Source organism: Agromyces sp. P2_B3 (assembly GCF_056404815.1).
In genome coordinates this window covers 115,124-344,478 of the sequence record NZ_JBFUDH010000003.1, presented here as the reverse complement: position 1 = coordinate 344,478, position 229,355 = coordinate 115,124, and the positions used below count along the sequence as shown (strand labels likewise).

At 71.4% G+C, this 229,355-nt stretch carries 206 protein-coding genes, 7 tRNA genes, 1 other RNA gene, 2 pseudogenes and 1 riboswitch (2 of these 217 running past the window's edge); of the genes and pseudogenes, 137 read left to right on the top strand and 79 right to left on the bottom strand.

The features are described from left to right. Positions 1-689: the 3' portion of a peptide chain release factor 2 gene (gene prfB / locus AC1DZA_RS07225; RefSeq protein WP_476763421.1), read on the top strand. The gene continues 421 nt to the left of window position 1, outside the view; the window shows 689 of its 1,110 coding nt (coding positions 422-1,110); its start codon lies off the left edge, out of view; the stop codon is at positions 687-689. A gap of 46 nt (positions 690-735) precedes the next feature. On the opposite strand, the gene AC1DZA_RS07220 is transcribed toward prfB, so the two are convergent. Further along, entirely contained in the window at positions 736-1,485 is a 750-nt protein-coding gene (locus AC1DZA_RS07220; RefSeq protein ID WP_476772213.1) for a gamma-glutamyl-gamma-aminobutyrate hydrolase family protein, read from the bottom strand. A 182-nt stretch (positions 1,486-1,667) separates the two neighbouring features. On the opposite strand from AC1DZA_RS07220, the gene ftsE reads away from it, so the two are divergent. From ftsE to AC1DZA_RS07200, 4 genes are all read left to right on the top strand, one after another. Next, a complete protein-coding gene (gene ftsE / locus AC1DZA_RS07215) occupies positions 1,668-2,879 on the top strand; it encodes a cell division ATP-binding protein FtsE (RefSeq protein WP_476772212.1) in 1,212 nt (403 codons plus the stop codon). Further along, entirely contained in the window at positions 2,876-3,787 is a 912-nt protein-coding gene (ftsX, locus tag AC1DZA_RS07210) for a permease-like cell division protein FtsX (RefSeq protein WP_309979418.1), read from the top strand. The genes ftsE and ftsX overlap by 4 nt, the downstream gene beginning before the upstream one ends. Positions 3,788-3,912: 125 nt before the next feature. Further along, on the top strand, positions 3,913-4,389 hold the full coding sequence (gene smpB, locus AC1DZA_RS07205) for an SsrA-binding protein SmpB (RefSeq protein ID WP_309979416.1): 477 nt from the start codon (positions 3,913-3,915) through the stop codon (positions 4,387-4,389). A gap of 50 nt (positions 4,390-4,439) precedes the next feature. After that, positions 4,440-5,180: a tyrosine-protein phosphatase gene (locus AC1DZA_RS07200; protein ID WP_476772211.1), complete on the top strand. Its 741-nt coding sequence runs from the start codon at positions 4,440-4,442 to the stop codon at positions 5,178-5,180. Between the two features lie 15 nt (positions 5,181-5,195). Here the strand turns inward: AC1DZA_RS07200 and AC1DZA_RS07195 are convergent, their stop codons facing one another. Then, positions 5,196-5,858 carry an SIMPL domain-containing protein gene (locus AC1DZA_RS07195; RefSeq protein ID WP_476772210.1) on the bottom strand — a complete coding sequence of 221 codons (663 nt, stop codon included), beginning with the start codon at positions 5,856-5,858 and terminating at the stop codon, positions 5,196-5,198. Positions 5,859-6,104: 246 nt separating this feature from the next. On the opposite strand from AC1DZA_RS07195, the gene ssrA reads away from it, so the two are divergent. Next, positions 6,105-6,473, top strand: a transfer-messenger RNA (tmRNA) gene (ssrA, locus tag AC1DZA_RS07190). A 76-nt stretch (positions 6,474-6,549) separates the two neighbouring features. On the opposite strand, the gene AC1DZA_RS07185 is transcribed toward ssrA, so the two are convergent. The 5 genes from AC1DZA_RS07185 to AC1DZA_RS07165 are packed head-to-tail and all read right to left on the bottom strand — an operon-like array spanning position 6,550 to position 10,484. Continuing rightward, on the bottom strand, positions 6,550-7,629 hold the full coding sequence (locus tag AC1DZA_RS07185; protein ID WP_476772209.1) for a DNA polymerase IV: 1,080 nt from the start codon (positions 7,627-7,629) through the stop codon (positions 6,550-6,552). 48 nt (positions 7,630-7,677) lie between these two features. Continuing rightward, complete coding sequence (locus AC1DZA_RS07180) at positions 7,678-8,601, bottom strand: LLM class F420-dependent oxidoreductase (RefSeq protein WP_476772208.1); 924 nt, start codon at positions 8,599-8,601, stop codon at positions 7,678-7,680. Positions 8,602-8,603: 2 nt separating this feature from the next. Beyond that, on the bottom strand, positions 8,604-9,470 hold the full coding sequence (locus AC1DZA_RS07175; RefSeq protein ID WP_476772207.1) for an inositol monophosphatase family protein: 867 nt from the start codon (positions 9,468-9,470) through the stop codon (positions 8,604-8,606). A 22-nt stretch (positions 9,471-9,492) separates the two neighbouring features. Then, entirely contained in the window at positions 9,493-9,798 is a 306-nt protein-coding gene (locus AC1DZA_RS07170) for an AzlD domain-containing protein (RefSeq protein WP_476772206.1), read from the bottom strand. Next, complete coding sequence (locus AC1DZA_RS07165) at positions 9,795-10,484, bottom strand: AzlC family ABC transporter permease (RefSeq protein WP_476772205.1); 690 nt, start codon at positions 10,482-10,484, stop codon at positions 9,795-9,797. The genes AC1DZA_RS07170 and AC1DZA_RS07165 overlap by 4 nt, the downstream gene beginning before the upstream one ends. A gap of 112 nt (positions 10,485-10,596) precedes the next feature. Between AC1DZA_RS07165 and AC1DZA_RS07160 the strand changes: the two genes are divergently transcribed. Then, positions 10,597-10,669 (top strand) — tRNA-Lys (locus AC1DZA_RS07160). A 76-nt stretch (positions 10,670-10,745) separates the two neighbouring features. Here AC1DZA_RS07160 and AC1DZA_RS07155 read toward each other — a convergent pair. After that, positions 10,746-11,081, bottom strand: a complete 336-nt coding sequence (locus AC1DZA_RS07155; RefSeq protein ID WP_476762386.1) for a VOC family protein — start codon at positions 11,079-11,081, stop codon at positions 10,746-10,748. 58 nt (positions 11,082-11,139) lie between these two features. On the opposite strand from AC1DZA_RS07155, the gene AC1DZA_RS07150 reads away from it, so the two are divergent. Then, positions 11,140-11,679: a TetR/AcrR family transcriptional regulator gene (locus AC1DZA_RS07150; RefSeq protein WP_476772204.1), complete on the top strand. Its 540-nt coding sequence runs from the start codon at positions 11,140-11,142 to the stop codon at positions 11,677-11,679. 21 nt (positions 11,680-11,700) lie between these two features. Here the strand turns inward: AC1DZA_RS07150 and AC1DZA_RS07145 are convergent, their stop codons facing one another. From AC1DZA_RS07145 to AC1DZA_RS07130, 4 genes are read right to left on the bottom strand one after another with little or no spacing between them, the layout of a single operon-like run. Continuing rightward, the gene (locus tag AC1DZA_RS07145; protein WP_476772203.1) at positions 11,701-12,117 is read right to left on the bottom strand and encodes a type II toxin-antitoxin system VapC family toxin; all 417 of its coding nucleotides are present in this window, start codon (positions 12,115-12,117) and stop codon (positions 11,701-11,703) included. A gap of 30 nt (positions 12,118-12,147) precedes the next feature. Further along, positions 12,148-13,074: a 5'-3' exonuclease gene (locus AC1DZA_RS07140; protein ID WP_476772202.1), complete on the bottom strand. Its 927-nt coding sequence runs from the start codon at positions 13,072-13,074 to the stop codon at positions 12,148-12,150. 12 nt (positions 13,075-13,086) lie between these two features. Then, positions 13,087-13,653, bottom strand: coding sequence for a GNAT family N-acetyltransferase (locus AC1DZA_RS07135; RefSeq protein ID WP_476772201.1), 567 nt, complete (start codon positions 13,651-13,653; stop codon positions 13,087-13,089). A gap of 35 nt (positions 13,654-13,688) precedes the next feature. Beyond that, positions 13,689-14,474, bottom strand: a complete 786-nt coding sequence (locus AC1DZA_RS07130; protein WP_476762391.1) for a metal-dependent hydrolase — start codon at positions 14,472-14,474, stop codon at positions 13,689-13,691. A gap of 177 nt (positions 14,475-14,651) precedes the next feature. On the opposite strand from AC1DZA_RS07130, the gene AC1DZA_RS07125 reads away from it, so the two are divergent. After that, positions 14,652-16,259: a serine hydrolase gene (locus AC1DZA_RS07125; protein ID WP_476772200.1), complete on the top strand. Its 1,608-nt coding sequence runs from the start codon at positions 14,652-14,654 to the stop codon at positions 16,257-16,259. A 46-nt stretch (positions 16,260-16,305) separates the two neighbouring features. On the opposite strand, the gene AC1DZA_RS07120 is transcribed toward AC1DZA_RS07125, so the two are convergent. From AC1DZA_RS07120 to AC1DZA_RS07080, 9 genes are all read right to left on the bottom strand, one after another. After that, positions 16,306-16,899: an energy-coupling factor transporter transmembrane component T family protein gene (locus AC1DZA_RS07120; RefSeq protein ID WP_476762393.1), complete on the bottom strand. Its 594-nt coding sequence runs from the start codon at positions 16,897-16,899 to the stop codon at positions 16,306-16,308. Positions 16,900-16,909: 10 nt separating this feature from the next. Next, entirely contained in the window at positions 16,910-17,590 is a 681-nt protein-coding gene (locus AC1DZA_RS07115) for an energy-coupling factor ABC transporter ATP-binding protein (RefSeq protein WP_476772199.1), read from the bottom strand. Then, positions 17,587-18,765: a thiolase family protein gene (locus tag AC1DZA_RS07110; RefSeq protein WP_476772198.1), complete on the bottom strand. Its 1,179-nt coding sequence runs from the start codon at positions 18,763-18,765 to the stop codon at positions 17,587-17,589. Before AC1DZA_RS07110 ends, AC1DZA_RS07115 begins: the two co-directional genes overlap by 4 nt. Beyond that, a complete protein-coding gene (locus AC1DZA_RS07105) occupies positions 18,762-20,015 on the bottom strand; it encodes an AMP-binding enzyme (RefSeq protein WP_476772197.1) in 1,254 nt (417 codons plus the stop codon). The genes AC1DZA_RS07110 and AC1DZA_RS07105 overlap by 4 nt, the downstream gene beginning before the upstream one ends. Continuing rightward, on the bottom strand, positions 20,012-20,680 hold the full coding sequence (locus AC1DZA_RS07100) for a biotin transporter BioY (RefSeq protein WP_309979382.1): 669 nt from the start codon (positions 20,678-20,680) through the stop codon (positions 20,012-20,014). Before AC1DZA_RS07100 ends, AC1DZA_RS07105 begins: the two co-directional genes overlap by 4 nt. A 160-nt stretch (positions 20,681-20,840) precedes the next feature. Beyond that, a complete protein-coding gene (locus AC1DZA_RS07095; protein ID WP_476763087.1) occupies positions 20,841-21,272 on the bottom strand; it encodes a hypothetical protein in 432 nt (143 codons plus the stop codon). Positions 21,273-21,432: 160 nt separating this feature from the next. Further along, positions 21,433-21,621, bottom strand: coding sequence for a hypothetical protein (locus tag AC1DZA_RS07090; protein WP_309979378.1), 189 nt, complete (start codon positions 21,619-21,621; stop codon positions 21,433-21,435). An 86-nt stretch (positions 21,622-21,707) separates the two neighbouring features. Then, positions 21,708-22,088, bottom strand: a complete 381-nt coding sequence (locus AC1DZA_RS07085; protein ID WP_476772196.1) for a DMT family transporter — start codon at positions 22,086-22,088, stop codon at positions 21,708-21,710. Between the two features lies 1 nt (position 22,089). After that, a complete protein-coding gene (locus tag AC1DZA_RS07080; protein WP_476763089.1) occupies positions 22,090-22,410 on the bottom strand; it encodes a DMT family transporter in 321 nt (106 codons plus the stop codon). Positions 22,411-22,505: 95 nt separating this feature from the next. Here AC1DZA_RS07080 and AC1DZA_RS07075 point away from each other — a divergent pair, with 95 nt between their 5' ends. The 6 genes from AC1DZA_RS07075 to AC1DZA_RS07050 all read left to right on the top strand — a co-directional run bounded on the left by AC1DZA_RS07075 (position 22,506) and on the right by AC1DZA_RS07050 (position 31,950). Then, positions 22,506-24,752 carry a bifunctional alpha,alpha-trehalose-phosphate synthase (UDP-forming)/trehalose-phosphatase gene (locus tag AC1DZA_RS07075; RefSeq protein ID WP_476772195.1) on the top strand — a complete coding sequence of 749 codons (2,247 nt, stop codon included), beginning with the start codon at positions 22,506-22,508 and terminating at the stop codon, positions 24,750-24,752. Between the two features lie 10 nt (positions 24,753-24,762). Continuing rightward, complete coding sequence (ilvD, locus tag AC1DZA_RS07070) at positions 24,763-26,457, top strand: dihydroxy-acid dehydratase (RefSeq protein ID WP_159600411.1); 1,695 nt, start codon at positions 24,763-24,765, stop codon at positions 26,455-26,457. A gap of 44 nt (positions 26,458-26,501) precedes the next feature. Next, positions 26,502-28,304: an acetolactate synthase large subunit gene (locus AC1DZA_RS07065; protein WP_476772194.1), complete on the top strand. Its 1,803-nt coding sequence runs from the start codon at positions 26,502-26,504 to the stop codon at positions 28,302-28,304. A gap of 2 nt (positions 28,305-28,306) precedes the next feature. Next, positions 28,307-28,816, top strand: coding sequence for an acetolactate synthase small subunit (gene ilvN, locus AC1DZA_RS07060; RefSeq protein WP_159600415.1), 510 nt, complete (start codon positions 28,307-28,309; stop codon positions 28,814-28,816). Between the two features lie 38 nt (positions 28,817-28,854). Further along, the gene (ilvC, locus tag AC1DZA_RS07055; RefSeq protein ID WP_396133179.1) at positions 28,855-29,913 is read left to right on the top strand and encodes a ketol-acid reductoisomerase; all 1,059 of its coding nucleotides are present in this window, start codon (positions 28,855-28,857) and stop codon (positions 29,911-29,913) included. 177 nt (positions 29,914-30,090) lie between these two features. Further along, a complete protein-coding gene (locus AC1DZA_RS07050) occupies positions 30,091-31,950 on the top strand; it encodes a 5'-nucleotidase C-terminal domain-containing protein (RefSeq protein ID WP_476772193.1) in 1,860 nt (619 codons plus the stop codon). 121 nt (positions 31,951-32,071) lie between these two features. Here AC1DZA_RS07050 and AC1DZA_RS07045 read toward each other — a convergent pair whose 3' ends face one another. Further along, positions 32,072-36,208: an nSTAND1 domain-containing NTPase gene (locus AC1DZA_RS07045; RefSeq protein ID WP_476772192.1), complete on the bottom strand. Its 4,137-nt coding sequence runs from the start codon at positions 36,206-36,208 to the stop codon at positions 32,072-32,074. Positions 36,209-36,511: 303 nt separating this feature from the next. Here AC1DZA_RS07045 and AC1DZA_RS07040 point away from each other — a divergent pair, with 303 nt between their 5' ends. The 5 genes from AC1DZA_RS07040 (at position 36,512) to serA (ending at position 40,274) form a co-directional block, all read left to right on the top strand. Continuing rightward, positions 36,512-36,769, top strand: a complete 258-nt coding sequence (locus AC1DZA_RS07040) for a hypothetical protein (RefSeq protein ID WP_476772191.1) — start codon at positions 36,512-36,514, stop codon at positions 36,767-36,769. A 102-nt stretch (positions 36,770-36,871) separates the two neighbouring features. After that, the gene (locus tag AC1DZA_RS07035; protein ID WP_476772190.1) at positions 36,872-37,618 is read left to right on the top strand and encodes a copper homeostasis protein CutC; all 747 of its coding nucleotides are present in this window, start codon (positions 36,872-36,874) and stop codon (positions 37,616-37,618) included. A gap of 9 nt (positions 37,619-37,627) precedes the next feature. Continuing rightward, a complete protein-coding gene (locus AC1DZA_RS07030) occupies positions 37,628-38,101 on the top strand; it encodes a DNA polymerase III subunit gamma/tau (RefSeq protein WP_476772189.1) in 474 nt (157 codons plus the stop codon). A gap of 1 nt (position 38,102) precedes the next feature. Next, on the top strand, positions 38,103-38,510 hold the full coding sequence (locus AC1DZA_RS07025) for a bacitracin resistance protein (RefSeq protein WP_476772188.1): 408 nt from the start codon (positions 38,103-38,105) through the stop codon (positions 38,508-38,510). Positions 38,511-38,681: 171 nt separating this feature from the next. Continuing rightward, the gene (gene serA / locus AC1DZA_RS07020) at positions 38,682-40,274 is read left to right on the top strand and encodes a phosphoglycerate dehydrogenase (protein WP_476762470.1); all 1,593 of its coding nucleotides are present in this window, start codon (positions 38,682-38,684) and stop codon (positions 40,272-40,274) included. Positions 40,275-40,285: 11 nt separating this feature from the next. On the opposite strand, the gene AC1DZA_RS07015 is transcribed toward serA, so the two are convergent. Next, positions 40,286-40,849 carry a TetR/AcrR family transcriptional regulator gene (locus tag AC1DZA_RS07015; protein ID WP_476772187.1) on the bottom strand — a complete coding sequence of 188 codons (564 nt, stop codon included), beginning with the start codon at positions 40,847-40,849 and terminating at the stop codon, positions 40,286-40,288. 77 nt (positions 40,850-40,926) lie between these two features. Between AC1DZA_RS07015 and AC1DZA_RS07010 the strand changes: the two genes are divergently transcribed. Further along, the gene (locus AC1DZA_RS07010; RefSeq protein ID WP_476772186.1) at positions 40,927-42,534 is read left to right on the top strand and encodes an MFS transporter; all 1,608 of its coding nucleotides are present in this window, start codon (positions 40,927-40,929) and stop codon (positions 42,532-42,534) included. A 93-nt stretch (positions 42,535-42,627) separates the two neighbouring features. Here the strand turns inward: AC1DZA_RS07010 and AC1DZA_RS07005 are convergent, their stop codons facing one another. Then, entirely contained in the window at positions 42,628-42,891 is a 264-nt protein-coding gene (locus AC1DZA_RS07005) for a DUF6458 family protein (RefSeq protein WP_159600435.1), read from the bottom strand. Positions 42,892-43,026: 135 nt separating this feature from the next. Here AC1DZA_RS07005 and AC1DZA_RS07000 point away from each other — a divergent pair, with 135 nt between their 5' ends. Genes AC1DZA_RS07000 through AC1DZA_RS06985 form a run of 4 tightly spaced genes read left to right on the top strand, consistent with a single transcriptional unit; the run spans position 43,027 to position 46,454 of the window. Further along, positions 43,027-44,088, top strand: a complete 1,062-nt coding sequence (locus AC1DZA_RS07000) for a 3-isopropylmalate dehydrogenase (RefSeq protein ID WP_476772185.1) — start codon at positions 43,027-43,029, stop codon at positions 44,086-44,088. 24 nt (positions 44,089-44,112) lie between these two features. Continuing rightward, positions 44,113-45,228, top strand: coding sequence for a branched-chain amino acid aminotransferase (locus AC1DZA_RS06995; RefSeq protein ID WP_476772184.1), 1,116 nt, complete (start codon positions 44,113-44,115; stop codon positions 45,226-45,228). Beyond that, positions 45,228-45,668 (top strand): GNAT family acetyltransferase, encoded by a 441-nt coding sequence (locus AC1DZA_RS06990; RefSeq protein ID WP_476763610.1) that lies wholly within the window; start codon positions 45,228-45,230, stop codon positions 45,666-45,668. The genes AC1DZA_RS06995 and AC1DZA_RS06990 overlap by 1 nt, the downstream gene beginning before the upstream one ends. Positions 45,669-45,677: 9 nt before the next feature. After that, a complete protein-coding gene (locus tag AC1DZA_RS06985) occupies positions 45,678-46,454 on the top strand; it encodes a fumarylacetoacetate hydrolase family protein (RefSeq protein ID WP_476763611.1) in 777 nt (258 codons plus the stop codon). A 25-nt stretch (positions 46,455-46,479) separates the two neighbouring features. On the opposite strand, the gene AC1DZA_RS06980 is transcribed toward AC1DZA_RS06985, so the two are convergent. Continuing rightward, entirely contained in the window at positions 46,480-47,511 is a 1,032-nt protein-coding gene (locus tag AC1DZA_RS06980) for an aminotransferase class V-fold PLP-dependent enzyme (protein WP_476772183.1), read from the bottom strand. A gap of 81 nt (positions 47,512-47,592) precedes the next feature. Between AC1DZA_RS06980 and AC1DZA_RS06975 the strand changes: the two genes are divergently transcribed. The 6 genes from AC1DZA_RS06975 to AC1DZA_RS06950 all read left to right on the top strand — a co-directional run bounded on the left by AC1DZA_RS06975 (position 47,593) and on the right by AC1DZA_RS06950 (position 53,222). After that, positions 47,593-48,531 carry a LysR family transcriptional regulator gene (locus AC1DZA_RS06975; RefSeq protein WP_476772182.1) on the top strand — a complete coding sequence of 313 codons (939 nt, stop codon included), beginning with the start codon at positions 47,593-47,595 and terminating at the stop codon, positions 48,529-48,531. Positions 48,532-48,602: 71 nt separating this feature from the next. Next, on the top strand, positions 48,603-50,117 hold the full coding sequence (gene gltX / locus AC1DZA_RS06970) for a glutamate--tRNA ligase (RefSeq protein ID WP_476772181.1): 1,515 nt from the start codon (positions 48,603-48,605) through the stop codon (positions 50,115-50,117). Between the two features lie 99 nt (positions 50,118-50,216). Next, positions 50,217-50,288 (top strand) — tRNA-Gln (locus AC1DZA_RS06965). Between the two features lie 234 nt (positions 50,289-50,522). Then, positions 50,523-50,822 (top strand): DUF7882 family protein, encoded by a 300-nt coding sequence (locus AC1DZA_RS06960; protein WP_476772180.1) that lies wholly within the window; start codon positions 50,523-50,525, stop codon positions 50,820-50,822. Between the two features lie 223 nt (positions 50,823-51,045). Further along, positions 51,046-52,227: a flavohemoglobin expression-modulating QEGLA motif protein gene (locus AC1DZA_RS06955; RefSeq protein WP_476772179.1), complete on the top strand. Its 1,182-nt coding sequence runs from the start codon at positions 51,046-51,048 to the stop codon at positions 52,225-52,227. Further along, positions 52,224-53,222: an ATP-grasp domain-containing protein gene (locus AC1DZA_RS06950; RefSeq protein ID WP_476772178.1), complete on the top strand. Its 999-nt coding sequence runs from the start codon at positions 52,224-52,226 to the stop codon at positions 53,220-53,222. The genes AC1DZA_RS06955 and AC1DZA_RS06950 overlap by 4 nt, the downstream gene beginning before the upstream one ends. A 44-nt stretch (positions 53,223-53,266) precedes the next feature. Here the strand turns inward: AC1DZA_RS06950 and AC1DZA_RS06945 are convergent, their stop codons facing one another. From AC1DZA_RS06945 to AC1DZA_RS06935, 3 genes are all read right to left on the bottom strand, one after another. Then, positions 53,267-53,560: a DUF7882 family protein gene (locus tag AC1DZA_RS06945; RefSeq protein ID WP_476762704.1), complete on the bottom strand. Its 294-nt coding sequence runs from the start codon at positions 53,558-53,560 to the stop codon at positions 53,267-53,269. A 152-nt stretch (positions 53,561-53,712) separates the two neighbouring features. Beyond that, positions 53,713-55,008, bottom strand: a complete 1,296-nt coding sequence (locus tag AC1DZA_RS06940; protein ID WP_476772177.1) for a nucleotide disphospho-sugar-binding domain-containing protein — start codon at positions 55,006-55,008, stop codon at positions 53,713-53,715. Further along, positions 55,005-57,167 carry a glycosyltransferase gene (locus tag AC1DZA_RS06935; RefSeq protein ID WP_476772176.1) on the bottom strand — a complete coding sequence of 721 codons (2,163 nt, stop codon included), beginning with the start codon at positions 57,165-57,167 and terminating at the stop codon, positions 55,005-55,007. Before AC1DZA_RS06935 ends, AC1DZA_RS06940 begins: the two co-directional genes overlap by 4 nt. A 400-nt stretch (positions 57,168-57,567) precedes the next feature. Between AC1DZA_RS06935 and AC1DZA_RS06930 the strand changes: the two genes are divergently transcribed. Further along, entirely contained in the window at positions 57,568-58,410 is an 843-nt protein-coding gene (locus tag AC1DZA_RS06930) for a class II glutamine amidotransferase (RefSeq protein ID WP_476762111.1), read from the top strand. Positions 58,411-58,610: 200 nt separating this feature from the next. Continuing rightward, entirely contained in the window at positions 58,611-60,953 is a 2,343-nt protein-coding gene (locus AC1DZA_RS06925) for a transglycosylase domain-containing protein (RefSeq protein ID WP_476772175.1), read from the top strand. Positions 60,954-61,030: 77 nt separating this feature from the next. Here AC1DZA_RS06925 and AC1DZA_RS06920 read toward each other — a convergent pair whose 3' ends face one another. Next, entirely contained in the window at positions 61,031-61,669 is a 639-nt protein-coding gene (locus AC1DZA_RS06920; RefSeq protein ID WP_476772174.1) for an MBL fold metallo-hydrolase, read from the bottom strand. Positions 61,670-61,730: 61 nt separating this feature from the next. On the opposite strand from AC1DZA_RS06920, the gene AC1DZA_RS06915 reads away from it, so the two are divergent. From AC1DZA_RS06915 to AC1DZA_RS06830, 18 genes are all read left to right on the top strand, one after another. After that, on the top strand, positions 61,731-62,633 hold the full coding sequence (locus AC1DZA_RS06915; protein ID WP_476772173.1) for a diacylglycerol/lipid kinase family protein: 903 nt from the start codon (positions 61,731-61,733) through the stop codon (positions 62,631-62,633). 78 nt (positions 62,634-62,711) lie between these two features. After that, a tRNA-Glu gene (locus AC1DZA_RS06910) sits at positions 62,712-62,784 on the top strand. Positions 62,785-63,099: 315 nt separating this feature from the next. Continuing rightward, entirely contained in the window at positions 63,100-64,143 is a 1,044-nt protein-coding gene (locus AC1DZA_RS06905; RefSeq protein ID WP_476762115.1) for a TerC/Alx family metal homeostasis membrane protein, read from the top strand. Between the two features lie 131 nt (positions 64,144-64,274). Next, on the top strand, positions 64,275-65,168 hold the full coding sequence (locus AC1DZA_RS06900) for a PP2C family protein-serine/threonine phosphatase (RefSeq protein ID WP_476762116.1): 894 nt from the start codon (positions 64,275-64,277) through the stop codon (positions 65,166-65,168). Beyond that, on the top strand, positions 65,149-66,285 hold the full coding sequence (locus AC1DZA_RS06895; protein ID WP_476772172.1) for an FHA domain-containing protein: 1,137 nt from the start codon (positions 65,149-65,151) through the stop codon (positions 66,283-66,285). Before AC1DZA_RS06900 ends, AC1DZA_RS06895 begins: the two co-directional genes overlap by 20 nt. Beyond that, positions 66,282-68,021, top strand: coding sequence for a serine/threonine-protein kinase (locus AC1DZA_RS06890; RefSeq protein ID WP_476772171.1), 1,740 nt, complete (start codon positions 66,282-66,284; stop codon positions 68,019-68,021). Before AC1DZA_RS06895 ends, AC1DZA_RS06890 begins: the two co-directional genes overlap by 4 nt. Next, the gene (locus AC1DZA_RS06885; RefSeq protein WP_476772170.1) at positions 68,018-68,749 is read left to right on the top strand and encodes a hypothetical protein; all 732 of its coding nucleotides are present in this window, start codon (positions 68,018-68,020) and stop codon (positions 68,747-68,749) included. Before AC1DZA_RS06890 ends, AC1DZA_RS06885 begins: the two co-directional genes overlap by 4 nt. 201 nt (positions 68,750-68,950) lie before the next feature. After that, positions 68,951-74,302: an Ig-like domain-containing protein gene (locus tag AC1DZA_RS06880; protein ID WP_476772169.1), complete on the top strand. Its 5,352-nt coding sequence runs from the start codon at positions 68,951-68,953 to the stop codon at positions 74,300-74,302. A 16-nt stretch (positions 74,303-74,318) separates the two neighbouring features. Then, a complete protein-coding gene (locus tag AC1DZA_RS06875) occupies positions 74,319-75,287 on the top strand; it encodes an AAA family ATPase (RefSeq protein WP_309979308.1) in 969 nt (322 codons plus the stop codon). Further along, positions 75,284-76,582, top strand: a complete 1,299-nt coding sequence (locus AC1DZA_RS06870) for a DUF58 domain-containing protein (RefSeq protein WP_476772168.1) — start codon at positions 75,284-75,286, stop codon at positions 76,580-76,582. The genes AC1DZA_RS06875 and AC1DZA_RS06870 overlap by 4 nt, the downstream gene beginning before the upstream one ends. Continuing rightward, positions 76,579-78,909, top strand: a complete 2,331-nt coding sequence (locus AC1DZA_RS06865) for a transglutaminase TgpA family protein (protein ID WP_476772167.1) — start codon at positions 76,579-76,581, stop codon at positions 78,907-78,909. The genes AC1DZA_RS06870 and AC1DZA_RS06865 overlap by 4 nt, the downstream gene beginning before the upstream one ends. A gap of 9 nt (positions 78,910-78,918) precedes the next feature. Then, positions 78,919-79,521: an FHA domain-containing protein gene (locus AC1DZA_RS06860; protein WP_476772166.1), complete on the top strand. Its 603-nt coding sequence runs from the start codon at positions 78,919-78,921 to the stop codon at positions 79,519-79,521. Positions 79,522-79,639: 118 nt separating this feature from the next. Further along, complete coding sequence (gene leuC / locus AC1DZA_RS06855) at positions 79,640-81,100, top strand: 3-isopropylmalate dehydratase large subunit (RefSeq protein WP_476772165.1); 1,461 nt, start codon at positions 79,640-79,642, stop codon at positions 81,098-81,100. 2 nt (positions 81,101-81,102) lie between these two features. Beyond that, the gene (gene leuD / locus AC1DZA_RS06850; protein ID WP_309979298.1) at positions 81,103-81,723 is read left to right on the top strand and encodes a 3-isopropylmalate dehydratase small subunit; all 621 of its coding nucleotides are present in this window, start codon (positions 81,103-81,105) and stop codon (positions 81,721-81,723) included. Then, positions 81,720-83,090, top strand: a complete 1,371-nt coding sequence (gene murA, locus AC1DZA_RS06845; protein ID WP_476762688.1) for a UDP-N-acetylglucosamine 1-carboxyvinyltransferase — start codon at positions 81,720-81,722, stop codon at positions 83,088-83,090. The genes leuD and murA overlap by 4 nt, the downstream gene beginning before the upstream one ends. A gap of 7 nt (positions 83,091-83,097) precedes the next feature. Continuing rightward, positions 83,098-83,874 (top strand): lysophospholipid acyltransferase family protein, encoded by a 777-nt coding sequence (locus AC1DZA_RS06840; RefSeq protein WP_309979295.1) that lies wholly within the window; start codon positions 83,098-83,100, stop codon positions 83,872-83,874. Continuing rightward, positions 83,867-85,003: an NAD(P)H-dependent glycerol-3-phosphate dehydrogenase gene (locus AC1DZA_RS06835; protein WP_476762687.1), complete on the top strand. Its 1,137-nt coding sequence runs from the start codon at positions 83,867-83,869 to the stop codon at positions 85,001-85,003. Before AC1DZA_RS06840 ends, AC1DZA_RS06835 begins: the two co-directional genes overlap by 8 nt. Next, positions 84,903-85,994 (top strand): D-alanine--D-alanine ligase family protein, encoded by a 1,092-nt coding sequence (locus AC1DZA_RS06830; RefSeq protein WP_476772164.1) that lies wholly within the window; start codon positions 84,903-84,905, stop codon positions 85,992-85,994. Before AC1DZA_RS06835 ends, AC1DZA_RS06830 begins: the two co-directional genes overlap by 101 nt. Here AC1DZA_RS06830 and AC1DZA_RS06825 read toward each other — a convergent pair. After that, positions 85,991-86,491, bottom strand: coding sequence for a DUF3515 domain-containing protein (locus tag AC1DZA_RS06825; protein WP_476772163.1), 501 nt, complete (start codon positions 86,489-86,491; stop codon positions 85,991-85,993). The genes AC1DZA_RS06830 and AC1DZA_RS06825 overlap by 4 nt on opposite strands. Positions 86,492-86,515: 24 nt before the next feature. Here AC1DZA_RS06825 and thiL point away from each other — a divergent pair, with 24 nt between their 5' ends. Then, positions 86,516-87,514 (top strand): thiamine-phosphate kinase, encoded by a 999-nt coding sequence (thiL, locus tag AC1DZA_RS06820; protein WP_476772162.1) that lies wholly within the window; start codon positions 86,516-86,518, stop codon positions 87,512-87,514. Here the strand turns inward: thiL and AC1DZA_RS06815 are convergent. Further along, positions 87,484-88,101: an RsmD family RNA methyltransferase gene (locus AC1DZA_RS06815; protein WP_476772161.1), complete on the bottom strand. Its 618-nt coding sequence runs from the start codon at positions 88,099-88,101 to the stop codon at positions 87,484-87,486. The two genes, thiL and AC1DZA_RS06815, sit on opposite strands and share 31 nt — an antisense overlap. A 78-nt stretch (positions 88,102-88,179) precedes the next feature. Between AC1DZA_RS06815 and AC1DZA_RS06810 the strand changes: the two genes are divergently transcribed. The 10 genes from AC1DZA_RS06810 to mutM all read left to right on the top strand — a co-directional run bounded on the left by AC1DZA_RS06810 (position 88,180) and on the right by mutM (position 99,004). Beyond that, positions 88,180-89,001, top strand: a complete 822-nt coding sequence (locus AC1DZA_RS06810) for a tetratricopeptide repeat protein (protein ID WP_476772160.1) — start codon at positions 88,180-88,182, stop codon at positions 88,999-89,001. Then, positions 88,998-91,202, top strand: a complete 2,205-nt coding sequence (locus AC1DZA_RS06805; RefSeq protein WP_476772159.1) for an ATP-dependent DNA helicase RecG — start codon at positions 88,998-89,000, stop codon at positions 91,200-91,202. Before AC1DZA_RS06810 ends, AC1DZA_RS06805 begins: the two co-directional genes overlap by 4 nt. A 51-nt stretch (positions 91,203-91,253) precedes the next feature. Next, the gene (gene coaD / locus AC1DZA_RS06800; protein WP_159606486.1) at positions 91,254-91,745 is read left to right on the top strand and encodes a pantetheine-phosphate adenylyltransferase; all 492 of its coding nucleotides are present in this window, start codon (positions 91,254-91,256) and stop codon (positions 91,743-91,745) included. Continuing rightward, a complete protein-coding gene (locus AC1DZA_RS06795; protein WP_476772158.1) occupies positions 91,742-92,779 on the top strand; it encodes an AAA family ATPase in 1,038 nt (345 codons plus the stop codon). The genes coaD and AC1DZA_RS06795 overlap by 4 nt, the downstream gene beginning before the upstream one ends. A gap of 1 nt (position 92,780) precedes the next feature. After that, entirely contained in the window at positions 92,781-94,190 is a 1,410-nt protein-coding gene (locus AC1DZA_RS06790; protein ID WP_476772157.1) for a DUF58 domain-containing protein, read from the top strand. After that, positions 94,153-96,507, top strand: a complete 2,355-nt coding sequence (locus tag AC1DZA_RS06785) for a transglutaminase TgpA family protein (protein ID WP_476772156.1) — start codon at positions 94,153-94,155, stop codon at positions 96,505-96,507. The genes AC1DZA_RS06790 and AC1DZA_RS06785 overlap by 38 nt, the downstream gene beginning before the upstream one ends. 38 nt (positions 96,508-96,545) lie before the next feature. Then, positions 96,546-97,082 (top strand): YceD family protein, encoded by a 537-nt coding sequence (locus AC1DZA_RS06780; RefSeq protein WP_476772155.1) that lies wholly within the window; start codon positions 96,546-96,548, stop codon positions 97,080-97,082. 9 nt (positions 97,083-97,091) lie between these two features. Next, positions 97,092-97,295, top strand: a complete 204-nt coding sequence (rpmF, locus tag AC1DZA_RS06775) for a 50S ribosomal protein L32 (RefSeq protein WP_022887809.1) — start codon at positions 97,092-97,094, stop codon at positions 97,293-97,295. 91 nt (positions 97,296-97,386) lie between these two features. Further along, entirely contained in the window at positions 97,387-98,049 is a 663-nt protein-coding gene (gene rnc, locus AC1DZA_RS06770) for a ribonuclease III (protein WP_476763194.1), read from the top strand. Between the two features lies 1 nt (position 98,050). Further along, a complete protein-coding gene (gene mutM, locus AC1DZA_RS06765) occupies positions 98,051-99,004 on the top strand; it encodes a bifunctional DNA-formamidopyrimidine glycosylase/DNA-(apurinic or apyrimidinic site) lyase (protein ID WP_476772154.1) in 954 nt (317 codons plus the stop codon). On the opposite strand, the gene AC1DZA_RS06760 is transcribed toward mutM, so the two are convergent. Further along, the gene (locus AC1DZA_RS06760; RefSeq protein ID WP_476772153.1) at positions 98,910-99,371 is read right to left on the bottom strand and encodes a GNAT family N-acetyltransferase; all 462 of its coding nucleotides are present in this window, start codon (positions 99,369-99,371) and stop codon (positions 98,910-98,912) included. The genes mutM and AC1DZA_RS06760 overlap by 95 nt on opposite strands. Positions 99,372-99,682: 311 nt before the next feature. Beyond that, positions 99,683-100,201 (bottom strand): annotated as a pseudogene (locus tag AC1DZA_RS06755) (GNAT family N-acetyltransferase); the annotation flags it as partial. Here AC1DZA_RS06755 and smc point away from each other — a divergent pair. Next, complete coding sequence (gene smc, locus AC1DZA_RS06750; protein ID WP_476772152.1) at positions 100,200-103,718, top strand: chromosome segregation protein SMC; 3,519 nt, start codon at positions 100,200-100,202, stop codon at positions 103,716-103,718. The pseudogene AC1DZA_RS06755 and the gene smc sit on opposite strands and share 2 nt — an antisense overlap. A 51-nt stretch (positions 103,719-103,769) precedes the next feature. Here smc and AC1DZA_RS06745 read toward each other — a convergent pair whose 3' ends face one another. Together AC1DZA_RS06745 and AC1DZA_RS06740 are read right to left on the bottom strand one after the other, a co-directional pair. Continuing rightward, a complete protein-coding gene (locus AC1DZA_RS06745; protein ID WP_476772151.1) occupies positions 103,770-105,434 on the bottom strand; it encodes an alpha-amylase family protein in 1,665 nt (554 codons plus the stop codon). Then, a complete protein-coding gene (locus tag AC1DZA_RS06740; RefSeq protein ID WP_476772150.1) occupies positions 105,431-106,399 on the bottom strand; it encodes a TIGR03885 family FMN-dependent LLM class oxidoreductase in 969 nt (322 codons plus the stop codon). Before AC1DZA_RS06740 ends, AC1DZA_RS06745 begins: the two co-directional genes overlap by 4 nt. A gap of 102 nt (positions 106,400-106,501) precedes the next feature. Here AC1DZA_RS06740 and ftsY point away from each other — a divergent pair, with 102 nt between their 5' ends. The 3 genes from ftsY (at position 106,502) to ffh (ending at position 109,542) form a co-directional block, all read left to right on the top strand. Continuing rightward, complete coding sequence (gene ftsY / locus AC1DZA_RS06735; protein WP_476772149.1) at positions 106,502-107,377, top strand: signal recognition particle-docking protein FtsY; 876 nt, start codon at positions 106,502-106,504, stop codon at positions 107,375-107,377. 9 nt (positions 107,378-107,386) lie between these two features. Beyond that, positions 107,387-107,875 carry a DUF2004 domain-containing protein gene (locus AC1DZA_RS06730; RefSeq protein ID WP_476772148.1) on the top strand — a complete coding sequence of 163 codons (489 nt, stop codon included), beginning with the start codon at positions 107,387-107,389 and terminating at the stop codon, positions 107,873-107,875. A gap of 80 nt (positions 107,876-107,955) precedes the next feature. Continuing rightward, positions 107,956-109,542: a signal recognition particle protein gene (gene ffh / locus AC1DZA_RS06725; RefSeq protein WP_476772147.1), complete on the top strand. Its 1,587-nt coding sequence runs from the start codon at positions 107,956-107,958 to the stop codon at positions 109,540-109,542. A 9-nt stretch (positions 109,543-109,551) separates the two neighbouring features. Here the strand turns inward: ffh and AC1DZA_RS06720 are convergent, their stop codons facing one another. Then, positions 109,552-110,376 (bottom strand): spermidine synthase, encoded by an 825-nt coding sequence (locus tag AC1DZA_RS06720; protein ID WP_476772146.1) that lies wholly within the window; start codon positions 110,374-110,376, stop codon positions 109,552-109,554. Positions 110,377-110,465: 89 nt separating this feature from the next. Between AC1DZA_RS06720 and AC1DZA_RS06715 the strand changes: the two genes are divergently transcribed. After that, complete coding sequence (locus AC1DZA_RS06715) at positions 110,466-111,929, top strand: GH1 family beta-glucosidase (protein ID WP_476772145.1); 1,464 nt, start codon at positions 110,466-110,468, stop codon at positions 111,927-111,929. Here AC1DZA_RS06715 and AC1DZA_RS06710 read toward each other — a convergent pair. Beyond that, positions 111,926-113,098, bottom strand: a complete 1,173-nt coding sequence (locus AC1DZA_RS06710; RefSeq protein ID WP_476772144.1) for a glutamate--cysteine ligase — start codon at positions 113,096-113,098, stop codon at positions 111,926-111,928. The genes AC1DZA_RS06715 and AC1DZA_RS06710 overlap by 4 nt on opposite strands. A 224-nt stretch (positions 113,099-113,322) precedes the next feature. Here AC1DZA_RS06710 and rpsP point away from each other — a divergent pair, with 224 nt between their 5' ends. The 5 genes from rpsP (at position 113,323) to AC1DZA_RS06685 (ending at position 116,278) form a co-directional block, all read left to right on the top strand. Continuing rightward, positions 113,323-113,739, top strand: coding sequence for a 30S ribosomal protein S16 (gene rpsP, locus AC1DZA_RS06705; RefSeq protein WP_309979249.1), 417 nt, complete (start codon positions 113,323-113,325; stop codon positions 113,737-113,739). Positions 113,740-113,742: 3 nt separating this feature from the next. After that, positions 113,743-113,979, top strand: a complete 237-nt coding sequence (locus tag AC1DZA_RS06700; RefSeq protein ID WP_056651189.1) for an RNA-binding protein — start codon at positions 113,743-113,745, stop codon at positions 113,977-113,979. Position 113,980: 1 nt separating this feature from the next. Continuing rightward, the gene (gene rimM, locus AC1DZA_RS06695; RefSeq protein WP_476772143.1) at positions 113,981-114,625 is read left to right on the top strand and encodes a ribosome maturation factor RimM; all 645 of its coding nucleotides are present in this window, start codon (positions 113,981-113,983) and stop codon (positions 114,623-114,625) included. Positions 114,626-114,634: 9 nt separating this feature from the next. After that, complete coding sequence (gene trmD, locus AC1DZA_RS06690) at positions 114,635-115,324, top strand: tRNA (guanosine(37)-N1)-methyltransferase TrmD (RefSeq protein WP_476772142.1); 690 nt, start codon at positions 114,635-114,637, stop codon at positions 115,322-115,324. 192 nt (positions 115,325-115,516) lie between these two features. Further along, positions 115,517-116,278: a sirohydrochlorin chelatase gene (locus AC1DZA_RS06685; protein ID WP_476772141.1), complete on the top strand. Its 762-nt coding sequence runs from the start codon at positions 115,517-115,519 to the stop codon at positions 116,276-116,278. Between the two features lie 70 nt (positions 116,279-116,348). Here the strand turns inward: AC1DZA_RS06685 and AC1DZA_RS06680 are convergent, their stop codons facing one another. The 6 genes from AC1DZA_RS06680 to nirB all read right to left on the bottom strand — a co-directional run bounded on the left by AC1DZA_RS06680 (position 116,349) and on the right by nirB (position 126,162). Continuing rightward, the gene (locus AC1DZA_RS06680) at positions 116,349-117,956 is read right to left on the bottom strand and encodes an FAD-dependent oxidoreductase (RefSeq protein WP_476772140.1); all 1,608 of its coding nucleotides are present in this window, start codon (positions 117,954-117,956) and stop codon (positions 116,349-116,351) included. Beyond that, positions 117,953-120,082, bottom strand: a complete 2,130-nt coding sequence (locus AC1DZA_RS06675; RefSeq protein ID WP_476772139.1) for a molybdopterin oxidoreductase family protein — start codon at positions 120,080-120,082, stop codon at positions 117,953-117,955. Before AC1DZA_RS06675 ends, AC1DZA_RS06680 begins: the two co-directional genes overlap by 4 nt. A gap of 11 nt (positions 120,083-120,093) precedes the next feature. Beyond that, on the bottom strand, positions 120,094-121,509 hold the full coding sequence (locus tag AC1DZA_RS06670; RefSeq protein ID WP_476772138.1) for an MFS transporter: 1,416 nt from the start codon (positions 121,507-121,509) through the stop codon (positions 120,094-120,096). A 140-nt stretch (positions 121,510-121,649) separates the two neighbouring features. Continuing rightward, a complete protein-coding gene (locus AC1DZA_RS06665; protein ID WP_476772137.1) occupies positions 121,650-122,780 on the bottom strand; it encodes a uroporphyrinogen-III synthase in 1,131 nt (376 codons plus the stop codon). Beyond that, on the bottom strand, positions 122,777-123,553 hold the full coding sequence (gene cobA / locus AC1DZA_RS06660) for a uroporphyrinogen-III C-methyltransferase (RefSeq protein WP_476772136.1): 777 nt from the start codon (positions 123,551-123,553) through the stop codon (positions 122,777-122,779). Before cobA ends, AC1DZA_RS06665 begins: the two co-directional genes overlap by 4 nt. After that, on the bottom strand, positions 123,550-126,162 hold the full coding sequence (nirB, locus tag AC1DZA_RS06655) for a nitrite reductase large subunit NirB (protein WP_476772135.1): 2,613 nt from the start codon (positions 126,160-126,162) through the stop codon (positions 123,550-123,552). Before nirB ends, cobA begins: the two co-directional genes overlap by 4 nt. Positions 126,163-126,361: 199 nt before the next feature. Between nirB and nirD the strand changes: the two genes are divergently transcribed. Beyond that, positions 126,362-126,712, top strand: coding sequence for a nitrite reductase small subunit NirD (gene nirD, locus AC1DZA_RS06650; RefSeq protein WP_476772134.1), 351 nt, complete (start codon positions 126,362-126,364; stop codon positions 126,710-126,712). Positions 126,713-126,736: 24 nt separating this feature from the next. Here the strand turns inward: nirD and map are convergent, their stop codons facing one another. Then, positions 126,737-127,504: a type I methionyl aminopeptidase gene (gene map / locus AC1DZA_RS06645; RefSeq protein WP_476772133.1), complete on the bottom strand. Its 768-nt coding sequence runs from the start codon at positions 127,502-127,504 to the stop codon at positions 126,737-126,739. A gap of 86 nt (positions 127,505-127,590) precedes the next feature. Between map and AC1DZA_RS06640 the strand changes: the two genes are divergently transcribed. The 10 genes from AC1DZA_RS06640 (at position 127,591) to AC1DZA_RS06595 (ending at position 135,842) form a co-directional block, all read left to right on the top strand. Continuing rightward, complete coding sequence (locus AC1DZA_RS06640) at positions 127,591-128,106, top strand: hypothetical protein (RefSeq protein ID WP_476763255.1); 516 nt, start codon at positions 127,591-127,593, stop codon at positions 128,104-128,106. Positions 128,107-128,302: 196 nt separating this feature from the next. Next, positions 128,303-128,650, top strand: a complete 348-nt coding sequence (gene rplS, locus AC1DZA_RS06635) for a 50S ribosomal protein L19 (protein ID WP_108595571.1) — start codon at positions 128,303-128,305, stop codon at positions 128,648-128,650. Positions 128,651-128,742: 92 nt separating this feature from the next. Next, positions 128,743-129,489 carry a signal peptidase I gene (gene lepB, locus AC1DZA_RS06630; protein WP_476763256.1) on the top strand — a complete coding sequence of 249 codons (747 nt, stop codon included), beginning with the start codon at positions 128,743-128,745 and terminating at the stop codon, positions 129,487-129,489. A gap of 1 nt (position 129,490) precedes the next feature. Beyond that, entirely contained in the window at positions 129,491-130,174 is a 684-nt protein-coding gene (locus AC1DZA_RS06625; RefSeq protein ID WP_309979214.1) for a ribonuclease HII, read from the top strand. 6 nt (positions 130,175-130,180) lie between these two features. Continuing rightward, positions 130,181-130,504, top strand: a complete 324-nt coding sequence (locus AC1DZA_RS06620) for a DUF2469 family protein (RefSeq protein ID WP_129522552.1) — start codon at positions 130,181-130,183, stop codon at positions 130,502-130,504. A 181-nt stretch (positions 130,505-130,685) separates the two neighbouring features. After that, positions 130,686-131,042, top strand: a complete 357-nt coding sequence (locus tag AC1DZA_RS06615) for a YraN family protein (protein ID WP_476763492.1) — start codon at positions 130,686-130,688, stop codon at positions 131,040-131,042. Further along, positions 131,042-132,583: a YifB family Mg chelatase-like AAA ATPase gene (locus tag AC1DZA_RS06610; protein ID WP_476772132.1), complete on the top strand. Its 1,542-nt coding sequence runs from the start codon at positions 131,042-131,044 to the stop codon at positions 132,581-132,583. The genes AC1DZA_RS06615 and AC1DZA_RS06610 overlap by 1 nt, the downstream gene beginning before the upstream one ends. Further along, the gene (dprA, locus tag AC1DZA_RS06605; RefSeq protein ID WP_476772131.1) at positions 132,580-133,848 is read left to right on the top strand and encodes a DNA-processing protein DprA; all 1,269 of its coding nucleotides are present in this window, start codon (positions 132,580-132,582) and stop codon (positions 133,846-133,848) included. The genes AC1DZA_RS06610 and dprA overlap by 4 nt, the downstream gene beginning before the upstream one ends. A 52-nt stretch (positions 133,849-133,900) precedes the next feature. Continuing rightward, on the top strand, positions 133,901-134,827 hold the full coding sequence (locus AC1DZA_RS06600; protein ID WP_476761388.1) for a phosphodiesterase: 927 nt from the start codon (positions 133,901-133,903) through the stop codon (positions 134,825-134,827). 64 nt (positions 134,828-134,891) lie between these two features. Next, entirely contained in the window at positions 134,892-135,842 is a 951-nt protein-coding gene (locus AC1DZA_RS06595; RefSeq protein WP_476761389.1) for a tyrosine recombinase XerC, read from the top strand. Positions 135,843-135,862: 20 nt separating this feature from the next. Here the strand turns inward: AC1DZA_RS06595 and AC1DZA_RS06590 are convergent, their stop codons facing one another. After that, positions 135,863-136,417, bottom strand: a complete 555-nt coding sequence (locus tag AC1DZA_RS06590) for a murein hydrolase activator EnvC family protein (RefSeq protein ID WP_476761390.1) — start codon at positions 136,415-136,417, stop codon at positions 135,863-135,865. 283 nt (positions 136,418-136,700) lie between these two features. On the opposite strand from AC1DZA_RS06590, the gene rpsB reads away from it, so the two are divergent. The 9 genes from rpsB (at position 136,701) to AC1DZA_RS06545 (ending at position 143,397) form a co-directional block, all read left to right on the top strand. Further along, positions 136,701-137,651: a 30S ribosomal protein S2 gene (gene rpsB, locus AC1DZA_RS06585; protein WP_309979196.1), complete on the top strand. Its 951-nt coding sequence runs from the start codon at positions 136,701-136,703 to the stop codon at positions 137,649-137,651. Between the two features lie 41 nt (positions 137,652-137,692). Beyond that, positions 137,693-138,523, top strand: a complete 831-nt coding sequence (gene tsf / locus AC1DZA_RS06580; RefSeq protein WP_309979195.1) for a translation elongation factor Ts — start codon at positions 137,693-137,695, stop codon at positions 138,521-138,523. Between the two features lie 173 nt (positions 138,524-138,696). Beyond that, entirely contained in the window at positions 138,697-139,428 is a 732-nt protein-coding gene (gene pyrH / locus AC1DZA_RS06575) for a UMP kinase (protein ID WP_309979193.1), read from the top strand. A gap of 32 nt (positions 139,429-139,460) precedes the next feature. Then, positions 139,461-140,015: a ribosome recycling factor gene (gene frr / locus AC1DZA_RS06570; RefSeq protein ID WP_476761392.1), complete on the top strand. Its 555-nt coding sequence runs from the start codon at positions 139,461-139,463 to the stop codon at positions 140,013-140,015. Positions 140,016-140,105: 90 nt separating this feature from the next. Further along, positions 140,106-141,011, top strand: a complete 906-nt coding sequence (locus tag AC1DZA_RS06565; protein WP_476772130.1) for a phosphatidate cytidylyltransferase — start codon at positions 140,106-140,108, stop codon at positions 141,009-141,011. Between the two features lie 20 nt (positions 141,012-141,031). Further along, positions 141,032-141,586 (top strand): DivIVA domain-containing protein, encoded by a 555-nt coding sequence (locus tag AC1DZA_RS06560; RefSeq protein WP_309979187.1) that lies wholly within the window; start codon positions 141,032-141,034, stop codon positions 141,584-141,586. Positions 141,587-141,711: 125 nt separating this feature from the next. Beyond that, positions 141,712-142,296: an aggregation-promoting factor C-terminal-like domain-containing protein gene (locus AC1DZA_RS06555; protein WP_476772129.1), complete on the top strand. Its 585-nt coding sequence runs from the start codon at positions 141,712-141,714 to the stop codon at positions 142,294-142,296. Positions 142,297-142,351: 55 nt separating this feature from the next. Then, positions 142,352-142,660 (top strand): hypothetical protein, encoded by a 309-nt coding sequence (locus tag AC1DZA_RS06550; RefSeq protein WP_476772128.1) that lies wholly within the window; start codon positions 142,352-142,354, stop codon positions 142,658-142,660. Then, complete coding sequence (locus AC1DZA_RS06545; protein WP_476761397.1) at positions 142,657-143,397, top strand: alpha/beta hydrolase; 741 nt, start codon at positions 142,657-142,659, stop codon at positions 143,395-143,397. The genes AC1DZA_RS06550 and AC1DZA_RS06545 overlap by 4 nt, the downstream gene beginning before the upstream one ends. A 54-nt stretch (positions 143,398-143,451) precedes the next feature. On the opposite strand, the gene AC1DZA_RS06540 is transcribed toward AC1DZA_RS06545, so the two are convergent. Further along, positions 143,452-144,516, bottom strand: coding sequence for an AI-2E family transporter (locus tag AC1DZA_RS06540; RefSeq protein WP_476761398.1), 1,065 nt, complete (start codon positions 144,514-144,516; stop codon positions 143,452-143,454). A 20-nt stretch (positions 144,517-144,536) separates the two neighbouring features. Beyond that, positions 144,537-146,153 carry a DivIVA domain-containing protein gene (locus AC1DZA_RS06535; protein ID WP_476761399.1) on the bottom strand — a complete coding sequence of 539 codons (1,617 nt, stop codon included), beginning with the start codon at positions 146,151-146,153 and terminating at the stop codon, positions 144,537-144,539. A gap of 229 nt (positions 146,154-146,382) precedes the next feature. On the opposite strand from AC1DZA_RS06535, the gene AC1DZA_RS06530 reads away from it, so the two are divergent. Together AC1DZA_RS06530 and AC1DZA_RS06525 are read left to right on the top strand one after the other, a co-directional pair. Next, on the top strand, positions 146,383-148,275 hold the full coding sequence (locus tag AC1DZA_RS06530) for a DUF8094 domain-containing protein (RefSeq protein WP_476772127.1): 1,893 nt from the start codon (positions 146,383-146,385) through the stop codon (positions 148,273-148,275). Next, the gene (locus tag AC1DZA_RS06525) at positions 148,272-149,216 is read left to right on the top strand and encodes a co-chaperone YbbN (RefSeq protein ID WP_476772126.1); all 945 of its coding nucleotides are present in this window, start codon (positions 148,272-148,274) and stop codon (positions 149,214-149,216) included. The genes AC1DZA_RS06530 and AC1DZA_RS06525 overlap by 4 nt, the downstream gene beginning before the upstream one ends. A 73-nt stretch (positions 149,217-149,289) precedes the next feature. On the opposite strand, the gene glgB is transcribed toward AC1DZA_RS06525, so the two are convergent. Beyond that, entirely contained in the window at positions 149,290-151,494 is a 2,205-nt protein-coding gene (gene glgB, locus AC1DZA_RS06520; protein ID WP_476772125.1) for a 1,4-alpha-glucan branching protein GlgB, read from the bottom strand. Further along, positions 151,487-153,547, bottom strand: a complete 2,061-nt coding sequence (locus AC1DZA_RS06515) for a maltotransferase domain-containing protein (RefSeq protein WP_476772124.1) — start codon at positions 153,545-153,547, stop codon at positions 151,487-151,489. Before AC1DZA_RS06515 ends, glgB begins: the two co-directional genes overlap by 8 nt. 62 nt (positions 153,548-153,609) lie before the next feature. On the opposite strand from AC1DZA_RS06515, the gene glgP reads away from it, so the two are divergent. Continuing rightward, positions 153,610-156,189: an alpha-glucan family phosphorylase gene (gene glgP / locus AC1DZA_RS06510; protein ID WP_476772123.1), complete on the top strand. Its 2,580-nt coding sequence runs from the start codon at positions 153,610-153,612 to the stop codon at positions 156,187-156,189. A 1-nt stretch (position 156,190) separates the two neighbouring features. On the opposite strand, the gene ybaK is transcribed toward glgP, so the two are convergent. Further along, positions 156,191-156,688 (bottom strand): Cys-tRNA(Pro) deacylase, encoded by a 498-nt coding sequence (gene ybaK, locus AC1DZA_RS06505; RefSeq protein WP_476772122.1) that lies wholly within the window; start codon positions 156,686-156,688, stop codon positions 156,191-156,193. Continuing rightward, complete coding sequence (glgX, locus tag AC1DZA_RS06500; RefSeq protein WP_476772121.1) at positions 156,688-158,778, bottom strand: glycogen debranching protein GlgX; 2,091 nt, start codon at positions 158,776-158,778, stop codon at positions 156,688-156,690. The genes ybaK and glgX overlap by 1 nt, the downstream gene beginning before the upstream one ends. 60 nt (positions 158,779-158,838) lie before the next feature. Here glgX and AC1DZA_RS06495 point away from each other — a divergent pair, with 60 nt between their 5' ends. The 16 genes from AC1DZA_RS06495 (at position 158,839) to AC1DZA_RS06420 (ending at position 176,433) form a co-directional block, all read left to right on the top strand. Then, positions 158,839-160,071: a cysteine desulfurase family protein gene (locus tag AC1DZA_RS06495; protein WP_476772120.1), complete on the top strand. Its 1,233-nt coding sequence runs from the start codon at positions 158,839-158,841 to the stop codon at positions 160,069-160,071. Between the two features lie 128 nt (positions 160,072-160,199). Continuing rightward, the gene (gene mnmA, locus AC1DZA_RS06490) at positions 160,200-161,306 is read left to right on the top strand and encodes a tRNA 2-thiouridine(34) synthase MnmA (protein WP_476772119.1); all 1,107 of its coding nucleotides are present in this window, start codon (positions 160,200-160,202) and stop codon (positions 161,304-161,306) included. A 144-nt stretch (positions 161,307-161,450) separates the two neighbouring features. Then, on the top strand, positions 161,451-162,230 hold the full coding sequence (locus AC1DZA_RS06485; protein WP_476772118.1) for a YrzE family protein: 780 nt from the start codon (positions 161,451-161,453) through the stop codon (positions 162,228-162,230). A gap of 39 nt (positions 162,231-162,269) precedes the next feature. After that, complete coding sequence (gene ligA / locus AC1DZA_RS06480; protein WP_476772117.1) at positions 162,270-164,543, top strand: NAD-dependent DNA ligase LigA; 2,274 nt, start codon at positions 162,270-162,272, stop codon at positions 164,541-164,543. 16 nt (positions 164,544-164,559) lie between these two features. Further along, positions 164,560-166,344, top strand: a complete 1,785-nt coding sequence (locus AC1DZA_RS06475; RefSeq protein ID WP_476772116.1) for an alkaline phosphatase family protein — start codon at positions 164,560-164,562, stop codon at positions 166,342-166,344. A gap of 86 nt (positions 166,345-166,430) precedes the next feature. Then, a complete protein-coding gene (gene gatC / locus AC1DZA_RS06470; protein WP_159603436.1) occupies positions 166,431-166,733 on the top strand; it encodes an Asp-tRNA(Asn)/Glu-tRNA(Gln) amidotransferase subunit GatC in 303 nt (100 codons plus the stop codon). Further along, complete coding sequence (gene gatA / locus AC1DZA_RS06465; RefSeq protein WP_476772115.1) at positions 166,730-168,262, top strand: Asp-tRNA(Asn)/Glu-tRNA(Gln) amidotransferase subunit GatA; 1,533 nt, start codon at positions 166,730-166,732, stop codon at positions 168,260-168,262. Before gatC ends, gatA begins: the two co-directional genes overlap by 4 nt. Continuing rightward, positions 168,262-169,782 (top strand): Asp-tRNA(Asn)/Glu-tRNA(Gln) amidotransferase subunit GatB, encoded by a 1,521-nt coding sequence (gatB, locus tag AC1DZA_RS06460; protein ID WP_476772114.1) that lies wholly within the window; start codon positions 168,262-168,264, stop codon positions 169,780-169,782. Before gatA ends, gatB begins: the two co-directional genes overlap by 1 nt. Positions 169,783-169,870: 88 nt before the next feature. Next, positions 169,871-170,548 (top strand): hypothetical protein, encoded by a 678-nt coding sequence (locus tag AC1DZA_RS06455; RefSeq protein ID WP_476772113.1) that lies wholly within the window; start codon positions 169,871-169,873, stop codon positions 170,546-170,548. A 73-nt stretch (positions 170,549-170,621) separates the two neighbouring features. Further along, on the top strand, positions 170,622-171,911 hold the full coding sequence (locus AC1DZA_RS06450; protein WP_476772112.1) for a DNA polymerase IV: 1,290 nt from the start codon (positions 170,622-170,624) through the stop codon (positions 171,909-171,911). 30 nt (positions 171,912-171,941) lie between these two features. Beyond that, positions 171,942-172,316: a hypothetical protein gene (locus tag AC1DZA_RS06445; RefSeq protein ID WP_476762318.1), complete on the top strand. Its 375-nt coding sequence runs from the start codon at positions 171,942-171,944 to the stop codon at positions 172,314-172,316. An 88-nt stretch (positions 172,317-172,404) separates the two neighbouring features. Continuing rightward, positions 172,405-172,514, top strand: a riboswitch (TPP riboswitch). A 37-nt stretch (positions 172,515-172,551) separates the two neighbouring features. Then, a complete protein-coding gene (locus AC1DZA_RS06440) occupies positions 172,552-173,181 on the top strand; it encodes an ECF transporter S component (RefSeq protein WP_476762319.1) in 630 nt (209 codons plus the stop codon). A 2-nt stretch (positions 173,182-173,183) separates the two neighbouring features. After that, the gene (locus AC1DZA_RS06435) at positions 173,184-174,710 is read left to right on the top strand and encodes an ABC transporter ATP-binding protein (RefSeq protein WP_476772111.1); all 1,527 of its coding nucleotides are present in this window, start codon (positions 173,184-173,186) and stop codon (positions 174,708-174,710) included. Further along, on the top strand, positions 174,707-175,486 hold the full coding sequence (locus AC1DZA_RS06430; protein WP_476772110.1) for an energy-coupling factor transporter transmembrane component T family protein: 780 nt from the start codon (positions 174,707-174,709) through the stop codon (positions 175,484-175,486). Before AC1DZA_RS06435 ends, AC1DZA_RS06430 begins: the two co-directional genes overlap by 4 nt. 37 nt (positions 175,487-175,523) lie before the next feature. Next, positions 175,524-176,171, top strand: coding sequence for a nucleoside/nucleotide kinase family protein (locus AC1DZA_RS06425; protein WP_476772109.1), 648 nt, complete (start codon positions 175,524-175,526; stop codon positions 176,169-176,171). Positions 176,172-176,175: 4 nt separating this feature from the next. Continuing rightward, entirely contained in the window at positions 176,176-176,433 is a 258-nt protein-coding gene (locus AC1DZA_RS06420) for a hypothetical protein (protein WP_309979135.1), read from the top strand. Positions 176,434-176,497: 64 nt separating this feature from the next. On the opposite strand, the gene AC1DZA_RS06415 is transcribed toward AC1DZA_RS06420, so the two are convergent. The 6 genes from AC1DZA_RS06415 to AC1DZA_RS06390 form a co-directional block, all read right to left on the bottom strand. After that, a complete protein-coding gene (locus AC1DZA_RS06415) occupies positions 176,498-177,751 on the bottom strand; it encodes a D-alanyl-D-alanine carboxypeptidase family protein (protein ID WP_476772108.1) in 1,254 nt (417 codons plus the stop codon). 24 nt (positions 177,752-177,775) lie between these two features. Next, complete coding sequence (locus tag AC1DZA_RS06410) at positions 177,776-178,123, bottom strand: metallopeptidase family protein (RefSeq protein ID WP_476772107.1); 348 nt, start codon at positions 178,121-178,123, stop codon at positions 177,776-177,778. A 46-nt stretch (positions 178,124-178,169) separates the two neighbouring features. Next, positions 178,170-178,245 (bottom strand) — tRNA-His (locus tag AC1DZA_RS06405). 43 nt (positions 178,246-178,288) lie between these two features. Continuing rightward, positions 178,289-178,909 carry an oligoribonuclease gene (gene orn / locus AC1DZA_RS06400; protein WP_476772106.1) on the bottom strand — a complete coding sequence of 207 codons (621 nt, stop codon included), beginning with the start codon at positions 178,907-178,909 and terminating at the stop codon, positions 178,289-178,291. Positions 178,910-179,018: 109 nt separating this feature from the next. Further along, positions 179,019-179,091, bottom strand: a tRNA-Arg gene (locus tag AC1DZA_RS06395). Between the two features lie 30 nt (positions 179,092-179,121). Next, a complete protein-coding gene (locus AC1DZA_RS06390) occupies positions 179,122-180,342 on the bottom strand; it encodes a cation:proton antiporter (protein ID WP_476772105.1) in 1,221 nt (406 codons plus the stop codon). Between the two features lie 138 nt (positions 180,343-180,480). Here AC1DZA_RS06390 and nadE point away from each other — a divergent pair, with 138 nt between their 5' ends. Continuing rightward, on the top strand, positions 180,481-181,302 hold the full coding sequence (nadE, locus tag AC1DZA_RS06385) for an ammonia-dependent NAD(+) synthetase (RefSeq protein WP_476763075.1): 822 nt from the start codon (positions 180,481-180,483) through the stop codon (positions 181,300-181,302). Between the two features lie 31 nt (positions 181,303-181,333). Here nadE and AC1DZA_RS06380 read toward each other — a convergent pair whose 3' ends face one another. From AC1DZA_RS06380 to AC1DZA_RS06370, 3 genes are all read right to left on the bottom strand, one after another. Continuing rightward, the gene (locus AC1DZA_RS06380) at positions 181,334-181,978 is read right to left on the bottom strand and encodes a hypothetical protein (protein WP_309979124.1); all 645 of its coding nucleotides are present in this window, start codon (positions 181,976-181,978) and stop codon (positions 181,334-181,336) included. Between the two features lie 101 nt (positions 181,979-182,079). Beyond that, on the bottom strand, positions 182,080-182,478 hold the full coding sequence (locus AC1DZA_RS06375; protein WP_476772104.1) for a pentapeptide repeat-containing protein: 399 nt from the start codon (positions 182,476-182,478) through the stop codon (positions 182,080-182,082). 116 nt (positions 182,479-182,594) lie between these two features. Beyond that, positions 182,595-183,602 (bottom strand): aldo/keto reductase, encoded by a 1,008-nt coding sequence (locus tag AC1DZA_RS06370; protein WP_476763052.1) that lies wholly within the window; start codon positions 183,600-183,602, stop codon positions 182,595-182,597. 201 nt (positions 183,603-183,803) lie between these two features. Between AC1DZA_RS06370 and ssb the strand changes: the two genes are divergently transcribed. From ssb to AC1DZA_RS06350, 4 genes are all read left to right on the top strand, one after another. Then, positions 183,804-184,337: a single-stranded DNA-binding protein gene (ssb, locus tag AC1DZA_RS06365; RefSeq protein WP_476763053.1), complete on the top strand. Its 534-nt coding sequence runs from the start codon at positions 183,804-183,806 to the stop codon at positions 184,335-184,337. Positions 184,338-184,417: 80 nt separating this feature from the next. Continuing rightward, positions 184,418-184,906, top strand: a complete 489-nt coding sequence (locus AC1DZA_RS06360) for a DUF6993 domain-containing protein (protein ID WP_476772103.1) — start codon at positions 184,418-184,420, stop codon at positions 184,904-184,906. Between the two features lie 5 nt (positions 184,907-184,911). Further along, positions 184,912-186,594 (top strand): energy-dependent translational throttle protein EttA, encoded by a 1,683-nt coding sequence (gene ettA / locus AC1DZA_RS06355; RefSeq protein WP_309979112.1) that lies wholly within the window; start codon positions 184,912-184,914, stop codon positions 186,592-186,594. A 1-nt stretch (position 186,595) separates the two neighbouring features. Further along, positions 186,596-187,072, top strand: coding sequence for an acyl-CoA thioesterase (locus AC1DZA_RS06350; protein WP_476772102.1), 477 nt, complete (start codon positions 186,596-186,598; stop codon positions 187,070-187,072). Between the two features lie 2 nt (positions 187,073-187,074). Here the strand turns inward: AC1DZA_RS06350 and AC1DZA_RS06345 are convergent, their stop codons facing one another. From AC1DZA_RS06345 to AC1DZA_RS06335, 3 genes are read right to left on the bottom strand one after another with little or no spacing between them, the layout of a single operon-like run. Next, positions 187,075-187,596: a hypothetical protein gene (locus AC1DZA_RS06345; protein ID WP_476763055.1), complete on the bottom strand. Its 522-nt coding sequence runs from the start codon at positions 187,594-187,596 to the stop codon at positions 187,075-187,077. Between the two features lies 1 nt (position 187,597). After that, positions 187,598-188,092 carry a QcrA and Rieske domain-containing protein gene (locus tag AC1DZA_RS06340; protein ID WP_476772101.1) on the bottom strand — a complete coding sequence of 165 codons (495 nt, stop codon included), beginning with the start codon at positions 188,090-188,092 and terminating at the stop codon, positions 187,598-187,600. Positions 188,093-188,144: 52 nt separating this feature from the next. Then, positions 188,145-189,026 (bottom strand): acyl-CoA thioesterase, encoded by an 882-nt coding sequence (locus AC1DZA_RS06335; RefSeq protein ID WP_476772100.1) that lies wholly within the window; start codon positions 189,024-189,026, stop codon positions 188,145-188,147. A gap of 92 nt (positions 189,027-189,118) precedes the next feature. On the opposite strand from AC1DZA_RS06335, the gene AC1DZA_RS06330 reads away from it, so the two are divergent. Further along, the gene (locus tag AC1DZA_RS06330; RefSeq protein ID WP_476772099.1) at positions 189,119-189,799 is read left to right on the top strand and encodes a DUF8185 domain-containing protein; all 681 of its coding nucleotides are present in this window, start codon (positions 189,119-189,121) and stop codon (positions 189,797-189,799) included. A gap of 15 nt (positions 189,800-189,814) precedes the next feature. Here the strand turns inward: AC1DZA_RS06330 and AC1DZA_RS06325 are convergent, their stop codons facing one another. The 9 genes from AC1DZA_RS06325 to pepN (AC1DZA_RS06285) all read right to left on the bottom strand — a co-directional run bounded on the left by AC1DZA_RS06325 (position 189,815) and on the right by pepN (AC1DZA_RS06285) (position 202,236). Further along, positions 189,815-191,461, bottom strand: coding sequence for an FAD-binding dehydrogenase (locus AC1DZA_RS06325; protein WP_476772353.1), 1,647 nt, complete (start codon positions 191,459-191,461; stop codon positions 189,815-189,817). A gap of 106 nt (positions 191,462-191,567) precedes the next feature. Then, a complete protein-coding gene (locus AC1DZA_RS06320; RefSeq protein ID WP_476772352.1) occupies positions 191,568-191,975 on the bottom strand; it encodes a globin in 408 nt (135 codons plus the stop codon). A 53-nt stretch (positions 191,976-192,028) separates the two neighbouring features. Next, positions 192,029-193,141 carry a mechanosensitive ion channel family protein gene (locus AC1DZA_RS06315; protein ID WP_476772098.1) on the bottom strand — a complete coding sequence of 371 codons (1,113 nt, stop codon included), beginning with the start codon at positions 193,139-193,141 and terminating at the stop codon, positions 192,029-192,031. An 11-nt stretch (positions 193,142-193,152) separates the two neighbouring features. Next, complete coding sequence (gene pepN / locus AC1DZA_RS06310; RefSeq protein WP_476772097.1) at positions 193,153-195,726, bottom strand: aminopeptidase N; 2,574 nt, start codon at positions 195,724-195,726, stop codon at positions 193,153-193,155. 34 nt (positions 195,727-195,760) lie between these two features. Next, positions 195,761-196,465 (bottom strand): response regulator transcription factor, encoded by a 705-nt coding sequence (locus AC1DZA_RS06305; protein WP_476772096.1) that lies wholly within the window; start codon positions 196,463-196,465, stop codon positions 195,761-195,763. Then, complete coding sequence (locus tag AC1DZA_RS06300; RefSeq protein WP_476772095.1) at positions 196,462-197,790, bottom strand: sensor histidine kinase; 1,329 nt, start codon at positions 197,788-197,790, stop codon at positions 196,462-196,464. The genes AC1DZA_RS06305 and AC1DZA_RS06300 overlap by 4 nt, the downstream gene beginning before the upstream one ends. A 10-nt stretch (positions 197,791-197,800) precedes the next feature. Next, positions 197,801-198,661, bottom strand: a complete 861-nt coding sequence (locus AC1DZA_RS06295; protein ID WP_476772094.1) for an ABC-2 transporter permease — start codon at positions 198,659-198,661, stop codon at positions 197,801-197,803. Further along, entirely contained in the window at positions 198,658-199,569 is a 912-nt protein-coding gene (locus tag AC1DZA_RS06290) for an ABC transporter ATP-binding protein (protein ID WP_476772093.1), read from the bottom strand. The genes AC1DZA_RS06295 and AC1DZA_RS06290 overlap by 4 nt, the downstream gene beginning before the upstream one ends. A 117-nt stretch (positions 199,570-199,686) precedes the next feature. Further along, on the bottom strand, positions 199,687-202,236 hold the full coding sequence (gene pepN, locus AC1DZA_RS06285; protein ID WP_476772092.1) for an aminopeptidase N: 2,550 nt from the start codon (positions 202,234-202,236) through the stop codon (positions 199,687-199,689). Positions 202,237-202,392: 156 nt separating this feature from the next. On the opposite strand from pepN (AC1DZA_RS06285), the gene AC1DZA_RS06280 reads away from it, so the two are divergent. The 8 genes from AC1DZA_RS06280 (at position 202,393) to AC1DZA_RS06245 (ending at position 210,889) form a co-directional block, all read left to right on the top strand. After that, entirely contained in the window at positions 202,393-203,385 is a 993-nt protein-coding gene (locus AC1DZA_RS06280; protein WP_476772091.1) for a DUF2332 domain-containing protein, read from the top strand. A gap of 10 nt (positions 203,386-203,395) precedes the next feature. Next, positions 203,396-203,935: a ribose-5-phosphate isomerase gene (locus AC1DZA_RS06275; protein ID WP_476772090.1), complete on the top strand. Its 540-nt coding sequence runs from the start codon at positions 203,396-203,398 to the stop codon at positions 203,933-203,935. 8 nt (positions 203,936-203,943) lie between these two features. Beyond that, on the top strand, positions 203,944-204,963 hold the full coding sequence (locus tag AC1DZA_RS06270; RefSeq protein WP_476772089.1) for an Fpg/Nei family DNA glycosylase: 1,020 nt from the start codon (positions 203,944-203,946) through the stop codon (positions 204,961-204,963). Positions 204,964-204,972: 9 nt separating this feature from the next. Continuing rightward, positions 204,973-205,617, top strand: coding sequence for an FMN-binding negative transcriptional regulator (locus tag AC1DZA_RS06265; protein WP_476772088.1), 645 nt, complete (start codon positions 204,973-204,975; stop codon positions 205,615-205,617). A 5-nt stretch (positions 205,618-205,622) separates the two neighbouring features. Further along, positions 205,623-207,104: an amidohydrolase gene (locus tag AC1DZA_RS06260; RefSeq protein WP_476772351.1), complete on the top strand. Its 1,482-nt coding sequence runs from the start codon at positions 205,623-205,625 to the stop codon at positions 207,102-207,104. Between the two features lie 78 nt (positions 207,105-207,182). Continuing rightward, complete coding sequence (locus AC1DZA_RS06255) at positions 207,183-208,724, top strand: multicopper oxidase family protein (protein WP_476772087.1); 1,542 nt, start codon at positions 207,183-207,185, stop codon at positions 208,722-208,724. Further along, the gene (locus tag AC1DZA_RS06250) at positions 208,714-210,159 is read left to right on the top strand and encodes a sensor histidine kinase (protein ID WP_476772086.1); all 1,446 of its coding nucleotides are present in this window, start codon (positions 208,714-208,716) and stop codon (positions 210,157-210,159) included. The genes AC1DZA_RS06255 and AC1DZA_RS06250 overlap by 11 nt, the downstream gene beginning before the upstream one ends. Positions 210,160-210,226: 67 nt before the next feature. Then, a complete protein-coding gene (locus tag AC1DZA_RS06245; protein ID WP_476772085.1) occupies positions 210,227-210,889 on the top strand; it encodes a response regulator transcription factor in 663 nt (220 codons plus the stop codon). Here the strand turns inward: AC1DZA_RS06245 and AC1DZA_RS06240 are convergent. The 4 genes from AC1DZA_RS06240 to AC1DZA_RS06225 all read right to left on the bottom strand — a co-directional run bounded on the left by AC1DZA_RS06240 (position 210,886) and on the right by AC1DZA_RS06225 (position 216,133). Next, a complete protein-coding gene (locus AC1DZA_RS06240) occupies positions 210,886-211,605 on the bottom strand; it encodes a hypothetical protein (protein ID WP_476772084.1) in 720 nt (239 codons plus the stop codon). The two genes, AC1DZA_RS06245 and AC1DZA_RS06240, sit on opposite strands and share 4 nt — an antisense overlap. Positions 211,606-211,647: 42 nt before the next feature. Continuing rightward, positions 211,648-212,145 (bottom strand): Dps family protein, encoded by a 498-nt coding sequence (locus tag AC1DZA_RS06235; protein ID WP_476772083.1) that lies wholly within the window; start codon positions 212,143-212,145, stop codon positions 211,648-211,650. Between the two features lie 166 nt (positions 212,146-212,311). Next, positions 212,312-212,385, bottom strand: a tRNA-Gly gene (locus AC1DZA_RS06230). Positions 212,386-212,479: 94 nt separating this feature from the next. Beyond that, a complete protein-coding gene (locus AC1DZA_RS06225; RefSeq protein WP_476772082.1) occupies positions 212,480-216,133 on the bottom strand; it encodes an SCO7613 C-terminal domain-containing membrane protein in 3,654 nt (1,217 codons plus the stop codon). Positions 216,134-216,371: 238 nt separating this feature from the next. Here AC1DZA_RS06225 and AC1DZA_RS06220 point away from each other — a divergent pair. From AC1DZA_RS06220 to clpX, 6 genes and pseudogenes are all read left to right on the top strand, one after another. Further along, positions 216,372-216,445: transfer RNA gene (locus AC1DZA_RS06220), tRNA-Pro, on the top strand. 52 nt (positions 216,446-216,497) lie between these two features. Continuing rightward, entirely contained in the window at positions 216,498-217,976 is a 1,479-nt protein-coding gene (tig, locus tag AC1DZA_RS06215) for a trigger factor (protein ID WP_476772081.1), read from the top strand. A 68-nt stretch (positions 217,977-218,044) separates the two neighbouring features. After that, positions 218,045-218,527: a tetratricopeptide repeat protein gene (locus AC1DZA_RS06210; protein WP_476772080.1), complete on the top strand. Its 483-nt coding sequence runs from the start codon at positions 218,045-218,047 to the stop codon at positions 218,525-218,527. A gap of 73 nt (positions 218,528-218,600) precedes the next feature. Next, entirely contained in the window at positions 218,601-219,188 is a 588-nt protein-coding gene (locus tag AC1DZA_RS06205) for an ATP-dependent Clp protease proteolytic subunit (RefSeq protein ID WP_159601647.1), read from the top strand. Between the two features lie 25 nt (positions 219,189-219,213). Next, positions 219,214-219,855, top strand: a pseudogene (locus AC1DZA_RS06200) (ATP-dependent Clp protease proteolytic subunit); the annotation flags it as partial. A gap of 169 nt (positions 219,856-220,024) precedes the next feature. After that, on the top strand, positions 220,025-221,302 hold the full coding sequence (gene clpX / locus AC1DZA_RS06195; RefSeq protein WP_309978934.1) for an ATP-dependent Clp protease ATP-binding subunit ClpX: 1,278 nt from the start codon (positions 220,025-220,027) through the stop codon (positions 221,300-221,302). Positions 221,303-221,345: 43 nt separating this feature from the next. Here the strand turns inward: clpX and AC1DZA_RS06190 are convergent, their stop codons facing one another. Beyond that, a complete protein-coding gene (locus AC1DZA_RS06190) occupies positions 221,346-221,654 on the bottom strand; it encodes a DUF6504 family protein (RefSeq protein ID WP_476772079.1) in 309 nt (102 codons plus the stop codon). 129 nt (positions 221,655-221,783) lie between these two features. After that, positions 221,784-222,908 (bottom strand): septation protein SepH, encoded by a 1,125-nt coding sequence (sepH, locus tag AC1DZA_RS06185; protein WP_476772078.1) that lies wholly within the window; start codon positions 222,906-222,908, stop codon positions 221,784-221,786. A gap of 217 nt (positions 222,909-223,125) precedes the next feature. On the opposite strand from sepH, the gene AC1DZA_RS06180 reads away from it, so the two are divergent. Continuing rightward, positions 223,126-223,419: a DUF4193 domain-containing protein gene (locus tag AC1DZA_RS06180; protein ID WP_056729312.1), complete on the top strand. Its 294-nt coding sequence runs from the start codon at positions 223,126-223,128 to the stop codon at positions 223,417-223,419. Here the strand turns inward: AC1DZA_RS06180 and AC1DZA_RS06175 are convergent. Next, complete coding sequence (locus AC1DZA_RS06175; protein ID WP_476772077.1) at positions 223,416-223,880, bottom strand: DUF3093 domain-containing protein; 465 nt, start codon at positions 223,878-223,880, stop codon at positions 223,416-223,418. The two genes, AC1DZA_RS06180 and AC1DZA_RS06175, sit on opposite strands and share 4 nt — an antisense overlap. A gap of 38 nt (positions 223,881-223,918) precedes the next feature. On the opposite strand from AC1DZA_RS06175, the gene dut reads away from it, so the two are divergent. The 5 genes from dut to dxs all read left to right on the top strand — a co-directional run. Continuing rightward, positions 223,919-224,377: a dUTP diphosphatase gene (dut, locus tag AC1DZA_RS06170; protein ID WP_476761698.1), complete on the top strand. Its 459-nt coding sequence runs from the start codon at positions 223,919-223,921 to the stop codon at positions 224,375-224,377. Further along, a complete protein-coding gene (locus AC1DZA_RS06165) occupies positions 224,374-224,994 on the top strand; it encodes a DUF3710 domain-containing protein (RefSeq protein WP_476761699.1) in 621 nt (206 codons plus the stop codon). Before dut ends, AC1DZA_RS06165 begins: the two co-directional genes overlap by 4 nt. A 2-nt stretch (positions 224,995-224,996) precedes the next feature. Then, entirely contained in the window at positions 224,997-225,788 is a 792-nt protein-coding gene (locus tag AC1DZA_RS06160) for a DUF3159 domain-containing protein (protein ID WP_476772076.1), read from the top strand. Positions 225,789-225,938: 150 nt separating this feature from the next. Beyond that, positions 225,939-228,752, top strand: coding sequence for an aconitate hydratase AcnA (gene acnA / locus AC1DZA_RS06155; protein WP_476772350.1), 2,814 nt, complete (start codon positions 225,939-225,941; stop codon positions 228,750-228,752). A 133-nt stretch (positions 228,753-228,885) separates the two neighbouring features. Continuing rightward, positions 228,886-229,355 carry the start of a 1-deoxy-D-xylulose-5-phosphate synthase gene (dxs, locus tag AC1DZA_RS06150; protein WP_476761702.1) on the top strand. Its footprint extends 1,477 nt past the window's final position, so the window shows 470 of its 1,947 coding nt (coding positions 1-470); the start codon lies at positions 228,886-228,888; its stop codon lies off the right edge, out of view.

Below are 229,355 nucleotides of genomic sequence, written 5' to 3'. Positions count from 1 at the left end.
CCGACTTCGCCGAGATGCTCATGCGCATGTACCTGCGCTGGGCCGAGAAGCACAACTACTCGGCCACGGTCATGGACACGAGCTACGCCGAGGAGGCCGGCATCAAGTCGGCCACCTTCGAGATCGACGCCCCCTACGCCTTCGGCACGCTGAGCGTCGAGGCGGGAACGCACCGCCTCGTGCGCATGAGCCCCTTCGGCGCGGCGGGCAAGCGCCAGACGAGCTTCGCGGCCGTCGAGGTCATCCCGCTCATGGAGGAGGCGCAGGAGGTCGAGATCCCCGAGAACGACATCCGCGTCGACGTCTTCCGGTCGAGCGGCCCCGGCGGCCAGTCGGTCAACACCACCGACTCCGCCGTGCGCATCACCCACCTCCCCACGGGCGTGGTCGTGTCGATGCAGAACGAGAAGTCGCAGATCCAGAACCGGGCCGCCGCCATGCGCGTGCTCCAGTCGCGACTCCTGCTCATCCAGAAGGAGCAGGAGGCGGCGCAGAAGAAGGAGCTCGCGGGCAACATCACCGCGAGCTGGGGCGACCAGATGCGCTCCTACGTGCTCGCGCCGTACCAGATGGTGAAGGACCTCCGCACCGACTACGAGGAGGGCAACCCCTCGAAGGTGTTCGACGGCGACCTCGACGGGTTCATCGCCGCCGGCATCAAGTGGCGCAAGCGTCCCACCGACGACTGACTCCGGCCCCCTCGGGCACGCGTCCCGCGCCTGATCCGGTCGGACGCTAGGAGCGCACCGCGAACTTCGCGCGCGCCCGCGTGCGGGCCGCGGCGATGAACGCCTGGATGAGCGCGATGCCCTCGGGGTCGAGCCGCTCCTCGGGATGCCACTGCACGCCGAGGCAGAACGCGCCGTCCACCGATTCGATCGCCTCGATGACGCCGTCGGGGGCGGTCGCCGCGACGACGAGTCCCTCGCCGAGCCGGTCGACGCCCTGGTGGTGATGCGACGAGATGTCGAACTCGCGCTCGTGCGTGATCTCGGCGAGCAGCGTGCCCTGCGCGATGGTGACCGGATGCGACGTGTGGGTGCCGTACACGTCGCGGTGAGGGGTGAGGTCGACGCGGTCGCCGAGGTGCTGCTCGAGGGTGCCGCCGAGCGCCACGTTGATGAGTTGCATCCCGCGGCACGCGCCGAGCACGGGCAGCCCCCGCTCGCGCGCGAGGAGCGTCAGCGCGATCTCGAGCTCGTCGCGCACGCGCAGCGGCGGGTCGTTCGAGGGATGCGCCTCGCTGCCGTACAGCTCGGCGTCGAGGTCGCGCCCGCCGGGAAGGAACAGGCCGTCGACGAGGTCGATGAGCCGCTCGGGGTCGTCGAGGTGCACGTCGAGGCTGGGGAAGAGCAGCGGAGCGCCGCCGGCCTCCTGGATCGCGGCCGTGTAGGTGTGCGAGATCGCGTCGGTCGGGATGTCGACCCAGGCCCCGTAGCTCGCGGACTTTCGATCCGCGACGATGCCGATGAGCGGAACGGTCATGTCACCTCCTCGGGCGCCGTCGGTTGCTCCCTCCAACCTAGGGAGGTGACGGCCGATCCGCCACGTGCGCGCCGCGGTTCGCGCGCACTGCGACCGGCGAACAGGGGCACGCGCGCGCCGCTCCCTGAGAGTTGGGCGAGTCGTGGTCGCGATCGAGGGCGGCCTGCCTAGGCTCTTCCTCGATGATCCGATTCGACTCCGTCACCAAGACCTACCCGGGTCAGGCACGACCCGCCCTGAACGACATCGGGGTGGAGATCCTGCGAGGTGAGTTCGTGTTCCTCGTCGGCGCCTCCGGCTCCGGCAAGTCGAGCTTCCTGCGGCTGATCCTCAAGGAGGAGAAGCCCTCGAAGGGCAAGATCCACGTGCTCGGGCAGGACCTCGGGCGCATCTCGAGCCGCAAGGTCCCCTACTTCCGCCGCGATCTCGGCGTGGTCTTCCAGGACTTCCGGCTGCTGCCGAACAAGAACGTCTACGAGAACGTCGCGTTCACGCTCCGCGTCATCGGCAAGTCACGCGGGTTCATCCAGTCGGCCGTGCCCGAGACGCTGAAGCTCGTCGGGCTCGACGGCAAGGGCAAGCGGATGCCGCACGAACTGTCGGGTGGCGAGCAGCAGCGGGTCGCGATCGCCAGGGCCATCGTGAACAAGCCGCAGATCCTGCTGGCCGACGAGCCCACCGGCAACCTCGACCCGGTGACGAGCGCGGGCATCATGACCCTGCTCGAGCGCATCAACGCGAGCGGCACGACCGTGGTCATGGCCACCCACGAGGCCGGCATCGTCGACCAGATGCAGCGCCGGGTGATCGAGCTCTCCGCGGGCGACATCGTGCGCGACGAGCGCGGCGCCGGGTACGGCGCGGCCCTCGGCGACGCAGAGGACGCGTTCGCCGGCGACGCGCAGCCCGATGCCGACGCCGAGCCCGACGCCGAGGCTGCCGAGGTCGTCGCGCCGGGTGCGGCCGCCGACGAGGCATCCGTGCCCGCCACCCCGGTGACCGCCCGCACCGCCACCACCGCTGCGGCCGTGGCCGTCGCGGCGGGCGAGGCCAAGGCGAAGCCCGCGCGCACGAAGCCCGCGAAGACGCCGGGCGCCGCCCCCAAGGTGGGCAAGAAGGTCATGGACGAGAAGCAGCCCCTCTACGTCGAGCCCGAAGAGCGCGACGAGGTGACGGATGCCGCGGCGGCCATCACGGCGGCCGCCACCGGCGTCATTCCGCGCCTGCCCGCCGACGGCGACGCGCCGCAGGCCGAGGCGGACGATGACGCCGCTGCGCCGAAGCCCGGCGCCGCGGCATCCGACCAGCTGACGCTCGCCGAACGGCTGGGGCTGCGTGCCCCGGGCGGTCCGCGCGAGGGAGACGACGAGCAGGAAGTGGGACCGACGCGATGAGGTTCGGACTCGTCCTCTCCGAAGCGGCGAGCGGCCTGCGCCGCAACGCCTCCATGGTCGTCTCGGTCGTGCTCGTGACGTTCATCTCGCTCACGTTCGTGGGCACTGCCGCGCTGCTGCAGCTGCAGATCGCGCAGATGAAGAACTACTGGTACGACCGCGCGCAGGTCGCCGTATACCTCTGCACGTCCGTGTCCACGGCTGCCGGTTGCGTCGACGGCGAGGCCACCGAGGAGCAGAAGTCCGCCATCGAGGCGCAGCTCGAATCCGACACCCTCGCGCCGTTCATCGACGAGTACTACTTCGAGGACCACCAGCAGGCCTACGAGAACTTCCAGGAGCAGTTCGAGGGCACGCCGGCCGCCGACTACGTGACGCCCGAGGTGCTCAACGAGACGTTCTGGGTGAACCTCGTCGACCCGTCGCAGGCGGCGGTGATCGTCGAGAGCCTGGCGGGACTCGCCGGCGTCGAGCAGGTGGTCGACCAACGCCGGTACCTCGACCAGATCTTCGACGTGCTCAATGCGGCGAGCTACACCGCCATCGCGATCGCGGCCATCATGCTCGTCGCCGCCGCGCTGCTGATCGCGACGACGATCCGCCTGTCGGCGTTCTCGCGGCGACGGGAGCTCGGCATCATGCGCCTCGTCGGGGCCTCCAATCGGTTCATCCAGACGCCGTTCGTGCTCGAGGGCGTGTTCGCCGGCCTCATCGGGTCCCTGCTCGCGGGCGGGGCGGTGATCGCGATCGTCCAGTTCTTCGTGCAGGGCTACCTCGCGAAGAGCCTGTCGTTCACGTTCGTCGACCTCACCGATGCGTTCCTCGTGGTCCCCATCCTCATCGGCGTGGGCGTGCTGCTCGCCGCGGTGTCGGCGGGCATCGCGATCACCCGATACCTTCGCGTGTAGGCAGGCCGGGGCACGTCCGCGGCCGACGGGCGGCGGATGCTGCGGCATCCGCTAGACTCGAAGGCTGCCCGGCCACCCGCCGTGGCGGCATCCGTCAGCAACGCACTCGAACGAAGGAGCACGCCGTGCCCAGGGAACGCGGTCAGAAGGTCGTCGCGACCAACCGCAAGGCGCGCCACGACTACACGATCGAGGACACCTACGAGGCGGGCATCGTGCTCACCGGCACCGAGGTGAAGTCGCTGCGCGAGGGCCGGGCGTCACTCGTCGACGGCTACGCGTTCATCGACGGCGGCGAGATGTGGCTCGACTCGGTGCACATCCCCGAGTACACCGAGGGCACGTGGAACAACCACTCGCCCCGGCGCAAGCGCAAGCTGCTGCTGCACAAGCACGAGATCGTGAAGATCAGCCACAAGACGAAGGAGGGCGGCTACACGCTCGTCCCCCTGCAGATCTACTTCGCCGACGGCCGCGCGAAGGTCGAGATCGCGGTCGCCAAGGGCAAGCGCGAGTACGACAAGCGCCAGGCCCTGCGCGAGCGGCAGGACAAGCGCGAGGCCGACCGCGCGATCTCGAGCCGGCGCAACCTCGGCGACTAGGCAGCAGGCTCCCAGCCGCCGTGTCGTCCCCGCGCGGTAGGCTCGCGTCGATGGAGACGTCGACGCGCATCCCGGTTCCCGGCACCTTCAACTTCCGCGACGTCGGCGGCCTGCCGGCCGTGGGCGGCCGGATCCGTGAGGGCGTGCTGTTCCGCTCCGACGGGCTCTACCGGCTCGGCGACGACGGTCGCAACGAACTCCGGCGGCTCGGTGTCGGCATCATCATCGACCTGCGCGACGAGAACGAGTCGCGCGCCATGCCCGACGACCTCGACGGTCTCGACGTCGAGGTGCTCCAGCTGCCCGTGTTCGAGGGCTCCGGCGCCTCGCAGGGTGCAGGCGGCATCTCGCTCGACGCGCTCTACGAGCGCATCGTCACCCAGCACGCCTCGGTGGTGGTGAGCGCGCTCCGCGAGATCGCGAGCGCCGGCGACCGCTCGGTGGTGGTGCACTGCACCGCCGGCAAGGACCGCACGGGCATCGTCGTGGCCCTCGCGCTGCTCGCCGTCGGTGTGGACCACCAGGCCGTCGTCGACGACTACGCGCGCACCGAGGCGAACCTCGCGGGGGAGTGGCTCGAAGAGATGGTCGCGCTGATCGGCCGCTACGGCGTGCCCGACACCCCCGAACTCCGCGTGCTCATGGGCGGCAGCCCGCCCGAGGCGCTCGAGGGCGTGATCGACACCGTCGAGCGCATGCACGGCTCCGTGCGCGAGTACCTGCTGGCGTCGGGCCTCAGCCTCGCCGACCTGTCGGCCCTCGAGCGGCTGCTCGTCGAGCCCGACGCCTGACGCCGCGCCGCCTGATCAGGCGGGATCGGCCGTGAACCGTGCGTCGACGGACGCCTCGATCACGAGCTCGGCAGGCGCGAACTCGGGGGTCGGCGCACCGCCGAGATCGGCCGCGGTGCGCATCATCATCGCCTTGGGCGCGGCGGGCATCGGCTGCGCGCTGAGCATGCCGTGGTCGGCGAGCTCGACGGGAGCGGGCGTGCCGAGTCCGAGCGCCGACGCGTAGACCTGCGCCTTCGCGACGGCGTCGGCCACGGCCGCGCGCTGGGCGGCCTCCTGCACGCGCCGGCGCGTGGCATCCGTCAACCGCCAGTCGATGCCGGCGATGGTCAGCTCATCGCCGGTGGCCACCTCGCCGACCCACGAGCCGAGCCGTTCGAGGTCGCTGAACACGACTTCCACGTCAGCGCTGGCCTGGTGCACGACCGGGAGCTGCTTGCCCTCGTTGTTCCACGGGCGGTGCGACCACACCCGGACCTGGCCCGCCGACCACGTGTCGAGGGAACCGGATGCCTCGAGTTGTCGCACCTCGGCCAGCAGCCGTTCGTGCGCGCGGCCCGTGCGCGCGGTCACGTCGTCGCGCGCCGCGCCTGAGCCGCCCACCGACAGGGAGACGGCGGCGAGCTCGGGGGCGATGCGCTCTTCGGCGCGGCCGGTGACGGCGATCGTGGTCGGCATGATGCCCCTCTCGGATGCGGGTGCCGGAACGACGACCTCGACGCCCGGCGGCCGCGGCAGCGCCCGGCCGACCTCAGCATACGTCCGGCGGCCGACGCCATCCCGGGCGGCAGGCACCCGGAATGTCGGAGGCGGCGCGTATGTTGTAACGTGTAAGGCCGCAGACCTTCGGGAATGCGGTGATTGGAAACTCCACAGCGTGCGACAACGGCTCGCCGAACCGGTCTCGACCGGGCGGCGTCACATGGGGATGATCGGTTTCGACATCGTCTGCGAACCCACGAGAAGCGGGCCGAGGATGCAGGGTTATCTCGTAAACGATCTCTGCGAAACAATAACTGCCAATAAGAAGCAGTCTGACTTCGCCCTCGCTGCTTAAGCGAGTGCGTTAGTCCGTCAGCCCGGGTCTGTTCCCGCCCCGGTCGCTGGCGTCATCTAGGGAACTTGCTGCGCGTCGTCGCCTGAGCGACGTGCGGGACTTTATCGGGCTGGGCTCGTCGACCTAGGTGCCTGTGGCAAAGGTCGGGGCCGAGTAGAACGCCCTCACAGGATGCGCCCGGAGAAGGCGTGGAATCACAGCGATGGACGGGGGTTCAATTCCCCCCATCTCCACCATCGGCCGTTGTCGCACGTTGTGCAACGAAGGCCGCCCCGCGGGGCGGCCTTCGTCGTCTGCGGCGCGGACCCCGCCTCACCAGCCGCTGCGGGTGGGGGTGTGGCCGTCGCGGGCATCCTCGGGCATCGCCATCTCGGCGCGGAATCCCAGCAGCCGGATGGGGCGGCCGGGTTCGATGCGACTCGCGAGTTCGAGCGCGCCGGCGAGCACCACCTCGGGGTCAGTGGTCTCGGGGATCTTCTTGCCCGTCGTCTTCGTGATGAACGGGGCATAGCGGATCTTCAGCGTCAACCCGACCACTGGCCGGCCCTCGACGGCGACATCTTTCAGCACGTTGGCCACGAGCTCGCGCACCGCCTCGTCGACCTGCGCAGGTGCGATGAGGTCCTCCTGGAACGTCGTCTCCCGGCTGTGCCCTCGGGCCACCCATGGCGTGTCGTCGACCTCACGTGCACCCTCGCCGCGTCCGAGCAGGCCGTACCACGGACCCATCCTCGGTCCGAACTCCGGCACGAGCACGTCAGGCCCTGCGGCGGCCAGCTCGGCGACCGTGGTGATGCCGTGGGCGGCGAGCCGCTGCGACACCTTCGAGCCGACGCCCCACAGGTCCCGCGTGGGCCGGTCGCCCATGACGTCGAGCCAGTTGGCCGCCGTCAGTCGGAACACTCCTCGCGGCTTGCCGAACCCCGTCGCGACCTTCGCCCGCACGAGGGTGTCGCCGATCCCCACGCTGCAGTGCAGGTCGGTGCGGTCGAGCACGGCGCGCTGGACCGCCCGCGCGTAGGCCTCGGGGTCGTCGGTGCGCACGCCGATGAACGCCTCGTCCCAGCCGAGCACCTGCACGGTCGCGCCCGGTTGTTCCCGAAGGGTCGCCATGACCTCGGCGGATGCCGCGGTGTACGCGTCCGCGTCCACCGGCAGGATGATCGCGTCGGGCGCCTTCCGCGCGGCGATGCGCAGTGGCATCCCCGAGCCGACGCCGAACTCGCGTGCCTCGTACGACGCCGTCGAGACGACCGCGCGCTCGGTCGGGTCGCCGCGACCGCCCACGATGATCGGCTTGCCGGCGAGCTCGGGACGCCGCAGCACCTCGACCGCCGCGATGAACTGGTCGAGGTCGACGTGCAGCACCCACGGGGTCGGGCCGTCGCTCACGCCCTCAGTCTGCCGGTCGGCCCTGGCGCGAGGGAAGGCGTACGACGGTCAGCGCACCTGTGGCAGCACCTCGGCGGCGACGAGCTCGAGGTGCTCGAGGTCGCGGAGGTCGACGATCTGGAGGTACACCCGGTCGGCACCGAGGTCGCGGAGGCGCTGGATCTTCTCGACGGCGGCGGCGGGTGTGCCCGCGACGTTGACGTCGGCGAACGTGTCGGGATCGGCATCGATCGCGGCGAGTCGCCGCTGGTAGTCGGCATCGATCGCGGCGACGACGGTCGGCAGCGCCACCGAGGTGCGCAGTGTCGCGGGGTCGCGTCCGATCTGCTCGCACGCACGGCGGACGCCGTCGAATGTCTCGGCGATCACGTCCTCCGAGCGGAAGCCGATGTTGAACTCCGTCGCGAACCGGGCGGCGAGCGCCGGCGTGCGCTTGGGCCCGCCGCCGCCGATGATGAGGGGCACGGGCGACTGCACCGGCTTCGGCAGCGCTGGCGCCCCTTCGAGCCGGTAGTGCTCGCCGGCGAAGTCGAAGGTCTCGCCGACCGGCGTGGACCAGAGCCCGGTCACGATCTCGAGCTGCTCCTCGAACAGGCCGAAGCGCTTCGCCGGGAACGGGATGCCGTAGGCCTCGTGCTCCTCGGCGAACCATCCGGTGCCGAGCCCGAGCTCGACGCGGCCGCCTGACATGGCGTCGACCTGGGCGACCTGGATCGCGAGGAGCGACGGGTGCCGGAATGTCGCCGAGGAGACGAGCGTGCCCAGCCGGATGCGGCGGGTGTCGCGCGCCAGACCGGCGAGGGTGGTCCACGCATCCGTCGGGCCGGGGAGCGGATCGCCGGCCCCCATGCGGAGGAAGTGGTCGGAGCGGAACCAGCCGTCGAAGCCGAGGCGCTCCGTGGCACTCGCCTGGGCGAGCTGGTCGTCGTAGCTCGCGCCCTGCTGCGGCTCGGTGAAGATGCAGACCTCCACGGTCAGGCCTCCGCGCCGTCGTGCGGTGCGGCGGGCGACGCCAGGGCGGCGAGCACGGCGTCGTGCAACCGCCCGTTCGTCGCGAGGGAGCTGCCGTGCCATGGTCCCGGTTCGCCGTCGATCGAGGTGAAGCGGCCGCCGGCCTCCTCGACGATCGGCACGAGTGCGGCGAGGTCGTACGGCTTGACGTCGAACTCGCCCGTGATGTCGATGAGCCCCTCCGCGAGCAGCACGTACGACCACAGGTCGCCGTAGGCGCGGTCGCGCCACACCTGCTCCGACAGCGCGAGCAGCCGGTCGAGGTATCCGGCGTCGCGCCACTGGGCGAGGCTCTGGAAGCTGAGCGAGGCATCCGACAGCTGCTCGACGCCCGAGACGCGCAGGCGGCGAGCACCGGGCACGCGAGCGGATGCCGCATCCGCCGCCCCGTCGCTCACGCCGAGTTCACCGGCCGACGCGCTCGTCCACGCCCCGAGCCCGCGCGCCGCCCACCAGCGCCGGCCCATCGCGGGTGAGGAGGCGACGCCGACGACGGGAACGCCGTCGATGGCGAGCGCGATGAGCGTGCCCCACACCGGCACGCCACGGAGGAAGTTCGCCGTGCCGTCGATCGGATCGATGATCCACTGCCTGGTCGAGTCGCCCTCGGTGCCGAACTCCTCGCCGAGGATGCCGTCGCCCGGACGCGCGTCGGCGAGCCGGTCGCGGATCGCGCGCTCGACGGCGAGGTCGGCCTCGGTGACGGGCGTGCGGTCGGGCTTCGTCTGCACGTCGAGGTCGACGGCGCGGAAGCGGGCGAGCGAGGCGGCGTCGGCGAGATCGGCGAGTCCGAGGGCGAGATCGAGGTCTTCGGCGAGGTCTGCGGTCACCCGATCAAGGCTATCGGGCCGCTCAGATGAGTCGTACGAGGATCGTCACCGCGACCGCGACCGCGACGCAGGCGAGTTGCGGCATCCGCAGCCACCATGCGATGCCCGCGGCGGCGAGCCCCGGAACCATGGTGGCGTCGGCCGACGACCATCGCTCGCCGAGGAGATTCACCGCGATCAGACCGGCCAGCAGCGCTGCGGGCAACGCGTCGACGACCGCCTGGACGCGCGGCGGGAAGGTGCGGTCGCCGAGCACCGCCGGACCGACCCCCTTGTAGACCACGTTGATCACCGCCAGGGCGATCACGGCGAGCACGAGTGCCGTCACGGGTCGACGGCCTTCGTGGTGCGAGCTGCGGCCAGGAGTGCCGCGAGCGCGCACGCGAGCAGCGCGACGCCCGCGGGCATCACGAGCGCGGCCACCGCGCCGATGACGCCGGCGACCAGTGCGATGGGGATCATGTGCGGCCGGTCGCGGAGGGCATCGAGCAGCAGCACGAGGAAGAAGGCGGGGAAGATGACGTCGAGACCGAGGTCGTGCATGAACTCGGTCGAGGGTGCGAAGAGTGCGCCGATCGCGGTGCCGGCGATCCACGCGGGCCACTGCACGAGCGTCGCCCCGAACAGCGTGCCGCGGTCGAGCGTGCCGTCGCCGTTCTGCGCCGCGACCCACGACCCGTCGACGACCGCCTGCCCTTCGAGCGCGCGCTGCACGGGACCGCCGTGCAGCGAACGCGCCGACGCGGCGCCCATGGGGATGAACCGCGCGTTGATGAGCGCCGCCGCCCCCACGCCCGCCGCGACGCCCCCACCGGCGGCGGCCGTCACCAGGGCGAATTGCGCCGAGCCCGAGAACGTGACAGCCGACATCACGATGGCCAGCCAGGCCGGCCAGCCGTTCGTGACCGCGAAGGCGCCGAAGCTCACGGCGAGCGCGAACGCCCCGATCGCCAGCCCGATGCCGACGCGCACACCGGCGCGCCAGCCGGTCGGGGGCGTCGTCGCGGCGGTCATGCAGTCGACCCTAGAACCTGCCTCCGACGCGCGGATCGCTCGATTGGCGAAACCGGTCGTTCTCCTGATAACGTGGTCCCTCGGTTCGGGTTGTACGAAAATCCCGAATCATGCACCTCTAGCTCAATCGGCAGAGCAACTGACTCTTAATCAGTGGGTTCAGGGTTCAAGTCCCTGGGGGTGCACGGATCGCCCCGAACCTCTCGCCAGGTTCGGGGCTTTCTTCATGCTCGGGGCCATCCTCCGCCCGGCCACCGACGCTCAGGACGAGGCGTCCGCCTGGTCGAACACGTGGAACGCGTTGCCGCCCGGACCCTCGAGCTCGATGACGTGGCCGTCGGGGATCTCGAACGGCACGCCGCGGCGCGATACCGACGGGTGGGCCGCGAGGTAGGCCTCGAGATCGTCGACCTCGTACATCGGGCCGGCCGAGCCCGGATCGGTGGAGACCATGACCTGCACGGGCGAGTCGGGCACGGCGAATGCCACCGTGTCGTCGCCCTCCCGCCAGGCCTCGGACCACCCGAGTTCGTCGCGGTAGAAGGCGATCGCCGAGGCCAGGTCGGCGACGGGCACGTAGAGGAAGCGCAGTTGCATCGGACACTCCAGACCGTAATCGCGTTATGGCATGACAGAACCAGCCTATACTCGCGGCGTGCGCAGTTGGGTACCCGTCCCGGGGTCGACGAAGGCGCTCCTGGTGCAGGAGGCCCTCACGGCGTTCGGCGCGCGCGGGTACGACGCGGTCGGCGTGTCCGAACTCGCGGCATCCGCCGGCGTCACGATCGGCTCGCTCTACCATCACTTCGGCAGCAAGGCCGGGCTCTACGACGTGGTGCGCACCGACGTCGAGCGACGCACGCTCGATCGCATGGAGGGCGCGGCGGCGATGCGGGGCGTGGGCGGGCCCGCCGGCATCGCGGCCGTGCTGCTCGTCGGCTACGACTTCCTCGTCGCCGCGGGGTTCGCGCGCCTCCTCGCCGAGCAGCGACCCGCGGAGGCCGGCGCTGCCGACCCGCTCGCCGACTTCTTCGCCGACACCGCCGACCTCGGCCCAGCACCCCTGGGATCGCTGCTGCTGGCCGGGTGGCGGAGGGCGCTCGCAGAGTCATCCGCTCGCACTGCCGTCGGTGAGGATGCAGCACCGGTGCGCGCCGCCCTCGCCGCCCTGCTCGGCGGCGTGACACCCGCGTGAGCCCGCTTCGGGCTCGCCCCGTCAGCCCGACGCGCGACCGATCGTGAGGAGTTCGTCGATCGACGCGATGGTCACGAGCCGCTCCGCCTGCCGTGCGAGCTCCTCGTCGAGGGTGATGAGCGCATCGCCCTGCAGGATGGTCAGCGCGACGTACTCCGCGTCGTACGTCGAGGCCCAGCCCAGCTCATCAGCGACCTTCCACGCACGGCGTCGGAGCACGGCGTCGCCCAGCAGCCTGATCGGGATCTCGGCGATGCGCGCGAGCCGAGCGTTCGCCTCGGCTTCCTGCAGCTCGCCTCGATGCACCGCCTCGTGCAGGGCGTTCAGCACCTGCGAACGCAGCAGGGCGGGCGCCAGGAGCTCGTGGTCGCCGGGTCCCTCGAACTCGTCGGCGACGAGATGGAGCACTGCACTCGCATCGACGATGAACCGGGCCATGCATGCCTCCTCGCGTCGGAGTGCCCCAAGCTACTCCGTGCCGAGCGCCTGGAGAACCCGTTGCACCGAGCCGCCCAGGTTCCACTCCTCGCCGAGGCGCCGCACCTCGGCCGCCTCGACCGCCTCGAGCGGGTGGAGGCGCGCGTCGAACGCCCCGAGCTCGAGGTCGCGCACGACCTCGACCACGGTCGGTGCGACGTCGAGGTAGGCGGCGGCGCCCGTGATGCGGGTGCGCATCGTCGCCGACAACGGCACGGCGGGGTCGCCGGCGGCGGCAACGATCGAGTCGAGGTCGCCGAACTGCTGCAACAGGCTCGCCGCCGTCTTCTCGCCGATGCCGGCGACACCCGGAAGGCCGTCGGACGCGTCGCCCCGCAGCACCGCGAAGTCGGCGTACTGACTGGGGAGCACCCCGTACTTGCCGACGACGGTCACGTCGGTGAGGACCTCGAGCTTGCTCATGCCGCGGGCGGTGTAGATGACGCGCACGTCGCGGGCGTCGTCGACGAGCTGGAACAGGTCGCGATCGCCGGTGACCACGTCGACGGGCATGGCGGCCTGCGTCGCGAGGCTGCCGATGACGTCGTCGGCCTCGTGCCGCGGGGCGCCGATGACGGTGACATCGAGCGCGGCCAGGATCTCGCGGATCATCGGGATCTGCGCCTCGAGGGGATCGGGCGTCTCCTCCACGTCGGGACCCGCGGGCACGATCTCGGCGACCCGGTGGGCCTTGTAGCTCGGGATGAGCTCGACGCGCCAGTGCGGGCGCCAGTCGTCGTCCCAGCAGGCGACGAGGTGGGTCGGCTCGAACTCGGTCACGAGCCTTGCGATGATGTCGAGCAGCCCACGCACGGCGTTGACGGGCGTGCCGTCGGCGCGCTTCAGCGAGTCGGGCACGCCGTAGAACGCGCGGAAGTAGAGCGAAGCGGTGTCGAGGAGCATCAGTCGGTCGGCCACAGGGCGATCCTGTCACGGACCGCCGACGGCGAGCGACTTCTGCGACACCACGAGCTCGCATGGCGTGGCGAGCAGCGGCTCGAGCTCGGGATAGAGCTCGCGGAGGGGGCCGCGTCGCACCTCGCGGTACCCGATGCGCGCGTACCAGTCGGCCAGGAACCGCTTCGAGGGATGCTGCCACGACGTCGGCACCAGGAGTTCGAGCTGCAGCACGCCGAATCCACGTGCCTCCGCCCAGCGCTCGGCGAACGAGACCAGGGCCCGACCGATGCCGATGCCCCGATGCGCCGGGTCGGCGGCCAGCATCCCGAACTCGGCCGTGCCGGCGTCGAGGCCGTGCACCCGGACGACGCCGACCAGCTCGCCGGCGATGCGGGCGGTGGCGAGTTCCTGCTGCCCGATGAGCTCCGCGATCTCGCGGGCGTCGGTGCGTCGCGCGCCGTCGACCCAGAGCCCGGCCTCGGCGATGACGTACACGCCGTTGATGAGGTCGGCCAACGTCGTGACGAGGGCGACGTCGTCGGCGGATGCCGCGGGCTCGAGGTCGATCTCGACGGCGGCATTCGGCGAGGAGGTCATCGCATCATTCTGCCCGTCACGAACCGGTGACTCGCTCAGGACCCGATCACCAGGTCGACGCCGACCAGCCGCAACCCTTCGTAGGCGAAGCCGGCCACGCAGTAGAGCGCGAGCACGGTGCCGAGCATGGCCTCGCGGAGGGACCCGGTGTCGCCGAGCAGCGGCAGGGCGACACGCCCGCTCGGGAGCCAGATGCGGTTGAGCACGGGAACGGGCCTGAACCGCTCGGGCGGCCGCGGCGCCCATGGCCAGAGCAGGCCGGGGATGCCGCCGGTGGTGAGGAAGTCGCCGGCGAGGTGCGCGGCGAACCCGATCGTGACCGCGAGGGGGAACCACGCGACCTGCTCGGGGGCGACCACGACGATGAACATGCCGAGCAGGGCGCCGAGGAGCCACGCCGCCGCCCAGGTCCGCACGTAGTCCCTGGCCTTGATGCCGAAGCAGGTGAGCACGGCGGTGCCGATGCCGGCGCCGATCGCGATGGAGTCACGGTCGTCGGTGGCGAACGTGAGGAGGGTGAGCGCCCAGGCCGCCGCGGCCACGACGACCACGGCGATGGCGGAATGGGCGCCACGGCGGTGCCCGCCCGAGAGCGTCTCGACCGTGCCGGTCACGAGGCGACCGAGGATCGGCACCGAGTGCGAGATGGTGGCGCTGTGGTGGTCGGCGTCGGGGAGGAGCGCAGCACCGGCGGCCACCGCGGCGCCCGCGAGCACGCCCACGGGGTCGAGGGGATACACCCCGAGCCCGATCAGCGGCATCGTTCCGGTGATCGCGACCCATGCCGCGGCGCCGCTCGTGGCGTGCGTGATGCCCATCATGACGTGCTGCGTGCTCCCGGTCGGCCCTTCGACGGCCGATCGGCCGTCGACCAGTCTGCACGCTGCCGGCGACATCCCGCGGCGGCGCGTGGTGCCCGAATTGGGGTGCGCGCCCAGCGGAGGCGCGGGTCTAGGCTGGCGCCGTCGCGCTGCATCGGCGCTGGGGCGGGGGATCGAATGCGACGCAGGGGAACGATGGCGTTCGGCGCGCTCGTCGCGACGGCGGCGGTGCTGCTCAGCGGATGCACCATGGGTGCCGCCGCCCCATCGGCGACGCCGCTCTCGACCGACCGGCCGGGCTACGGCAACCCGCCGGCCGACGCGCTCGCCGAGGTGACCGACGAACGGGTGGAGGCCGCGATCGACGCGATCCCCGGCCGCATCGACGAGCTGATGGAGACGTCGGGCGTTCCCGGCCTCGCGATCGCGGTCGTGTACGACGGCGAGACGGCCTACGCCGACGGATTCGGCGTGCGCAACCTCGATACGGAGCAGCCCGTCGACACCGACACCGTGTTCCAGATCGCCTCCATGTCGAAGTCGGTGGGTGCCACGGTCGTCGCGCACGAGGTGGCGGAGGGCGTCGTCTCGTGGGACACGCCGGTGGTCGAGCACCTGCCCGAGTTCGCGGTCGCAGACCCGTGGGTCACGGAGCACGTCACCATCGGCGACCTCTACGCCCACCGTTCGGGACTCTACAAGCACGCGGGCGACGAGCTCGAGGACCTCGGGTACGACCGGGCCGAGGTGCTCCAGCGCCTGCGATACACCCCGCTTTCGCCGTTCCGCTCGACCTACGCCTACGGGAACTACGACATCACCGCCGCCGCCCAGTCCGTCGCGAACGCGGCGGGCGCCGACTGGGCCGACCTCTCGGAGCAGGTGCTCTACGAGCCGCTCGGCATGTCGGCGACGAGCTCGCGGTTCGACGACTTCATGGCGAGCGAGGATCGCGCCGACGGCCACATCCTCGACGGCGACGAGTGGATCGTGACCCCGAGCCAGCGCCAGCCCGACGCGCAGTCGCCCGCCGGCGGCGTCAGCTCGAGCATCACCGACATGGCGACCTGGCTGTCGATGGTGCTCGACGCATCGGGTCCGGATGCCGCGGCGAACGACGTGCTCACGCCCGAGGCGCTCCTGCCGGCCATCACGGCGCAGTCGGTCGCGGGGCCGGCGCAGCTCGGCTACCAGCGCTCGGGCTTCTACGGGCACGGCTTCAACGTCGGGACCACCGCGGGGGGCCTGCCCTCGGTGAGCCACTCGGGCGCCTTCGCGCTCGGCACGGGCACCACTTTCAGCAGCCTGCCCGGGGCCGGGCTCGGGGTGGTGGTGCTCACGAACGGCTCGGCGAACGGCCTCGCCGAGTCCGTCGCGGCCGACTTCATGGACCTCGCCCAGTTCGGCGAGATCCGGCAGGACTGGTGGCAGCTCTACTCGGGGCAACTCGGGTCGCTGAGCGATCCGGTGGGCGAGCTCGTCGGCCAGTCCGCCCCGGTGGATGCCGCGCCGGCCCGTCCGCTCGCGGAGTACGCCGGCGACTACGCCAACGAGTACTTCGGCACGGCCCGTGTCTCCGTCGTCGGCGACTCGCTCGAGCTGACGGTCGGCCCCGGCACCGTGGTGTGGCCGCTCGAGCACTGGGACGGCGACGTCTTCGTGTTCGAGCCGTTCAGCGAGAACGCGCCGCTCGGCAGCGTGTCGCAGGCGACGTTCGACGGTGCCGACCTCGTGATCGAACTGCTGAACGAGCACCAGCTCGGCACGTTCACCCGCGTCGGCTGAGCACGCGCGCCGGCTGAGCACGCGCGCCGGTGGGGTGCCGCCGGCGTCAGTCGTCGAAGCCCCGCGCCACGAGCGCCTCGCCGAGGTGCTCGGCGGTGCGCAGCGATCGCACGATGACGGGCACGGCGAGCGCCAGCACGGAGCCCTCCGCGCCACGCGCCTTCCGGGCGTCGAGCACCTCGCGCACGAGTTCGGCGAGCAGCGGCACGCAGCGGATGGCGAGTGCGAGCGCCAGTCCGACGCGGTCGGCGTCGATCCAGCGCCGGAACGGTCGCAGCAGCGCCTGCATGGCGTCGAGCGTCGCCGTCACGGGTGTCGTGAGCGTGTAGAGGGCAGCGAGCGCCACGGCGAGCACGAGCCGGGTGCCCATCACCGCGGCGGCCTCCCAGCCGTTGAAGACGACCTGCAGCGGCACCGTGAACACGAGCACCCAGAGGATGGGCACCACCTGTCGCCATGCGAGCGCGAACGGCACCCGGGCCGCGGCGAAGAGCACCACGACGAGCACGGATGCCGCGCCGAGCCACCACGGCGACGCCGTCAGCGCGATCGCGGTGACGAGCACGGCGAGCACTCCGAGCTTCACGAGGGCGGGGCACCGGTGCACGAACGAGGTGCCCGGATGGAAGACGCCGATCATCGCGGTTTCGTCATCCGATGAGGGCCCGGTAGGCGTCGAGCGCGGCGCGCGGCACATCGTCGGCGACGACCCGCCCGGCCTCCATGACGACGACGCGATCGAACGACTCGAGCAGGTCGAGCTGGTGGCTCACCACGATGAGCTGCTGGTCGAGCGTCTCGAAGTGCTCGGCGATGCGCCGGGCGTTGCGGGCGTCGAGCAGCGTCGTCGGCTCGTCCGCCACGACGACGGCGGGCTCGGCGACGAGTACCGACGCGATGGCGAGCAGCTGCTTCTGCCCGCCCGAGAGGCGATGCGCGGGGCGGTCGGCGAGGTCGGTGATCCCGGCACGCTCGAGGGCCGCATCGACGCGCGCCGCGGCATCCGAGGGCTCGAGCCGGTGGCGCCGCAGGGTGAACGCGACGTCCTCGCGCACGGTGGGCATCACGATCTGGTTGTCGGCGTTCGTGAACACGAAGCCGACCCGGCGCCGCACCTCGCGGCCCTGCCGGCGCACGTCGAGCCCGTCGACGACGACCCGGCCCGTCGACGGCGTCACGAGCCCGTTGATCATGCGCGCCAGCGTCGACTTGCCCGAGCCGTTGGCCCCGACGATGCCGATCCGGCGCTCGCGCAGCACGAGCGACACGTCGTCGACGACGCGCTCGGCGCCGAAGTCGTGGCTCACGCCCTCGAACACGATCTCGCTCATGCCATCCGCTCCACGATCATCGCGATGCCCTGTCCGCCGCCGATCGAGCAGGCGGCGAGGCCGGGGCGCGCGTCGTCGGCGGCGGCCATCCGCGCGGCGAGCCGCACGAGCAGTACGGCACCGGATGCCCCCCACGGATGCCCCAGGGCGATCGCGCCGCCGTCGGCCGAGACGAGCTCCTCGTCGAGGCCGAGTTCGTCGCTCACGGCGAGCACCTGGGCGGCGAACGCCTCGGTGATCTCCACGAACCCGAGGTCGCCGATGGTCACGCCCGCGCGCTCGAGGGCAGCCCGTGCTGCCGGCGCCGCGCCGAGCCCGGGGAGGGCGGGGTCGCCTGCCGCGACGGCGGCAGCCCGCACGCGGAGGGCGGGGAGGCCGAGCTCGCGTGCGACGCGCTCGGTGGTGACGGCCATGGCGGCCGCGCCGTCGGAGAAGCCGCACGAGTTGCCGGCCGTGACCGTGCCCCGAGCGGATGCCTCGTGGCGCGGCGATGCGGCCGCGGCATCCGTCGGCTCATCGTCGGCGAACACCGGCGCGAACCGGGCGAGCCTGGCCGCGTCCATCGCAGCGCGGGGACGGTCGTCGCGCGACACCCCGCCGACGGCGACGATCTCGGCGTCGAAGACGCCCGCGGCCTGCGCGGCGGCCGCTCGCGCGTGCGAGCGGGCCGCCCACGCATCCTGCCGCGCCCTCGAGATGCCGAGCACGGCGGCGAGCCGGTCGGCGGCCGGCCCCATGTCCGGGTCGGGGAACCCGGCGGGTGCGAAGGGCGCCCGGCTGTAGCGTTCGCCCGTCCCTGGCCATGCCCGGTGCGGGGCGGTGGAGGCCGACTCCGCCCCGCCCGCGAGCAGGAGCCGCGCGTCGCCGGCCCGCACCCGGGAGGCCGCCTGCATCACGGCGTCGAGGCCCGACCCGCACTGCCGGTCGACCGTGACGCCGGGCACGCGATCGCCGAGGCCGGCTCGCAGCGCCGCGACCCGGGCGACGTCGCCGCCCGGACCCATGCAGTTGCCGAGCACGACGTCGTCGATCTCGATCCCGGCGGGCGCCAGGGCAGCGGCCACCTCGGCGAGCACCGGAGCGGCGAGCGCATCCACCGTGTGCGCGGCGAACCCGCGCCCGGCCGTCGCGATGGCGGTGCGGCGGGCGGCGACGAGCACCGGCGCCGCGCTCACGCGCCGCTCCCGACGGATGACCCGGGGACCGCGGACGAGGCCGCCACGAGCGCGCCCGACGCGAGCTCGTCGCGCAGGGCGCCGCGCGCGACCTTGCCGGAGGCGGTGCGCGGCACGTCCCGCACGACCCAGCGGCGCGGCAGCTCCACGGGGGCGAGCGTCCGGCGCGCCCCGGCGACCACGTCGTCGAGGCGTGCGCCGCGATCGAGCTCCACGACGGCGACGAGTCGCTGGCCGAGGAGCTCGTGCGGCTCGCCGAGCACGGCCGCCGTGGCCACGCCCGGCAGCGCCTCGAGTCGCGCCTCGACGTCCTCGGCGAGCACCGTGGCGCCCGCGGTCGTGATCGCCGCGTCGCCGCGCCCGAGCACGCGCAGCGCGCGCGTGCCGGCGCGTTCGGCCAGGTCGCCCACCGTCGCGAATCCGCGGTCGTCGCGTCGCAGCATCCCGCCGCCGACGACGCCGAGCGCGAGGTACGCCGACCTGGCCCACAGCTCGTCGCCGGCCGCGGCAGCTCGCAGCTGGACCTCGACGCCGGGGAACGCGTCGAGGCCGGCAGGGCCGGCGCCGGCGCGGTGCACACGGGCGAGCACGAACGACAGCTCGGCCGCGCCGTAGTACTCGGTGAGCCGGATGCCACTGGCCGCCGCCGCAGACCGCAGCGCGTCGCTCATGGCCGCCCCGGCGACGATCGCCGCGGGGGGAGCGGCGACGTCGTCGAGCAGTCGTGCGAGCCGGGTCGGGGTCGCGTGGACCACGGTCGCTCCGGCGACGTCGTCGGTGGCCGACGCACCGAGCCAGAGCGCGTGCAGCGCGGCGTAGAGGTGCATCGACACGTGGAGGGGACCGGTCACCGCCACGCGATCACCGGCGCCGAGGCCGGCGAGCTCGGCGAGCGGCCCGGCCGAGGCGAGCCACGACGCGTTCGTGCGCGCGACGACCCGCGGCAGCCCGGCAGAGCGCGACGAGCCCGACGTGAGCAGCGCGAGCTCGGTGCCGGGAGGCAGCTCGCCCGTGATCCGGTCGGCGTCATGCTGCGAGCCGCCGACGAGCACCGGCCGGCCCCGGTCGAGGGCGGCGAGCACCGTGCTGATCACGTGGACGGGCGGGGTGCCGACGGGGCATCCGACCGCACCATCGCCGGGTGGAAGCCGCACCCCGCCGACGAGTGCGGCGAGCTCGCCGTATCGCACGACATCGGGGCCGAAGGCGAGCGCCACGTCGTCGGGCGCCCCGCGGAGCCAGCCGGTCATGCGCCGGTGGCGACCGCCGCGGTGCGCTGCCACGGCCACGGCTGCGGCGCGATGAGGCCCGGCCAGGCACGGTGCACGCCCTTCGCGACGAGCACCGTCACGACGACCTTCACGAGGTCGCCGGGGAGGAACACCAGGGAGCCGAGGAACGCGACGTCGATCGGGGTGCCCGTGATCGCCGCGAACACCGGCACGCCCACGAGGTAGACGGCCACGATGCCGCCGAGCGCCGTCGCGGCCAGCGCGGGCAGCACCCGATACCGGGGGAGGAGGCGTGCGGTGCACCAGCCGATGACGACGACGCCGAGGAGCCAGCCGATGAGGTAGCCCACCGAGGGGCCGACGAACACGCCGAGTCCGCCGCGGCCGCCCGAGAGCAGGGGCAGGCCCGCCGCGACGAGCGCCAGCAGGAGCAGCACCGACAGGAACCCCTTGCGCGCGCCGAGGATCGCGCCCGCGAGCATGACGCCGAGCGTCTGGAACGTGATGGGCACCGCCGTGCCGCCCACGTACAGCGCGCCCGGCAGCCCGAGGGCGGCGATGAGCGCGGCGAAGACGGCGATCTGAGCCAGGTCGGTCGCGGTGGTGCGACGGCGACGATCGGGGGCGACGGATGCCGCGGGGTCGGCGGCTGCGTCGTGCGAGGTGTGCTGGGCGGCGCTCATCGGGTCTCCCTCTCGTGGCGGATGCGGGCGTCGTGCCCGGATCTCACGCTACGAAAACGGGGGAGCGCCCCGTCGCCCTGGGCGTACAAGAATCGCCGTGCGTTTTTGGAACGGCGCAGCGGTCCCGGCCGGCGCAGCACGTCGGCGGGTCCGCGGCGCCTCAGGCGGCGCGGGCCTCGATCGTGGCGGCGGCGCCGATGGTCGGGAGGGATGCGGCATCCGACTCGGACTCGGCGACGACCACGGGGTCGGCCCAGACGACGAGCGGCGCGGGCTCCCAGCTCAGGGCGAGCGGCTCGTCCTCGGCCGGCACGACGATGGCGACCGACTCGCGCTCGTCGAGCAGGGTGCGAGTGAGTTCGGCGGCGATCTGGTGGGTCAGCATGGCGTGGAAGATGCGGTCGGTGTCGGCGTCGGTGCGACGCACGAGCGACCAGGCCCCGTTGGGACCGATGAACTCCGAGAGCCTGGCGTTCAGCAGTTCGAAGAGGTGCTCGCCCCGAAGGTCGGCCGCGGTCGCGCGCGGCTTGGGGGCGGCGGCGTGGGCGGCGGCCTGTGCGGCAAGCCTCGCTCTGCGCCAGCGGCGGAACATCGGTGGCCCCTCTCGGTGGGAACGGTCCGCACGGCTCTGGCCGGGCGGCGGGTCGTGATTTCAGTCTCTGCCCGTGCGCCGCGGATCGCGGTTGACACGCCGCAGTCGCCGGTTTGCGAGACCGGTCGAGAGGGGGATCGGGAGAGCTCCGTCGACGATGCTACTCGGTCAGCTCGGCACGCTTCGACTCGTCGGCGACGGTGCCGATCGCGATGGCGAGGCTGGCCGCCCAGGAGATCCACATGAGGAGGAGGCGCCAGTCCCGCGGGCCCGACGCGGTGGCCTTCACCACGCCGATCGCGCCGAAGATCGAGCTGATCACTGCTCCGCTGAAGAGGTACTTGCGCATGCCGCAACGCTATCGGATCGGCATCCGCCCGCCGAGGGGTTGCGCGGGACACGCCCGTACCCCTCGAGGTCGCGGTGCCGGACCGGTCAGGTTCCCGGCGGCTCGTCGGGCGGGGGCAGCGCGCCCACCGCGTCGGCCACGCGCTCCTCGTGGGAGTGCACGAGCTTCAGGCCGACGACGCAGGCGATGATGCCGGCGAGGAAGATCACCTTCAGCACGCTCGCCGACTCGCCGCCGAACGTGATGGCGTAGGTCACCGTGAGTGCGGCGCCGAGGCCCGTCCAGATGGCGTACGCGGTGCCGAGCGGGATGCCGCGCATCGCGTAGGCGAGTCCCCCCATGCTGCCGGCGAGGGCGACGAAGAACACCACCGTCGGCAGGGGCTCGGAGAATCCCTCGGAGTACCCGAGCGCGGTCGCCCAGACCGCCTCGAGGACGGCACTGATGATGAGGATCGTCCAGTACACGTCAGGCCTCCCCGACGAGCTTCAAGCCGATGACGCAGCCGATGATCCCGAGCAGGAGCAGGACCTTCACGACGCTGGCCTTCTCGCCGCCGAAGATCATCGCGTAGGCGACGGTGAGCACCGCGCCGATGCCGACCCACACCGCGTACGCGGTGCCGACGGGGATCACGGTCATGGCGAAGGCGAGCCCCGTCATGCTGAGCGCCAGCGCCACGAGGAACAGCAGCGTCGGCCAGAGCCGGCGGAAGTTCTTCGAGGCGCCGAGTGCCGTCGCCCACACCGCCTCGAGCACGCCCGACGCGATCAGGATCACCCACTCCATGCGCCACCCCCGAGCGTCACTGTAACGCTCTGCGCCCCGCCGGCGAAGGACCGGCTGTTAGCCTGAACGGATCGCGAGGGAGGGACACCCGCCACATGCACGCCCCTGATTCGGAGCGCGACGAGCTCTACGTCGACCACGTCTACGACATGATCGTGGTCTCGAACCGGCTTCCCGTCGACTACCGCGAGGGCCCCGACGGAACCACCCAGTGGAACAGCTCGCCGGGTGGCCTGGTGACCGCCCTCGAGCCGGTGATGCGCGCCGCCGACGGCGCCTGGATCGGTTGGGCGGGCGTCGCCGACCGCGAGTTCCCTCCGTTCGAGCACGACGGCATCTCGATCATCCCGGTTCCGCTCTCGGCCGACGAGCTCGAGGACTACTACGAGGGCTTCTCGAACGACACACTGTGGCCGCTGTACCACGACGTCATCGCGCCGCCGTCCTTCCACCGCGAGTGGTGGGAGGCGTACGTGCGCGTCAACCGGCGCTTCGCCGAGGCCGCCGCCCGTGCGGCATCCGACGGCGCCGTCGTCTGGGTGCAGGACTACCAATTGCAACTGGTGCCGCGGATGCTGCGCGAGAGCCGCCCCGACCTCGTGATCGGGTTCTTCAACCACATCCCGTTCCCCGCCTACGGGATCTACTCGCAGCTGCCGTGGCGGCGGCAGGTGATCGACGGACTGCTCGGGGCCGACGTGATCGGCTTCCAGCGCGCCGCCGACGCCGGCAACTTCTCGCGTGCCGTGCGCCGCCTGTTCGGCTACTCCACGCACGGCACGATCATCGACGTGCCCGACGACGGGGGCGACCCGCGGCGGGTGGTGGCGCGGCACTTCCCCATCTCGATCGACACCGCGGGGTTCGAGGAGCTCGCCCGTCGCGCCGACGTCCAGGAGCGCGCGCAGGAGATCCGCGAGAGCCTCGGCAACCCCGAGACGATCATGCTCGGCGTCGACCGGCTCGACTACACCAAGGGCATCCGGCACCGCATCAAGGCGTTCGGCGAACTGCTGCGCGACGGACGGCTCAAGGTCGAGGACGTCACGCTCGTGCAGGTGGCCAGCCCGTCGCGAGAGCGCGTCGAGACGTACCGACAGCTCCGCGACGAGATCGAGCTCGCGGTGGGCCGGCTCAACGGCGACTACTCCACCCTCGAGCACCAGGCCATCGCCTACCTCCACCACGGGTACCCGCGCGAGGAGATGGTGGCGCTCTACCTGGCGGCCGACGTCATGCTCGTCACCGCGCTGCGCGACGGCATGAACCTCGTGGCCAAGGAGTACGTGGCCTGCCGGTTCGACGACGACGGGGTCCTGCTGCTCAGCGAGTTCACCGGGGCCTCCGATGAGCTCCGGCAGGCGGTGCTGGTGAACCCGCATGACATCGAGGGCCTGAAGGACGCGATCGTCGAGGCGACCCGGATGCCGAAGCGCGAGCGCTCCCGTCGCATGCGGGCACTGCGCAAGCGGGTGCGCGACAACGACGTGGCCCACTGGTCGGCGAGCTTCCTCGAGACGCTGACCGGCGCGGGCATCATCAAGCCCGGGGTGTCCGATCCGCTGCAGGCGGCGATCAACCGGATGGCCGGCACGGAGCGGCTGCTCGTCGCGCTCGACTTCGACGGCACCCTCGCGCCGCTCGTCGACCGGCCCGAGGACGCACGAGCGACGGACCGGGCGCGGGCGGCGATCGAACGACTCGGCGCCGCCGACGACACCCGGGTGGCCATCGTCTCCGGACGGGCCCTCGAGAGCCTCGGCCAGGTCGCCAGGCCGCCCGAGGGCACGCTCCTCAGCGGATCGCACGGGGTGGAGCTGCAGCTCGACCCCGCCGGCGTCACGATCGACCTTCGCGAGTCCGAGACGGCGAAGCTCGAACGGCTGTCGTCGATCGTCGAGGAGATCGCGTCGGGCGCCGACGGCGCGTGGATCGAGCACAAGCCGGCCGGGCTCGCCCTGCACACGCGCCGACTCACCGGCAACGCCGGCACCGCGCTGCAGCACGCGGCGCGGAACCGGGTCGAGGCCGAACTGCTCGGCATCACCGTGCGCACCGGCAAGTCGGTGCTGGAGTTCGCGGTGCGCTCGAGCGACAAGGGGGAGTCCCTGACCCGCCTGCGGCAGCACGTGGGCGCGACGGCGGTCATGTACGTGGGCGACGACGTCACCGACGAGGACGCGTTCGCGACCCTCGACGCCGAGGACGTCGGCGTGAAGGTGGGCCAGGGCAAGTCGATCGCGACGTACCGGGTGCGCAGCCCGGAGGACGTCGCCGACCTCCTCGAGCGCCTCGCCGATGCCCGTGACGCGGCGCGCGAGGCCCCTTCGCGCTGGCCATAGACTCGAAGGCATGTCGGAGTTCGATCCCAAGCCCCGTAGTCGCACCGTCACCGACGGCATCGAAGCCATGACCAGCCGCGGGATGCTCCGCGCCGTCGGCATGGGCGATGCGGACTGGGACAAGCCGCAGATCGGCATCGCGAGCTCGTGGAATGAGATCACGCCCTGCAACCTCTCCCTGGCGCGGCTCGCGCAGGCGGCGAAGGAGGGCGTGCACGGCGGCGGCGGGTACCCGCTGCAGTTCGGCACCGTCTCCGTCTCCGACGGCATCTCGATGGGCCACGAGGGCATGCACTTCTCGCTCGTCTCCCGAGAGGTCATCGCCGACTCCGTCGAGGTCGTCATGCAGGCCGAGCGCCTCGACGGCTCCGTACTGCTCGCCGGCTGCGACAAGTCGATCCCCGGCATGCTGATGGCCGCCGCGCGACTCGACCTCGCGTCCGTGTTCCTCTACGCCGGCTCGATCGCGCCCGGGTGGGTGCGCCTCTCCGACGGCACCGAGAAGGACATCACGATCATCGACTCGTTCGAGGCGGTCGGCGCCGTGCGTGCCGGCACCATGAGCGAGGCCGACGCCAAGCGCATCGAGTGCGCGTTCGCGCCCGGCGAGGGCGCCTGCGGCGGCATGTACACGGCCAACACCATGGCCTCGGTCGCCGAGGCACTCGGGCTGTCGCTGCCGGGCTCGGCGTCACCGGCATCCGCCGATCGCCGTCGCGACTACTACGCGCACCGCTCGGGCGAGGCCGTCGTCAACCTGCTGAAGCACGGCATCACGGCCCGCCAGATCCTCACCAAGCAGGCCTTCGAGAACGCCATCGCCGTCGGCATGGCCCTCGGCGGCTCCACCAACATCGTGCTGCACCTGCTCGCCATCGCCCGCGAGGCCGAGGTCGAGCTGACCCTCGACGACTTCAACCGCATCGGCTCGAAGGTGCCGCACATCGGCGACCTGAAGCCGTTCGGCAAGTACGTGATGAACGACGTCGACCGCCGTGGCGGCCTGCCGGTGCTCATGAAGGCGCTGCTCGACGCCGGGCTCATGCACGGCGACGCGCTCACCGTGACCGGCAAGACCCTCGCCGAGAACCTCGCCGAGATGGACATCCCGCCGCTCGACGGCGAGGTGCTGCGCACCCTCGACAACCCGATCCACGAGACCGGCGGGCTCACCATCCTGCACGGTTCGCTCGCCCCAGAGGGCGCCGTCGTCAAGACGGCCGGATTCGACGCCGCCACGTTCGAGGGCCCCGCGCGGGTGTTCGAGCGGGAGCGCGCCGCGATGGACGCCCTCACCGCCGGCGAGATCAAGCACGGCGACGTGGTCGTCATCCGCTACGAGGGCCCCAAGGGCGGTCCGGGAATGCGGGAGATGCTCGCGATCACCGCGGCCATCAAGGGCGCTGGGCTCGGAAAAGATGTACTACTCTTGACGGACGGTCGATTCTCAGGCGGCACAACCGGCCTCTGCATCGGCCATCTGGCACCCGAAGCGGTGGACGCAGGTCCTATCGCCTTCGTGCGCGATGGTGATCTGATACGGGTCGATATCGCAGCTCGTTCCATCGACCTACTGGTCGACGATGCCGAGCTGGCTGCCCGCCGTGAAGGCTGGGCTCCGCTTCCTCCGCGCTATACCCGTGGCGTCCTCGCGAAGTACTCCAAGCTCGTGCGTTCCGCCGCAGAAGGCGCCACGACGGGGTGAGTGCTGCGCTCCCCGCACACACCGTCCATCAGAACAGGAACCGAATGACCACGGAATCGACGCCCGTGCCTTCGCCCGCCCCAGTGCCGTCCGGCGCTCCCGTCGAGATGACGGGTGCCGAGGCGGTCGTCCGCTCGCTCGAGATGCTCGGCATCACCGACGTCTTCGGCCTGCCCGGCGGCGCGATCCTCCCCGTCTACGACCCGCTGCTCGACAGCCGCAAGCTGCGGCACATCCTCGTGCGCCACGAGCAGGGCGCCGGCCACGCGGCCGAGGGCTACGCCTCGTCGTCCGGCAAGCTCGGCGTCGCCATCGCGACGTCGGGTCCGGGCGCGACGAACCTCGTCACGGCCATCGCCGACGCCCACATGGACTCGGTGCCGATCCTCGCGATCACCGGCCAGGTGTTCTCGAACCTCATGGGCACGGACGCCTTCCAGGAGGCCGACATCGTCGGCATCACCATGCCCATCACGAAGCACTCCTTCCTCGTGAAGGACCCTGCCGAGATCCCGGGCACGATCGCGGCGGCGTACCACATCGCCACGACGGGGCGTCCGGGCCCCGTGCTCGTCGACATCACCAAGGACGCGCAGCAGGCGAAGTTCACCTTCCGCTGGCCGCCGAAGGTCGACCTGCCGGGCTACCGGCCCATCACGAAGGCGCACGGCAAGCAGGTCGCGGCCGCCGCGCAGCTGCTCGCCGAGGCGAAGCGCCCGGTGCTCTACGTGGGCGGCGGCATCATCCGCTCGCACGCCTCCGAGGAGCTGCTCGCGCTCGCGGAGGCGACGAACGCACCGGTCGTGACCACGCTCATGGCTCGCGGCGCGTTCCCCGACTCGCACCAGCAGCACCTCGGCATGCCGGGCATGCACGGCACGGTCCCGGCCGTGATCGCGCTGCAGGAGGCCGACCTCCTGCTGGCGCTCGGTTCCCGGTTCGACGACCGCGTGACCGGCAAGGCCGCGCTGTTCGCGCCGAACGCCAAGGTCGTGCACGTCGACATCGACCCCGCCGAGATCTCGAAGATCCGCACGGCCGACGTGCCGATCGTGGGCGACCTGAAGGACGTGCTCGTCGACCTGCTCGCCGCCTACGGCGACACCACGACGGGCGGGCAGCCCGACATCGATGAGTGGTGGGCCACGCTCGACGGACTCCGCTCCGAGTTCCCGCTCGGATTCTCGAAGCCCTCCGACGGCCTGCTCGCGCCGCAGCACGTCATCCAGCGCATCGGCGAGCTCACGGGGCCCGAGGGCGTCTACGCCGCGGGCGTGGGCCAGCACCAGATGTGGGCCGCGCAGTTCATCAAGTACGAGCGACCCAACTCATGGCTGAACTCGGGCGGCGCCGGCACCATGGGCTACGCGGTGCCCGCGGCGATGGGCGCCAAGGTCGCCCAGCCCGACCGCGTGGTCTGGGCGATCGACGGCGACGGCTGCTTCCAGATGACCAACCAGGAGCTCGCCACCTGCACCCTGAACGACATCCCGATCAAGGTCGCGATCATCAACAACTCCTCGCTCGGCATGGTGCGCCAGTGGCAGACGCTGTTCTACGACGGCCGCTACTCGAACACCGACCTGAACACCGGGCACGACACCGTACGGGTGCCCGATTTCGTGGCGCTCGCCGAGGCCTACGGCGCGCTCGGCATCCGGGTCACCAAGGAGGAAGAGGTCGACGCCGCCATCAAGCTGGCGCTCGAGACCAACGACCGCCCGGTGGTGATCGACTTCGTCGTCTCGGCCGACGCGATGGTCTGGCCGATGGTGCCGCAGGGCGTGTCGAACAGCTACATCCAGTACGCCCGCGATCACTCGCCGGCCTTCAGCGAGGAGGACTGACCATGTCGACCCACGTGCTCTCCCTCCTCGTCGAGGACAAGCCCGGCCTGCTGACCCGCGTCGCCGGACTCTTCGCGCGACGCGGCTTCAACATCGAATCGCTCGCGGTGGGCCACTCCGAGATCGAGGGGCTCTCGCGCATCACGGTCGTGGTTGACGTCGAGGAGCTTCCCCTCGAGCAGGTGACGAAGCAGCTCAACAAGCTCATCAACGTCATCAAGATCGTCGAGCTCGACCCCAACCAGTCGGTGCAGCGCGAGCACCTGCTCATCAAGGTGCGCGTCGACAACGCGACCCGCTCGCAGGTGCTCGAGGCGGTCAACCTCTTCCGCGCCCGCGTCGTCGACGTGTCGACCGACGCCCTCGTCATCGAGGTCACCGGGGACTCCGGCAAGACCACCGCGTTCCTCCGGGTGCTCGAGCCCTACGGCATCAAGGAGATCGCCCAGTCGGGCCTCCTCGCGATCGGCCGTGGCGGCAAGTCCATCACCGAGCGCGTCTTCAAGAACTGATCACGGATGCCGCGGCGCGCCGTCGCGGCATCCGTCACCTGAACCGAAACCAAGGAGAAAGACAGCACATGGCTGAGATCTACTACGACAAGGACGCCGACCTCGCGCTCATCCAGGGCAAGAAGGTCGCGGTCATCGGCTACGGCTCGCAGGGACACGCGCACGCGCAGAACCTCCGCGACTCGGGCGTCGAGGTCGTCATCGGCCTCAAGGAGGGCTCGAAGTCGAAGTCCAAGGCCGAGGAGGCGGGCTTCGAGGTCAAGAGCGTCGCCGACGCCGCGGCCGGTGCCGACGTCATCGTCATCCTCGCGCCCGATCAGTACCAGCGTCACATCTACGCCGAGTCGATCAAGGACAACCTCGCCGAGGGCAAGACCCTGGTGTTCGGCCACGGCTTCAACATCCGCTTCGGCTACATCGAGGCGCCCGAGGGCGTCGACGTCGTCATGGTCGCCCCGAAGGGCCCGGGCCACACCGTGCGCCGCGAGTACGAGGCGGGTCGCGGCGTGCCCGTGATCGTCGCCGTCGAGAAGGACGCGTCGGGCAACGCCTGGCCGCTCGTGCTCTCGTACGCCAAGGCGATCGGCGGCCTGCGCGCCGGCGGCATCAAGACGACCTTCACGGAGGAGACCGAGACCGACCTGTTCGGCGAGCAGGCCGTGCTCTGCGGCGGCGTCTCGCAGCTCGTGCAGTACGGCTTCGAGACCCTGACCGAGGCGGGCTACCAGCCGCAGGTCGCCTACTTCGAGGTGCTCCACGAGCTGAAGCTCATCGTCGACCTCATGTGGGAGGGCGGCATCGCCAAGCAGCGCTGGTCGGTCTCCGACACGGCCGAGTACGGCGACTACGTCTCGGGCCCCCGCGTCATCGACCCGCACGTCAAGGAGAACATGCAGGCCGTGCTCGCCGACATCCAGTCGGGCGCGTTCGCCGAGCGCTTCATCGCCGACCAGGACGCCGGTGCCCCCGAGTTCCTCGAGCTCCGCAAGAAGGGCGAGGCGCACCCGATCGAGGCGACGGGCCGCGAGCTGCGCAAGCTCTTCGCCTGGAACGCGTCGAACGACGACGACTACGTGGACGGCGAGGTCGCTCGCTGACGCGAGCCTCGCTCGTTCGTCGACGCGTCATCGCGTCGTGAGGCCCGCTCCGGATGCTCCGGGGCGGGCCTTTCCGTCGGGGCCGGGCGCCAGCCAGTCGTCCCGTGCCGTGCTCGTATGAGCGAGTTGCGCACAAGCACTTGTCCAAGCGGTCGCCGGTGTGGTCGCATGCCTTCCATGACCGAACTCCCACACCACCACTCCGACCCGACCCCGCGCTGGTGCTCGTGCGCCGTGCCCGACGACGACGCAGCGCCCACGGGCTCCGGACTCACCCGACGGAACATGCTCGTGGGGATCTCGGCCGCCGGCGCGCTCGCCGCGGTCGGATGGCCGGGCGCCGCCCAGGCCGCCCCGAATGACAAGTCGGTGACCATCACGATCATGGGCACCTCCGACCTGCACGCCAACGTCATCAACTGGGATTACTACAAGGACGCCACCTACAGCGACGCCCAGGGCAACGTGGTCGGGCTGGCGCGCGTCTCCAGCGTCGTCAACGAGATCCGCGCCCAGCGCGGCCGTGAGCACACGCTGCTCTTCGATGCGGGCGATACGATCCAAGGCACTCCGCTGGGGTTCTACTACGCGACCGTCGAGCCGGTCACCGAGACGGGCGCGGTCCATCCGATGGCCGCGCAGATGAACGCGATCGGCTATGACGCCGTCGCGCTCGGCAATCACGAGTTCAACTACGGCCTCGAGTTCCTCGACTACTGGATCTCGCAGATGGACGCCGACGTGCTGGCGGCGAACGCCGTGCACGCCGGCACGAAGGTGCCCGCGTACCTCCCGTACACGATCAAGACGATGAAGGTGAAGGGGCGTCCGCCGATCCGCGTCGGTGTACTCGGTCTCACGAACCCGGGTGTGGTGATCTGGGACAAGGGGAACGTCAGCGGCAAGCTCGAGGTGCAGGGCCTCGTCGAAGCGGCGGCGCGCTGGGTGCCCGTGATGCGCGCGGCGGGCGCCGACATCGTCGTGGTGAGCGCGCACTCGGGCGACAGCGGCACCTCGTCGTACGCCGGCGACCTGCCGGTCGAGAACGCGGCCGCGCTCGTCGCCGAGCAGGTGCCGGGCATCGACGCGATCCTCTTCGGGCACGCGCACCGGGAGGTGCCGCAGCGGTTCGTCACGAACCTCGAGACGGGTCGCCAGGTCGTGATGAGCGAGCCGAAGAACTGGGGCCAGCGGCTCAGCGTCTTCGATCTCACGCTCGAGTTCGCCAAGGGCAAGTGGACGGTCGCCTCGAGCTCGTCGACCACGCTGAACACCAACACCGTGGTCGACGACCCCGCGCTCGTCGCCGTGGTGCAGGCGCAGCACGATGCCGTCGTCGACTACGTCAACACGACGGTCGCGACCTCGACCGAGGCGATGTCGGCCGCCGAGGCGTGCTGGAAGGACACGGCGATCCTCGACTACGTGAACGTGGTCCAGGAGGCCACGGTCGCCGCGGCCGTGGCCGGCACGCCCGAGGCGTCCCTCCCGATCGTCTCGATCGCCGCGCCGTTCAACCGGGCGGCGAGCTTCCCGGCGGGTCCGGTCTCGATCAAGGACGTCGCGGGGCTCTACATCTACGACAACACCCTCCTCGCCTCGATCCTCACCGGCGCCCAGATCAAGGACTACCTCGAGTACTCGGCGGAGTACTTCAAGCCGGTGGCGCCCGACGCACCGGTCGACCCGGCATCCTGGACGAACGCGAACAACCGGCCCGACTACAACTACGACCAGTTCTCGGGTGTCGACTACGGCGTCGACGTGTCGCAGCCCGTCGGTTCACGCATCGTGGGGCTGTCGTACCAAGGCGCTCCGGTGGCGGCCGGCCAGCAGTTCCTCGTCGCGGTGAACAACTACCGGCAGTCGGGCGGCGGCGGATTCCCGCACATCGCGACGGCTCCGGTGGTCTACAACGCGCAGGTCGCGATCCGCGAGGCGATCGTGTCGTACGCCTCGGCGTCCGGCACCATCGACCCGGCCACGTTCCACGTCGAGAACTGGCGACTCGTGCGCAACGGCGTACCAGTGTTCTGACCCCTCGAACGCGATGGCGGCCCGTCCCGATCCGGGGCGGGCCGCTCGTCCGAGCCGCGAGGTATCCCTTGCGGCGGGGTCGACGTCGGCCGGCCCCGCTGTTCGCTCTTGGAGCGGCCCGTCAGTCGAAACCGCACGTGCTCTGTGGCTCGCCGAGCGCTGCGAGGTAGGTGCGCCACTCGTTCTCGGTGAGATCGCGGCCGGCGATCCGGCAGGCGAACTCGAACTGGTGCTCGGGATCGATATCCCACACCATGACGCCCTCGGGCGTCGAAAGAGCAATCTCGAGGCCATCGGGGCGGAGGACACCTTCGGGCATCGGGAACGCCAGCTCCGTGCCTTCGAGATCAACAAGAATGCCCTGAGCAACGGCTCGATCGTCGGTCCGGAAAGGCTCCCCAATCCCGATTCCCGTCGTCGTGTCGTAGAGCAACGCGGTTCCGTCGTCAGTCGTCACGAGCAGGGTCCGCGCGTCACGACTCAGCGACGGCAGCGCGAGGCCGCCCGCTGCGCCAGGGATCGTCCCCACCCCAACAAGCGGATCCGTCTCGTATCGACCCATTCGAGTGCCCTCCATGCCGAGGAGCTCGCCGTCTGCGAGCATGACGTGGGCTTTGATCTCCGTAGGGTCGTCGGAAAGGATGCGATGATCTTCGGCGGAGAGTATCGCCAGCCGAAGGTTCGACGTGTCCACGGTCTCCCACGGCGACGGCCCATCGTTCGAGTGCGTCACGGCGATCCGGTCACCCTCGGGTGATACCGAGATCCAGAGCGGGTACCCCTCGACTCGCCACGGCTCGCCTACCAGGTCACCTGTCCGCGGATCGAGCTCCTGGATGAGCCCGCCCCGCGTTGCATGGAGTCTCGTGCCGTCGGTCGAAGGCCAGAGTTTGTCAGCACCCAGGTCGATCGTCCCCACTTCGTCCCCAGTGTCCGCCTCGATGATGCGGAACAACCCGTCCGCTTCCGAACGCGCATACAGCCGTCCGTCCCGCGCCCAGCCGAGATCACTCACCGCCTTGTCGAACTGATATGTCACATCGCCGGTCGCCGTGTCCATGACGACGACGCCCTCGAGGACACCGTCCATGATCCGACCGATCTCGACGCCGACGGTCGGGGGGTCGACCTGAGGTGCGGTCGCAATGGACGAGCCTTCGTACGAATACGGTCCCGCCAGCAGGTGGCCGCGAGCGACGAGCCGACCGCCCAGGCCGATCCCCTCGAGATCCCATCGGGAGACGACCGGCTCACTGCCACTGATGACCGTCAAGACCGCGCCGTCGGTGCTCACGTCGATCGTCCCGACCTCGCCGTCGACAGGCGCGATCTCCTCGGCGGGAATCGGCGCGCCGTACGCGAGATCGAAGACGCTGATCCGCCCGAGTCTGCCTCCGCAATAGACGCGTTGCATCGACTCCGACAAGGCAAGCCAATTGCATCCCTCTGGAAAGGGTACGGTCGTCGACCAACGCACCTGCTGGCGGTCGGGTTCGAAGGCGATCAGCCCGAACGCCCCCGACGCGATCGCGATCCCAGAGTCGCCGACAGCCATGGCGGCGTGCGCAGACAATTCGGGCACTGCCATGCTCGAGGAGATCGTCGCCGATGCCGGATCGATCACGTCCACGCGGTCGTCGAGGCGTCCGACGAGGAGCCGGCCCCGGCCGTCGAACGCCAGCGCGGCGGAATGCGGGTAGACCTGCCAAGACTGAACCGCCGCGCGTGTCTCCTCGGCGATGCCGCGCATCCGCCAGTCCGAGGTCGTCACGAGTGTCACGGCGCCATCGCGGTAGTCGGCGATCGCGATGGTCGAGCCGTCGGCATTCACGGCGAGCGCACCCGTTCCCACGTCGATCCGGCTCGGACCCCCGATGCGTTCCGCTCGTTCGAGATCGAACACGACGAGGTCGGATTTCGTGGATGGTCCGGACGAGGGCCGGCGGTCAGACCGCGTGTCAGCCGGCCACAGCACGGCACCGACGCGGCCGTCGGCGCTCACCTCGACGAGCGGACTTGCGGGGGCCGGTTCGGGATCGAACCCGAGGTCCAGTTCCCTGAGAACCGCTCCCGTTCCGGCATCGCGGATGCCGGCCTCGCCGGCGGACGTGACGACGAGCACGTGCTCCGTGCCTGGGATGACGCTCCCATACGTGTTGCCGCTCGACGCCAGGACGGCCGTGCCGAGGAATCCGCCCGCCCCTTGGAGCACGCTCATGAGTCCCGAGCGCGTGCGCGGGTCGTCGGGCCACCGTCGATACGCCTCGGCCGCGAGGAGGGCCGAGACGTCGCGCTCCGACGTCCTCAGCGAGCGCGACGTGGCGACGAGTGCCTCGATCGTGGCACTGTCTCGTTGGGCGTTCGCCTCCTGGGAGGACACCACCGCCACTGAGCCGGCGCCCGCGAGCAGCACGATCAGGCCTGCCGCGACCCCGAGCAGCGCGCGCAGGCGCCAGTTCTGCCGTCGTTCCCGTTGCTCGCGGGCCTCGAGTGCCCACCTGCCGGACGCCTCGAGCGCCTCCGACGCGTCCAGGAACTGCGATTCGGTCGTCGTGAGGTCTCGGTCGCCGGTCGACCGCCAGTCCAGCGCGGTCTGCAGTCGTCCCCCGCGGAAGAGGTCCTCGTCGGGCCGCCCGTCGGCATCCCATGACTCCGCAGCCGTGGACAGCGTGTGCATGGTGCGTTGCGCATCCGCGTCCTCGTCGAGCCACCCGCGCAGGCGTGGCCATGCGTCAGCCAGAGCCTCATGGGAGACGACGATCGTCGTCTCGTCGGCGCTGACCAGTCGCGCAGCTTCGAGCATCGCGAGCACACGGTCGCGTGCGGCGTCGTCATGGAGCGACTTCACCGGCAAGGTGCGACGTATGGGACTGCCGTCCGGGCTCAGGGACACGAGCCGCAGCAACGTCGAGCGGCAGAGCGCCCGCTCTGAGGGCGTCATTCGCTGGTAGAGCCGGTCTGCCGATTGGGCGATGGCGCCGGACAGGCCGCCGGCCGCCTCGTAGCCCGCGACGGTGAGCGTCGAGCCTTCGCGACGGAGCCACGTCTCGACGAGGGCGTGCGAGACGAGGGGGAGCGCACCGGCCTGCCCGGCGGCATCCCGCAGGATCAGTTCGGTGAGACCCGGCTGCAGCCGGAGGCCGGCCAAGCGAGCCGGACCTTCGATCGCCTCCCGGAGCCCGTCCATCCCGATCGGGGGCACGAGGTGGACGCCCTCGATGAAGGCCGGTCCGAGGCGCGGAAGCCGAGCGCAGTCGTCGAGGAAATCGCTGCGAACGGTGAGCAGGACGGTTCCGCCTCGGTGAATGTAGCCGGCGAGCGCCGCGCAGGTCTCGTCGATCGCATCGTCGGACAGGCCCTGATGCAGGAGTTCCTCGAACTGGTCGACGACGAGCACGTCCCCGACGCGCAGTGAAGCGAACAGTTCCTGGACGTCGGACGCGACGGTCTTTCGAGGCAGCAGGACCTCGACTCGTCGCCGTTGACGTCGAAGGGCCGGTGTCACCCCGGCGCGGACGAGGGACGACTTGCCGCATCCGCTCGAACCGACGAGCGCGACGAACGGGGCGCGGTCGATCCGTGCAAGCGTGGAGAGAATGTCACGGGAGCGACCGAAGAACTCCTCTTCGTCCTCGACGTCGTACGCGTCGAGCCCGCGATATGGGGATGTCGGCTCGACGTTCGGGCCTCGCACGGATGAAGCAGTGAGCACGGGGTCATGCCGGAGCATCGATTGCTCGAGTGCCGCGAGCTCATCCGAGAGGTCGATCCCGAGTTCCTCGTCGAGCCGGCGCCGCGCCTCACGGATCGTCGCAAGTGCTTCCGCCTGTCGACCACCGCGGTAGAGGGCGACGGCGAGGATACCCCACCTGCGTTCGCGAAGCGGCGCGTCCTGCACGAGCCGTTCCGCCCTGCTCACGATGCTGACGTCGTAGCCGAGGTCGAGCTGTGCTTGGAGCCGCCCCTCCTCGGCCGAGCCACGGAGATCGACAAGTCGCTGGGACTCGGCGACGGCGGGCGCCCAGTCGGGCAGGTCGGCGAAGGCACTTCCCCTCCAGAGTCCGAGCGACTGAGAGAAGGCCGCCTCCGCGCGATCCGGCTCACCGTCCCGAGCGTGCGCCATGCCGGCTTCGACTAATCGTTCGAAGCGGACGGCGTCGACCGAGTCGGACGTCACGTTGAGCCGATACCCTTCCGGCAGCGTCTCGATCGGCGGGACTCCTTCGTGGCGTCGAAGCCGTGCGATCGCGATCTGCACCTGCTTCGCCCACGTCGGCGGAGGGTCCTCACCCCAGATCGCATCGGCGATGTCACCGGGCGCGAGCGGATCACCGGCCCGAAACGCGAGTGCGGCGAGGACGGCTCGCTCTCGCGGGCTGATCGGGGCCCCGTCGACGACGAGCGTCCCGAGGACGCTGACGCTCATGCTGCGCATTGTCCTCGCGACCGGAAGGCCCGTCAATCGAACGGTCGGTGGGTGGATACTCGGCGGATACCAGCCTGAGCTCGCCGGATACCGGCGTGCGCTCGATGGATACCCGGGGGCGGCACGGTCGGAGACATGAACGCACGCACCCGCACCATGGCCTCCGCGCTCATCGCCGCGGCGGCCCTCATCGCCTCACTCGCCGGCTGCGCCGGCACGGCAGGTCCTGCCGACCAGAAAGCGGAATCCAGCATCCGGCAGGATGTCGCGGAGCGGCGCATCTGGATGCACGCTGGAGCCGTCGGTCCGGATGTCGCGGAGCGGCGCCTCTGGATGCACGCCGGAGCCGTCGGTCCGGATGTCGCGGAGCGGCGCCTCTGGATGAACAACTGACCAGCACCATCACGACTCAGTCGGGCTGCCCCGGGTCGCGGCGTCGCTCCCGCTCGCGGGCGTCCGCCGAGGCAGCCCCACTCCACCCAGTAGCGTGTCGGAATGGCCATTTCCCTCCCCGTCGAGATCGCCGTCCAGGATGCCGCCGGCGCGCGCATCGCACAGGAGGCAGGTGCCGCTCGCGTGGAGCTCTGCCAGGCGCTGGGCCTCGGCGGGCTGACCCCGTCGGCGGGACTCATCGAGGCGACGGTCGGCGTCGCCGCCGCGGCATCCGTCACGTCGTTCGTGCACGTGCTCATCCGCCCGCGCGGCGGCGGGTTCGTCTACGACGCCGACGAGCTCGACCTGATCGGCCGCGACATCCGCATGGCGCGGTCGCTCGGTGCCGACGGCGTCGTCGTCGGCGCGCTGACGGATGCCGGTGCGCTCGACCTCGATGCGATCGCCGCGTTCCTCGACGCCGCCGAAGGGCTCGACGTCACCGTGCACCGGGTGGTCGACGCCGCGACCGATCCGCTCGCCGCGGTCGCAACCCTGGCCGGCACGGGGGTGCGACGGGTGCTCACCTCGGGCGGCGCGGCCGACTGCCGTGCCGGACGCGAGGTGATCGCCCGCATGGTGACCGAGGTCGGGGGCGCGCTCGAGGTCATGGCCGGCGGCGGCGTGCGCGTCGACGACATCGCCGCACTCGGCGCGGCGGGCGTCGACGCGGTGCACCTCTCCGCGCGGCAGCGCGTCACTCGTGGCGGCGCGAGCGGTCCAGGTGGCGGCGAGGTCGGCTTCGACACGACGGATGCCGCGATCGTGCGCGCCGCGGTCGCAGCCGCGCGTGCACCCGTCGATCGCTAGTCTGGTCGCATGACCCGCGAGCCCGACGACGACGCACTGCGTTGGGAGGGCGACGACGATCCCACGCTCGCGCCCGGCTGGAAGCGGGTGGGCGAGCCGGCGCCGATCGAGGCGGCGACGGATGCCCCGGATGCCCCGGATGCCGGGGATGCCGTGCCATCCGCCGCGACGGTCGCGGCTGACGAGACGGATGCCCGGCGGCAGGCCGGCTCCGTCGAGCTCGTCGTGCTCGGGCTCCTCGGCGGGGTCTACCTGCTCTACTCGATCGGCTGGCTGATCTGGGCCTCCACGCCCGCGGTCGAGCTCGGCGATCCCGTCGCACAGTTCATGTACGGACTCGGCCGGTGGTTCGCGGTGCTCGCGCCCGTGCTGTGGTTCGCCGCCGTGCTGTGGCTCGCCGCCGAACACCGCCGCGCCCGCCTGCTCTGGCTCGTCGCCGGCGCAGTCCTGCTCGTGCCCGTCCCGTTCCTGCTGCGAGGCTGAGATGACCGACGCATCCCTTCCCACCGGTGGGTCCGTCCCACCGGATGCCGCCGCGGAGCCCCGCGAGACGGCGACGGTCCGTCGGCCGACCCCGCGCTGGCTCGCGATGACCATCGCCGTCGTCTTCGGCGTGCTCTATGCGTACGACGTCTGGGAGGCGGTGGGCAACCTCGTCGGACTGAACCTCCAGGCGGGTGCCCTCGGCGTGCCGCTCAGCGCGCTGGGACTCACGCTCCTCATCGCCGCCCTCATCGTGCCGTTCCTCGTGTTCGGGGTCGCGTTCTGGCTGGGCCGCCGTCGCGCCCCGCTCGCACAGGTGCTGCTCTTCCTGGCCGGGTACGCCCTCGTGCAGGCGCTCGCGTTCGACGCGGCCGTGTTCTTCGGCCTGGGCGGCTTCGACCTGTCCTGACGACGGGGCCGCCACGGCCACCGGCGCGAGGGTGTGACGGCGACGACGTCACAGAAGGAGTGCGGCATGCACGCTCCAGTAGAGTGGCCGGGTAGCGCCCCCACGGCGTGTGGCGCATCCCACCGCACATCAGAGCGCCGTGCGCGCGCTTCGCACCCGAAGGAATCGTTCGTGTCAAAGCCGGTCGTGCTGATCGCAGAAGAACTCTCGCCCGCCACCGTCGACGCCCTCGGGCCCGACTTCGAGATCCGCAACGTCGACGGCACCGACCGTTCCGCGCTGCTGGCCGCGCTGCCCGAGGCGAACGCCATCCTGGTGCGCTCGGCGACGAAGGTCGACGCCGAGGCGATCGCCGCCGCGCCCAGGCTGCAGGTGATCGCACGTGCGGGCGTCGGCCTCGACAACGTCGACATCAAGGCGGCGACCGCGGCCGGCGTGATGGTCGTGAACGCGCCGACGTCGAACATCATCTCGGCGGCCGAGCTCACCGTCGGCCACATCCTGAGCCTCGCCCGGCACATCCCGGCCGCGCACTCGGCGCTCGCACAGGGGGAGTGGAAGCGGTCGCAGTACACGGGCACCGAGCTCTACGAGAAGACGATCGGCATCATCGGCCTCGGCCGCATCGGTGCCCTCATCGCGGCTCGACTGCAGGCGTTCGGCACCGAGGTCATCGCGTACGACCCCTACATCACCGCCGCCCGCGCGCAGCAGCTCGGCGTGCAGACCGTCACTCTCGACGAACTCCTCGAGCGCAGCGACTTCATCACCATCCACATGCCGAAGACGCCCGAGACCACGGGCATGATCTCGACCGAGCAGCTCGCGAAGATGAAGCCGACGGCGTTCGTCGTGAACGTCGCACGCGGCGGCCTCATCGACGAGGACGCGCTGTACGAGGCGCTGGCCGCCCGGCAGATCGCCGGTGCCGGTCTCGACGTGTTCGTCACCGAGCCGCCGCGCGAGTCGCCGTTGCTCTCGCTGCCGAACGTCATCGTCACGCCGCACCTCGGCGCGTCGACCGACGAGGCGCAGGAGAAGGCGGGCGTCTCGGTCGCCAAGTCGGTGCGGCTCGCGCTCGCGGGCGAGCTCGTGCCCGATGCGGTGAACGTCGCGGGCGGCGTCATCGACCCGTACGTGCGACCCGGCATCCCGCTCGTCGACAAGCTCGGCCAGCTCTTCGCGGGCCTCGCAGACGCCGCGATCACGAGCCTCGACGTCGAGGTGCACGGCGAGCTCGTCGACTACGACGTCAGCGTCCTGAAGCTCGCGGCACTGAAGGGCGTGTTCACGAACGTGGTCAGCGAGACGGTTTCGTACGTGAACGCGCCGCTGCTCGCCGAGCAGCGCGGCATCGACGTGCGCCTCATCACCGACGCCGACTCGCCCGAGTACCGCAACGTGATCACGCTCGCGGGCGCGCTCGCCGACGGCCGCCAGCTCTCGGTCTCGGGCACGCTGACCGGCACCAAGCAGATCGAGAAGCTCGTGGGCATCAACGGCTACGAGATCGAGGTGCCGATCGCGACGACGCACATCGTGATGGAGTACACCGACCGGCCCGGCATCGTCGCGGTCTACGGCCGCGAGTTCGGCGATGCGGGCATCAACATCGCCGGCATGCAGATCGCGCGTCGCGAGGCCGGGGGCCAGGCGCTCAGCGTCCTGACGGTCGACTCGCCGGTGCCCACCGATGTGCTCGACCGCGTGCGCGAGGCGATCGACGCCGACGTGCTCGTCGAGATCGACATCACCGAGGAGTAGCGGGCGCCCGCTCAGGCCCGAGGTGGGCCGTCGGCGAGCCGTTCGAGCAGGTCGACCAGGTCGTCCATCTCGTGCTCGGGCGGCGCGTCCACGCCGGTCTCCGCGTCGTCGCCGTGCAGCGCGGAGTCGTAGTACAGGCCGTCGCCGATGAGCGTGATGGCGAGTGCGACCGTGGGGTCGGCCACATGCGTGCGCACCGCGCCGAGCCACCGCTGGCGCACCGACCGGATCATGCGAACGGCCGACGGATGCCCCGCCTGCGCGAGTCGCGCGGCGGCGACGCCTGCCCGCTCGAAGGCCGTGTCGCTCGCGACCGACGTGCGCACGAAGTAGGCGACGGGACCCTCGGGTGCTGAGGCCATGACCTCGAGGTCCGCATCGACGAGCGCGGAGAAGTGCGCCAGGACGGCGTCGATCAGGGCTTCGCGCGTCGGGAAGTGGTAGAGCAGCCCGCCCTTCGAGACCCCCGCCCCGCGCGCGGCAGCGTCGAGCGTCGCGGCACGGTCGCCGCCCTCCACGAGCAGGCGCTCGAAGGCGTCGAGCACGGCGTCGCGCGCGGCTGGGGGACGACTCATGTGCTCGATCGTAGCGAGCGGCATCCGACCATGACCTGATACTATACCGGCTGGACGGTAAAGTAATGGAAGCCGAGATGACGAACACCACCCAGCCCGAGACCCAGCCGAACGAGCTCGCGTCGCGCAGCATCGCGCCGATCGATCCCGGCCGAGCCTCGGCGGCGCCCGGACGTCGCACCCCGCGCGCGCCGCGCCGCGCCTGGTTGGCGCTCGCCGTGCTCATGCTGCCCGTGCTCCTCGTCTCCATCGACAACACCGTCCTCAGCTTCGCGCTGCCCGCCATCTCGCGCGACCTCGCACCGACGGCCGCCCAGCAGCTCTGGATCGTCGACGCGTACCCGCTCGTGCTCGCCGGCCTCCTCGTGGGCATGGGCAGCGCCGGCGACCGCTTCGGCCGCCGCCGCATGCTCCTGATCGGTTCGACCGGCTTCGCCGTGGTCTCGGTGATCGCCGCGTTCGCGCCGACGGCGGAGGCGCTCATCGGCGCCCGCGCGGCCCTCGGCTTCTTCGGCGCGATGCTCATGCCGTCGACCCTGTCGCTCCTGCGCGCGGTCTTCACCGATCGCGAGCAGCGACGACTCGCCATCGCCATCTGGGCGTCGGGCTTCGCGGCCGGCAGCGCCCTCGGGCCCCTCGTCGGCGGGCTCCTCCTCGAGCAGTTCGCGTGGGGGTCCGTCTTCCTCCTCGCGGTGCCGGTGCTCGTGCCCCTGCTCGTGCTCGTGCCGCTGCTCATCCCCGAGAGCCGCGACCCCGCGCCCGGGCGCATCGACGTCGTGAGCACGGTGCTCTCGCTGGCCGCGATGGGCCCGATCGTGTACGGCATCAAGTCGCTCGCCACCGAGGGCGTCGGCGGCTTCGGCGTGCAGGCGATCGCGTTCGGCGCGTTCTGCGCGCTGTGGTTCGTGCGGCGGCAGCTGCGCAGCGAGTCGCCCATGCTCGACGTGCGCCTGTTCCGGCAGGGCTCGTTCGGCGGTGCGGTGCTCGTCAACCTCTTCAGCGTGATCGCGCTGGTCGGATTCCTCTACTTCGTGTCGCAGCACCTGCAGCTCATCGCGGGGCTCACGCCGGTCGCTGCGGGCCTCGCCCTGCTGCCCGGCCTCGTCGCCATGATCATCGCCGGACTCGCCGTGGTGCCGATCGCCCGTCGCGTGCGCCCCCGCGTGCTCGTGCCGGTGGCGCTCGGCCTGTCCGCGGGGGGATACCTCCTCATCGCGCTCACCACGAGTGCGGAGTCGATCGCCCCCATCGTGATCGCCTTCGTGCTGCTCGGCGTGGGCATCGGCTCGGCCGAGACGGTCTCGAACGAGCTCATCCTCTCGAGCGCGCCGCCCGCGAAGGCCGGTGCCGCGTCGGCCGTGTCCGAGACCGCCTACGAGCTGGGCGCCGTCCTCGGCACGGCCGTGCTCGGCAGCATCCTCGCGGCGCAATTCCGGTCGGGGATCGTGCTGCCGTCGCTCCTCACCGACGCGCAGGCGGATGCCGCGCGCGAGACGCTGGCCGGGGCCGTCACGGTGTCCGAGCAGCTGCCAGGCCCGATCGGCGCCGAGCTCGCGGCATCCGCAGCCCACGCGTTCGACGGCGGCGTCGTGGTGACCTCGCTCATCGGCGTGGGACTCATGCTCGCGGCCGCCGTGGTCGCGGCGATCGCGCTGCGGAACCCGGCGCCGGCTCCGACCGAATGACCACGTCGGGCAGCCGGGTCGCCCGGCCGACCCGGCCGGCACGACGAACGGCCGCCGCCCTCGTCGGGGCAGCGGCCGTTCGGAGCATCGGACTCAGAGGACGGTCGGGTCCTCAGGCGTCGAGTGCTCGTTGCGCACGACCCGGTCGCCGGTGGCGGGGTCGACGCTCGTGTGCGAGGTCGTCACCGAACGGCGACGACGCGCGAGGAGCACGATGCCGATGATGATGATGATCGCTCCGGCGATCATGAGGATGTAGCCGACCAGCTGGAGGTTGATCCAGTCGACGGTGAGGTTGAGCGCGAAGGCGAGAATGGCGCCGATCACGAAGAGCACGATTCCGAGACCGAGACTCATGGGGTCCTGCTTTCTCTCCGGCGGCTCCAGGTGCCGCGGTTCGATGAGGCGGATACCTCGTCCTGAGGCCGAGTGTATCGAGGGGGCAGTCACCCGGACACTACGCTGGGAGGGCTGGCGCACGAAGGAGAATCCATGGTAGGCACGGTCAGGCTCGCGGTCATCCGGGGCGACGGAATCGGTCCAGAGGTCGTCGATGAGGCGCTCAAGGCGCTCGACGCGGCCGTCGCCGGCACCGAGGTCGCCTTCGAGCAGACGCCCTTCTCGCTGGGTGCGGGGCGATACCTCGAGACGGGCGACGTGCTGACCGACGACGACCTCGCGGCCATCAAGGGCCACGACGCGATCCTCCTCGGCGCCGTGGGCGGCGTGCCCGGCGACCCGAGGCTCGCCGGCGCCAACATCGAGCGCGGGCTGCTGCTCAAGCTGCGCTTCGAGCTCGACCACTACGTGAACCTCCGGCCGTCGATCCTGCACGCGGGGGTGACGAGCCCGCTCGCCAACCCCGGCGAGGTCGACTTCGTCGTCGTCCGCGAGGGCACCGAGGGGCCCTACGTCGGCAACGGCGGTGCGATCCGCGTCGGCACGCCCGCCGAGGTGGCCAACGAGGTCTCGGTGAACACCGCCTACGGGGTCGAGCGCGTCGTGCGCTACGCCTTCGCCGCGGCATCCGCTCGCCCGCGCAGGAAGCTCACCCTCGTGCACAAGACGAACGTGCTCGTCTTCGCCGGGTCGCTCTGGAAACGCACGGTCGACGCCGTCGCCGCCGAGTTCCCCGAGGTCGAGGTCGACTACCTCCACGTCGACGCCGCGACCATCTTCCTCGTCACGGATCCTGCTAGATTCGATGTCATCGTCACGGACAACCTCTTCGGCGACATCCTCACCGACTTGGCCGGCGCGATCAGCGGCGGCATCGGACTCGCGGCCTCGGGCAACATCAACCCCGACGGCCGGTTCCCGAGCATGTTCGAGCCGGTCCACGGATCCGCGCCCGACATCGCCGGGAAGGGCATCGCCGACCCCACCGCCGCCATCCTCTCCGTGGCACTGCTCCTCGACCACCTGGGTCACGAGGAGCAGGCAGCGAAGGTGCGGCGGGCGGTCGCCGCCGACATCGCCGAACGCGGCGACGTTGCACGATCGACCTCCGAGGTCGGCGACGCGATCGTCGCCCGCATCGACGCAGACGAGTAACCAGCGCACCCGAAGGACGACAACATGACCATCAACCTCCCGCTCCAGGCCCCGTCCGCAGCAGGACTCACCTGGAACGTCACCCGCAACGACGCGGCGAAGACCGACGCCGAGCGCGACGCGATCCTCGCCGACCCCGGCTTCGGCAACCACTTCACCGACCACATGGTCGACCTCTGCTGGTCGGAGAAGGGCGGATGGCACCGCCCGCGCGTCTCGCCCTACGGCCCGATCCAGCTCGAGCCGTCGGCCGCGGTGCTGCACTACGCGCAGGAGATCTTCGAGGGCCTGAAGGCCTACCGCCACGCCGACGGCTCCGTCTGGACCTTCCGGCCCTACGAGAACGCGGCGCGCATGCAGCGCTCGGCGGCCCGTCTCGCCCTGCCCGAGCTGCCGAGCGAGTACTTCATCGACTCGCTGCGCCAGCTCGTCGCGGTCGACGGCGCGTGGGTGCCGACGGCTCCCGAGATGAGCCTCTACCTGCGCCCGTTCATGTTCGCGAAGGAGGCGTTCCTCGGCGTGCGCCCCGCGAAGAAGGTCGCCTACTACCTCATCGCGAGCCCGGCCGGAGCGTACTTCCACGGCGGCGTGCAGCCCGTGTCGATCTGGCTGTCGACGAAGTACGCACGCGCCGGCAAGGGCGGCACCGGTGCGGCGAAGACCGGCGGCAACTACGCGTCGAGCCTGCTGCCGCAGGCCGAGGCGGCCGAGCACGGGTGCCAGCAGGTGCTGTTCCTCGACGAGGGGAAGTACCTCGAGGAGCTCGGGGGCATGAACGTCGTGCTCGTCTACCGCGACGGCACGCTCGTCACGCCCGAGTCCGACTCGATCCTCGAGGGCATCACGCGCGACTCGGTGCTGCAGCTCGCGAAGGACCGCGGCCACACGGTCGAGAGCCGAAAGGTCACGATCGACGAGTGGCGGGAGGGCGCGGCATCCGGCGACATCGTGGGCGCGTTCGCGTGCGGCACCGCGGCGGTCATCACGCCCATCGGCCGCCTGCTCGCCGAGGACTTCGAGATCGTGCACTCGGGATCGGCGGCCTCGGAGCTGGCGCTCTCGCTCCGCGAGGAGCTCACCGGCATCCAGTACGGCCGCGTCGAGGACCGCCACGGCTGGCTGACCCGCCTCGACGCGTGATGCCGGGCGCGGCCATCCGGCCGTTCCGCCGTGAGGACACCGAGCCGGTGGTGGCGCTCTGGCGCGCTGCCGGCCTGGTGGTCCCGTGGAACGACCCGTATCGCGACATCGAGCGCAAGCTCACGGTGCAGCCCGACCTGTTCCTCGTCGCCGAGGACGACGGGGGAGCGGTGGTGGGCGCGGCGATGGTCGGCTACGACGGCCATCGCGGCTGGGTGAACTACCTCGCGGTCGACGCGTCGCGTCGCGGCGAGGGCCTGGGGGCGGCGATCATGGCCGAGGCCGAGCGGCTCCTCGTCGCGCTGGGATGCCCCAAGCTCAACCTGCAGGTGCGCTCTACGAACCAGGGCGTCATCGACTGGTACCGCTCGCTCGGCTACGAGCCCGACCGCGCGGTGAGCCTCGGCAAGCGACTCATCGCCGATGCCTCCGACCAATAGGCTGGCAGCATGAAGATCGCGCGATTCTCCCACGGCGAGACCATCGCCTTCGGCATCCTCGACGAGGAGGATGACGAGCTCGTCGTGCTGAAGGCCGACCCGATGTTCGCGGGCTTCGAGCCCACGGGCGAGCGTGTGCCGCTGAGCGAGGCGAAGCTGCTCGCGCCCGTCATCCCGCGGTCGAAGGTGGTCGCGGTGGGCAAGAACTACCGTGAGCACGCCGAGGAGATGGGCGGCGAGGCGCCGACCGAGCCGCTGCTGTTCCTGAAGCCGAACACGTCGGTCATCGGTCCGGGCGACGCCATCGTGCTGCCGGCGCAGAGCGAGCAGGTCGAGCATGAGGGCGAGGTGGCCGTGGTCATCGGCCGCATCGCGAGGAACGTGGCCGAGGCGGATGCCGCGGGCGTGATCTTCGGGTACACGATCGCGAACGACGTCACGGCCCGCGACCTGCAGCGGCGCGACGGCCAGTGGACGCGCGCGAAGGGCTTCGACACGTTCTGCCCGCTGGGGCCCGTCATCGACACCGACCTCGACCTCGAATCGGGCACCATCGAGGTGAGCGTCGACGGCGAGCGACGGCAGCACGGCCGGCTCGCCGACATGGTGCACTCGATCCCCGCGATCATCGCCTACGCCTCGAGCGTCTTCACCCTGCTGCCCGGCGACGTCATCCTCACCGGCACTCCGGCGGGCGTGGGGCCCATCGTCGACGGGAACACGGTCGACGTCACCGTCTCGGGGCTGGGTACGCTCTCGAACCCGGTTCGGGACGCAGGGCGCTGAGCTGCCGCGTCACCGGTCCAGCGCGTCAACGCCCCAGCGCGGTCGCGGCGAGCTCGACGTCCTCGAGGTCGTTCCACAGGTGGAACGCGACCCGTGCACGGCCCGCCCGGCCCGATGCGGTGATGCTCGCAGCGGTGAGCGCCGCGAGGTCGGCGCCCTCGGCGTCGGGCCACGCGACGATCGCGCTGTCACCGGCGTCGAGGCCGAGGCGCCCGCGGAACGCGTTCGCGAGCCCGAGGGCGTGGTCGTGCACCTCGGCGGCGTCGAGGGACGCGGCGAATCCGAGCGCGGCCTCGGCGCCGGCCCACGCGTGCCAGGCGGGGGAGACGTCGAACCGGGTCGCGTCGCCGGCGAGGTGGAGGTCGGGCCCGTAGCAGGAGGACCACGGATCCGCTCCCGAGTACCATCCGGCCGTGTACGGCGTCAGCTCGTCGGCGAGTCGCCCCGAGACGGCGGCGAACGCGGCGCCGCGGGGCGCACCCAACCACTTGTAGGCGTGGCAGACGATGAGGTCTGCGTCGAGGTCGGTGGTCGGCAGCCAGCCGGTGGCCTGGGTCGTGTCGACGAGCACCCGCGCTCCGGCGTTCCGGGCGGCATCGGCGACGGATGCCGCGTCGGCGATCTCACCCGTCGCCGACTGCACGAGCGAGTACGAGACCATCCACGTGTCGGGGCGCACCTCGTCGGCGACGGCGGCGAGCGGCACGTGGCGCACGCGCAGGTCGCTCCGGGCGAGGAAGGGGGCCACGACCGAGGAGAAGTCGCCGTCGATGCACAGCACCTCGGCGCCCGCGGGGGCGGATGCCGCGGCGAGCCCGGTGAACACCGAGACCTGGGAACCCGTGGCGACGCGGGCGGCGTCGACGCCGAGGAGCGTCGCGGCGTGGCCGCGAGCGCGTTCGAGGGTCGCGGAGTAGCCGGCGGCGCTCGCGGTGCCGGACGCCCAGCGTTCGAGGTCACTCAGCACGGCGTCGCGTGTGACGTCGGCGGGCAGCCCGAGCGTGCAGGCGGCGAGGTAGCCACGGCCGGCGGCGAATCGATCCCGGAAAGTGGACATGGCTCAAGTCTCGGCACCGCTGATCCATTCGACAACCGCAGGTGAGTGATCATATGCATGCCATGGAGTTATGATTCGACCATGTCCGACGCATCGGTCGAGGGACTCGCCGCCGCGCTCGACCTGCAGACCGTGCGGGTGGTGCGGCAGGTCGCCGAGCACGGCTCACTCACCGGGGCGGCCGAGGCGCTCGGCTACAGCCAGCCCGCCGTGAGCCAGCAGCTCCGTCGCTTCGAGGCGCGCACCGGCATCGCGCTCGTCGAGCGGGTCGGCCGCGGCATCCGGCTCACCCAGTCGGGGCGCGTGCTCGCCCGGCACGCCAACGCGGTGGCGACCGCGCTCGAGGCGGCCGCCGGCGAGCTCGCCGAGATCCGCGGCCTTCGTGCCGGCCGTGTGCGGCTCGTCGCGTTCCCATCGGCATCGGCGACGCTCGTGCCCCGCCTCATCGCGGCGCTCGGCGCCGCGCACCCCGGCGTGGGCGTGACGTACGTCGAGGCCGAGCCGCCCGAGGCGGTCGCCGCCGTGCGCGCCGACCGGGCCGATCTCGCCATCACCTTCAGCTATCCGGGCGACCGGGACGACCCGCACCGCGCCAGCGCGCGCGGGCTCGACGTGCGGGCGTTCGACGACGAGCCGATGCGGCTCGTGCTGCCGGCGGGACATCCGGCCGCGGCATCCGACGTCGTCGACCTGGCCGCCCTCGCAGGCGACCCCTGGATCGCCGGATGCCCGCGCTGCCGCGGCCACCTCCTCCAGCTCGCGGATGCCGCGGGCTTCGCGCCCCGCATCGCCTTCGAGACCGACAACTTCGTCGCCGTCGAGGGCATGGTGGCGCAGGGGCTCGGCGTGGCGCTGCTGCCCGCGCTCGCCCTGGCGGCGTCGCCGCGGCACCCCGGCGTCGTCACCCGTCCGACCGCGGGAGCCGACGTGCGGTCACTGCACCTCGTCACTGCGCGAGGCGCCGAACGCGTGCCGGCCATCGCCGCCACGATCGCGGCGCTCGAGAGCCTCGCGGCCTGACCGGCGGGTCGGAGCGGCACCGACGCGTACGCGGCATGGCCCGGGTGCGGCGCTCGATAGCATGGTCGGGTATGTCCGAGACAGCTCACCCCATCACCAGCGCCGCCGGCAGCGATGTCCGCGTGCGATTCTGCCCGTCGCCCACCGGCACGCCCCACGTGGGACTCGTGCGTACGGCCCTCTTCAACTGGGCCTACGCGCGCCACACCGGCGGCACCTTCGTGTTCCGCGTCGAGGACACCGATGCGGCCCGCGACAGCGAGGAGAGCTACGAGCAGCTGCTCGACGCGCTGACCTGGCTCGGGCTCGACTGGGACGAGGGCATCGGCATCGGCGGGCCGCACGCGCCCTACCGCCAGTCGCAGCGCGGTGACATCTACCGCGACCTCATCGACCGGCTCATCGCCTCGGGCCACCTCTACGAGTCGTACTCGACCGCCGAGGAGATCGACGCGCGCAACGCGGCGAACGGTCGCCCCAAGCAGCTCGGGTACGACAACTTCGACCGCTACCTCACCGACGAGCAGCGCGCCGCGTTCCGCGCCGAGGGTCGCGAGCCGGCGCTGCGCCTGCGCGTGCCAGAGGTCGACCTCGGGTTCGACGACCTCGTGCGCGGCCGCATCGACTTCCCGATCGGCTCGACCATCGACTTCGTCGTGGTGCGCCCCAACGGCGCCCCGCTGTACACCTTCGTGAATCCCGTCGACGACGCGCTCATGGGCATCACCCACGTGCTCCGCGGTGAGGACCTGCTCTCCTCGACGCCGCGGCAGATCGCGCTCTACCACGCGCTCATCGACATCGGCGTGACCAGCTTCGTGCCACGCTTCGGGCACCTGCCGTATGTCATGGGGGAGGGCAACAAGAAGCTGTCGAAGCGCGACCCCGAGTCGAGCCTGTTCCACCACCGCGAGCGCGGCTTCATCCCCGAGGGCCTCGTCAACTACCTGGCGCTCCTCGGCTGGGGCTTCTCCGCCGACCGCGACGTGTTCTCCCGCGACGAGCTCGTGGCGGCGTTCGACGTCGTCAACGTCAACCCGAACCCTGCGCGCTTCGACCTCAAGAAGGCCGAGGCGATCAACGGCGACCACATCCGCCAGCTCGGCGTCGCGGAGTTCGCCGCGCGCACGGTTCCCTACCTCCAGGAGGCGGGCGCCGTCGAGACGCCGATCACCGCCGCCCAGGAGGCGCTCCTCGCCGAGGCCGCACCGCACGTCCAGGAGCGCATCGGCCTGCTCGGCGAGGCGCCAGGCATGCTCGGCTTCCTCTTCACGGATGCCGCGGGCCTCCGCTACGACGATGACGCCCTCGCCGGCCTTCCGGCCGACGCGCCGGCCGTGCTCGCCGCCGCGCGCGAGGCGCTCGACCGGCTTCCGGCCGACGCGTGGGTCCACGACCAGATCGAGGAGGCCCTCCGCGGCGCCCTCGTCGACGGGTTGGGCCTCAAGCCGCGCGTCGCATTCGGCCCCGTGCGCACGGCGATCTCGGGTCGCCGTGTCTCGCCGCCGCTCTTCGAGTCGATGCAGATCCTGGGCAAGATCGACTCGATCGAGCGCATCGACCGCCTCGCGGCCCGCCTCGGCTAGGCCTCGGCGGCGGGCTGTCGGGGAGGCCGGCTCAGTTTGGTCGGGCCGCGGTCCGTAGGCTAGAGTTGCATGTCGGCGCGGGCTTCGGTCACGGGCCATTGGGGTATGGTGTAATTGGCAACACGGCGGTTTCTGGTACCGTTGTTCTTGGTTCGAGTCCAGGTACCCCAGCAAGTTCAGCAGCCCGGAATCCCGCATGAGAGCGGGCATCCGGGCTTCTTGCGTCTCAGAGGGCGGATTCCGCGGGAGTCATCGCTTCCCACCCGGGCAGGCGAACGAAGACGTTCGGAGCCGACCGTCTGTCCACGGCTTCGCTCGCGCACCTCGTGGGTTCGGGCGAGACGATGCAGGCCGTTCCTTCCTCGCCATCGGATCCGCCGTCCGTCCACGCCCGGGAGGCATGGAATGGGCTTCTTCATCTACGACAGCAGCCGCGAGGTCGCGGTCGACGACCGCACGCTCGTCCATCTGCAGGTCGTGATCATCGACAAGTTCCGCCGGAACGAGCGATTCGCGATGTCATTGTTCGATCAGAAACGACTCGTCACCGTGTGGATGACCCCCCAGTCTCCATTGCAGTTCGTCTACGAAGGCAATCGTCAACCGAAGCTGAACCGGGTCTGGCTCGACCAGCTGTCCGACACCTCGGCGATGACCGGCATGCTCCAACTCATCCCTGAACCCGCGGAGCGTGTGCCCAGTTGATCCGGGAGCCCCGTCCGGGAAGTCGGAGGAATGTCAAGGGGTGGCGGACCGCGACGAGACCGGGCTAGATCGGTGCTGCCAGGTGGTGAGTGCAGCTTCAATCACGCGGTAGCGACCCGAACGCGAAACGGAGACACGCAGATGAGCAAGCCAACGGAGGGCATGCGCCCGACCGTGTCTGAGATCGCTCGGCGGGCCCGCAACGCGTCGGTGGGGTCGTGAGATGTCATCACCGACCGAGCAGCTGGCGCCGGCACTCGACATCGACGCCCGGCTCACCGAGATCGAGCGCCGCGTGAACCTCCTCGTCAACGTCACGCCACTCAACGCGGCGGAGGCGTGGGCGGACTTCGAACGCAGTGACTTCGGCACGGCCCCGACGCTTCGGCTGCGGCCGTTGGACTTCGACCCGGATCTGGCGCAGCGTGAGCTGTACGACCTCGAGGTCGAGAATGTGCACGACCCGGCGCTGCACACGCTCTTCCGTGCGAAGCGCGATGAGATCTCCCGGCAGATCACCGCAGTGGAGGACCGCGACACGTCACGGTTCCTCTACGGGTCGCTCCAGCTCTACGGAACGGTGGCACCTCCGCTGGCCGCTGCGGCGGCGGAGTTGCTCGAGACCATCCCCCCGCAGGCGCCCAGCACCCAGACCGTCACGGCCGGGGCGTTCGCCGACGCGGCCCGTGCGGAGTTCGAGCGCTACCGCGCCGTGTACCCGGACTTCCCGGTCCGCGTGGAGGTGCGGGACGACATCTCCGAGCTGATGGTGTCGTTCGGCCGCCTGCTCATCCCCGAGTCCGCGGTATTCCGAGCCGACCGGGTCGAACCCCTCCTGCATCACGAGGTCGGCACCCACGTGGTCACGTACCAGAACGGTGCGCGGCAGCCACTGACCCTGTTGACCATCGGCCTGCCCGGCTACGACGAGACCCAGGAGGGGCTCGCCGTGCTCGCCGAGTACCTGACCGGAGGTTTGGACCCGCGGCGGCTGCGCGTGCTCGCCGCGCGAGTGGTCGCGGTCGGCAAGATGCTCGACGGCGCCGGCTTCCTGGACATATTCGAGTCGTTGCGGGCTGACCACCGCATACCGGCGCGGACCGCGTGGTCCATCGCCATCCGGGTGGTCGTCGGGGGCGGTTCGGTGAAGGACGCGATCTACCTTCGCGGGATCACGCGCATTCTCGACGCGCTCGCGGAGGGCAGCCGGCTCGACGCCCTGCTCGTCGGCAAGCTCGCGTTGGATCACATCCCCCTGGTGCAGGACCTGCTCGACCGCGAGGTGCTCCACGCGCCCTGGGTTCGGCCACGCTGGCTGGACGTGCCCGGCGCGCAGGAGCGCCTGGAGAGGCTGCGCGCCGGCGCGACGGTCACCGACCTCTACGAGGGAGACGTGGCCGCATGAGGCTCGCATTCCTCGTCAACGACGTCGACACCGAGGTAGACGAGTACGCCACCACCCGACTCGCCAGGGCCGCAGCCCGGGGTGGGCATGAGACCTGGTATGTCGGCGTCGGTGACCTTGAGCTCGGCAGCAGCGACGGGCGGTTCGCGGCGACCGCTCGCGCCGCGAGGTGGAAGAGCGACGACACCCTCGCGAGCTTCATGGACGGAATCAAGGCGCGCGACGCCGAGCGGATCGTCATGGACCACCTTGATGCGGTCTTCCTGCGCAACGAGTCGATCGACGACCTGCAGGAGCGCCCCTGGGCCAGCCCGATGGGCGTGGTGTTCGGAAAGATGCTCGCGGACCGCGGTGTGACGGTGGTGAACGACCCGCACACCCTTCATCGAGCGACCAGCAAGCTCTACCTGGAGGAGTTCCCCGAGCAGGTCCGGCCGCGGTCGCTGGTGACACGCGATCCCGAGGCGATCGAGCGGTTCGTCGACGAAGTCGGCCACTGCGTCGTCAAACCGCTGTACGGGGCCAAGGGCCGCAACGTCTTCATGATCGAGGGCCCGGGAGAGACCAACCTCGCGCAGATGACGGAGGCGGTCCTGCAGGACGGCTACGCCATCGTCCAGGAGTTCATCGACGGAGCCGAGGAGGGCGATGCACGGATCTTCCTGCTGGAGGGCCGCATCCTCGAGCGCGACGGCAGGCCGGCCGCCTTCCGACGTGTGCCCACCGGCAACGACCCGCGCGCCAACATCAGCACCGGTGGTCGGTCGGTGCCGCTCGAGGTCGGCGAGGCGCAGCTCAGCATCGTCGAGGCGATCGGTGACAAGCTCGTCGCCGATGGCATGTTCCTCGTGGGCATCGACGTGATCGGCAGCCAGGTGGTGGAGATCAACGCGGAGAGTCCCGGCGGGTTCCAGAGCGTCGAGCGGCTCTACGACATCGACATCGCCGAGACCGTCATCGAAGCCCTGGAACGCCGCGCGAGCCCGGGCTCATGAGCCGTACCGCTCCGGCGACGCGTGACCCCACCGCCCCACTCGTATCACGTGATCTCGGTCGGCTCGTCGATGAGGCTGAGACCCCCGGTCGAGCTGGCCGCGAGAGACAGGATCTCAAGCCAGGCTCGGTTCAGCCCCGCAGAACGATTTCCGGAGTAGACGAACTCGAGGGGCGTCGCGGGCGTGACCCAGATGGATGCCTCGTGGGTCTCATCCCGAAGCCGCCACTCGAAGCTCTCACGCCGCCGCAACTTGTCCACGACGACGACCTGGAGGTGCGCGAGCGCACGGTCGTCGATCTCGAACCGCGACGACGAGTCGTAGATCAAGGTGCCCATGACGCCTCCAGCTTGCGCGCACTTCGATCGATCGAACGCAACGATCTCGGTGCCGAGTGGGTCCGAGAGTAGTGTTCCGCCGATGTCGGGGAAAGTACACTAAGCAGATGTCCGATCGTGGACGTCGGTGAGCATCTTCTGGTTCAGGTGTTTCAGCCGGCCAGCGCGTCGAAGGCGCGTTCAGGCCCTGGCTTCGCGCGCTGGCGGGCCGACGCCTCGCGGAGGCGGGACCGAGCGCCCGACTCCGCCGCCATCGCCCACTCCAAGGCGGCGGCGAGCTCCTCGATCGACGCGGCGTTCGGGTCGAGCGCCACGCCGACGCCGCTCCGCTCCACCGCCGCCGCGCCCGCGAACTGGTCGGTGGAGAACGGCAGCACGACGAGGGGGACTCCGGATCCGACGGCCTCCGTGACCGAGTTGTTCCCGCCGTGCGTGACCGTGGCCGCGGCGGCGGCCAGCAGCCGCACCTGCGGCAGGTAGGGCCGCACCAGCCAGTCGGACGGCAGGGTACCGAGCTCCCCGGGCGGCGTCGATCCGCTCGCGACCGCCAGCCGCACCTCCGCCGACCGAGCCGCGTCGGCGACCCGCCCGAGCACGTCGCCACGCACCGACAGGAAGCTGCCGAAGCTCACGTACGCGAACCGGCCCGCCTGCCCGATCCACGCCTCGACCTCGGGATCGACTCGCTCCGACCGGAGCGTCGATCCCAGGAAGCGATGCGGGGGAAGGAACGATCGTCGCTCCTCGTCGACGAGCTCGCCCGGGTAGTTGTACAGCACCACCGGGCCGTGCTCCGCGAACGCGTCCTGCGACGTGGGGAATCCGGGGTGGAGCTCGCGACCCACCCGGTTCCACTCGGCGGTGAACGCGGTGGTGACCTGCCCGCACCGCCGCCGGAGCTCGTCGAGCTCCCCGGGTTCGAGGTGGAACGCGGACGGCCACGCCGAGGGGCATCCGTAGACCTCGTCGCCGACTGGCAGGGCCGACGGATGCCCCAGCACGACATCCCCGTAGGAGAGGCCGGCGGAATCGAGCCCGAGGCGCGCGCTGAACGCGAGATGGTCGACGAGGATCTGGTCGGGCGCGACCGCCTCGACGATCCGCAGGGTGGCCCTGGCCGAGACCGCGGGCTCCCACATGAGATCCACGAGTCGCTCGGCTGCCTGGTACTCGAGCGTCGCCACGGCGCCGCGGCGGGTCGCCTCGAAGAAGCCGCGCAGCGACGCCGCCTCGTCGCGGGGCTGGTCGTCCGTGGCGATGACGCCGGGGTTCGAACCACGACCCAGGCGCAGGTCCACTCGTTCGAAGCCGAATCCGGCGACGACCTCGGCCGTCGCCGGCCCGCTGGCGACCACCACCCGTTCACCCCGCGCCTGCCACGCCGTGGCGAGGGTCGCCAGGGGGAGGAGGTGCGAGGCGTAGTCGGGGCTGATGACGAGCAGCGTCATCGTGCCGCATCCAGCCGCTCGAGCGCGGCCTCGTCGCGGGCCACGCCCCGGTAGACCCGTCCGAGCGCCACGGACATGCCCTGGACGGTGAAGTGGTCGCGGACCATCCCACGGGACCGCTCGGCCCGGGCGGTGTCGTCGTGCGTCGCCACGCCGAGCGACTCGTCGAGCGCCCGCGCGAGGCGTTCCGCGTCCCACGTCGCGGTCAACAGGCCGGTCACGCCGGGCTCCACGTAGGTGGCTGGCCCGCCACCGTCGGGGGCGACGACCGGAAGGCCAGTGGCCATGGCCTCGAGCAGCGCGATGCCGAACTCCTCCTTGAGGCTCGCGCACGCGTAGACGCCGCCGGGTGCGACGAGGCCCGGGACCCCGAACCGGGCTGCGGCGAGCCAGCGGGCCGCGACGTCGTTCGAGCGGTGGCCCGGCAGCATGAGGCCCGCGGTGGGGCGCTCCGACGCCGGCACCGCTCGCTCGATGAGGTCGAGCTGCTGGCGTTCGTCGGGAGAGGGCTGCTCGAGGTCGCCCCCGATGACGAGGAGGTTCGCGCGTCGCCGCACCGGGTGGGTGGCCCACGCCTCCACGAGCGTCGCCATCCCCTTCACCCGGTGGAGGCGGCCGAGTGTCACGATCAGGGGCAGGCCCCGGCGTTCGGGGGCGAGTTCCTCGACGAGGGTGCGCAGCTCGGCGATCGCGGGCACCGGCGGGGCGCCGTGCGCGTGCGCCGCGGCATCCGCCACCGCCTCGTCGATCGTCGCGAGGTCGACGCCCTCGGGCACCACCGTGTGGCGCTCCGCGCGGGCCGTGAGGTCGATGCCCACGAGCCGGCGCAGGTCCTCCTCCAGGTGCGGCCGCGGGAAGAGGACCGTGTGCGCCGCATTGGCCGCGAGCCGCTGCACGAGGCGCGTGCGGAACCAGAAGTGCTCCGCGTGGTCGAACCGGCCGAACTCGTGCCGGCTCATCGCACCCGAGCGGTCGAGCGACTCGATCACCGCGTGCGGGTCGGGCGCCACGGTGAACACCACCGGGATGCCGAGCTCGCGGGCGACCTCCGCCGCGGCCAGGCTGCCGACGTCGGCCATGCGCAGGTGCAGCACGTCGACGCGGCCGGTCGCGAGCAGAAGGCGCCGGATGCCGCGGCGAGCCGCCACCCTCAATGGCCACGCCGCGGCCGACGGCACGGGGTCGCTGAGCAACGGGACGCGCCCGTACACGTGCCCCGAGGCGCCGTCGCGAAGTCGGACGAGATCGGCGGCGGCCCCATCGACGGAGCCGCGAGAGAGGGTGAGGACGCGCTCCACGCCGATCTCGCGGTCGCGCACGAGCGCGTCGCCGAGCCGCACCAGGAGCGTGGCGATGCCGCCGTTGTCGCCGGAGCCTGCCGAGCTCAGCAGGGGATCGAGGTCGGCGTGGAGAAAGAGCTGCGCGACCGTCAGGCCGGATCGGCGACCCTCCGCCCGTGCTGTAGGCGAACGCAGGTGCGGGCGCAGGTCGAGCAGTGCCAGTTCGGCGACCGCGCCGAGGGGACCGCCGTCGGCGGCCACCAGGTGCAGGAACTCCGCCAGCCGCGGATCCGCGGACCGCTGCCCGATCGCCGAGACGGCCGCGATGCGCACCCCTTCGGCCTCCGCGGAGTCCCGTGCGATGCGGAGGAGCGGCGCCGTCGCGATCGAATGCCGCACGAGCCCGAGGGTCTCGACCACCCGCGCGCGGGCTGCCGGCTCGACGACGCCGAGCAGCGCCGCCTCGGTCCCCACGACAAGGGCCTCGGCGGTCGTGGGGGACCACTGCTCGAGCGTCCGCTGCGCGAGCATGCCCCCGAACCCTCCAGTGACCACCATGCCGAGCAGGGCGCCCATCGCATCCGCGCGAGGGAGGCCACCGCCGAGCGCCCACGCCGCGTGCTCGCGGAGGAAGGCCCGCTCGTCGGTCAGCAGGCCGACGAGCATCCTGCCCGCCTCACGGTCGAACATCCCGGCGAGGGCGTGGGTCGACGCGATGGCGGCGATCTCGTCGTCGCCGCGGAGTGCTCCTGCGAGCACCCGCAGCGTGCGGACGCCCGGATCCCGGCCGGCCTCGAACGCGAGGTCGTCGGCCAGTCGCATCGCGTCCACGATCGCGTCGGCACCGGTCACTGCATCGAGTGCGGTCTGGACTCCCACGACGTCCTCCTCATCGACGCGCGCCGCCGACGACGCCTATTCGCGCCACCGATCCTGCGGTTCGGGTGTGATCGGCTCATCGAGTCTCGGCGCTCTCCGCCGACGCGGCATCCATCGTTCGGATGACGGCGAAGGACCCCGGCCAGGAGAATGTGGTCGGGGCCCGTCGTTCCCGTGGGTGTTGGGAATCGCACCGGCGGCCGGATGACGCGTGCGGGAGGTCCCACGGCTGACGGTCCCCACATCGTAGGCGCGGTGGCGCGGCATCCGATGCCCCCAGAATGGGGCGGCGAAGCGGCGGCCGCCCATCCGAGCGGGCCAGGCCCGGCCGGGACTAGCATGTGGCCAACGGCGTCGCGCCGCACGAGGCCTCGCCGACGATGTGCAGGGGGATGACCGCATGTGCCGCTGGCTCGCATACTCGGGGGAACCGCTCCGACCGTCCACGCTGATCCTCGATACGCAGCACTCGCTCGTGAAGCAGTCGCTGAACTCGCCGCTCGGGGCCGAGACCGTGAACGGCGACGGGTTCGGAATCGGCTGGTACCCGTCGGGCACCAGCGACGACGCGAAGCCGGCGCTGTTCCACAGCATCGAGCCGGCGTGGCACGACGAGAACCTGCGGGAGCTCACCCACGCGATCGAGAGTCCGCTCTTCTTCGCGCATGTGCGAGCGGCGGGCGGCCCCCCGATCCAGCAGACGAACTGCCACCCGTTCCGGTACGAGAACTGGCTGTTCATGCACAACGGCTTCCTCGGCGACTTCGTGAAGATGAAGCGCGACCTCGTGTTCGCCGTGGACCCGTCGCTCTACCCGCATATCCACGGCACGACCGACTCCGAGGTGATCTTCCACCTCGCCCTGTCCCTCGGCCTCCGTGACGACCCCATCGCCGGCATCACCGCCGCCGTGCAGCTGATCGAGAAGGTCGGCCGCGAACACGGCATCGCCTTCCCCATGCAGGGCACCATGGCCGTCTCCGACGGGACGACGATCTGGGCGTTCCGCTACTCCACCCAGCGCCGGTCGCGCACCCTCTTCCACTCCGAGGACATCGACACGCTGCGTGAGCTGTACCCCGATGTCGAGCGGCTCAACCTGTTCGGCCGCAACGCGCGCGTGGTGGTCTCGGAGCCCCTGAACGACATGCCGGGCGCGTTCATCGAGGTGCCCGAATCGACCGTCGCCATCATCGGCGAGGGCGAGTTCGACCATCGGCCGTTCCTCGCCGAAGCTGATTGATCGACGGGGCGAGAGGACACGGGGCCGGATGTCGCACCGAAGGCTGGACACGCACGGCATGCTGAGGTTCGATGGTGATCGAACCACCATGGTGCCCGCCCTACCGGGCACGCGTCACCCGCACGATCGCGGGCTCCGGGAGTGATCGCATGGCCGTCCGGAACAAGCGGAATCGGGATTTCGCCGAGACGCGGACTCCCGTGGGCGTTCTGGGCGGGCTCATCGGACTCGTGGCGGCCAGTGCGGCCGCGGCGACGCTCGTCGTCGTCGGGGTGACGCCGGCGATCGCGACCGTCGGCATCGCGGCATCCGGCACCATCGGCATGTTCGAGAACCTGCCGAGCTACCTCGAGATCGGGCAGCTGTCGGAGAAGAGCAACATCTACGCGACCAGGTCCGACGGGTCCACCGTGCTCCTGGCCTCGTTCTACGACCAGAACCGCATCGAGGTCGGCTGGGACGGCATCAGCCAGTATGTCAAGGACGCAACGGTCGCCGGCGAGGACCCGAGGTTCTACGAGCACGGCGGCATCGACCTGCAGGGCACCGTGCGCGCGGCGGTGACCACGGCGACCGGCCGCGAGACGCAGGGCGGGTCGTCGATCGCCCAGCAGTACGTCAAGAACGTGCGCGTGCAGGAATGCGAGGGCATGGCCGACGTCACGGCACTCGAGGACCTCACCGAGGAGGAGCGGGAGGCGCTCACCGGTGACGAGCGCCACGCCCTCATCGAGCAGGAGCGCCTCGGCTGCTACGACACCGTGACCGAGACGTCGATCGACCGCAAGCTCAAGGAGATGCGCCTCGCCATCGGCGTCGAGAAGCGGTATACGAAGAACGAGATCCTGCTCGGCTACCTGAACATCGCCGGCTTCGGCGGCACCGTGTACGGCATCGAGGCCGCGGCGAACTACTACTACAACACCAGCGCTGCGAACCTCTCGCTGGCGCAGGCCGCCTCCCTCATGGCGATCGTGAACAACCCCGCGAAGTTCCAGATCGACAAGCCCGAGAGCGAGACGAACGGTGCGGCGAACGGCTACGCCGAGAACACCTCGCGGCGCAACTACATCCTCGACCGCATGCTGGAGTACCGGAAGATCACGCAGGCGGAGTACGACACGGCGGTCGCAACGCCCGTGCAGCCCGCCATCACCGAGCCGAGCACCGGATGCCAGACCGCGGGCGGCAGCGCCTACTTCTGCGACTACGTGAAGAACATCCTGCAGAACGACCCGAACTTCGGCGATGACGCCGACACGAGGATGCGCAACTTCCGGCGCGGCGGATTCCAGGTCTACACGACGCTCGACCTCGACCTGCAGCTCGCCGCGGAGTCGACGATCGCCCAGAACGTGCCGCAGACCTATCCCGGGTGGGACGTCGGCGCGGTCATCTCCTCGGTGCAGGTCGGCACGGGCCGGGTGCTGGCGATGGCGCAGAACCGCACGTACAGCCAGGATCCCGAGGTGCTCAACTCGGGCCCGCAGTTCACGAGCATCAACTACAACACCGACTTCGAGTACGGCGGTTCGCGCGGGTTCCAGCCGGGTTCCTCGTACAAGGTGTTCACGCTGGCGGAGTGGCTGAAGACGGGGCACGCGCTCTCGGAGCGGGTCGACTCCCGGCCGAAGGCCAACTGGGGCACGTTCCAGGACAGCTGCCTCGGCCCGCAGAACTACGACGCCGAGCACTGGGCGCCGCGCAACGACGCCAACGAGGCGGGTGCCAACTACAGCGCCCTCGAGTCGACGATCGGCTCGATCAACACGGGCTACATCGGCATGGCCAAGCGGCTCGACCTCTGCGGCATCCGCAAGACCGCCGAGGCGTTCGGCGTGCACCGCGCCGACGGCGAACCGCTCGTGCAGAGCGCCTCCGCGGTGATCGGCATCAACGAGGTGGCCCCGCTCACCATGGCCGTCGCGTTCGCCGGCATCGCGAACAACGGCGTCACCTGCACCCCCGTCGCCATCGACCGCATCGTGGGGCGAGACGGGCAGGAGCTGCCCGCCCCGCAGACGACGTGCACGGAATCGGTGCCGCCCGCGGTCGCCGCGGCGATGCACTACGCCATGATCCGGGTGATGACGAGCGGCACCGCCACCGTCTCGAACGGGGCGACCTCGCCGCACGTGCCGCTCATCGGCAAGACGGGGACCACCGACGGGGCGAAGGACACCTGGATGGTCGGCGCCAGCTCGAAGGTGGCCACGGCGGCGGCCGTGGTGAGCGTCAACGGCGATGCGAACCAGCGCGCCATCTCCTTCGCGAGCGGGCAGGCCGCGACGGCGCGTCACCGGATGTGGCCGGCCGTCATGTCGGTGGCCGCGGCGAAGTACGGCGGCGACCCCTTCACCGAGGCCGGACCGGGCCCGGTCGCCCCGAAGTCGGGCGGCGTCGACGGTGGAACCACCGAGACGCCTGCACCGGCCGATCAGACCGAGGGCGGCGGCGACGGGAACAGCGGCAACGGCGGCAACGGCAACGGCAACGGGAACGGCGGCAACGGGAACGGCACGGGCGGTCCACCCGGGCAGTGACGCCGGACGCCGTCGGCTGACCGCACGGGACGACCGCGCATCCGAGCAGCGACGGCCGCCTCGCCCTCCCGCGTGGCTCAGAAGTCGATCGAATCCCCGGGTTCGAGGGGCAGGTACTCGCCGCCGCCCTGCTCGACGGCCCAGCGGAGGCGGGCGTTCGAGAGGTCCTTGCCGGCGCGCGACAGCAGCATCTCATGCGTCGGGAACGCCCGCTTCGGCGCCACCTCGATGACGTAGTCCATGGCTTCGCTGATCTTCATCCAGGGTGCGGCGGCCGGGGCGGCGAGCACGTCGACGGCGATCCCGTCGGGCGCGACGAACGAGTCGCCCGCGTAGTACAGCGCCTCGTTCACGAGCACCCCGAGGTTGTCGATGATCGGGATCGACCGGTGGATCTGCGCGTGCTGCCCGCCGAAGAATCGCAGCCGGAACGGCCCGACCTCCACCTCGTCGCCCGCCGCGACCGTCTCCACCGGGAATCCGGATGCCGCCGCGGCGACGCCCGCCGGGCCGAAGATGCGCACTCCGGGGTTGGCGCCGACGATGCGGCCGAGCTGCTCGGGCGTCCAGTGGTCGGCGTGCTCATGGGTGATCACCACGGCGGCGGTGCCGGCCGACTCCGTGATCGGTGTGGTGAAGCTGCCCGGGTCGACGTAGAGCTTGTCGCCCGAGTCCTCGATGACGAGCGCGGCATGTTCGAGCTTGGTGAGTCGCATGCGTCGAGCCAACACCGCCCGCCGCGCGGCGCGCAAGCCCGTCGCCTGCCAGAATCGCACCATGATCCGAGCCCCGCGGCGCCTCCTCGTCGCCGTCAACCCGGCCGCCTCCTTCGGCCGCAATCGCGCCGTGGGGCCGGCCGTGGTCGAGCGGCTCGTGGATGCCGGGTACGACGTGTCGATGCTCCGCGAGGCGAACTTCGAGCTGCTCCGGCGCGAGGCCGAGTCGGCGTTCGAGCAGCGCCCCGACGCCCTCGTCGTGGTGGGCGGCGACGGCATGGTCTCGCTCGGCGTGAACCTCGTGGCGCAGACGCGCGTGCCGCTCGGCATCGTGGCGGCCGGCACGGGCAACGACCTCGCCCGCGGGCTGGGTCTGCCGTACGACGATCCGGTCGCGGCCACCGATGCGCTGCTCGCGGCGCTCGACCGCGAGCCCCGGCAGATCGACGCAGGCATCATCCGGCACGGCGACCTGCGCACGTGGTTCGCGTGCGTGGTCTCGACGGGCTTCGACGCCGTCGTCAACGAGCGGGCGAACCGGATGACGCGTCCACGCGGCCCCAGTCGGTACACGCTCGCCCTCGCCCGCGAGCTCGCCACGTTCCGTCCCCGCACATACGTCATCACGATCGACGGGGTGCGCCGGGAGCAGCGTGCGATGCTCGTGTCGGTCGCGAACAATCCCTCGCTGGGCGGCGGCATGCGCATCGTGCCGCACGCCGACCTCGCCGACGGCCTGCTCGACGTCTTCATCGTCCATCCGCTGTCCCGTTCAGCGCTCGTCCGCGTGTTCCCGAAGGTCTTCGCGGGCACCCACGTCGACCACCCCGCGGTCGAGTTCGTGCGGGCGAGCCGGGTGCGCATCGAGGCCGATGACATCGTCGCGTACGCCGACGGCGAGCGCATCGGCCGGCTCCCGATCGAGGTCGACGTGGTGCCCGGGGCGCTGTCGGTCTTCGCATGATCACGGCGACGGATGCCGCGGCGGCGTCGATTTTGCGGGAGCCGCGAGCCTGTGTCATACTCTTCAAGTTGTCGATTCGGCCCCATCGTTTAGCGGCCTAGGACACCGCCCTCTCACGGCGGCAGCGCGGGTTCAAATCCCGCTGGGGTCACAACAGCGAAAACCCCCGGTCACCCGGGGGTTTTCTGCATTTCCGAGCGGCATTCTCCTGCCCGCGCGGGGTCGTCCCTCGATCGCCACGTCCCGCCGCCACGTCCCGCGACGAGAGTGCGGTGCGCTGCGGCATCCGCTCGCCCTCCGCTAGACTCGGCTGAGCGAAGGGGAGTATCCCGCGAGGCGCACGCCTCGGGCCACGATCGTCAGTACGAGCGCCAGAGACGCCGCTCCGGGCGTGGCGGCGCGCCGAGGGCGCGGTCGGGAGAGACTTTCGGGTTCACCTGTACCCACTCACCCCGGAAGGCCCCCTGTGCTCGAACTCCCCGTCTGGTTCGAAGTCGGCTCCCTCGTGGTCCTGACCCTCATCCTCATCGGCGACCTGCTGCTCGTCGTCAAGCGCCCCCACGTGCCGTCGTTCCGGGAGTCCACCCTGTGGGTGGTCTTCTACGTGGCGCTCGCGCTCGTGTTCGCGCTGTTGATGCTCCTGCTCGGCGACGCCGAGCACGCCGGCCAGTTCGTGGTCGGCTGGCTCACGGAGTACAGCCTCTCGATCGACAACCTCTTCGTGTTCGTCATCATCATGGCGAGGTTCTCGGTGCCGAAGAAGATGCAGCAGGAGGTGCTCATGGTGGGCATCATCCTGGCGCTGATCTTCCGCGGGGTGTTCATCCTCCTCGGCGCCCAGCTCATCGAGAACTTCAGCTGGATCTTCTACATCTTCGGCGCCTGGCTCGTCTGGACGGCGATCCAGCAGGCGTTCCTGCATCGCGAGGAGAGCGCAGAGGAGACCGAGAGCGCGCTCGTGCGGATGCTCCGCAAGCGCGTTCGCATCTCCGACGACTACGACGGCATCAAGCTGCGCACCACCGTCGACGGCACGCGCATGTTCACGCCGATCATCATCGTCTTCATCGCGATCGGCACGACCGACCTCCTCTTCGCGCTGGATTCGATCCCTGCCATCTTCGGCATCACGCAGTCGGCGTTCATCGTCTTCACGGCCAACGTGTTCGCGCTGATGGGCCTCCGCCAGCTCTACTTCCTGCTCGGCGGGCTGCTCGAGCGGCTCGAGTACCTCAAGTACGGCATCGCGTTCATCCTCGCCTTCATCGGCGTGAAGCTCGTGTTCCACGCCCTGCACGTCAACGAGCTCCCGTTCCTCAACGGCGGCGAACCCGTCGAGTGGGCACCCGAGATCTCCACATGGGCCTCGCTCGGCGTGATCGTGGTGGCGATGGCCGTGGCGACGATCGCGAGCCTCGTCAAGGCCCGGGTCGACTCGAAGCGCCGCGGCGTGAAGCTCATGGACGAGGTGCCGCACTTCACCGAGGACGCCTCCCGCCGCGAGCACTGACCGGTCCGGGGGTCGCGCCGCTGTGCACAGCGGTCCGCAGGACCCGCCCGGAGTTGCTAGCGTGGGGAGGCGGCGCCTGGGTGGGGCGCCCGGGCCGGGGGGCCCGCAGGCGAGTTGCGACGAGGAGAACCGTGTCCGCTGATGGCGAGGACATCGTCCGACTCCCGCGCGGTTCCGCGGTGATCGCCCACAGTGCGCAGAGCGACGTCGGTCGTGTCCGCAGCGTGAACGAAGACGCGTTCCTCGCGGCCGCACCGGTCTATCTCGTCGCCGACGGCATGGGCGGCCACGCGCGAGGCGATGCCGCGAGTCGCACGGTGGTCGAGACTTTTCGGCGTCACCTCGAGGCGGGCAGGCCGTCATCGCCCGAGCAGGTGCTCGACGCCATCCACAGTTCGAACGACGCCGTCCGGGCGCTGAGCGCCGAGGGCGAGGAGGGCACGGCCGTCGCCGGCACCACGCTCACGGGCATCGCGCTCGTCGACGCGGGCGACGGCGCGGGCTTCCACTGGATGGTGTTCAACGTCGGCGACTCCCGGGTCTACTCGTGGGACGGACGCACGCTGCAGCAGTTGAGCGTCGATCATTCGGCGGTGCAGGAACTCGTCGACGCCGGCCTGATCAGCGCCGACGATGCCGAGCGCCATCCCGACCGCAACGTGATCACGAGGGCGATGGGTGCCGACGAGGTCGTCGATCCCGACGTCTGGCTCATCCCCGCCGCCGGCCGCCAGGTGTTCCTGATCTGCTCGGACGGCCTCTCGAAGGAGGTCGACGACGAGCAGCTCGCCCAGGTCCTCGCGGGCGACACCGGGCATGCGGCGGGCCTCGCGGGCGAGTTGGTCGATGCCGCGCTCGAGCACGGCGGTCGTGACAACGTCACGGTCATCGTGGTCGAGTCGCAGCTCGGCGATGACGACGATGACGACGAGACCACCCGCGACCGAACCGGCTCGTTGTCACGCGCCGCCGAGGACACGACGCCGCGCACCGGGGGAGGGCACCATGGCGACGTATCGGCCTGACCCCTCGGGCGCGTGGCTCGCCGCCGTGCGCGGGCGCGTCGCCCTCCTGGCTCCGATCACTGCAGCCGACGCGGTGGCGGCGGTGTGGGCCGAGCTCGGCGCCCCCGATCCGACGCCGCAGGTGCTCGACCGGCTCACCGCGTCGGGCCTCGCGGCCACGCCGCCGTTCGCCCTCGTCGTGCGCGGCGACGGCCGCGGCTCGGCCAGGGTCGTGGCGCGCGGGCCCGTCCGCGTGGTGATCGGCGACACCACGGTGTCGGGCGAGGGCGTCTCGACCTGGGCCGAGCGGCTCATCGACGGGGTCGAGGGCGAGGTGCGTCTCGAGTCCGTCGATGCGGCGCCGTCCGGCGAGCGTCCCCAGCTCCCGCTCGTCGAGGGCGTGGTGTACGCCGTCGCCGTCGCGACCGACGCGGTCGGGCCGGTCGCCGCCGCGGCCTTCCCGGTCAGCCCGGCCGTCGACGCGGCGCCTGCGCCCGCGGCGCCTGCGCCCGCGACGGCCGCGGCCGTACCGGTCGTGGTGCCCGCTGCCCCGTCGACTCCCGCCCCGGTCTCGGTCGCCTCCCCGGCCGAGCAGACCATGGTGCCCGTCGAGGACACCATCGCCTCGCCCAAGCGCTCGGCGCCCGTGACCCGGCCGACTCCGGCAGCCCCGGCTGAGCTCGAGGGCGACCACGACGGCCTCACCGTCGCCGGCATCGACCTGCAGCGGCTCCGCGCCCAGCGCGCCGCGCGCCCGGCCACGGCCACGCCCACGCCTCCGTCGGGCGTCACGGTGTCGCCTTCGGCGTCGCTCCGCATGCCCGACGGCAGCCTCGAGCCGATCGGCCACGAGGTCGTCCTCGGGCGCGCGCCGAGCGTGAGCCAGGTCTCGGGCGGGCGAATCCCGCGGCTCATCACGATCGGAGCCGGCGACCCCGATATCTCACGCAACCACCTGCGCGTCGCGGTCGAGGGAGACACGGTCGTGGTGACCGACCTGCACTCGCGCAACGGCACGCATGTCGTCGCGCCAGGCAAGCCCCCGGTCAAGTTGCGGGCCGGCGAGCCGACGCCCGTCCTCACCGGTACGGTGATGGACCTCGGCGGCGGCTGGACGATCCAGGTCGTGGGCGAATGATGCGTCGCGCCCCGTCCACGCCGCCCGACCTGCCCGGATACACGGCGCTGCAGCTGCTCGGCTCTGGCGGGTTCGCCGATGTGTTCCTCTACGAGCAGCGCCTGCCGCGGCGCAAGGTCGCGGTGAAGGTGCTCCTCACCGAGGAGCTCGGCCGTGACACGCGCGCCCAGTTCGTCGCCGAGGCCAACCTCATGGCCCAACTGTCGGCGCATCCGTTCATCGTGACGATCTTCCACGCCGATGTCTCCGCCGACGGCCGCCCCTACTTCGTCATGGAGTACTGCTCGGGGCCGAGCCTCGCCGAGCGCTACAAGCGCGAGCGGTTCGCCGTCGAGGATGCTCTGCGCACCGGCATCCGCCTCGCCGGCGCCGTCGCCACGGCGCACGCCGCCGGCATCCTGCACCGCGACATCAAGCCGGCCAACGTGCTGACGAACGACTACGGGTGGCCCGCCCTCACCGACTTCGGCATCTCATCGAACCTCGAGGGCGAGTTGCCGGTGCACACGATGACGTCGCCCGTCGACGCGTCGTCGACGTCCTCCGGCCAGTCCGCGGTCGGCATGAGCGTGCCCTGGTCGCCGCCCGAGATGTTCGAGGATGACCCCAAGCCCGACCAGCGCAGCGATGTCTTCTCGCTCGCCGCGACGGTGCACTCCCTCCTCGCCGGGCGCACGCCGTTCGAGATCCCGGGGCGACCGAACGGGTCGCTCGACCTCATCGGGCGCATCGAGCGAGGGGCGATCACGCCGATCGGCCGCGACGACGTGCCGCGCAGCCTGACGGCCGTGCTGGCGAAGGGCATGGCGACGCGTCGCGACGACCGCTATCCCAGTGCGGTGGAGTTCGCCAGGGCACTCCAGCGCGTCGAGCTGGAACTCGGCTACCCGGCGACCACCATCGAGGTCCCCAACCTCTCCTCCGAGCGACAGGCGCCCGTCGAGGACGGCGCTGACGAGACGCGCGCCCGCGCGGTGCGATCGGTCGAGGCGCAGCCGGCCGCCCCGACCCGGCTGCCGGCCGCCGTTCCCAGTGAGGACGACGCCACCCGCGCTCGCACGCCGCGTCAGGTCGAGGCGCAGCCCGTCGCGGCAGCGGCCGCGACGCCCGACGAGGGCACGATCGTTCGCGCGCCGGTCGCGGTGGCGGGCGCGACGGCGAACCAGGTCGACCAGACGGTCATCCGCCCGCGGGGGCGCTCCGCGCAGGCAGCGACGCCCGCCGCCGAGGCTGCTGCTGCGCCGACGGTCGACGCGACGCAGCTGCGCGGCCGCGGTGCGGCGGCATCCGACCTCGTCGACGACACGCGCACCCAGGCGCGTCCCCGTCGATCCCACGTCGGCGCCGTGGTCGGCATCGTGGCGGCGATCGTGGTGGTGGTCGTGATCGGCATCGCGGTGGCCCTCTCCGGCACGCTCCAGCAACAGTCGGCCGATCGAACGGCCGCCCCGTCCGGCGAGGACGCGATCCTCGCCGCCACCGTTCCCGCGCCCGAAGTGCAGCCCGGCGTGCCCTCCGCCGACGGCGCCAGCGTGTCGTTCGCAGTCTCGCACGACGACGCCGAGGAGGGCGACCGGTACCGCTGGCAACGCGCCGACGGCTCCGGCGCGATCGCGGTCGCCGACGGCCCGACCATCGTCGTCGACGGGGTGACGGCGGGCGAGCGCGTCTGCATCGAGGTGCAGGTGCAGCGCGGGAGCAAGACCTCCGAACCGGTCACGGAGTGCACGGCATGAGGCCCCTCAAGGTCGAGTACTGCGGCGAGTGGTACACCGTGAACGAGGGCGAGGCCTTCGGGATCGGGCGCGAGTCCGACCTGACCATCGACGACAACCCCTACCTGCATCGCACCTTCCTGACGCTGTCCAGCGAGTACGGCCTCTGGTGGCTCTCGAACGTCGGCCAGCTCCTCTCGGCCACCGTCTCGGACGCGACCGGCAGCGTGCAGGCATGGGTCGCGCCGGGGGCGAAGCTGCCGCTCGTCTTCCAGACGGTGCACGTGATGTTCAGTGCCGGCTCGACCACCTACGACTTCACCATCCACGCCGAGGAGGACTTCTACAACACCTCCCTCACGGCGAGGCCGGCCGACGGCGGCACCACGATCCTCCCGGTGACGCTCACGACGAGCCAGCGGCTCCTCGTCGTGGCGCTCGCCGAGCATGTGCTGTCGCAGCCGTCTGCCGGCAGGTCGGTGGTGCCCACTTCGGCCGAGGCGGCTGCACGCCTCGGCTGGAGCATGACCACGTTCAACCGCAAGCTCGACAACGTCTGCGAGAAGCTCGACAAGATCGGCGTCGACGGGCTCCGGGGCGGCCGCGGCAGGCTCGCGACCAACCGGCGTGCGCGGCTCGTGGAGTACGCCGTCGCAACTCGGCTGGTGAGCACCGACGACCTGGCGCTGCTCGATGGCACCGACGATGTCCCCGACGGAGTCGCCGAGGGCAGCGACCCGCGCGCCTGACCGCGAGCCTGCACGGCCGGCGCGGAACGCCGGGAACTCTCATCGACCCAGCCGGAAGCAGGCGCCACGTCCCCCGGGGGCGGGTGACATGGGGATCCCTCCCCATGTGGCCCGTCAGGAGGTCCGTGTTACCGTGTACCCCGGTGTGGGGAGAGAACCGGCGCCATTCTGCGTCGGCGCGAACAGGTCAGGGAGTCACGGGTGGGAGTGTTCACTTCGTGGATCCGCACGCGAAAGACCACCGCGACCATCACGACGCTGGCGCTGATCGCCGGTGTTCCATTGGCCTTCGCGGTGCTGCACCAGGGCTTCCCGGTCACCGATCCCGACCTTCGCGCCCGCGACGTCTGGGTGACGAACGCGAAGGACCTGCTGGCCGGCCGTCTGAACCGTCCGATCGGCGAGCTGGATGCCGCGGTCAGCACGGCGACGAATGAGTTCGACGTCTTCCAGGACGGGGATTCGGCGTTCCTCTACGACCGCAGCATCGGATCCATCGAGCGCATCGACCCGTCGTACACCACGCTGACGGAGCGGATCGACGTGCCACCAGGGTCCACGGTCGCCTACGGCGGGGACGTGCTCGCCGTACTGTCGCCGAAGGGCGAGCTGTGGACGGTCCGCGCGGGCGGCTCCCTCTCGTTCGACGCAACTGGGACCGACCCGCTGCTGAAGCTCGGCGAGGACGCCGAGGTCGCGGTGAGCTCCGAGGGCACGGTCTTCGCCACGAAGCCGAGCAAGGGCTCCCTGTACCGGGTCCCCGTCGACGGCGGCGATCCCGTCCGCACGTCCATCCCGAAGCTCACCGGGCACCAACTCGCCGCGATCGGCGAACGTGCCGTGGTGCTCGACACCGAGGAGGATCGCCTCCTCGTCGACGATCGGTCGATCGAGCTCCCCGAAGCGGGCCTGCGGTTGCAGCAGTCCGGCGCGGAGCATGACGTCGCCTATGTGGCATCCGGCGGCGGATTGATGTCGGTGCCGCTCGACGGGGGAGAGGTCGCCGTCACCTCCAATGGCGCGGATGCCCCGGCCGACGGTGCCGACGACGTGGCCGCGCCCGTGTGGCTCGACGGCTGCGCGCACGGCGCCTGGGCGACCTCCGCCCGGTACCTCGTGGAGTGCGACGGCGCGGAGCCCGAGTCCCAGCAGATCGACCAGCCCACTGCCGGTTCGCGCCTCGAGTTCCGCGTGAACCGTGACGTCATCGTGCTGAACAACCTCTCGAATGGCAACTCGTGGCTGGTCGACTCCGACCTGCGCCTCGTCGACAACTGGGAGGAGGTCACGCCGCCCGAGGAGTCGGAGGACCAGGAGGGCGACGAGAAGTCGTCCCAGCAGAACTTCGAGGACACGCTCGCTGAGCGCGGTCCGATCAACCGTCCGCCGCTCGCGCGCGACGACGAGTACGGCGTGCGTCCCGACCGCACCACGATCCTCGAGGTGCTCGAGAACGACACCGATCCCGACGGCGACGTGCTCACGGTCGCCGGCCTCCCGACGGTGAGCGGCGCCTCGGGGCGGCTCGAGCTGATCGACGGCGGTCGTGCGCTGCAGTTCACGCCCGACGAGGGGGCCGCGGGCACGGCGTCGTTCCGCTACTCCGTGTCCGACGGGCGCGACGGGGTTGCGGAGGCCAATGTCGACGTGCGCATCACCCCCGACAGCGAGAACGAGGCGCCGATCTCGCTGCGCAACGGCGCGACGAGCGTCGAGCAGGGGCGCCAGATCTCCTACAACGTCCTCGCGGACTGGAACGACCCCGACGGCGACGACGTCTACCTCGTGAACGCATCGCCCACCAGCGGCGACTCGGTGCGATTCAGCCCCGACGGGCTCGTGACCTTCGAGCACCAGTCCGGCGAGCTCGGCGTCAAGGAGGTGCAGTACATCGTCTCCGACGGCCGCACCGAGGCGGCCGGCATCCTCACCGTGGAGGTGAAGCCGACCGGCACCCTGAACCCGGTCGGAACCCCCGACTTCGCACAGGTGTTCGCGGGCGAGACGTTCGCGATCGAGCCGCTCGCGAACGACCTGTCGCCGTCGGGTGCGCCGCTCAGCCTCGTGGGCGTCGAGGAGGCGCCCGACGACGCGGTCATCACCCCGAACATCGAACGCGGCACCATCACGTTCTCCGCGCCCGAGCCCGGTGAGTACGTCTTCCTCTACAACCTCGCCGCCGACACCGCCGTGAGCGTCGGCCTCATCCGGGTCCAGGTCACGCAGCCGCCCAGTGAGGCGCCCGCGCCCATCGCCGTCAAGGACATCGCCTACCTCCGTCCGGGGGAGCCGACCACGGTGCCGTTGCTCGTCAACGACGTGTCGCCGTCGGGCCGGGTGCTCGCCGTGCAGTCGGTCGACGAGACGGCGACCGACGACCTCGTGTCGGTCGAGATCCTCACCAACACGGTGGCGCGGGTCACGGCATCCGAGGCCATCGACCGCCAGCTCCAGTTCGAGTACACGATCTCCGACGGCGTGAACACGGCGACGGCGACGGTGGCCGTGGTGCCGGTGCCGCCGCTCGTCAAGCACCAGCCGCCGGTCGCGCTCGACGACAGCGTGAACGTGCGAGCCGGCGACATCGTGACGGTGCCGGTGCTCGCGAACGACTATCACCCCGACGCGGCATCCATCCACGTCCTGCCCGACCTCGCGAACACGACGGCAGCCGAGGGCCTGGCCTTCGTCAGCGAGGATTCGGTGCGCTTCCAGGCTCCGGATGCCCCGGGCACGTACACGACGGTCTACACGATCGGCGACGACTTCGACCAGACGGCGCGCGCCACCGTCCGGTTCACGGTGGTGGGGCCCGATCCCGACGCCAACCGCGCGCCGCTTCCCACACCGCTCACCTCGCGCACCTTCGAGGGGTCGGCGGTGAAGATCGACGTGCCGCTCGACGGCATCGACCCCGACGGCGACTCGGTCGTGCTGACGGGCATCTCGACCGCGCCCTCGCTCGGCCGCATCGTGGAGTCGACGAGCACCTCCATCACCTACGAGGCCCTCACGGGGTCGGCCGGCACCGACTCGTTCAGGTACGAGGTGCAGGACACCGGCGGTGCCACCTCGGTGGGCATCATCCGCATCGGCGTCATCCCGCGCCCGGTCGTGCAGCTTCCCCCGAAGGCCGTCGACGACACCATCGCGATGAAGCCCGGGCGCACCGTCGGGGTCGAGGTGCTGCTCAACGACTCCGATCCGTCGGGGTACGAGTTGCACGTGGCCGGCCTGCCCGAGGTCGACGAGGGCATCGAGGCCGAGATCCGCGACCGCCGTCGCGTCGTGGTGACCGCGCCCGAGACCGAGGGCGCCTACACGATCCGATACGAGATCTCGAACGGCCATGGCGGCGCGGACGCGGCGTTCCTCCAGGTGGCGGTGTCCAAGGATGCGGTGATCCTGCCGCCGACGGCGGAGGACCAGGTCATCGAGCCCGAAGAGGTCGTCGATGTCGAACGGGTCAACGTCGACCCGCTCGCCGATGCGACGAACCCCGGCGGACTCGTGGAAGACCTGAAGGTGACCGTCGAGGGTCCGAACGCCGGCCGGGCTCAGGTGCTGCCCGACGGGACGATCGACGTGGAGCCGGGCAGCCGACGCTACGCCGTGGCGTACCGCCTCACCAACGAGCTCGACGCCCTCTCCGCCATGGCGTTCGTCATCGTCCCACCGATCCCGGGTGGCGACACGGAGGTCGAGGAGACCCAGCGCCCGAAGACGCCCGAGGAGCTCGCCGCCGAGGAGAAGGCGAAGTTCCCGGCACCGCACCTCGCCGAGTTCCCCCCGGTCGTCGTGCCGATGAACGGCAAGGTCGTGTGGGATGCGAACGACATCGTCGTGGTGCCGTCGGGCCAGCCGCCCCTCATCCTCTCGGCGACGGCGACGAATGCGAAGGACGCACCGTTCGTCGACGGCACGACCCTGCAGTACGTTCCCGAGCAGGACTACCGGGGCTCCGCCTCCGTGACCTTCACCGTGACCGACGGAACGAGCGCTTCCGATCCGATCGGACGCGTCGCGATCCTCACGATTCCGATCACCGTGGGCGACCCCAACTTCAACGACACTCCACCCACCTTCACGCCCCGCACCGAGACCATCGAGGCGGGTGAGACGCCGCTCGACATCGACCTGCGCTCCTCGAGCTTCCAGCCGAACCCCGACAACATCCAGCGCATCCAGTACACGAACCTGCGCGGAACGACGTCCGACATCCAGGCCCAGATCACCGACGGCACCCTCACCGTGTCGGCCCCGCTCGGCGTGCAGCCCGGCACGGCGGCGCATCTCACCTTCGACCTGAAGTTCGAGTCGTTCACGGTGCCGGGCTACGTCGACGTGAAGGTCGTGTCGTCGACGCGCGCCAAGCCGATCGCCACCAACGACGGCCCGATCGACATGACCCGCAGCCAGTCCCTTGCCGTCGACGTGCTCGCGAACGACTTCAATCCGTTCAACGCCGAGGGCAAGCCGCTGCGCGTGGTCGCCGCGGAGGTGGACTCCGCGAACGTCGGCTCGAACGCGTCGGTCAGCTTCAACACGAGTGGCATCACCGTGCGCACCGGGCCAGTGTTCACGGGACAGTTGAGCGTCATCTACCGCATCGGGGATGCGACCATGGACCCCGCGCGGGAGGTGCAGGGGCGTGTCACGGTGGTCGTGCGCGACCGGCCCGACGCTCCGAGCATCACGGGCATCGTCGGGGGCGATGGCAAGGTCCAGTTGACGTGGCGGGCGAACGCCACGAACAACTCGCCGATCACGAGCTACATCGTCTCCGCGTCGCCATCCGGCGGCGGGCCCTGGACGTTCGGCGCCAGTGCTGCCGGCTCCCCGCAGAACATCCCCAACCTGGCGAACGGCACCACCTACAGCTTCAACGTGCGTGCGGTGAATGCAATCGGCACGTCCGACGCGTCGACGCCCGCGAGTGCGACCCCGTACGGCACCCCGACCGCCCCGAGGAACGTGAGCCACGGCTCGATCGGGTACGCGCCCGCAGATGTCACCGTGAGCTGGGCCGCGCCGTCGGACACCGGCGGCGGCGCCGTGGAGTACCAGGTCCGGGTCGACGGCGGCGGCTGGTCGGGCCTGCAGGGTGGAACCTCGAAGACGATCTCCAACCTGGGGGCAGGCACCCACACGGTGGAGGTCCGCGCGAGGAACAACGGCAGCCAGCAGTTCGGTCCGGCCGCCGGCACCACCTTCGGCGTCGAGAACCGGCCGCCTCCCGCCTTCTCGGCCTCGGTGTTCAAGGGCGGTTCGGCGCCGTACTGCTCCGGATGCCACTACGTCGGGGTCGACTTCTCGAACCTTCCCGCCGGGCGGTACAACGTCGTGACGGAGATCAACGGCAGTTCCGGCAGCTTCTACGTCGGCACGTACGACCTCGGATCCTCCGGGTCGCTCGTGCTCCAGAACGGCCTGGGCCAGCGGAACAACGACTCGATCCGCGTCCGGTTCACGCCCACGGGCGGCGGCGCCAACAAGTACTCGGATGCGACCTCGAACTGGGACGCCCTCCCCGTTCGCGGCGGGAACCCCTGATCAGGAGAACGAACGAATGTCAGTAACGCAAGAACAGGCCCTCTGGTTCCAGGACGCCTTCTCGAAGCTCGTCGACAACGTCGACCAGGCGATCCTCGGCAAGCGCGAGGTCATCGAGCTCGTGGTCACCGCACTGCTCTCCGACGGCCACGTGCTCCTCGAGGACTTCCCGGGCACCGGCAAGACGGTGCTCGCGAAGGCGCTGGCCAACACGCTCGACGGTACGAACTCCCGCATCCAGTTCACGCCCGACCTGCTGCCGTCCGACGTCACCGGCGTCACCATCTACGACCAGGGCAAGGGCCGCTTCGAGTTCCACCACGGACCGATCTTCGCCTCGATCGTGCTCGCCGACGAGATCAACCGCGCGAGCCCGAAGACGCAGTCGTCGCTCCTCGAGGTCATGGAGGAGGGCAAGGTCACCGTCGACGGCGTGAGCTACGACGTCGGCAGCCCGTTCATGGTGATCGCCACGCAGAACCCCGTGGAGCAGGCCGGCACCTACTCGCTGCCCGAGGCGCAGCTCGACCGCTTTCTGATCAAGACCTCGCTCGGCTACCCCGATCACGACACGGCCGTGACCCTGCTCCTCGACTCGGCGAACCGCGCACGGGCGTCCAAGGTGTCGCCCATCATCGCCTCGAGCTCGGTGAACACGATGTCGCAGCTCGCCTCCGACGTGTACGTCGACGCGGCCGTGCTCTCCTACCTCAACGAGATCGTGTCGGCGACGAGGGCGCACCAGGACTCGGCGCTGGGCGTCAGCATGCGCGGCGCCCTGGCGCTCGCCCGCACCGTGAAGACGTGGGCGATCGCGCACGGGCGCACCTACGTGACGCCCGACGACGTGCGCGAGCTCGCCGTCCCCGTGCTCGCGCACCGCATCATCGTCGACCCCGAGTCCGAGTTCGCCGGCGTGACCGCGGAGGACATCGTCAGCAGGGTGCTCGTCGACATCGCGCCCCCGGCCTACCGGGCGGCATGACCGCCGAACCCGGCGCGCAGACGACACCCTCGCAGACGCGCATCGCATTCCGCGCGGTCGGTCGGTCGCTCGCGGCATCCGCTCGATCGATCGCAGGCCGGCTCGCGCACGTCGCGCGCGCCGTCGCGGAGTTCTGCGCACCGGTGACGGGCGTGGTGTCCACGGTCGGATGGCTCGTGCTGGCGGCCGCGGCGGTGTCGCTCGTGATCGCCTTCTCGTTCGGCTGGATCGAGTTCGCCTTCCTCGGGTTCACGCTGCTCGCCGCGGTGCTCGTCTCCGTCGCCTTCGTGTTCGGCCGCATGCACTTCCGGGTCGGCATCGAGCTCCAGCCGGCGCGCGTCGTGGCGGGGGAGCGGGCGTTCGGTCGGCTCCTCGTGACCAACGCAGGAGGCTCGCCCTCGGCGCCGTCCCGCATCGAGCTGCCCGTCGGAGCGGGGCTCGCCGAGTTCGTCGTCCCCTCACTCGCGCCCGAGGCGGAGCACGAGGAGCTGTTCGCGGTTCCGACGAACCGACGCGCCGTCATCATCGCCGGGCCGGCCGTGTCGGTGCGCGGCGACCAGCTCGGGATCCTGCGCCGCATGGTGCGCTGGACCGACCCGGTGGAACTGTTCGTGCATCCGGTCACCGCTCGGCTCCGGCCGTCCGCGGCGGGCCTCGTGCGCGATCTCGAGGGCGAGGTCACCAAGGTCATCACGAACAACGACATCTCGTTCCACGCGCTGCGGGCCTACGAGCCCGGCGACGCCCTGCGGAACGTGCACTGGCGCACCTCGGCGCGAACCGGGCAGCTCATGGTGCGCCAGTACGAGGAGACGCGCCGCTCGCAGCTCGTGCTCGTGCAGGTGACGGAGCGCGCCCAGTACGCCTCGGATGACGAGTTCGAGCTCGCCGTCTCGGTGCTCGCCTCGATCGGCGTGCAGGTCATCCGCGACGCGACACGCCTCGCGGTCGTCACCGAGTCGATCGCCCTTCGCACCGCGACCCCGACTGTGCTCCTCGACGATTCGTCGCGCATCGAGCCGGTGGAGCGACGGTTCCCGACCGTGCGCGACTTCGTGCGGGACGCCACCAAGCGCCTCCCGGCACCGAGCGTCGTGATCGCCATCGGCGGCTCCCTCCTGCCGGTCGCCGAGTTCCGTTCCATCGAGACCCTCTTCGGCGCCGACACGGTCACGATCGCGTTCCGCGTCGAGCTCGGCGCCTCCAGCACCATCACGAAGGTCGCGGGCACCACGGTCGTGACCGTCGGCGACCTGGCCGACCTGCCGCGACTGGTCAGGAGGGTCCGGCCGTGAACCGACTTCCCCGCAACGTGACCAGCGACATCCTCGTCCTCAGCCTGCTGTCCGTGCTCGGCATCATCGGGTACGAGACCTCGTTCGGCGACCTGAACTTCATGCTCGCGGCGGGTGCCGGACTCGTCGTCGGCACCCTCGTCGCCGTCGCCGGCGCCGTGTGGCGGCTCGGCGTCCTCACCACCGTGCTCGTCGGCCTCGCGGCCTACTTCCTGCTCGGCAGCGCGTTCACCATGCCCGGGGAGGCGCTCTTCGGCGTGCTGCCCTCGCTCGCCTCCCTCACGGGGCTCGCATTCGGCGCGGTCTACGGCTGGGCCGACATCGTCACGATCGGCACGCCGGTCGAGGCGCCCTACTACATCGCCGTGGTGCCGTACTTCGCCGCCTGGCTCGTGTCGCTCGTCGGCACGATGCTCGCCACGCGCTGGCTCCCGAAGCGCCGCACGGCGCTCCGCGCGAGCGTGCTGCTCATCGGCCCGATCGTCCTCTACCTGTCGGGAATCCTGCTCGGCACCGACGAGGCGTTCTTCGCCGGGGTCCGCGGCGTCTCCTTCGCCGTCATCGCCCTCGTCTGGATCGCCTGGCATCGCGGAACGACCGTCGAGGCGAGTGGCGACGGGGCCAGGCGCCTGCGCCGCCAGAAGGTCGTCGGCACCGCCTCGGTCGTCGTGGGGGCCGTGGTCGTGGGCGCGCTGGCCGGGGCGGCGGTCGCGCCGGTGTCGCCCGAGCGCTTCGTGCTCCGCGACGAGATCGTGCCGCCGTTCGACCCGCTCGAGTTCCCGAGCCCGCTCTCGGGATTCCGGGAGTACACCAAGGACCTCGTCGAGGACACACTGTTCACGGTGCGGGGACTCGAACCGGGCGACACGGTGCGCCTCGCCACCATGGACGCCTACACGGGCCGACTCTGGAACGTGGCCGGTCCCGACGACGTGGGTGCCGACGGCGGCGGCTACGGCATCGTCGGCGAGTCCCTTCCCGAGCCCGAGCTGGCCGAGCTGGGCTCCGCACGTGACATCGAAGTCGAGGTCGGCGAGTACCGCGACGTGTGGCTCCCCACGGTGGGGTACGGCAGCTCGCTGCGCCTGCTCGACCAGGGCAGCGCCGAGCGAGCCGGCGACCTCCGCTACAACCCGGCGGCGGGCACGGCGGTGCTCACGAGCGGCGTCGCCGAGGGCGCGCGCTACGAGTTGCGCGCCAACGTGCAGGTCGAGCCCGACAGCGATGAGCTGATCGACGTTCCGGTGGCCGACATGACCCTCCCGGTCGTCGAGAACTCGCCCGACGTCGTCGCGGCGAAGGCCTCCGAGTTCGCCGGTGATGCGGCGAGCCCGATCGAGCAGCTCCGCGCGATCGAGCGGGCGCTGAAGACCGGCGGATTCCTCAGCCACGGGCTCGCATCCGACGCGGTGCCCTCCCGTGCAGGCCACGGCGCCGACCGCATCACCGAGCTCTTCACGCGCTCGCAGATGGTCGGCGACGCGGAGCAGTACGCCGCGGCGATGGCGCTCATGGCACGGTCGCTCGGCTATCCGGCTCGCGTCGTGATGGGGTTCGCGCCCGACATCGCGGACGGCCAGGAGGAGGTCGACGTCGTCGGCGACGACGTGACCGCCTGGGTGGAGGTGCCGTTCGAGGGTGTCGGCTGGGTCTCGTTCCGCCCGACGCCCGACAACATCGACGTCCCGCAGGAGCAGACCCCGAAGCCCAAGTCCGAGCCGCAGCCCCAGGTGCGCCAGCCCCCGCGTGCGGAGCACAGCGAGGACGAACTGCTGACCACCGTCGAGATCGACGAGACCGACGACGACGACAAGGACCGGCCGTTCTCGATCCCGGGCTGGGTCTGGGTCACGGTGGCGGCGGTCGGCATCCCGGCGGCGCTCGTGTTCCTGCCGATGCTGGTGGTCGGATTCGTCAAGGGGACTCGCCGCCGCCGCCGCCGGTCGGGGCCCAACGACCGGCAGAGCGCCGCCGCGTGGGAGGAGCTCGTCGACCGCTACGCCGAGCTGGGCTTCGAGCCTCCCGAGCGAGCGACGAGACTGCAGGCCGCGCGCATCCTCGAGCAGCAGTTCGACGAGCAGGGGCTCGGCGCGCTCGCGCGAGCGTCGGCAGCGGCGACGGATGCCTCCGCCCCGGCGCCGGTGCCCGTGCGGCTGTCGACGCTGGCGGCGACCATCGACCGCGACGTCTTCGACGGGGCATCCGTCGACGACGCGGCCGTCGAGCGGCGCTGGACGGAGGCGGATGCCGCGACGGCGGTGGTGGCGAATGCGGCCGGCCGGGTGCGTCGATTCGTGAGCCGGTACCGGATCCGCCTGCGTCGGTAGAGTGGAGTGGTGGCTGAACCGGACTTCATCGTCCCCCCGCCGGGGCTGATCCCGGCTGCGCCCGAGCAGCCCGCGCAGCCCGAGCGCACCGACCCCGACCGCACCGTTCGAGCCGTGCCCGCCCGGGCGCTGCCGACCTTCGCCCCGCCCACGGGTCCGGTCGCGCCGCGCGCGCCGCTGCCGCCACTGCCTCCGGGGCCGCCGAGCGCGGCCGTTCCCGCCGCTCCGCCCGTGCGCGTCGAGGCGCCCACGCCCACCCCGCAGCCGGGCGCCTGGCGCCTGCGCACCGCCGACGGACTCGAGGTGCTCCTCCTCCGTCCCGTGGTGCTCGGCCGTGATCCGGTCGCCGAGGCAGGGAGGCCGGGGGCGGCCACGATCCGCCTGGAGGACCCCGCCCGGTCGGTGTCGAAGACGCACGCGCTCGTCGAGGTCGTCGACGAACGGGTCACGGTCACCGACCTGCATTCGACGAACGGCAGCCGCGTGCTGACGCCCGAGGGCGACGAGGTCGAACTCGACCCCGGGCTGGCCTCCGCGGTCGCCGGCGGGTCGACGATCCTGCTCGGGGAGTTCGCCGTCACGCTGGATCGGGCTCCGCTCAACTCGGTGTAGCCTGAGATGGTGCGCGCTTCACGACTTCTTCTTCGGTGCCGCGGCGGGGCCTCGTTCTAGGCCGATCCCGTCGCGGAGTCCGTTGTCGGCTGACCACAGATTCTGAGGAAGCGAACGCATGAACGCAGCATCCACGATCCCCGCGAACACCGACGGGGCACGGCCTCGCACGCTGGCCGAGAAGGTCTGGGACGCCCATCTCGTGAAGAAGGGCGAGGACGGCACTCCCGACCTCATCTACATCGACCTGCACCTCGTGCACGAGGTCACGAGCCCGCAGGCCTTCGACGGCCTCCGCCTGGCCGGCCGGCCGGTGCGTCGTCCCGATCTCACGATCGCGACGGAGGACCACAACACGCCGACGCTCGCGATCGACCGGCCGATCGCCGACCCGACGAGCCGCACGCAGATCGAGACGCTCCGTCGCAACGCGAAGGAGTTCGGCATCCGCCTGCACTCGCTCGGCGACGTCGAGCAGGGCATCGTGCACGTCGTCGGCCCGCAGCTCGGCCTCACGCAGCCGGGCATCACCGTGGTCTGCGGTGACTCGCACACCTCGACGCACGGCGCGTTCGGAGCGATGGCGTTCGGCATCGGCACGAGCGAGGTCGAGCACGTCATGGCCACGCAGACGCTGCCGCTGAAGCCGTTCAAGACCATGGCGATCAACGTCGAGGGCGCGCTCCGTCCGGGCGTCACGGCGAAGGACATCATCCTCGCGGTCATCGCGAAGATCGGCACGGGCGGCGGGCAGGGCTACGTGCTCGAGTACCGCGGCAGCGCCATCCGTGCGCTCTCGATGGACGGCCGCATGACGATCTGCAACATGTCGATCGAGGCCGGCGCGAGGGCCGGCATGGTGGCTCCGGATGCCACGACCTACGCGTATCTCAAGGGCCGCGCCCATGCGCCGGCCGGCGCCGACTGGGACGACGCGGTCGCCTACTGGGAGACCCTCGCGACCGACGAGGGTGCGGAGTTCGACGCCGAGGTGTTCATCGACGCCGACGCGCTCGAGCCGTTCGTCACATGGGGCACGAACCCCGGCCAGGGCGTCTCGCTCTCCGAGTCGGTGCCCGACCCCTCGTCCATCGACGACCAGCACGAGCGTGCGGCCGCCGAGCGGGCGCTCGAGTACATGGACCTCGCGCCCGGCACTCCGCTGAAGGACGTGCACGTCGACGCGGTCTTCATGGGCTCCTGCACGAACAGCCGCATCGAAGACCTCCGCGCGTTCGCGTCGATCGTGAAGGGCAAGCGCAAGGCCGACGGCGTGCGCGTCATGGTGGTGCCGGGCTCGGCCCGCGTGCGACTGGAGGCCGAGGCCGAGGGCCTCGACAAGGTGTTCGAGGAGTTCGGCGCCGAGTGGCGCTTCGCCGGGTGCTCGATGTGCCTCGGCATGAACCCCGACCAGCTCGCCCCGGGCGAGCGCTGCGCGTCCACGTCGAACCGCAACTTCGAGGGCCGGCAGGGCAAGGGCGGTCGCACGCACCTCGTGTCTCCGCTCGTCGCGGCGGCCACGGCCATCCGCGGCACGCTGTCCAGTCCGTGGGACCTCGAGCAGGAAGGGGCGCGCTGACCATGCAGAAGATCAGCACCGTCACCGGCACCGCCGTTCCGCTTCGCCGCTCGAACGTCGACACCGACCAGATCATCCCCGCGGTGTTCCTGAAGCGGGTCACGAAGACCGGCTTCGATGACGCCCTGTTCTACGCCTGGCGGCAGGATCCCGACTTCATCCTGAACCAGGAGCAGTACCGCGGCGCCCGCATCCTGATCGCCGGTCCCGACTTCGGCACGGGCTCGAGCCGCGAGCACGCCGTCTGGGCGCTGCGCGACTACGGCTTCGACGTGGTGATCAGCTCGCGCTTCGGCGACATCTTCCGGGGCAACTCGGGCAAGCAGGGCCTGCTCGCCGCGCAGGTCGCCTACGAGGACGTCGAGCGCCTCTGGGAGCAGGTCGAGGCCGACCCGGGAATACCCGTCACGGTCGATCTGGTTGAGCGTACGGTGAGCGTCGGAACGCTCACGGTGCCGTTCGACATCGACGACTACACTCGGTGGAGGCTTCTCGAAGGGCTCGACGACATCGGGCTCACCCTGCGGGACGAGGAGTCGATCGCCGAGTTCGAGTCACATCGAGAAGCTTGGCGGCCGAAGACCCTCCCCATCCGGGAGCCGGCAGAATCAGGGAGTCTGTGAACACGCTCGGGCAGGACGCCAAGAACCACGGATCGGCAGTCGGACTGAATGTCGACCGCATCACCATCAACGGCGGCAAGCCCCTGCGGGGCCGCATCGAGCTGAAGGGCGCCAAGAACCTCGTCACCAAGGCGATGGTCGCGGCGATCCTCGGCGACACGCCGAGCGTGCTGAAGGACGTCCCCAACATCAGCGACGTCCGCATCGTGCGCGGCCTCCTCGAGGTGCACGGCGTGAGCGTGACGCACGGCGTCGACGAGGGCGAGCTCATCCTCGACCCGTCGGCGGTCGAGACGGCGCACATGGCCGACATCGACGCGCACGCGGGCTCCAGCCGCATCCCGATCCTGTTCTGCGGGCCGCTCCTGCACCGCCTCGGCGAGGCGTTCATCCCCGACCTCGGCGGATGCCGCATCGGCGACCGCCCCATCGACTACCACCTCGAGGTGCTGCGCAACTTCGGCGCCATCGTCGAGAAGCTCCCGAGCGGCATCCGGATGTCGGCGCCCAACGGACTCCACGGAGCCAAGGTCGCCCTGCCGTACCCGAGCGTCGGCGCCACCGAGCAGGTGCTGCTCACCGCAGTGCTCGCCGACGGCATCACCGAGCTCTCGGGTGCCGCGATCGAGCCCGAGATCATGGATCTCATCAACATCCTGCAGAAGATGGGCGCGATCATCACGGTCGACACCGACCGCGTCATCCGCATCGAGGGCGTCGAGAAGCTCGACGGCTACACGCACCGCGCACTCTTCGACCGCAACGAGGCCGCCAGCTGGGCGGCCGCCGCCCTCGCCACCGACGGCGACATCTTCGTCGGCGGCGCGCGCCAGGCCGAGATGCTCACCTTCCTCAACGTCTTCCGCAAGGTCGGCGGCGACTTCGAGATCCAGGAGGACGGCATCCGCTTCTTCCACCCGGGTGGCGAGCTCAAGCCGGTGATCATCGAGACCGACGTGCACCCCGGCTTCATGACCGACTGGCAGCAGCCGCTCGTGGTCGCCCTGTCGAAGGCGAACGGCGTGTCGATCGTGCACGAGACCGTGTACGAGCAGCGCTTCGGCTTCGTCGACGCGCTCGTCGAGATGGGCGCGTCGATCGAGGTGCACAAGGAGTGCCTCGGCGCCGGGGCGTGCCGCTTCGGCCAGCGCAACTTCCAGCACTCGGCCGTGATCTCCGGACCGGCGAAGCTGCACGGCGCCGACATCGAGGTGCCCGACCTGCGCGGCGGCTTCAGCCACCTCATCGCGGCGCTGACCGCCGAGGGCCGTTCGACGGTCTCGAACGTGGGCATCATCGCGCGCGGGTACGAGAACTTCATCACGAAGCTCGAGCTCCTCGGGGCGGACTTCGAACTCGAAGGATAATGGGGGAGTGCCCCACCATCCTCCGGCGTCCGACGCTGCACTGAAGCCGCGTTCCGAGAAGCGGCGACCCTCGTTCTTCTGGTTGCTCGCCGTGCTCGTCCTCCCGCTGTTCAACCTCGTCGTGCGCTTCCGCTTCCACCATTCCGAGCGGATGCCGCAGGCCGGCGCCTTCGTGCTCGCGCCGAACCACTACAGCGAGATCGACCCCGTCGTCATGGGCGTCGTCTGCTGGAAGCTCGGTCGCGCGCCGCGGTTCCTCGCCAAGGCGTCGCTCTTCAAGAACCCCGTGCTCGGCTGGTTGCTGCGCACCTCCGGCCAGATCCCCGTGGAGCGGGCGGGCAGCAAGAGCCATGCCGCCCTCCGCGCGGCCGAGGATCTCGTGGCGAAGGGTCGCATGGTCGTCGTCTACCCCGAGGGGTCGCTGACGCGCGAGCCCGACCTCTGGCCGATGCGCGGCAAGACGGGCGCCGTGCGCATCGCGCTCGAGCGCGACATCCCGATCATCCCGGCCGCGCACTGGGGCACGCAGGAGCTGCTGCCGCGCTACGGCAAGAAGCTGAGCCTGTTCCCGCGCAAGACGATCGACGTGATCATCGGCGAGCCGCTCGATCTCAGCGCCTACCGCGGAAAGCCGCTCGACCAGGCGTCGCTGCTGAAGGCGACGGGCGAGCTCATGGACGCGATCGCCGGCCTCCTCGCCGAGGTGCGTGGCGAGCCGGCGCCGCCGGAGCGCTGGGATCCTGCGGCCCACGGCCAGAAGGAGACGGGGCGACTCGATGGCTAGGGCGTCCGCGAAGAAGGCGCCCGGCAAGCGCGTCGCCGTGCTCGGCGCCGGCAGCTGGGGCACGACGTTCGCGAAGATCCTCGCGGATGGGGGCGCCGACGTCGTCATCTGGGCACGCCGGCCAGAGCTCGCCCGCGAGATCCAGGAGGGCAAGCGCAACAGCGACTACCTCCCCGGCATCAACCTGCCGCTCGGGCTCCGCGCCACGAGCCGCCTCGACCTCGCACTCGCCGGCGCCGAGCAGGTGTACGTGTCGGTGCCGAGCCAGGCGCTCCGCGACAACCTGAAGATCGCGGCGCCGCACCTCCATGCCGAGGCGACGGTGGTGTCGCTGATGAAGGGCGTCGAGAAGGGCAGCGGCCTGCGCATGAGCGAGGTCATCGCCGAGGTGCTCAGGATCGACGAGTCCCAGATCGCCGTGATCTCGGGGCCCAACCTCGCGCTCGAGATCGCGAAGGAGCAGCCGACGGCGGCGGTCGTCTCGTCGACGAGCCTCGAGACCGCCCAGGCCGTGGCATCCGTCGCCCGCAATCGCTACTTCCACTCGTTCGTGAACACCGACGTCATCGGCACCGAGTTCGGCGGGGTGCTGAAGAACCTGATCGCGGTCGCGATCGGCATCGTCGACGGCGCGGGCTACGGCGAGAACACGAAGGCGTCGATCATCACGCGGGGCCTCGTCGAGATGACGGACTTCGCGGTCGCGTTCGGCGCGCATCCCGAGACGCTCTCGGGCCTCGCGGGTCTCGGCGACCTCATCGCGACGAGCCAGTCGCCGCTCTCGCGCAACAACACCGCCGGGCGACTGCTCGGCCAGGGCTACCACCTGAACGACGTGGTGAACCAGATGCAGCAGACCACCGAGGGCCTCGCCTCCGTCGCGCCGATCCTCGAGCTGGCGCGCGCCAAGGGCGTCGAGATGCCCATCGTCGAGCAGGTGCGGCAGGTACTGGCCGGCACGCTCGACCCCAAGGACATCGCACCGCACCTCACGACCGACGACGAGCCCCAGGGCGAAAGGACATTGGATGGACAAGCTCAGGGTGGTTCTCCTGTTCGGCGGGCGCTCAAGCGAGCATTCGATCAGCTGCGCAACAGCGGGAGGAGTGCTCCGGGCGATCGACCGTGACCGCTACGAGGTGATCCCCGTCGGGATCACCCGCGACGGCGCGTTCGTGCTCGAGGCCGACGACCCCGATCGGTTCGCCCTCGATCCCGAGCACCTCCCCGAGGTCGTCGACAACGGCACGCGCGTGCGCTGGCCCGAGAGCACCGCGTCGCGGGCGCTGACGGTGACGGATGCCGCGGGCGAGCGCTCGCTCGGCGACGTCGACGTGGTGTTCCCGATCCTGCACGGCCGGTTCGGCGAGGACGGCACGGTGCAGGGCCTCCTGGAGCTCGTCGGCCTGCCGTACGTCGGCAACGGCGTGCTGTCGTCGGCGATCGGCATGGACAAGCACGTCACGAAGACCGTGCTCGAGGGCGCGGGCATCCAGGTGGCGCCCTGGGTCACGCTCACGCGTGCGGGGCTGGCATCGGACCCCGAGCTCTGGAAGCGCAGGGTGCACAGCCTGGGCCTGCCGGTGTTCGTGAAGCCGGCTCGGGCGGGATCCTCCGTCGGAGTGAGCAAGGTCGCGGACTGGTCCGAGCTGCACGAGGCGCTCGACACCGCCTTCGCGGAGGACCGCACCGTCCTCGTCGAGTCGGCGGTGGTCGGCCGCGAGATCGAGTGCGGCGTGCTCGAGGGTCGCGAGGCGGGCGAGGTTCGCGTGAGCGTCGCGGGTGAGGTCGTCGTCACCGGCCGAGACTTCTACGACTTCGAGGCGAAGTACCTCGACGCGCCCGGCGTCGACCTGATCTGCCCGGCCGATCTCGGCGACGGCGAGCTGTTCGAGCTGCAGCGGGTCGCGCGGCGGGCGTTCGAGGCCATCGGGGCCGAGGGGCTGGCCCGCGTCGACGTGTTCCTCACCGACGACGGCTACGTCGTCAACGAGGTCAACACCATGCCCGGCTTCACGCCCATCTCGATGTTCCCGACCTGCTGGCTCCAGACGGGCCTGAGCTACCCCGAGCTCATCGACGAGCTGATCCAGGTCGGCAAGGCCAGGGGCGCCCGCTAGCCGGCGTCGTCGAGGCCGACGCAGCCGCCCTCGGCGGGGATGACGCCGACGGCGGCCGAGAGGTCGGAGATCGCGGTGGTGCCCGAGACCGCGTCGTTGTCGATGAGCACCTCGACGGTGGGCGTGCGGCCGTAGGTCGTGAAGAGGTAGTTCGGGGCATCCGACTCGTCGATGACCCAGTCGACGCCGTCGACGCTGACGCAGCGGTCGGTGGTCGGGCCGAGCGGCTCGACGCCGCATCGCAGCAGCACGGACGCGGGCTGGCCCCACGCGCCGGTGCCCTGTGCGTCGGTGTCGCGCTTCTCGAGCCCGGCGACGGTGTCGGGCAGGCGCACGACCACGGCGGCGCAGTCGGGGTCGCTCGCCGACGGAGCTGCGTCGAACGCGACGGCCTGGCTGCATCCGGCGAACGCGACGGTCGCGGCGAGGGCGAGACCGGCGGCCAGGGCGACGCGCCGCAGCCCGCGGCGCGAGGGGGAGGCGTCTGGGTGGGGCATCCGGATCAGGCTACCGTGAGTGGCATGGAACGAGCTGCGCGCCCGGCTGAGGCCACCGTCGGCGAACTGGGCGAATCGGCCGTGCTGGCGCGCATCCTGCCGCGGCTGGCACCAGGGGATGCGGCGCTCCTCGGCGCGGGCGACGACGCGGCCGTCGTGGCGGCGGCCGACGGGCGCTTCGTGGTCACGACCGACCTGCTCGTGCACGGACCCGACTTCCGCCTCGCGTGGTCGAGCCCGTTCGAGCTGGGCTGGAAGGCGGCCGCCACCAACCTCACCGACGTCGCCGCGATGGGCGCGCGACCGACCGCGCTCGTCGTCGCGATCGCCGCGCCGCCGACGACACCCGTGTCGGTGCTCGAGGACATCGCGGAGGGCATGCGCGCGGGCCTCGCCGCGCTCGCGCCGGGCGCCGGCGTGGTGGGGGGCGACCTTTCGGCCTCCGCGGTGCTCACGATCGCCGTGACGGCCTTCGGCGACCTCGAGGGGCGTGCGCCGATCCTCCGCTCGGGCGCCCGCGTGGGCGACGTCCTGGCGCACGCCGGCGCGCGCGGCGACGCGGCACGCGGTCTCGCGCTCCTGTTCGCCGAGGGGGTGGATGCCGCGGGCGAGCCCGATCCCGACCGCGCTGCCGCGGTTCGCGCCCGGCATCCCGAGCCCGTGCGGGCCCAGCTGGCACCCGCACCGCCGGTGTCCGCCGGCGTCGCCGCCGCGATCGCCGGAGCCACGTCGATGCTCGACGTGTCCGACGGGCTCGCGCGCGACGCGCGTCGGGTCGCCGAGGCGAGCGGGGTGTCCCTCGACTTCGACGGTGCCGCGCTCGGCCCAGACCTGCGAGTCGCGCTGGCCGGGGCAGAGGACCACGGGCTCCTCGCCACGTTCCCCGCCGGGGCGCAGCTGCCCGCGCCGTTCGAGCCGATCGGTCGCGTCGTGGCCGGCGACGGCGAGGTGCTCGTCGACGGCCGCGTCGCCGGCGCGGAGGGGTGGGACCCCTACTCCGGCTGGGACGGTCGCGCCGGCTGATCGGGATCGGGCGGCGCGGGGGCCGGAGCGCGCTCGGCCCACCACAGGGTCGTCTCGCCGTAGTCGCGGCGCCGGTCGGGCACGATGCCCGCGGGCCAGGCCGGCTCGGGAGAGCGGGAGCTCCGTTCGACGACCACGATGGCGTGGCGGGAGAGCAGCGGCGCGAGGAGCGCGAGGTCGTGGGCGAGCGCCCCCTCGCCGAGGTCGTAGGGCGGGTCGATGAACACGAGGTCGAACCCGCCCGAGGCGGTCTCGAGGTACGAGGCCACGCCGCGTACGACCACGCGGATGCGGGGGCCGGCCCCGCGCATCGCGCGCCCCACCGCGTCGGCGTTCCGCCGGCACACGTCGGCCGCGGGCTTGGCCTTCTCGACGAGCACGACCTCCGCGGCGCCGCGCGAGGCGGCCTCGAGCCCGAGCGCGCCGGAGCCGGCGTAGAGGTCGAGCACGGCCGACCCGTCGATGGCGTCGCGGGACTCGAGGGCGGAGAAGATCGCCTCGCGCACGCGGTCGCTCGTGGGCCGCGTGCCGGAGCGCGGCACGGCGAGGGTGAGCGAGCCGGCGGATCCGGCGATGATGCGGGTCATGCTCACGGCAGCATATCGACGCGGACGTGCGGTGTCATGCCCGCGCGAGGGCGCCTCCGCCGCTGCCATGATGGAGGGGTGGATGACTCGACCGACCAGGTGCCCGCCGAACCGTCCCGACACCGCGGGGACGAACAGCAGATGATCGACCGCCTCTGGGACTTCAGCGACCCGGCGGCAAGCGAGGAGCGGTTCCGGGAGGCCGCCGACGACGACACCCATCCGGCCCATGTGCGCGCGGTGCTCGCCACCCAGCTGGCGCGCGCGCTCGGCATCCAGGGCCGCATCGCCGAGGCGCTCGCGGTGCTCGACGCCGTGGCCGCCGAGGGCATCCCGGCCGAGGACCCCGAGCGCGACGCGGCCGAGGTCAGGGCCCGCGTCGCGATCGAGCGGGGCCGCATCCTCGCCGCTGCCGACCGGCGTCCCGAGGCGGTGCCCGAGCTCACCCGCGGCGTGCGCGAGGCCGCCCTCGCCGGGTCGCCGTTCCTTGTGCTCGACGCCCTGCACATGCTCGCGCTGAACGATGAGGGCCACGAGGAGGAGTGGGCGGCCGAGGGCCTCGACGTGCTCTCGACCTCACGCGACCCCCGCGTGCTGCGGTGGGGGGTCGCCCTGCACAACAACCTCGGCTGGACGATGCACGACGCCGGCCGCGCCGACGCCGCCCTCGCGCAGTTCGAGCAGGCGGTGGAGTCGGCCGACCGCTACGGCACCGCCGAGCAGCAGCACGTCGCCCGCTGGTCGGTCGCCCGGTGCCTGCGCACGCTCGGTCGCACCGAGGAGGCGCTCGACCTGCAGCGCGAGCTCGCCAGGGCACGCCCCGACGACCCGTACGTGCAGGCCGAGCTCGCCGAGCTGGCGGGCGCCGAGTCGGCAGGGGAGCCTACGATCGAGGCATGACGGCCGAAGGAGCGGATGCCGCTGGCGCCGGCCGGTTCACCCTCGACACCCGGCTCACGGGCGCGCTCGGTGGGCGCACGGCGCAGGCGGTGGAGCGCGCGTTCGGCTACCGCACGGTCGGCGAGATGCTGGGCCACTACCCGCGGCGGTACGCGCTCCGGGGTGAGCTCACGGCGCTCGCCAGCCTCCCGCTCGACGAGAACGTCACGATCGTCGCCGAGGTGCTCGAGGTGCGCGTGCGCGAGATGCGCCAGCGGCGCGGCTCGATCCTCGAGGCGAAGATCTCCGACGGCACCGGCATCCTGACGCTCACGTTCTTCAACCAGAAGTGGCGCGAGAACGACCTGCGTCCCGGGCGCCGCGGCATCTTCGCGGGCAAGGTCGGCGACTACCGGGGAAACCGGCAGCTTGCCCACCCCGACTACGAGCTGTTCGACGACGAGACGCCCATCACGGCGGATGCCGCGGCGGCCAAGCGCTGGGCCGAGGCGCCCATCCCCATCTACCCGGCGACGAGCACGCTCGCGAGCTGGCAGCTCGCCAAGTCGATCGAACTGCTGCTCGACGGCCTGGGCGAGGTCGACGATCCGGTCCCCGCCGCCGTCCGCGCGGCGCGGTCGCTCCTCGACCAGCGGCGCGCGTTCGAGGCCATCCACCGCCCCGAGGTCGAGGCCGACTGGAAGGCCGCGCGTCGCACGCTCCGCTTCACCGAGGCGTTCGTGCTCCAGACCGCACTGCTCCTGCGCCGAGCCGAGCTTCGTGCGCACTCGACGACCGCGCGGCATCCGTCGCCCGGCGGCCTGCTCGAGCGGTTCGACGCGTCCCTGCCGTTCACGCTCACGGGCGACCAGCAGTCCGTGGGGGCGGAGATCGCCGACGACCTCGAGCAGCCGGTGCCGATGAACCGGCTCGTGCAGGGCGAGGTGGGCTCGGGCAAGACGGTGGTCGCCCTGCGCGCCATGCTCGCCGTGGCCGACTCGGGCGGGCAGTCGGCGCTGCTGGCGCCCACCGAGGTGCTCGCGGCCCAGCACCTGCGCTCCATGGTGCGCATGCTCGGCCCGGAGCTGTCTGCCGCGCTGGTGCCGACCCTGCTGACCGGGCAGCTGGCCACCGCCGAGCGGCGCAAGGCGCTGCTGCGCGCTGCTGCCGGGCAGTCGCGCATCGTCGTGGGCACGCACGCGCTCATCGGCGACAACGTCTCGTTCGCCGACCTCGGCCTCGTGGTCGTCGACGAGCAGCACCGGTTCGGCGTCGAGCAGCGCGAGGCGCTGCGGCTCAAGGGGCAGCACCCGCCGCACGTGCTGGTGCTCACCGCCACGCCCATCCCGCGCACGGTGGCGATGACGGTGTTCGGCGACCTCGACGTGTCGACGATCCGCGAACTGCCCGCCGGGCGCGCCGGCATCGAGTCGCACGTGGTCCCGCTCGCCGACCGGCCGGGCTGGCGGGCGCGGGTCTGGGAGCGCCTGGCCGAGGAGGTGGAGCTCGGCCGTCAGGGATTCGTCGTGTGCCCCGCGATCGAGGCCAAGGTCGCCGAGGACGACGGCGAGCCGGCCGAGGGAGGCGACGCGTCCGAGGGCGCCGGCCCCGCGGCATCCGTCGCGTCGGTGCTGGCCGAGCTCACCGCGCACCCGCGGTTCACGGGCACGCGGGTCGCGCCGCTGCACGGCCGCATGAGCGCCGACGAGAAGGATGCCACGATGCGCGCGTTCGCAGCGGGCGACCTCGACGTGCTCGTCGCCACCACCGTCATCGAGGTGGGGGTCGACGTGCCCAACGCGAGCGCCATGGTCGTCGTCGACGCCGACCGCTTCGGGGTGTCGCAGCTGCACCAGCTCCGGGGCCGCGTGGGCCGGGGGAGCGTGCCCGGGCTGTGCCTGCTCGTCACCGCGGCCGAGCAGGGCTCGCTCGCACGGCAGCGGGTCGAGGCCGTGGCGGCGACGCTCGACGGGTTCGAGCTCGCCCGCGTCGACCTCGAGCTCAGGCAGGAGGGCGACGTGCTCGGGGCCGTCCAGTCGGGCGGCAGGTCGTCGCTGAAGCTGCTCCGCGTCGCGCGCGACGGCGACGTCATCGCCGATGCACGCGAGCTCGCGGCCGAGGTGCTCGACGGCGATCCGGGCCTCGACGGGCATGCGGCGCTCGCCGCTGAGGTGCGGCGCCGGGTCGACGCCGAGGCCAGCGGATTCCTGAGCAAGGGCTGAGACTCTGGATCGGCCCTTTCGCGCCGAGTTCCGCGCACTACGCTGGTGCGTATGCAGCGGATCGCCGTCGTCCCAGGATCATTCGACCCCGTCACGCTCGGCCACCTCGACGTCATCGGGCGGGCCGCGGGGCTCTACGACGAGCTGCATGTCGTCGTGGTGCACAACCCCGACAAGTCGGCCCTCCTGCCGATCGCGCAGCGGGTCGCGCTCATCGAGCGCTCGATCGCCGACGCCGGCATCCAGGGCCGCATCGTCGTCGCGTCGTGGAGCATGGGGCTCCTGGTCGACTACTGCACGGACGTCGGCGCGACGGTGCTCGTCAAGGGCATCCGCTCGCAGATCGACGTGGCATACGAGACGCCGATGGCGATCGTGAACCGCCACCTGGCTGGCGTCGAGACCGTCTTCCTCCTCCCCGACCCGGCGAACGCCCACGTGTCGAGCTCGCTCGTGCGACAGGTGTCCGCCCTCGGCGGGGACGTCGCGCCCTACGTGCCCGTCGCCGTCTCCGACTACCTCCAGGCGGCGATGACGACATGACCGAGGCGGCTGTGACCCTCAGTGGCGCCGGCGACGCGGCCGACGTGCCCGAGCTCGCGATGGGCATCGACGAGGTGGGGTCGCGCGCGGCCGCCATCGTGCAGAACGTCGAGACCGTCATCGCCGGCAAGCGCGACGCCATCACCGCGGCGCTCACCGTGCTGCTGGCCGAGGGCCACCTGCTCATCGAGGACGTGCCCGGCGTGGGCAAGACGATGCTCGCCAAGGCGCTCGCCCGCTCGGTCGACAGCACGGTGAGCCGCATCCAGTTCACGCCCGACCTGCTGCCGAGCGACGTGACGGGCGTGTCGGTGTTCGACCAGGCCAGCCGCCGCTTCGAGTTCAAGCGCGGGCCGGTGTTCGCCAACATCATCATCGGCGACGAGATCAACCGCGCGAGCCCCAAGACGCAGTCCGCCCTCCTCGAGTGCATGGAGGAGCGACAGGTCACGGCCGACGGCACGACGTACGTGCTCGAGCCGCCGTTCACCGTCGTCGCCACGCAGAACCCGGTCGAGATGGAGGGCACCTACCCGCTGCCCGAGGCGCAGCGCGACCGCTTCATGGCGCGCGTCTCGATGGGCTACCCGTCGCCTGCCGACGAGATCGCCATGCTCTCCCAGCGCGAGACGTCGAGCCCCCTCGACCGGCTCGGGCCGGTCGTCACGCTCGCCGAGCTGCGCGACATGATCGCGGCGGTGCAGCACGTCTTCACCTCCCAGCCCGTCAAGGAGTACGCGGTGCAGCTCGCCCGCGCCACTCGCGAGGATCGACAGCTGCGGCTCGGCGCAAGCCCCCGCGCGACCCTGCAGCTGATCCGCGCGGCGAAGGCCCACGCCGCCATGCACGGACGCGACTTCGTGCTGCCCGACGACGTGGACGCGCTCGCCGTGCCCGTGCTCGCCCATCGGCTCGTGCCCACGAGCCGGGCCGTCGGCTCGCACGACCGCGACAGCGGGCCGCTCATCGACGCCATCGTGCGCCGCATCGTGGGGGAGACGCCGGTTCCGGTCGGCAGCGCACGAAGGAACTGACATGTCCCGCCCGCGTCCCCTTCGCGTCTCGGCCTGGCCGCGACTCACGCGTCGCGGGGGCACGCTGGTGGTCGTCGGCGTGGCGCTGCTCGCGGTGTCGCTGTGGTTCGACCTGCGCGACATCCTGCTGCTCGCGTTCGTGGGCATCGCGATGCCCGCCGCGGCCGCGGTGTTCGTGGTCGTGCGCACGCCGCGGCTCGCGGTCACCCGGGCGTTCGCGCCACCGGTGGTGGCGGCCGGGGGCTCGACGCGGGTGTCGCTCGTGGTCAAGAACCGCGGACGGCGCACGTTCGACGGCGCGCACTGGCGGGACACGGCGCCCGAGGGCGTGACCGCGCCGCCTGAGGCCATCCTTCCGGCGATCGGCCCGTACGAGGGGGTGCTCCCGTCGGGCGACGACACGGTTCGCCTCGAATACCGGCTCCGGATGCCGCGGCGCGGCGTCGTGTCAGTCGGACCGCTCCGCGTCGGCATCACCGACCCGTTCGGACTCGCTCGCATCGACCGCGAGATCGGCACGGGACACGAACTGGTGGTGACGCCGAGGGTCACGCCCCTCGAGGCCGCGCTGGGCAGCGCCGCGTCCATCGACGGCGTCGTGCACGGCCTGCAGCGGCGGTCGCATCCGAACTCCGACGAGCTGATCGCTCGCGAGTACCGCTACGGCGACCCGCTGCGCCGCGTGAACTGGGCGGCCACGGCCCGGCGCGGCGAGCTCATGGTGCGCGAGGAGGAGCAGCGCGGCGATCCCGAGGCGCGCATCCTGCTCGACACGACGATGTCCGGGCGCCCGCACGTGTCGTCGCTGCGACGCGAGCACGACGATCGTCCGCATCACGCCTTCGAGCTCGGCATCGAGGTGGCCGCCTCGATCGGCGTGCACCTGCTCGAGCGCGGGTTCCAGGTCCGATGCACGCAGATCGCCGACCCCGAGCGCGGCGTCGTGCCTGGCAGCGCCCTTGACGGCGGCTACCGGATGCCGGGCGGCGATCGGGTGCTGCTCGAGGACCTCGCGCGGATCGATGAGCCCGGGCGTGCCGCCCCGCACGCGGATGCCGCGACGGCGGGTCGGGAGTCGCACCCCCGTGCGCGGGAGGCGCGAGCCCCGGGTTTCGCCGTGCTGGTGGACCCCGACGATCAGGACGCCGCCAACCTGGTGGCGCTGCGGCCCGCGTTCGAGCCCGCGGTCGCCTTCGCCGCCGAGACCACGTCGAGGCGGGTGCTCGACGTGCTCGAGGAGGCCGACTGGCGCATCGTGCGGGTGCGCAGGCCGGGCGACATCGGCGACGCCTGGGCCGGGGTGGCGGTCACGGCCCGGGGCCACGGGTCGGCCGCGACGGCGCTCGACGCCCGCGACGGCCTCGGCGACCGGGATGGCGCAGCGGACGGTGCGGTGGACCATGCGACCTGAGCCGGCTCCACTCTCCCGCTCACAGCGCCTCGCGCTGACGCTGGCCTCCTTCCTCGTGCTCGTGATCGCCACGATGGCCCTTGGCCCCCTCATCGCGGGCAGCGGCTGGTGGTGGCTGTGCGCGTTCGTCGCCGCGGGCACGCTCTTCTCAGGCTTCGGACTCCGGGCGCTTCGCACGCCGCCGTCGCTCGTGCCGGTGCTCGAGGCCGGGGTGCTCGTGCTGCTGCTCACGCTGCTCTTCGGCGGCTCGACGAGCTTCGCGTTGCTCATCCCCACCCAGGGCACGTTCGAGACCTTCGGTGAGCTCCTCGGCGGTGCGCAGCGCACGATCGAGCAGCAGGCGGTGCCGGCGATCACCGTGCCGGCGCTGTCGTTCGCGCTCGCGCTGGGCGTCGGCGTGCTGGCCATCTTCATGGACGTCCTGGTGCAGACGCTGCGGATGCCGGCGCTCGCCGCCGTGCCGGCGCTGGTGCCCATCCTCATCCCCGGCTTCATCATCGAGGCCGGAGCGGAGCTGCCCACGCTCGTGCTCACGGCCGCGGCCTATCTCCTGCTCCTCCGCGTCGACGTCCGAGTGCGTCGCAGGGCCCGGCTCGACGCCGGGGACGAGGGCACCGACGTGGCCACGGTCATCGCGCCCAAGCGCGTCCCCATCGTCTCGACGCTCGGCGCCTCGCTCGGGCTCGCCGCCGTCGGACTCCTCGCCGCATCGGTGCTCGCGGCGTCCACGCCGAGCATCTCCACGAGCCTGCTCCTCGGCTCGCCATCGCAGGGCACCCTGTTCGCCCGGGGCGTCAGCCCGTTCATCGACCTCGGCCGCGACCTCCGTCGCCCCGAGGCGAGCCCCGCGTTCCACTACCTGGCGCGCGATGGCGACCGACCCTACTTCACGCTGCTCACCCTCGACCGGTTCGAGGGCGAGGTGTGGAGCGCGACCGAGCGCGCGGTCGACGGCGACAACACCGTCGACGCGCTGCCGCGCCCGCGCGGGCTCTCCCGCGCGATCGAGACGTCGGAGCATCCGATCGACATCGTCATCGACGACGTGCGCACCACGTGGCTGCCGGTGCCGTATCCCACCTCGAGCATCGAGGGCCTGGCGGGGTCGTGGTTCTGGGAGGACGACTCCCTCACGGTGCGGAGCGTCGACGCCGACACCGACGGGCAGCGCTACCGGGTCACGCGCCTCGACGTGGCGCCCACCCCGAAGCAGCTGCGGGAGGCCGACCCCGACGTGCCGGAGAACCTCGCGCCCTACCTGGCGCTGCCCGAGGAGATGCCGGCGATCATCACCGACACCGCGGCATCCGTCACTGCCGAAAGCGCCTCGAAGTACGATGCCGCCGTCGCGATCCAGGCGTACCTACGCGGCGTCGACTTCGACTACTCCACGGACGCTCCAGTCGAGGAGGGCTTCGACGGCGGCGGCTTCGACGTGATCGCGAAGTTCCTCGAGGTGAAGGAGGGCTACTGCGTGCACTTCGCCTCGACGATGGCGGTGCTCGCCCGCGAGGTCGGCATCCCCGCCCGGATCTCGATCGGGTACACGCAGGGCTCGCCGACCGAGGAGCGCGTGGAGGGCGTGCAGCGCGTCGAGGTCGACTCCCACGACCTGCACTCGTGGCCCGAGCTCTACTTCGACGGCATCGGCTGGGTGCCGTTCGAGCCGACGCCGGGCCGCGGCCTGGTGCCCGACTACTCGCGTCCGGGCGCAGGGGAGGAGCGCGGCCCCAACCTGCCGAACGCGGCGACCTCCACGCCCGGGGCGGGCGACCGATCCGACCTCGATCCCGATCGCGGACTCGCGGGTCCGGCCGGCGGCGCCCTCGCCTCGGCGGGCGAGTGGTGGCTCCGAGGCGGCGCGTTGGCGCTCGTGGTACTCGTCCTCCTGCTCACGCCGGCCGCATTCCGGCTGAGCCAGCGGATGACCCGGCGCGGCCGCATCCGGCGAGGCGAGCGACCCGCGGATGCCGCGTGGGACGAGCTCGTGGCCACGGCCCTCGACCTCGGCGCGGGCGGCGGCGACGCCGAGACCGCCCGCGCGTTCGCCGCGCGGATCGGGCGACGGGAGGCGTTCGCTGCCGATCCCGACCTGCAGGCGGCACTGCTGCGCCTCCGCGACGCCGTGGAGCGCGCACGGTACGGTCCCGCACGGGCAGCTGCCGATCAGCAGCTCGCCGACGACCTGGGCGCCGTGCGCGCTGCGCTCGTGTCCGACGCGAGCGCCGGCGAACGGGCGAGGGCCCTGTTCGCACCCCGCTCGCTCTTCGATCGCGTGCGGAGGGCGCTCGGCGATCGCACTGCGGCCGGGGCGTAGAATCGTCGATCGTGGCCATTCAGCATTCCCCGTTCCGAGTGAACGTGCGCGACCTCGTGAACCGTCCGGGCGAGATGCGCGAGCAGCGACTCGCGATCCCCGTGGGCGACCCGATGGGCGAGGGACTCGTCGCCGTCAAGGCGGGCTCCGAGCTCGACCTGGGCGTGCGCCTGGAGTCGGTGCACGAGGGCGTCCTCGTGACCGGCGAGGTCGACGCGGTGGCCGAGGGGGAGTGCGGCCGATGCCTCATCGACATCGCCCTGCCCGTCGAAGTCGAGTTCCAGGAGCTTTTCGCGTATCATTCTGGAGAAGCTTTCGAGTATGAGGTTCAAGACGACCACGTGGATCTTGAATCGCTCATCCGAGATGCGGTAGTGCTGGCACTACCGTTCCAGCCGGTGTGCCGGCCGGACTGCCCGGGTCTCGACCCAGAGACCGGGGTCCGACTGGCTGATCATCCGGAACTCGTCACCCCTGAGCAGCGCGACCCGCGATGGGCCGCGCTCGCGGGGTTCGAAGCTTCCGAAGACCAAGGCTCGGATGCCGCATCCGACGCCCCCCAGCAGAGAGATTGAGAGAGAGTCATGGCTGTTCCCAAGAGGAAGAAGTCACGAGCCAACACGCACGCGCGTCGTTCGCAGTGGAAGGCCGAGGTCCCCACGCTCGTCAAGACCGTCGAGAACGGCAAGGTCACCTACAGCCTTCCGCACCGTGCCAAGGTCGTCGAGGACTCCGCGGGCACCCCGCTGTTCCTCGAGTACAAGGGCCGCAAGGTCGCCGACGTCTAGTCGGCCCCGACTCGCCTACCGACCGGTCGTGACGCGCACGGAGCACACGGGGACGGAGTCCACGGCTCCTTCGGAGCATTCACTCGAGGAATTGCAGCGTTCGCTGCAGATCGAGGTGGACCCGGCCCTGCTCCAGCTCGCGCTCACGCACCGGTCGTTCGCGTACGAGAACGGCGGCATCCCCACCAACGAGCGCCTCGAGTTCCTCGGCGACTCCATCCTGGGGCAGGCCGTCACGGTCAAGCTGTTCCGCGACCACCCCGACCTCGATGAGGGCGAGCTCGCCAAGCGGCGGGCGAGCCTCGTCTCGAGTGCCGCGCTCGCGGAGGTGGGCCGCACCATCGGCGTCGGACCGTACGTGCTGCTCGGCCGGGGCGAGACGATGACCGGCGGCGCCGACAAGCCGTCGATCCTCGCCGACACCGTCGAGGCGATCATCGGCGCCGTCTACCTCGACTCGGGCGGCGACGCCGCCACGGCCTTCGTGCTGCGCCTGGTCGGGCCGCTCCTCGACGACCCCGAGCGGTTCGGTGCAGCCATGGACCCGAAGACCAGCCTGCAGGAGATCGCGGCGCGACGCAGCGCCCCGCCGCCCGTCTACACGGTCACGGAGTCGGGACCAGACCACAACAAGCACTTCATCGCCACCGTCTCGGTGGGCGACCTGGTGCAGGCCACCGGCGAGGGCTCGAGCAAGAAGCAGGCCGAGATGGCCGCAGCACTCGAGGCCTGGACCGAGCTGAACGCCGTCTGACGTGCCCGAGCTGCCCGAGGTCGAGGTCGTCCGCGCCGGCCTCGCACCCGCCGTCACCGGCGCGCTCGTGACCGCCGTCGACGTGCTCGACCCGCGGGCGCTGACCCGCCACGTCGCGGCATCCGGCGACTTCGAATCGCTCGTCACGGGTGCCCGGATCGCGGCGGCGGTGCGTCGCGGCAAGTTCCTCTGGTTGCCCATCGGCCCCGACCGGGCGATCGTCGGCCACCTCGGCATGAGCGGGCAGCTCCTGCTGCGCACGCCCGATCACCCCGGCGACGACCGGCACGCGCGCGTACGCCTGCATCTCGAGCATCCCGGGCACGGGGAGTTCCGCATCGACTTCGTCGACCAGCGCACCTTCGGCTCGCTCGCGGTGGATCGGCTCGTCCCGACCGCCGACGGCGAGGTGGCCGGCTTCTCCGCCGGCGTGACCGGGCCGTGGGATCGGAGCATCCCGGCGCAGGTCGCGCACATCGCGCGCGATCCACTCGACCCGGCCTTCGACGACGCCGCCTTCCTCGACGCCCTCGCGCGGCGCGCCTCGGGCGTCAAGCGGGTGCTCCTCGACCAGAACCTCGTGAGCGGCGTCGGCAACATCTACGCCGACGAGTCGCTCTGGGCGGTGCGCATGCACGGCGAGCAGCCCGCGGCCTCCCTGTCGAGGCGCCGGGCCCGCGACCTGCTCGCGGCGGTGCGCGACGTGCTCGGCAAGGCCCTCGCCGAGGGCGGCACGAGCTTCGACGCGCAGTATGTCAACGTGAACGGCGCGTCGGGCTACTTCGCCCACTCGCTGAACGCCTACGGTCGTGCCGGCCTGCCGTGCCCGCGCTGCGGCACCCCCATCGTGCGCGAGGCGTTCATGAACCGGTCGTCGCATCGGTGCCCGCGATGCCAGCGGCTCCGGATCCCGCGGCGGACGCCGGTCGCTGCCAGCTCGCGTCCAGCCCCCTGAGCTCGAATCCGAGCGCCAGGTTGATGGCGAGCATGTGGTCGTTCTCGTCGGCGTTCCACGTGGAGACCTCGTGTCGTTCGGGCGCGACCTCGCCCAGCCGCACGAGATTCGCGAGCTTGAGGAGCATCCCGAGGGCATGGCCGCGGTGCGCGCCGACGACGAGCGTGTCGGACTGGTAGGCGATGGGCCGGCCGTCGGGCAGTTCGAGCTCCGTGTAGCCGGCGACCTCGCCTCCGTCGGTGACCGCCGCGGCGACGAGCATGCCCGTGGCGCTGTCGCGGCGTTCGTCCTCGTAGGCGCGTACGCGGTCGGCGGTCCACACCTCGTCGTCGTACTGCAGCCCGCCGGCGGGCACGTCGAGCACCATGCGTGCGCGTCGACGAGCCCGTCGGGCGCGCGATCCTCCCAGGTGCGCAGTCGGTAACCGGCAGCGGATGCCGCGGGCTCGCGTTCCTCGAGCGCCGAGGCGAACCCGTCGCGGCGCCCGTCGACGCGGAGCCCGCTCACCCGCTCGACCTGCTGCAACGCATAGCCGTGCGCCACGGCGAATCGCGCCGCAGGGTCGGAGGCCGGCAGTTCGGCGTCGCCGTCGGGGGCGCGCAGCACCTCGCCCGTCGTGCGGAGACTCGCGCCCCCGTGCTCCGACCAGCCGACGAGCGCCGGACGCCCGACCTCTGCGGCCTGGACCTCCATCGCGGCGAGCAGGGCGCTCCCGACGCCGCGGCCGCGACGGTCGGGCCGCACGCCGAGCGACATCTCGGCCATCCTCGCCTGCGGGTCGGTCTCCCACACCATGGCGGCCGCGCCGACCAGGTCGTCACCCTCGTAGGCGCCGACCTCCACGCGGCGGCGGAAGCGCTGGTCGCGATGTCGCACGAGGAGCTCGGCGGCGGTGAACTCGAAGTGGTCGTGGCCCCACGTCTCGCGCGCGATGGCGCGGGTGAGCTCGACGTACGCCTCCAGCGGCCGCGCCTCGGTCGTGCCGAGGCGTGCGGGCACGGGCACGGGTCGGATGTCGATGGCCACGCGATCGTCCTCCTCGCCGTCGGTCGGACAGCCGCCCAGACTATCGGCGGGCGCGGCGCGCCGGCAACGATCGATCCTCAGCTTCGCGGCGAGGGTGCGCGGGAACCGGGCGCCCGCTCGGGTACGCTCGTGCGAGGCATCCGCACGACCCAGCCGCACCCGGGGGACCATGTACCTGAAGAGCCTGACGCTGAAGGGATTCAAGTCCTTCGCGCAGCCGACCACGTTCGCGTTCGAGCCGGGCGTCACCTGCATCGTCGGTCCCAACGGCTCGGGCAAGTCGAACGTCGTCGACGCGCTCGCCTGGGTGATGGGCGAGCAGGGCGCGAAGACGTTGCGCGGCGGCAAGATGGAGGACGTCATCTTCGCCGGCACGGCCACGCGCGGCCCGCTCGGCCGCGCCGAGGTCAGCCTCACGATCGACAACGCCGACGGCGCCCTGCCGATCGAGTACAGCGAGGTCACGATCTCCCGCACGCTGTTCCGCAACGGGGCGAGCGAGTACGCCATCAACGGCGAGACCTGCCGGCTGCTCGACGTGCAGGAACTGCTCAGCGACTCGGGGCTCGGCCGTGAGATGCACGTCATCGTCGGCCAGGGCCAGCTCGACGCGGTGCTGCACGCGAGCGCCGAGGACCGGCGCGGCTTCATCGAGGAGGCCGCGGGCATCCTCAAGCACCGCCGCCGCAAGGAGAAGACGCTCCGCAAGCTCGACGCGATGCAGGCGAACCTCACCCGGCTCTCCGACCTCGCCGGCGAGATCCGGCGCCAGCTGAAGCCCCTCGGCCGCCAGGCCGAGGTGGCCCGCGAGGCCGCCACGATCGCCGCCGTGGTGCGCGACGCGCGGGCGCGGCTCCTCGCCGACGAGGTCGTGGGCCTCCGCCGCGCGCTCGACGAGCACGGGCGCAGCGAGTCCGAGCGGCACAGCGAGCGGCAGGTGCTGCAGCAGGAGCTCGAGCAGCACCAGGCACGGGTCGAGCGACTCGAGGCGACCTACCTCGGCGACGACGTCGACGCGGCGCGTTCCACCTCCCATGCGCTCGAGTCCGCGCAGGAGCGCCTGCGGGCGCTCGACGCCCTCGCGCGGCAGCGCATCGCCCTGCTGACCGCCCAGGTCGAGCCGACGGATGCCGCGCCGAGCGTCACCCGCGCCATGATCGACGAGGCGACCACCGGACTCGACGGCTTCGGTGCGGCCGTGGGCGAGGCGGCCGCGGCCCTCGAGGATGCGGTCGCCGGCACCCGGGCCGCCCGGGTCGAGCTCGACCGCGTCGACGAGGGCATCGCCCGGGACAGCGCCCGCGTCGCCGCCTACGACCTCGAGCTGTCCAAGCTCGCCGGGCAGGCCGACACCGCCGCGTCCAGGCTCGCCGCCGTGCGCGGAGAGGTGCTCCGGCACGCGAACGCGCTCGAGGCCGCCGCCGCGCGTCGGCAGGCAGCCGCTGCCGAACTCGCTCGGGTCGAGGCCGAGGCGGAGGCCGGCGAAGGCGCCGAGACCGACCTCGACGAGGCGTATGAGCTCGCGCAGGCGGCCGTGTTCGAGGCGGAGGGCGAGATCGAGCGGATCCGGGAGGAGCTCCACGGGCGCGAGCGTGAGCAGGGCGCCCTGGCGGCTCGTACCGCCGCCCTCTCGCTCGCCCTCGACCAGAAGGACGGCTCGGCCGCCCTCGTCGGCGCCCACGTCGACGGCGTGCGGGGGCTCCTCGCGGAGTCGTTGCACGTCGAGCCCGGGTACGAGCCGGCCGTGGCGGCCGCACTCGGGTCGCTCGCCGACGCCGTGCTCGTCGACGACCGGGCGGCCGCCTTCCGGGCCCTGAAGCACGCCGAGCGCGGCGAGCTCGGACGCGTCGCCCTCGCCATGGCCGATCCCGGCGTGGCGGCCCGCGGCAGTCACGCGGTCGACGGCCTGACCGCGGCATCCGACGTCGTGACCGCCCCTGCCGGCGTGGTGGCCCTGCTCGCCGAGGTGCTCATCGCCGACGACCTCGCCGCGGCCCGCGCCGCCGAGCCGGCGCTCGCCCGGCTCGACGGACCGGTGACGGTCATCACGAAGGACGGCACGGTCGTCGGGCGCTACGTGATCCGCGGCGGTACCGGACGCGAGCAGAGCCGCATCGAGCTCATCGCCGAACGCGACCGCGCGGGGGCCCGGCTCGAGGAGGTGCGGGCCGAGCTCGAGCGCTCCCGGTTCGAGCTCACCGAGCAGCGCGGCATCCTCGAGCAGTCGAAGGACCAGTCCAAGCGCGCCCTCGCCGCGCTCCGCGAGTTCGACGCGCAGCTGGCGCAGCGCACCGAGCGGCTGAACCGCGCACGCGTGCAGGCGGAGGCCGTCGAAGCCGAGACCGCCCGCCTCGAGCAGGCCGCGGCGAACGCGCAGGAGCGGGTGGCCGACGCCGAGCGCGCCGCCGACGAGGCGAAGGCCGCGCTCGACGAGGCGCGTGCCGTGCCCCGGCCCGTGCTCGACGCGACGGCCCGCGACGGCGCCGTGGCCGCGCTCGAACGGGCGCGTGAACTCGAGGTGGAGGGCCGTTTGCGGCTCGAGACCGCCCGCGAGCGCGTGCGCGCCGAGGAGGCCCGGGTGCGCGCGATGGAGCGGCAGTTCGAGGCCGAGCAGCAGGCCGCGGCGGATGCCGCGCGTCGGGCGGTCGTGCGCCGCGCCCAGCTCGCCGCGGCCACCCGCGTCGCGGACTCGCTGCCGGCCGCACTCGCCTCGGTCGACGCGTCGGTGGCCGAGGCCCGCGTCGCCCTCGGACGCGCGGAGGCGCAGCGCGCGAGCCGCAACGAGGAGCTCCAGCAGGTGCGGCGCCAGGAGGCCGCCGTGCGCGAGCGGCTGCACGCCGTCACCGAGGACGTGCACGGCCTCGAGCTGCGCATCTACGAGAAGAAGCTGCACGTCGCCGGCCTCGTGGAACGCGCGGAGTCGGAGCTGGGCCTCGGCGAGGACGTCCTGGTCGACGAGTACGGCCCCGACGTCGAGATCCCCGGCGAGGACGAGGAGTCGGCGCCCCGCCCGTTCGTGCGCGAGCAGCAGCAGCGCCGCCTGGCGGCCGCCGAGCGCAAGCTGGCCCAGCTCGGCCGGGTCAACCCGCTCGCGCTCGAGGAGTTCGCCGCGCTCGAGCAGCGGCACCAGTTCCTCTCGGAGCAGCTCACCGACCTCGCCAACACCCGCAAGGACCTGCTCACCATCATCGAGGAGATCGACGGGAAGATGGAGGCGATCTTCCGCGGCGCCTTCGACGACACCCAGGCGGCGTTCGCCGAGGTCTTCCCGGTGCTCTTCCCGGGCGGCACGGGCAGCATCACGCTGACCGACCCCGACAACATGCTCACGACCGGCATCGAGGTCTCGGTGAAGCCGGCCGGCAAGAAGATCGAGCGCCTCTCGCTGCTCTCGGGCGGCGAGCGATCGCTGGCCGCGGTCGCGCTGCTCATCGCCATCTTCAAGGCGCGTCCGAGCCCGTTCTACATCATGGACGAGGTGGAGGCGGCGCTCGACGACGCCAACCTCGGCCGCCTCCTCACCACCATGGAGGACCTGCGCGAGTCCAGCCAGCTCATCGTCATCACGCACCAGAAGCGCACGATGGAGATCGCCGACGCGCTCTACGGCGTCTCGATGCGCCAGGACGGCGTCTCCGCCGTCGTCGGCCAGCGGGTTCGCGAGGAGCGCGAGGCCAAGGCCAGCTGAGCCGAGCGAGCGGATGCCGCAGGCACGCGCCTGCGGCATCCGCTCTGCGACTCAGGTGAGCCGGCGATCGCCCGGATCGACGACGCGGAACCAGCGGTACCCGTAGGCGTCGAGGTGCACGTCGATGCGCCCGCGCTCGTCGAGGTCGAACGCGTCGACGGCGAACAGGTCGGAGAACCGGGCCCCGGCGGGCACCTCCCCGAGCTCGAGGGTGACGGTGGCCGGCCGTGGCGCGAAGTTGTGCACCGCGACGAACCGGCCGACGTCGGCGGTGAGCTGGTGGGCGAGCACGGCGTCGTTGCCCGTGTCGAGCAGGTCGAGCCGGCCCCAGCCGATCTCGGGGGAGCTGCGGTACCGCACCGCGAACTTCCGGATCGTCGCGAGCAGCGACTCGGGGTCGTGCATCTGCGCCTCGACGTTCACGTGCTCGGGCGCGTAGCCGTCGGTGGGCGGCGCTGCGACGAGGCGGCCGGGCCTCGCCCGCGAGAAGCCGCCGTTCGCCTCGTCGGTCCACTGCATCGGGGTGCGCACCGTCATGCGGCCGCCCTCCACGCGGTTCTCGCCCATGCCGATCTCCTCGCCGTAGAAGAGCACGGGTGTGCCCGGCAGCGAGAAGAGCAGGCTGTAGACCATACGGATGCGGCGGGGATCGCCGTCGAGCATCGGCGGGAGGCGGCGCGCGATGCCCCGCCCGTAGACCCGCATCCACTCCTCGGGCGCGAACGCGTCGAACACCTCCTCGCGCTCGGCGTCGCTGAGCTTGTCGAGGGTGAGCTCGTCGTGGTTGCGCACGAAGTTCGCCCACTGCGCCTCGGGCTCCAGCTGGGGCCGCTTGGCGAGCGAGGCGGCGAGGGGTCGTGCGTCCTCCCGCGCGAGCGACAGGTACAGGGCCTGCATGCCGAGGAAGTCGAACTGCATCGTGAGCTCGGCCGGATGGCCGGGCCGGCCGAAGAACTCGACCTGCTGGTCGAACGGCAGGTTCACCTCGCCCAGCAGCACCGCCTCGCTCGAACGGCGCTGCAGGAACCTCCGGATGTCGCGGAGGAACTCGTGCGGATCGCCGATGTCGACGCCGTCGGGCGGCTCGATGAGGAACGGCACGGCGTCGACCCGGAAGCCCGAGACGCCCATCTCCAGCCAGAAGCCGATCGTCTTCGCGATCTCGTGGCGCACGGCCGGGTTGGCGATGTTGAGGTCGGGTTGGTGCCGGTAGAAGCTGTGCAGGTAGTACTGCTCCGTGCGCTCGTCGTACTCCCAGACGCCGTCCTCCTCGCCGGGGAACACGCTCTTCGCCGGATGCGCGGGTGGCTCGTCCCGCCAGACGTAGTAGTCGCGGAACGGCGAGGTGCGGCTGCGCCTGGCCGACCGGAACCAGGGGTGCCGGTCGGAGGTGTGGTTCATCACGAAGTCGATGATCACGCGCATGCCGCGGTCGCGGGCGGTGCGCAGGAACTCCGCGACGTCGCCGAGCGAGCCGAGCCGGGGGTCGACGCCCGTGAAGTCGGTGATGTCGTAGCCGTCGTCGCGGTCGGGCGTCGGCTGGAACGGCATGAGCCAGAGGCAGGTCACCCCGAGCTCGGCGAGGTGGTCGAGCCGGTGCCCGAGGCCCTCGAAGTCGCCCGAGCCGTCGTCGTTCCAGTCCATGTACGTCTCGACGTCGAGGCAGTAGACGACCGCCGTCTTCCACCAGAGGTCGCTGCGGTCGGTGATCTTCATCGGCCCACCCCCCTCAGTGCGGGGAGGACGTGCTCGCCGAAGGCATCGATGAACGCGTCCTGCTCGGCGCCGACGTGGTGGAGGTAGATGCGGTCGACGTCGAGCTCCGCGATGCCCGCGAGGTGGTCGAGGTGCCGTGCGGTGTCGGACGAGGCGAGCAGCGTGGCAGCCACGTCGTCGAGCGTGGCGTCGGCCGTGCGGGCGTCGAAGTCCTCGGGGCGGTCGAGCTCCCACGAGAGGTGCGCCGGCACGAGGCTCTGCCGCCACTGGTCGTGCGCGATGGCGAGCGCCTCGTCGTCGGACGGCGCCCAGCTCAGGTGCACCTGCACGGCGACCGGGCCTCGGCCGCCGGCCTCGCGGTACGCGTCGATGAACTCGCGCAACCCGTCGGGCCCCTGGTCGACGGTGATGACGCCGTCGGCCCACGCCGCGACGTCGCGCGCGGTCTCGGTGCTGATGGCGGCGGCGAACAGCGGCGGCGGCTCGTCGGGGCGGCTCCAGATCCTCGCGCGGTCGACCCGGATGCGGCCGTCGGCGGTCACCTCGTCGCCCGCGAGCAGGCGGCGGATGACGTCGACCGATTCGGCGAGCCGCGCGTCGCGCTCCTCCTTCGCCGGCCACGGATCGCCGGTGACGTGCTCGTTGATCGCCTCACCGCTCCCGAGCGCCGCCCAGAACCGGTTCGGGTACATCTCCGCGAGGGTGGCGAGCTTCTGCGCCGCGATCGCCGGGTGGTAGCGCTGCCCGGGCGCCGTCACGACGCCGACCGAGAACGAGGTGGCCTCGAGCGCGGCGCCGAGCCAGCTCCATGCGTACCCCGAGTGCCCCTGGCGCACGCTCCACGGTTCGAGGTGGTCGCTGCACATGGCGGCGTCGAAGCCGGCCTGTTCGGCGCGCCGCACCGCGTGGAGCAGTCGGCTGGGCGGCAGTTGTTCGTGCGAGGCGTGGAATCCCACGATCGTCATTCGCACTCCTTCCGTCGTCCCCGAGGGTTCCGTGGCCCCGGGGGAGCGGCAACCCCTTGCAGGGGCACCGGGCGCGGTGTACCGGCGCTCTAGGCTGGAGGCATGGCAGAACGCGCATCCTGGTCGCTCGGTGCGGCCCTCCGCGGGGTCTTCGGAGCGAAGACGATCGACGAGGACACCTGGGACGACCTCGAGTCCGCGCTCATCCGCGCCGACTTCGGCCCCGCCGTCACCGAGGAGATCGTGGCCGCGATCAAGGCCCAGGTCGAGCGGTACCGCACGACCGATCCGCGCGACGTCCAGCGGATGCTGCGCGAGCTCATCGAGGAGCGGCTCTCGAAGTACGACCCGACGCTGAAGCTCACGGAGCGTCCCGCCGTCGTGCTGGTCGTCGGCGTGAACGGCGTCGGCAAGACCACCACGATCGGCAAGTTCGCGCGGTTCCTGCGCAGCTACGACCGGAGCGTCGTCGTGGGCGCGGCCGACACGTTCCGTGCCGCCGCGGTCGACCAGCTCGCCACCTGGGCGGAGCGCGCCGGCGTGGGCATCGTGCGACCTGAGCGCGAGGGCCAGGACCCGGCATCCGTCGCCTTCCAGACGGTCGAGAAGGCCAAGCGCGACGGCATCGAGATCGTCATCATCGACACCGCGGGTCGCCTGCACACCAAGGGCGGGCTCATGGACGAGCTCGGCAAGATCCGCCGCGTCGTCGAGAAGCAGGCGCCCATCAGCGAGGTGCTGCTCGTGCTCGACGCGACGACCGGGCAGAACGGCCTGGCGCAGGCCGAGGCGTTCATCGAGCACGGCGGCGTCACCGGCCTCGTGCTCACCAAGCTCGATGGCAGCGCGAAGGGCGGCTTCGTGCTCGCGGTGCAGGAGAAGACCGGCCTGCCGATCAAGCTGATCGGCCAGGGCGAGGGCATCGGCGACCTCACCGGGTTCACGCCGCACGTCTTCGCGCAGAAGCTCGTGGGCTAGGAGGAGCACATGGCGATCGAACACGACTACTTCGGGGTCATCGGCGAGTACTGGTCCGAGATGATCGAGTTCGGCGACCAGCGCGTCGAAGTCGTCCTCGAGGCGGAGGACGGCATGGTGACGTCCGCGTCGCTGGATGCCGCGGCCGTGCTCGTCGGTGAGCTCGAGCTCGTCGACGAGGACGTGCGCTCCGCGTTCGTGGGCCAGCTGGACTCGGGAAGCAGTCCGGTCATGCGATTCCTGGACGTGCTCCTCGACGCCGACCTCGAGCAGGCCGACGAGATCGACGGGGCCATCGGTCGCGATTCGGGCGACCGGCAGGTCGACGCCCTGCGGTCGCTGTCGCTCCTCCGCGTCGACCTCCGGCCCGAGGCCGACGGCGACGGGGAGCCCTTCGCCGAGTTCGAGTACGCGCTCGCGCCCGACGACACCGACGAACGGCTCATCGCGGCGATCGACATCGGCCGAGCCGTCGTCGACGTGCGCTTCGAGGGGTAGCCGGGGCATCCGGCCACCCGCCGGGCAACACCCGGGCGCCGAACGGCCGCACCGTCGCGCTCGCTTAGACTTGGTGCACCATGGCTACCTTCGGAAACCTGTCTGACCGCCTCGCCGAGACCTTCAAGAACCTCCGCACCAAGGGCAAGCTGTCGGCGGCCGACGTCGACGGCACCGTGCGCGAGATCCGTCGCGCGCTGCTCGACGCCGACGTCTCGCTCGACGTGGTCAAGCAGTTCACGGCGCACGTGCGCGAGCGCGCCCTCGGCGACGAGGTCAACAAGGCGCTGAACCCCGCCCAGCAGGTCGTGCAGATCGTCAACGAGGAGCTCGTGGCGATCCTCGGCGGGGAGCAGCGCCGGCTGCAGTTCGCGAAGAACCCGCCGACCGTGATCATGCTCGCGGGCCTGCAGGGCGCCGGCAAGACCACGTTGGCAGGAAAGCTCGCGAAGTGGCTCGTGAAGGACGGGCACACGCCCATGCTCGTCGCGGCCGACCTCCAGCGCCCGAACGCCGTGAACCAGCTGCAGGTCGTCGGCGCGCAGGCCGGAGTCCCCGTGTTCGCCCCCGAGCCGGGCAACGGCGTCGGCGACCCGGTGCGCGTCGCGAAGGACGCCGTCAAGCAGGCCGAGCGCGCCCAGCACGACGTGGTCATCATCGACACCGCGGGCCGCCTCGGCGTCGACGCCGAGATGATGAAGCAGGCCGCGAACATCCGCAAGGCGACCAACCCCGACGAGGTGCTCTTCGTCATCGACGCGATGATCGGTCAGGACGCCGTCGTCACGGCCAAGGCGTTCCAGGAGGGCGTCGACTTCACCGGTGTCGTCCTCTCCAAGCTCGACGGCGACGCCCGCGGTGGCGCCGCGCTCTCGGTCGCGTCGGTCACCGGCCGGCCGATCATCTTCGCGTCCACCGGCGAGGGCCTCGACGACTTCGAGCCGTTCCACCCCGACCGCATGGCGAGCCGCATCCTCGACCTCGGCGACATCCTGACCCTCATCGAGCAGGCCCAGCAGGCCTTCGACGAGGAAGAGGCGATGAAGGTCGCCGAGAAGCTCGCGACCGAGCAGTTCACGCTCGAGGACTTCCTCGCGCAGATGCAGCAGCTCCGCGGCGCGGGCTCGATCAAGAAGATGCTCGGCATGCTGCCCGGCGCTGGCGGCATGAAGCAGCAGCTCGAGAACTTCGACGAGCGCGAGATCGTGCGCACCGAGGCGATCATCCAGTCGATGACGCTCGCCGAGCGCCGCAACCCGAAGCTCCTCAACGGCTCCCGGCGACTGCGCATCGCACGCGGCTCCGGCATGACCGTCACCGACGTGAACCAGCTCGTGCAGCGCTTCGAGCAGGCCGCCAAGATGATGAAGACGGTGGCCCGCGGCGGCATGCCGCAGATTCCGGGCATGGGCCCGATCCCCGGCGGTGGCGGCTACGGCGGCGGCAAGCGCCAGGCGGCCAAGGGCAAGAAGAAGTCGTCGGGCTCGCGGTCGGGCAACCCTGCCAAGCGGGCGGCCGAGAACGCGGCGATCGCGTCGGGGGTCACCCCGGCCGGCCAGGGCTCGACGCCCGCCGGCTCGGGCTTCGGCCTCGGCGGCGGGGCGGGCGCCAAGGCCGCCCCCAGCGAAGAGGAGCTCGCGGCCCTGCAGAAGTTCCTCGGGCGCTGAGCCGACCGCTCAGTCGAGCGGATCGGCGTCGCGACGAACCGGCGCGGCGTCGATGAACTCCGCGAGCGACGCGTCGCGGAGCATGACGACGCGTCGTGGCCTCGCGTCGGCGAGCCGGAGGACCTGCTCGCCGGGCAGCGGCGCCGCGGATGCCGCGAGCACGACGTTGCCGAGGCTCGCCCCCTCGACCACCTCGGCGGCCGTGAGCGCGAACACGTCGTCGAACACGGATTCCAGCGTCGCGGCGACCTCGCGGGCCGTGTGGAGGCCCGGCGCCGCCAGGGTGTTGACGACGACGAGGCCGTCCGCCGCGGTCAGGCGCTCGAGTGCGGCGAAGAACTCCGCGGTGGACAGGTGACGGGGCGCCCGGCTGCCCGAGAACACGTCGACGAGCACGAGGTCGTATCCCGCTCCCACCTTCGCGGCGCGCTCCACGGCCGCGCGGGCATCCCCGAACTCGGCGGTGAGCTCCACGTCGTCGCGAAGCGGGAGCGCGGCGAGCACGAACTCGAGGAGCTCCCGATGGAGTTCCACCACGTGCTGCGCCGACCCGGGCCGCGTCGCCGTGAGGTAGCGGGCCACGGTGAGGGCGCCGGCGCCGAGGTGCAGCACCCGCAGCGGGCGGCCGGGCTCGCGGCATCCGTCGACCAGTGCGGCGATGAGCCGCGTGTACTCGAGCTGCAGGTCGAGCGGGTCGTCGAGGTTGACGTGGGACTGGGTGGTGCCGTCGACGACGAGCGACACGCCGCCGTTCACGCCGCGCCCGGTGAGCAGTTCGGCGACGAGGCGTGCGCCGCCGGCGTCGGGTTCGAGTTCGAGGCGAGGGTCGGCCATGCCTCCACATTAGGTCTGCGTCGTTCGCTGACAGCCCTGTAAGGAGCGGTTCCGGGCGACGCGATACAGTGAAGCCGAGGCGGTAGCGGATGCCGCGACGAGACGACTGGAGCACGCTCATGACCACCGGCTCAGCCGACTACCGCGACGCGGGACTCACCTTCCCCGACGACTTCCTCTTCGGATCCGCCACGGCGTCGTACCAGATCGAGGGCGCGGTGAACGAGGACGGACGCGGCCCCTCCATCTGGGACACGTTCAGCCACACGCCCGGCAAGGTGTGGAACGGCGACACCGGCGACGTGGCCGACGACCACTACCACCGACTCGACGCCGACCTCGACCTCATGGCCGACCTGGGGCTCGAGGCGTACCGGTTCTCGATCGCGTGGCCGCGGATCCAGCCCACCGGTCGAGGGCCGGCCAACGAGGCGGGCCTCGCGTTCTACGAGCGGCTCGTCGACGGGCTCATCGCCCGCGGCATCCGGCCCATCGCGACGCTGTACCACTGGGACCTGCCGCAGGCGCTCGAGGACGAGGGCGGCTGGGCGAACCGGGCCACCGCAGAGGCGTTCGCCGACTACGCCCGCATCGTGGGGGAGCGGCTCGGGGATCGCATCGCCGTGTGGACGACGCTCAACGAGCCCTGGTGCAGCGCCTACCTCGGCTACGGCTCGGGCGCGCACGCCCCCGGCCTCATGGACGGCGCGAAGGCGCTCGCCGCCGTGCACCACCTGAACCTCGCGCACGGACTCGCGATCGCCGCCCTGCGGGAGGTCGTCACGAACGACCCCGGCTACTCGATCACGCTGAACCTGCACGTCATCCGCCCGTCGGGCCCGACGGGCGACGAGGCGGCCCGTCGCATCGACGGCCTCGCCAACCGGGTCTTCCTCGGCCCGCTGCTCGACGGCGAATACCCCGCGGACGTCATCGCCGACACGGCCGAGGTGACCGACTGGTCGTTCGTGAAGCCGGGCGACACCGAGCTCATCCAGCAGCCGATCTCGCTGCTCGGCGTCAACTACTACTCCACCGTGACCGTGGCGATGTGGGACGGCGTGTCGCCGCGTGCCAACGCCGACGGCCACAAGGACATGGGCGGCACGCCCTGGCCGGGCTCCCAGCACGTCGAGTTCCTCGTGCAGCCGGGCCCGTACACGGCCATGGGCTGGAACATCGACCCGTCGGGGCTGGAAGACCTCCTCGTCGCGCTGCACGAGGCCTACCCCGGTCTGCCGCTCATGGTCACCGAGAACGGCGCCGCGTTCGACGACGTCGTGACGGAGGAGCCCGACGGCCCCGCCGTGCACGACGCCGAGCGCGTCGACTACCTGCGCCGCCACTTCACCGCCGCGCACCGGGCCATGGCTCGCGGGGTCGACCTGCGCGGTTACCAGGTGTGGTCGCTCATGGACAACTTCGAGTGGGGCTACGGCTACTCCAAGCGCTTCGGCATCGTGCGGGTCGACTACGACACGCTCGAGCGCCTGCCGAAGGACAGCGCGAAGTGGTACGCCGAGCTCATGCGCACGCGGGCGATCCCGGCCTAGGAGGCGGGCGCCGCGGCATCCGTCGTCGGGGAGGAGACCCCGTCGCGGAGCTCGCGGGCGAGGTGCGCGACGACGGCGGTGAGGTCGCCCCCGGCGGCCTCGGCGACCCGCAGCTGTCGCTGGTAGCTCGCCCCGCCGTCGAGGGTGCCGCGCACGAGCTGCAGCTCGGCCTGGCATCCGAGCCGCTCGGCGACGGGCACGAGCGTCGTGAGGAGGTCGCGCAGGTCGTCGCCGACGAGCCGCTCGGTGCCCGCGACATCCGTGATGATCTCGGCGTCCATGCCGTAGCGCGCGGCGCGCCACTTGTTCTCGCGCACGTACCAGGGCTGCAGCACCGTCAGCGTCTCGCCGTCGTCGAGGCGTTCGCTCATCCACTCGACGAGGCACTGCACGAGTGCCGCGATGGCGGCGATCTCGGCCGCGGTCGAGACGCCGTCGCAGACGCGCACCTCGACGGTGCCCCACTTCGGCGACGGGCGGATGTCCCAGCGCACCTCGCTGTGGTCCTCGATCACGCCGGTGCGCACCAGGTCGTCGACGTAGCGTTCGTAGGCCGGCCAGTCGGGCAGCGGGTACGGCAGTCCCGCCGTGGGCAGCTGCTGGAACATGAGTGCGCGATTCGAGGCGTACCCCGTGTCGACCCCCGCCCAGAACGGGCTCGACGCCGACAGCGCCTGCAGGTGCGGGAGGTAGGCGAGCAGGCCGTCGAGAATGGGCAGCGCCTTGTCGCGCTCCTCGATGCCGACGTGCACGTGGATGCCCCAGATCATCATGTTGCGACCCCACCACCGGGTGCGTTCGATGAGCTTGTGGTACCGCGGCTTGTCGGTGAGGCGCTGGTCGTACCACTGGCTGAAGGGGTGCGAGCCGCTGCAGATGAGCTCGTAGTCGCCGAGCTCGTCGATCACCGCCCGCACCTCGGCGAGCTGGCCCTCGAGGTCGGCGACGGCGTCGGCGACGCGCTCGTGCACGCCGCTCACGAGCTCGACGGTGTTCGTGAGCAGCTCCGAGGTGATGGTGGGATGCGTCCCGCCCTCGCTCCGCTCGTCGAGCAGCTCGAGCACGCGGTCGCCGATCGAGGCGAGCTCGCCGGTGGCGCGATCCACGATCGCGACCTCCCACTCGAGGCCGATGGTGGACCGGGCCGAACGGGCGAAGTCGATCTGCACGGCGCGAACCCCCTCCACGGCGTCGGATGCGCCGATGTCGGCTCATCATGGCATGCGACCCGGGCGATTATCCTTACGACGCGAAATCTGCAAGAATGGTCAGTCGAGTTCCGTACCGCCCGACCCTCTATCCGGCGCACAGAACCTCATTGAGCTTCCGCCGAGTGTGCACCCCACGCTCACGGCTGTCAGTTCGCCCACCTCACAACATTTTCAGGAGAATTGTGGCTGTCAAGATCCGTCTCAAGCGCCTCGGCAAGATCCGTGCGCCGTACTACCGCATCGTCGTCGCCGACTCGCGCACCAAGCGCGACGGTCGCGTCATCGAGGAGATCGGCAAGTACCACCCCACCGAGAACCCCTCGTTCATCGAGGTCGACTCCGACCGCGCCCAGTACTGGCTCTCCGTCGGCGCTCAGCCGACCGAGCAGGTCGCCGCGATCCTCAAGCTCACGGGCGACTGGGGCAAGTTCAAGGGCGACGCCGACGCGAAGTCCACCGTCAAGGTCGCCGAGCCCAAGGCCGGGTTCGTCGCCGACGACAAGAAGAAGCCGGTGCTGAAGCCGAAGTCGGAGAAGCCCGCCAAGGCTGCCGAGGCCGAGGCGCCCGCCGCCGACGAGACCGCGACGGACGAGGCCTAGGCCTTGCTCCAGTCCGCGCTCGAACACCTCGTCAAGGGGATCGTCGATCACCCTGACGACGTGAAGGTCGTCTCCGCGTCGAGCGCACGCGGCGAGGTCCTCGAGGTTCATGTGAACCCCGAGGACCTCGGTCGCGTGATCGGCCGTGCCGGCCGCACCGCGAAGGCGCTCCGCACCCTCGTGACCGCACTCGCCGACGGCCGCCGCGTTCGCGTCGACGTCGTCGACACCGACGACTGACGTGGCCGACGCACCCCGAACGCAGCTCAGGGTCGGCCGCCTCACCAAGGCGCACGGCCTGAAGGGCGCCATCAAGCTCGAGCTCTACACCGACGACCCCGAGCGCCGCTTCGTGCCGGGCGCCGAGTTCTCGCTGCAGGTCCCCGAGTCCTCGCCCTGGCACGGCAAGCACCTCACGCTCCGTGAGGTGCGCTGGTACAACGGCCACCCGGTCGGGTTCTTCGAGGGGGTCGACGACCGCACCGCGGCCGAGGGCCTCGCGAAGGCCATCCTCTGGGTCGAGCACGTCGACCAGGAGTCGCCCGAGGACGACGCGTGGTACGACCACCAGCTCGTCGGGCTCGCGGTCATCCGCGACGGCGAGCGCATCGGCCAGGTCACCCACGTCGACCACCTGCCGGCGCAGGACCTCCTGATCGTGAAGTCCGGCGGGCGGGAGATCATGGTCCCGTTCGTCGCGGCGATCGTGCCCGAGGTCGACATCGAGGCCGGCACGCTGACGGTGACGCCGCCGCCCGGCCTCTTCGAGGAGCTCGTCGAGGAGCCGGAAACGGCCGAGGGTGACGCGCCCGCCGAGGCGGAGCCCGAGGCATCCGCCGACGGCGAGCCCGAGGCATCCGGCGGCGACGACCACCCCGCCGAGTAGGGTCGGGCCATGCGGATCGACATCGTCACGATCTTCCCCGACTTCTTCTCGGTGCTCGACCTGTCGCTGCTCGGCAAGGCGCGCCAGACGGGGCTGATCGAGGTCCGCACCCACGACCTGCGCGAGCACACCCACGACCGGCACCGCACCGTCGACGACACCCCGTACGGCGGCGGTGCGGGCATGGTCATGAAGCCCGAGCCGTGGGGCGAGGCGATCGACGCGATCGTCGGCGATGCGGCATCCGACGCCCTGCTCGTCGTGCCGTCGCCCGCGGGCGAGCCGTTCACCCAGGCCACGGCCCGCGAGCTCGCGCAGGAGCCGCACCTCGTCTTCGCCTGCGGGCGGTACGAGGGCATCGACCAGCGCGTCGTCGACCACTTCGCGACGCGCATGCGCGTGCGGCTCATCAGCCTCGGCGACTACGTGCTCAACGGCGGCGAGGTCGCCGTGATGGCGATGATCGAGGCCGCCGGGCGCCTGGTGCCCGGAGTCGTCGGCAACCCCGAGAGCCTCGTCGAGGAGTCCCACGAGGACGGGCTGCTCGAGTATCCCAGCTACACCAAGCCCGCCACCTGGCGCGGCCTCGACGTGCCGCCGGTGCTGCTGTCGGGCAACCATGGCGCGATCGCCGCGTGGCGGCACGACCAGCAGGTCGAGCGCACCCGTCGCGTGCGGCCCGAGCTGCTCGCCGAGTAGCGCGCGGCTGCATCGTCGCACGACGTCACGCCCGCCCGACACGTGCCCACGGGCGCCCACGGATGTCGCGGCACGGCGTGAGGCAGTCTTCACCTCCCGGAAACACTCGGGAGCCGTCCGCGAAACACGCCGTGCATAGCGTCGAAACCGGCGGCCGACAGCGGACTCCGCCGGAGAGCGCGGGGTTCGGAGATGGTCGGGTCGAGTGGTGCAGGCCTCCCCGATGACCGGCTGGGCCCCCACCCGCTCCGTCTCGTCGCCGTCACCCACGGGGCGCCGTCGGCCGCGAATCGCGAGGCCGTGATCCGACTCGTCGACGCCGTCGCCTCGGAGCGGCCCGACGTCGGCGTATCCATCAGCTTCGTCGATGCCAGCAACGCGGATGTCGCGGCCGCCCTCGCAGCCGACGCCGAACCCGACGCGGTCATCGTGCCGCTGGTGCTCTCGGCGGGCTTCCACGTGCGCACCGGCCTGTCGCTCGGCCTCGACCGCATCGGCGGGGGCGCGCAGCTCGCCCCAGAGCTCGGACCTGATGAGCGCATCGTCTCGGTGCTCGCCGATCGCCTCGCGGCCCTCGGCCTCGCCGAGGGCGACGCCGTGCTCCTCGCCGCCGCGGGCTCGAACGACCCCCGCGCGGTGCGCGAGTGCTTCGAGACCGCCCGCCGCCTCGGCCAGCGCCTCGGCCGGCCCGTGACCGTGGGGTTCATCGCCGCCGCGATCCCGCGCCTGCCCGACGCCATCGAGATGATCCGCGAGGTGCATCCCGGCTCGCGCATCGTCGTCGGGCCGTACCTGCTGGCGCCCGGCACGTTCTACGACGCCGCGACCGCGGCCGGCGGCGACGTCATCGCCGATCCGCTGCTGCTGCCGGACCGCCCGGCGCCGCGCGAGCTCGTCGAACTGGTGCTCGAGCGGTACGAGCAGGTCGACGCCGCGCGCCGCGAGCGCGCCTGAGGCGTACGAATGGCGGCGGCGACGCCGACCCTTCGGGAGCGCGCGACGAGCGGGCTCCCCGTCGGCGACCTCAGGCGGTGAGGCTCGGCGTGCCGCCCGCCTCCGCGGCCCGTGCGAGCACGTCGGCGATGCGGCCCTTGCAGCCGCCGCATCCCGTGCCGGCACGCGTGTCCCGGCCCACGCACTCGACGGTCGTGTTGCCGCAGGCTGCCGACTCCTCGATGCGCCCCACGGTGACGCCGTTGCACCAGCACACGGTGCTCGACGGCGCGAACGCGTCGGCGTCGGCCGCGGGATCGTAGTCGGGACCGTCGAACCGCAGCAGCAGGGAGCGGTCGGCGGGCAGTTCGCCGCGCCGCTCGAACAGGAGCGTCAGCTCGGCGGCGGTGCGCGGCATCCCGACGCTCACGAAGCCGGTGAGCACGCCGTCCTCGGTCACCATCTTCACGTAGCGGAGGTGTTCGGGATCGGCCCACTGCGAGACGCGGCGGCGCGGATGCAGGGCGTCGTCGTCCCACGGGTCGGTCGCGATCTCGCCCACGGCGACCACGTCGATGTGCTCGGCCTTGAGCATCACGATCGGGTCCCGTTCGCCCGGCACCGCGGCATCCGCCCCGCGCCCCGCTGCCTCCTCGGTGAACGCGGCGGCGAGCCACGACGCCTGGCGCCAGCCCGGTCCGATGAGGCCCGACGGCGCGCCGGGCAGCACGCGCTGGCCCGCGAGCTCATCGGTGCGCGGCGTGACCTGGGCGCAGTCGCCGATCGCGTACACGTCGGGGTCGCTCCACGACTGCAGCCGCTCGTTCACGACGACGCCGACGGCCGTGCGCAGGCCCGCGAGGGTGGCCAGCTCGTTGCGGGGGCTCACGCCGCACGAGAGCACCAGCAGGTCGCCGCGCAGCTGCTTGCCGTCGGCGGTGACGAGCATGTCGAACCGGCGCCGGCCGTTCTCGTCCGTGCGGAACGCGATCGCCTCCGCACGGCTGTGCGCGATGACGGTGATGCCCGTGCGCCGCAGCGCTGCGCGCAGCACCTGCCCGCCCCCGCGGTCGAGGTTGCGCGGCATGGGGTGCGGCCCGTGGTGCACGACGCACACCTGCGCGCCGGCATGGGCCGCGGCGAGGGCGAGCTCGAGGCCGAGCACCCCGGCGCCCAGCACGATGATGCGGCGACGAGCGCGCACGGCCTCGAGCACCCGCTCGGCGTCGGCGAGGTCGCGGAGCGCCGTGATGCCCTCGGGCAGCTCGTCGTCGCGCGCCACGAGCTGCCGCGCGTACTTCTCGAGCGACGAGAGGTCGCGGCGGTGCCGCTCCACGCCGTCGAGGGTCGGCACGTTCGCGCGCGACCCGGTGGCCAGCACGAGACGGTCGTAGGGCAGCTCCTCGCCCGTGCCGAGCCGCACCGTTCGCGACGCCCGGTCGATCGAGGTGGCAGCCACGCCCACGAGCATGCGGGCACCCGCCGCCTCGGCGGCCGCCGCATCGCCGACGAGCATGGCGTCGAGGTCGGTGTTGCCGACCGCGTACTCGGCGACGAGCACCCGGTTGTAGGCCTCGGTCTGCTCGCCGCCGACGACCGTGAGCGCGATGTCGCCGCGCTCGACCGACGGCAGCAGCTCCTCGACGAAGCGGGCGCCGACGGGGCCGTATCCGACGAGGACGATCCTCAGTGCGCTCATGCGGGGACCCCGGCTTCCATGCGGCTCGCGACGCGGGTGACGCGCACGACGTTGGTCTTGAACTCGGGCATCGACGAGATCGGGTCGACCGCGTCGCTCGTCAGTAGGTTGGCCGCCTGGGCGTCGCCGTAGTGGAACGGCAGGAAGACGTCATCGGGTCGGATGTCGGTCGTGAGCCTCGCCCGGCAGCGCATCGTGCCGCGCGGGTTGCTGAGCTCGAGCGGATCGCCGTCGTCGATGCCGAGGCGCAGTGCGGTCGCCGGATGCATCGAGGCGAACGCCTCGGGCTGGGCGCCGAGCAGCTCGGGCACCCGCCGGGTCTGGGCGCCGCTCTGGTAGTGCTCGAGGAGCCGTCCGGTGACGAGGGTGAGCTCGCCGTCGGCCGGGCGCGGCCGCGCGGACTCGCGCACCGACACGGCCACCAGCCGGGCGAGCCCGTCGGGGTGCGCGAACCGGTCGGCGAAGAGGCGCGGAGTGCCCGCGCTGCCCCGCGGCATCGGCCAGTACGCCGCCTCGCCGCGGTCGAGCATGGCGTAGTCGATGCCGGAGTAGTCGGCGATGCCGCCCTCCGACGCGTCGCGGAGCTCGTCGAACACCCGCTCGGGATCGGTGTCAAACGCGGCGCCGCACTCCAGCCTGCGGGCGAGCTCCGACAGGATCCACAGCTCGTCGCGCACCCCCGAGGGCGGGGTGATGGCACGGCGGCGACGGATGACGCGGCCCTCGAGGTTCGTCATCGTGCCCTCCTCCTCGGCCCACTGGGTGACCGGAAGCACGACATCGGCGAGCGCCGCCGTCTCCGAGAGGAAGAAGTCGCACACCACGAGGAGGTCGAGTCGCGCGATGCCCTCGCGCACGGCTTCCACGTTCGGCGAGGAGACGACGAGGTTCGACCCGTGCACGAGCAGGGCGCGCACGCCTCCCGGACGCCCGAGCGACTGCAGGAGCTCCACGGCCGGCACTCCGGGCCCGGGGATGTCCTCGGGCGCGACGCCCCACACGCGAGCGACATGGGCACGGGCCTCGGGATCCGTGATCTTGCGGTATCCCGGCAGCTGGTCGCATTTCTGCCCGTGCTCGCGGCCGCCCTGCCCGTTGCCCTGGCCGGTGAGGGTGCCGTAGCCGCTGCCCGCTCGGCCCGGGAGGCCCAGAATCAGTGCGAGGTTGATCGCGGCCGTCGCGGTGTCGGTGCCGTCGACGTGCTGCTCCACTCCGCGCCCGGTGAGGATGTACGTGCCGTCTCCCGACGCGAGGCGCCGCGCGAGCCGCTTCAGGGTGAGCGCCGCGACGCCGGTCACCGACTGCACGCGTTCGGGCCACCACGACGCGACGCTGCGGCGCAGCGACTCGAACCCCGTCGTGCGGGCAGCCACGTAGTCGGCGTCGACGAGGCGCTCCGCGATGACGACGTGGATGAGGCCCAGCAGCAGGGCGAGGTCGGTGCCCGGCGCCGGCTGCACGTGCAGGCCCTTCCCATCGTCGGTGAGGCGCGCGGTCGCCGTGCGCCGGGGATCGACGACGACGAGGGCGCCCGCGGCCTGCGCGCCCGCGAGGTGCCCGATGAACGGCGGCATCGTCTCGGCCACGTTCGTGCCGAGCAGGAGCACGGTGCGCGCCCCGTCGAGGTCCTCGAGCGGGAACGGCAGGCCGCGGTCGACGCCGAACGCGCGGTTCCCGGCCGCAGCCGCCGACGACATGCAGTACCGGCCGTTGTAGTCGATGCGGCTCGTGCCCAGCGCGAGCCGTGCGAACTTGCCGAGCAGGTACGCCTTCTCGTTCGTGAGCCCGCCACCGCCGAAGACGCCCACGGCGTCCGCGCCGTGCGCCGAGCGGATGCCGCGCAGGCGCGCCGCGACGAAGTGGAGCGCTTTCTCCCACGACGCTTCGTGGAGCGCGCCGTCGGCGCCCCGCAGGAGCGGGGCGCCGAGGCGAGACGGTGCGCGGAGCAACTCCGCCGACGTCCATCCCTTCTTGCACAGGCCGCCGCGGTTCGTGGGGAAGTCGCGGCCGCTGACGGTCACGGGCGTCGCAGCGGTCGCGTCGTCCGCGGCATCCGTCGGCGTGAGGGTCATCGCGCACTGCAGCGCGCAGTACGGGCAGTGCGAGGGGGCGGCGGGACGGGGCATCCGGACTCGTTTCAGATCTTGTGTTCGCGGAGGCGGCTCGACCGCACGTAGACGACGTAGGTGAGCACGAGGAGCACGACGTAGGCGGCGACGAAGCCGAGGAACGCGGCGGCGTACCCGCCGGTGGACTGGAACGAGAGGTTCAGCGCCTGCGGGATGAGGAAGCCGCCGTACGCGCCGATCGCGGAGATCAGGCCGAGGGCCGCGGCCGCCTTGCGCTGGGTGGACACGTCGCCGGCGCCGCCGCCGCGCACCGCGAACACCACGGGGACCATGCGGTAGGTCGAGCCGTTGCCGATGCCGGCCGCGGCGAACAGCAGCAGGAAGAGGCCCAGGAACAGCCAGAAGCTCGCCACCGGGAGCGTCAGCAGCACGGCGAGGGTCACGGTGCCCATCACCGCGAACGCGGCCATCGTGATGCGGGCGCCGCCGAACCGGTCGGAGAGGCGGCCGCCGTAGGGGCGGGCGAGGGACCCGACCAGGGCGCCGAGGAAGGCGAGGGAGACCGACGCGCCGCCCACGCTGATCGCGGAGAACTCGGGGAACTGGTCGGCGATGAGCTTCGGGAAGACGCTCGCGAAGCCGATGAACGACCCGAACGTGCCGATGTAGAGGAGCGACAGCATCCAGAGGTGCGGCTCCCGGAGCGCCGCGGCGGAGCCGGCGAAGTCCGCCTTCGCGCTCGAGAGGTTGTCCATGTACCGGTACGCGCCGAACATGGCCACGAGGATCAGCGGCACCCAGATGATGCCGGCGAGGGGCACGTTGAGGGTCGCGCCGGCGCCGATCGTGATGACGATCGGCACGACGAACTGGGCCACGGATGCCCCGAGGTTGCCGCCTGCGGCGTTCAGGCCGAGCGCCCAGCCCTTCTCGCGCTGCGGGTAGAAGAACGTGATGTTCGACATGGAGCTCGCGAAGTTGCCGCCGCCGAAGCCGGCCAGCGCCGCGACCAGGAGCAGCACCCCGAACGGCGTCTCGGGGTTGGACACGCACACCGCGAGGGCGATCGTGGGCAGGAGGAGCAGGCCGGCCGAAACGATGGTCCAGTTGCGACCGCCGAAGCGGGGCACGAGGAACGAGTACGGGATGCGGAGGGTCGCGCCCACGAGGCTCGGGATCGAGATGAGCCAGAACACCTGGCCGGTGTCGAGGTCGAAGCCCGCCTTCGGCAGCGTCACGGCGACGATCGACCAGAGCTGCCAGACGACGAACCCGAGGAACTCGGCGAAGATCGACCAGCGGAGGTTGCGACGGGCGATGCCCCGGCCGACCGACTCCCACTGGGCGTGGTCCTCGGGGTTCCAGTGGTCGATCCAGCGACCGGGCCGGGTCGCCAGCGGCGGCGCGGCCGTCGTGGTCGTGGTCGGGTCAGCGGCGAGGGGTGCTGCGGCGTGCGGGGGAGCGCTGCTCACGGTCTGCGTCATCGGTGCCTCCGGGGGTGTCGGTCACGGGGTCGAACTCGTGCTGCCGACGCTATGGGGGTGGTGTTTCCGCGGATCGGTCCGGTCGTAAACCCTGCGTCTCCACCTGCTCACCCTGGCCGCACCGTCGTGTGAGGTCGTGGTCACACGTCGATCCGGTAGCCGCGCTTGACCACGGTGGCGATCAGCCCCGGCACCCCGATCGTCTGCCGCAGGCGGCTGAGCGCCACCTCGAGGGCGTGCTCGTCGTTCGTGCCCGGCAGCCCCGAGGCGAGCCGCTCCCGCCCGACCACCGAGCCGCGCGCCTGCACGAGCGCCCGCAGGATCATCAGGGCGACCGGGGCGAGGGAGACGCGGCGATCGGCGACGTCGACGACCGAACCGCGCAGCGCGAGCGCTCCGTGTCGGGTCTCGAGGCGGATGACGCGCGTCGACTCGAGGTGCTCGCAGACGAGCCGGATGAGGGCGCCCATGCGGTAGCGCTCGGGCTGGATCGGCGTGATGCCCGCCGCGACGAGCGGCGCAGCGGTCACGGGGCCGACCGCGGCCGCTACGACGGGGCCGCACATGGCGTCGACGAGGTCGTCGTAGCGCCCGCGCGCCTCGGCGGCGCTGAACAGTGCGTGCACGGCGGGGGCGCTCGTGAACGTGATGCAGTCCAGGCCCCCGGAGCAGGTCGCGTCGATGAGCCGGTCGACCCGGTCGTCGTCCTCGTCCGTCTCGATCCACCGGTACGGCTCGACCGTGAGCACGGTGTCGTGGGCGTCGCGCAGGCGGTCGAGCTGCGACGGGTTCAGGAACCCGTGCAGCTGCACGGCGACGGTCAGGCCCGGTGGGTGGGTCGCGAGCACCTCGTCGATGAGCGACTCCGTCGTCTCCTCGGCGCTCATGCCCACGTCGTTGAGTCCGGCGGCCCGGATGCCTCCGCGCGCCTTCGGCCCGCGCACGAGGATCGCCGTGTCGGACAGTGCGTCGACGAGGTCCTCACCGAGGCCCGCGGCATCCGCCACCTCGAACCAGCGCCGCACGCCGTAGGCGGTCGTGGCCAGGAGCACGTCGGGTCGGGCCGCGATGATCGCGCGCGTGTCGGCGATGACCGGGTCGTCGGAGACCGCGTTGGCCATGCGCAGCGTCGGCGCGTGCAGCACCTGGGCTCCGCGCCGGGCGAGCGCGTCGATGAGGTCGGCGGAGCGCCGGTCGCTCGTGACCCCGATGCGGAAGCCCTCGAGCTGGTCGGGCCGGAAGCCCGGCGCGCACTCGATGACGTCGGTCATGACGCGACCGCCGCGAACCCGGCGGCACGTTCCATGAGCTCGGCGGCGCTCGTGTCGCCGTCGTGCGCGAGGCGCACGACCTCGCCGACGACCACGACGGCGGGCGAGGTGACGCCGGCGCGGCCGGCGGCCACGACGATGTCGGTCAGCGAGCCGACGGTCGTGCGCTGGTCGGGGCGGAAGCCGCGTTCGACGATGGCCACGGGCATGTCGGCCGGCATGCCGAAGCGCGCGAGTCCGGCCGTGAGCGACGGCAGTGAGTTGACGCCCATGAGCACGACGATGGTGCCTCCGAGACCGGCGAGGTGCTCGAGCTCCGTCGCGGTCAGCGGCGCGTGGCCCGACACGACCGTGAAGAGATGGCTGAGGCCGCGGTGGGTGAGGGGGATGCCCGCGGCGCCGGGCACCGAGACGGCGCTCGTGACGCCGGGGATGACCTCGACGGACACCCCGGCACGATGGCAGGCGAGCACCTCCTCGCTGCCGCGTCCGAGCACGTAGGGGTCGCCGCCCTTCAGGCGCACGGCGTGCCGCCCGGCCAGCGCGTGCTCGACGAGGAGCGCCTCGATCTCGTGCTGCGGGATGGCGTGGTGGCCGGGCCGCTTGCCGACGTCGATGAGCGCGGCGGTCGGCGCGTACTCCGCGAGCGCCTCGTACGGCGCGAGGCGATCGACGAGCACCACATCCGCCTCGCCGAGGGCGCGCACCGCGGCGACGGTGAGCAGGTCGGCACGCCCCGGGCCGCCGCCGACGAGGGTCACGCGGCCGGTCATGCGTCGGCTCCCCGCACGGGGATGGTCGTCCCGGCCACGAGCACGGCCTCGCCGCGCTCCCGTTCCTCGGCGGTGGCAGGCCGGAACTGGTCGCGCTCCGGCACCCGCGCGATGGAGGGGTCGGGCGTGTTCGGGGCGTTCACGAACGACCGGAACCGTCGGAGCCGGTCGGGATCGGCGAGGGTCGCCGCCCATTCGTCCTCGTAGGTGTCGACGTGCCGGGCCATGGCCTGCTCGAGCTCCTCGGCGAGGCCCAGCGAGTCGTTGACGACGACGTCGCGCACGTGGTCGAGGCCGCCCTCCACGTCCTCGATCCAGCGTGCGGTGCGCTGGAGGCGGTCGGCCGTGCGGATGTAGTACATGATGTAGCGGTCGATGTAGCGCAGGAGGGTCTCGTCGTCGAGGTCGCTCGCGAGCAGCTGCGCATGCGCGGGCTGGAACCCGCCGTTGCCGCCGACGTACATGTTCCAGCCCTGGTCGGTCGCGATGACGCCGACGTCCTTGGCGCGGGCCTCGGCGCATTCGCGAGCGCATCCCGAGACGCCGAATTTCAGCTTGTGCGGTGAACGGAGGCCGCGGTAGCGGAGCTCCAGCTGCACGGCCATGGCGACGGAGTCCTGCACGCCGTAGCGGCACCACGTCGAGCCCACGCAGCTCTTCACGTTGCGGAGCGCCTTGCCGTAGGCCTGACCCGACTCGAAGCCGGCGTCGACGAGCACCTTCCAGATGTCGGGGAGCTGGTCGAGCCGCGCCCCGAACAGGTCGATGCGCTGGCCGCCGGTGATCTTGGTGTAGAGGCCGAAGTCGGTGGCGACCTGGGCGATCACCGCGAGCTTCTGCGGGGTGATCTCGCCGGCGGGGATGCGCGGCACGACCGAGTAGGTGCCGTCCTTCTGCATGTTGGCCATGGCGCGGTCGTTCGTGTCCTGGAGGCCGCCGCGGCCGCCGTCGAGGATGTACGACCCGTGCTGGGTGGCGAGGATCGACCCGACGACGGGCTTGCAGACGTCGCAGCCTCGCCCCGTGCCGAGGCGCGCGACGATCTCGTCGAACGAGGTGAGCTCGAGCACGCGGATCGACTCGAACAGCTCCTGGCGCGAGAGCGCGAAGTGCTCGCAGAGCGCCCGCGAGGGCGTGATGCCGGCCTTCGTGAGCTCGGACTCGAGGAGCTTCTTCACGAGCGGCACGCACGAACCGCACTGCGTCCCGGCGCGAGTGCAGGCCTTCAGCTCGCCGAGGTCGGTGCAGGCCTCGACGTGATCGGCGTGGCCACCGGCGACGGCGTCGCGGATGGTCCCCGCGCTCACGTTGTTGCACGCGCAGACGAGGGCGCCCGCGGGCAGCTCATCACCGGCTGGCGCCTCCATGCCCGACGCCGAGAGGTAGGCGGCCGGCTCGCTCGACAGCTGCGTGCCGAGCAGCGGCCGCAGCGACGCGTACGGCGAGGCGTCGCCGACGAAGATGCCGCCGAGTAGGGTCTTCGCGTCGTCGGTCATCACGAGCTTCTGGTAGAGCCCGCGAGCGGGGTCGGCGTAGACGATCTCGAGCGCCTGCTCCGTTCGCGCGAGCGCGTCGCCGAAGCTCGCGACGTCCACGCCCGACAGCTTCAGCTTCGTCGCGTCGTCGACGCTCGTGAACTCCGCCGCACCGCCGAGCAGCCGGTCGGCGACCACCTCGGCCATCGCGTTGGCCGGCGCGACGAGGCCGGTGCATCGGCCCTCGAAGCTCGCCACCTCGCCGATCGCCCAGATATGCGGTGCGGATGCCGCGCACGCCGTGTCGATGGCGACCCCGCCGCGCGGCCCGAGCTCGAGCCCGAGATCTCGGGCGAGTTCGTCGCGAGGGCTGATGCCGATGGCGAAGACGATGAGGTCGCAGTCGATGCGCCGGCCGTTGGTGAGCTCCACGGCGGTGACGGCGTCGCCCTCGACGACCACGGCCGACGGGCGGGCGCCGAGGTGCAGGCCGATGCCCTGCCCGGCGATGATCCGTCCGAGCGCACGACCGGCGCCCTCGTCGAGCTGCGCCGACATGAGCCAGCCGCCCGAGTGCACGACGGCGGTGTGCGCGCCGAGCTTGGCGAGCCCGCCGGCCGCCTCGAGGCCGAGCAGGCCACCGCCCGCGACGACGACCTGCGCCGGGCGGCCGCGACGAGCCGCGAGGTCGCGGGTCTCGGCGACGAGCGCGTCGACGTCGTCGATCGTGCGGTATACCCGAGCGTGGGAGGAGCCGGGGAGGTCGGGGACGGGCGCGCTCGACCCGGTGGCGAGGACGAGCTCGTCCCAACGCAGCAGCGTGCCGGCCGAGGTGGTCGCGGTGCGTGCCACCCCGTCGATGCCCGTCACGCGCTCGCCGGTGACGAGCCTGGTGTGGCCCTCGTCCCACATGCGGGTGGGCTCGAGGGTGAGGTCCGTCGCGGCATCCGCCAGCCTCGTGCTCAGCGCGACCCGGTCGTAGGGCCGGTGCACCTCCTCGCCGACGACGGTGACCCGCAGGGTGCGCTCAGCGTCGCGGGCGTGCAGGCTGTCGGCGAGTCGGTGCGCCGCCGGCCCGCCGCCGACGATGAGGACGTCGCGCACGCCCGGGGTGGCGTGGGGGGTCTCGGTCATGGCTGCCTCCGTGGCTCGATTGATGGCGAGCGTACGGCGAGGGGGTTTCGGCCCTGTTACGTCGGGGTAACCGCATCCGCACCCGAACGCACGTCCGCCTCACCGCGATGTGAGGCGGGTTTCACCTCGGTGAAACACCTCGTGGGCGAGGGTGAAACACCCGGAACGTAGCGTCGTCCGCACGACGAGAGGAGCCGGGATGCCGCCGACGATCGAGATGACGACCACCTGGGAGCGCACGTGCGAGGTCGACGACCTCGAACCCGGGTGGGGCGAGGTGGCCCTGCTGGGCGCGCGACAGGTCGCCCTGGTGCGGCTCGCCGACGACGAGGTCTACGCCGTCGACCACTACGACCCGCACACGGGCGCGCCCGTCATGGCGCGCGGGATCGTCGGTTCCCGGGGCGACCGGCCGACCATCGCCTCGCCCCTGCACAAGGAGGTCTACGACCTCGGCACCGGCGAGTGCTTCACCGACGCGGCGCTGGTGCTCCGCACGTACCGCACGCGCATCGTCGGCGGAATGGTCGAGGTCGAGCTCGACGGATGACGCGACCGACGAGGCGGGCGTCGCTCAGCCGCGCTGCGTGAGCACGATCGGGTCGCCGTCCGTGATCGCGATGGTGTGCTCGGAGTGCGCGCCGCGCGATCCGTCCGCGCTCCGGAGCGTCCAGCCGTCGGGGTCGGTGAAGATCCGGTCGGTCGTCTCGAGGAACCAGGGCTCGATCGCGATCACGAGGCCCGGCTTCAAGGGCAGCCCGCGTCCGGGGCGGCCGTTGTTGGGCACGTGCGGGTCGCCGTGCATGGTGCGGCCCACGCCGTGACCGCCGAAGTCGGTGTTGATCGAGTAGCCCTCGGCCTTCGCCACGTCGGCGATGGCCCGGGAGATGTCGCCGATGCGGTGGCCGGGGCGCGCGGCGGCGATGCCGGCGTCGAGGGCGCGGCGCGTCGTGTCGATCAGGCGCAGGTCCTCGTCGCGTGCCGTGCCGACCACGATCGAGATCGCCGAGTCGGCGACCCAGCCGTTGACGGATGCCGCGAAGTCGAGGCTCAGCAGGTCACCGTCGCGGAGGCGGTAGTCGTGGGGGAGGCCGTGCAGCACCGCGTCGTTGACGGAGGTGCACAGCACCTTGCCGAACGGGCTCGCTCCGAACGAGGGGTGGTAGTCGATGTAGCAGCTCTCCGCGCCGGCCGAGCGGATCATCTCGTGCGCCAGGGCGTCGAGCTCCAGCAGGTTCATGCCCACCGCGGCGGCCTTCGACGTCGCCTCCAGGACGCTCGCCACGAAGCGGCCGGCCGGACGCATCTGCTCGATCTCCGACGGGGTCCTCAGTTCGATCACGCTCATCCTCTCCGAGACCATTCTGCCGGGTCCGCCCTGAGTGAACACCCGGCCCGCGCGCAGGCGCACGGCGTTACGCTGTGGGCATGCTGATCCGGCGGGCATTCCTCAGGTGGCTGGTGGCGGCGACGGTCGTGTTGCCGATCTGGCTCGCCGTGGGGTGGGCGGTCTTCGGCGGCGGCGGATGGGGCACCCTCGGTCTCATCATCACCGTGCCGGTGGCGTTCGTCGCCCTCGGCATCATCGCGCTCCTCGTGTGGGCGCGCCCCACCGTGCGTGCCGAGCGCGCCGCCTCCTGGACCGACGTGGCGGTGGTCGGCCTGTGGCACGCCTCGATCATCGGCATCGGCTTCTACGGCGATGCATCCGGATTCCTGGGCGTGGCCGCCATCCTCCTCGCCATCGGCGCGTTCTGGGCCGCGATCTGGCAGCTCGTCTCCGACGGCGCGCGACGCGTGCAGGCCACCATGGAGGAGTTCGAACGCGTCGCCACGGCGCAGTCCCGGCCCGCACCAGACGCACAGGGCGAGATGCCGGCGCGGCGCCCGCCCTTCGGCGACGACGACGGCGAGGTCATCGTCGTGCGCGAGGTGCGCGACTGACGCTGCAGCACCCGGCGTGGCATCCGTTCGCCCGCTTTGGCGTGCAGCGCCCCGGCATGGCACAATAGACGATTGTGCCGCCGCAGGACTCTGCCTCCGGGGAGGACGCACCGCGCGAGTGATCGCGCAGGCGGCACCACACACTTCCATCAATGATCCGCGTTCGACCGGTGGCGGGCGCAGAGAGCGAACCATCATGCACATCCTCGACCATGTCGACGCCGCGAGCCTGAGGTCGGATGTCCCCGACTTCCGCCCCGGCGACACCGTCAAGGTGCACGTCAACATCATCGAAGGCACGCGCTCGCGCATCCAGGTCTTCCAGGGCGTCGTCATCGGCCGCCAGGGCGAGGGCGTCCGCGAGACCTTCACCGTCCGCAAGGTCTCCTTCCAGGTCGGCGTCGAGCGCAAGTTCCCGGTGCACTCGCCGGTCATCGACCACATCGAGGTCGTGACCCGCGGTGACGTCCGTCGCGCGAAGCTCTACTACCTGCGCAAGCTCCGCGGCAAGAAGGCGAAGATCAAGGAGAAGCGCGACAGCTGATCCGTCGTCGCATCCGCCCGCGCGTCGCGAGCGGCACGGCATTCCGACCGAGCTCCTCACCCCTAGACTGGGTGGGGAGCTCGGGCGGTTAAATGACAGAAGAAATCAGCACCACGCGGACAGACCGCGCGGGCTCGGCGTCGGCACGCAGGAAACGGAGCACGCTGCTCTTCCTGCGAGACCTGCTCGTCATCTTCGTGGTGGCGGTGCTGGTCTCCTTCCTCATCAAGACCTTCCTCATCCGGTCGTTCTTCATCCCGTCGCAGTCGATGGAGCAGACGCTGGTGATGGACGATCGCATCATCGTCAACCAGCTGGTGCCCGAGGTGACGCCGATCGAGCACGGCGACGTGGTCGTGTTCAAGGATCCGGGCGGCTGGCTCCCGGCCCGCCCCGAGACGGTGCAGCCGCCGCTCGTGGCCGCGATCGACTGGTTCCTCGCGTTCGTCGGGCTCTCGGCCCCCGACTCCAACGACCATCTCGTGAAGCGGGTCATCGGCCTGCCGGGCGACCACGTCACCTGCTGCAACGCACTCGGGCAGATGAGCGTCAACGGCGTTCCGCTCGACGAGCCGTACGTCGCGCTGCCGCCCGGCGAGACCAAGGTCTCCCGCGACGACTTCGACACCATCGTGCCCGACGACTCGCTGTGGGTGATGGGCGACAACCGCTACAACTCCAAGGACTCGCGCTACAACGGCGAGACGCCGCTCAAGGGCTTCGTGCCGATCGAGAACGTCGTCGGGCGCGCGTTCGTCGTGAGCTGGCCCATCGACCACTGGGCCTGGCTCGGCAACTACCCCGAGGTCTTCGAGGGCGTCGACGAGGGCACGGGCTGACATGTCGCCGACCGCGATCCCCAATCTCAAGGTCGAGCGCGAGCTGTTCGACACCGGGGCTCCCGTGGTGCTCGCCTGCGACGAGGTCGGCCGCGGTGCGCTCGCCGGGCCGGTCGCCGTCGGGCTCGTGCTCATCGAGGCGTCGGTGCGCCGGATGCCGGCCGGACTCCGCGACTCGAAGCTGATGACCGAGCCGCGCCGCGAGGCCATGGCGCCGCGCGCCGCGGCGTGGGTGAGCGGCTGGGCGGTGGGCGAGGCATCCGCCGCCGAGATCGACGAGCTCGGCATCATGGCGTGCCTCGGCCTCGCCGGTGCCCGCGCCTACGCCGCGCTCACCGCCGCGCAGGAGGTCGCGCTGGATGCGCCGCTCCTGCTCGACGGCAACTACGACTGGCTGAGCCCGTCGATCCAGCACCGTGCCCGTGTGACCACGCGGATCAAGGCCGATCGCGACTGCGCGTCGGTGGCCGCGGCATCCGTCATCGCCAAGGTGCATCGCGACCGGGGCATGCGCAGCGCGCACGACGACCTGCCCCTCTACGGCTGGGACGAGAACAAGGGCTACTCGAGCCGAGGGCACTTCGCCGCCCTCGCCGAGCACGGCCCGAGCGCCCTGCACCGGCACACGTGGCTCCACGAGCGCCCCGAGGAGGCGCCGGCGCTCTTCGACCTCGGCGTAGGATGAATCCCGATGGATGAAGACGAGTTCGAAGACTACGACCGCGAGGTCGAGCTGGCCCTGTACCGCGAATACCGTGACATCGTGTCGCAATTCCAGTACGTGGTCGAGACGGAGCGGCGCTTCTACCTCGCCAACGAGGTCGAACTGGTGCGCCGCGACACCGAGCACGACTTCTACTTCGAGTTGACCATGAAGGACGTCTGGGTCTGGGACGTCTACCGTGCCGACCGGTTCGTGAAGTCGGTGCGTGTGCTCACGTTCAAGGACGTGAACGTCGAGGAGCTCGCGACGCGCGAGTTCGAGCTTCCCAAGGAGCTCGCGCTCGACGAGTAGCGCTCGGGCCTTCCCGCGACGACGGCCACTGCGGTCGGCCGGCGGAGGACCATGCTGACGTCCACCTTCGTCGGCGACTCGTCCTCGACACCCTGACTGCTGCCGCCCGCGGCCACGAGGCGGTCGAGACCGCTCCGGGCCGGATGGTTCCGCCACCACGCTGGTCGCGGAGGTGGTGCTGGTGGCCCACAATGCGGAACTCGGTCGGCGCGGCGAACAGCTCGCGGTCGATCATCTGGAATCGCGCGGGATGCGCGTCGTCGCCCGCAACTGGCGATGCAGGCTCGGCGAGATCGACATCGTCGCGCGCGACGGGAGCGACACGGTCGTCGTCGAGGTGAAGACCCGCACGTCGCAGGACTACGGTCATCCGTTCGAGGCGATCACGCCGATCAAGCTCGCTCGGCTGCGCCGGCTCGCGATCGCCTGGTGCGAGGCGACGGATGCCCCGGTCGCGCGTCTCCGCATCGACGCGGTGGCCGTGCTCGCACCGACCGAGGCGCCGGCCCTCATCGAGCACCTCGAGGGGATCGGCTGATGCCCGTGGCACGCACGCGCTCCATCGCGCTCCTCGGCCTCACCGGCTCGGTGGTCGAGGTCGAGGCCGATCTCTCGTCGCAGCTGCCCGGATTCGTGATCATCGGCCTCCCCGACGCGGCACTGACCGAGGCTCGCGAGCGGGTGCGCTCCGCCGCGGTCAACGCGGGGTGCCCGCTCCCGCAGCGCAAGCTCACGGTCAACCTCTCGCCCGCGGCGCTGCCCAAGCACGGGTCCGGGTTCGACCTGGCGATCGCCATCGCATGCCTTGCGGCCGCCGGCGAGGTCTCGGTCGATTCCGTCGATCGCGTCGTGCACCTCGGAGAGCTCGGCCTCGACGGTCGCCTCCGTCCGATCGACGGCATCCTGCCGGCCGTGCTCGCCGCGGTCCGGTCCGGCCATGACACCGTGATGGTGCCTGCCGCGAATGCCGCCGAGGCGGCGCTGGTGCCGGGCGTCGAGGTGATCGGCGTCTCGTCGCTGCTCGAGGCGGCGATCCGCCACGGCGGCGACTACGAGGAGCAGGCCGTCGAGGCCGTGCCCGCGATCATCCGGGGAGACGACGGCGAGCCCCTGGTCGGCGACCTGGCCGACATCGCCGGGAACGGCGATGCGGTCGAGGCCCTGATCACGGCGGCCGCGGGCGGGCACCACCTCTTCCTGCTGGGTCCACCGGGGGCCGGCAAGACCATGCTCGCCTCGCGGCTGCCGGGCATCCTGCCCGACCTCGATTCGGATGCCGCCCTCGAGGTCTCGTCGATCCGATCGCTCTCCGGTCGGCCGTTGGGCGCCACGCTCTCGGTGCGTCCGCCGTTCGAGGCTCCCCATCACACCGCATCGGCCGCGGCGATCGTGGGCGGCGGGAGTCGGGTCATCCGCCCGGGCGCGGCCGCTCGCGCGTCGCACGGAGTGCTCTTCCTCGATGAAGCGCCCGAGTTCGCCTCGACCGTGCTCGACGTGCTCCGCCAGCCGCTGGAATCGGGCACCATCTCCATCCACCGCGCGAGCGCGGTGGCATCGTTCCCGGCCCGCTTCCAGCTCGTCATCGCCGCCAATCCCTGCCCGTGCGGCCATCACGGCGTCGATGACACCAGTTGCACCTGCTCGCCGGTCGTGCGCCGCCGCTACCTCGCGCGCATCTCCGGCCCGCTGCTCGACCGCATCGACCTGCAGATCCTGGTTCCCCGCATCACGACCGCTGGGATCCGCGTCGCGGCCGATCTGCCGGGGTTGTCCAGCGCCGAGGCTCGAGTGCGCGTCGACGCGGCCCGGGCGATCGCGCGTGAGCGCCTCCGGGCGACGCCCTGGCGCACGAACTCCGAGATGCCCGGGCCGTGGATGCGCGGCGCCGGTCGCCTCCACCCCGGGGGGCGCGCGAGTGCCGCGCTCGATCGGGCGCTCGAGCGCGGCGGCATCACGATGCGCGGATACGACCGTGTGCTCAAGACCGCGTGGACGATCGCCGACCTCGACGGGGCCGTCGCCCCGACCGCCGAACACGTGGGCCGGGCCTACTTCATGAGGAAGGGAATCAACGCATGACGCGGTTGCAGCAGGCGGCCGACCGATCGGCCGCGGAGTTCGCCGCCGTCCGCACCGGCGGGGAGCCGACGCTCGAGGCGTTCGCCCGGGCCGTCCTCGGCCTCGTGGCGGAGCCCGGTGACGGCGTGCTCGGCCGGGTGGTCGGAGCGATCGGAGCGATCGACGCGGCCGAGTCGCTGCTGGCCGGTCGCTCGGCCGCCGACCTGGTCGAGCGGGTCGTGGGGGCTGGAGGCGACCTCGACGAGCGCGAGGCGACGGCGGGACTCGATCGCTGGTCGCCACGGCTCGATCACGGGTCGTTCGTCCGCTCGCTCACCCAGGCGGCTCGTGTGGGGGCGGTGCTGCTCACGCCCGACGACCCCGCGTGGCCGCGCGGCGTCGACGAACTTCACGTGCACGCACCGCTCGGTCTCTGGGTGCGGGGGCGAGCCGACGCGCTGTCCTCTGCACGCTCCACGATCGCCCTCGTCGGCGCCCGCGCGGCGACGGGCTACGGCGAGCACGTCGCCATGGAGGCTTCGGCCGGGCTCGTCGACCGCGGCTTCACCGTGGTCTCGGGCGGTGCCTACGGCATCGACGGCATGGCGCATCGCGCCGCGCTGGCGAGCGACGGCACGACCGTCGCCTTCCTCGCCGGCGGAGTCGACCGGTTCTATCCGCTGGGGCATGAATCCCTCCTCGCGCGCATCGTGCAGACCGGGGCGGTCGTGTCGGAGCTGCCCTGTGGTGCGGCGCCGACGAAATGGAGGTTCCTGCAGCGCAATCGCCTCATCGCCGCCGCGAGCGAGGCGACCGTCGTGCTCGAAGCCGGGATCCGTTCGGGGTCGCTCAACACAGCCGGGCACGCGGCCGCGCTCGGCCGCCCGCTCGGAGCCGTGCCCGGGCCGGTGACGAGTCCCGCCTCGGCCGGATGTCACCGCCTCCTGCGGGACTTCGACGCGGTCTGCGTCGTCGACGCCGACCAGATGGCCGAGTTGGCCGGCGACGGGAGCGGCACCGGGATCGGACGCCTACCGGCGCTCGGAGCGAGCGACGGTGCCGGCCGATCGCCCGATGCGGACCACACCATCGGCACCGGTTCGGACGACCCCACCGGAGTGCGCATGCTCGATGCGCTCAGCACCCGCACGCCGCGCGAGCTGGCGGACGTCGCGCGCAGGGCGGGGCTGTCGGTGCCCGAGGCGATGTCGGCCCTCGGCCGGTTCGAGGCCGAGGGGATCGTCGAGCGACGTCCATCCGGCTGGCTCCGGCGACGGGCCGGGTGATGCCCGGCCAGGCGTCGGCGGCACCGCCTAGGCTGACCACGAGGGGGTCGGAATGCAGGCGGAACAGGCAGCGCAACTCGGTCGATACCCGGCTGCGAAGCGGGTCATCGCCCATGTGAGCGACACCCACCTGCTGCAGGGCGGAGCCCGGCTCGGGGGCGTCGCCGACACCGTGCGGGCGCTCGACCAGGCCGTCCAGCAGCTCTCGCGACTCGGAGACCGACTCGACGCCATCGTCGTCACGGGCGATGTCACCGACCTCGGCGAGCCCGACGCCTACCGCCTCGTCCGCGATGCGATCGATCCGCTTGCGGCGTCGACGGGCGCGGCACTGGTCTGGGTCATCGGCAACCACGACGAGCGGCCCGTCTTCCGTCGTGAACTCCTGGGGGAGGCGCCCAGCGAGGCACCCACTCACCGCGCGGTGGCGATCGGAGGCCTTCGCATCGTCGTCCTCGACACGAGCGTTCCGGGATACCACCACGGTGCGCTGGACGCGACGTCGCTCGAGTGGCTCGACGGCGTCCTCGCCGAGCCCGCGCCCGAGGGCACCGTCCTCGCGATGCACCACGCCCCGATCCCCACGCCCCTCCCGCTCATGGACGTCCTCGAACTCCGCGGACAGGACGAGCTCGCCGACGTCATCCGCGGCCGCGACGTGCGTCACATCCTCGGCGGACACCTGCACTACGCGACCAACGCCATGTTCGCGGGCATCCCGGTCTCCGTCGCAGGTGCGCTCGCCTACACCATGGACCTCTCGGCGCCGCCTCGCGACCTGGTCGGCGTCGACGGCGGCCGCTCGTTCACGCTCGTCCACCTCTACGACGACGCTGTCGTGACCTCCGTCGTCCCCCTCGGACCGTTCCCCGTGGTCACGCATCTCGGCGAGGCGTTCCTCACCGAGATCGAACAGCTCCCACCCGCCGGGCGCATCGAGCGGTTCTCACGGAAGCCCACCGCTCCCGAGGCGGAGTGATGCACGGCCACGCCGCAGTCGTACACCCGACTCGGCCTCCGACCGCGACCCGAGGGCGCGACTCGTGACGCTCGACGCCCTCCTCGACGACTACCTCGGGCACGTCCGCTCGGAGCGCGGCTACTCGGCCCACACCGTCGCGGCGTACCGCGGCGACCTGGTCGACCTCATCCGGTTCGCCGACGCGCGTGGGGTCAGGTCGCCGTCGGGCGTCGACCTGCCCCTCCTGCGCGACTGGCTGTACGCGGCGACCGAGCGCGGGCTCGCACGCACCAGCATCGCCCGGCGCGCGGCATCCGCTCGTGGCTTCACGGCGTGGTTGCACCGACGCGACCTCCTGCCCGCCGATCCGGGCGCGCGGCTCAAGGCACCCCGGGCGCAGCGCACGCTGCCTCGCGTGGTGACCGAGCGTGCGCTCGCCGAGGCGCTCGGCGACCTGGCCGCTCGCGCGGCCGACGGTGATCCTCTCGCCGTCCGGGATGCCGCGATCGCGGAGCTGCTCTACGCCTCGGCGCTTCGCGTCTCCGAGCTCGTGGGCCTCGACGTGGACGACGTGGACCGTCGCCGTCGAACGGTCCGGGTCACCGGCAAGGGGTCGAAGGAGCGCGTCGTGCCGTATGGTGCGCCGGCCGCCCGCGCCCTGGACCGCTACGTCGACGACGCGCGCCCGGCGATCATCGCTGCGGCCGGAAGCGCACGCGGGAGTGCGGCCGGGAGTGCGGCCGGGACGCCCGCGACCCATGCCGTCTTCCTCGGCGTTCGCGGCGGGCGGCTCGGGGTGCGCAGCGTGCACCGACTGGTCGCGGGCCTGCTCACCGCGATCCCGGGCACGGGCCCGAGCGGGCCGCACGCGCTGCGGCACAGCGCCGCGACGCACCTGCTCGACGGCGGCGCCGACCTGCGAGCGGTGCAGGAGTTCCTCGGCCACGCGAGCCTCGGGACCACGCAGATCTACACGCACGTCTCGGCCGAGCGCCTGAAGCAGAGCTACCAGACCGCGCATCCGCGCGCCTGAGGCCCTCGATCGACCGCCGATCAGGTGCCGTCGAATGGCAGCAGCACGGCCCGGGGGAGTCCGCCGAGGAACAGGAACGGCGAGACGTACGCGCCGTCGATGCGCACCCCGAAGTGCACGCAGCCCGACGCGCAGTGGCCGCCCGTCGCGACGCGACCCACGATGTCGCCAGCGCGCACGATGGTGCCCGCCGCCACGGCCGCCTCGACGGGTTCGACGGCGCTGACCACGCCGTCGCCATGGTCGACGGCGACCACCCCGCGGTCCGCGACCGTGCCGGCGAAGCTCACGACCCCATCGGCGGGCGCGACGACCACGGCGCCGCCCTGCGCGGCCACGTCGAGGCCGCGGTGGCCCGCGGCGTACGGCGTGGCCGGCGCCCGGAACGGCGCGACGACCCGGATCGGGGCGGGAACCGGCCAGCGCCACGGATCCTCGAGCGCGGCGGCCGTCCTCCGCGTGCGGGCTGAGCCGTCCTGCTCCGACTCCACCGCGGATACCGGCAGCGTTCCGGCGGGCGTGGCGGCGAGCGCGAGGGTGAGCGCGAGTCCGATGCCGACCTTTCGACGTGACATGGGAATCCTCATCCGAACAGCGTGCGGGCGTCCGCGTGGTCCACGTGATCGCCCGACCCGCGCAGGCTCAGCAGGCCGCCGCCCGTGGTTGGGGAGGGGGAGTGCCGATGGTAGAGTATCGGGAGCACCTCGGCCTGCCGGGGTGACTACGCGTGCCATTCGGCCACCGACTCCACTCAGTCCCGCTCCCGCTCCTCCGAGCTCGAGCAGGCGGAGCCGTGCCGGGCACCAGGGCTCACGGCCGCCGGCCGGAGCGTCAACTGAGAACAAAGGAGTACGGCTCATGGCCGTCGTCACCATCCGCCAGCTGCTCGACAGCGGCGTGCACTTCGGGCACCAGACCCGCCGTTGGAACCCGAAGATGAAGCGGTTCATCTTCACCGAGCGTTCCGGCATCTACATCATCGACCTGCAGCAGTCGCTCGCCTACATCGACAAGGCGTACGACTTCGTCCGCGAGACGGTCGCCCACGGCGGCACCATCCTCTTCGTCGGCACGAAGAAGCAGGCCCAGGAGTCCATCGCCGAGCAGGCGACCCGTGTCGGCCAGCCCTACGTGAACCAGCGCTGGCTCGGCGGCCTCCTCACCAACTTCACCACGGTCTCCAAGCGCCTCGCGCGCATGAAGGAGCTCGAGGAGCTCGACTTCGAGGGCACCACGAGCGGCTTCACCAAGAAGGAGCTCCTCATCAAGAAGCGCGAGCTCGACAAGCTGCACAAGTCGCTCGGCGGCATCCGCAACCTGTCGAAGACGCCGTCGGCCCTCTGGGTGGTCGACACCAAGAAGGAGCACCTCGCGATCGACGAGGCCAAGAAGCTCGGCATCCCCGTCATCGGCATCCTCGACACCAACTGCGACCCCGACGAGGTCCAGTACCCGATCCCGGGCAACGACGACGCGATCCGCTCGGTGAGCCTGCTCACCCGCATCATCGCCGACGCCGCGGCCGAGGGTCTCATCGAGCGTCACCAGAAGCCCGAGGCCGAGGGCAACGTGTCGGCCGTCGAGCCGCTCGCCGAGTGGGAGCAGGAGCTCCTCCAGGCGCAGACGCCCGAGCAGTCGTCGCCCGAGACCGACAAGGTCGATGGCGCCACCGCTGAGGCCGAAGAGGTCGCCGAGGTCGCCGAGGCCGTCTCGATCGACGAGGTCGTCGAGGCGACGACCGAGTCCGAGGCCGACGTCGAGGGCGCTGCTGCCGCAGAGGCCGCCGTCGAGGCCGACGAGACCAAGTAATCCACTCCACCTACGACCACGAGTCCAGGAGACATCCCACTATGGCCAACTTCACACTCGAAGACGTCAAGAACCTGCGCGAGCGCCTCGGCACCGGCATGGTCGACACGAAGAACGCACTCGTCGAGGCCGACGGCGACATGGACAAGGCGGTCGAGATCCTCCGCCTGAAGGGCGCGAAGGGCAATGCCAAGCGCGCCGACCGCTCCACCGCAGAGGGCCTCGTCGCCGCCGTCGACAACGGCGACGGCACCGCCACCATGATCGAGCTCGCCTGCGAGACCGACTTCGTCGCCAAGGGCGACAAGTTCGTCGGCCTCGCCGACCGCGTGCTGGCCGCAGTGGCCGCCGCGCGCGCCGCGACCGTCGAGGCCGCCCTGGCCGCGCCGGCCGAGGGCAAGACCGTCGCCGACGTGATCAGCGAGGAGGCGGCGATCCTCGGCGAGAAGGTCGAGCTCCGCCGCATCCGCCTCGTCACGGGTGAGCACTTCTCAATCTACCTGCACAAGACGTCGAAGGACCTGCCCCCGCAGGTCGGCGTCGTGCTCGGCTACGCTGGCGACGACGCGGAGACCGCTCGCTCGGTGGCGCAGCACATCTCGTTCGCGAACCCCGAGTACCTCACCCGTGAGGACGTCCCGGCGGAGTCGGTCGAGAAGGAGCGTTCGATCGTCGAGCAGATCTCCCGCGAGGAGGGCAAGCCCGAGGCCGCCCTCCCGAAGATCATCGAGGGTCGCGTCGGCGCCTACTTCAAGCAGGTCGCCCTGCTCGAGCAGGACTACGCGAAGGACAACAAGCTGTCCGTGAGCAAGGTCCTCTCCGACGCAGGCCTCACCGTGAGCGACTTCGCTCGCTTCAAGGTCGGCGCGTAGCACGTCGTGAGGGAGCCCGGATCGCATCGGCGATCCGGGCTCCCTTTTCCATGCGCGGATGCCGCGGGCGACGCGCCCGTCGAACGGCACGGCCGCGCGACATCCGGCACCGGCACTGCGCCGAGGTCGGCGAACCACTAGTTTTGACACGGGCACGAAGGATTGGGGCGAGGATGACGGATCGCAGGCGCAGGGTGATGCTGAAGCTCTCGGGCGAGGCGTTCGGCGGAGGGCAGCTCGGGGTCAACCCCGACGTCGTGAGCTCGCTGGCGCGCGAGATCGCGGATGCGGCGCGCACGGTCGAGATCGCGATCGTCGTCGGCGGCGGCAACTTCTTCCGCGGCGCCGAGCTCTCGCAGCGTGGCATGGACCGCGGTCGTGCCGACTACATGGGCATGCTCGGCACCGTCATGAACTCCCTGGCGCTGCAGGACTTCCTCGAGCAGGCCGGCGCCGAGACCCGCGTGCAGTCCGCGATCTCGATGACCCAGGTGGCGGAGCCCTACATCCCGCGCCGTGCCGAGCGCCACCTCGAGAAGGGTCGCGTCGTCATCTTCGGCGCCGGAGCGGGCCTCCCGTACTTCTCCACCGACACGGTCGCCGCACAGCGCGCGCTCGAGATCGATGCCGACGTCGTGCTCGTCGCCAAGAACGGCGTCGACGGCGTCTACTCCGACGACCCTCGCACCAACCCCGACGCGCACAAGATCGACCGCATCAGCTACCAGGAGGCACTCCAGCGGGGCCTCAAGGTCGTGGACTCGACGGCGTTCAGCCTCTGCATGGACAACGGCATGCCCATGCAGGTCTTCGGCATGGAACCGCGCGGCAACGTCACGGCGGCGATCCTCGGCGCCGAACTCGGCACGATCGTCAGCAACGGCGTGCCCGTCTCCACTCGATAGACTGTCCCGAGTAGCGAACAGAAGGAGCCCCCGTGATCGCGGATGTACTGTCCGATGCCACTGCACGCATGCACAAGGCCGTCGAGGTCGCGAAGGATGACTTCGCCTCGGTGCGAACCGGGCGGGCGAACCCCCAGCTCTTCCAGAAGATCATGGTGAGCTACTACGGCACGCCGACCCCGCTCTCGCAGCTCGCGTCGCTGCAGAACCCCGAGGCTCGCACCCTCGTCGTGACGCCCTACGACAAGAGCGCACTGAAGGACATCGAGCAGGCGATCCGCGACACCCCGAACCTCGGTGCGAACCCGACGAACGACGGCAACATCGTTCGCGTGACGCTGCCCGAGCTGACCGAGGAGCGTCGCCGGGAGTACGTCAAGATCGTGCGCTCGAAGGCTGAGGACGCCCGCGTGTCGGTGCGGAACATCCGTCGCAAGGCGAAGGACGACCTCGACAGCCTCAAGGGCGAGGTCGGCGACGACGAGGTGTCGCGTGCCGAGAAGGAGCTCGAGCAGCTCACGAAGACGAACGTCGACGCGATCGACGACGCGCTGAAGCGCAAGGAAGCCGAACTCCTCGAGGTCTGAGGGAACACCATGTCGGGCGTTCCAGGGGGAGATGACGAGTCGGACGCCGGAGGGCATGACCGGTCATCCCGAGACGACTTCAAGTCGCAGGTGCAGGCTCGCAGGGCCGATCTCGAGCGGCAGTTCGAGGCGTCCAAGGCGCAGTTCGACCAGGCGCAGGAGAAGATCCAGGCCCGCACGGGCCGCAACCTGATCCTGGCGATCCTCATCGGGCTCGCCTTCGGCGGGGCGCTCCTGCTGAGCCTGCTCGTGATCAAAGAGCTGTTCATGGTGTTCGCCCTGCCGCTCGCCGGCTTCGCGAGCTACGAGTTGGCGCAGGCCCTCCGGAAGGGCGACTTCCACGTCCCGCGCATCCCGACCGTCGCGGCCGCCGTGATCGCCATCCCGGTGTCGTACTACTTCGGGGCCGGCGGCCAGTTCCTCGCGGTGCTCGGCGGGATCGTGGTCGTGACGGCCTGGCGGCTCGTCGAGCAATTGATCCCCTCCCAGCGCCGCACGGGTACGAGCCTCGTCCGCGATCTCGCCGCCGGCGCGTTCGTGCAGGGCTACGTGGTGCTCCTCGCGACGTTCACCGTGGTGCTCACGGCGGCCGACGGCGGGCAGTGGTGGACGCTGGCGTTCATCATCATCGCGGTGGCGGCGGATGTCGGTGCGTACGCGTTCGGGCTCATGTTCGGCAAGCATCCGATGGCCCCCGTCATCAGCCCCAAGAAGACCTGGGAGGGCTTCGCCGGGGGAGCGGCTGCCAGCGTGCTGGCCGGACTGCTCCTGTCCACGCTCATGCTCGGCAACACCTGGTGGTTCGGGCTCATCTTCGGCGCGGCGATCTTCCTCACGGCGACGCTCGGCGACCTCGTCGAGTCCCTCGTGAAGCGCGACATCGGCATCAAGGACATGAGCTCGTGGCTGCCGGGGCACGGCGGATTCCTCGACCGCCTCGACTCGATCCTGCCGTCCGCGGCCGTGGCGTTCCTCGCGTTCCTGGTCTTCGGTTGAGCGTCCGCGATAATGGTGCCGTGGACTCCACCTTCCCTCGCGCCCGCAAGCCTCAACTGGGATACAACACCGCCCAGGTCGAGGAGTTCCTCCAGGTGGCGCGTCGCGCCTACGACGGCACGGCGAAGCCCGGCGACCCGCCGCTGACGTCGGAGAAGATCCGGCTCACCGCCTTCGCCATGCAGAAGGGCGGATACTCGACCGCGCACGTCGACGCGGCGATGGAACGGCTGGAGGACGCGTTCGCGGCCGAGGAACGACAGGTCGCCGCCAGGCTCCACGGCAGCGAGGCGTGGCTCAGCGAGGCGCGCACGACCGCGCAGGTCGTCTCGAACCGACTTGCCCGGCCGGCCGGGGAGCGCTTCGATCGCGTGAGCCCGCTCGCCCTCGGCTATCGGGTGCGCGACGTCGACCGATTCGCCGACAAGTTGACACGGTACTTCCGCGACGGATGGCCCATCTCGATCGACGACGTGCGCACGGTCGTCTTCCCGACGCAGCGCGGCGGCTACCGCGAATCGCAGGTGGACCTCGTGCTCGACGCCGTGGTCGACGTCATGCTCGCGGTCCGGTGACCCGGGGTTCGACCCGGCCCCGCCGGCTCCGATACACTCGACGAATCGTGGGCAGGCACTCGGACATCGACACATCGACGGCACCCGTGCATCCTGCCGCACCGCCGGTCAGGCGCCGGGGTCGCGTGAAGCAGTCCGCGACCGCCGTGTTCGCATTCCTCGCCTCCGTGAGCTTCCTGCTCGTGAACGTCGTCGACCCGTTCTCGGGCGCGACGGCCTCACCCGACTTCGCCGCCTCCGGTGAGCGGTTCGGCGGGGCCGACGTGCAGGCGATCGACGTCGAGGGCGAGTACACGATCGACGTGTCCAAGGAGTCGTACGACGTCGAGAAGAAGCCAGAGGTAAAGCTGGCCCCGGCGTCGACGTCATCGAGCAGCGGTTGGGCACCGCCCGCAGTGACGCCCGATCCCGGTTCGGCGCAGGCCTACGCGGCCGGCGCCGTCGCCGCGCGGGGCTGGCCGTCGAGCGAGTTCGACTGCCTGGTGGCCCTGTGGAGCAAGGAATCGGGCTGGCGGGTCAACGCCTACAACGCGTCGAGCGGCGCCTACGGGATCCCTCAGGCACTGCCGGGCTCGAAGATGGCGACGGCCGGCGCCGACTGGGAGACCAACGCGGGAACCCAGATCGAGTGGGGCCTGGGCTACGTGCAGGGCAGGTACGGCACCCCGTGCGGCGCGTGGGCGCACTCGCAGGACTCCGGCTGGTACTGAGCTCAGCGCGTTGCGCCCGGCAGCCGACGTCACGCGCCCCGCCTAGACTGGGACCATGGCACGCTCGAACCGATCTCGCGGTCGGGCGGCCCGTGCTCGTGAAGCGCATGTCGAGCTCGACGTCGATCGGCTCACGTCCGGATGGCGCCGCACCGAGGTGCGTGGTGGCCGCGAGTGGAACGTGCAGCCGGTCTCCGAGGCGCAGGCGGTGAAGCCGTACGTCTGTCCGGGGTGCGGTTTGGACGTGACCCCCGGGGTGGCGCACCTGGTCACCTGGCGTGCCGACGGCGTCCTCGGCGACGCCGCCGATCTCGCCGCCCGCCGGCACTGGCACACCCACTGCTGGAGGATCGAGGCCCGATGAACGAACCGCACGCCGACCCCGTCGAGATCCGAGCCGGGGTCGAGCTTCCCGCCGTGCGGGAGGACATCGAGTTGCGCACGGCGGACGGGCTCCGGTTGGTGGGCGAGCTGGCCACCCCGATCGACCGCGCACCGGTCGCGACGCTCGTCACGCTGCATCCGCTGCCGACTGCCGGCGGCTTCATGGACTCGCACATCCTCCGCAAGGCTGCGGCGCGGCTTCCCGCCCTGGCCGACCTCGCCGTGCTGCGGTTCAACACCCGGGGCACGTCGTCCCCGCGGGGTACCAGCGAGGGCACCTTCGGTGAGGGCGTCGCGGAACGGGCGGATGTCGCAGCGGCGATGGCGTTCGTCGCCGAGCGTGGGTTGCCGGCTCCCTGGCTCGTCGGATGGTCGTTCGGCACCGAGCTCGCCCTGAAGTACGGGCTGGAGCACGGCATCGCCGGCGCGATCCTGCTCTCGCCGCCGCTGCACCGGACCAGCCAGGAGGAACTGCAGCGGTGGAACGCCTCGTCGACGCCGATGGTGGCCGTGATCCCCGAGCACGACGACTACCTGAAGCCCGACCAGGCCGCGGAGCGCTTCGCCGTCCTGCCGCGACTGCGCCGGGTCGACGTCGCCGGCGGCCGCCACCTGTGGGTGGGGGAGTCGCAGACGCGGCGCGTGCTCGAGGAGATCGTCGCGGCGGTCAATCCTTCGGCGCTGCCGCTGCCGACGACCTGGCCTCCCGCGAGCTGAGCGGCGAGGCATCCGGAACCCGATCGCTCGGGAGGGCGACCGCGACCCGGTGGGTCAGAGCTCGTTCTGGTGCGGGATGACGACCTGCTTGATGATCAGCAGGATCGACGCGGCGACGGGGATGGCGATGAGCGCGCCGAGGATGCCGAGCAGTGCACCGCCGGCCAGAGCGGCGATGACCACGAGCGCGCCCGGGACCTTCACCGCGCGGTTCATGATGCGGGGGCTCAGCACGTATGCCTCGACCTGCATGTAGACCAGGTAGTAGATCGCCGCGACGAGCGCGGTGAGCGGCGACCCGAGGCCGGGGATCAGGCAGACCAGCACGATGAGGACGGACCCGGTCAGCGTGCCGACGAGCGGGACGAGCGAGAACAGGAAGGCGATGAACGCGAGGACCGCGGGGAAGGGCGCCTGGATGATCGAGAGGAAGATGAAGCTCGCGATCCCGTTGCAGGCCGCGAGCCCCGCCTGTCCGAGCACGTAGCGGCCGACGGACTGCGTGATCTGCTCGGTGAGGTCAGCGAAGCGCTCGCGCTTCGAGGCCGGCACCAGTTGGTACGTGCCCCGCTTCATCGCGTTGAGGGATGCCGCGAAGTACAGGGTGAGGATGAACACGATCACGATCGCGAACAGGCCGGTGCCGATGGCGACGGCGACCTGCAGGACGCCGCCGGCGAGCTCGCTCAGCTTCTCGGGATTCGTGAAGAAGTCGGTGACCGCCGTCGTGACCTGCTGGCTGATCTCGTCGACGGGCACCTGGGGGAACTGGTCCTTCAGGCTCTCGATCCACTCCTGCGAGTTGACCCGGTCGACGATGAGCGGGATCTCCTCGACGAGCTGGCTCACCTGGTCGACCACGATGGGGACCACGGCGAGCACCAGTGCCGCGACGAGCAGCCCCACGCCGGTCATCACGATGAGGATCGCCGCCCAACGCGGAAGCCCCCGGCGCTCGAGCCAGCTGATCGCCGGATCGAGGCCGAGGGCCAGGAAGAGTGCCGCGCCGACATAGGCGATGATCGTCGAGAGGCTCGCGATCGAGAACAGGATGAGCAGGCCGGCGCCGACTCCGAGCGTTCCGACGAGTCCGAAGCGGAACGCGTTCTGGATTCTCATGGAGGCGGCGCGGCCTCGCGTCAGCGGGTGCTCTGCGCGGCGACCTGCTCGGCCTGCGTGAGCACGCCCCGCAGGCTCTCGAAGTAGCCGGCCACGGCGTCGCGCTCGATCTTGATCTGCGAGAGGCGGTCCTCGGCGTCGGCGACCAGGGCGCGGGTGCGCTCCTCGGCATCCGCAATGAGCTTGCGTGCCTGGTCGTGCGCGGCGGCCACGCGGTCGCGGGCCTCCTCATCGGCCTTGTCGCGGATCTTGGCGATCTCGGTGCGCACGTGCGTCTCGAGGCGGTCGGCCTCCGCGCGGCTCTCGGAGGTGCGTGCGACCGCATCGGCGAGCTCGGCGTTGGCGTCGTCGAGGAACTTCTGCGTCTGGGCCACCGCCTCCTGGTGCGCGACGAGCAGCTCCTGCTCGGCCTCGTCGCGCTTGGCCGAGAGCTCGGCCTCGAGGTCGAGGTGGGCCTTCTCGATCTCGCGGCGCATGCGGTTCACCTCGTGCGTGGTCTTCTTGCGCATCGCGGTGAGCTGGTTGTCGAGGTCGATGCGCGCCTGCTCGGACTCGGCATCGAAGTCGGCACGGGCCTGCTCCTGCTCGAGGGCGAGGTCGGCCCGCATCTGGTCGAGGTCTGCGGCGTGCTTGGCGCGGATGCGCTCGAGCTCGTGCTGGAGCTTGAGCCGCGCGGCCTCGGCCTCGCGCTCGAGGTCGACCTTGGCCTGCGCCTTCTGCTCGGCGAGTGCCGCGCGGCTCGACTCGAGCTCGCGGTCGAGGTCGGTGCGTGCCTGCTCGAGCTCGTGCACGAGCGCGGCGCGGCGCTCGCTGATCTCGGCGTCGATGCCGGCCCGGGCCTCGGCGGTCTCGCGCTCGAGGTCGAGGCGCGACTGCTCGGTGTCGCGGGCCAGGTCGATGCGCGCCTGCTCGGTCTCCTTGGCGAGCTCCGCCCGGGCCCGGTCGAGCTCGATGGCGACCTCGGCGCGGGTCTGCTCGGTCTCCTGCGCGAGGCCGGCGGCGGTGGCACGTGCCTCGTTCGCCTCGGCGTTCGCGGCGACGAGGATCTCGGCGGCCTTCTTCTCGGCGGCGGAGATGGTCGCGGCGGACTCGCGCTTGGCGCTTGAGCGGAGCTCGGCGGCCTCGGTGGCCACGGCGCCGCGGATGGCGGCCGCGTCGCGGGCGGCCTCCTGGCGGAGCTGCTCGCTCGCCTCGTGCGCGCGGGAGACCATGTCGTCGGCCTCGGCGCGGGCGTTCTCGAGCGTGCGGTTCGCCTGCGCGCGGGCCTCGGTGAGGGTGCGCTCGGCCAGCTCGTGGGCGTCGGAGCGCATGAGGTGCGCCTCGTCCTCGGCGGAGCGGCGCAGCTTCTCGGCGTCGATGTCGGCCTGGGCGATGAGGCGCGTGGACTGCTCCTCGGCGACCCGGAGGGTGTTCTCGAGCTTGGTGCCGAGGCCGGAGAAGGTCGGGCTGCCGACCTCTTCGAGCTCGGCGGTCAGCTCCTCGATGCGGGCGTGGAGGCGCTTGTTCTCCTTGGCCTGCTCGGCGAGCTGGGTGTTCGTGTTGATGATGTCGCGTCGGAGCCCGTTGATGCTCTTGTCGACCTCGTCCTTGTCGTATCCGCGGAACACCTGCGTGAACTCGGTCTCTTCGACAGCCAATTCTTCCTCCGGGGTTTGTCCCGCGTTCGTGGGGGCTCGTGCGGGTCGTGTCGATTGTACGGGCACCCGCGCCCGCGTGCGCACGCGGGATTCCGGGGCATCGGTGCCGCGGCATCGGGCGGGCGGACGCACTGCGCGCACAGCTGGCGGTTGGCACTCTCTCAGACTGCGCCGGTAGTGTGGAGCGTCCCTGTTCGAAGCCGCGGATCGCGGCACCGGAGGTTTCTTCTTGCGCTTCGCCCTCGCAATCGTGGCGTTCATCGCTGCGGCCGTGATGATCGGGTTCGGCATCGCCCAGCGCACCGTCTTCCTCGACCCCGACCGTGTCGTGCTGTCGACGGAGGTCGATTCCGACGCCGCCTACACCGTCATCGAACCCGACGCCCTCGGCGCCTACGCCGGCAAGCAGACGATCACCGTCTCGGGCCCCGACACGGTCTTCGTGGCCTACGGGCGCGACACCGACGTCGAGGCGTGGATCGGCGACTCGCCCTACACGAGCGTGCACTACGACGCCGATGCCGAGCGATTCACGAGTGAGACGGTCGAGCCCGAGCCGGCCGACGATGCCGCGGCGACGACCGATCCGACCATCCCTCCGACGCCTGACGTGCCGGCGACGGATGCCGCGACCGAGCCGGCCGCCGACCCGGCCGCCTCGCCGTCGGGATCGGACCTATGGCTCGACGAGTTCACCGCGGAGCGCACCATCTCCACCACGATCGACGTGCCCGACGACATCTCGGTGCTGCTCGCGAGCGACGGCACCGCTCCGGCCCCCGACGCCATCACGATCGCCTGGCCGCTCGACAACTCGACGCCCTGGGCGGGTCCGCTGCTCGCCGGCGGCGCGCTCGTGTTCCTCGGCGGCATCGCCCTGCTCATCTCGGGCTTCGTGCACCACCGCCGGTCGCGAGGACCCCGACGCAACCTCCCCACCGGCCCGCGCGGCAGGGGCAAGCTGCCCAGCGCGCCGAAGCCGCCCGCGCTCCGACGCAGCCAGGTGAGCGGTCGACGTGCTGTCGGCGGTGCCAAGCGCGTCGCACTCGTGCCGCTCGTCGTGCTGCCGGCCATTGCGCTCAGCGCGTGCTCCTCCGACTACTGGCCCACGTTCGACCAGGCCCCGCCGACGACCGCCGCGGCCACCGAGACCCCGGTTCCCACGGATGCCCCGGCCACGGACGACGCCGCCGCCGAGGACGAGATGGAGCCGGCCGTGACCGTGCCGCAGATGGAGCGCATCATGCGCAGCATCGCGGTGTCGACCACCGAGACCGACTCCGCGCTCGACGCCCAGGGACTCACCGCGCGCTTCACCGGGCCCGCGCTGGCCGCCCGTCAGGCCAACTACGCGATCCGCGGCACCCTGCCCGACCACCCCGCGCTGCCGCCGATCCCGGCGTCGCCGCTCACGCTGACCCTCCCGCAGCAGGTGGCGGGCTGGCCGGCCAGCGGCCGCACGGTGCTCACCATCGCGACGAACAGCGACGACCCCACCGTGGCGCCGACCGCGCTGGTGCTCCAGCAGGCGACCCCGCGCGACAACTACAAGATCGTCTACGCCATGTCGCTGGCACCCGACGCGGACGTGCCCGAGGTCGCCCCGGCCTCGATCGGCGCACCGCTCATCTCGCCCGAGTTCAAGGGCCTCGTCATGGAGCCCGGACAGGTGGCCGCGGCCTACGCGGACGTGCTCCTGAAGGGCGACGCCTCGGAGTTCGCGACGATGTTCGACGCAGAGGGCGACGCGCTCCGCGAGCAGCTCGGGCCGACCGGCCAGCAGGCCATCAGCGATGCGCTTCCCCCGACGGCGGATGTCGCGTTCTCGAACGCCGTCGGCGCGAGCCCCACCGTGGCGCTCGCCACGAACGACTCGGGCGCCCTCGTCAGCGTGTCGATCGAGCAGACCGAGAAGGTCACGCCGAACGACGGCGGCACCATCGGGTTCCAGGAGGGCGCGCCGGGCCGGGCCCTCTCGGGCTTCGTCGACAAGAGCGCCAAGGGCGTGCAGCGCGTCATCGGCGTGCAGTTGCTGTTCTACGTGCCGGGCGTGGGCTCGGACGAGAAGATCCGCCTCCTCGGCTGGTCCGAGAGCCTGATCGGAGCATCGGAGATACCGTGAGCGACCCCATCCAGCCGAGCGGCCTTCGCGGCGCCGTCGACCTGTCCTCCCTCGTGCAGCGCCCGCCGGCGCAGCGGCAGCCCGGAGGCGGGGGCGACCCGTCGGCTGGAGCGGGCGACGCGATCGTGTTCGAGACGGATGACGCCGCCTTCGGCGCCACCCTCGAACTCTCGCGCACCGTTCCCGTCGTGGTCGTGCTGTGGGCCTCGTGGAGCGAGCAGTCGATCGCCCTCGTCGAGACCCTCGACCGGCTCGTGCGGGCGCGCGAGGGTCGCCTCGTGCTGGCCGCCGCCGACGCCGATCGCAGTCCGCAACTCGTGCAGGCGTTCCAGGCGCAGGCGATCCCCACCGTGGTCGCCGTGGTCGCCGGCCAGCCCGTGCCGCTCTTCGCCGGCGTCCAGCCCGACGACGTGATCGAGCAGGTCTTCGACCAGCTGCTCGAGCTCGGAGCCCAGCACGGCGTCTCCGGCCAGGTCGAGGCGGGCGGCGAGCCCGGCGAGGGCCCGGCCGAACCCGTCGAGCCCCCGCTGCCCCCGCTGCACCAGGAGGCGTACGACGCCATCGAGCGCGGTGACTTCGAGGCCGCGGCATCCGCGTACCGCACGGCCATCGCGCAGGACCCGCGCGACTCGCTCGCCGTCGCCGGCCTGGCGCAGGCGAACCTGCTGTGGCGCCTGCAGGGCAAGACCCTCGATGCGATCCGCAATGCGGCCGCCTCGGCAACCGACGACCTCGGCGCGCAGCTCGACGTCGCCGACCTCGACCTGTCGGGCGGGCACATCGATGACGCGTTCGACCGCCTGCTGACGCTGTTCCCGAAGCTCGACGCCGACGGCAAGCGCGCCGTGCGCGAGCGGCTCGTGGAGCTGTTCGAGGTCGTGGGCACCGACGACCCCCGCGTGATCGCGGCGCGCCGGCGGCTCACGAACCTGCTCTACTGACGCGTCACCGGCGAGGCTGACGCGTCACCGGCGAAGCCGACGCGTCACCGGCGAAGCCGCACCGCGCAGCGCCTCACCGGTCGAGCCTGAACCAGACCGCCGCGAGCGGCGGCAGGGTGAACGACGCCGACGCGGGGCGGCCCGACCACGGGTCGTCCGTCGCCTCGACCCCGCCGAGGTTGCCGACGCCCGAGCCGCCGAACTCCGCGGCATCCGAGTTCAGGACCTCGATCCAGCGCCCGGCGGCCGGGAGGCCGAGGCGGAAGCCCTCGTGCGGCCGGCCCGCGAAGTTGACCACGCAGAGGAGCGGCCGGCGGTCGCGGTCGTAGCGGATGAACGCGATCACGTTCTCGTTCGCCGCGCCGCCTTCGACCCACTCGAACCCCGAGGCGTCGTCGTCGAGCTGCCACAGCGCCGCGGTCTCGCGGTAGGTGCGGTTCAGCGCGCCCACGAACTCGGCGAGCTGGCGGTGCGAGGGCTGGTCGAGGATCCACCAGTCGAGGCCGCGCTCCTCGCTCCACTCCGAGAGCTGGCCGAACTCCTGGCCCATGAAGAGCAGCTGCTTGCCCGGGTGCGCCCACATGTACGACAGGTAGGCGCGCACGTTGGCGAGCTGCTGCCAGTGGTCGCCCGGCATCTTGCGGATGAGCGAGCCCTTGCCGTGCACGACCTCGTCGTGGCTGATCGGCAGCACGAAGTGCTCGCTGAACGCGTAGAGGAACGAGAAGGTGAGGTCGTGATGATGGTGCGCGCGGTACATCGGGTCCTTCGAGATGTACTGCAGCGTGTCGTGCATCCAGCCCATGTTCCACTTGAAGCCGAACCCGAGGCCCCCCGACGACGTGGGCGCGGTCACGCCCGGCCACGACGTCGACTCCTCGGCGATCATGACGATGCCGGGGTTGCGCTTGTACGCCGTCGCCGTGGCCTCCTGCAGGAACGAGATGGCCTCGAGGTGCTCGCGGCCGCCGTACTGGTTCGGCAGCCATTCGCCGTCCTCGCGGGAGTAGTCGAGGTAGAGCATCGAGGCGACGGCGTCGACGCGGAGCCCGTCGACGTGCATCTCCTCGAGCCAGAACAGCGCGTTGGCGACGAGGAAGTTGCGCACGCGCGGGTTGCCGAAGTCGAAGACGTAGGTGCCCCAGTCCTTCTGCTCACCACGACGGGGGTCGGGATGCTCGTACAGCGGCTCGCCGTCGAACCGGGCGAGCGCCCAGTCGTCCTTCGGGAAGTGGCCCGGAACCCAGTCCATGATCACGCCGATGCCGGCCCGGTGCAGCCGGTCGATGAGGTACTTCAGGTCGTCGGGGCTGCCGAATCGCGAGGTGATCGCGTAGTAGCCGGTCACCTGGTAGCCCCACGATCCGCCGAACGGATGCTCCGCCAGCGGCATGAACTCCACGTGCGTGTACCCGAGCCAGTCGAGGTACTCGATCAGCTCGTCGGCGACGTCGCGGTAGCCGCGACCCGGGCGCCACGACCCGAGGTGCAGCTCGTATGTGCTCATCGGGCGCTCGTGCGGATTCGTGACCGCGCGCTGCGACATCCACTCGCCGTCGCCCCATTCGTATGAGCTGACGCTCACGACCGACGCCGTCGACGGGGCGATCTCGGCCTGCCTGGCCATCGGGTCGGCCTTCATGATCCAGTGCCCGGCCGGGGTCAGGATCTCGAACTTGTAGATGGTGCCGGGCTCGAGTTCGGGCACGAACAGCTCCCACACGCCCGTGCCGCCCATGCTCCGCATCGCGTGCCCGGCGCCGTCCCAGCGGTTGAACTCGCCCACGACGCGCACCGCGCCGGCGCGCGGCGCCCAGACGGTGAACGACGTGCCGCGCACGCCGCCGCCGACGCCCCAGTGCTCGCGGTGATGCGCGCCCAGCACCTGCCAGAGCTGCTCGTGCCGGCCCTCGCCGATGAGGTGCAGGTCGAGCTCGCCGATCGTGGGCGCGAACCGGTAGGGGTCCTCGCTCGTCCACTCGTCGTCGCCGTAGCGGGCGCGGATGAGGTAGTCGACGGGGCCGAAGTCGCCGGCTCCCGCCCAGATGCCGTGCCCCACGTGCTGCAGCGGCAGAACGTCCCCGCCGTCGAGCAGCGCGTCGACGCGGTCGGCGAGCGGCCGCCGCGTGCGGATGACCGTGTGCACGCCGGGCGTGCCGGCCAGCTCGAAGCCGTGCTGGCCGAGCACCGAGTGCGGATCGGCGTGTCGTCCCTCCGCGACGGCGACGAGCTGCGCGTCGTCGACCGCGGGGCCCGCCTGCGGCATCCGCTCAGTCATCGCTGCCTCGCACCACGTGGAGGATGTGCGCCGGTCGCGTGAAGGCGTCGAGACGCACGTAGTTGGCGTCGCCCCAGTCCCAGCGATCACCGGTGACGAGGTCTTCCACCTCGAAGCGGATGCCGGGGGTGAGCCCGATGGCGGCGAGATCGAGGTGCACGGTGGTCTCCCTCACGGAGTGCGGGTCGACGTTCGCGACCACGATGACGGTGTCGTCGCGCCCGTCGGGCGTGAACCGGCCCGGGAGGTGCTTGGAGTACACGACCACGGCGTCGTCCTCGCTGGCGTGGAAGCGGATGTTGCGCAACTGTCCGAGCGCGGGGTGCGCGGCGCGGATCGCGTTGAGGATGCCGAGGTACAGGGCGAGCGAGCGGCCCTCGGCCTCGGCGGCCGCGAAGTCGCGTGGCTTGTACTCGTACTTCTCGTTGTCGATGGCCTCCTCGGCACCCGGCCGGGCCACCGACTCGAAGAGCTCGAAGCCCGCGTAGACGCCCCACGTGGGCGCCGCGGTGGCGGCGATCGTCGCGCGCACCGTGAACGCGGCCGGGCCGCCGAACTGGAGGTACTCGGTGAGGATGTCGGGCGTGTTCACGAACAGGTTCGGCCGCATGAAGTCGGCCGTCTCCTGCGACACCGAGGTGAGGAACTCCTCCAGCTCCTCCTTGGTGTTGCGCCACGTGAAGTAGGAGTAGGACTGCTGGAAGCCCGCCATGGCGAGCGCCTGCATCATCGCCGGGCGGGTGAACGCCTCGGCGAGGAACACCACGTCGGGGTCCTCGGCGTTGACGGCGCCGATGAGCCGCTCCCAGAACATGAGCGGCTTCGTGTGGGGGTTGTCGACGCGGAAGATCTTCACGCCCTGCTTCATCCAGTGCCGCACGATGCGCAGCACCTCGACGAAGATGCCCCCGGGGTCGTCGTCGAAGTTCACCGGATAGATGTCCTGGTACTTCTTCGGCGGGTTCTCGGCGTAGCGGATGGTGCCGTCGGGCAACTGCGTGAACCAGTCGGGATGCTCCGCCACCCATGGGTGATCGGGGGAGGCCTGCAGCGCGAGGTCGAGGGCGACCTCCATGCCGAGGGCGGCCGCGCGCCGCACGAAGGCGCGGAAGTCGGCCAGGGTGCCGAGGTCGGGGTGGACGGCGTCATGTCCGCCCGCGGCGCCGCCGATCGCCCAGGGCGAGCCCGGATCGTTCGGCCCCGGATCGAGGGTGTTGTTGCGGCCCTTGCGGTTCGTCTCCCCGATCGGGTGGATCGGCGGCAGGTACACCACGTCGAAGCCCATCGCCGCGACGCCGTCGAGCCGCTTCATCGCCGTGCGGAACGTGCCGCTCTTCCAGCTGCCGTCCTTCAGCCGGCGCGCGCCCTCCGAGCGGGGGAAGAACTCGTACCAGGAACCGACGCCGGCGCGGCGCCGCTCCACGAGGATCTCGTGCTCGGGCGAGTCGCTCGTGAGCTTCGCGAGCGGCCAGGCGGTGAAGACGTCGAGCGCCGGCGCGTCGACGAGGGGCCGGCGATCGTCGACGGATGCCGCGTCGTCGCGCAGCGCGGCCGCGAGGGCCGTCAGCTTGCGGCGCGCCGCGATGGGCCGGGCCTTCTCGGCGGCCGCCCGATCGAGGAGGCGTGCGCCGATCTCGTACATCAGTTCGGCGTCGACGCCGGCATCGATCTTCAGGGCCGCGTCGTGCCGCCACGTGGCGATCTCGTCGTCGAAGCCGGTGACGTGCCAGTGCCAGATGCCGCGCTCGTCGAGGAGCACCCAGGCCTCCCACCGATCGGTGCCCGCCGTGAGCGGCGACATCCGCACGTGGCGCACGGTGCCCGAGGGGCTCGTCAACACGAGCATCGCGCCGACCTGGTCGTGGCCCTCGCGGAACACCGTCGCGCGGAACGGCACCACCTCGCCCTCGAAGGCCTTCGGTCGCCAGCGGTCGTCGGGGAGGGCCGGCGTGACCCGGGTCACCGGGATCCGGCCGGCCAGTACGTCTCGCGAGGTCACCTTCCGACCGTAGCGTGGATCACGTCGCCTCGCGCGTGGTTGACGCCGCGGCATGCCGATGCCGGCCGAACGGCCCGTTCACGCATTCGTCACGCCGGCGACCTAGGGTGGAGCGCGTGAAGCCGATCCGCAAGTTCACCGTCCGTGCCGTCGTGCCGGGCTCCTTGTCCGCCCTCGAGGAGCTCGCCGGCAACCTCCGGTGGTCGTGGCACGAGCCGACGAAGCGCCTGTTCGAGCACATCGACCCCGAGCTGTGGCGCACCACCCGGCGTGATCCCGGAGCGTTCCTCGGCGAGGTCGATCCGGCGAGGCTCGACGAGCTCGCCGCCGACGCGGGATACGTGGAGTGGGCGGAGCGCGAACGTGCGAGCCTGCGCGACTACCTGTCGCAGCCGCGCTGGTTCCAGTCGCTCGGCGCCGCCGCGCCGCGCGCGGTGGCCTACTTCTCGCCCGAGTTCGGCATCACCGCGGCCCTGCCGCAGTACTCCGGCGGCCTCGGCATCCTCGCCGGCGACCACCTCAAGGCCGCGTCCGACCTCGGCGTGCCCCTGATCGGCGTCGGCCTCTTCTACAAGGCCGGCTACTTCGCGCAGTCCATCTCGGCCGATGGCTGGCAGCAGGAGCGGTACCCCGTGCTCGACCCCGACGGCCTGCCGCTGTCCGTCCTGCGGCGCCCCGACGGCTCCCCGGTGCAGGTCACGCTCGCCCTGCCCGACGAGGCGTCGCTGCACGCCCGAGTGTGGAAGGCCGAGGTCGGGCGCATCACGCTGCTCATGCTCGATACCGACATCCCGGCGAACGCCGACGAGCTGCGCTCGGTGACCGACCGGCTCTACGGCGGCGGCGGCGAGCACCGGCTCCTGCAGGAACTGCTCCTCGGGATCGGCGGCGCGCGCGCCGTGCGGGCCTTCACGGAGCTGCGGGGCGGGCCGGCGCCCGACGTGTTCCACATGAACGAAGGTCATGCCGGATTCCTCGGGCTCGAGCGCATCGCGACGCACATCGCCGACGGCTGCTCCTTCGCCGAGGCGCTGCAGCTCGTGCGTGCCGGCACGGTCTTCACGACGCACACGCCCGTGCCCGCCGGCATCGACCGGTTCGACCGCGCGCTCGTCGAGCGATACCTCACGAGCTCGCTGCTGCCGGGCGTCGATCCGGCCGATGCGCTGGCGCTCGGGGTGGAGCCGGGGGCCGACCCGTCGACCAGCGCGTTCAACATGGCGGTCATGGGACTCCGGCTCGCACAGCGCGCCAACGGCGTCTCGAAGCTGCACGGGCAGGTCAGCCGCCGCATGTTCGGCGACCTGTGGCCCGGGTTCGACGCCGACGAGGTGCCGATCACGTCGATCACGAACGGTGTGCACGCGCCGACCTGGACCGACCCCGCCCTGCTCGGCCTCGCCGAGGCCCGGCTCGGCACGGGCGACACCGAGCACGCCGACTGGACGAGTCCCGCCGTCAGCGACGGCGAGTTCTGGGCCGTCAAGCGCGGCATGCGCCAGCAGCTCGTCGAGGACGCGCGGCGTCGCCTCGCGGCATCCTGGGCGGAGCAGCACGACGGGGCCTCCGCGCCGAAGTGGCTCACCCAGGTGCTCGACCCCGACACGCTCACCGTGGGGTTCGCGCGGCGCGTGCCGACGTACAAGCGCCTGACGCTCATGCTGAGCGACCCCGATCGGCTGAAGTCGATCCTGACGAACCCCGATAGGCCGGTGCAGTTCGTGATCGCCGGCAAGTCGCATCCGGCCGACGACGAGGGCAAGCGGCTCATCCAGCAGCTCGTGCAGTTCGCGCAGCAGCCCGAGCTGCGCGACCGCATCGTGTTCCTGCCCGACTACGACATGGGCATGGCCGAGCTGCTCTACCCCGGCTGCGACGTGTGGCTGAACAACCCGTTGCGACCGCTCGAGGCGTGCGGCACCTCGGGCATGAAGGCGGCCATGAACGGCGCCCTGAACCTGTCGATCCTCGACGGCTGGTGGGCCGAGTTCGCGGGCGACGACTACGGCTGGGTGATCCCGTCGGCGGATGCCGCGGGCGACGCCGGCGAGCGCGACGCCCTCGAGGCGGCCGCCCTCTACGAACTGCTCGAGCACCGTGTCGCCACCCGGTACTACGAGCGCGACGCCGACGGGGTTCCCGTGGAGTGGGTGCGCCGCGTGCGGCAGACGCTCGCGGTGCTCGTACCGCAGCTCGGCGCCGATCGCATGGTGCGGCAGTACGTCGAGGAGCTCTACCGGCCGGCGGCCGAGCAGGCGGCCCGCGTGGAAGCCGACGCCGACCGCGGCGCGCGCGAGCTCGCCGCGTTCGACGCCCGCGTGCGAGCGTCGTGGCCGCGCGTGCAGGTCGTGCACGTCGAGTCGGGGGGCGTGGAGTCGCCGCACGTCGGCGACGAGCTGCGGCTGCGCGCCTACGTGGAGCTCGACGGGCTCTCGCCCGACGACGTGGCCGTGGAGGTCGTCTACGGTCGCAGCCGCACCGACGAGTCCATCGAGGGCGTGCGTCGCACGGCACTGGCTCCCGAGCCGGGCGACGGCGGGTCGGATGCCGCTCCGGGAAGCGGGGCGCAGCGCCTGTACACCGGCACGGTCGTGCTCGACCGGGCGGGCGCATTCGGCTACACGGTGCGGGTGGTGCCGCGGCATCCGCTGCTCGTGTCGCCCGCCGAGCTGGGACTCGTCGCGGTCGCGGGCTGACTCAGCGGGGGCGGGCGATCGCGGCGTAGCGGCCCGACGTGACGGCGACCAGGTCGTCGGGTGCGAGCTCGAGGTCGAGGCCGCGGCGTCCGCCCGAGACGTAGATCGTCTCGCAGAGGATCGCCGACTCGTCGAGCACGGTCGGCAGGGGCGTCTTCTGGCCGATCGGGCTGATGCCGCCCACCACGTAGCCCGTCTTCCGCTCGGCGACGGCAGGATCGGCCATCTCGCCGCGCTTGCCGCCGAGGGCCTGGGCGAGCGCCTTCAGGTCGAGCTGCATCGCGACGGGCACGATGCCCACCGCGAGGTCGCCGTCGATGGTCGCGAGGAGGGTCTTGAACACGCGGTCGGGGTCGAGTCCGAGCTTCTCGGCGGCTTCGAGCCCGTAGGCCGCGGCGCGCGGGTCGTGCTCGTACGCGTGCGCCGTGAACGCGATGCCCGCGCGGGTCAGCGCGACCGTGGCGGGCGTGCCCGCCGTGGCATCCGTGCGCCTGGCCATCAGTCGGCCGCGATCACGACGCCCGGCTGGTCGCCGTGGGCGCGGAACAGGTGCATCGAGAGCGCCGGGATGGGGATGCGCTCACCGGGCGCGTGCTCGGCGGGGTCGTCGACGGGCTGCTCGCCCGCGGAGTCCCAGAGCAGGGTGTACCCCGTGACGCCCGGGTGGTCGGGCAGCACCACCTCGGTCGGCGCCCCGTGCGCGTGCACGACGAGCAGGATGCGGTTGAACGCCTCGAACTCGGGCGTCGACGCCGCGAGGTACTGCAGGGTGCGCTCCTCGGGGGAGTGCCAGTCGTCGATGGTCATGGTGGTGCCCTCGGCGGTGAACCAGTCCATCTGCGACGCGCTCGGCGTGGTCTCGCCGAGGCGGCCGAACCGCACCGGCCGGATCGCCGGGTTCTCCTCGCGCACCCGCAGCAGCCGCCTCGTGGTCTCGAGGATGCTCGCGTCGCGCTCGTCGTCGCGCCACGACAGCCACGTGAGATCGGAGTCGTGGCAGTAGGCGTTGTTGTTGCCCCGCTGGGTGCGTCCGTACTCGTCGCCGGCGGTGATCATCGGCACCCCGGCGGAGAGCAGCAGCGTGCCCAGCAGGTTGCGGATCGTGCGCCGCCGGTCCGCGTTGACGAGCGGGTCGTCGGAGCCGCCCTCGACGCCGTGGTTGTACGAGTTGTTGCCGTCGGTGCCGTCGCGGTTCTGCTCGCCGTTGCCGAGGTTGTGCTTCACGTCGAAGGTCGTGAGGTCGGCGAGCGTGAAGCCGTCGTGCGCGGTCACGAAGTTGAGGCTGGCGAGCGGGCCACGCTCGAGGGAGAAGGTGTTCGAGGAGCCGGCGAGCCGGGTCGCGAAGCGCCCGATGCCGCTGCCCGCCGTGCCGGTCTGCCGCTCCCTGCGCAGGTCACCCAGCCAGAAGTCGCGCATGCGGTCGCGGTAGCGGTCGTTCCACTCGCTGAACCCCGCAGGGAAGTTGCCCGTCTGCCAGCCGCCCGGGCCGACGTCCCACGGTTCGGCGATGAGCTTGGCGGTGCTCAGCACCGGATCCTCGAGCATGGCGCGCAGCAGCGGGTGCTCGGGCGTGTAGGCGCCGTGGTCGTCGCGGCCGAGGGTCGCCGCCAGGTCGAGGCGGAATCCGTCGACCTGCAGCTCGTCGGCGAAGTACCGCATGGAGTCGAGCACGAGGCGCTGGGCGGCGACATGGCCCACGTCGAGCGTGTTGCCGCATCCGGTCGTGTCGACGTACCTGCCGTGTGCATCGTGCCGGTAGTACGACGCGTTGTCGATGCCGCGGAACGAGTACGTCGGGCCCTGCCGGCCTTCTTCGGCGGTGTGGTTGTAGACCACGTCGAGCACGACCTCGAGGCCCGCCTCGTGCAGTCGCCGCACCATGCCGGCGAACTCGCGTCGCACCGCCCCGGCGCCCTCCGCCTGTGCGGCGGCCGAGGCGTATGGCGCGTGCGCCGCGAAGAAGGCGAGGGTGTTGTAGCCCCAGTAGTTGAGCCGCCCCTGGCGCACGAGGCGCTGCTCGGACACGAACGCGTGCACGGGCAGCAGCTCGACGGTGGTGATGCCGAGGCCCGTCAGGTACTCGAGCGATGCATCGTGCGCGAGCCCGGCGTAGGTGCCGCGCAGCGGCTCGGGGATCGTCTCGTTCAGCTTGGAGAACCCGCGCACGTGGGTCTCGTAGACGACGGTGTGGTCGAGCGGCACGCGCGGCTTCGCGACGCCGCCCCAGTCGAACCCGCTCTCGGCGAGCGGTGCGAGGGCGACGCCGCGCCATGATCCGTCGGCCACCGACGCGAGGCCCCGGGCATAGGGGTCGAGCAGGGTGTGCGCCGGGTTGAACGCATGGCCGGATCCCGCCGGCCCGTCGACCCGCAGGCCGTAGCGGGCGCCGGGAACGAGCGCCGTCGACGACGCCTCCCACACCCCGTGGGCACCTCGCACCAGCGGCGTGCGCTCGACCGCCCACGCCAGGTCGCCGTTCGCGAACACCTCGAGGTCGACGGAGGTCGCGTGCTCGGACCAGACCCGGATCGTCCCGCCGTCGGCGCCCGCGCGGACGCCGAGGTCGTGGAGGGGGTCGGCGGCAGACATGCGATCTACAGTAGTTCGTGTGCAAGCGCTCCCAATCCGGGAGTGAGAGGAGTGGTGCGCATGGTGTACCTCGACCACGCCGCGACCACCCCGATGCGGCCGGAGGCCGTCGACGCGCTCACCACCGCGCTCGCCGTGGTCGGGAATCCGTCGTCGATCCACAGCGCCGGCCAGCAGGCGAAGCGACTGCTCGAGGAGTCCCGTGAGCGCATCGCCGCCACGCTCGGCGCCGACGGCATCGAGGTCATCTTCACGGGCAACGGCACCGAAGCCGTCAACCTCGCCGTCAAGGGCCTCTGGTGGAGCCGGCAGGGGAGCGGACCCGACCTGGCGTCACGGCCCCGCATCCTCGTGCCCGCCGGCGAGCACCATGCGACCGTCGACACCGTCGAGTGGCTCGCCCTCCACGAGGGCGCCGTCGTCGTCGAACTGCCGCTCGACGAGCTCGGGCGGCTGCGGCTCGACGTGCTCGAGGCCGAGCTCGCCCGCGACGCGGCATCCGTCGCCCTCGTCACCATGCTGTGGGCCAACAACGAGGTCGGCACGATCCAGCCGGTCGAGGAGGTCGCCCGCCTCACCGCTCGCGCCGGCGTGCCCCTGCACGTCGACGCGATCGCGGCCTACGGCCAGGTGCCGATCGACGTCCACGCGCTGCGGCGGGCGACGGATGCCCCGGCCGGCGCCGGTCTCGTCGCCCTCAGCGTCTCCGCGCACAAGATCGGCGGCCCCGCCGGCATCGGCGCGCTCGTGCTCGACCGCACGGCCGCCGTCGAACCGCTCATCCACGGGGGTGGGCAGCAACGCAAGGTCCGCTCCGGCACGCAGGACGTCGCCGCAGCCGCCTCGTTCGCCGCGGCCGCCGTCGCCGTGCACGACCGGCTCGACGACGACGCGCGGCGCATGGCGGCGCTCCGCGACCGGCTCATCCGCGGAGCGCTCGCCGCGGTGCCCGACGCGCGCCTCTCGGGCGACCCCGATGCGGCCGGACGCCTGCCCGGCAACGTGCACCTCTCGTTCCCCGGGTGCGAGGGCGACTCGCTCCTCTTCCTCCTCGATGCCGCAGGCGTCGCCGTGTCCACCGGCTCGGCGTGCCAGGCCGGCGTGCCCGAGCCGTCGCACGTGCTCATGGCGATGGGGCGCTCGGAAGCCGACGCACGGGGCGCACTGCGCATCACGCTGGGGCACGCCTCCACCGACGACGACGTCACCGCATTCCTCGCCGCGCTGCCCGGCGCCCACGCGCAGGCCGCGAAGGCCGGGCTCGCCGGCCGGGCGACCTCCTTCGATCGCTGAGGACCGCGTCCGCCGCATCCGGTCGACGCTCGGTGCGGGGCATCCGCTCCGAAGTATCCGCTCGGTCATCCGCTCGGGGGCATCCGCTCAGGGGCATCCGCTCAGGCAGGCCTGCCTACACTGGACGGGTGAAGGTCCTGGCAGCGATGAGCGGCGGCGTCGACAGCGCCGTGGCCGCAGCGCGCGCGGTGGACGCCGGCCACGAGGTGGTCGGGGTGCACCTGGCGCTCAGCCGCATGCCCGGCACGCTGCGCACCGGCAGTCGCGGCTGCTGCACCATCGAGGACTCGATGGACGCCCAGCGCGCCGCGAACGTGCTCGGCATCCCCTACTACGTGTGGGACTTCTCCGAGCGGTTCAAGGCCGACGTCGTCGACGACTTCATCGCCGAGTACTCCGCGGGCCGCACGCCCAACCCGTGCATGCGCTGCAACGAGCGCATCAAGTTCGCCGCCCTGCTCGAGAAGGCGCTCGCGCTCGGGTTCGACGCCGTGGCGACCGGCCACTACGCCACGATCGTGACGGATGCCGCGGGCAACCGCGAGCTGCACCGCGCGAGCGCCTGGGCGAAGGACCAGAGCTACGTGCTCGGCGTGCTGACCGCCGAGCAGCTCGCCCACGCCTACTTCCCGCTCGGCGACACGCCGTCGAAGCAGCTCGTGCGCGAGGAGGCGGCGCGACGTGGCCTCTCGGTCGCGCAGAAGCCCGACTCGCACGACATCTGCTTCATCCCGGACGGCGACACGAAGGGCTGGCTCGCCGAGCGCGTCGGCGTCGAGCAGGGCGACATCGTCGACCGCTCGGGCGAGGTCGTCGGATCCCACGATGGCGCGCACGCCTACACCGTTGGCCAGCGTCGGGGACTGCACCTCGGCACCCCTGCGCCCGATGGGCGTCCTCGCTTCGTGCTCGAGGTGCGGCCGAAGGAGAACACCGTCGTCGTCGGCCCGAAGGAGGCGCTCGCGACCGCCGAGATCGCGGGCTCCCGCTACACGTGGGCCGGACTTCCCCCTGCCGATGCGTCGACGCCGTTCGCCTGCGAGGTGCAGATCCGCGCCCACGCCGATCCCGTGCCCGCGGTGGCGGTGGTGACCGGCGGCGAGCTCGTCGTCACGCCGTCGCATCCGCTCGACGGGGTCGCCCCGGGGCAGACGGCCGTCGTCTACGTCGGCACCCGCGTGCTCGGCCAGTGCACCATCGATCGCACCGTGAGCGCCGTCGCCGTCGACGCCTGACGCGGCTTCGCGCGCCGGCATGCGCGCGCGGATGGCGGCTCGGGGCGGTGCCTGTCAAGGCCTGTGCCGTCGGAGCCGCCACGGCGTAGATTCGCGCCTGCGCCGACATCAGCGGCGCCATCCGAACGACGAGGAGGTTGCACCGTGAGTACCCCACGAGACCCCGCCGCCAGTTATCCCGAGCGACCGGTCACCGCACCGGGGGACACCAGGGCCGTGCCCGCCACGGTGCCCGCCACCGAGCGGACCGATGTGCGGCCCGCCGTGGACCGCAACGCCGACGGCATCGACGACCGCCGCGAGGTGATCGACCGGAACGCCGACGGCGTCGACGACCGCCGCCAGGTCGCGGATCCGGCGCAGCAGCGCCGTGACGTTGTCGCGCGCGAGCGCGAGGCGTTCGGCGGCGTGAAGGTCGGCTCGGCGTTCTTCGGATGGCTCACCGCCGTCGGAACCACGACGCTCCTCACGGCGCTGCTCGCGGCGACCGGAGCAGCGCTCGGCCTCGGCGTGGACGACGCCGAAGCCGCCGCCGACGACATCGGACTGGCCCCCGAGGCGATCGGGTGGATCGGCGCGATCGCGTTGCTCGTCATCCTGTTCGTCGCCTACTACTGCGGTGGCTACGTCGCCGGTCGGATGGCACGCTTCAACGGCATGGTCCAGGGCCTCGCCGTCTGGGTGTGGGCCCTCGTGATCGCCATCGTGGTGGCGCTCCTCGGCGTCCTCATCGGCAGCCGGTACGACCTCTTCGCCAACCTCAACGTGTTCCCGCGCATCCCCGTGACCGAGGGCGACCTCACGGTCGCCGGCATCGTCACCGCGGTCGTGGTGGCCCTCGCCAGCCTCGGCGGCGCCATCCTCGGCGGCAAGGCGGGCACGCACTACCACCGCAAGGTCGACCGCGCCGGATTCGAGGCGTAGCGAGTCGGCCGCGTCGGCGGGCGTCCCTAGACTGTCGATGTGGTGGACGACGACATCGACCAGGGCATCAGCCTCCCCGACGCGGCCGACGAGGTGGAGCGCCTCACGATCCGCATCAACGAGGCGCGCGACGCGTACTACGAACGCGACACGACGATCATCTCCGACGCCGAGTACGACGGGCTCATGCACGAGCTCGAGGCTCTGGAGCGCGCGTATCCCGAGTTGCAGAGCCAGGACAGCCCGACGCTGACGGTGGGCGGGCGCGGCGAGACCACGCTCTTCGCGCCCGTGCAGCACGCCGAGCGCATGCTGAGCCTCGATAACGTCTTCTCGCCCGAGGAGCTCGCCGACTGGGCGAACCGCGCACAGGCGTCCGCGGGGCGCCCCGTGCACTGGCTCTGCGAGCTCAAGATCGACGGCCTCGCCCTGAACCTCCGCTACGAGCACGGGCGGCTCGTGACCGCCGCCACCCGCGGGGACGGCCGCGTCGGCGAGGACGTCACCGAGAACGTGCGGTACGTCCGGGGCATCCCGACGCAGCTCGCCGGCACGGGGCACCCGCCCCTCGTCGAGGTGCGAGGCGAGGTGTTCTTCCTCACCGCGCTGTTCGACGAGCTGAACGCCCGGCAGACGGCTGCGGGCGAGCGCGAGTTCGCGAATGCGCGGAACGCGGCCAGCGGCTCGCTGCGGCAGAAGGCCGAGAACAAGAACGCCGCCCAGCTCGCCCTCATGCGCGATCGGCTCTCACGGCTGCGCATGCTCGTGCACGGCATCGGCGCCTGGCCCGATCCGCCGGTGTCCTCCCAATCCGAGGTCTACGAGCTGCTCGCCGGATGGGGGCTGCCCACGAGTCCGCATTTCCGGGTGCTCGACTCGGTGCAGGGGGTGCAGGACTTCGTGGCCCACCACGGCGAGCACCGCCACGACGTGGAGCACGAGATCGACGGCATCGTCGTGAAGGTCGATGAGCTGGCGCTGCACGACGAGCTCGGCGCGACCAGCCGGGCGCCCCGCTGGGCGATCGCCTACAAGTACCCGCCCGAGCAGGTGAACACCAAGCTCCTCGACGTGGTCGTGAGCGTCGGGCGCACGGGCCGTGCGACGCCGTTCGCAGTCATGGAGCCGGTCCGCGTCGCCGGCTCCGTGGTGCGACAGGCGACGCTTCACAACCAGGAGGTCGTGAAGGCCAAGGGCGTGCTCATCGGCGATACGGTCGTGCTGCGCAAGGCCGGCGACGTCATCCCCGAGGTGCTCGGCCCCGTCGTCGAACTCCGCGACGGCACCGAGCGCCCCTTCGTCATGCCCGCCGACTGTCCCGAGTGCGGCACGCCGCTGCGGCCGATGAAGGAGGGCGACATCGACCTCCGCTGCCCCAACGCACGCAGCTGCCCGGCGCAGGTGCGCGGGCGAGTCGAGCACATCGGCTCGCGGGGCGCCCTCGACGTCGAGGCGCTGGGCGAGGTGTCGGCCGCGGCGCTGACCCACCCCGCAGTGCCCGCCGAGCCGCCGCTGCCGACCGAGGCCGGGCTGTTCGACCTGACCGTGCGCGAGCTCTTCCCGATCGAAGTGGTCGTGCGCGACGTCGAGACGGGACTCCCGCGCCTCGAAGACGACGGAACCCCCGTGTACCGGGCGCCGTTCCGCCGACTTCGCCGGCGCACCGGGAAGGGCGCCGATCCCGCCTACGACCCCGAGGCCGCCGAGTTCGCCGGCGACGCGACGCATGTGCCGTCGAAGGCGGCCTACGAGCTCGTGGCCAACCTCGAGCTGGCGAAGACCAAGCCCCTCTGGCGCATCCTCGTCGCCCTGAACATCCGGCATGTCGGGCCGGTCGCCGCCCGCGCGCTCGCCGATCACTTCGGTTCGCTCGACGCCATCCGCGCGGCCGAGCGGTCCGAGCTCGCCGAGGTCGACGGTGTCGGCCCGATCATCGCCGACTCGCTGATGGAGTGGTTCGAGGTCGACTGGCACCGCGAGATCCTCGACCGATGGACCGCGTCGGGCGTGCAGTTCGCGACGCCCGGTCATCCCGGTCCGGGCGCGGCCGCGCTGGCCGGGGGAGTGCTCGCCGGGCTCACGATCGTCGCGACCGGCTCGCTCGAGGGGTTCACCCGAGAGGGCGCACAGGAGGCGATCATCGCGGCCGGAGGCAAGGCCGCGTCGAGCGTGTCGAAGAACACCGACTTCGTCGCCGCCGGCCCGGGCGCGGGCTCCAAGCTGGCGAAGGCCGAGGCGCTCGGCCTTCGGGTGATCGATGCCGCGCAGTTCGCGCGGCTGGTCGCCGAAGGACCGGCAGCGATCGAGAGCTGAGTGCGGAGGGGGAGCCATGGGCGACGAGGACAGCAGGCCCGATGAGATCGCCGATGACGGCAGACCTCATGAGGCCGACGACGGCGATGCCGCCGGCCGCACCGAAGCGTCCCGTCGCGAGTTCCTGCGGATCGGCGGGGCCGCGGCCGCGGGCGCGGTGGTCGGCGGCGCCGCCGGCGCGGCGGTGGGCCATTCGATCGGCTATTCGCGGGGCGTCGACGAGTTCGTGCCGCTCGCCGCGCCGCAGAAGGCGGGGTTCGACCACCTCGTGGTCCTGATGGGCGAGAACCGCTCGTTCGACAACCTGCTCGGCTACCTCTACACGGCCGACGACCTGCCCGACGGCGAGACGTTCGAGGGTCTGGCGTTCGGCGACTACCAGAACACCGCGCCCGACGGCACGGTCGTGGCGGCACACGTGTACGAGGGCACGACCGACGAGATCATGGGCCGACCGAACCCCGACCCCGGCGAGGCCTTCCCGCACGTGAACACGCAGTTGTTCGGCACCATCGACCCGGCGAGCAACGCGACCGCCGAGATGCACGAGATGAAGGCGCCCTACAACACGCCGCCGAAGTCAGCCGAGGGCGCCATGTCGGGCTTCCTCACCGATTACTGGAACCACTTCACGACGCTCCGCAAGGGCGCGGCGCCCTCGCCCGAGGAGGCGAAGCACATCATGGGCTCGTTCTCGCCCCAGATGTTGCCCGTGCTCTCAACGCTCGCGAAGAACTTCGCGGTCTACGACCACTGGCATTGCGCGGTGCCGTCGCAGACCTTCTGCAACCGCTCGTTCTTCCATGCGTCGACGTCGCACGGGTTCGTGACCAACGAGCAGGGCGGCGGCTACGACAAGTGGCTCGACGCGCCGGCCGCCCCCACCGTCTTCAACCGGCTCGAAGACGCCGGGGTGTCGTGGCGCATCTACTTCGACGAGCTCCAGCTCGTCTCGTTCACCGGCGTGCTGCACTCTCCCTCGCTCGAGCGCTATTGGCGCACCGCGCATTTCGCCACGATGAACCAGTTCTACGACGACGTGCGCGAGGGTCGCCTGCCGGCCTATGCGTTCATCGAGCCGCGCATGACGTACAACCACAACGACTTCCACCCGCCGGTCGGCAAGCTGAAGGAAGACGTGGTGGCGGGGGAGGACGTGGTCGACTCGGCGATCTCCGACGTGCGCGCCGGAGAGGCGCTGGTGCACCAGGTCTACGAGGCGATCAGGACGAGCGCGTCGCCCACCGGCTCAAATGCGATGAACACCATGTTCCTCATCACGTTCGACGAGCACGGCGGCACGTACGACCACGTCACGCCGCCGAAGGCGACCCCGCCCCACGACGGCTCGAAGGGCGAGATGGGCTTCGGATTCGACCGGCTCGGATGCCGCGTGCCCGCGATCGCGGTGTCTGCGTTCACCCGTGCCGGCACGGTCGTGCACGATGAGATGCATCACGCGGCGGTCATCGCCACGCTGTCGCGCTTGCACGGACTCGACCCACTGACGAGGCGGGACGCCGACGCGAAGGACCTCTTCAACGTGGTGAACCTCGACACGCCGCGCCAGCCGGTCACCTGGCCGACGACGACCCCGCAGTACATTCCGCCGAACCCGCAGGCCGAGGCGCCGCATCCGGCGAACGCGCACAAGGACAAGCCGCTGAGCCCCCCGGCGCAGGGACTGCTGGGCCTGCTGATCGCCAAGTACGGCTCGCCTGACGACCCGGTGCCCCAGACCTACGCCGACGCCTACGAGCTGCTGCACAAGTACGGCGTGGGCCTGTTCGGCAAGCCGTAGCGGGGGCCGCGGCGGAGCCGCCGCCGAGCGAACTCCGCCCCCACCGATAGAATCGGTCCATCCCCATCCCGACACGACGGAGCAGCATGTCCGAAATCAATGCGGAGCAGGTCGCGCACCTGGCGAACCTCGCCCGCATCGCGCTCACCGAGGAAGAGATCGAGCACCTCACGGCGGAGCTCGGCCAGATCATGCAGGCGGTCGAGAAGGTGAGCGAGGTGGCCACGCCCGACGTGCCGCCGACGAGCCACCCGATCCCGATGCACAACGTCTTCCGCGACGACGTGGTGGGCGACAACGTGCTCACGGTCGACCAGGCGCTCGCTGGCGCCCCCGAGTCCGACGGCTCGCGCTTCGTGGTGTCGGCGATCCTGGGGGAGGAGCAGTGAGCGACCTGATCCGCCTGTCCGCCGCAGACCTCGGCGAACGCCTGGCCGCCGGGGAGGTCTCGTCGGTCGAGGCCACCCAGGCCCACCTCGATCGCATCACCGCGGTCGACGGCGCCGTCCACGCGTTCCTCCACGTGGACACCGAGCGCGCCCTCGCGACCGCCGCCGAGGTCGACCGGCGCCGGGCGGCCGGCGAGGAGCTCGGCCCGCTCGCGGGCGTTCCCATCGCCATCAAGGACGTGCTGGTCACCGAGGGCATGCCCTCGACGGCCGGTTCGCGCATCCTCGAGGGGTGGATCCCGCCCTACGACGCCACCCCGGTGCGGCTCGTCCGCGAGGCCGGACTGGTGCCGCTCGGCAAGACCAACATGGACGAGTTCGCGATGGGCTCCTCCACCGAGCACTCCGCGTACGGCCCCACCCACAACCCGTGGGACCTCGAGCGCATCCCGGGCGGCTCGGGCGGCGGCTCCGCGGCATCCGTCGCCAGCTTCGAGGCGCCGCTGGCGCTCGGGTCCGACACGGGCGGCTCGATCCGCCAGCCGGCGCACGTCACCGGCACCGTCGGCGTGAAGCCCACCTACGGCGCCGTCAGCCGCTACGGCTCGATCGCGCTCGCCTCGTCGCTCGACCAGATCGGCCCGGTCACCCGCACGGTGCTCGACGCGGCCCTGCTCCACGATGTGATCGCGGGCCACGACCCGCACGACTCGACGTCGATCCCCGAGGCATGGCCGTCGATGGCCGACGCCGTGCGCCGGGCGGATGTCGCGGGCCTGCGCATCGGCGTCGTCAAGGAGCTCGACTCCGACGGCTTCCAGGCGGGCGTGCGGCAGCGGTTCCACGAGTCGCTGGAGCTCCTCGAGCGGAACGGGGCCGAGATCGTTGAGGTCTCCGCCCCGCACTTCGAGTACGCGATCGCGGCCTACTACCTGATCCTTCCGGCCGAGGCCTCCTCGAACCTCGCCAAGTTCGACTCGGTGCGCTTCGGCCTGCGCGTGACGCCCGACGGCGGCGGCACGGTCGAGCAGGTCATGGCGGCCACGCGCGAGGCCGGGTTCGGCCCCGAGGTGAAGCGCCGCATCATCCTCGGCACCTACGCGCTGTCGGCCGGCTACTACGACGCCTACTACGGCAGTGCGCAGAAGGTGCGCACGCTCGTACAGCGCGACTTCGACGCGGCGTTCGCGAACGTCGACGTCCTCGCCACGCCCACCGCGCCGACCACCGCGTTCAAGCTCGGCGAGAAGCTCGACGACCCGCTCGCGATGTACCTCAACGACGTCGCGACCATCCCGGCGAACCTCGCGGGCGTGCCCGGCATCTCGATCCCCGCGGGGCTCGCGCCCGAGGACGGCCTGCCGGTGGGCATCCAGTTCCTCGCGCCGGCGCGCGAGGACGCCCGCCTCTACAACGTGGGCGGCGCGCTCGAGCGGCTGCTGCTCGCCGAGTGGGGCCGGCCGATCCTCGACGGGCTCCCCGACCTCAGCTCCCATGAACTGCTCGCGACCGAGGAGGGCGCCGTCTGATGGCCCGCGCTGAACTGATGGACTACGACCGGGCGCTCGAGCTCTTCGAGCCCGTGATCGGGCTCGAGGTGCACGTCGAGCTGAACACCGAGACGAAGATGTTCTCGCCGGCGCCCAACCCGGCGAACTCGAAGTACCACGGCGCCGAGCCCAACACGCTGATCACGCCCGTGTGCCTGGGCCTGCCGGGCTCGCTTCCCGTCGTGAACGGCGATGCGGTGCGCTCGTCCATCTCGCTTGGACTCGCGCTCGGCTGCTCGATCGCCGCGTCGAGCCGCTTCGCGCGCAAGAACTACTTCTACCCCGACCTGGCGAAGAACTACCAGATCTCCCAGTACGACGAGCCCATCGCCTACGAGGGCTCGGTCGAGGTCGAGCTGCCGAACGGCCGCGTCTTCCAGGTGCCGATCGAGCGCGCGCACATGGAGGAGGACGCCGGCAAGCTCACGCACGTGGGCGGCTCGACGGGTCGCATCCAGGGCGCCGAGTACTCGCTCGTCGACTACAACCGCGCCGGCGTGCCGCTCGTCGAGATCGTCACCAAGCCGATCTTCGGCGCCGAGGCCGACGCGCCCGAGCTGGCCAAGGCCTACGTGTCGACGATCCGCGACATCGCGATCTCGCTCGGCATCTCCGAGGCCCGCATGGAGCGCGGCAACCTGCGCTGCGATGCGAACGTGTCGCTCCGGCCGCGTGGCGCCGAGAAGCTCGGCACGCGCACCGAGACGAAGAACGTGAACTCGTTCCGGTCGATCGAGCGTGCCGTGCGGTACGAGATCCAGCGTCAGGCGGCGATCCTCGCCAAGGGCGGCACCATCACGCAGGAGACCCGGCACTGGCACGAGGACACCGGCACGACGAGCCCCGGACGACCGAAGTCCGACGCCGACGACTACCGCTACTTCCCCGAGCCCGACCTGCTGCCCGTTGAGCCGTCGCGGGAGCTCATCGAGCAGTTGCGCGCCGAGCTGCCCGAGCCGGCGGCGGCGCACCGTCGCCGGCTGAAGGCCGAATGGGGCTTCACCGACCTCGAGTTCCAGGACGTGCTGAACGGCGGCCTGCTCGTCGAGGTCGCCGAGACCGTGGCCGCCGGTGCCTCACCGGCGGCGGCGCGCAAGTGGTGGACCGGTGAGCTCACTCGCGTCGCGAACGCGAAGGGCACGGATGCCGCGTCGCTGGCCACGCCCCAGCAGGTCGCCGAGCTGGCGGCGCTCGTCGAGGCCGGCACGCTCACCGACCGGCTCGCCCGCCAGGTGCTCGAGGGCGTCGCGGCGGGCGAGGGATCGCCGCAGCAGATCGTCGATGCCCGCGGGCTCGCCGTGGTCTCCGACGACGGGGCCCTCGTGGCCGCGATCGACGAGGCGCTCGCGTCGCAGCCCGACGTGCTCGCGAAGATCCGCGACGGCAAGGTGCAGGCCGCCGGTGCGGTCATCGGCGCGGTCATGAAGGCGATGCAGGGCAAGGCGGATGCCGCGCGCGTGCGCGAACTCGTGCTCGAGCGGGCGGGCGACGGCGCCTAGCCTGTCGTCCGCCGGCCCGGCGACTCACAGCGGCCTTGGTGCTGCCGCCCGTACATTGGGTGGTCCCTGAGCGATTGACGAGGACACCATGGGCTTCTTCGACCGACTGTTCGGCGCACCCGACGAGCGACCCGCGCCGCCCTCGCGGCCGGCGCCGCCGCAGCGGCAGCTGAGCGAGGATGAACTGGCCATCGAGCGCTACCGCTACCTGCTGCGAACGGCGCCGCCCGAGTCGATCGAGGCGGTGCACGCCGAGGCGTTCGCGAAGCTGACGCCCGAGCAGCGCCATCAGGTGTACCAGTCCCTCGCCGAGCAGGCGCCACCGGGTGAGCGCATCGCGTCCGAGGATCCGTCGACATTGGCCCGCGCGGCCACCCGGGCCGAGCTGCGCCAGCCGGGCACCATGGAGCGCGCCTTCGCCGGCACCTCGGCCACTGGGCGACCGATGCAGGCCGGCCCCTCCATGGGCACCATGATCGGCAGCTCGATGCTCGGCACCATCGCTGGCGTCGTGATCGGCTCCGCCATCGCGCAGGCGTTCCTGCCCGACGCCTCGAGCTTCGACGCGGGTGCCGACGGTTCCACCGACGGTGCCGGCGACGCTGGAGCGGATGCCGGTGGCGACGCGTCGGCCGACGGCGGTGGGTACGACGGCGGCGGGTACGACGGCGGTGGGTACGACGGCGGCGGGTATGGTGGCGACTTCGGCGGAGGCGGCGGTGATTTCGGGGGCGGCGACTTCGGCGGTGGCGACTTCGGGTTCTGATCCGACCCCGCCCAGCCGCCCACGCTGGCCGGGCATCGCCCTCGATGACGGCGGCACGGGTTAGGGTCGCACCATGAGCAAGCAGGACGGCTCGTCGAGGCAGGTCACCAGCGGCCCCGTCGACGATTCGGCGACCCCGATCCTGCACGTCGACATGGACGCCTTCTTCGTCTCCGTCGAGCTCCTCTCGAGGCCCGAGCTCCGCGGCAAGCCGGTACTCGTCGGAGGCACGGCGGGCCGCGGGGTCGTCTCGGCTGCGAGCTACGAGGCGCGCCGCTACGGCGTCAATTCGGCGATGCCGATGTCCATCGCCCTCCAGCGCTGCCCCAACGCCATCGTGCTGCGGGGTGACTACGCGAGCTACGCGAGGTATTCGAAGCAGGTCATGGCGATCTTCGAGCAGCTCACGCCGCTCGTCGAGCCGCTCTCGATCGACGAGGCGTTCCTCGACGTGTCGGGTGCCCGGCGCCTGCACGGCAGTCCGGCCGAGATCGCGTGGACCATCCGCGACCGCGTGCACGCCGAGACCGGCCTCACCTGCTCGATCGGGGTGGCCGCGACGAAGTACGTGGCGAAGGTGGCCTCCAGCCGTGCGAAGCCCGACGGGATGCTGGTCGTGCCGGCGGCGCAGACCATCGAGTTCCTGCACCCGCTCCCGGTGTCGGCGCTGTGGGGCGTCGGCCGGGTCACTGAGGAATCGCTGACCCGCCTGGGGCTGCGAACCGTCGGCGATGTCGCGGCCATGCCCTACGACGCGCTCGAGCGCTCCGTGGGGCCGGCGCTGGCGGCACAGCTCAGCAGGCTGGCGAACGGCGTCGATCCACGCGACGTGCACACCACTCGCGTCGAGAAGAGCATCGGGCACGAGAACACGTTCGGTCATGACCTCGTCGACCCCGTCGAGATCCGTCGGGAGCTCCTGCGGCTCTCGAGCAATGTGGCCGTGCGACTGCGCAAGGCCGGGCTCGTCGGGCGCACCGTGACGCTCAAGCTGCGCTACGGCGACTTCCGCACGGTCACGCGTTCGCGCACGCTCGCGGAGCCCACAGACGTCGCGCGGCGCATCTACGACGAGGCGTCCGACGCCCTCGGCGAGCTCATCGGCGATGGCGCCCGCGTGCGCCTCATCGGGGTGCGCGCAGAGCACCTCGGCCCGTCGGGAAGCGGCGCGATGCTGTGGGACCCCGACGAGGAGTGGCGCGACGCCGAACGCACGATCGACGAGGTCACCGCCAAGTTCGGCACGGGCGCGGTGCGTCCGGCGACACTCGTACGCCCGGCCGCGGAACGCCGCGGCGGACGCACTCGGCCCGGCCCCGACGACGACGAAGCCGCTGCTGCGGCCGCCGGGTGGGGCTGGTAGCACGAGGCATCCGCGAGTAGCGTGGCTCGCATGGCTGAACTCGTTCTGGACCTTGCAGGAACCGTCTCCGGTGTCGGCGTGAAGACGTCCTACGGCGAGGCGGTCGACATCGATGGCACGAAGGTGATTCCCGTCGCACTCGGCGCCTATGGGTTCGGCGGTGGCGGAGGCACGACCGACGCCGACGCCGGCACGAGCGCGACCGGTGGCGGCTCGCGAGAGCTCCACGGTCAGGGCAGCGGCGGCGGTGGTGGCGGCATCTCCATTCCGCTCGGCGCATACGTCGGCCGCCGTGGCGAGGTGCGCTTCGAACCGAACCTCATCGGGCTCATCCTCGTCGCCACGCCGTTCGTCTGGGTGACCGGCAAGGCGTTGAAGGCGATCATCCGCGCGCTGAAGCACTGATCGCCGGGTGGCCGCCGGCCACTTCGTCGGTCACGGCGCGTCCCGCGGCGTCGTCACGTCGCCGCTGGCGTGCGCGAGCGTATACTCTGATGTCGAACACGGGAGTCCGGTGAGCCGGGCTGAGAGGAAGGTTCTCAACCTTCGACCGTCGAACCTGATCTGGGTCATGCCAGCGCAGGGAGGGCAGCGCATCTCGAATCCCGTGCCTCTTTCCTCGAACTGAAAGGGCACGACAGTGCACGCAACCGTCACTTCCACCACTTCGACCGTGCGTCCCGATGGGCGACGACTCCGCTGGCGGGTCGTCGACATCGTGGTCGCGAGCGTCATCGGCGTCGCCGTCGGTGTCGTCTTCTGGGCCTGGGGCGTCGTCTGGGGTCCGATCTCCGCACCCATCGAGGCGCTGCTTCCCGGGCTGCAGGCCGCCCCGGCAGCGCTCTGGCTGGTGGCCGGCGTGCTCGGCGCGCTCGTGATCCGCAAGCCCGGCGCCGCGCTCTACACGGAGCTCGTCGCGGCGATCGTCTCTGCACTGATCGGCAGCCAGTGGGGAGGCCTGCTCACGATCGAGGCCGGCCTCGTGCAGGGGTTGGGCGCCGAGCTCGTCTTCGCGATCTTCCTCTACCGCAACTGGCGGCTGCCCGTCGTGCTGCTCGCCGGCGCCGGCGCCGGTCTCGCGATGGCGGTCAACGACCTCGTCCTCTGGTACGCCGGAGCGGCACCCACCTTCACGATCGTCTACACGATCTCGGCCGTCGTGGGCGGTGCCCTCATCGCGGGCGGGCTCTCCTGGCTCGCGGTCCGGGGGCTCGCACGGGCGGGCGCCCTCGACCGGTTCGCCGCGGGACGCGAGCTCCGGACGGTCTGACGATGACGACGCTCGACGCGTCGACGCGTCCGGCGGCGGTGACCGCGCGGGGGTGGGGCTGGCGTCACGGCGGACGGCGTGACGCCGCCGTGCACGGCCTCGACCTCGACATCCGGCCGGGGGAGCGCGTGCTGCTCCTCGGCGCGTCCGGTTCGGGCAAGTCGACCCTGCTGCACGGGATGGCGGGCGTGCTGGGCGGTGACGACGAGGGCGAGTCGGTCGGCGAGCTCCTCGTCGACGGGCGCCCGGCCTCCGCCGCCAGGGGGCGCGCCGGGCTCGTGCTGCAGGATCCCGACGCGCAGGTGGTGATGGCGCGGCTCGGCGACGACGTGGCCTTCGGACTCGAGAACCTGGGCGTGCCACGCGGCGACATCTGGCCGCGAGTCGGTGCCGCACTCCGGGCGGTCGGCCTCGACCTGCCCCTCGACCATGCGACGACCGACCTCTCGGGTGGACAACGCCAGCGATTGGCGCTCGCCGGCGTGCTCGCGATGCGCCCGGGCCTCATCCTGCTCGACGAACCGACGGCGAACCTCGATCCGGCGGGCGTGCGGGAGGTGCGCGACGCCGTCGGGCGGATCGCCGACGACACCGGTGCGACCTTGGTCGTCATCGAGCACCGGGTCTCCGTCTGGCTGCCGCTGGTCGATCGCATCGTCGTCCTCGGCCCCGACGGAGGGCTGCTCGCCGACGGCCCTCCCTCCGACGTGCTGTCCGCCCGGGCGGCCGACCTCCGCGCCGCCGGCGTGTGGCTGCCCGACGAGGTGCCGTGGCATGCGCCCCGGCCCGACGCCTCGTCGAGGCATCCGCTGCTCACCGCCGTCGGCCTCGACGTCGCCCGCGTCGCCCGGCAGCCCGTGCTGCGCGGCGTCGACGTCCAGGTCGACGCGGGCCGCATCCTCGCCGTCACCGGTCCCAACGGCGTGGGCAAGTCGACGCTGGCCCTCACGCTCGCGGGGCTCCTCAAGCCCGATGCCGGTGTGCTGCGGCCCGATGCCGCGCTGGCGAACGGGGTATCCGGCGAGCCGTGGCGCTGGCGCTCTCGCGACCTGCTGGCTCGCATCGGCACGGTCTTCCAGAGCCCCGAGCACCAGTTCATCACCGGCTCCGTGCGCGCCGAGCTCGAGGTCGGGCCGCGGGCGCTGCGTCGCCCCGAGTCCGAACGGCGGTTGCGGACCGACGAGCTCCTCACGGCGCTGCGCCTCGAGGGGCTGGCCGAGGCGAACCCGTTCACGCTCTCCGGGGGCGAGAAGCGGCGCCTCTCCGTAGCGACGGCCATCGCCAGCCGACCGCGCATGCTCGTGCTGGACGAGCCCACGTTCGGTCAGGACGCGGGGACGTGGCGCGAACTCGCCCGGCTCATCGTCGGGCTTCGCGACCAGGGGGTGGGCGTCGTGGCCGTGACGCACGATGAGCCGTTCGTCGACGCCATCGCCGACGACCGGCTCGAACTCGGGCGCGACAGGGCTGGCACCACCGTGGCGCCGTCGCTGCCGTCGCTGCCGTCACGACGGGAGCCGGGCCGATGAGCATCGCCGCGGTCCGGCCCGGCCTGCCGCTCGCGACGGTGAATCCCGTCGCCAAGGTGGCCGCCACCGTGCCCCTGAGCATCGTGCTCGTCCTCACCCTCGACGTCGTCTCGGCGACGGTCGCGATCATCTGCGAGATCGTGCTGTTCACCGCCGTCGGCCTCGGCGGGTTGCTCTGGTCGCCGCGCACGCTGCCGGTGTGGCTCGCAGCACCGCTCACCGGTCTCAGCATGGTGCTCTACGGCGCTCCGTCCGGCGAGGTCCTCTGGGACTTCGGCGTGATCCACGTCACCGAGGGATCTGTGCAGATCGGCCTGGCGACGACCGCACGCGTCATCGCGATCGCGCTGCCGGCGGTGGTGCTGTTCCTCACCATCGACCCCACCGATCTCGCCGACGGCCTCGCGCAGACCCTGCGGCTGCCGGCCCGTTTCGTGCTCGGGGCGCTTGCGGCCCTGCGCCTGGTCGGGTCCTCCGTCGACGACTGGCGCACCCTGCGGCTCGCCAGGCGAGCCCGGGGAGTCGGCGATCGCGGCGCGATCGTGCGCGGTCTCGGCCAGGCGTTCGCCCTGCTGGTGCTCGCCATCCGGCGGGGGAGCACGCTCGCGACCGCGATGGAGGCGCGGGCCTTCGGGGCGCCCGGCCCGCGCACCTGGGCGCGGGCGGCGAAGTTCGCTGGCATCGAATGGGTGGTCATCGCCGCCGGATGCCTCGTGGCGGCGGTGTCGGCCATCGCGGCCGTCGCCACGGGGAGCTGGAATGTCATCTGGTCCTGACGGCGGCCATCGTGTCGGCGGCCGCCACCCGGGACCGATGACCGCCGGGGACCGACCCGATCGAGGTGGCGAGCCCGCCGCGTCGGCGCTTCGCGCGGTGCGTGCGGCCGTGCGCGGCATCCGGAACCCGCTCGTGCTCATCGACGGACCCAGCGGTGCAGGCAAGTCCACGCTCGCCGACGCGCTGGTCGACCGGTGGCCGGGGCGACCGCCGCAGCTCGTGCGCCTCGACGATGTGTATCGGGGGTGGTCGGGACTCGAACGGGCTGGGGTGGAGCTGTCGCAGACGCTGGTGCGCCCGCGCGCCCGCTTCCAGGTGGGTCGGTGGCGACGCTGGGACTGGGTGAACCAACGCCCCGGTGCGCGCGAGCACGTTCCTCCCGGCGAGGCACTGATCGTCGAGGGCTGCGGCGCATTCGCGGCGGGAGGCTCGGCTCGCTCGGCGCTGCGGATCTGGGTCGATGCGCCCGACGCGCTCCGCAGGCGCCGCGCCCTCCACCGTGACGGCGGCGCCTACGACCCGTACTGGGAGATGTGGGACCGCCAGTGGCGGCACTACGTCCACCGCACCGTACCGGCCGTTCACGCCGATGTACGACTGCGGGCCGCACCCGACGGGCGCACCGAGCCTCGTCCCGACCCGGGCGCGGCTCCTGTGCACGTCCGTTCGCGCGGGCTAACGTAGTGGCATGAGTGCAGACGCAGCAGCAGAGTACGTCGCCGAGTTCATCGACGGGCCGCTCGAGGGCGAGTTCGAGCATCGAGTCCTCGTCGGCGGCAAGCCCGAGTCCCGCGTCGGCATGCTGGCAGCGGTCGACGGCCTCGAATCGCTGTTCTGGTACGACGCCGTCGACGAGCGCGAGGTGAACGGACAGGTTCGCGTGCGGTTCCGCTTCGACGCGGGCGACTCCGATCCCGTCGAGTTCGACGAGGACGACAACGACTGACGCGGTGACGGTCGCCGTCCGAGCCGCCGTCGGATCGGGGTGTTCCGGGTTCCGCGGTCGGTGGTCAGCCGTCCTGTGCGTCGAAGAACGCGGCGATGAGCGTCGACGGGTTCGTGAGACGCCAGATCGGCCCCGGGTCGCGGATGTCGCCCGAGAGCTGCAGCGGTGACGCGATCTCGCCCGTCGCCGTGGGCACCGCGACTCGGCCGACCTCGCGGCCGTCGGGTGCCGTCGAGAACGGATCCACGGTGACGGATGCCGCGCCGAACGCCTCGCCCCACGGTGCATCCGTGCGGTCGACCGCGGCGACGAGCTCGGCCTCGTCACCCCATGGGGCCCGAACGGCCGCGTACGGCGTGCCGGCGGCGATCACCGTGACCGGGGCCGACGCCGCCGACGCCGACTCGACCGCCGCGGCGATCGCGGGGTCGAGCGTCTCGTAGTCGGGCATCAACAGCATGGCGCCCGTGACGCGCCGGGGGCCCTCGGCGCCGTCGGCAGCGGGAAGCTCGGCGGTGTACACGTAGCTCAGGCCCGCCTCGTCGGTGAAGCTGCGGGTGATGGCCCGGGCCGCGCCGTCGCTCGAGCGGCCGACGAGGTCGGGAACGTTCCGCGCGCCGACCGGCGCGGCGTCGGGATCCTCCAGCATCGCCGCGAGCTCGGGGTCGGCGGTCACCATGGCCGCGAGTCGCGCGAGCTCCTCGGCTGAGCCGACGTTGTCGCCCGAGAGCCCGGTGGCGTCATCGACCTTCGTCGACGTGAAGCCCTGTTCGGCCAGCCAGGCGTTCGCGGCCTCGACGTAGGGCTCGACACCGCCGAACGCCCAGCGCACGAGGGTGTCGGCGTGGTTGTTGCTGGAGGCGAGGAGCACCGCGCGCACCACGTCGCGTTCGGACCAGGTCTCGCCGGGCGACACCTGCAGTGCCCGGGACCCCTCGCCGGAGTAGCGCAGGTAGTCGGTGTAGTCCTCAGGACCGATGGGGATCGCCGGCCCGGCGGCGTCTGCGGTGAGTGGCAGCGAGTCGAGGGTCGCGAGCAAGGTGACCATCTTGGCGGCGCCGCCGATCGGCACGGCTGCCGGATCGCCCGCGGTCGCGACCACCTGGCCGGCCCCCTCATCGTCGATGACCGCGAGGGCGCTGGCGCCCGCCGCAGGTAGCGCAACCGGCGGGACCTCGGTTGCCGCCGCACTCGCGGCATCCACGTCGACGGACACCTCGGGCAGGGGGCCGAGGAGCATCGCAGGCCCGTAGACGCCGAGACCGAGGATGGCGAGCGCGCCGACGACGATGCCGGTGATCCGGCCGGGGGAAACCATGGATTCAGCGTAACCCGGGCGGGTTCACGCCCAGCCCAGGTCGTGCAGCCGGTCGTCGTCGATGCCGTAGAAGTGTGCGATCTCGTGCACGAGGGTGATGTGGATCTCGTCGCGCAGTTCACGCTCGTCGTCGGCGATCGCGAGCAGCGGCTCTCGGTAGAGGATGATCCGGTCGGGCATCTCGCCCATGCCGTAGCGATCGCGCTCGGTCAGCGCGTAGCCGTCGTAGAGGCCGAGCAGGTCGAGCGAGCCGTCTTCGGGGCGGTCCTCCACGACGAACACGACGTTGTCGAGACCGTCGATCATGTCGTCGGGCAGGAGGTCGAGTTCGTCGACGACGATCGCCTCGAAGGCCTCCGCATCGAGTTCCACGGCGACTCCGATCCGCGTCGGCTCCGATCGGAGGCGGGAGAAGACTTGGGGTGAGTAACGGGGCTTGAACCCGCGACCTCCTGGACCACAACCAGGCGCTCTACCAACTGAGCTATACCCACCATGTGTCGACCGCCGGGGCGATCAGGCAACTCAAAGAGACTACTACACCTTGGCGTCGAACTCGTCCACCACGGAGGCCGCCAGCGCCTGGAGGTCGTGGCTCGACGGTCCCGGCTCGGCGACGAAGATCGCGCGGCGGTAGTAGTGCAGTTCACGGATCGACTCGAGGATGTCGGCGAGGGCCCGGTGGCCGCCGTTCTTCGCGGGGGAGTTGAAGTACGCCCGGGGGAACCAGCGCTTCGCGAGCTCCTTGATCGAGGAGACGTCGACGTTGCGATAGTGCAGGTGCGCGTCGAGTCGCGGCATGAACTTGGCGATGAACGACCGGTCGGTGCCGATGGAGTTGCCCGCCAGGGGAGCCTTCTGCTCCTCGGGCACGTGCTTGAGCACGTACTCGAGCACCTCGTACTCGGCTTCGGCGACGCTCACGCCGTTGGGGATCTCCTCGATGAGGCCCGATTCGGTGTGCATCGCTCGAACGAACTCGCCCATGTTCTCGAGGGCGCTCGCATCGGGCTTGATCACGATGCTGAGCCCCGGATCCACCGGGTTCAGGTCGTAGTCGGTGATCACGACGGCGATCTCGACGAGTTCGTCGGCCTCGAGGTCGAGGCCGGTCATCTCGCAGTCGATCCAGACCAGACGGTCGCTCGGGGTTGCCATGCCGCGAGTCTACCGGGGCCGTCGGACAGGAGCCCGACGGGACGACGCCGGTGACCGGTCGGCATGACGCGACCGTCGTGCGCCGGGCTGCTCGGCGGGCCGATGACGGTGCCCCCGGCAGGAATCGAACCTGCGACCGACAGATTAGAAGGCTGCTGCTCTATCCGCTGAGCTACGGGGGCCGACCCCGCAAGCATAGCGGTCGACGCCGATCAGCCCTCGGTGGGCACCTCGACGTCGTCGTCTTCCGCTCCAGCGGAGGACGCGGGCGGGCGTCCGCGCACGGTCAACGCCACGAGCGGGAACGCCAGCACCGAGAGCATGCCGGCGCCGACCAGCGCGGCGGCGGTGCCGCTCGGCAGGTCGCCCTGGTCGACGCCGATGGCCGTCACGGCGACGATGATGGGCAGGCCGGTGGCTCCGAAGAAGGCGGTGGCGACGAGGTCACGGCGGCTCGAGCCCGCCGGTGCGGCGAGGAGGGACGGCAGGCCCCGGATGACGAGGAGCATCACGACGCCGAGCACGAGGAGCGCCATGGTCCAGGGGTTCGCGAAGAGCGCGACCAGGTCGAACGTCACGCCGGTGTAGATGAAGAAGATCGGCACGAGGAATCCGTAGCCCAGGGCTTCGATCTTCCCTTCGACGATCTCGACGTCGTGACGCGGCGCACCCGAGAGGAGCAGCCGGTAGAGCACGCCCGCCGTGAAGGCGCCGAGCAGCATGTCGAGGTCGAGGATGACGCTCAGTGCGACGAGCACGACGAGGACCAGCACGACCAGGCGTACCGCGAACTGGCCGCTCGTGTGCATGGTGGCGGTGATGATGCGGTGCATGCGACGGCCCGCACCCCGGGCGGCCAGCCAGATGGCGGCGGCCGCGACGAGCGCGAACGCGGCGAGCACCAGCGCCCCGATGAGCGGCGAGCGACCGCCGAGGAAGATCGAGATCGCGAGGAGCGGCCCGAACTCGCCGACCGCGCCGAGCGCGATCACCGCCACGCCGAACGGCGTCTTCAGGTCGCCGGAGTCGCGCAGCACGGGCATGATCGTGCCGAGGGCGGTCGAGGTCAGCGCGATGGCGATGAACACGGCGGCCGACGGGTGGATGGCGAACGTCACGGCGATGCTGAAGGCGGCGACGAGGGAGATGATCCATCCGATCGCCGCTCGCGTGATCGGGCGCCCGCGGATCGCGGCGAAGTCGATCTCGTTCCCGGCGAGGAAGAAGAGCATCGCCAGCCCGAACTCGGAGAGGAACTGCACGAAGTCGTCGGGCACGATCCAGCCGAGCACGGCGGGGCCGAGGAGCAGGCCGAGCAGGATCTCGAACACCACCAGTGGGATCGCGACCCAGCGGGCGAGCCCCCGCACGAGCAGGGGTGCCGCCACCGCGATCGCCGGCACCAGCACCAGCGTGCCGATCGACACGTCCATCGTCGCACCCCCGGATTCCGGCGCCACCGTCCTGCGCCTGCCGCGATGCTAGCGGAGCGAGGAGGTTCAGGCCGGAATGCGGCACGACGACCACGTCGATGTTGCCTCTGCGAAACATCCCGGCGGTATCGTCGAGACATGCGCGACCTGCAGGCGAGAATCATCGCTGAACTGAATGTCAGCCCCACCATCGACCCCGCCGAGCAGGTGCGTGCCCGGATCGACTTCCTCAAGACCTACGTGCGGACCACCGGCGCGAAGGGGTTCGTGCTCGGCATCAGCGGCGGGCAGGACTCGACGCTCGCCGGCTTCCTCTGCCGGATGGCGGCCGAGGAGCTCGTGGCCGAGGGCCAGCCCACTCGCTTCGTGGCCGTCCGACTGCCCTACGGGGTGCAGCGCGACGAAGCCGATGCACAGGCGGCGCTCGACTACATCCGGCCGCCCGAGACCGTCGTGTTCAACATCAAGCGCGGCGTCGACGGCCTCGCCGCCGAGTTCGAGGCCGCAGTGGGCGAGCCCGTCAGCGACTTCGGCAAGGGCAACGTCAAGGCCCGCATGCGCATGGTGGCGCAGTACGCCCTGGCGGGCGAGGAGGGGCTGCTCGTGGTCGGCACGGATCACGCCGCCGAGGCCGTCACCGGGTTCTTCACGAAGTACGGCGACGGCGGCGCCGACATCCTGCCGCTCACCGGCCTGACCAAGCGACAGGGACGCGTGATGCTGCGGCACCTCGAGGCGCCCGAGCAGCTGCACCAGAAGGTGCCGACCGCGGATCTCCTCGACGAGAACCCCGGCCAGGCCGACGAGGCGAACCTCGGCCTGACGTACCACGACATCGACGCCTACCTCGAGGGCCAGGAGATCGATCCCGGGATCGCGGAGCGCATCGAGGCGCGCTACCTGCAGACGCGCCACAAGCGGGCGGTGCCGGTGTCGATGTTCGACGACTGGTGGATCTGACCGTCGGGCCCGGGGGCTTGACGCCTGGGCCTCAGGCGCGCGCGTCGTCGAGCGTCGCCGTGGGCGCCGTGTCGGTCGACCGGACTCCCGCGTCGATGGTCGCCGCGGACTGGTAGCGCTCGTGGTGCTGCTCGGCGACCCAGGCGTCCTGCGCCTCGACCGCGACGACCTCGGGCTCCTGCCGCTGCGTGCGCCAGCGCACCAGGTCGTTCTGGAACTGCTTGCGGGCGCGCGAGGGGCGGCGCTCCCAGTCGAGCATCCGATCACGGAACTCCACGACGGCCGGATCGAGCTGGTAGCCGAAGGTCGCGGAGGCGCGCTTCAGCTCGTGCAGCTGGTGGGCCGCCCAGTTCGCGGCCACGTCGGAACCGCGGATCGGCAGCAGTCGCACCAGGATGTCCGCCTGGCCGACGGTGCGGTCGGCCAGGACCTGCTCCTGCGGCGTGAGCGAGTTCCAGACGGAGGCCTCGGTCGCGGCGTCGACGAGCGCGGCGATGGCCGCGGTCTTCGCCTCGCGGTCGCGCTGGGCGACGACGCGGCGGATCGCCGCCGACGCGATCCACGCCGCCAGGAGGCCGGCCGCGAGGACCGCGACGAAGAGCACGATGCCCGCGTAGACGGTCGGCCGAGCTGCGCTCGAGGTGAGCCAGGAGATGAGATCGTTCCACCACTGCATGAGCGCAGGCTACCCGTGGCGGGCGGCGCGTCGTCCGAGGCTCGACGGCGTGGCCGCAACCTCGCGCGCCCCAGGCGACGCCCCGGTGACGGGCGCGCTCGTCATCGGAAGCACTCCGCGGCATCCGTCGCCGACCAGAACTCCCCAAGCTCCATCGAGCGGATGCCGCCGCCGACGAGCCGTCGGGCGACGTAGCGGTCGACGTCGTCGTGGCGGCGTCGCTCGATGTGACCCAGCACCGGCCCGTGCGCGCGGCAGACCCGCCAGAGGCCCGGACCGACGGCCGTGACCGTCAGGCCGGGCACTGGGGAGAGGATGTCGCGTGGCACGGTGAGCACGGTGTCGGTGCGCACGGTCTCGGTGAGCACGGCTTCGGTGAGCACGGCTTCGGTGAGCACGGCTTCGGTGAGCACGGCTTCGGTGAGCACGGCTTCGGTGAGCACGGCTTCGGTGAGCACGGCTTCGGTGAGCACGGCTTCGGTGAGCACGGTGGCGGGCATGTCGCTCCTCTTCGTCGTGCAGCCGGCCCTGCGTCTGACGCGAGGCTACGGCCGGCCACCGACATCGAGTCGCTTTCGTGCGTGACGCGGACTCGCCGCCACCGTGCGGCGCGAGGTCAGCCGAGCGCGGTGCCGTGCGCGGCGAAGGGCTCGATCCGGGCGATCTCCTCGGCGTCGAGCGGGGCCGCGTCGAGGGCGGCCACGTTCTGCTCGAGCTGCGCCACGCTGGACGCGCCGATGAGCGCGCTCGCGACGAGCGGCTCGCGGAGCACCCAGGACAGCGCGAGCTGGGCGATGCTCTGCCCGCGTTCCTTCGCGATCGCATCGAGCCCGCGCACCCGCTCGAGGTACTCGTCGCTGATCTTCTCGGCCGACAGGAACCGGCTGGTCGCGGCACGGGAGTCCGCGGGGACGTCGCCGGAGAGGTAGCGGTCGGTGAGGAGGCCCTGCGCGAGCGGCGAGAAGACGATGCTGGCCGCGCCGACCTCCTCGAGCACGGGGAACAGCCCATCCTCGATGTGGCGGTCGAACATCGAGTAGCGCGGCTGGTGGATGAGCAGCGGCACCCCCTCGGCCTCGAGCGCGGCCGCGGCGGCGCGCGTCTGCTCGGGCGAGTAGTTCGAGATGCCCACGTAGAGCGCCTTGCCCTGGCGCACCGCGCTCGCGAGCGCGCCCATGGTCTCCTCGACGGGCGTCTCGGGGTCGGGACGGTGGGAGTAGAAGATGTCGACGTAGTCGAGTCCGAGGCGCCCGAGGCTCTGGTCGAGCGACGACAGAAGGTACTTGCGCGAGCCGAAGTCGCCGTACGGGCCGGGCCACATGTCGTACCCGGCCTTCGACGACACGACGAGCTCGTCGCGGTAGGGCGCGAGGTCGGTGGCCAGCATGCGGCCGAAGTTCTCCTCGGCGCTGCCCGCGGGAGGGCCGTAGTTGTTGGCGAGGTCGAAGTGCGTGATGCCGAGGTCGAACGCCCGGCGCACGATCGCGCGCTGCGTGTCCCACGGGCGGTCGTGGCCGAAGTTGTGCCAGAGGCCGAGCGACAGTGCGGGCAGCTTCAGCCCGCTCCGTCCGACCCGGTTGTAGCGCATGCGATCGTAGCGTTCCGGAGTGGCGACGTAGGTCATCCGACTACTCTATGGCGACGTCTCGTCCTCGACAGGGCCGGCCTGTGGTCCGCTCGCCCCCGATGCATCGACGGCTGACCCGGATGCCGCGTGGGGACGCGATCCTGATGCGACGCGGCATCCGGGGCATGGTCCGGCACGAGCAGCTCCGGATGCCGCGAGCCGCCGATTCGCGGCGGCGCAGACTCCGAGGAGCATGACATGACCGACACCATCACCGTGACCGGCGCCGTGGGCAACGACCCGCGCGTGCACGTGACCAGCCAGGGACTCGCGATCACCTCGTTCCGGCTCGCGTCGACCCGGCGCTACTTCGACCGGGCGAAGGGCGCCTGGGAGGACGGGGAGACGAACTGGTACACCGTCTCAGGCTTCCGACAGCTCGCGAACAACGCCGCCACCTCCATCCGCAAGGGCGACCGGGTGGTCGTGCACGGACGCCTCCGCCTCCGAGCCTGGGACAACGGAGAGAAGTCGGGCACGGCCATCGAGATCGAGGCCGAGGCGATCGGGCATGACCTCACCTGGGGCACCACCGTGCTCACCAAGGTGCGGAGGGAGCCGGCACCCGACACCGAGGCCGGCGGCTCATCCGAATCGAACGCGTGGCCCGGCTCCGAAGGCGTGGTGCCGCCGGCCGGTCTCGGATCCGTGGCGGCGGACGAGGGCCTCGACGACCTCGCCGACGACGATGACGTCGACGCCCGCGAGGCGCAGCTGGCGAGTGCCGTGTGAGGGCGTTCGCGACCGCTCGATCCGTTCACCCACCCCATAGACTCGGCTCGGGCGGTCGCACCGCCGGATGAGGGGGAGCGATGGCACGGCGGGTTCCGAGGTTCGCGGTCTCGGCGTTGGCCGGGGCCGCGCTGGTTGTGGCCCTCGCCGCCTGCACGGGCACTTCGCCCGGCCAGCCCTCCGCATCGGCCTCGCCGAGCACTCCGGCGACCGCGCGACCGACGCCGAGCGCACCGCCGACGCTCAGCCCGCAGCTCTCCGCGTCGGAGAACCTTGCGTACTTCGACGGCGTCAACGCCGCGGTCGTCGCCGGCAAGGCCGACGCGGGCGGACGGGATTTCATCGATGCGCTCGTCGCAGCGGGATTCGACAAGTCGCAGATGGAGGTGACGGCGGACCGCACCAGCGTCGACCTGCAGGCCGATTCGGTGCAGTTCGCGGTGCTGTTCCAGGGCGAGTGCCTCGTGGGACAGTACGGGCTGGCATCCGGCGGCTACCACAGCGCCGTACGGCCCGCACTCGGCACCGGCGGCTGTCTCGTCGGCGAGACGCGACCCATAGACTGGTAGGCGACATGGCGGATTACATTTACTCGATGGTGCGCGCCCGCAAGGCGGTCGGCGACAAGGTCATTCTCGACGACGTGACGATGGCGTTCCTCCCAGGGGCCAAGATCGGCGTCGTCGGCCCGAACGGTGCCGGAAAGTCCACGATCCTGAAGATCATGGCCGGACTCGACCAGCCCTCCAACGGCGAGGCGAAGCTCACCCCCGGCTACTCCGTCGGCATCCTCATGCAGGAGCCGGTGCTCGACGAGACCAAGACCGTGCTCGAGAACGTCCAGGAGGGCGTCGGGCCGATCAAGGCGAAGGTCGACCGCTTCAACGAGATCTCGCTCGCGATGGCCGAGCCCGACGCCGACTTCGACGCGCTGCTCGCCGAGATGGGCACGCTGCAGGAGGCCATCGACGCCGCCGACGCGTGGGACCTCGACTCCCAGCTCGAGCAGGCGATGGACGCGCTGCGCTGCCCGCCGGGCGACGAGCAGGTGTCGGTGCTCTCGGGCGGTGAGAAGCGCCGCGTGGCGCTCTGCAAGCTCCTGCTGCAGAAGCCCGACCTGCTCCTCCTCGACGAGCCCACCAACCACCTCGACGCTGAGAGCGTGCTCTGGCTCGAGCAGCACCTCGCGAAGTACCCCGGCGCCGTGCTGGCCGTCACCCACGACCGGTACTTCCTCGACCACGTCGCGGAGTGGATCTGCGAGGTCGACCGCGGCCGGCTCTACCCCTACGAGGGCAACTACTCGACCTACCTCGAGAAGAAGCAGGAGCGACTCACCGTCCAGGGCAAGAAGGACGCGAAGCTCGCCAAGCGCCTGGCCGACGAGCTCGACTGGGTCCGCTCCAACGCGAAGGGCCGCCAGGCCAAGTCGAAGGCGCGCCTCGCCCGCTACGAGGAGATGGCGGCCGAGGCCGATCGCACGCGCAAGCTCGACTTCGAGGAGATCCAGATCCCGCCGGGCCCGCGCCTGGGCGACATCGTCCTCGAGGCGAAGAGCCTGAAGAAGGGCTTCGGCGACCGCGTGCTCATCGAGGGCCTCAGCTTCACGCTCCCGCGCAACGGCATCGTCGGCATCATCGGCCCCAACGGCGTCGGCAAGTCCACGCTCTTCAAGACGATCGTCGGCATGGAACCGCTCGACGACGGCAAGCTGAAGGTCGGCGAGACCGTCAAGATCTCCTACGTCGACCAGTCGCGTGGCGGCATCGACCCGAACAAGACGCTCTGGGAGGTCGTGTCCGACGGGCTCGACTACATCCAGGTCGGCAAGACCGAGGTGCCGAGCCGCGCCTATGTCTCGACCTTCGGCTTCAAGGGCCCCGACCAGCAGAAGCGGGCCGGCATCCTCTCGGGCGGTGAGCGCAACCGGCTGAACCTCGCCCTGACGCTCAAGCAGGGCGGCAACCTCCTCCTGCTCGACGAGCCCACGAACGACCTCGACGTCGAGACGCTCTCGAGCCTCGAGAACGCACTGCTCGAGTTCCCGGGCTGCGCTGTCGTGATCACCCACGACCGGTGGTTCCTCGACCGCATCGCGACGCACATCCTCGCCTACGAGGGCACCGAGGAGAACCCGTCGTACTGGCACTGGTTCGAGGGCAACTTCGAGGCGTACGAGGCGAACAAGATCGAGCGCCTCGGCGCGGATGCCGCGAAGCCGCACCGTTCCGCCTACCGCAAGCTCACGAGGGACTGACGTGCGGCTGCACGTGCCGACGCCGCTCCGGTGGTCCGACCTCGACGCGTACGGCCACGTGAACAACGCCCGGATGCTGAGCCTCCTCGAGGAGGCCCGCATCCAGGCGTTCTGGGTGAGCACCGACACGCCAGAGCATGCGGTCGGCGCCTCGACCGCGGTCATCGACGCCTCACCCGGCGCGAGCACGAGCACGCTCATCGCCCGGCAGGAGGTCGAGTACCTCGCGCCGATCCCGTATCAGCGCCAGCCGCTCGACGTCGAACTCTGGATCGGCCACATGGGCGGTGCGAGCCTCGACGTCTGCTACGAGGTGTTCTCACCAGACGGCGTCGAGCCGCGGGTGCTCTACACCCGGGCCATCACGACGATCGTGCTGGTCGACACCGAGACCGAGCGTCCGCGTCGCATCTCCGATCGCGAGCGGGCGGCGTGGGAGCCCTACCTGGGCGAGCCGCTCGCGTTCCGTCGTCGCTGACCTCAGCGGTCGAGCGGTACGTCGCTGTACGAGCCCTCCCACACGGCGCGGCTGCCCGACTCGCCGATCTGCACGATCGTCCACGTCGCACCCGCCGTCGCGACGACCGCGGCGATCGTCAGCACGACCCCCACGGCGACGCGGATGGCGCGCGACGGGCGGCGCGGCGCGGCATCCGTCGCCTGTGGGGCAGCCAACCGCTCGACGACGGCCCACGCCGCGACGAGCACCGCCACGACGAGCAGCCCCCAGAGCCACGGCACGATGTCCTCGCCCTGCGTCGTGTGCTCCGCGATGAGCGGCGCAACAGGCGCGCGCGCCTGCAGCCACTCGCCCGCCTCGATCGTCACGAGGCCGAGCGGGAGGAGCAGGGCGGCGGCGACGAGCACCGGGATCCAGAGCACCCGACGCGCGGCCGGCCACGCCGCGATGACGACGAGTGCCAGGCCCACCAGCGGCGTGAGCACGATGACGGCGTGCACGAGGAGGACGTGCAGCGGCAACCCCGCGAACGTGTACTCCACGTCAGGAGGCCGCGACGATGCGGTCGCCCGAGATCGCGACCGGGATCGATAGAAGCGGCTCAAGCGCGGGGCCGTTGAGCACGTCGCCCGTCGCGGCGTCGAACTTCGAGCCGTGGCAGGGGCAGTCGAACTTGTCACCTGCGGCGGCGACGACGCAGCGCTGGTGCGTGCAGATGGCACTGAACGCGACGACCTGGCCGGCGGTCGGCTGCGCGATGAGTGCGGGCTCGCCGTTGATGGTGGCGTCGATGCTGCCGCCCACCGGCACATCGGCGAGGGCGGCGATGTCCTCGCCGGCGGCCGGGGCATCGGGAGCGCCGGTCGCTTCGGTCACCGGTTCGTCGGTCACGCTCGGCGCCGCCGACGTCGGCTTCGGTGAGGTGGCGCCGTCGGGATCGTCGGCTGCGCAGGCCGCGAGCGCGAGCACGCCGCCGACGGCGCCGGCGGATCCGACGGTCAGCACGGTGCGCCGGGTGAGGTGTGAGGGCGTCGTCATGGCCTGCTCCTTCGTTCGGTCGAGCGTCGTGTGCGTCGTGTGCGTCGTGTGGTCAGTCGCGTGCGTCGGGCTCCGGCACGCGGATCATGCCCTCCTGCGCGACGCTGGCGATCAGCACGCCGTCGCGCGTGTAGATGCGGCCGAGCGACAGCCCGCGCCCGCCGCTGGCCGAGGGCGACTCCTGCGTGTACAGCAGCCATTCGTCGACACGCGCGTCGCGGTGCCACCACATCGCGTGGTCGAGGCTCGCCACCTTCAGCCCGGGCGTCGCCCACGCCACGCCATGGGCGCGGAGCACCGGCTCGAGGATCGTGTAGTCGCTCGCGTAGGCGAGGGCCGCGCGGTGCTGCTTCGGATCGTCCGAGAGGGTGCCGACCGCCTTCATCCACACGGCCTGGCGCGGCACGCGGTCGCCGTCGACCCGGAGGTACACGGGAGACGGGATGTGGCGCACGTCGAACGCCCGCTCGCTCGACCAGTATCGTGCGACGTCGTGGTCGACGTGGCCGAGCACGTCGGCGGTCGACGGCAGCGATTCGGGCTCGGGGAGGTCGTGCGGCATGTCGACCTGGTGCTCGACGCCGTCGTCGTGCGTCTGGAACGAGGCGATGAGCGACAGGATCGGCTCGCCGTGCTGGTACGCCTGCGTGCGCCGCGTCGAGAACGACCGCCCGTCGTGGATGCGGTCGACCGAGAAGGTGATCGGGTGCTGCACGTCGCCGGGCCGCAGGAAGTAGCCGTGCATCGAGTGCACCGTGCGGTCGGACGCCACGGTGTGCATGGCGGCGACGATGGACTGGGCGAGCACCTGCCCGCCGAAGACGCGGCCGAGCGGCATCCACTGCGACGGCCCCGTGAAGATGTCCTCGGTGGTGCGGGCGCCCGTGTCGGTGAGGTTCAGGGTGCTCAGCAGGCCGTCGATGGGACCGTTCATCGTTCCTCCGTGTCATGGGGGCGGCCGCTGGACGACGCCGAAGACGCCGACGTCAGGGGGCGGCGGCGCTCCCTTGGTAGTTTAGACAGCAGATGGTTCAACAACTCACGCTCGCCGACAGCCTGTCGCTCGGTGACCTGCACACCTACCTGCAGCGCGCCGGGCGCGTCGAGGACGGTTCGGTGCGCCTCGTCGCCGGTTCCGGCATCCTCGCGGTCTACACGGCGATCCTGTATCCGCGCGGCATCCTCGACGAGAGCCCGACGGTCCTCGGGCTGCGCACCTTCGCGCTCTTCGAGACCGAGGACTTCGACGTGGTCGTGCCGATGCGGTCGCTCGTCGAGCGCATCGTGCGTGCACGCTCCGAACTCGCCGACGACGACGAGTCGCGTCCGGTCACGATGACCCGGCCGCCCGAGGTGAACACGGTCACGTGGGCGGGCATCTCGCCGCCCAGGGGCGGCTGGCGCCCCCTCGGCGAGACGGATGCCGCGACCCTCGAGGCCGCGGCACGCGCGGGCATCGACGAGGTCGCGACCGCCATCCCCGAGGGCACCGGCGAGCAGCTGGTGCAGCGCGTGCGCTCCGAGGTGTGGGGACGTGGCGTGCAGGGGCTCGAGTACGTGCCCGCCGGTGCGGCGTTCGGCGCCTTCAGCCTCGGGTTCCTCGGCGACGACCCGGTGCGGCTCTTCGAGACAGGCCCGTGGACGCGCCTCACGTCGCGGCGCGGGCACGTGCTCGTGCGGCGCAAGCCCTGGACGCTCAAGGCGTAGGCGCGCCGCCGCCGCTCAGCCCCGGGCGATCGCCCGCCCGGCCGCACGACCCGTGAAGAGGCATCCGCCGAGGAAGGTGCCCTCGAGCGCGCGATAGCCGTGCACGCCGCCGCCGCCGAACCCCGCGGCCTCGCCGACCGCGTAGAGCCCCGGCACGACCGTGCCGTCGGACGCGAGGGCCCGCGAGTCGAGGTCGGTCTGGATGCCGCCGAGGCTCTTGCGCGTGAGCACGTGCAGCTTCACGGCGATGAGCGGACCCGCCTTCGGGTCGAGGATCCGGTGCGGCGTCGCCACCCGGATGAGCTTGTCGCCTCGGTACTTGCGGGCCCCACGCACCGCGGTGAGCTGCAGGTCCTTCGAGAACTCGTTCTCGAGCTCGCGGTCGCGCGCCACGATCTCGCGCTCGATGTTGTCGGTGTCGATCGGCACCTCGGGCGAGAGGGCGCGCATGCCGTCGAAGAGCTCGGGCAGGGTGTCGGCGACCACGAAGTCCAGGCCGTGCTGCTTGAACGCCTCCACGGGGCCCGGTGCGCCCGAGCCGAGCCGGTCGGCGAGCAGCTTCAGGTCCTTGCCGGTGAGGTCGGGGTTCTGCTCGCTGCCCGACAGCGCGAACTCCTTCTCGATGATCTTCTGCGTCAGCACGAACCACGAGTGGGCGTGGCCGGTGGACACGATGTGCTCCAGCGTGCCGAGGGTGTCGAAGCCGGGGAAGAGCGGCACGGGCAGGCGGCGGCCCTCGGCGTCGAACCACAGCGACGAGGGACCGGGCAGGATGCGGATGCCGTGCTTGGGCCACACCGGATCCCAGTTCGTGATGCCCTCGGTGTAGTGCCACATGCGATCGCCGTTGACGAGTCGGGCGCCCGCGCGTTCGGCGATGGGCAGCATCCGGCCGTCGACATGCGCGGGAACCCCCGAGAGCAGGCTCTCGGGCGCGACGCCCATGCGCTCGGGCCAGAACTCCCGCACCAGGTCGTGATTGCCGCCGATACCACCGGATGCCACGACGACGGCCGGCGCCCGCAGATCGAAGTCGCCCACCACGTCGCGGTTGCTCGGCTCGCCGCGCCCGGCGGCGTCGGGGGCGAGCACGGCCCCGCGGACGCCGACCACGACGCCCGACTCGACGACGACCTCGTCGACACGGTGCCGGTGCCGGAACTCGACGAGACCGGCCGCGGCCCCGGCCTGCACCCGGGCGATGAACGGCGCAAGCACGCCCGGCCCGGTGCCCCACGTGATGTGGAAGCGGGGAACCGAGTTGCCGTGGCCGATGGCGTTGTAGCCGCCGCGCTCGGCCCAGCCGACGACGGGGAAGAACCGGACGCCCTTCTCATGCAGCCATGCGCGCTTCTCGCCGGCCGCGAACTCGACGTAGGCGTCAGCCCAGCGCCGGCCCCACTCGTCCTCGTCGCGATCGAACCCGGCGGTGCCCGACCAGTCCTGCTTCGCCAGCTCGAGGGAGTCCTTCACGCCCATCCGACGCTGCTCGGGCGAATCGACGAGGAAGAGTCCGCCGAACGACCAGTGCGCCTGCCCGCCGAGGCTCGCCTCGGGTTCCTGCTCGACGATCACCACGCGCTTGCCCGCGTCGACCAGCTCGGCCGCGGCGACGAGGCCCGAGAGGCCCGCACCGACGATGATCGCGTCGGGCTCGCGCACCGAGGACCGGGACGCGGGGGATGCGGGGGATGAGGGCGCGGGGGTGGCGGCCACGTGGACTCCTTCGTCTGGGTGGTGCGGGGTGGGTGGGTGGGTGGGTGGGTGTTCAGTCCTCGAAGGTATTGACCATCGCGAACGCGGCTCGCTGCAGGTAGTCCCACAGCGTCTCCTCGGCGAGCGGCGGCAGGTCGAGCGAGTCGACCGCCGCGCGCATGTGCGCGAGCCAGCGGTCGCGCGCGTCGGGGTTCACCTTGAAGGGCAGGTGCCGCATCCGGAGGCGGGGATGTCCGCGCTGCTCGCTGTAGGTGCCGGGCCCGCCCCAGTACTGCTCGAGGAACATGGTCAGTCGCTCGGCGGCCGGCCCGAGGTCCTCCTCGGGATACATCGGCCGGAGCACGGGATCCTCGGCGACGCCCTGGTAGAACTCGGCGACGAGTCGCTCGAACGTGGCACGTCCGCCGACGGTCTCGTAGAACGAGGGCCCGAGCGCCGCCCCGTGCTCGCTGCCGCGCAGGGGCACGCCCGCCGGTTGCACCGGGCCGGATGCCGCGGGGTTCGCCTGATCGGTCACTGGGCGCCTCCCGTGGCCGGCGGCTTCGGGGCGCGGGGGGCGCGGGGAACCTTCGGCTTCGTGGCGATGGCCGTGCGCGAGGCATCCGTCGTCACCACGCTGCTGGGCCCGGTCTTCGGCGGCTTCGCGCCCTTGACCCGGGTCGCGCCGTCGAAGCCGCTGAGCACGACGCTCGAGAGGCTCGGGAGCGTCACGCCCATGGCATCCATCGCGTGCTTCAGGCGGGTGCGGAGCTCGCGGGCCACGTCGTCCTTCGACGACGTGCGCACCTTCATGACGATGCGGATGACCATCGCTTCATCGGAGATCGACTCGAGGCCCCAGATCTCGGGCTTCTCGAGGACGCGCGAACGCCACTTGCCCGACTGCGCGAGCTCGGTGGCGGTGCGCAGCATCTCGCTCTCGACGGCTTCCACGTCGGCATCGTACGGCACGGCGAGGTCGAGGATGACCCGCGCCCAGCCCTGCGACATGTTGCCCACCCGGAGGATCTCGCCGTTGCGCACGAACCACAGCGTGCCGTTCACGTCGCGCACCGTCGTCACGCGGATGCGCACCTCCTCGACGATGCCGGTGGCCGGCCCGAGGTCGACCACGTCGCCCACGCCGAGCTGGTCCTCCACGACCATGAAGATGCCGTTCAGTGCGTCCTTCACGATGTTCTGCGCGCCGAAGCCGAGGCCGGCGCCGACCGCCGCGGAGAGCAGCGCGAAGGAGCCGAGGATGGCGGGGTCGATGGTGCTCACGATCATCAGCGTGACGACGATGAAGAGCGTCACGTTCACGATGTTCGTCAGCACCGTGCCGAGCGTGCGCGTGCGCTGCACGACGCGCACGGCGGCGAGCGGCGACGCCTGCAGGGCCTGCGTGTCGGTGACGTCCTGCTTCTTCTTGACGCCCGACACCACGCGGTTCACGGTGCGGTCGATGACGAAGTGCAAGATCCAGCGGATGAGGAACGCGATCGCGATGATGAAGAGGATCGCGATGAGCTTGCCGACGATGACGTCCCAGTTGTCGGCCCAGAACTGTGCCACGCCCGCCCAGAAGTTGCCGCTGAGCGGGGTCTCGTCGGCAGGGTCGGTGGGGGTCTCTGCGGCTCGGAACATGGTGAGAGAGTCTACTGAGCCGCGCCCGAGAGCACGCTGGCATCGCACGCGCGAGCCGCCAACGCCCGCTCGAGTTCATCGAGCTGCTCGGACACGAGACGGTGCAACGGCGCCGGCGCGGGATTCGCGGCCAGCCAGTCTCGAGCCATGCCGGCGAGCTCCTCGTCGACGAGCGGCGACGGGAAGAGCCGCGACACGATGAGCGAGGCCATGGTGAAGCTCCGCTCCGACCAGGTGCGCTGCAGCATCTCGAAGTACGCGGTGGCCGTCGTCGCCAGCAGCTCGGGTGCCGTCGTGCGACGCCAGCCCTCGGCGATGGCGCGGGCGAGGTCGTTCGACAGGCTCGCATCGGTCGCGACGCGACGCCACGCGGCATCCTTCACCGCCTGGTCGGGGCGGGCCGCGCGGGCCGTCTCCGCGAGCTGGCGGCCCTTCGCGGTCTCGTCGAGCGCGAGCGCCGCGTCGATCTCATCGTCGGATGCCCCGCCGAGCGCGGCGCGCGCGATCACGAGCTCCCACCGCAGGTCGAGGTCGACCTCGAGGCCGGGCAGCTTGATCGAGCCGTCGAGGAGGCTGCCGAGCACGTCGGCGTGCGCCTGCGTCGCCGCCAGTCGGGTGAACGCCTTCACGAACTGCAGCTGGGTGTCGCTGCCCGCCTCCGCGAGCTCCGCGAGCGCCCACACCGCGTCGCCCGTCTCGGCCGCGATCCGCTCGCGGTGCTCGTCGGCCAGGTAGCGGCCGACGGCGAGCTCGAGTCGGGAGAGGGCGAGGCCCCGCGCGGCGGACTGCGTCTCGTGGCCGACGCTGCCGAGCACGAGCCGCACGAACTCGCTTGCGGGCAGCTCGGCGTCGCGCACCGCATCCCACGCCGAGCCGAGCACGACCGCCCGCGCGACGGGGTCGGCGAGTTCGGCCAGGCCCGCGATCGCGGCGGCGAACGACGCCTCGTCGAGCCGCACCTTGGCATAGGTGAGGTCGTCGTCGTTCACGAGCAGCAGGTCGGGGCGCTGGACGCCGACGAGGTCGGGAACGTCGGTGACGGCGCCGTCGACGTCGAGCTCGAGGCGGTGCGTGCGCACGAGGGCGCCGTGCTCGTCGGAGGAATAGCAGCCGATCGCGACACGATGCGGGCGGAGGGTCGGATGTGCCGCCGCCGCGGTCTGCTCGATGCGCGCCGCGGTGATCGTGCCCGCGGCATCCGTCTCGACGATCGCTCGCAGGGTGTTCACTCCGGCGGTCTCGAGCCAGAGCTCGGACCACCGGGTGAGGTCCCGCCCGCTCGCCCGCTCGAGCTCGTCGAGGAGGTCGCGCAGGGTGGCGTTGCCACCGCCGTGAGCCGTCAGGTAGGCGCCGACGCCCCGCTGGAACGCCTCGAGGCCGACCCACGCGACGAGCTGCTTCAAGACCGAGGCGCCCTTGTCGTAGGTGATGGCGTCGAAGTTGACCTCGACGTCGCCGAGGTCGCGGATCTCGGCGACGATCGGATGCGTCGAGGGAAGCTGGTCCTGCTCGGCCGCGTGGGTCTTCTCGTCGCTCGCGAACGTCGCCCAGACGCCCGTGAACTCCGTGACCTGCGACGTGGCGAGCGTCGACGCCCACGTGGCGAACGACTCGTTCAGCCAGAGGTCGTTCCACCAGCGCATGGTCACCGAGTTGCCGAACCACATGTGGCTGAGCTCGTGCAGCACCACGATGGCCCGCTGCTCGCGCCGGGCGTCCGAGACGCGCGACCGGAACAGGTAGCCCTCGTTGAACGTGACGGCGCCGACGTTCTCCATGGCGCCCCAGTTGTACTCGGGCACGAAGACCTGGTCGTACTTGCCGAAGGGATAGGGGACGCCGAAGGCCTGCTCGTAGAACGCGAGTCCCGCCTGCACCGTCTCGAACATGACGTCGGGCTCGGCGTACTGCGCGAGCGAGGCGCGGGTGAAGAGGCCGAGCGGCACGTCGCGGCCGTCGATGCTGCGAGCCGCGCCGCGCCAGGCCGCATACGGGCCGGCGATGATGGCGACGATGTAGCTCGAGATGACCGGGCCCGTCTCGAACGCCCACGTCGCGGTCGTGCCGTCGGTACCTGCCGGCACCGGGTCGGGCGTGGGCGCGTTGCTGAGCACCTGCCACGCGGCGGGTGCCGTGATGGTGAACCGCACCGACGCCTTGAGGTCGGGCTGGTCGAACACGGCGTACACCCGGTTCGCCTCGGCCACCGCGAACTCCGTGTAGAGGTACGCGGCGTCGTCGACGGGGTCGACGAAGCGGTGCAGGCCCTCGCCGGTGTTCGAATAGGCGCGCGTCGACCGCACCACGAGCTCGTTCTGCGCCTCGAGGTCGCTGAGGCGGATGCGGTTGCCGTCGATGACCGCTGCCGGATCCAGCGGGCGGCCGTTCAGCACGACTTCGTGCACCTCGAGGGTCGTCGACTCGATGAAGGTGGAGGCGCCGGGCGTCGCGCCGAACCGCACCACCGTGGTGGACCCGAACGTGCCGCCGTCGCCCGTGAGGTCGAGTTCGACCTCGTATCGGGGTGCGCGCACGATGCCGACGCGCTCCTCTGCCTCGAGTCGGGTGAGGTGTGCAGCTGGCATCGATGGGCCCTCCGTGTCGGTGTGCCCAGCCAGCCTACCGACGCTGGGGCGACGTTCCCGGCCCGCCGAGGAGCCCGTGCTCGTAGGCGAGGATGACGAGGTGCACGCGGTCTCGGGCGCCGAGCTTCTGCAGGATGCGGCCGACGTGGGTCTTGACGGTCGATTCGGAGAGGAAGAACCTCGACGCGAGCTCGGTGTTGTTGAGACCCTCGGCGATCGCCACGAGGATCTCGCGTTCTCGGGGCGACAGCCGGTCGAACAGCTCGGCGCGCGCATCGGCGGCGGCTCCCGCGGGCGGGAGGTCGGCTGCGAACAGCTCGATCATCCGGCGGGTGACGCGGGGCGCGAGCGACGCCTCGCCCGCGTGCACGGTGCGGATCGCGGTCGTGAGCTCCTGCGGCCGGGCGTCCTTCAGGAGGAAGCCGCTGGCGCCGGCCCGGATCGCCGCGAACGCGTACTCGTCGAGGTCGAAGGTCGTGAGCACGATGACCCGCGGCGCGGCCGGTCCGCCGGTCACCTCGGCGGTGGCGGCGATGCCGTCGACCCCGGGCATGCGCACGTCCATGAGCATCACGTCGACGGACGTGGATCGGGCCAGCTCGACGGCCGCGGCGCCGTCGCCGGCTTCGCCCACCACGACGAGGTCGGGTTCCGCCTCGAGCACCATCCGGAAGCCGGTGCGCACGAGCGCCTGGTCGTCGACGATGGCCACGCGGATGTCCCGCCGGTCATCGTTCACGTCGGGTCCTCCGCCCGTGCCTCCGCGTCGACGGCGGCATCGGGGGCACGTCGGTCATCCGCCGCCTCCAGCGTCGCGTGCATGCGCCAACCGCCGGTCGACCGTGGGCCCGCATCGAGCGTGCCGCCGTAGAGCCCGACCCGCTCGCGAAGGCCAGGCAAGCCCCGACCGGAGCCGACGATCCGGGGCACGCCGTGGGCGTGGCCGTCGTCCTCCACGACGACCTCGACCGCGTCGTCGCCGTGGAGGATGCGGACGTCGACCTGCTGCGCCCCGTCGGCGTGCCGTAACGCGTTCGTGAGGCCCTCCTGCACGAGCCGGTAGACCGCGAGCTCCAGCGTCGGCTCCGTGATGGGCGCTCCGGTGGTGGTGAGGCGTACGGGCAGGCCGGCGTCGCGGAAGCCCTCGACGAGCGCCGGGATCGCGTCGACGCCGGGCTGCGGCGCCCGATCGGCGGAGCCGGCGGCATCCGTCGGCCCCTCGAGCACGCCCAGCATGCGCCGCATCTCGCCGAGCGCGTCGCGGCCGGCCTCCGCGACGTGACGCATCGTCGTCGCGGCGCGCTCGGGGTCCTTGGGGGCGGTCGCCGCCGATCCCTCCGCGAGCGTGATCATGACGGTGAGCCCGTGCGACACGATGTCGTGCATCTCCCGGGCGATGCGGGCGCGCTCCGCCGCGGCGGCGAGCTGCGACTGCTGGTCGCGCTCCCTGGCCAGGTCGTGCGCGCGGGCGATCAGCGCGTCCAGGTAGCGCCGCCGATTGCCGACGCTGACGCCGATGAGGGTCGCCACGAGCATGAGCACCGCGAAGGAGAGCGCGGCGCTCAACGCGTCGCCGTCGAGCGGCACTGCCCCGGCAGCCCGTCTGATCGCCGCGGAGAGGTACGCGGCGCCCGCGCCGACCGCGGCCGACGTGCCGAACCCGATCCACGCCGACCGCGAGGTGCCGTACACGGCGAGCCCGTAGAGCGCGAGCAGGATGGCGAACACGTCGACCGACGGGGCCCAGATCGAGGCGAGGCACGCCAGCCAGGCGAGGGCGAGCACCAGTCGGGGATGCGTGCGCCGAGCGATCAGCAGCCCGAGCCCCGCCGCGAGCGCGGCGGCCACGACCGCGATCGCCAGGCCCGGCGCAAGCTGCTGCTGCGCCGCCGAGACGATCGTGATGACGATGGTGGGAACGCCGTAGATCCCGGCGATGAGCGCGTCGGCGAATCGCGGATGCCGCGCCCAGTAGCGGCGCGCGACCCCGGGCGCTCGCGGCAGGCGCAGCTCGCCCCCGGCCACCGGGTCCTGGTGGTCGGGGGCGGGCCGTGACGCGGTCATGGACAGGACTCTACGCGTCGCGTTTCGTGAGCGTCGTGGCGGCCCCGATGCCCGCGGCGGCCACCCATCCGAGCACGATGGCGAGGTTCAGCCAGACGCCGAAGCCGTCGGCGGTCGCCTCGGCCGTCGTGGAGGTGAATGTGTTCATCCCGGCGATCGAGATCAGGTACGGCACGAGGTCCTGCGCCCAGTCGGCGGGGATCATCTGCAGCACCGTGGGGAGGAGGAGCAGGATGCCGAGGACGGCGGCGATGCCGCCCGCGCTGCTGCGCAGGATCGTGCCGACGCCGAGCGCGAAGAGGGACACGAGCGACAGGTAGAGCGCGCCGCCGAGGAGCGGCAGGAAGACCGCGGGGTCGACGAGGCTCGCCGACACGTCGATGCCGGCGAAGACCGCCGATGACACCGCGAAGGCGCTGAAGGTCGCGATCACGCCGACCACGAAGGTCGCCGCGCCCAGGATCACGGCCTTGGCGGCGAGCGCCGGCAGTCGCCGCGGCACCGCGGTGAGCGTCGAGCGGATCATTCCGGTGGAGTACTCGCCGCTGATCACGAGCACGCCGAGCACCGCCGCGACGAGCTGGCCGAAGTACACGCCGAACACCGAAGCGTCGACGACGAAGCTCGCCTGCTGGTCGGCCGGTGCGGACGCGGCATCCGCACCGCCGTTCATGCCGTTGACCATGCTGAGCGACATGAGCAGGGCCATGCCGAGCGAGATGGCGACGACGAGCCCGTACGACCAGATCGTCGAGCGGAGGCTGCGGAGCTTGATCCACTCCGAGCGGAGCACGCCGCCGAACGTCAGGCCGGTCGTGGGGTCGGCCGGCGTCGAGCCGGTCTGGGTCGGTGCGGTGGTGATGGTGGTCATCGGAGTGCCTCCGTGCGGTATTCGACGGCGTCCGCGGTGAGGGCCATGTAGGCCTCCTCGAGCGACGCGCTCTTGGGGGTGAGTTCATGGATGGCGAGGGCGTGAGCTGCGGCGAGGTCTCCGATGCCGGATGCCTCGACACCGGTCACCTCGAGGAGGCCGGCCTCCGACCGCACGACCGTGACGCCCGGGCCGGCGAGCAGGTCGGCCAGGCGCGACGCGTGCGGCGAGCGCACCTGCACGCGGGGACTCGTGCCGTTCGCGATGACCTCGGCGACGGGGGCATCCGTGATGATGCGGCCCTTGCCGACGACGATGAGGTGATCGGCGGTCATGGCCATCTCGCTCATCAGGTGCGAGGAGAGGAAGACGGTGCGGCCCTCGCCCGCGAGATGGCGCACGAGGCGCCGCACCCACAGGACGCCCTCGGGGTCGAGTCCGTTCACGGGTTCGTCGAGGAGCAGCGTCGCCGGATCGCCGAGCAGCGCCGCGGCGATGCCGAGCCGCTGGCCCATGCCGAGCGAGAAGCCGCCCACGCGCTTGCGCGCGACCGACTCGAGCCCGGTCAGCTCGATGACCTCGCGCACACGCCGGCGACCGATGCCGTGCGTGGCGGCCATGGCGAGCAGGTGGTTCTCGGCGGTACGGCCCGTGTGCACGGCCTTCGCGTCGAGGAGGGCGCCGACCTCGTGGAGCGGGGCGCGGTGCTCCGCGAAGGGCCGGCCGTTGACCGTGACCGATCCGCCCGTCGGCCGGTCGAGGCCCACGACCATGCGCATCGTGGTCGACTTGCCGGCGCCGTTCGGGCCGAGGAACCCGGTGACGCGGCCCGGGTGGACGGTGAAGTGGAGGTCGTCGACGGCGGTCTTCGCCCCGAATCGCTTGGTGAGTCCTGCTGCAGTGATCATGCCTTCGACGCTACGGATGCCGCGTCGCGCACACATCGGCCCCGGGAACGGTTCCGGGGCGGCGGCAGTGGTACCGGAGTACCACCGCCACCGCCCCGGAAGCCGGAACGTGGAGCGCTACGCGTCCTGCGCGTCACGCTCCTGCGCGACGAGGGCGCGGTCGACGCCGGCGAGGCGCTCGATCACGAGGCGCCGCAGCGCGGGCACGTCGGGGTGCGCGTCGAGCCAGGCGCGGCTCGCGTCGGCGAGCGCGCGGCTCGCGAGCGGCGACGGGTAGAGCCCGTCGACGAGCTTCTCGGCGATCGCGTAGCTGCGCTCGTCCCAGATGCGCTCGAGCATGCCGAAGTACCGCTCCACGAATGCCTCGAGCAGCGCCGGGTCGTTCGCGCGGAGGAAGCCCTCGGCCGTCTCGCGCACCACCGTGTTGGTCGCCGTGTCGACGTCGATGAGGGACGCCCACGCGCGCTCCTTGCCCTCGATCGTCTGGATCGCGGCGCGGGCGTGCGCGGCGGACTGCTGTCCGGTGGCCGTGTTGTCGCCGGCCAGGCGCTCGTCGATCTCGGCGTCGCCGGCACGACCGGCGGCCACGAGCGCGATGAGCAGCTCCCAGCCGAGGTCGGTGTCGATCTCGAGGCCGTCGAGCTCGAGCGAGCCGTCGTACAGTGCGGCGAGCTCGTCGACGTGCGAGCCGGCCTCGGCGATCGCGGCGAAGTTCATGACGAACTGGAACTGGGCGTCGCTGCCGCCCTCGGCCTCCTGCGCGAGGCGCCAGAAGCCGTCGGCCAGGGACCGGCGGGCGTCGGCGCGACGCTCGGGCGCGACGTAGGCGCTCGCGGCGAGCACGGCGTTCGCGAGCACGATGCGCAGCGTCGTGGACTCGGTCTCACTGGCAATGTTGCCGAGCACGAGGGCGAGATAGTCGCTCGCGCGGGTCTCGCCGTCGCGCGTGGCATCCCACACCGAACTCCAGACCAGGGCGCGCGCGAGCGGGCTCTCGATCTCGGACAGGTTCGCGAGGGCGACGCCGTGCGAGGCCTCGTCGAGGCGGATCTTCGCGTAGGCGAGGTCGTCATCGTTGAGGAGCACGAGGTCGGGGCGGCGCAGGCCGACGAGCTCCGCGACCTCCGTGCGCTCGCCGTCGACGTCGAGCTCGACGCGGTGGTCGCGCACGAGCTTGCCTTCGCTGAGGTTGTAGAAGCCGATGGCCAGCCGGTGCGGACGGATCGTCGGGTGCTCCTCGGTCGCCGCCTGGAGCACCGCGAACGACGTGATGACGCCGTCGTCGTCGGTCTCGATGGCCGGACGCAGCGTGTTCACCCCGGCCGTCTCGAGCCAGAGCCCGGACCAGTCGGACAGGTCGCGGCCGCTCGCCGTCTCGAGCTCAGCGAGCAGGTCGGCGAGGGTCGTGTTGCCCCAGGCGTGCTTCTGGAAGTAGGCCGAGACGCCCTGGAAGAACGCGTCGACGCCCACCCAGGCCACGAGCTGCTTCAGCACCGAGCCGCCCTTGGCATAGGTGATGCCGTCGAAGTTGACGAGCACGTCCTCGAGGTCGTTGATCGTCGCGACCACCGGGTGGGTCGAGGGCAGCTGGTCCTGGCGGTACGCCCAGCTCTTCTCCATCGAGTTGAACGTCGTCCATGCCTCGGTCCACTCGGTGGCCTCGGCCGTGGCGATGGTCGACGCCCACTCCGCGAAGGACTCGTTGAGCCAGAGGTCGTTCCACCACTTCATGGTGACGAGGTCGCCGAACCACATGTGCGCGAGCTCGTGCAGGATCGTGACGACGCGGCGCTCACGCACGGCATCCGTGACCTTCGACCGGAACACGTAGAACTCGGTGAACGTCACCGCGCCCGCATTTTCCATGGCGCCCGCGTTGTACTCGGGCACGAACAGCTGGTCGTACTTCGCGAACGGGTAGGGCACGCCGAACTTCGCCTCGAAGTACTCGAAGCCCTGCTTGGTCTTCTCGAAGATGTAGTCGGCGTCGAGGAACTGCGAGAGGCTCTTGCGGCTGAAGACGCCGAGCGGGATGGTGCGGCCGTCGGCCGAGGTGAGCTCGTCACGCACGACGGCATACGGGCCGGCGATGAGCGCCGTGATGTAGCTCGAGATGCGGGGGGTGGGCTCGAACGCCCAGGTCTTCGCGCCCTCGTGGGCGTCGACGGGCTCGGGCGTGGGGGAGTTCGACACGACCTCCCAGTGCGCCGGCGCCGTCACCGTGAAGCGGAACGAGGCCTTGAGGTCGGGCTGCTCGAACACGGCGAACATGCGTCGCGAGTCGGGCACCTCGAACTGGGTGTAGAGGTAGGCCTCGTCGTCGACGGGGTCGACGAAGCGGTGCAGGCCCTCGCCCGTGTGCATGTAGCGGCCGTCGGCGACGACCACGAGCTCGTTCTCGGCCGCGAGGCCCGACAGCTCGATGCGCACGCCGTCGCTGACCTCGGCCGGATCGAGCGCGACGCCGTTCAGCGTCACCGAGTGCACCTCGGCCGTGATGGCGTCGATGAACGTCGAAGCACCCTCGGTCGCGGCGAAGCGCACCGTCGTCTGGCTGCGGAACACCTCCGGACCGGTGGTCACATCGAGCACGACGTCGTAGTCGTGCACGCTGACGAGCGCCGCGCGCTCCTCAGCTTCGATACGGGTGAGGTTCTCTCCGGGCACGTGCGCTCCTTTGCAGTCATCGACGCGGCTCGTGGCCGCAGGCAACGTGTCCCAGCCTAGCCCTGCGGGCCCCCGCCCCCGCAGCCCCTCGTGCGGTCCTCGAGCGCGTGCATTGCGGCGTTGACCCCACCTCGCCCCCCGCCCTACGGTGGCCCCATGGCCGAGAGCACGGATGCCGCGGCATCGACCTCCGAGCGATACCGCGTGTTCGCCGACGTCGAGGCGCGCGGCATGTCGGCGACCTATGAGGCATGGGCTGCCGGCGTCGCCGACGACCCCACCGCGATCGCGCTCATCGACGAGCTCCCGTCGCCGAAGCGCCAGCCGAACCTCGTCTTCTCGGCCGCGCGGTTCCACGGGGCGCCCGTCGGGCCGTACTCCGCCTTTCGCGAGTGGCTCACGGCGAACTGGCCCGCCGTGCGCGAGACGGCCCTCTCCCACGCCACCCAGACGAACGAGGCCGGACGTTGCGCGCTCCAGGTGCCGGCGCTCGCCGCGATCGAGGGGCCGATCGCGCTGCTCGAGGTCGGGGCATCCGCCGGTCTCTGCCTGTATCCCGACCGCTACAGCTACCGCTACTCGGGGCATCCGCAGCTTGACCCTTCCGACGGTCCGAGCCCGGTGGTGCTCGACTGCGAGGTCCGCGGTCCCGTGCCCTTGCCGGTGCCCGACCGGCTGCCCGACGTGGCCTGGCGCGGCGGGATCGACCTCAACCCGCTCGACGTGCGCAGCGCGGAGGATGTCGCGTGGCTCGACGCCCTCGTGTGGCCGGAGCACGACGACCGCCGACAGCGACTTCGCGCGGCGGCGGCGGTCGCGGCATCCGATCCGCCGCGGATCGTCGCCGGCGACCTCAACGAGCAGCTGGCGGCTCTCGCGGCCGACGTGCCGGCCGAGGCGACCCTCGTGGTGTTCCACACCGCCGTGCTCATGTACCTCGACTCCTCAGGACGGCAGCGGTTCGCCGACCTGGTGCGCGAGCTGCCCGGCCACTGGCTGTCGATCGAGGCGCGGTCGGTCACGCCGGGCATCCGGGTGCGCGACGACGTCGACAACGAGAGCAGCGACCTCGTGCTCGCGCTCGACGGCGTGCAGCTGGCCTGGGCGCAGCCGCACGGGCGCGCCATCCGGTGGATCGCGAATCCCTAGACTTGGCCCCATGCGCATCCACATCGCGACCGACCACGCCGGCCTCGAGTTCAGCCGCACGCTCGTCGATCACCTGACCAACGCCGGTCACGAGGTCGTCGACCACGGCCCCACCGAATACGACCCGCTCGACGACTACCCCGCGTTCTGCATCAACGCGGCGCAGGCGGTCGCACGCGACCAGGCCGCGGGCGTCCGCACGCTGGGCATCGTGTTCGGCGGATCGGGCAACGGCGAGCAGATCGCCGCGAACAAGGTGCGCGGCATCCGTGCCGCCCTCGTGTGGAGCATGGACACCGCGATGCTCGCCCGCCAGCACAACGACGCGAACGTCATCTCGATCGGCGCGCGTCAGCACACGGTGCAGGAGGCCATCCGCTACATCGACGCGTTCATCGCCGAGCCGTTCTCGGGCGACGAGCGGCACGTGCGCCGCATCGCCCAGCTCGCCGAGTACGAGACGACGGGCGACATCGCCGGCAAGGGCGTCGACCACGACGCCGACGCGGCCCGGGGCACCGGCGTCGCCGGCTCGGCGAACGAGGCCTAGGGGGTCCGGTGCCCGAGGGACACTCCGTCCACCGCATCACCCGCCAGTTCGAGCGCAACTTCGTCGGGCACGTCGTGCACGCATCGAGCCCGCAGGGCCGCTTCGCCATGGGCGCGGCCGAGCTCGACGGGCGACGGATGACGGACGCGCGCGCGGTCGGCAAGCAGATGTTCCTCGGCTTCGAGGGCGACGTGTGGCTGCGCGTGCACCTCGGCATGTACGGGGCATGGGACTTCGCGGGCGACATCCGCATGGATGCGACGATCGCGTCGGCGAACGGGCGCATGGGGCAGACGAACCAGCGGGGCACCTTCCTCGACGGCCCGAACCCCGATGCCGTGGTGCCTGACGCGGTGGTCTTCGACGCGGCGGGCGAGAACTCGCTCACGTCGATCGGCGCCCCGCGTCGCACCCGGCTCCGCATGTCGGAGTCCGAGAAGGAGGGGAACGGCCTCGAGACCTTCCCGCCCGAGCCGGTGGGCCAGGTGCGCGTGCGCCTGCTGACCGACACGATCTGCGCCGACCTGCGCGGCCCGACGGCGTGCGAGGTGCTCGACCCGGCGCAGGTCGAGCGCGTGGTCGCGAAGCTCGGCCCCGACCCGCTCATCGACGGCGGCCCCGAGGCCGAGGAGCGGTTCACTCGCGCCGTGCGCAAGCGCGCCACCCCGATCGGGCTGCTCCTCATGGACCAGAACGTCGTCGCCGGCATCGGCAACGTGTACCGCGCCGAGTTGCTCTACCGCGCGCGCCAGAACCCGCACACGCCGGGCCGATCCGTGCCAGAGGAGCACGTACGGCACCTCTGGCGCGACTGGACGAAGCTCCTCGCCATCGGCGTGGAGACCGGCCAGATGATGACCATGGACGACCTCGACCCCGAGGCGTGGCGGGCGGCCATGGCGAACCGCGCCGACCGCCACTGGGTGTACAAGCGCGAGGGCCTGCCCTGCCGGGTCTGCGGCACGAACATCGTGCTCGAGGAGATGGCCGGCCGCAAGCTCTACTGGTGCCCCTACTGCCAGGCCTGAGGAGGACCGATGCGACAGAACCCCAGCTTCACCCTCGCGAGTGAGGAGGGCGTCAAGCGCCTCATCCGCGAACACCCGTGGATGACGATCGTCAGCATGACGGATGCCGCGGGCCTCGTCGCCTCGCACTACCCCGTGCTCCTCGACGAGACCGCCTCGGGCATCGTGCTGCTCACCCACGTCGGCCGGCCCGACGAGGTCGTGCACGAGCTCGGACGCCACGAGGTGATGGCCATCGTGCAGGGTCCGCACGGCTACATCTCGCCGGGGTGGTACGACGCGAACCCGGCCGTGCCCACCTGGAACTTCGTCACGGCGCACCTCTACGGCACGCCCGAGGTGCTCGACGCCGACGAGAACCTCCGCGTGCTCGAGGCGCTGGTCGACCACTTCGAGGACCCGATGCCCGAGCCGCGGCGCATGCGCGGCACCGCCGAGAACTCGGGCTACGCCGACCGCATCGCCACCGGCACGGTCGGGTTACGCATCCCGGTCACCCGATTCGTCGCGAAGAACAAGATGAGCCAGAACAAGCCGCCCGAGACGGTCGACCGCATCATCGCCGAGCTCGAGGGCGACGGCCCCTACGCGAGCCCGGCGCTCGCCGCCGAGATGCGCCGCACGCACGAGGCACTCCGAGCGGCGCGCGCGTGAGCCGCATGCTCCTCGAGGGCGCGCGGCTGCCCGGTGCGCCCGAGGCCGTCGACGTGCTGATCGCCGACGGCGTCGTCGCCGAGGTCGTGCCGCACGGGGCACCGATCGCGGTCGGCAGCGGCGACAGCCCGCGCATCGAGCGCATCCCGCTCGCCGGCCGCTGGATCGTGCCCGGCCTGTACGACCGGCACGTGCACCTCTCCCAGTGGGCGATGGTGTCGCGTCGGCTCGAGCTCACGGGCGTGGAGTCCGCCGCCGCGGCGGTCGAGCTCGTCCGCACGGCGATCGATGCCGGCGGGCCCGAGGTGATCGGGTTCGGCTACCGCGACGGGCTGTGGGCGGATGCCACGACGAGCGCCGCGATCGATGCGGTGTCGGGCGACGTTCCCGTCGTGCTCGTCGCGGCCGACCTCCACGCGTGCTGGATCAACACCGCGGCCGCCCGTCGGCACGGGGTGGAGGTGCCGGGCGACGGCATCCTCCGCGAGGGCGACTGCTTCCGCCTGGTGCGCGAGCTCGACGACGTCGCCGATGACGTGCTCGACGGCTGGGTCGGCGACGCCGCCGCGGCAGCTGCAGCGCGCGGCGTGGTGGGCGTGACCGACTACGAGATGCGGTGGAACCTCGACGACTGGGCACGGCGAGCAGCCGGCGGCGGCTTCCCGCTCCGCGTGGCCTTCGGCGTGTACCCGCAGCACCTCGCACGGGCGATCGATGGCGGCCTGCGCACCGGTGACGCGGTGCCGGGCACCGGCGGCCTCGTCAGCGTGGGCGGTGCGAAGGTCATCACCGACGGCTCGCTGAACACCCGCACCGCCTGGTGCTTCGACCCGTATCCCGGCCTGGAGGGCCACGAGCATCCGTTCGGCATCGCCACCGTGCCGTACGACGAGCTCGTGCCGCACATGAGACGCGCGCACGAGAGCGGACTCACGCCAGCGGTGCATGCCATCGGCGACCAGGCGAACGCCCGCGTGCTCGACGCGTTCGAGGCCGTCGGATGCCGCGGCTCGGTCGAGCACGCCCAGCTCCTGCGCCACGACGACGTCGCGCGCTTCGCCCGCGTCGGCATCATCGCGAGCGTGCAGCCCGAGCACGCCATGGACGACCGCGACGTCGCCGACCGGTACTGGGCCGGGCGCACCGATCGCGCCTTCATGCTCGCCGAGCTGCAGGCGGCGGGCGTCGAGCTCGCCCTTGGCTCCGATGCGCCGGTCGCCCCGCTCGACCCGTGGGTCGCGATCGCCGCGGCCGTCGGCCGGACGCGCGACGGTCGAGAGCCCTGGCATCCCGAGCAGGCGATCGACGTGCGCGCCGCGCTCGCCGCCTCCACGGGCGGCGCCGGCGCCGAGGTGCGGGTCGGTGCTCGCGCGGACCTCACCGTCGTCGAGCTCGATCCGTACGCGGCATCCGTCGAGCGACTGCGCACGATGCCGGTGGCGGCCACGCTCGTGGGCGGCCGCCTCACGCACGACGCGATCCGCTGACGCGCGGGGGATAACCCCCGCGTCGATCCGGTCGGCCGCCGGATGGGGCGGGCGGGCGCCGATCGCGAGGCTGGAACCATGCCAGCCACACGTTCGAACCCCCTCGGCATCCGCCGTCCCCGTGCCGCAGTCGGCGCCCTCGCCGCAGTCGCCGCCGGCGCCCTCGTCGCCGTCGCCTTCGCCGGATGCGGCGTCGTCGGCCCCGCGCCGGTCTCGACCATCGGGAAGGTCGACTTCGAGACGCCGCTCACGATCCCGCCGCTCGCCGCATCGACGATCGACGCAGACGGCACGCGGGTCTTCGCGCTCGACGCGCAAGCGGGAACGACCGAGTTCACGCCCGGCGTTCCGAGTGCCACGTGGGGGTTCTACGGCTCCTACCTCGGTCCGACCATCGTGGCGAAGCGCGGTGAGCACGTGCGCGTCGACGTCACGAACTCGCTCGACGAGCCGACCACGGTGCACTGGCACGGCATGCACCTCCCGGCCGAGATGGACGGCGGACCGCACCAGATGGTCGAGCCGGATGCCACCTGGTCGCCCGAGTGGGACATCGACCAACCGGCGGCGACCCTCTGGTACCACCCGCACCCGCACGGCGAGACCGAGGACCACGTGCGCCGCGGCCTCGCCGGCATGTTCCTGGTGCAGGACGACGAGGAGTCGGCGCTCCCGCTGCCCCGCGAGTACGGCGTCGACGACGTGCCTGTGATCGTGCAGGACGCCGGGTTCTCGGCCGGCGGCGTCCGCGAGGACCCCGCGCACGGCTTCGCGGGCGGGCTCGGCGACGAGCTCCTCGTGAACGGCACGCGCGGCCCGTTCCTCGACGTCCACGACGAGCTGGTCCGGCTCCGCCTGCTGAACGCGTCGACCGCTCGCAGCTACGCCTTCACGTGGAGCGACGGCCGCCCCGTCGAGCTCATCGCCACCGACGGCGGCCTGCTCGAGGCATCCGTCGACCTCGACCGCGTGCTGCTGTCGCCCGGCGAACGGGCCGAGGTGCTCGTGCGCCTCACGCCGGGGGAGCGGCTCGTGCTCCGCTCGGAGATGACCGCGGGCGCGGCGGGCATGATCGATTCGATCGCCGCGATGAACGGCGGCACCGATGACTTCGACGTGCTCGAGCTGCGAGCGGCCGATTCGCTCGATCCCTCGCCCGACGTGCCGGACCACCTCGCCACGCTGCCGCCCGTCGACGCCTCGCAGGCGGTCACCACGCGCACCTTCACCATCGACGGATTCGAGATCAACGGCCACCAGATGGACCTTGGCCGCATCGACGAGACGGTCACCGTCGACACGACCGAGCGGTGGATCGTGACGAACACGAGCCAGATGCCGCACAGCTTCCACGTCCACGACGTGCAGTTCCGTATCGCGTCGATCGACGGCGCGCCGCCGCCTCCCGAGCTGTCGGGCTGGAAGGACACGATCTTCGCCCGGCCCGAGACCGAGTTCGAGCTGGTCCTCCGCTTCGAGGACTACGCCGACCCCGACACCCCGTACATGTACCACTGCCACCTGCTGTGGCACGAGGACCAGGGCATGATGGGCCAGTTCGCCGTCGTGGAGCCCGGGCAATCTGCCACGATGACTGGAGGAACGCACCATGAGCACTGAGACGATGACCACGATGACGACCACGACGAGCAGCACGACCCCCGCTGCGCCGACGGCTCCGGATGCCGCGTCGAAGCGCCGCGGCTACGGTGCGCTCTGGGCATCCGTGCCCCGCGAGTTCGGGTTCCTGATCCTCACCATGCCGATCGCGATCATCGGGCTCAGCGTGCTGGCGACCGTGTTCTTCACGGGCGTCGGCCTCGTCACCGTGTTCGTCGGTATCTTCCTCATGGTCGCCGCGTTCTTCATCGCCCGCGGGTTCGGCACGCTCGAGCTCATCCGACTGCGCTGGGCAGGACGCCCCGAGGTCCGCCGGCCGAACTGGGCCCGCGACGGTCGCGAGGAGGGCTTCTGGCGCACCGCCTTCGCGCCGTTCATCGACGGCCACTACTGGCTGTACCTGCTGCACACGCTCGTCATCAACCCGATCGTGAGCGTCGTCACGTGGAGCGTCACCATCGCGTGGACGTCCGTGGCGCTCGCGGGAACGACCGGGTGGATCTGGCAGCGGTTCATCCCCGAGGGCGACCGCACGTTCTGGCTGAACGAGTGGATCGTCGACCGCATCTTCCCCGGCAACGACTTCAGCTACGACCCCGTCGCGGGCGAGCGCATCCTCGAGGTCGTCCTCGGGCTGATCTTCCTCGCGACGCTGCCGTTCGTGTTCCGCGGCCTCACGCTGCTGCACGACGTCATCGCCCGGGGCGTGCTCGGGGCCTGGCGCTCGGAGGCGCTCGAGGTCGAGGTCGCCCAGCTCGCCGCCTCCCGCGGCGCCGCGGTGCAGGCCGAGGACGCCTCGCTCCGCCGCCTCGAGCGCGACATCCACGACGGCCCCCAGCAGCGGCTCGTGCGCCTCCAGATGGACCTCGCGACGATCGAGCGCCGCCTCGAGCACGACCCCGAGTCGGCGAAGGTGCTCGTCGGCGAGGCTCGCGACCAGGCCCGCGAGGCGCTCGACGAGCTGCGCGCCCTCTCGCGCGGCTTCGCGCCGCCGATCCTGCAGGACCGCGGACTCGCCACCGGGCTCGAGTCGCTGGCCTCGCGCAGCCCCGTACCGGTCATCGTCGAGGTCGAGCTCGCCGACGCCGCCCTGCCCGCTCCCATCGAACGCAACGCGTACTTCATCGCCGCCGAGCTGCTCACCAACGCGGCGAAGCATGCCGAGGCGACGGCCATCCGGCTGCGGGTCACGACCCGAGACGAGGGGATCGCCGGACGCTGGATCGACATCTGGGTGACCGACAACGGTCGGGGCGGCGCCACGGCGACGCCGGGGCACGGCCTCGCCGGGCTCGATGAGCGCGTGCGCGGTCTCCGCGGCATGCTCGTGCTCGACAGCCCCGTGGGCGGGCCGACCACGATCGGCGCGCACGTGCCGTACGTGCCGCTCGCGGCATCCGGAATCGCGGCGGGCACCACCCCCGGCGTGCTCTGAGCATCGCCGAACGACGGCCTCGGTTCGCGCCGTGGCCGTCGCCGCGCCCGCCGATAGGGTGAAGTCCATGACGGATGCCGCCCGCCGCCCATTGCGCATCGTGCTCGCCGAGGACTCCGTGCTGCTGCGCGAGGGCCTCGTGCGGCTCTTCGACGAGGCCGGGTTCGAGACGGTCGGCTCGTTCGGCGACGCCGACGCCCTGCTCGCGGAGATCGACGCGATCGGCCCCGACGTCGCCGTGCTCGACGTGCGGATGCCGCCCTCGTTCCGCGACGAGGGCGTGCGGGCTGCGATCGAGATTCGCCGGCGGCATCCGAAGCTCGGCGTGCTGCTGCTGAGCCAGTACGTCGAGGGCACCTATGCGCACGAGCTGCTGTCGTCGGGCGAGGGCGGCATGGGCTACCTGCTGAAGGACCGGGTGGCGTCGCTCGACGAGCTGGAGGACGCGGTGCAACGCGTCAGCGAGGGCGGCACGGTGCTCGACCCGCAGGTGGTGCGCGAGCTCCTGTCGCGTCGCAGCGACCCGCTCGAGTCGCTCACCCCCCGTGAGCGCGAGGTCATGGCGCTCATGGCCGAGGGGCGCACGAACGCCGGCATCGCCACGCAGCTGTTCATCGGCGTGGGCGCCGTGGAGAAGAACGTCACGTCGATCTTCCAGAAACTGGGACTCGAGGACTCGGGCAGCGACCACCGCCGGGTGCTCGCCGTGCTCACCTGGCTGCAGCGCTAGGCGGGCGGCTGAGACCCCGCCTGCGGGGTGCTCCGCAGCGGCACGTGCTCGCGCCACGAGCGCAGGTACGTGTTGTAGCCGCGACGCACGAAGCCCACGAGCACGCCGATCGCGGCCACGACACCGAGCAGGACGGCGAGCAAGGTGGTTCCGCCCACGGCCGCGACGAGGCTTCCGATGAAGAGCCCGGAGACCACGGCCGTGACCACGGTGATGACCATCATCGAGCTTCCGAGGATGACGCTCGCGCCCCGCGGGTAGAAGTAGTGGTAGGTGCGCTCGGCGCCGGCCTGATCGTCGTAGGGCGACATGAGCAGGTAGCGCCGGAGCCCCGGATCGAGGTCGAGGTACGCGCCCCGGAGGCGGTTCATGGCGACCACGTACATCAGGTCCTCGGTGGCGGTGTTGTACACCCGCAGCAGCGTGATGAGGCCCAGCAGCACCAGGAGGAAGAGCACCCCGAGCGCCGCCACGCCGAACCAGCCGCGGAACTCGGTCGCGTTGCCGAGTACACCGAGTGTGACGAGGCCGGCGGACACCAGCGTGAGGAAGATCGCGATGCGGGTGAGCACCTCGCTCTGGGTCGTGCTGCGGCTCGCGAGGAGGCTCCAGTGCTCGGTGGCGAGCATCTGCGCACGCAGCGAGCGCTGCGCGTCGGTGAGTCGCTCGAGGTCGTCGTCCGGGAATGGGACGGGCCCGGGTGCATCCGCCGTCATAGCGGCATTCTGCACCCGGGCCCGTCGGCCCGCCATCGTCGACTACTTGACGGCGATGTGGGAGAAGAGGAACCAGCGGTCCTTGTCGAGGCCGCGACGGATCTCGATGACGACGTCCTGGCTCGCGGGGTCGAGCTCGTCGAGCCCTTCGATCGCGTCGTTCACCTTCTCGATCGCGAGGTCGATCTGCGCGACCACGTCGGAGATGGCCTCCTCGTACGGCTGGAAGCCCAGCTTGGGGTTCGCCGCGCCGCTCTTCGAGGCGACGGTGGCGAGGCGCCCGTCGATCGGCAGGCCGAGTGCGACGACCCGCTCGGCGGCGAGGTCGGCCCAGTCCTGCGCGTGCGCCACGACGTCGTCGATGAGCTCGTGCACGGCGATGAAGTTCACGCCGCGCACATGCCAGTGCGCCTGCTTGCCGTTGACGACGAGCGCGACGAGTTCGTGGACGACGGGCGTGAGGTACTGGGCGACGCCCGCCGCGACGTCGGCGTGGTCTCCGGTCTTCGTGCTCTTCGGTGCGGTCTTCGTGTCGGTCATTCGTTCACCCTTCCCGTTCGGCGTCTGTCGTGCGTCGTGTTCAACGCTACGCAGGTGCCCGCGTATTTCAAGGAAGGGAAGGCTCGGCTGACCGGTGCAGCGAAGGGGCCCGGATGCCGCGGCGGAGCGTCCGATCGACGCTGCACCCAGCCGTGCGGAGGTGGAGTGGAGCGGATGACGGGAATCGAACCCGCGTAATCAGTTTGGAAGACTGAGGCTCTACCATTGAGCTACATCCGCGCGCGCCCGCCTGCGGGCACCGGACCATCGTAGTACACCGGGCGACGCGGGTTTCGCCTCCCTCGGTTGCCGTGTCGCGCGGGTCGCCGCGTGATCAGCGCAGCTCGGCGATGGAGCGCACGACGTTGCGGGCCAGGCGCAGCTGCCGCTCATAGGTGGCGGCGAGGGCGACGAGCGCGACGCCGGCCACTCCGAGCCAGAGCCACCACCAGACGGCCTCGTACACCCATGTGATCCACGGCCACAGCTGCGCGACGGCATGCACGAGGAGCACGGCGCCGCCGACCAGGAGCGGCGCCTGCAGCCGCCGCACGGCACCGATGACGACGATGAGCGCCGACACCACGCCGAGGGCGATGAGCCGCCACAGCTCGGGCTCCACGAAGTCGGCGGCCAGCGCGGGCAGCAGCAGCACGGCGAGGCCGAGCCCGAGCGCCGGCCAGCTGCCGAGCTGCGGATCGCGCCGCATGCGCACCGCGCCCGCCCCGAGCAGTGCCGCGCCGATCGAGGCCGTCACGAGGTCGAACGGCTCGACCTCACGGGAGATGAGCACGGCGATGCCGCCGAGCACGAGTGTCCCGAGCGTCGTCCAGGCGACGATCGGTCCGGCGAACGGACGCCACCGTCCGAACACCGCCGCGACGTGCGCGAGCGCGAGCGCCGGGAACAACACCGCTGCCCGCAGCGTCGCAGCGTCGCCCGCCACGATCGAGAGGAGGGTCGGGATCGAGACCGCCGCCACGGAGACCGCGATCAGGCACTCGGCGAGCCGACCGGGCTGCGACGCCGTTCGGAACCACATCGTCGCGACGATCGCGCCGGCGACCAGCGCGAGCACCGGCCAGAACTCGGCCGCCAGGTCGCTCGGCTCGCCGAGCGCGACGGCCGAGCCGCGGACCAGCGCGGCGCCGATGAACGCGGCGCCGCCCGTGCAGACGCCGAGCAGGCGGATGGGAACGCCACGAGCCGCCTGAGGGAGGAACATGGCCGCAATCGCCACCACCGAGCCTGCCGCGACGAGGATCAGCGTCCGGAGCTCGGACTCGCCGCTCGTCGCGACGCTCGGGAGCACGAGGACGGCGGCCGCGGAGGCGAACAGCGTCGTGCGTCCAACGGACCTGGCCGACGGTGCAATCCGGCGCCACGTGATCAGGCCGCCGGTGACGGCGAGTGCGATGGCGAGCGGGACGGTGTACGCCTCGACGTCGTCGACACCGCCGTCGGCGAGCCACGCCCAGACGGATCCGACGCCGAGGAGAAGGCTGAGCCAGGAGAGATGCCGGATCTCCGCATCGCCGCCGACCGGATCGGCGTGCAGGGAGGCGACGAGCACCGGAACGGGCGTGAGCAGGCCCAGCAGGATCCAGAGCTCGTCGCCCGTGGTCGCCGCGGACAGCAGCACGTACACCGCGCCGACGCCGATGGCGACGCTCCACGCGACCCGGGCTGCGCCCGCGGAGCCGGGAACGGCCGCGTGGCCCACGGCCGCAGCCAGGAGCACGCCCGCAGCGGCGCCGACCGCGAACGATGGGCCGTTGGGAATCCCTGCGAGCCCGGCGGCGGTCGCGGCGGCCACCAGGAGCGGGCCCGTCGCCGCGAGCGCGATCCTGGTCACTCGGGATTCCGAGGGGCGCACCCCGAGCACCGCGACGATCGCACCGGCGGTCGCAGGCAGCCACGCCAAGGCCTCCCCGACGTCGAACGCAGTGACGGTGGCGCCCGCGAAGACGCCCGCCAGGAGGGGGAGTGCGAGGCTCGTGCGGTCGACGACGGCGAGGTGGGGCGTGAACAGGGCGATCGCCAGCAGTATCGGGGCCACCGTGCCCAGCCACAGCCACGGCGATGCCCACGGGCCGGTCATCGCCGAGCCGGCCCGGTCGAGCCAGAGCGGGATCGAGAACGCGATCGTGCAGGCCAGTACGGCGGCGAGGGTGACGTGGGCGGCGCCCATTCCGCGTACCCGGTTCGGCGGCCACACCCGACTCGCGACCACGCGTCCGGCGACGAGGAGCGCCAGCAGTGCCGCCATCGTCCAGGGCCAGATGTCGGAACTGGAGTAGGCCGTGCTCCACGCGATGAGCCCCGCCGCGGTGCCGAAGATCGACAGCACGGCGAGGGAACCGGGGAACGCGATGCGCGCGGGGACCGAGGCCACCGCGAGGGCGGCGGCGGCGATGGCCGTGAGCGCGGCAGCCGCGGCCCACACCGTCGGGGCGAGGGACCCAGCCACGGTTCCCGCCAGGAGGACCGCCCCGACCGGGATCGCCGCGAAGCGTCGCAGGTGTCCCAGGGTCAGCAGCGCGGCCGCGCTGCCCGCGGCGAGCACCAGGGGCACGAGCTGGGCACCGAGGGCGGCGTCCGAGACGATCGACGGCAAGGACGACTCCGCGCCGAGCGTCCACGGCGTGAGTCCGCTGAGGACGCGAGCACCGATGGCCACCAGGCCCGACAACAGGCCCAGGGCCGAGGCCACGATGGTGACGGTGGCAGCCGCCCAGAACCCGCCGATCCATTCCCGCCGCCGGGGGAGGGCACGCGTGATGCAGGCGAGCACCCAGGTGGCCGTGCCGGCTCCGAGGGGAGCGACCCACAGCGCATCCCGGGCGTCGAGCTCCTGCAGGGCGCCGATCGACGGAGCGAGGGCGATCGCGGCGCCGAACGCGGAGGCGCCGATCCACGACCACATGGAGGTCTCGTCACGCTCTCGCAGCGCGAGCATCGCGAGAGCGAGCAGCCAGGCCGCGGCGACGCCGGCGAAGGCCCACGTCGCGCTCCACGAGACTCCGGGAAGCGCCCACGGCGCGGCGACCATCGATGCCCCCGCCCCGACGAAGCCGGCCGTGAGGAGAACGGTGCGTTCGATCGAGGGGCGTCGGGTGGCGGCGATGCTGCCCGTGACGGAGGCCGCGATGCCACCGAGCCAGACGGCGTTCGCCGTGCCGGGGTCGATGGCGAACCCGAGGAGAAACGCCGCGATCGGAGTGAGGGCGGCGGCCGCGTATCCGGTGGTCCGGATGCCCGTCAGCATGCGTGTGCCGGCGAGCAGACCCGCGACGACGGCGATGGCGACGCCCGCGTAGCCCGACGCCGTCAGGAGGCCGCTGCCGAACAGGTCGTTCGCGCGCACGATCCAGACATCGAGCAGCAGCAGCACGATCGCCACGGCGGCGACGCCCTCGGCCGTCCCGGGCAGGCGGCGCGCGCGCAGGAGCCAGGCGACGCCGAGCACCGCGATGCTCGCCGCCGCGATGATGATCGATCGCACCTCGAGGCTCGCGACGAGGTAGGCCACGAAGAGGAACACGATGGCCGTGACGGAGATGAGGACGACGCCGAGGGTGAGGAGGAGGACCTGCACGCCCGAGCGACTCCGGGCCTTCGTCGTCGTCCGTGCGGGCGGCCGGACCTCGACGGGGGGCTGCACCGTCGGCATGGTCGGCGCGGTCACCGTGGGCGCGGTGCGCGCCACCGTCACCGCGGAGGCGACCGCGGCCTCGCGGGCGGCCTGCGTCGCACGCATCCGCCCGATCAGCTCATGACGGGCGAGGTGCCAGCGGTACACCGCGGTCGAGTGCTGCAGCAGGTCGGCCGCCTCGGGCACATCGAGTTCGAGCCCGCATACCCGGCACCGCGTGGAGCTCAGCATGCTGAAGCACGCCGGGCACCTGGTGGTGTCGACGAGATCGGCGGGATCGGCGGGCCAGCGCGTGAGATCCGTCGCGGCGGTGCGCGGGGTGGGGTCCGTCATGGCCCACACTCTTGCACGAGGGCCGGCGTCAGCGGTGGAGATTCCACAGGCCCGTTCGAGGGTCATCCCGTGCCGAATCGGCGGCCCGGCCCGGGTGATCGGGCCGGGTGATGGGCCGGGGAGCGGGGACGGCACCACGTCGGCCCCGCCCGGTGCAGTAGACTTTCCCGGGTCCATCCGTGCTTGCGCATGCTTCGGCATGCCCATGCGGGTGAATCGACGAGTTGAGTCAGCGACTCGGGGCGTAGCTCAGCTTGGTAGAGCGCCCGCTTTGGGAGCGGGAGGTCGCAGGTTCGAATCCTGTCGCCCCGACGAGTCGCCCAGCGGCTCGACACGAACTTCCACACAACAGGAGATCTTCCACATGCCGACCACTTCGGTTGAGAAGCTGAGCCCCACGCGCGCCAAGCTCACCATCTCGGTGACGCCCGAGGAGCTGAAGCCCAGCATCGCCCACGCCTACGAGCACATCGCCGAGCAGATCAACGTGCCGGGCTTCCGCAAGGGCAAGGTGCCGCCGCCCATCATCGACCAGCGGGTCGGCAAGGCCGCCGTGCTCGAGCACGCCGTCAACGAGGGCCTCGACACCTTCTACCGCGCCGCGGTCACCGAGCACGAGCTCCGGCCGCTCGGTCGCCCCGAGGCCGACATCGTGGAGTGGCCCAGCGAGAAGGACTTCTCGGGCGACCTGCTGCTCGCCATCGAGGTCGACGTGCGTCCCGAGATCGAGCTGCCCGCCTACGACGGCCTCGAGCTCACGGTCGACTCGGTCGAGATCGGCGACGACGAGGTCACCGAGGAGCTCGACCGGCTCCGCAGCCGGTTCGGCACGCTCATCACCGTCGACCGTCCCGCCAAGTCCGGCGACTTCGTCACGCTCGACCTGGTCGCCACGATCGGCGACGCCGAGGTCGACACCGCGAGCGGCATCTCCTACGAGCTCGGCTCCGGCGAGCTGCTCGAGGGCATCGACGAGGCGCTCGACTCGCTCACCGCCGACGAGACCACCACCTTCGAGTCGAAGCTCCTGGGCGGCGAGCACGAGGGCGAGATCGCTGAGATCACCGTCACCGTCACCGCGGTCAAGGAGCGCGAGCTCCCCGAGGCCGACGACGACTTCGCGCAGATCGCGAGCGAGTTCGACACGCTCGACGAGCTCACCGCCAGCCTCAAGGAGCAGGTCGCGCGCAACAAGTCGTTCGGCCAGGGCACCCAGGCCCGTGACCTCCTCGTCGAGAAGCTCCTCGAGCTCGCCGACGTGCCCGTCGCCGACGGCGTCATCGAGGACGAGGTGCACCGTCACCTCGAGTCCGAGGGTCGCCTCGAGGACGACGAGCACCGCGCCGAGGTCACCGAGTCGAGCACGAAGGCCTTCAAGACGCAGATCGTCCTCGACGCGATCGCCGAGGCCGAGAAGGTCCAGGTCAGCCAGGACGAGCTCACCCAGTACCTCGTGCAGGGCGCGGCCCAGTACGGCATGGACCCGAACGAGTTCGTCCAGGTCCTGAGCCAGAACGGCCAGATCCCAGCCATGGTCGGCGAGGTCGCGCGCAACAAGGCGCTCGCGATCGCGCTCGGTAAGGCGAAGGTCACGGATGCCGCGGGCAACGCGGTCGACCTCTCGGAGTTCACCGCCGTGGCCGACGCCGACGACGATGGCGCGGATGCCGCCGCCGACGCCGCCGACGAGGCGCCCGCCGAGGAGAAGAAGCCGGCCCGCAAGCGCGCCGCGAAGAAGGCCGACGCCGACGAGGGCGCGGATGCCGCTGCCGACGCCGAGGCGCCCGCCGAGGAGAAGAAGCCGGCCCGCAAGCGCGCCGCCAAGAAGGCCGACGCCGAGTAGGTGACGGAGCATCGCATGCGGGGCCGGACGGATTCGTCCGGCCCCGCATCGTCTCCCCTGGAGGACCCATGACCGCCTGGCAGGACCGCGTCGACGCCGTGTGGGCGGCCGCCGACGTGATCGGCGACGACGAGGTGATCCGGCGGATCGACGTGCTTGCCGCCGAGCGTCCCGCCACAGACCCCGTCGCGTGCTTCGAGCGAGCCGGTGCCCGCGACGCGGCCGGCCGCGAGACCGAGGCGGAGGCGCTGTATCGCGAGGCGCTCGCGCTCGGGCTCGCCGGGTCGGAGCGCGTGCAGGCCTGCATCCAGCTCGCCTCGACGATCCGCAACCTCGGTCGTCCCCGCGAGGCGATCGAGCTGCTCGACCTGATCGAGCCCGACGCGGGCGAGCTCGGCGACGCCGTCGTCGCCTTCCGCGCGCTCGCCCTGGTCGATGCCGGCGACGCCCGCCGCGCGGCATCCGAGGCGCTCACGGCGCTCGCGCCGCACCTCGCGCGATATCGCGTGTCGCTGTCGGCATACGCGGCGGAGCTCGCGGCATCCGCCTAGGGCGAACAGCCCCGTTCCCGTGTGTTGCACCGGATAGATTCGATGCAACGCGACAACGGAAACGGAGCGACACATGGCCGAACCGACACTGGGACCCAGTGTTTTCGATCGACTGCTGAAGGACCGCATCATCTGGTTGGGTTCCGAGGTGCGCGACGACAACGCCAACGAGATCGCGGCGAAGCTGCTGCTCCTCGCCGCCGAGGACCCGAAGCGGGACATCTTCCTCTACGTCAACTCGCCGGGCGGCTCGATCACCGCCGGCATGGCGATCTACGACACCATGCAGTTCGTGCCGAACGACATCGTCACCGTCGGCATCGGCATGGCGGCGTCGATGGGGCAGCTGCTCCTCACGGCCGGCACCAAGGGCAAGCGCTACATCACGCCCAACGCGCGTGTGCTGCTGCACCAGCCGCACGGCGGCTTCGGCGGCACGGCGAGCGACATCCAGACGCAGGCGCAGCTCATCCTCGACATGAAGCGCCGACTCGCCGAGATCACCGCGGCGCAGACCGGCAAGTCCGTCGAGCAGATCAACGCCGACGGCGACCGCGACCGCTGGTTCAACGCGCAGGAGGCCCTCGAGTACGGCTTCGTCGACCACATCCGGGAGTCGGCGCTCGACGTGTCCGGCGGCGGCGGCACCGAGCAGGCGTAGCACCGAGAGAAGAGAGAACGAGCGAATGAACACCCCTACCTTCGGCGGAGTCGCGAACAACGGCCTGCAGATGCCGGGCTCGCGCTACATCCTGCCGAGCTTCGAGGAGCGCACCGCCTACGGCTACAAGCGCCAGGACCCGTATGCGAAGCTCTTCGAGGACCGCATCATCTTCCTCGGCGTGCAGGTCGACGACGCGTCGGCCGACGACATCATGGCCCAGCTCCTCGTGCTGGAGTCCATGGACCCCGACCGCGACATCATCCTCTACATCAACTCGCCCGGTGGCTCCTTCACGGCCATGACCGCGATCTACGACACGATGCAGTACATCCGTCCGCAGATCCAGACCGTCGTGCTCGGCCAGGCCGCGTCGGCGGCGGCGGTCATCGCTGCCGCGGGCACCCCCGGCAAGCGACTCGCACTGCCCAACGCGCGGGTGCTGATCCACCAGCCGGCGATGGGCGAGGCGGGCCACGGCCAGGCCTCCGACATCGAGATCCAGGCCGCGGAGATCATGCGCATGCGCGAGTGGCTCGAGGAGACGCTGGCGCGCCACTCGAACCGCAGCAAGGAGCAGGTCAACACCGACATCGACCGCGACAAGATCCTCTCGGCCGAGGAGTCGCTCGAGTACGGGCTCGACGGCCGGCGCTCGAAGCCGGCCGTCCGCCGCGTTTCCATGCGATCGGATGCCGCGGGCCCGCCGCCGTCGCGAGAACGACACGGGGTTCGCGCACCGCGAACCACCGTCCATCCCCAATCCGGGCGCGCCATGCCGCGGTGCCCCGATCTCGGGCTAGGCTCGGAGCAGACTCGTCGACAGGGAGGGTTCGATGGCACGCATCGGAGAGAGCGCCGACCTGCTGAAGTGCTCCTTCTGCGGAAAGAGCCAGAAGCAGGTCCAGCAGCTCATCGCAGGGCCGGGCGTCTACATCTGCGACGAGTGCGTCGAGCTCTGCAACGAGATCATCGAGGAGCGCCTGGCCGAGGCCGGCGAGACCGAGGCCGGCGAGTTCGAGCTGCCCAAGCCGAAGGAGATCTTCGGATTCCTCGAGGAGTACGTCATCGGCCAGGAGGCGGCCAAGCGCGCACTCGCCGTCGCCGTCTACAACCACTACAAGCGCGTGCGCGCCCGCACGACCCTCACCACCGCCGACCGCGCCCACGACGACGTGGAGATCGCGAAGTCGAACATCCTCCTCATCGGCCCGACGGGCTGCGGCAAGACCTATCTCGCGCAGACGCTGGCCAAGCAGCTCAACGTGCCGTTCGCAGTGGCGGATGCCACGGCGCTGACCGAGGCGGGATACGTCGGCGAAGACGTCGAGAACATCCTCCTGAAGCTCATCCAGGCGGCCGACTACGACGTGAAGCGCGCCGAGACCGGCATCATCTACATCGACGAGGTCGACAAGATCGCCCGCAAGGCCGAGAACCCGTCGATCACGCGCGACGTCTCGGGCGAGGGCGTGCAGCAGGCGCTGCTCAAGATCCTCGAGGGCACGGTGGCCTCGGTGCCCCCGCAGGGCGGGCGGAAGCATCCGCATCAGGAGTTCATCCAGATCGACACGACGAACGTGCTCTTCATCGTCGCCGGTGCGTTCGCCGGGCTGGAGGAGATCATCTCCTCGCGTGCCGGCAAGCGCGGCATCGGCTTCGGAGCACCGCTGCACAACAAGCAGGCCGAAGCCGAGCTGTTCAGCGAGGTGCTGCCCGAAGACCTCCACAAGTTCGGCCTCATCCCCGAGTTCATCGGGCGCCTCCCCGTGGTGGCGACGGTGACGCCGCTCGACCGCGACGCGCTCATGGAGATCCTGACCGTGCCGAAGAACGCGCTCGTGCGTCAGTACCAGCGCATGTTCGAGCTCGACGGGGTCGAGCTCGACTTCGAGGAGGCGGCGCTGCAGGCCATCGCCGACCTGGCAGTCCTCCGCCAGACCGGAGCCCGGGGCCTTCGAGCCATCATGGAGGAGGTGCTCGGGCCGATCATGTTCGAGGTGCCGTCCTCGACGGGAGTCGCTCGCGTGGTCGTCACGAAGGCGGCGGTGCTCGACAACGCGGCCCCGACCATCGTGCCGCACAAGCCGCGTCGCGCCGAGAAGTCCGCCTAGTCGAGGCGATCCTCATCGCCGGGGGCCGGTCTCCCGAGGCGGATCAGTCGTACACCCGCACGAGGTGCCAATGCGCTCCGTCGTGCTCGACGTCGAAGACATGGGTCTCGCCATCGTCGCTGCTCGCCTGGAACCTCCAGCCCGAGATGGAGAGCGGGACGCGACCCGGACTGACGTCGTGCCCTGAGAACGGGCCCCACCAGTCGCACGGGCCCACCAGCGCCGTCGGCATATCGGTGACGCGGAAGCGACGCGAGCGCCAGACGAGTCGTTGCGGCTCACCCGCTCCGTTCGTCCACACCTCGACGAACTCCTGCACTCGGGTCATGCACGCCTCCGCTGATTCGAACATGTGTTCGAATGCTAGCAGCACGCTGGCGCGCTACGAAACGCCGGTCGCATCCGCAGCACAGGACCGCGCGAACGAGGCGACGAGCGTCGCGGCGAAGGAGTGGCGACTGGTGAACGCGGGGGCGCGGGGTCAGGCGAGGTCGTCGTCGGTGCGAGCGCCGAAGACGATCTCGTCCCAGCTCGGCATGGACGCGCGACCCTTCTTGGCGCGCCCCGGGGAGCCGCTCGGTGCCGACGTGGGGGCGGGGTTGGCGGTGCCCGACCCGGAGGATGCCTTGCCGCCCCACAGCGCGCGTGCGCCGTTGCCGGGCTTCTCCTCCGACGGCTTGCCCTTCTCGGCGGAGGCCGAGGGCTCTGCTGCGGCGACGGGCGCGGGAGCGAGCGGCAGCGCGGGCTGCGCCGGCTCGGTCTCGGCGACGGCCGCCTCCCGCTCGCCGCGACGGCGGCGGAGGGCCTCGAGCAGGTCGGCGGTCTCGCCCATCGAGGGGGTCGGCTCGTCGGCGCGCTTGATGGCCGCGCGCGAGGCGGCCGGGCTGGACGTCGCCGGCGTGGCGCGCGAGTAGGGGAGCGGCTCGAGGTGGGGGGCGGTGTCGTAGTCGCCCTGCTCGGGCTCGTCGAAGGTGAAGGCGCCGCTGTCGAATCGCGACTCGTCGGATTCCGGTGCGACGGCACGCAACCGGGGGATGAGGCCGCCCTTGAGCTCGCCCTGCTGCGAGAGCGTGGTGGCCTCGGAGTTCATGGGGTGCAGGGACTGCTTGCGCGGCTCGAAGCCCCATCGGGCGTCGTGGTCGATGGTGTCGGCCGTGAACTCGAGCTTGACGATCCAGCCGCGCTCCTCGTCCTTCCAGCTCGCCCAGCGCTCACCGTGTGCGCCGAGCTTCGCCAGTCGATCACGGATGACGCTGCCGAACGTCGCGGGCTCGTCCGCCGGGTCCGCCTCGGCGGCGACGTGGACGGGAACCGCGAGGGCCGACGTCACCACGTGCTCGCGCTCCGCGAGCACCGGGCCCTCGAACCGACGGATGTAGTCGACGGACGCGCCGGTGACCTGCGCCACGTCCTCGGCCGACAGGCCCGAGCGGATGAGCGCCTGCACCTCCCGCGGGGACGGCTTCGGACCGGTGTGGGTCTCGGGTTGCGCCTGGCGGATGCGCGACTGCAGCACCTCGTCGATCTCGATCCGGAAGCGTGCGCCATCGTCGGATGCGGCCAGCAGTGCGCCGTTCTCGACTCCGATTACCTTCAGTTCCTGCATCGCGACAAGCCTTTCGTGCCTTCGTCTCCGCCCAAGGATGCCATGCCGGAACGGCCCGAGTCGGGAATAGCCCGGGCGCGCCGGAAGTTGAGCACGTAGCCGGGTCGATGATCGACCTGGCCCATCGGTCGCAAGCCCCCTGAAGTGGTTTGCTTACGCAACCGATTTGATGCAGACTATGGCCGCCGAATCTTCGGCGATGAGGAAATGGACGGGAATGGCAACGGATTACGACGCACCGCGGAAGACCGAAGACGACTCAGAGTCGATCGAGGCCCTCAAGGAGCGCGTCCCCGACAAGATGTCGGGAGTGGTGGATGTCGATGACGCCGACAACCCCGGTGGTTTCGACCTGCCCGGTGCCGACCTCTCCGACGTCGAGCTCGACGTCGTGGTGCTCCCACCGCAGGCCGACGAGTTCACGTGTGTGAACTGCTTCCTCGTGAAGCACCGCTCGCAGATCGACCACGAGACGAAGCTCGGACCGATCTGTCTGGAGTGCGCCTCCTAGAGGTCGCCCTCCGCAGGCTCAGGCCGTCGTGATCCGTTGATCACGGCGGCCAGTTCTTTGGGTCGGCGGCTCGAGACGAGCCAGTAGGGTGCCGGGTCGGCGGGATCCGTGATCGGCACCCGCACGACGGGGTCCACCCAGCCGCGGATGACGAGGTGGGCCCGGGCGTCGAGTCCGGTGCCCCGCTCCCGCCGGGCGTCGGGGCCCGATGCGGCCACCGCCTCGCCGGTCTGGTCGAGCGAGATCGCCGCACGCCCGGCGTGCAGCATCCGGTCGCGCACCTCGATCACCGGGGCGGTCAGGCTCAGCGAGCCCGCCGTCGCGAGGTAGAGGATGAGGCCGGTCGCGATGCCGGCCGGCATCGACACCGGCGCGAGCACCAGGATGCTCGCCGGGATGAGCAGCAGGGTCGCGATGTAGATCCAGGGGGTCGGCCACAGTCTCTCGCGGTAGTCGGGCATGGATCTATCAGATCAGACTTCTGCACTACCCTCGAACAGTGACCGATTCCGTCGATGTGCTGATCACGGCCGACCGCGTTCCGTCGTACGCCCATCCGGGCGATGCCGGTGCCGACCTCCATGCCGCCGAGTCCGTCGTGCTCGCCCCCGGCGAGCGCGCCACGGTGGGCACCGGGGTCGCGATCGCGCTGCCCGACGGCTACGTGGCCTTCGTCGTGCCGCGCTCGGGCCTCGCGTTCAAGCACGGCATCACGATCGTGAACGCGCCCGGCACCGTCGACGCCGGCTATCGCGGCGAGATCAAGGTCGCACTGTTGAACACCGACGCGAGCGAGCCCTACGCGATCGAGGCGGGCGACCGGATCGCCCAGCTCGTCGTGATGCCGGTGAGCCGCGCGAGGTTCGTCGAAGTCGAGCGGCTCCCCGGGAGCCTGCGCGGCGAGGGGGGATTCGGCTCCACGGGATTCCGGGAGCACAAGTCAGGAGTGAACGCGTGAGCGACATCGAGAACATCGACGACATCCCCGTCGACCACCCCAAGTCCGCGCCCGACGACCGCGCCACCGCCGGTCCGTTCGACGAGGCCGAAGCCAACCCCGTCCGTCCCTACGTGGACCTCGGCGGCGTCAAGGTGCTGCCCCGGGAGGGTCTCCACCTGCGCCTCGAGGTGGAAGAGGGCACCAAGCGCGTCGTCGCGATCGGTCTGGACTACGCCAACTCGACGCTGCAGGTGCAGCCGTTCGCCGCGCCCCGCAACAGCGGGTTGTGGCACGAGATCCGCGCCCAGATCGCCGACCAGATCGCGCGCCAGGGCGGAACGACGACGGTCCGCGAGGGCGCCTTCGGCCCCGAGCTGCTCGCGCAGATCCCGGTCGCCGCGGTCGAGGGCCAGGCCGGCCACATGCGCCTCGCCCGCTTCATCGGGGTCGACGGCCCGCGCTGGTTCCTTCGCGGCGTGATCGCGGGGGAGGCCGCGGTCGACCCGGCCGCCGCCGCCCAGGTCGAGGACCTGTTCCGCTCCATCGTCGTCGTGCGCGGAGCCACGCCCATGCCGCCGCGTGACCTCATCCCGCTCCGCATGCCCGCCGCGTCCTCCGGCGCGCCCACCGTCTGACGATGCCCGACACCGAGCCCGAGCCCGAGCGCCAGCCCCGTCGCGATGAGCAGCCGGATGCCGCGGCATCCGATGCGCCCGCCGCGGGCGAGTTCGCCCGGCAGTTCGCCGCGGCCGCGCAGAAGAGTGGCTTGGGCGCGATCGCCCGCGACGAGAAGCTGAGCCCCCGGGACGTCCTCGGCGCGGTCGGCGGGGTACGCGGCATCCTCGAGGCGCTGCTGCCCGGCCTCGTCTTCCTCGTCGTCTACACGACCCTCACGAGCTTCTCCGGCTGGGACGCGCAGGCGGCGCTGGTGCCGTCGCTCGCGGCATCCGTCGGCCTCGCGGTCGTGTTCACGGTCGCGCGCATCGTGACGAGGAGCCAGCCGACGCAGGCCATCGCCGGACTCGTGGGCGTGCTGGCCTCGGCCGCGCTGGCGCTGTGGACCGGCAACGCCCGCGACAACTACGTCCTGGGGTTCTTCACCAACGCGGCCTACGCGGTGGGCCTCCTGATCTCCCTGCTCGTGCGATGGCCGGCGCTCGGGCTCATCGTCGGCTTCCTCATGGGCGACGGCCTCGCCTGGCGCCAGGACCCGCGCAAGTACCGGGCCGCCCAGTTCCTCACCGTGGTGTGGATCGGCCTCTTCGTGGTGCGTCTGGTCGTGCAGGTGCCGCTCTACCTCGTCGACAACGTGGAGGCGCTCGGCGCCACGCGCCTCCTGATGGGCGTGCCGCTCTACGCTCTCGTCGTGGTGTTCTCCTGGCTCGTCGTGCGCGCGGTGTACCCGTCGTCGGCCCGCTCCGGTGAGTGATAGAGTTATCTCGACGTCAAGATAAATCCGTCGCCACGATGGCGGCGGGCCGTGGGACGCTTAGGTGAGCCTTGCTGGTACAGCTCCCGGCCTGACGGAGAAGATGGAGGGTCGCGCGCGGGTTCGCGCGGCATCCGCGAAGGAGAGGACATCGTGTCTGCAGTGAACAGTTTCGGGGCGAAGGACACGCTCCACGTCGGTGACAAGTCCTACGAGATCTTCCGACTCGACACCGTGCCCGGCCACGAGAAGCTGCCGTTCAGCCTGAAGGTGCTCCTCGAGAACCTGCTCCGCACGGAGGACGGCAAGAACGTCACCAAGGAGCAGATCGAGGCGCTCGGCTCGTGGGTGCCCACCGCCGAACCCGACACCGAGATCCAGTTCACGCCGGCGCGCGTCGTGATGCAGGACTTCACCGGTGTGCCCTGCATCGTCGACCTCGCCACGATGCGCGAGGCCGTGGTCGCCCTGGGCGGCGACCCCAACCGCATCAACCCGCTCTCGCCGGCTGAGATGGTCATCGACCACTCCGTCATCGCCGACCTCTTCGGTACCGAGAACGCGCTCGAGCGCAACGTCGAGATCGAGTACGAGCGCAACGGCGAGCGCTACCAGTTCCTCCGCTGGGGCCAGACGGCCTTCGACGACTTCAAGGTCGTGCCGCCCGGCACCGGCATCGTGCACCAGGTGAACATCGAGCACCTCGCGAAGGTCATCTACGACCGCGACGTGAACGGCGTGACCCGCGCCTACCCCGACACCTGCGTCGGCACCGACTCGCACACCACCATGGTGAACGGACTCGGCGTGCTGGGCTGGGGCGTCGGCGGCATCGAGGCCGAGGCGGCCATGCTCGGCCAGCCCGTCTCGATGCTCATCCCCAAGGTCGTCGGGTTCAAGCTCTCGGGGGCCATCCCCACGGGCGTCACCGCCACCGACGTCGTCCTCACCATCACCGACATGCTGCGCAAGCACGGCGTGGTGGGCAAGTTCGTCGAGTTCTACGGCTCGGGCGTGGCTTCGGTGCCGCTCGCCAACCGCGCGACCATCGGCAACATGAGCCCCGAGTTCGGCTCGACGGCGGCCATGTTCCCCATCGACGACGTGACCATCGACTACCTCCGCCTCACCGGGCGCAGCGAGGAGCAGCTCGCGCTGGTCGAGCAGTACGCCAAGGTGCAGAAGCTCTGGCACGACGCCGCGAGCGAACCCGTCTTCTCCGAGTACCTCGAGCTCGACCTCTCGACCGTGGTGCCCTCGATCGCCGGCCCGAAGCGTCCCCAGGACCGCATCGTGCTGTCCAACGCCAAGGCGCAGTTCGAGTCCGACCTCACGAACTACGCCGAGATCGACCATGACCTCGTCGACCTCGAGGGATCGGAGTCCTTCCCGGCATCCGACCCGCCCGGCAACTCGCCCGAGGACGAGTACAGCCAGCACGAGCACCACCACCACAGCCACGCGCCGGCGACGGCGTCGAAGCCCACGAAGGTGGCCCTGCCCGACGGGCAGAGGTTCACGCTCGACCACGGCGCGGTGACGATCGCCGCGATCACGTCGTGCACGAACACGTCGAACCCCTCCGTCATGCTCGCCGCCGGCCTCCTGGCCCGCAACGCGGTGAAGAAGGGCCTCAAGGCCAAGCCGTGGGTCAAGACCACGCTCGCCCCCGGCTCCAAGGTCGTCACCGACTACTACGAGAAGGCGGGCCTGACCCAAGACCTCGAGGACCTCGGCTTCTACACCGTCGGATACGGCTGCACCACCTGCATCGGCAACTCGGGCCCGCTCATCGAAGAGGTCTCGGCCGCGATCAACGAGAACGACCTCGCCGTCACCGCGGTGCTCTCGGGCAACCGCAACTTCGAGGGTCGCATCAACCCCGACGTGAAGATGAACTACCTCGCGAGCCCGCCGCTCGTGATCGCGTACTCGCTCGCCGGTTCGATGAACTTCGACTTCGAGGTGGACGCCCTCGGCCAGGACAAGGACGGGAACGACGTCTTCCTGAAGGACATCTGGCCGGATGCCGCGGAGGTGCAGTCCACGATCGACTCGTCGATCAACAAGGAGATGTTCACGCACCAGTACGCGAGCGTGTTCGAGGGCGACGAGCGCTGGCGGAACCTGCCGACGCCGACCGGCGCGACCTTCGAGTGGGATGCCGAGTCGACCTACGTCCGCAAGCCCCCGTACTTCGACGGCATGACCATGGAGACCACTCCGGTCGCCGACATCGTCGGCGCCCGGGTGCTCGCCAAGCTCGGCGACTCGGTCACGACCGACCACATCAGCCCCGCCGGCAACATCAAGGCGGACAGCCCGGCCGGCCGGTACCTCGACGAGCACGGCGTCGACCGCAAGGACTTCAACTCCTACGGCTCGCGCCGCGGCAACCACGAGGTCATGATCCGCGGCACGTTCGCGAACATCCGCCTGCGCAACCAGCTCCTCGACGGCGTCGAGGGCGGCTACACGCGCGACTTCACGCAGGCCGACGCGCCGCAGTCCTTCATCTACGACGCCAGCCAGAACTACCAGGCGCAGGGCACCCCGCTCGTCATCTTCGGCGGCAAGGAGTACGGCTCCGGCTCGTCGCGCGACTGGGCGGCGAAGGGCACGAGCCTCCTCGGCGTGAAGGCGGTCATCACCGAGAGCTTCGAGCGGATCCACCGCTCCAACCTCATCGGCATGGGCGTCGTCCCGCTGCAGTTCCCCGCGGGGGAGTCGGCCGATTCGCTCGGCCTCGACGGCACCGAGGTCGTCTCGATCTCGGGCCTCGAGCAGCTCAACGAGGGCGTCACGCCGAAGACGGTGCACGTCACCGCAACGCCGAGCGAGCACTCGCCCGCCGGCAAGCAGGCCGTCGAGTTCGACGCGGTCGTGCGCATCGACACGCCCGGTGAGGCGGACTACTACCGCAACGGCGGAATCCTGCAGTACGTGCTGCGCTCGCTCGTCTGACGCGCGTGCGCAGCATCGGGGCGGCCGGCGATTCGCCGGCCGCCCCGATCTCTTCCCGGCCACTCAGGCGGCCCGGCGTAGACTCGATTCGATCCGCGGCCGCTGCCGCCCCACTGACCCGGAGGCATGACCCATGACCCTGCTCGAGCACATCTCGGGACCACGCGACCTCGACGCGTTGAGTCACGAGCAGCTCGAGCAGCTGGCCGCGGAGATCCGGGCCTACCTCGTGGCATCCGTCTCGAAGACCGGCGGGCACCTCGGCCCGAACCTCGGCGTCGTCGAGACGACCCTCGCGATCCACCGCGTCTTCGAGTCGCCCCGCGACGCCATCGTGTTCGACACGGGGCACCAGTCGTACGTGCACAAGCTGCTGACCGGGCGCAAGGACCTGTCGACGCTTCGCCAGACCGGCGGGCTGGCCGGCTACCCGCAACGGTCGGAGTCCGAGCACGACATCGTCGAGAGCTCCCACGCGTCGAGCTCCCTCTCGTGGGCCGACGGCATCTCCAAGGCGTTCGAGATGACCGGGCAGGGCGACCGCCATGTCGTCGCCGTCGTCGGCGACGGCGCCCTCACGGGCGGCATGACGTGGGAGGCCCT

Coding starts and splice junctions, on each gene's coding strand:
- AC1DZA_RS07220 (WP_476772213.1), bottom strand. CDS start 1,485: ATGACCGTTCCGCTCATCGGCATCGTCGCGGATCGAAAGTCCGCGAGC.
- ftsE (WP_476772212.1), top strand. CDS start 1,668: ATGATCCGATTCGACTCCGTCACCAAGACCTACCCGGGTCAGGCACGA.
- ftsX (WP_309979418.1), top strand. CDS start 2,876: ATGAGGTTCGGACTCGTCCTCTCCGAAGCGGCGAGCGGCCTGCGCCGC.
- AC1DZA_RS07200 (WP_476772211.1), top strand. CDS start 4,440: ATGGAGACGTCGACGCGCATCCCGGTTCCCGGCACCTTCAACTTCCGC.
- AC1DZA_RS07195 (WP_476772210.1), bottom strand. CDS start 5,858: ATGCCGACCACGATCGCCGTCACCGGCCGCGCCGAAGAGCGCATCGCC.
- AC1DZA_RS07165 (WP_476772205.1), bottom strand. CDS start 10,484: ATGACCGCCGCGACGACGCCCCCGACCGGCTGGCGCGCCGGTGTGCGC.
- AC1DZA_RS07155 (WP_476762386.1), bottom strand. CDS start 11,081: ATGCAACTGCGCTTCCTCTACGTGCCCGTCGCCGACCTGGCCTCGGCG.
- AC1DZA_RS07145 (WP_476772203.1), bottom strand. CDS start 12,117: ATGGCCCGGTTCATCGTCGATGCGAGTGCAGTGCTCCATCTCGTCGCC.
- AC1DZA_RS07135 (WP_476772201.1), bottom strand. CDS start 13,653: ATGACCTCCTCGCCGAATGCCGCCGTCGAGATCGACCTCGAGCCCGCG.
- AC1DZA_RS07130 (WP_476762391.1), bottom strand. CDS start 14,474: ATGATGGGCATCACGCACGCCACGAGCGGCGCCGCGGCATGGGTCGCG.
- AC1DZA_RS07125 (WP_476772200.1), top strand. CDS start 14,652: ATGCGACGCAGGGGAACGATGGCGTTCGGCGCGCTCGTCGCGACGGCG.
- AC1DZA_RS07120 (WP_476762393.1), bottom strand. CDS start 16,899: ATGATCGGCGTCTTCCATCCGGGCACCTCGTTCGTGCACCGGTGCCCC.
- AC1DZA_RS07115 (WP_476772199.1), bottom strand. CDS start 17,590: ATGAGCGAGATCGTGTTCGAGGGCGTGAGCCACGACTTCGGCGCCGAG.
- AC1DZA_RS07105 (WP_476772197.1), bottom strand. CDS start 20,015: ATGACCGGCTGGCTCCGCGGGGCGCCCGACGACGTGGCGCTCGCCTTC.
- AC1DZA_RS07100 (WP_309979382.1), bottom strand. CDS start 20,680: ATGAGCGCCGCCCAGCACACCTCGCACGACGCAGCCGCCGACCCCGCG.
- AC1DZA_RS07095 (WP_476763087.1), bottom strand. CDS start 21,272: ATGTTCCGCCGCTGGCGCAGAGCGAGGCTTGCCGCACAGGCCGCCGCC.
- AC1DZA_RS07090 (WP_309979378.1), bottom strand. CDS start 21,621: ATGCGCAAGTACCTCTTCAGCGGAGCAGTGATCAGCTCGATCTTCGGC.
- AC1DZA_RS07080 (WP_476763089.1), bottom strand. CDS start 22,410: ATGGAGTGGGTGATCCTGATCGCGTCGGGCGTGCTCGAGGCGGTGTGG.
- AC1DZA_RS07075 (WP_476772195.1), top strand. CDS start 22,506: ATGCACGCCCCTGATTCGGAGCGCGACGAGCTCTACGTCGACCACGTC.
- ilvD (WP_159600411.1), top strand. CDS start 24,763: ATGTCGGAGTTCGATCCCAAGCCCCGTAGTCGCACCGTCACCGACGGC.
- AC1DZA_RS07065 (WP_476772194.1), top strand. CDS start 26,502: ATGACCACGGAATCGACGCCCGTGCCTTCGCCCGCCCCAGTGCCGTCC.
- ilvN (WP_159600415.1), top strand. CDS start 28,307: ATGTCGACCCACGTGCTCTCCCTCCTCGTCGAGGACAAGCCCGGCCTG.
- AC1DZA_RS07050 (WP_476772193.1), top strand. CDS start 30,091: ATGACCGAACTCCCACACCACCACTCCGACCCGACCCCGCGCTGGTGC.
- AC1DZA_RS07040 (WP_476772191.1), top strand. CDS start 36,512: ATGAACGCACGCACCCGCACCATGGCCTCCGCGCTCATCGCCGCGGCG.
- AC1DZA_RS07035 (WP_476772190.1), top strand. CDS start 36,872: ATGGCCATTTCCCTCCCCGTCGAGATCGCCGTCCAGGATGCCGCCGGC.
- AC1DZA_RS07030 (WP_476772189.1), top strand. CDS start 37,628: ATGACCCGCGAGCCCGACGACGACGCACTGCGTTGGGAGGGCGACGAC.
- AC1DZA_RS07025 (WP_476772188.1), top strand. CDS start 38,103: ATGACCGACGCATCCCTTCCCACCGGTGGGTCCGTCCCACCGGATGCC.
- AC1DZA_RS07015 (WP_476772187.1), bottom strand. CDS start 40,849: ATGAGTCGTCCCCCAGCCGCGCGCGACGCCGTGCTCGACGCCTTCGAG.
- AC1DZA_RS07010 (WP_476772186.1), top strand. CDS start 40,927: ATGACGAACACCACCCAGCCCGAGACCCAGCCGAACGAGCTCGCGTCG.
- AC1DZA_RS07005 (WP_159600435.1), bottom strand. CDS start 42,891: ATGAGTCTCGGTCTCGGAATCGTGCTCTTCGTGATCGGCGCCATTCTC.
- AC1DZA_RS07000 (WP_476772185.1), top strand. CDS start 43,027: ATGGTAGGCACGGTCAGGCTCGCGGTCATCCGGGGCGACGGAATCGGT.
- AC1DZA_RS06995 (WP_476772184.1), top strand. CDS start 44,113: ATGACCATCAACCTCCCGCTCCAGGCCCCGTCCGCAGCAGGACTCACC.
- AC1DZA_RS06990 (WP_476763610.1), top strand. CDS start 45,228: ATGCCGGGCGCGGCCATCCGGCCGTTCCGCCGTGAGGACACCGAGCCG.
- AC1DZA_RS06985 (WP_476763611.1), top strand. CDS start 45,678: ATGAAGATCGCGCGATTCTCCCACGGCGAGACCATCGCCTTCGGCATC.
- AC1DZA_RS06980 (WP_476772183.1), bottom strand. CDS start 47,511: ATGTCCACTTTCCGGGATCGATTCGCCGCCGGCCGTGGCTACCTCGCC.
- AC1DZA_RS06975 (WP_476772182.1), top strand. CDS start 47,593: ATGTCCGACGCATCGGTCGAGGGACTCGCCGCCGCGCTCGACCTGCAG.
- gltX (WP_476772181.1), top strand. CDS start 48,603: ATGTCCGAGACAGCTCACCCCATCACCAGCGCCGCCGGCAGCGATGTC.
- AC1DZA_RS06960 (WP_476772180.1), top strand. CDS start 50,523: ATGGGCTTCTTCATCTACGACAGCAGCCGCGAGGTCGCGGTCGACGAC.
- AC1DZA_RS06955 (WP_476772179.1), top strand. CDS start 51,046: ATGTCATCACCGACCGAGCAGCTGGCGCCGGCACTCGACATCGACGCC.
- AC1DZA_RS06950 (WP_476772178.1), top strand. CDS start 52,224: ATGAGGCTCGCATTCCTCGTCAACGACGTCGACACCGAGGTAGACGAG.
- AC1DZA_RS06945 (WP_476762704.1), bottom strand. CDS start 53,560: ATGGGCACCTTGATCTACGACTCGTCGTCGCGGTTCGAGATCGACGAC.
- AC1DZA_RS06940 (WP_476772177.1), bottom strand. CDS start 55,008: ATGACGCTGCTCGTCATCAGCCCCGACTACGCCTCGCACCTCCTCCCC.
- AC1DZA_RS06930 (WP_476762111.1), top strand. CDS start 57,568: ATGTGCCGCTGGCTCGCATACTCGGGGGAACCGCTCCGACCGTCCACG.
- AC1DZA_RS06920 (WP_476772174.1), bottom strand. CDS start 61,669: ATGCGACTCACCAAGCTCGAACATGCCGCGCTCGTCATCGAGGACTCG.
- AC1DZA_RS06915 (WP_476772173.1), top strand. CDS start 61,731: ATGATCCGAGCCCCGCGGCGCCTCCTCGTCGCCGTCAACCCGGCCGCC.
- AC1DZA_RS06895 (WP_476772172.1), top strand. CDS start 65,149: ATGGCGACGTATCGGCCTGACCCCTCGGGCGCGTGGCTCGCCGCCGTG.
- AC1DZA_RS06890 (WP_476772171.1), top strand. CDS start 66,282: ATGATGCGTCGCGCCCCGTCCACGCCGCCCGACCTGCCCGGATACACG.
- AC1DZA_RS06885 (WP_476772170.1), top strand. CDS start 68,018: ATGAGGCCCCTCAAGGTCGAGTACTGCGGCGAGTGGTACACCGTGAAC.
- AC1DZA_RS06875 (WP_309979308.1), top strand. CDS start 74,319: ATGTCAGTAACGCAAGAACAGGCCCTCTGGTTCCAGGACGCCTTCTCG.
- AC1DZA_RS06870 (WP_476772168.1), top strand. CDS start 75,284: ATGACCGCCGAACCCGGCGCGCAGACGACACCCTCGCAGACGCGCATC.
- leuC (WP_476772165.1), top strand. CDS start 79,640: ATGAACGCAGCATCCACGATCCCCGCGAACACCGACGGGGCACGGCCT.
- leuD (WP_309979298.1), top strand. CDS start 81,103: ATGCAGAAGATCAGCACCGTCACCGGCACCGCCGTTCCGCTTCGCCGC.
- AC1DZA_RS06835 (WP_476762687.1), top strand. CDS start 83,867: ATGGCTAGGGCGTCCGCGAAGAAGGCGCCCGGCAAGCGCGTCGCCGTG.
- AC1DZA_RS06830 (WP_476772164.1), top strand. CDS start 84,903: ATGGACAAGCTCAGGGTGGTTCTCCTGTTCGGCGGGCGCTCAAGCGAG.
- AC1DZA_RS06825 (WP_476772163.1), bottom strand. CDS start 86,491: ATGCCCCACCCAGACGCCTCCCCCTCGCGCCGCGGGCTGCGGCGCGTC.
- thiL (WP_476772162.1), top strand. CDS start 86,516: ATGGAACGAGCTGCGCGCCCGGCTGAGGCCACCGTCGGCGAACTGGGC.
- AC1DZA_RS06815 (WP_476772161.1), bottom strand. CDS start 88,101: ATGACCCGCATCATCGCCGGATCCGCCGGCTCGCTCACCCTCGCCGTG.
- AC1DZA_RS06805 (WP_476772159.1), top strand. CDS start 88,998: ATGACGGCCGAAGGAGCGGATGCCGCTGGCGCCGGCCGGTTCACCCTC.
- coaD (WP_159606486.1), top strand. CDS start 91,254: ATGCAGCGGATCGCCGTCGTCCCAGGATCATTCGACCCCGTCACGCTC.
- AC1DZA_RS06795 (WP_476772158.1), top strand. CDS start 91,742: ATGACCGAGGCGGCTGTGACCCTCAGTGGCGCCGGCGACGCGGCCGAC.
- AC1DZA_RS06790 (WP_476772157.1), top strand. CDS start 92,781: ATGTCCCGCCCGCGTCCCCTTCGCGTCTCGGCCTGGCCGCGACTCACG.
- AC1DZA_RS06785 (WP_476772156.1), top strand. CDS start 94,153: ATGGCGCAGCGGACGGTGCGGTGGACCATGCGACCTGAGCCGGCTCCA.
- rpmF (WP_022887809.1), top strand. CDS start 97,092: ATGGCTGTTCCCAAGAGGAAGAAGTCACGAGCCAACACGCACGCGCGT.
- AC1DZA_RS06760 (WP_476772153.1), bottom strand. CDS start 99,371: ATGGTGCTCGACGTGCCCGCCGGCGGGCTGCAGTACGACGACGAGGTG.
- smc (WP_476772152.1), top strand. CDS start 100,200: ATGTACCTGAAGAGCCTGACGCTGAAGGGATTCAAGTCCTTCGCGCAG.
- AC1DZA_RS06745 (WP_476772151.1), bottom strand. CDS start 105,434: ATGAAGATCACCGACCGCAGCGACCTCTGGTGGAAGACGGCGGTCGTC.
- AC1DZA_RS06740 (WP_476772150.1), bottom strand. CDS start 106,399: ATGACGATCGTGGGATTCCACGCCTCGCACGAACAACTGCCGCCCAGC.
- ftsY (WP_476772149.1), top strand. CDS start 106,502: ATGGCAGAACGCGCATCCTGGTCGCTCGGTGCGGCCCTCCGCGGGGTC.
- AC1DZA_RS06730 (WP_476772148.1), top strand. CDS start 107,387: ATGGCGATCGAACACGACTACTTCGGGGTCATCGGCGAGTACTGGTCC.
- ffh (WP_476772147.1), top strand. CDS start 107,956: ATGGCTACCTTCGGAAACCTGTCTGACCGCCTCGCCGAGACCTTCAAG.
- AC1DZA_RS06720 (WP_476772146.1), bottom strand. CDS start 110,376: ATGGCCGACCCTCGCCTCGAACTCGAACCCGACGCCGGCGGCGCACGC.
- AC1DZA_RS06715 (WP_476772145.1), top strand. CDS start 110,466: ATGCCGCGACGAGACGACTGGAGCACGCTCATGACCACCGGCTCAGCC.
- trmD (WP_476772142.1), top strand. CDS start 114,635: ATGCGGATCGACATCGTCACGATCTTCCCCGACTTCTTCTCGGTGCTC.
- AC1DZA_RS06685 (WP_476772141.1), top strand. CDS start 115,517: ATGGTCGGGTCGAGTGGTGCAGGCCTCCCCGATGACCGGCTGGGCCCC.
- AC1DZA_RS06680 (WP_476772140.1), bottom strand. CDS start 117,956: ATGAGCGCACTGAGGATCGTCCTCGTCGGATACGGCCCCGTCGGCGCC.
- AC1DZA_RS06675 (WP_476772139.1), bottom strand. CDS start 120,082: ATGCCCCGTCCCGCCGCCCCCTCGCACTGCCCGTACTGCGCGCTGCAG.
- AC1DZA_RS06670 (WP_476772138.1), bottom strand. CDS start 121,509: ATGACGCAGACCGTGAGCAGCGCTCCCCCGCACGCCGCAGCACCCCTC.
- AC1DZA_RS06665 (WP_476772137.1), bottom strand. CDS start 122,780: ATGACCGACGTCATCGAGTGCGCGCCGGGCTTCCGGCCCGACCAGCTC.
- cobA (WP_476772136.1), bottom strand. CDS start 123,553: ATGACCGGCCGCGTGACCCTCGTCGGCGGCGGCCCGGGGCGTGCCGAC.
- nirB (WP_476772135.1), bottom strand. CDS start 126,162: ATGACCGAGACCCCCCACGCCACCCCGGGCGTGCGCGACGTCCTCATC.
- nirD (WP_476772134.1), top strand. CDS start 126,362: ATGCCGCCGACGATCGAGATGACGACCACCTGGGAGCGCACGTGCGAG.
- AC1DZA_RS06640 (WP_476763255.1), top strand. CDS start 127,591: ATGCTGATCCGGCGGGCATTCCTCAGGTGGCTGGTGGCGGCGACGGTC.
- rplS (WP_108595571.1), top strand. CDS start 128,303: ATGCACATCCTCGACCATGTCGACGCCGCGAGCCTGAGGTCGGATGTC.
- lepB (WP_476763256.1), top strand. CDS start 128,743: ATGACAGAAGAAATCAGCACCACGCGGACAGACCGCGCGGGCTCGGCG.
- AC1DZA_RS06625 (WP_309979214.1), top strand. CDS start 129,491: ATGTCGCCGACCGCGATCCCCAATCTCAAGGTCGAGCGCGAGCTGTTC.
- AC1DZA_RS06620 (WP_129522552.1), top strand. CDS start 130,181: ATGGATGAAGACGAGTTCGAAGACTACGACCGCGAGGTCGAGCTGGCC.
- AC1DZA_RS06610 (WP_476772132.1), top strand. CDS start 131,042: ATGCCCGTGGCACGCACGCGCTCCATCGCGCTCCTCGGCCTCACCGGC.
- dprA (WP_476772131.1), top strand. CDS start 132,580: ATGACGCGGTTGCAGCAGGCGGCCGACCGATCGGCCGCGGAGTTCGCC.
- AC1DZA_RS06600 (WP_476761388.1), top strand. CDS start 133,901: ATGCAGGCGGAACAGGCAGCGCAACTCGGTCGATACCCGGCTGCGAAG.
- AC1DZA_RS06590 (WP_476761390.1), bottom strand. CDS start 136,417: ATGTCACGTCGAAAGGTCGGCATCGGACTCGCGCTCACCCTCGCGCTC.
- rpsB (WP_309979196.1), top strand. CDS start 136,701: ATGGCCGTCGTCACCATCCGCCAGCTGCTCGACAGCGGCGTGCACTTC.
- tsf (WP_309979195.1), top strand. CDS start 137,693: ATGGCCAACTTCACACTCGAAGACGTCAAGAACCTGCGCGAGCGCCTC.
- pyrH (WP_309979193.1), top strand. CDS start 138,697: ATGACGGATCGCAGGCGCAGGGTGATGCTGAAGCTCTCGGGCGAGGCG.
- AC1DZA_RS06550 (WP_476772128.1), top strand. CDS start 142,352: ATGGCACGCTCGAACCGATCTCGCGGTCGGGCGGCCCGTGCTCGTGAA.
- AC1DZA_RS06545 (WP_476761397.1), top strand. CDS start 142,657: ATGAACGAACCGCACGCCGACCCCGTCGAGATCCGAGCCGGGGTCGAG.
- AC1DZA_RS06540 (WP_476761398.1), bottom strand. CDS start 144,516: ATGAGAATCCAGAACGCGTTCCGCTTCGGACTCGTCGGAACGCTCGGA.
- glgB (WP_476772125.1), bottom strand. CDS start 151,494: ATGACTGAGCGGATGCCGCAGGCGGGCCCCGCGGTCGACGACGCGCAG.
- AC1DZA_RS06515 (WP_476772124.1), bottom strand. CDS start 153,547: ATGCCGCGGCGTCAACCACGCGCGAGGCGACGTGATCCACGCTACGGT.
- ybaK (WP_476772122.1), bottom strand. CDS start 156,688: ATGGCCAGGCGCACGGATGCCACGGCGGGCACGCCCGCCACGGTCGCG.
- glgX (WP_476772121.1), bottom strand. CDS start 158,778: ATGTCTGCCGCCGACCCCCTCCACGACCTCGGCGTCCGCGCGGGCGCC.
- AC1DZA_RS06495 (WP_476772120.1), top strand. CDS start 158,839: ATGGTGTACCTCGACCACGCCGCGACCACCCCGATGCGGCCGGAGGCC.
- AC1DZA_RS06475 (WP_476772116.1), top strand. CDS start 164,560: ATGGGCGACGAGGACAGCAGGCCCGATGAGATCGCCGATGACGGCAGA.
- gatC (WP_159603436.1), top strand. CDS start 166,431: ATGTCCGAAATCAATGCGGAGCAGGTCGCGCACCTGGCGAACCTCGCC.
- gatB (WP_476772114.1), top strand. CDS start 168,262: ATGGCCCGCGCTGAACTGATGGACTACGACCGGGCGCTCGAGCTCTTC.
- AC1DZA_RS06455 (WP_476772113.1), top strand. CDS start 169,871: ATGGGCTTCTTCGACCGACTGTTCGGCGCACCCGACGAGCGACCCGCG.
- AC1DZA_RS06450 (WP_476772112.1), top strand. CDS start 170,622: ATGAGCAAGCAGGACGGCTCGTCGAGGCAGGTCACCAGCGGCCCCGTC.
- AC1DZA_RS06445 (WP_476762318.1), top strand. CDS start 171,942: ATGGCTGAACTCGTTCTGGACCTTGCAGGAACCGTCTCCGGTGTCGGC.
- AC1DZA_RS06435 (WP_476772111.1), top strand. CDS start 173,184: ATGACGACGCTCGACGCGTCGACGCGTCCGGCGGCGGTGACCGCGCGG.
- AC1DZA_RS06430 (WP_476772110.1), top strand. CDS start 174,707: ATGAGCATCGCCGCGGTCCGGCCCGGCCTGCCGCTCGCGACGGTGAAT.
- AC1DZA_RS06425 (WP_476772109.1), top strand. CDS start 175,524: ATGACCGCCGGGGACCGACCCGATCGAGGTGGCGAGCCCGCCGCGTCG.
- AC1DZA_RS06420 (WP_309979135.1), top strand. CDS start 176,176: ATGAGTGCAGACGCAGCAGCAGAGTACGTCGCCGAGTTCATCGACGGG.
- AC1DZA_RS06415 (WP_476772108.1), bottom strand. CDS start 177,751: ATGGTTTCCCCCGGCCGGATCACCGGCATCGTCGTCGGCGCGCTCGCC.
- orn (WP_476772106.1), bottom strand. CDS start 178,909: ATGGCAACCCCGAGCGACCGTCTGGTCTGGATCGACTGCGAGATGACC.
- AC1DZA_RS06390 (WP_476772105.1), bottom strand. CDS start 180,342: ATGGACGTGTCGATCGGCACGCTGGTGCTGGTGCCGGCGATCGCGGTG.
- nadE (WP_476763075.1), top strand. CDS start 180,481: ATGCGCGACCTGCAGGCGAGAATCATCGCTGAACTGAATGTCAGCCCC.
- AC1DZA_RS06380 (WP_309979124.1), bottom strand. CDS start 181,978: ATGCAGTGGTGGAACGATCTCATCTCCTGGCTCACCTCGAGCGCAGCT.
- AC1DZA_RS06375 (WP_476772104.1), bottom strand. CDS start 182,478: ATGCCCGCCACCGTGCTCACCGAAGCCGTGCTCACCGAAGCCGTGCTC.
- AC1DZA_RS06370 (WP_476763052.1), bottom strand. CDS start 183,602: ATGACCTACGTCGCCACTCCGGAACGCTACGATCGCATGCGCTACAAC.
- ssb (WP_476763053.1), top strand. CDS start 183,804: ATGACCGACACCATCACCGTGACCGGCGCCGTGGGCAACGACCCGCGC.
- AC1DZA_RS06360 (WP_476772103.1), top strand. CDS start 184,418: ATGGCACGGCGGGTTCCGAGGTTCGCGGTCTCGGCGTTGGCCGGGGCC.
- ettA (WP_309979112.1), top strand. CDS start 184,912: ATGGCGGATTACATTTACTCGATGGTGCGCGCCCGCAAGGCGGTCGGC.
- AC1DZA_RS06340 (WP_476772101.1), bottom strand. CDS start 188,092: ATGACGACGCCCTCACACCTCACCCGGCGCACCGTGCTGACCGTCGGA.
- AC1DZA_RS06335 (WP_476772100.1), bottom strand. CDS start 189,026: ATGAACGGTCCCATCGACGGCCTGCTGAGCACCCTGAACCTCACCGAC.
- AC1DZA_RS06330 (WP_476772099.1), top strand. CDS start 189,119: ATGGTTCAACAACTCACGCTCGCCGACAGCCTGTCGCTCGGTGACCTG.
- AC1DZA_RS06315 (WP_476772098.1), bottom strand. CDS start 193,141: ATGTTCCGAGCCGCAGAGACCCCCACCGACCCTGCCGACGAGACCCCG.
- pepN (WP_476772097.1), bottom strand. CDS start 195,726: ATGCCAGCTGCACACCTCACCCGACTCGAGGCAGAGGAGCGCGTCGGC.
- AC1DZA_RS06300 (WP_476772095.1), bottom strand. CDS start 197,790: ATGACCGCGTCACGGCCCGCCCCCGACCACCAGGACCCGGTGGCCGGG.
- AC1DZA_RS06295 (WP_476772094.1), bottom strand. CDS start 198,661: ATGACCACCATCACCACCGCACCGACCCAGACCGGCTCGACGCCGGCC.
- AC1DZA_RS06290 (WP_476772093.1), bottom strand. CDS start 199,569: ATGATCACTGCAGCAGGACTCACCAAGCGATTCGGGGCGAAGACCGCC.
- AC1DZA_RS06280 (WP_476772091.1), top strand. CDS start 202,393: ATGGCCGAGAGCACGGATGCCGCGGCATCGACCTCCGAGCGATACCGC.
- AC1DZA_RS06275 (WP_476772090.1), top strand. CDS start 203,396: ATGCGCATCCACATCGCGACCGACCACGCCGGCCTCGAGTTCAGCCGC.
- AC1DZA_RS06265 (WP_476772088.1), top strand. CDS start 204,973: ATGCGACAGAACCCCAGCTTCACCCTCGCGAGTGAGGAGGGCGTCAAG.
- AC1DZA_RS06260 (WP_476772351.1), top strand. CDS start 205,623: ATGCTCCTCGAGGGCGCGCGGCTGCCCGGTGCGCCCGAGGCCGTCGAC.
- AC1DZA_RS06255 (WP_476772087.1), top strand. CDS start 207,183: ATGCCAGCCACACGTTCGAACCCCCTCGGCATCCGCCGTCCCCGTGCC.
- AC1DZA_RS06250 (WP_476772086.1), top strand. CDS start 208,714: ATGAGCACTGAGACGATGACCACGATGACGACCACGACGAGCAGCACG.
- AC1DZA_RS06245 (WP_476772085.1), top strand. CDS start 210,227: ATGACGGATGCCGCCCGCCGCCCATTGCGCATCGTGCTCGCCGAGGAC.
- AC1DZA_RS06240 (WP_476772084.1), bottom strand. CDS start 211,605: ATGACGGCGGATGCACCCGGGCCCGTCCCATTCCCGGACGACGACCTC.
- AC1DZA_RS06235 (WP_476772083.1), bottom strand. CDS start 212,145: ATGACCGACACGAAGACCGCACCGAAGAGCACGAAGACCGGAGACCAC.
- AC1DZA_RS06225 (WP_476772082.1), bottom strand. CDS start 216,133: ATGACGGACCCCACCCCGCGCACCGCCGCGACGGATCTCACGCGCTGG.
- tig (WP_476772081.1), top strand. CDS start 216,498: ATGCCGACCACTTCGGTTGAGAAGCTGAGCCCCACGCGCGCCAAGCTC.
- AC1DZA_RS06210 (WP_476772080.1), top strand. CDS start 218,045: ATGACCGCCTGGCAGGACCGCGTCGACGCCGTGTGGGCGGCCGCCGAC.
- AC1DZA_RS06205 (WP_159601647.1), top strand. CDS start 218,601: ATGGCCGAACCGACACTGGGACCCAGTGTTTTCGATCGACTGCTGAAG.
- clpX (WP_309978934.1), top strand. CDS start 220,025: ATGGCACGCATCGGAGAGAGCGCCGACCTGCTGAAGTGCTCCTTCTGC.
- AC1DZA_RS06190 (WP_476772079.1), bottom strand. CDS start 221,654: ATGTTCGAATCAGCGGAGGCGTGCATGACCCGAGTGCAGGAGTTCGTC.
- sepH (WP_476772078.1), bottom strand. CDS start 222,908: ATGCAGGAACTGAAGGTAATCGGAGTCGAGAACGGCGCACTGCTGGCC.
- AC1DZA_RS06180 (WP_056729312.1), top strand. CDS start 223,126: ATGGCAACGGATTACGACGCACCGCGGAAGACCGAAGACGACTCAGAG.
- AC1DZA_RS06175 (WP_476772077.1), bottom strand. CDS start 223,880: ATGCCCGACTACCGCGAGAGACTGTGGCCGACCCCCTGGATCTACATC.
- AC1DZA_RS06160 (WP_476772076.1), top strand. CDS start 224,997: ATGCCCGACACCGAGCCCGAGCCCGAGCGCCAGCCCCGTCGCGATGAG.